The organism is Mycobacterium sp. 20KCMC460 (assembly GCF_022179425.1).
Taxonomy (GTDB): Bacteria; Actinomycetota; Actinomycetes; order Mycobacteriales; family Mycobacteriaceae; genus Mycobacterium; species Mycobacterium kiyosense.
Map to the genome: position 1 here is coordinate 801,764 of NZ_AP025524.1, position 230,686 is coordinate 1,032,449.

Below are 230,686 nucleotides of genomic sequence, written 5' to 3' on the forward strand. Positions count from 1 at the left end.
GTGTTGGCCGCGCTACGCGCCCCACCGGCACCACCCTGGCCGCCGCTCCCGGCGTTCCCGCCGGTCGTACCGCTGTCCCCGGGACTGACCCCGTCGTGACCGGCCGCGCCGTTGGCGCCGTTACCCCCGTTGCCGCCGTTGCCGCCGCTGGCGCCGGCGCCGTTGCTGCCGGCCGCGCCGGCGCCGTTGCCGCTGGTGCTGCCGGCGGCGTTGGCGCCCTTGGTTCCGGCCGATCCAACGGTGCCGGCGTTGCCGCCGGCCCCGCCCTTACCGCCGTTGAGGTAGCTGGCGGTGCCATCAGCGCCGCGCCCCCCGACCCCGCCGGCGCCGGCGTTTCCGCCGTTGCCCGCGGTGCCGCCGGTGCCGTTACCGGCCGAGGTGGTGCCATCACCGTTGAGGCCGCCGGCGCCGGCCTTACCGCCGTTGCCGCCGGTACCGCCGTTACCGCCGTTACCGCCGTTGGAGGCCCCGCCCAGCCCGTTAGCGCCGTTGGTGACCCCGGCGACCCCGTCAGCGCCCCTGGCGCCGTACCCGCCGGCCCCGGCGTTGCCGCCGTTACCGCCGTTAGAACCGATCTGACCGCTGCCGTTGGCTGCTGCCGAGGCGCTGCCGTCACCGTTGAGGCCCTTGGCGCCGCCGGCGCCGCCGGCCGCGCCGTTACCGCCGGCCCGCCGGCCCACCCTTACCGCCATCACCGACACCGGTGCCGTAGTTGACCCCGGTGATGCCGTTGGCCCCGGCCGCCCCGGCGCCACCATTGCCCGCGGTCCCGGCCGCCCCACCGTTGCCGCCGGCCCCGCCGGCACCGGTGGTGCCGGTCGCTCCGCCGGCCGCACCGCCCTGGCCGCCGGCCCCGCCGGCGCCACCAGCCCCGGCGTCACCACCCTTTTGCCCGGCATTACCGACACCGTTGGCGGTGGTGCCCGTGGCGTCAGCGCCCTTGACCCCGGAACCACCGGCCCCGCCGACCCCACCGGCGCCGCCGGCGCCGCCGTTGCCGTCCACGGTGCCCACAGTGTTGGCCGCGCTACGCGCCCCACCGGCACCACCCTGGCCGCCGCTCCCGGCGTTCCCGCCGGTCGTACCGCTGTCCCCGGGACTGACCCCGTCGTGACCGGCCGCGCCATTAGCGCCGTTACCGCCCGCACCACCGTTGCCGCCGCTGGCGCCCAATCCACTGGCCGCCGGACTGGGGCTACCACCCGGTCCGGTCCCCACAGCGCCACCGGCACCGACCGCGCCGGCGTTGCCGCCGGCCCCGCCCTTACCGCCGTTGAGGTAGCTGGCGGTGCCATCAGCACCCCGGCCGCCAGCGGCCCCAGCCCCGGCGTTACCGCCGACACCACCGGCACCGCCGGCGCCCTGGACCGTGCCGTCCGCGCCGCCGCCACCCACGGTGGTGCCTTTCAGACCCGCGGTGCCACCCGTTCCGCCGTTGCCGCCGGTACCGCCGCTGCCGCCGTTGCCGCCGTCCTGACCGCCACCGAGTCCGTTGCCGTACTGGCTGGACCCGGCCACCCCGTCAGCGCCCTTGGCGCCGGCGCCGCCGTAGCCGCCGGCCCCGCCAGCCCCGCCGCTGGAGGCGTTGCCCCCATTACCGTTGGTGCCCACAGAGGCCCCGACCCCGCCGGCGGCGCCGCCGTTACCGCCGTTGCCGCCGTTGGCGCCGGCCCCGCCGTTACCACCGTTCCCGCCGTTTTGGCCGCCGCCGACACCGGTGCCGTAGGCGTTTTGCCCGGCCACCCCGGCCGCGCCGGTGATACCGACTCCGCCCTTGCCGGCAGTGCCCGCGTTACCGCCGCTCCCGGCCGCGCCGCCGTTGCCGGCGCTACCGGCGACCCCGCCGCCGGTCCCGGCGCCACCGGCCGCACCGCCCTGACCGCCGTCACCGCCCCTGCCGCCGGCCCCGGCGCTGCCACCATCCTGGCCGGCTCCGACTCCGTTGCCGTAATTCTGTGCGGACCCGTCATGACCGTCGGCGCCCGAACCGCCCTGACCGCCGGCGCCACCCTTACCGCCGGCACCACCGGTACCACCGTGGGTCTGTGCTCCCGCGGGGGTTTGCGAGCCACTGGCCGTACCACCGGCACCACCCTGACCGCCCCGGCCACCGTCACCGCCGGCGGTTCCGCTGGCGCCAGGCGTAGTACTACTGACACCGCTGGCGCCGTTCGCGCCATTACCGCCGGCACCGCCGTTGCCGCCGTTGGCGCCGAACCCTGGGTTGGCCGTGCCGCCGCCCGCGTTCGCGCCTCCTGCGCCGACCGTGCCGGCATTTCCGCCGGCCCCGCCCTTGCCGCCATCGAGGTAGGAGCTACCGGTGACGCCGTCAGCGCCGCGGCCGCCGTCACCGGCGATCCCGGCGTTGCCGCCCACACCCCCGGACGCGTTGGCGCCGTTGTTGCCGGCCGTGGCGGTGCCGCCGAAGACCTGACCACCGGTGCCGCCGCTACCACCGGCGCCGCCCTGACCGCCGTTGCCCCCGTTGCCGCCGTCCTGACCGCCACCGACACCGTTGCCGTATTGGCTGGACCCGGCCACCCCGTTGGCACCGGTGGCGCCCGCGCCGCCAGCTCCGCCGGCGCCGCCCACACCACCGCCGCTGGCATTGCCGCCGTTCCCGTAGCTGCCGGTGGTACCGCCGGTGCCGCTGCCTGCGGCCCCGCCTTTACCGCCGTTGCCACCGTTGGCGCCTTTACCGCCGTCACCGCCGGTACCGCCACTTTGGCCGCCGCCGACACCGGTGTTGTAAGCGTTCTGGCCAGCGATGCCGTTGGCCCCGGTCGCGCCGGCTCCGCCCTTGCCGGCGGTGCCGGCGTCGCCACCATTGCCGGCGTTGCCGCCGCTACCGGCGTTGCCCGCGACCCCGCCGCCGGTCCCGGCGCCGCCGGCGTCACCGCCGCGGCCGCCATCGCCACCGGCGCCACCGGCGCCTGCGCTGCCGCCGCTTTGTCCGTTGCCGCCCGGCCCGCTCAATGCGTAACCGCTGGCCCCGTCCAGGCCGCTACCGCCCTTGCCGCCGGCACCGCCGTTGCCGCCGGTGCCGCCGGTGCCGCCGTGTGTCTGCACGCCGGCCGCGGTCTGGCTGCCGCTGGCGGTGCCGCCGGCGCCGCCGGCGCCACCCTTGCCGCCGTTGGTTCCGGCGGTGCCGCTGTCGCCGGGGTTGAGGCCGCTGGTGCCGGCGCCACCGTTGGCGCCATTACCGCCGGCGCCGCCGTTGCCGCCGTTGGCACCGAACCCGGCGCTGCCGGCCGCGCCGACCCCGAGGTCAGCGGGATTAGTGCTGCCCGCAGCGTTAGCCCCACCGGCGCCCGCGGTACCCACCGCGCCGGCGTTGCCGCCCTTGCCACCGTTGCCGCCGTCGATGTTGGCGGTGCCGGCCACGCCGTCGGCGCCCTTACCGCCGGTGCCGCCCGCCCCGGCCGCGCCGCCGTTGCCGCCGGTGCCGCCGGTGCCATCGGCGGCGTGAGTGCTACTGCCGCCGTTGAGCCCGCCGGCGCCGGCCTTACCGCCGCCACCGCCGGTGCCGCCGCCGCCGCCGTTACCGGCGTCGGTGCCCGCACCGAGCCCATTGGCCGTGGTGACCCCGGCCTTGCCGTCGACACCATTCGCGCCGGTGCCGCCGGCGCCGGCGTTGCCGCCGTTGCCGCCGTTGGAGCCGGTCGCGCCGTTGCCGTTGGCTGCTGCCGAGGCGCTGCCGTCACCGTTGAGGCCCTTAGCGCCGCCGTTGCCGCCGGCCGCGCCGTTACCGCCGGCCCCACCGTTACCGCCTTTACCGCCGTCACCGACACCGGTGCCGTAGTTGACCCCGGTGATCCCGTTGGCCCCGGCCGCCCCGGCCCCGCCGTTACCCGCGGTCCCGGCCGCCCCACCGTTACCGCCGGCCCCGCCGGCACCGGTCGTGCCGGTCGCTCCACCGGCCGCGCCGCCCTTACCGCCGGCCCCGCCGTTACCACCGGCCCCGGCGCTACCACCGGTCTGCCCGGCGTTACCCACCCCGGCGGCGGTGGTCCCGCTGCCATCAGCACCCTTGACCCCACTACCACCGGCCCCACCGACCCCGCCAGCGCCACCGGCGCCGCCGTTACCGTCCACGGTGCCCGCAGTACCGGCCGCGCTACGCGCCCCACCGGCACCACCATCGCCGCCCTTACCGGCATTCCCGCCGGTCGTACCGCTGTCCCCGGGACTGACCCCGTCGTGACCGGCCGCGCCGTTACCGCCGTTACCGCCCGCACCACCGTTGCCGCCGCTGGCGCCCAATCCACTGGCCGCCGGACTGGGGCTACCACCCGGTCCGGTCCCGACTGCGCCACCGGCTCCGACCGCGCCGGCGTTGCCGCCGGCGCCGCCCTTACCGCCGTCGAGGTAGCTGGTGCTGCCGGCTAGACCATCAGCACCGTGGCCGCCGGCGGCTCCAGCACCGGCGTTACCACCCACACCACCGGCTCCGCCAGCACCCTGGGTGGCGGTGGTGACGCCGTTGCCGTCTTGTCCGGCAGTCCCGCCCGTTCCGCCTTTACCGCCGGTACCGCCGCTACCGCCGTTGCCGCCGTCCTGACCGCCACCGAGCCCGTTGCCGTACTGGCTGGACCCCGCCACCCCGTTGGCGCCGGTGGCACCCGCGCCTCCGGCGCCGCCCGCACCACCTGCGCCACCGCTGCTGGCGTTTCCGCCGTGCCCGTAGTTGCCGGCGCTGCCACCGGCGCCGTTGCCGGCGAGGCCGGCCGCGCCGCCCTTGCCGCCATTGGCGCCGTTACCACCGGCCCCACCGGCCCCGCCGTCCTGACCGCCACCGATACCGGTGCCGTACTCGTTGACACCCGCGACTCCGTTGGAGCCGCTTGCTCCGGCCCCACCCTTACCCGCCGTACCCGCCGAGCCACCGTCGCCGGCGTCACCGCCGCTACCCGCGGTGCCGGCCACTCCGCCACCGGTCCCGGCGCCACCGGCGTCTCCGCCCCTGCCGCCGGCCCCGCCGTCGCCGCCTGCCCCCGCGTTGCCACCGCTCTGTCCGGCGCTGACGCCGTTGCCGTACTGGTTGACCCCGAGCACCCCGTTGTTGCCGTCGAGCCCGCTACCACCGTCACCGCCGGTGCCACCGTCACCGCCGGCGCCGCCGTTACCGCCGTGCGTCTGGACCCCGGCCGAAGTCTGGCTCCCACTGGCAGTACCGCCGCCGCCGCCCGCGCCGCCCTTGCCGCCGATGGTTCCGGCGGTGCCGCTGTCGCCGGGGTTGAGGCCGCTGGTGCCGGCGCCACCGTTGGCGCCATTACCGCCGGCGCCGCCGTTGCCGCCGTTGGCACCGAACCCGGCGCTGCCGGCCGCGCCGACCCCGAGGTCAGCGGGATTAGTGCTGCCCGCAGCGTTAGCCCCACCGGCGCCCGCGGTACCCACCGCGCCGGCGTTGCCGCCCTTGCCACCGTTGCCGCCGTCGATGTTGGCGGTGCCGGCCACGCCGTCGGCGCCCTTACCGCCGGTGCCGCCCGCCCCGGCCGCGCCGCCGTTGCCGCCGGTGCCGCCGGTGCCATCGGCGGCGTGAGTGCTACTGCCGCCGTTGAGCCCGCCGGCGCCGGCCTTACCGCCGCCACCGCCGGTGCCGCCGCCGCCGCCGTTACCGGCGTCGGTGCCCGCACCGAGCCCATTGGCCGTGGTGACCCCGGCCTTGCCGTCGACACCATTCGCGCCGGTGCCGCCGGCGCCGGCGTTGCCGCCGTTGCCGCCGTTGGAGCCGGTCGCGCCGTTGCCGTTGGCTGCTGCCGAGGCGCTGCCGTCACCGTTGAGGCCCTTAGCGCCGCCGTTGCCGCCGGCCGCGCCGTTACCACCGGCCCCACCGGCCCCGCCTTTACCGCCGTCACCGACACCGGTGCCGTAGTTCACCCCGGTGATGCCGTTGGCGCCGTTGGCGCCTGTACCGCCATCACCCGCGGTGCCTGCAGCCCCGCCGTTACCGCCGGCCCCACCGGCCCCGGTGGTGCCAGCACCGCCGCCGTAGGTACCCGCGATGCCGGCCGCGCCGCCTTTACCTCCGCCGCCACCGTTGCCGCCGGCCCCGGCGTTCCCGCCGGTCCCGCCGGAGTTGCCTACCCCTGCTGCGGTCGTGCCGGTCGCATCCGCACCGTCGATGCCGGACCCACCGGCACCACCGACACCACCGCTGCCGCCCGTGCCACCAGTACCGCCGGTGGTGCCGACCCGACCGGCCGCGCCGCCCTTACCGCCGTCGCCGCCCCTGCCGCCGTCAGTTCCACTGGTGCCGCTGGCCCCGGCGCCGACGCCGTCCTTGCCGGCTGTGCCGGCCGCGCCGTCTCCGCCGGCCCCGCCGTTACCGCCGTTGACGCCCGCGCCGTCGTGTCCGCTCGCGCCGTCGGGGCCGATGCCGTTGTGGCCGCCCTGGCCACCCAGTCCGGACAGCCCGGCGTTACCGCCGTCGCCGCCGGTGCTGCCGTCAAGGTGGGCGACGGTGCCGTCGGCGCCGCGACCACCGTCTCCGGCGGCTCCGGCCGCGCCACCGTCGCCACCCGCGCCGTTGGCGCCCGCGGCGGCAGCGTTGCCGATGCCCTTTACCTGACCAGCCGCGCCGCCGGCGCCGCCTTGGCCACCGGTCCCACCGCTACCGCCGTTGCCGCCGGTCTGACCCGCGACACCCGCCGTCGTGCTGTCCTTGCCGTCGACCCCCGCCCCGCCGGCCCCGCCGGTCGCACCGTTGCCGCCGGCCCCGCCCGCCCCGGCGTTACCGCGCACCGAGCCCCCGTTGCCGCCGTAACCACCCGTGCCGCCGTTACCGCCGGCAGTGCCGTCGGTGCCGCTGTCGCCGGGGCTGATACCGGAGGTGCCGGCCTTGCCGACCGCGCCGTTGCCGCCGGCGCCACCCGCCCCGCCGTTGCCGTAATTGCCGCCGTTACCACCGTGGCCGCCGTTGCCGCCACTGGCGCCGGCGACGGTGCCGGTCGATGCGTCATATCCGGCCCCGCCGTTACCGCCGTTGCCACCCGCTCCGGTGACGGTGGTGCCCGCCGCTCCGTGCTGGCCGATGACCGAGCCGTAGCCGCCGGCGCCGCCGCTGGCCGCTCCGGCGCCGTTATTGCCGCCGTTTCCGCCGTTTCCGCCGTTGGGGCTGGCTGCGTTGCCGGCCGCGCCGTTTCCACCGTTACCGCCGAGGCCGCCGGTGCCGCCGGCCCCGCCGTTGCCGCCGCGGCCCATGATTCCGGATTCGCCGAACAGCAGGCCGCCCTTGCCGGCTGCGCCGCCGTTGCCGCCGTTGCCGCCGATGGCCCCGACACCACCGTCGCCGCCGTCTTGGCCGTTACCGCTGGGGAAGGTTCCGTCGGCCCCGTTGGCCCCGGTGGTGCCGATACCACCCTTGCCGCCCATGCCGCCGTTGCCACCGTTGCCGCCGTCGCTGAACAGTAAGCCGCCCCGACCGCCGGCGCCGCCGTTACCACCGTTGCCGCCCGCGATGCCGGTGGTTCCTGCCCCGCCGTTGGCGCCGTTGCCGCCGACGCCGCCGTTGCCGTACAGCCAGCCACCGTTGCCGCCGGCCCCGCCGCCACCGCCGTTGAAGCCGGCGCCGCTGGATCCGCCGCTGCCGCCGACGCCGCCGGTGCCGAGTAGCCAGCCCGCGTTGCCGCCCCGTCCGCCGATGCCGCCGGCGTTGGCGCCGGCCCCGCCGGTTCCACCGGCCCCGCCGGAGCCGTACAGCCCGCCGGTTCCACCGGCGCCGCCGAGGCCGCCGTCGCCGGTGCTGCCGATACCTCCGACGCCGCCGGCGCCGCCCGAACTGCCGGACAGCCAGCCGGCGTCGCCGCCGTCGCCGCCGCTGCCGCCGGTGGAGCCGGTGCCGCCGCCGCCACCGGCGCCACCCGCGCCGGCCAGCAAGCCGCCGTGGCCGCCGTCACCACCGGTACCGGCGTGGCCGCCGACCGAGGGCCCGGCACCGCCGGTGCCGCCGGCCCCACCGTCGCTGATCAGCCAGGCGTCGCCGCCGCGGCCACCGGCCCCGCCGACGCCGGTCGGACTGGTGTTGCCGCCGCCGGCGCCGCCGGTGCCGCCGTCGCCGTATATCCAGCCGCCGCTGCCGCCGGACGCGCCGGCACCACCGCTGGCGCCGGTGCCGCCGGCACCGCCGATACCACCGGTGCCGATCAGCCACGCCCGGCCGCCGGCGCCACCCGCGCCACCGAAGCCGTAGGAATTCAGGTTGGCGCCACCGGCGCCACCGGCGCCACCGGAGCCGTATAGCCATCCACCGTTGCCGCCGGCACCGCCGGCGCCACCGTTGGCGGTGGTCGAGGCACCGCCGGCGCCACCCGCGCCGCCGTTGCCGATCAGGCCGGCATTGCCGCCGGCCCCGCCGGCCTGTCCGGCGGCCCCGCCTGCGCCGGCGCCGCCATTGCCGAATAGCAATCCGCCGGCCTGCCCGGCGCCGCCGGGCGTGGTGGCGTTGGCGCCGTCGCCGATCAGTGGCCGGTTCAGCAGTGTTTCGGTCGGCGCGTTGATGACGTTGAGGACGGCTTGCCCGAGGCCCTGTAAGGGTGCCGCCGCGGCGGCCTCGGCCTGGGCGTAGGAGCCTGCCCCGGCGGACAGGTTCTGCAGGAACTGCGCGTGGAATGCCGCGGCTTGGGCGCTGATCGATTGGTAGGCCGCGCCGTGGCTGCCGAACAGCGCCGCGATGGCGGTCGACACCTCGTCTTGGGCTGCCGCCAGGACGTTGGTCGTGGACGTGACCGCGACGGCGTTGGCCGTCTCCAGCGTCTCGCCGATGGCGGCCAGGTTGGAGGCCGCGGCACTGAGCACGTCGGGGGCTGCGATTAGGTACGACATAGGGAACCGTCCACTACTAGGTCACGACCTCAGAGGTCGTGACGTGTCCCCCGGTCATGCTGATTGGCAGAGCTGATACTTACGATAACTCGACTTGTGTCAAACCAGACTAGCTTTCACTCAAAAAGGGAGAAATTCATCCAAATAGTTTTTACGGACGGGATCTCACCCCAACCGAGATGATCTGCACGGCGGCTTCTGCTATCGGGAGATCGGTTCCGCCGGTTACCCGTGACCACTGGTACCGGATCGCGGGATTAACGGCCTAGTAAGGCCGACATCCACCGGCCAGCCGTGCGCGAACTGGCTGGCACCGTCACCCACTGGCTGCGGAACTTGCCTGGCTGGGTGTCAACCCGCCGGACCGGTTGACCCGTCCTGGCCGAAGAACCCGCCGTGGCCGGCGCCGCCACCGGTTCCGCCGGTTCCGGTGGGCGTCCCCTTGCCACCGGCGCCACCGGCGCCACCGTTACCACCGTTGCCGATGATGGTGGCGCTGCCGCCGTTACCTCCGCCGCCGCCGGGTCCACCGCTCAGGTTGTTCACGTTGTCGCCGCCGGCGCCGCCGGCGCCGCCGCTGCCGCCGCTGCCGAAGATGAATCCGCTGTTGCCGGCCGCACCGCCGTGGCCGCCGGCCGCGCCGACGCCGTTGACGCCACTGCCGGAGCCGCCCGCTCCGCCGCCGCCGCCCGACCCGCCGTCACCGAAGAGGATGAAGTTGCCGGCGCCGTTGCCGCCGGCACCGCCGGCACCGCCAACCGCCGTGGCCGATCCGATCCCACCGGCGCCGCCGTGTCCGCCGAGCGCACCGTTGCCCCAGATGAAGCCGGTGGCGCCGGCGCCGCCGCCCTGGCCACCACTGCCGGCCGCCGAGCCGGTGCCGGCGAGGCCGCCATTGCCGCCGCTGCCGCCTGCGCCGCCGCTGCCGAACAGCCACGCCCGGCCGCCGTTGCCGCCGGCACCGCCGAGGGCTCCGGTGCCCAGCGCGTTGCCGGTTCCACCGGTTCCGCCGCCGCCGCCGTGACCGCCGACGCCCCAGATCCACCCGGCGTCACCGCCGGCACCGCCAGCGCCGCCGGTACCGGAACCGGCGATGGTGACCAGGCCGTTGCCACCGGTGCCACCGGCACCGCCGAAGCCGAACAGAATGCCGGCGGTTCCGCCGTTACCGCCGCTCCAGCCGTTTCCGTCGGCCACCGTGGCCACCCCGTTGCTACCGGTGCCGCCGTGGCCGCCGCTGCCCAGCAGCCACGCTCGGCCGCCGTTACCCCCGTTGCCGGGGACTTCGACGCCGCCGTTGCCGCCGTGTCCGCCGTTGCCGAACAGCAGGCCGCCGTTGGCGCCGGCTCGGCCGGTGCCTCCGTCGCCGCCGTTGCCGATCAGCAGTCCGGCCCGGCCGGCGGTGCCGCCGATGACGCCGTTGCCACCATCACCGCCGCTGCCGAGCAGGTAGGAGTTACCGCCACCGCCGCCGATTCCGTTGCCGATTCCGTTGCCCAGTCCGCTGGAACCGGCGTTACCCCCGTCGCCGCCGCACCCGAGCAGGAATCCGGAGTTGCCGCCGTTGGCGCCGTTGCCGCCGAAGCCGCCGGTGCTGTTGCCGCCGCTGCCGCCGTGGCCGCCGTTGCCGATCAGCCAGGCGTTGCCGGCAGTTCCACCGTTGCCCGCGATCCCGTTGAGGAAGGTGGTCGAGCCGCCGTGGCCGCCGGAGCCGCCGGAGCCGAGCAGGATCCCGGCGTTTGCTCCGGCGCCACCGCCGCCGCCGTCGCCGGACACGCTGTTGCCGCCGCTGCCGCCGTGGCCGCCGCTGCCGAGCAGCCAGGCGTTGCCGCCGGCTCCGCCCGCGCCGCCCGAGCCGCTGCCGCCGAGGTTGGCGCCGCCGTTACCGCCGTGCCCGCCGCCGCCGAGCAGTAGACCGCCGCCGGCTCCTGCCCCGCCGGCCCCGCCGAAGCCGGCCATGCTGTTGCCGCCGGCTCCGCCCCAGCCGCCGAAGCCGAGCAGCCAGGCGGCCCCGCCGGCGCCACCGGCACCGGCATCGGCGCCGACGCTGGATCCGCCGGCTCCGCCCCAGCCGCCGACGCCGACCACAAACGAATTGCCGCCGATGCCGCCCGCGCCACCGGCTCCGGTTCCGCTGGCGTTTCCGCCCGCGCCACCTCCGCCGCCCCAGCCCAGCAGCGCGTTACCACCGTCACCGCCGGCGCCGGCAGCTCCGAGACCTGCGGCGTCGCCACCGTTGCCGCCGTATCCAGCACAGCCGAGCAAGCCGGCGTGGGCGCCGGCCCCGCCGATGCCGCCGGTTCCGGTGAGGCCGGCGTTGCCGCCGCTGCCGCCGGTCCCGCCGCCGCCATAGAGCAGCCCGCCGGCCCCGCCGTTGCCACCGGCGCCGCCATCCGCGCCCACGCTGGATCCACCGGCTCCGCCGGTTCCGCCGTAGCCGAGCAGTCGGGCGGCGCCACCGGCGCCGCCGTGTCCGCCTGCGCCCACACCGCCGGTGCTCGAGCCGCCCAAGCCGCCGGCGCCGCCGTTACCCCACAGCCAGCCGCCGTTGCCACCGGCGCCACCGGACCCTGCTGCCCCGTTCGCCGAGTTGCCGCCGGCGCCGCCGGCACCGCCGTGTCCGATCAGCCCGGCCGATCCGCCGGCGCCACCGTTCTGCCCGGTCCCGCCCGAGCCGCCGCTGCCGCCGTTGCCGTAGATGTAGCCGCCGGGTTGTCCGGCACCGCCCGTTCCGTCGACCCCGTTGGCGCCGTCACCGATCAGGGGGCGACCGAACAGGAAGTTGGTGGGGGCGTTGATCAGGTCGAGCAGCGGCTGCAGGGGGGTTGCGGCCGCGGCTTCTGCGGCCGCGTAGGACTGCGCGCCCGCCGCCATCGCCTGGGTGAACTGCGTGTGGAACGCCGCGGCCTGACCGCTGATGGCCTGGTAAGCCTGCCCGTGGCTGCCGAACAGCGCCGCAATGGCGGTCGACACCTCGTCCTGGGCCGCGGCCAGCAGGCCGGTGGTCGACGCGGCCGCGGCCGCGTTCGCTGTTTCCAGCGACGTGCCGATAACGGCGAGGTTTGACGCCGCGGCGGTCAGCACGTCGGGCGCTGCAATTAAGTACGACATCGGGAACCGTCCACTAACTAGGTCACGACCTCAGAGGTCTTGACATGTCCCCCGGTCATGCTGATTGGCACAAGCCGATACTGACGATAACTCGACTCGGCCCAAAACAGACTAACTTTCACTCAAATAGTGATGAAATCATCCAAACGGTCTCTTGCGGCAGCTCAACCCTGCACCTGATTAGGCCTAGCGCGGGCATCTTCTGCGGCATGGCATCGGTTTCGGTTCTCCCCGAACCGAGTGACGGCGATCGGCCTCCCGGTCACGACAAGCGCCAGGTGAGCACCCTGACGGCGGCCCACCCGCCTGAGTCGTGGCCGATCATGCGCGCAACCATGGAGGAGTGAGTTCGCAGCAGGCCGCCTGGGGCAGTAGTGGGCTGGCCTACCTGACGGGTCGGCCCGACGGCGCCCCCGACTTCTGCCGCGCCGGTGTACTCGAGCGCGCCGCCCGGATTGTCCCCGACGCGGCTGTCCTGCTCGCCGGCCGGGCCGGGTTGCTGGGTCTGACCCGCGGTGGTCGCGTGTCGGCCGGCGGCGCCTCCCGGCTACTGCAGGCCCGTGACGGCTGGTGTGCCATCACGTTGTCCCGCGCCGACGATGTCGCTGTGCTGCCCGCGCTGTTGTGCGAAGACGAGGTGCCCGACGACCCCTGGCCGGTGCTGCAGCGCTGGGTGGCGACGCGGGCGTCGACCGAGATACTCGATCGGGCCGAACTGCTCGACATCCCCGCCGCCGCCCTCGGGGAGGCCGCCGCGGCACCGCCGCGGATTCGCCGGATGGCCCCGCGGGGTCCGGTGCGCAGCACGGCCGGTTTGCTGGTGGCCGATCTGTCCTCGATGTGGGCCGGTCCGCTGTGCGGGTACCTGCTGGCCCGGGCGGGCGCCACCGTCGTGAAGGTGGAAAGCCCTGTCCGGCCCGACGGCACCCGCGCCGGCGACAGCGCCTTCTTCGACTGGATCAACGCGGGCAAGCTGTCCTGCTGCCTGGATTTCGACGGGCACGCCGACGAACTGCGCGCGCTGCTGACGGCCGCCGACGTGGTGATCGAAGCGTCCCGCCCGGACGGGCTGGCGCGCCGCCGGCTCGGCCCCGAGGATCTCGAGCCGCGGCCCGGTCGGGTCTGGCTGCGGATCCGCGGTCACGTTTCACGGCGGCCGGCGTTCGGCGACGACGCCGCCGTGGCCGGCGGTTTGGTCGGCCGCGGTCCGGTGTTCTGCGGCGATGCGATCGCCGACCCGCTGGCCGGGCTGGAAGCATTCGGCGTGGTGTGCGAATCGTTGGAGCGCGGCGGTGGTGAGCTGATCGAGGTGTGCATGGCCGCCGTCGCCGCGACGTACGCCGCGCTGCCCGCCGGCCCGGCGGTCGCGCCGGTCGAGGCGCCCGCGCCGTCTCCACCGCTGGTCGCCGGGAAGGCCGCCGCCTTGGGCGCCGACAACGAGGCGGTGCGCCGCTTGGTCGCGAACCGACGCTGCCCATGTTGATTCAGCGGGCCACGCTGCTGGACGGGTGCGGCGTCGATATCCGGGTCGGCGCGCGGATCGAGGAGGTGGGCCAGCGCTTGGCGCCGCGACGCGGGGAGGGCGTGCTGGACGCCGGCGGCGGCACGGTGCTGCCCGGATTGCACGACCACCACGTGCACCTGCGTTCGGCGGCCTCCGCGCTGGATTCGCTGTCGGTTGGTCCGCCTGCCGTGTTCACCGAAGAGCAACTCCGACAAGCACTTTCGTCTGCGGTGCCCGGGCCGGACGGTTGGATTCGCGCTGTCGGCTATCACGAGTCGGTGGCCGGGGAGCTGAACCGGGCCACCTTGGATGCGGTACTGGCCAACGTTCCGGTGCGCATTCAGCACCGCAGCGGCGCGCTGTGGATGCTCAACTCCGCTGCGCTGGGGCGGGTGGGTCTGGCCGCGCATCCTGACGGGCGGCTGCGCAGCGCGGACCCGTGGTCGGAGGCGCTGCAGCGGCGCGAAACCGATCTCGCCGAACTAAGTCGGCGCATCACCGCGACCGGTGTCACCGGAGTCACCGACGCCACCCCGGATATCGATGCGGCAGAACTGATCTCGCTGATGATGGCGCACCGCAGCGGCGAATTCCGGCCCGGCATCCGGTTGTTGTCGCCGGGCAAGAGGATTCTGCACGACGACGGCCTGGATCTGGATGCGCTGGCTGAGTGGATCGCGCAACGGCACGCGCTGGGGCAGCCGGTCGCCGTGCACTGCGTGACAGCCGCCCAGCTGGTGGTGACGATCGCGGCGTTGCGCGTGGCCGGCAGCCATCCGTTCGATCGGATCGAGCACGCCGCCGTCGTCGCCGACGACAATGTTGCCGACTTGGCCGAGCTGGGTGTCACCGTGGTGACCCAGCCCAACTTCGTCGCCGAGCGGGGGGACCAGTACCTGACCGACGTGCCGGCCCACGAACACGACCAGCTGTGGCGGGTCGCGTCGTTGCTGGATGCTCAGATCCCGGTCGCGTTGTCGACGGACATGCCGTTCGGACACGGCGACCCGTGGGCGGCGATGCGGGCCGCGGTTTCTCGCACCACGCGCAGTGGCGCCGTGTTGAATGCGAGCGAATGTGTCTCGGGGCGAACGGCTTTGACGATGTTTCTGGGCTGGCCGGATCGCCCGGACCGGCCGCGCACGGTGGAGATCGGGGAGCCGGGCGATTTGTGTGTGCTTTCCGAACCGCCCGCGGTGGTGCTGGCAGAACTGGATGCCGGACTGGTGGCGGCCACCGTGATCAGGGGCGAACTCGTCTACTTCGCCATGTGACCGAACAGGGCCGGTCGCAGCGCGTCGCACTGCATCCCGAAAAACTGTTGCGAGACACCGGCTTTGGAGGCCACCAGGTCGAAGCCGTGAAACGCGCCCGGGATCGTCTCGAGTTGGCAGGGCACTCCGGCTTCGGTGAGCCGGCGCGCGTATTCGACGTCTTCGTCGTGAAACAGGTCGTGGGTGCCGACGCCGATCCACGCCGGCGGCAGCCCGCTCAGATCGGTGCGGCGCGCCGGGACTGCGCGAGTGGGGTCGGCGTTGCCCAGATAGGAGGTCCAGCCGAACCGGTTGGCCGCCGGGTCCCACAGCCGGAAGTTCGGGTCGGCCGGCGCCGCGGAGCTGCGGTCGTCGAGCATCGGGTAGACCAGCAGCTGAAAGGCGGGCGTGAGTTCGCCGCGGTCGCGGGCCAGCAGCGCCAGCGCCGCCGCCAGGCCGCCGCCCGCGCTGGCTCCCCCGATGGCGACCCGGTCGCGGTCCACTGCGGGCAACGCGGCCAGCCACTCGAGCACCGCGTAGCAGTCCTCGAGGGGAGCGGGGTAGGGGTGCTCGGGGGCCAGCCGATATTCCACTGACGCCACGGTGATCCCCAGTCTGCTGCTAAAACGCAGGCACAGCTGGTCGTCCTGTTGCGCCGAACCCAGCACGTAGCCGCCGCCGTGGATCCATAGCATCGCCGGGCCCGGCTCGAGCGCCTCGGTGGGCCGGTACAGCCGCGCGCCGGCGCCGGACGGCAGGGTGAGGACCTCGACGTCTTTCGGGGTCCGGCCCAGCCGGGTTTGCAGTCCCATCACGGCACGTATCAGCGGCAACGTGCGGGGGCTGGCCAGCCGCTTCGGGGCAAACCGGGCGATGCGGCGCAGATCGGGGTGGACGTCGGCGTTGGCTGCCATCGGACCAGTATCCAAGTTGCCCGCCGGCGGCTTCTCAAGGGGTGGTCGGCCGCCGTACCTAAGTCCGAATATTGTTCTAAATCAACGTATTTCGATGTGTAAGATGGGTGAAGCCCGCCATGGAAGCTCAAAACTGCTGGGCTGCAACAGGTTTAGATGAAATCACCGGAAGTTTCGGGGTCCGGCCCGCCTGCGCCGAGCCGGAGCGGCTTCAGACCTGGACGGATCCCCACCCGGGATCACCCCAGTAGCAAACACCGAAATGATCCCTGAGCATGCATCGGTCAACCCCCCGGCAAGCCCAGTACAACGAGTTTTCGGACTGGGGGCACGCAACCGCGAGATATTGCTGGGTTATTACCCGTCAGTAGGGGTACGCTCCCCTGCATGACGTCGACTGGACAGTCCAAATCCTGCGTCAAGTGGATGTTGCGGGCTGGTCCCGCGGACTACCTGCTGGCACTGAGTCGCGCGGGGGCAGCGCTGCCGGTCATCGGCAAGCACCTGGAACCGCTGGGCACCGTCACCGCGATGAGCGTGTGGGGGATGCGCTTCGCTCCCGAACTGGTGACCGCCACCGCCAAGGGGCGGTTCGCCCCGGGCAGCGGCGAGGTGCGCCGGCGCGAGCGGGACAGCACCAACGACGTCTCGATCGCGGCGCTGCGCGGAACCGTCTCTCCGGAGGAGCTGGACCTGGAGTGGCCGGCGGCCGACCGCCGGCCACCGTTCTGGGAAGCGCTGCGCCGCAGCAAGTATCTGCACCGCCGCGGCGTGCACTACGGCGACCACCCCGCGCAGACGCTGGATGTGTGGCGGCGTAAGGACCTGCCCGCCGAACCCGCTCCGGTGTTGGTGTTCGTGCCCGGTGGGGCCTGGGTACACGGCAGCACCGTCATGCAGGGCACCGCGCTGATGTCGCGGCTGGCCGAGCAGGGCTGGGTGTGCCTGGCGATCAATTACCGGGTCTCACCGCACAACCGCTGGCCGCGGCACATCACCGACGTCAAGACCGCCATCGCCTGGGCGCGGGCCAATGTCGACAAGTTCGGTGGCGACCGCAGTTTCGTCGCGGTCGCGGGCTGCTCGGCCGGCGGGCACCTGGCCGCGTTGGCCGGCCTCACCGACGACGACCCGGCCCATCAGGCGCGGCTGCCCGAGGGCGCCGACAGCTCGGTCGACGCCGTGGTCGGCATCTACGGCCGGTACTGCTGGGAAGACCGCTCCACGCCCGAGCGGGAACGGTTCGTCCAGTTCCTGGAGCGGGTGGTGGTGCAGCGTTCGATCGACCGCAACCCCGACGTGTTCCGCGACGCCTCTCCGATGGCGCGGGTGCACCGAAATGCGCCGCCGTTCTTGGTGATTCACGGCAGCCGGGACAGTGTGATCCCGGTGGCGCAGGCGCGCAGCTTCGTCGAGCGGCTGCGGTCGGTGTCCGCGTCGCTGGTCAACTATGTGGAGCTGCCCGGCGCCGGTCACGGCTTCGACATGACCGACGGCCCCCGGGCCGGCGCGATGGCCCACGCCACCGCCCTGTTCCTCAACCAGGTGCACCGCACCCGGACACAGTTCGCCAAAGAGGTCATCTGATAACCGGCCGCTTGTAAGGTCGCGCTATGGCTAGGGAACTGCGGTGAAACGGCTCACCGGCTGGGACGCGGTACTGCTGTACAGCGAGACGCCCAATGTGCACATGCACACCGTCAAGGTCGCCGTCATCGAGTTGGACGCGGCCAGGCGGGGATTCACCATCGACGCGTTCCGCGAGGTCATCAAGGGCCGGATGGACAAGCTGGTCCCGCTCGGCTATCAGCTGATCGACGTGCCGTACAAGTTCCACCACCCGATGTGGCGGGAGAACTGCGAGATCGACTTCGAGTATCACGTCCGGCCGTGGCGGGTGCCGGCGCCGGGCGGCCGTCGCGAGCTCGACGGGGCGGTCGGGCAGATCGCCAGCACGCCGCTGGACCGTGCCCGTCCGCTGTGGGAGATGTACTTCGTCGAGGGTCTGGCCAACGACCGGATCGCGGTGGTGCTCAAGATCCATCACGCGCTGGCCGACGGCGTCGCATCGGCGAATCTGATGGCCCACGGCATGGATTTGATGCCGACGCCGCAGTCCGAGTCCTACCAACCCGATCCCGCTCCCACCAAGCGCGAGTTGATGAGCACGGCGTTCGTCGACCACATGCGGCACATCAAGCGGATCCCGGGAACGCTCGCCTACACCGCGCAGGGCATCGGCCGGGTGCGACGCAGTTCGCGCAAGCTGTCACCGGAGCTCACCCGCCCGATCGAGCCACCGCCGTCGTTCATGAACCACATGCTCACCCCGGAACGCAGGTTCGCCACCGCGACGCTGGCGCTGGCCGACGTCAAGGAGACCGGCAAGAAGCTCGGCGCGACGATCAACGACATGGTGCTGGCCATGTCCAGCGGTGCGCTGCGCACCCTGTTGTTGCGCTACGACGGCAAGGCCGAGGCGCTGCTGGCCTCGGTGCCGGTGGCCTACGACTTCTCCCCGGAACGCATCTCCGGCAACCATTTCAGCGGGATGATGGTCACAATTCCGACCGACGTGGACGACCCGCTGAAAAGGGTGCAGGCCGCGCACGACAGTGCGGTCTCGGCCAAGGAGAGCCACCAGTTGCTGGGGCCGGAACTGATCAGCCGGTGGGCCGCGTATTGGCCGCCGCGTGCGACCGAGGCCATGTTCCGGTGGCTGTCCAGCCGCGACGGGCAGAACAAGGTGCTGAACCTGAACATCTCCAACGTCCCGGGTCCCCGCGAGCGCGGCCGGGTGGGCGGCGCGCTGGTCACCGAGATCTATTCGGTGGGCCCGCTGACCGCGGGCAGCGGCTTGAACATCACCGTGTGGAGTTACGTCGACCAGCTCAACATCTCGGTGCTTACCGACGGCGCGACGGTCGATGACCCGCACGAGGTGACCGCGGCGATGATCGCCGACTTCGTCGAAATACGCAGGGCGGCAGGTCTTTCCGAGGAGTTGACGGTGGTCCCGGAGGCGATGGCTCAAGCCTGAGCGGGCTTTACACGCACCGGCCGGTTCGTCACGCGGGGTGGCGGCTAACATCTCCCCTTGTGAGCGACGAAGCTACCGAACCCGAGGTCCTGGTCGAACAGCGTGACCGGATCCTGGTCATCACCATCAACCGTCCCAAGGCCAAGAACGCGGTCAATTCCGCGGTGGCTCATGGGCTCGCCGACGCCATGGACCGACTCGACGGCGACGCCGGCCTGTCGGTGGCCGTCCTGACCGGAGCCGGTGGCTCGTTCTGCGCGGGCATGGACCTCAAGGCCTTCGCCCGCGGCGAGCTGCCCATCGTCGAGGGCCGCGGCATGGGGTTCACCGAGCGTCCGCCGGAGAAGCCACTCATCGCCGCGGTGGAGGGTTACGCGCTGGCCGGTGGCACCGAGCTGGCGCTGGCCACGGATTTGATTGTGGCAGCCAAGGATTCGGCGTTCGGCATCCCGGAGGTCAAGCGCGGCCTGGTGGCCGGCGGCGGGGGACTGCTACGGCTGCCCGAGCGCATCCCGTACGCCATTGCCATGGAGCTGGCGCTGACCGGTGACAACCTGTCCGCCGAACGCGCCCACGAGCTGGGTCTGGTGAACGTGCTCGCCGAACCGGGCGAGGTGCTGGACGCCGCGCTGAAGCTGGCCGAGAAGATCGCCGCCAACGGCCCGCTTGCGGTGGCCGCGAGCAAGAAGATCATCGTGGAGTCCCGCGGTTGGAGCCGCGACACCATGTTCGCCGAGCAGATCAAGATCCTGGGTCCGGTGTTCGCCTCCAACGACGCCAAGGAGGGCGCGATCGCGTTCGCCGAGAAGCGCCCGGCGCGCTGGACCGGCACCTGATCCGACAACACCGGCCGTCGTCGCGCCGTCGGGATTCCTGATCTGCTCACCGCCACACTGGCCGCCGCGCACCGGCTAACGGTGGTTCACTACGACGCCGGCTTGGTCGGGGCCTTCGATCATCGGTGGGTGCTGCCCCGAGGCAGCATCTGAGCATCATCTAGACTAAGTTGCTAGTTACACTATGGCCAGGATTTGTAAAGGGTCGGGGATCCCGGAGGGGATTTGATTTGAGCATTTCGTTGCTGCTCGAGATGGCTGCGTCGAGCAACCCGGACCGCATCGCAGTCGTCACCGACGATCTGCGGCTGACCACCCAGCAGCTCAGTGACCTCGCCGACGGCGGAGCCGGAGTGATCGCCGCCTCGGGCGCCCGGCACGTCGTGTACGTCGGTACCGGCGGCACCATGTTGCCGCTGCTCATTTTCGCCACCGCCCGCGCCGGCCTGGCCTTCACCCCGATCAACTACCGGCTGTCCGGCGAGGGCATCGGGGCCCTGATCGAGCGGCTGCCCGAACCGCTGGTGGTCGTCGACGACCGCTACCGCGACATGGTCGCCGGCTCAGCCAAGCACCTGATGACCTCCGACGAATTCCTGACCGCCGCCAACACCGCCGAGCCGGCCGCGGAATTTCCCGACCCGGACGCGGTGGCCGTCGTGCTGTTCACCTCGGGCACCACGTCGCAGCCCAAGGCCGTCGAGCTCTCGCACAACAATCTGACCAGTTATGTCACCGGCACCGTCGAATTCGATTCGGCCGCACCGCAAGACGCCGCGCTGATCTGTGTACCGCCGTATCACGTAGCCGGAGTCGGCGCGGCACTGTCCAACCTGTACGCCGGGCGCAAGATGGTCTATCTGCCCAATTTCGATGCGCAGGAATGGGTCCGGTTGATCGAGGCCGAGCACGTCACGACGGCGACCGTGGTGCCGACCATGCTGGACCGCATCGTCACGGTGCTCGAGTCGGGCGAGCATCGGCTGCCGTCGCTGCGCAACCTGGCCTACGGCGGCTCGAAAGTGCCGCTGCCGCTGGTCCGCCGGGCTCTCGAGTTGTTGCCGCATGTGGGTTTCGTCAACGCCTACGGGCTGACCGAGACCAGTTCGACGATCGCCGTGCTGACCCCCGACGACCACCGGGCGGCACACACTGCGGCCGACGCCGCCGCCGCCCGGCGACTGGGATCGGTCGGCCAACCGGTGCCCGGCATTGAGCTGCAGGTCCGTGACGAGGACGGCAACGTGCTGGGGCCGGGGGAGACCGGTGAGCTGTTCGTGCGCGGCGAGCAGGTGTCGGGTCGCTACACCGGGATCGGCTCGGTGCTCGACGAGCAGGGCTGGTTTCCCACCCGGGACATCGCCATGCTGGACGAGGACGGCTTCCTGTTCATCGGCGGACGCAGCGACGACACCATCATCCGCGGCGGGGAGAACATCGCACCCGCCGAGCTGGAAGAGGTGCTGATCGAGCACTCCCATGTCCGCGACGTGGCGGTGGTCGGTGTCGACGATCCGCAGTGGGGCCAGGCGATCGTGGCCGTGGTGGTGCCTGCCGTGGGTATCGACCCCGATCCCGAGGAACTGCGCGAACATGTGCGCAAGAGTTTGCGGGGGTCGCGTACCCCCGACCGAGTAGTGTTTCGCGACGAGCTGCCCACCACCCCGACCGGCAAAGTGCTGCGGCGGGAGATCATCGAGGGGCTGAAGGGACTGCACGCATGATCAAGAACGGAACCCGTCTCGCCAGCCAGGTGTGTGACACCCAGATCATCGTTGTCCGCAGCGCGGACAGCCTCGACGACCTGCGCTGCGGCGGTGCGCCGATGGTGGAGATGGGCGCCGAGCGTTCCGGCGAGCTGGACCCCGCTTTCGCCGACGGCAGCGTGATGGGCAAGCGCTACGTCGACGAGTCGGGTGCCGAGGTGCTGGTCACCAAGCCGGGCGCGGGCTCGTTGAGTGTCGGGGACATCAAGCTGACCCTCAAAGAGGTCAAGCCGCTGCCGGCCAGCGACTGAGAATTACAGCGCGGGTCCGCTAGGCCCGTCTTCCCCGGGGAGGCCCAGGAGCAGCCCGCCGTTGCCACCGGCGCCACCTGCCCCCGTTCCGGACGGTGGGAGCCACCGTCCTTCCGCCGCCGGGTGGGCGGTCGGCTGCATCCTCGCCGCAGATTTCGGGCCGGTAAACGAAGGAATAAATCTAATCTGCCTTCGGATCCGGAAGGTTCGTTTTACGCTCAGCTCAGTGGCACTGACTCTGGGTGGCTCGCAATGAAGCGAGGGAGGCGGACATGTCCTACGTTGTCGCGGCAACGGACCTGCTGGAAGCGGCAGCATCGGATCTGGCAGGAATCCATTCCGTGCTGGGCGAAGCGGCGGCCGCAGCGGTAGTCCCGACTACGGGAGTCGTGCCCGCTGCTGCTGACGAGGTTTCGGCCGCCCTGGCCGCGCTGTTCGGCAACTTCGGCCGGCAATTCCAGATGATGAGTGCTCAGGCGCAGAGCTTCCACGCGCAGTTCGTCGCGATGCTGAACTCCGGCGCCGGCGCCTACATCAGCGCCGAGATCGCCAATGCCGAGCAGGCTATCGCCAACGCGGTGATTGCGCCGGTGCAGTCACTGCTCGCGGGCGCCGGCTCGCTGGGTTCGGCGGCATCCAGCGGCAACGGACTGCTGGGCGGGCTCATCGGGGCGACGAGCGGCAGCGGCACGGTGGGCTCGCTACTCGGCGGTGTGACCAGCAGCACCGGCGGTCTGACCGGCGTCAGCACCGGCCTGGGCACCGGCCTCGGCGGAGTGTTGAGCGGCGTCACCGCGAGTACCGGGGGTCTGGGCGGCCTCACCGCGGGTCTCGGCAGCGTGGGCAGCACCATCAGCAGCGCCGTGGGCGGATTGACCGGGGCCAGCACGGGTTTGGGTGGGCTGCTCGGTGGCGCCACCCCCTTGAGTGGGCTGCTGGGCGGCCTGACCGGCGGCACCGGCAACATCGGGTCGCTGCTGGGCAACCTGGGTGGCGGCTTGAACGGGGTCGTCGCCTCGCTGGGCGGCTCGCTGGGTGCGCTCGGGAACATCGGTTCGGTCACCGGTTTCCTGAATTCGGTCCCCGGCCTGCTGGGCACGGTCAACAACCTCGGTGCGCTCGGGGCCAACCTGCAGACGACGTTGGCCAGCCTGCTGCCCGGGCTGCCGACTTCGCTTACCGGCCTTGAGAATTCGTTGTCCGGTCTGGTGAACTCGCTGCTGCCCAACCTGGTCAACGTCAACTTCGGCAATGCCGGTCCGGTGTTCACCGGCTTGTTCGGGCCCTACAACCAGTTGGTCTACAACACGGTGACCAACCTGCAGGCGCTCGGCGCCGACTGGCTGGCCGACCCCTTCCCGTTCCTGCGCCAGTTCCTGGCTAACCAGGCGGGCTACGGCCAAACCATCCTGACCGCGCTGCAGACCGGAAACTTCGCGCCGGTGTCGGCGATCCCCGGCAAGATCGCGACCAACTTCGGCAACGTGGTGCACACGCTCACCGACATGTCCGTCACGCCGACCATCGAGGTGCTCACCAGTGGTGGCGCGCCGCTGGCGGTGAACAACATGATCGGGTTGCCGCTGGTGGCGGGCGCGGCGGTGATCGGTCCACCGACCGCCGCATTCCAGGCGGCCCAGGCGGCCGGCGCCGCGTTCACCAGTGCGGTGCAGGCCGGCAATGGCGCGGCAGCGTTCGCCGCCGCGTTCGGGTTCCCGGCGACGGTTTTGGACGGCTTTCTCAACGGACATGCCGTCTTCCCGTACTCGCTGAACTTGGGGCAAATCGCCATTCCGGCAGTGAACTTGTTTGGGATAAACCTGCCATCGATTGTCAACGCCACCGCGGTGGCGAATCTCCCGCTCGACGGCTTGCTCGTGCAACCCGGCTACTACCCCATATCGGTGACTCTTTCGACGCTCGCGGCTCCGATCGTGCCGATCACCTCCGTCGATATCGGCGCCGGCGGTACACCCTTCAGCGGACTGCTGCAGCTCCTGATCAACTACGCACCGCAGCAATTGGCCGTGGCGATCGGCGCGCCCACGTCGCCGCCGCCGCTCATCTCGATCCCGATCTGAGGCCGACCCCCGGACGGCACGGGCCGCAGAGGCGGCTACCTTCGGGGCCTCTCACGGCCCCTGCCGACCGTCGGTTCCGGGCACTCCGAGTATCAGGCCTCCGGCGCCGCCGGTACCGCCGGCAGTGTTGAAGCCGCTACCGCCGTTGCCGCCGTTGCCGATGAATTGCGCGTCTCCGCCGTTACCGCCCGCCGCTGTCAGCAGCCCGATGCCACCGGCGCCGCCTGCTCCGCCGCTGCCGATGATGGCCCCGTTGCCGCCCCGGCCACCAGCTCCTCCCTTGGCCGCGGCTTGGCCGCCATCGCCGGCGTCGCCGCCGCTGCCGATCAGGCCAATAGCGTTGCCGCCGGCGCCACCGTTGCCGCCGGTGTTGTCGACGCCGGTGGCTGATTGGCCACCCGTGCCGCCATGACCGCCGTCGCCGAACAGGCTGCCCCCAGTGCCGCCGTTGCCGCCGTTGCCGCCGATGACGCCCAAGGTGTTGGCGGTGGCCGCACCCCCGGCACCACCTGCGCCGCCGTTGCCGACCGCGCCCGCCGCTCCGCCGTTGCCGCCGTTTCCGCCACCCGCGCCGGCCCCGCCGTTGCCGCCGTTGCCGCTCAACATTCCGCCGGCCCCGCCGTTGCCACCGTTGCCCTTGTAGTGGCTCAGGCTGTTAAGGGCGCCCGCGCCGCCGTTGCCACCGTTGCCGCCGTTGCCGTTGATCAGTCCGCCGTGCCCACCGTCGCCGCCGCTGCCGCCGTATCCGCGTTCCAGCGCGCTGCCGCCGTCGCCGCCCGCCCCACCGGTGCCGAACAACCCGCCGGCATCTCCGCCGGCGCCGCCCTGTCCAGCGGCGACGTGACCGGTGCTGTTGAGGTTGACGCCGCCGACACCGCCGGCACCACCGTTGCCGAACAGCAGCCCGCCGGCCCCTCCGGCGCCACCAGCGCCGGGGAAGAAGTTGACGTTGGCGGATGTCCCGCCGGCCCCGCCGGCGCCACCGTGGCCGATCAATCCGGCGGCGCCGCCGTTGCCACCATTGCCGGCCGCGGAAGTGGCGGTCGCGGGTGTGCCGGATCCACCGTTGCCGCCGTTGCCCCACAGCAGGCCGCCGGGGCCCCCGTTTTGCCCGGTGCCCGCAACGCCGTTGGTGCCGTTGCCGATCAGGGGGCGGCCCAACAGTGCCTGGGTGGGTGCGTTGATCGCGGCGAGTATCTGCTGCTGCAGCAGCTGCCACGGGTTGGCGGCGGCCGCGGCATTGGCCGCTTCGGCGGCGGCGTAGGCGCCGCCGGCCGCGTTCAGGGCCTGCACGAATTGTTGGTGAAACACTACGGCTTGGGCGCTCAGCGCCTGGTAGGCCGCCGCGTGCTCGCCGAACAGCGCAGAGATGGCCACCGATATCTCGTCGGCGGCGGCGGCCAGGATGCCCGTGGTCGGTGCCGCCGCGGCCGCTCCGGCCTCGGCGACCGCCTCGCGGAGGGTTGCTAAATCCGTTGCAGCCGTGCCGATCACGTCAGGAATCGCGGAGACGAACATGCTTAACCCCCAGCTTTGCGGCCTGAGTGTGGCCCGTGTGGCCGCAGCGCGGGGCGATCATCCAGCGACGTGATCGCCCTCACAGCTTAACCAGATCCGCAAGGCTTCACAGGGTATTCCCAGTTAATTGTGCGTATCGAGCAACAAACGCGTGTTGCCGGCGGAGATCCAGTCCTCAGACCGGGAGCTTACGGCTGATCGATCTTATTGCGAGCAACGAATTCCCTTGCCTTGACCAGGAATTCGAGTTGTTCCCCGACGTCTCGCAACGGTCCCACGCTGCGCGTGGAGCGGCACAACATGATCGCGCCTTCCAAAGCGGCGATCGACGTCACCGCCAGAGATGCCGCGTCGCGCCCGTCGAAGCCGTCGGCGACGAACGCGCGTGTCATGGCCGCACACCAGCGGCCCAGGATGTCGCCGGCCTCGGTCTTGAGTTCGAGTTCTTCGTCGGCCGAGCCGAGTGCGGCCGCCGCGACGGGGCAGCCGGCGGTGAAGTCACCCTCGGTCAGTTGGCGTTCCCAGTGCTCGACGAATTCGCGGATCAGGGCCCGTGCGCCGCGGTCGGCGGCCCGGTCGATGACGGTGGTGATGGTGTCGCCCGAGTAGCGCAGCGCCTCGGCCAGGATCTGGTTGCGTCCGTCGGGGAAGTGGTAATACACCGACCCGCGCGGCGCGCCGCTGCGGGCGAGCACCGAATCGATGGTGACCCCGGCGGCGCCACGCTCCCGCATCACCTGGGCTGCGCTGACCACCATCTTGTCCCTGGTGCCGCCGCGCTTGGTGGAGACGGATGTCATGCCGCGTGCGAGGGCTCGGGAGTGGATCCGGTGAGTGGGAAGTGCTGCTCGCGCGGACGAAGTCGACTTCGACGCGGCTCGGGAATCTCACGCGTGAAACGGAGGCCGGCGATATTGAACTCGATGACCCACATTGGTCTCTCCTGGCGCTTCGCACAGGCCTGGGACGCGCCTGTGAATATGTTAAGAAGCATATTCGACGGATGGTTAGTAAGCAAACGCTCGCTGGGCACTTGTGATCTAGACCACCTAGGTAATTATGCAATATTGCATAATTCATACCTTTGGGGTTCACTCACCCGTATGACCACGGTGACCCTGGAGCGGGACGGCCACGTCCTGCTGATCGGCCTGAACCGGCCGCACAAGCGCAATTCCTTCAACCGCGAGATGCTGGCCGACCTGTCTCGCGCCTACGCGGTACTGGAATCCGACGACGAGTTGCGCGCCGGTGTGCTGTTCGCCCACGGCGACCATTTCACCGCCGGTCTGGACCTGATCGACGTGGCGCCCGGCATAGCCGCGGGGGAATCCGTTCAGCCCGCGGACGGCCGAGACCCCTTCCGGTTGGACGGCCCCTGGCAGACCCCGTTGATCGCCGTCGCGCACGGTTGGTGCATGACGCTGGGCATCGAACTGCTGCTGGCCGCCGACATCCGCATCGCCGCCGCCGGCACCCGGTTCACCCAGCTGGAGGTGCAGCGCGGCATCTATCCGTTCGGCGGCGCCACGATCCGGCTGCCCCGCGAGGCGGGGTGGGGGAACGCCATGCGCTGGCTGCTCACCGGCGACGAGTTCGACGCCGCCGAGGCTTACCGTCTCGGGCTGGTCCAGGAAGTCGCCGACGACGCGGCGACCGCGCAGGCCCGGGCCCGCGAGATCGCCGCCACCATCGCCGAACGCGCCGCCCCGCTGGGGGTGCGGGCCACGCTGGCCTCGGCGCATCTGGCGCGTACTCGGGGTGAGGCCGCGGCGATCGAACGGCTGCGGCCGGCCGCGGCCGAACTGTTCGCCAGCGCCGATGCCGCCGAGGGTGTGCAGTCGTTCGTCGAGCGCCGACAGGCTAGGTTCCAGGGCCGCTAGGCCCGTTCACCCCGCCGCCAGCCCCCGCTCAGCCGGCCTCGAGTCCCGCCGACTGCGAACTAGACGACGCTCAATCGGCGTGTCGCGCAGCACAATTCACACTCGGCGGCCAGAAACCGGCTACGGCAACCAGAAACGAGTTACTCGACCGTGTAACCCATCGGCATCAGCACGCTCTTCTGCTGGGTGAAGTGCTCGACACCCTCGGGTCCGTTCTCCCGGCCGATGCCCGAGTTCTTGTACCCGCCGAACGGGCAGCACGGGTCGAACGCGTACCAGTTGATCGCGTAGGTCCCGGTGCGGATCTGCTCGGAGATCTTGATGCCGCGCGGCACGTCGGTGGTCCACACGCTGCCGGCCAGGCCGTACACCGAGTCATTGGCGATCTTGATCGCGTCCTCTTCGGTGTCATAAGGGATGATGCTCAGCACCGGCCCGAAGATCTCCTCCTGGGCGATCGTCATCTTGTTGTCGACGTCGGCGAAAACCGTTGGCTGCACAAAGAATCCGTTGTCCAGGCCCTCGGGACGGCCGCCGCCGCAGACCAGCCGCGCGCCTTCCTCGATGCCCTTGGCGATGTAACCCTCGACCCGTTCGCGCTGCTTCTCCGAGATCAGCGAGCCGATCTGGGCGGCCGGGTCCGACGGCGGCCCCACCGGCAGTGCCTGCACGAAAGCGCTTACCGCGTCCACGATTTCGTCGTAGCGCGACCGCGGCGCCAGGATGCGGGTCTGGCCCACGCAGGCCTGTCCGGTGTTCATGATCCCGGAGAACACCATCATCGGGACGGCGGCGGCCAGGTCGACGTCCTCGAGCACGATGGCCGCCGACTTCCCGCCCAGCTCCAGGGTGCACGGCTTGAGCATGTCGGCGGCGCGCTTGCCGATCTCCTTGCCGACCGACGAGCTGCCGGTGAAGGTGAACAGGTCGACATCGGGGTTGGAGGTCAGCGCCTGCCCGGTCTCGATGCCGCCGGGCACCACCGACAGCACGCCCTCGGGCAGCCCGGCGTCGGCGAACACTTCAGCCAAAGCGTTTGTGGTCAAAGGGGTTTCGGCGGCCGGCTTGAGCACCACGGTGCAGCCGGCCAGCAGCGCCGGACCCAGCTTGTTGACCGCCAGGAACAGCGGCACGTTCCACGCCACGATCGCGCCCACCACGCCGATCGGTTCGCGGTGCACGATGGTCTGCCCGTAGGAGCCGTTGCGGATCTCGCGCCACTTGACCTGGTCGACGGCGGGGCCGGCGAAGAAGCTCATCGCCCCCATCGAACCCATCCAGTGCATCGTCTCGATGGTCATCGGCGGCTGCCCGGTCTCGTCGGCGAGCAGCTTGGCGAACAGCTCCTTGCGCTCCTCGAGCAGCTGCTGTGCCTTGGCGAGGACGGCAGCACGCTCCTGGGGCGGCATCGTCGGCCAGGGACCGTTGTCGAACGCGGCGCGCGCCGCGGCGACGGCCGCGTCCACGTCGGCCGGCGCGGCCAACGGCACCTTGCCGACGTACTCGCCGGTGGCCGGGCAGTGCACCTCGATGACCTGGTCGGTCGACGGCTCGACCCACTTGCCGCCGATGAAGAGTTTGTCGTACTCCGTCGTGTCGCTCTTGGTCATATTCCGCGGATCCTCCTCATTGCTCCGCCCTGCATCGTCGCCGGCGGACTCATGCGCGCCACCCTACCCAAGCCGCCGCGAAATTAGAACACGTTGCATTATCGCGGTGAGAGGACCAGCACCAGATTGCTCACCAGGAACTCCCGCAGCAGCGGCACCCACGTCAACCCCCACGCCCAGCGCGGGTGGTAGCGAGGGAAAGTCGCGATCAACGCGCCGGTGCTGGCGGCCCACTCCAGGCCGTCGGCGGCCGACACCGCGAACAACGACGACCCGTAGTTGTTTTTGGCCGGGTGGCCGTGTTTGCGGGCATATCGGGCGGCGGCGCGGGCGCCGCCGAGGTAGTGGGTCATACCCATTTCGTGCCCGCCGAACGGGCCCAGCCACACGGTGTAGGAAAGCACCACCAGCCCGCCCGGCCGGGTCACCCGCAGCATCTCGTTGCCGAGTTGCCACGGCCGCGGCACGTGCTCGGCGACGTTGGACGACAGGCAGATGTCCACCGAGTCGTCGGCGAACGGCAGCGCCATGCCCGACGCCCGGACGAACCTGCCGACCCGGGGCGCCAAATTGGGCCCGGCGGCGTGCATTTCGCCGGGATCGGGCTCCACGCCGAGGTAGCGGACCCCGGCGTCGTCGAACGCCGACGCGAAGTAGCCGGGCCCGCCGCCAACGTCGATCAGCGTGGTCCCGGCCAGGTCCCGGCCGCGCAGCGCCAGCCACAGGTCCCCGACCATGGCGACGGTGTCGGCGGCCAGCGCGCCGTAGAACCGCGCCGGGTCGGGCTGCTCGTAGCGGAATTCCGAGAGCAGTCGCACCGACCGGCGCAGCGTCGCGCGCCGCGCGAAGAGGTCGGTGACCGGCATGCGGAAACCCTACGGCCCGCACCTGCCACTACGCTGGTGACCGATGTCTGACCTGCGCTCCGTCCTGCTGCTGTGCTGGCGCGATACCGGCCACCCGCAGGGCGGTGGCAGCGAGACATATCTGCAGCGCATCGGCGCGCAGTTGGCCGCCGAAGGCGTCGCCGTCACGCTGCGCACCGCCCGGTACCCGGGCGCGCCCCGCACCGAGGTGGTCGACGGGGTGCGCATCAGCCGTGCCGGCGGGCGCTACTCGGTCTACATCTGGGCGTTGCTGGCCATGGCGCTCGCCCGGGTCGGGCTGGGTTCGCTGCGGCACGCCCGGCCCGACGTCGTCGTGGACACCCAGAACGGCCTGCCGTTCCTGGCCCGGCTGGTGTATGGACGACGCTCGGTGGTGCTGGTGCATCACTGTCACCGCGAGCAGTGGCCGGTGGCCGGCCCGGTGCTGTCCCGGGTGGGCTGGTTCGTCGAATCGTTGTTGTCGCCGCGGCTGCACCGGCGCAACCAGTACGTGACGGTGTCGCTGCCGTCGGCGCGCGACCTGGTGACGCTCGGGGTGGACAACGAGCGGATAGCGGTGGTGCGCAACGGCCTCGACGAAGCGCCGCCGCAGACGCTGTCGGCGCCGCGGGCGACCGCGCCACGGGTGGTGGTGCTGTCCCGGCTGGTGCCGCACAAGCAGATCGAGGACGCGCTGGAGTCGGTCGCCGAACTGCGCCCGCGGATCCCGGGTCTGCACCTCGACGTGGTCGGCGACGGCTGGTGGCGCCCGCGGCTGGTCGACTACGTGCACAAGCTGGGTATCGGTGACGCCGTCACCTTCCACGGCCATGTCGACGACGTGACCAAACACCATGTGCTGCAGAGCGCTTGGGTGCAGCTGCTGCCGTCCCGCAAGGAAGGCTGGGGTCTGGCGGTGGTCGAGGCCGGCCAGCATAGCGTGCCCACCATTGGATACCGGTCCTCCGGCGGTCTGTCCGACTCGGTCATCGACGCGGTGACCGGCATCCTGGTCGACCACCGCGGTGAGCTGGTGGACCGGCTGGAGGAGTTGTTGGACGACCAAGTGCTGCGCGATCAGCTCGGCGCCAAGGCACAGGCGCGCAGCGGGGAGTTCTCCTGGCGGCAGAGCGCCGCCGCGATGCGTGCGGTGCTGGAGAAGGTGCAGGCGGGCGAGTACCTCAGCGGTCTGGTCTGAGTAGCCCCCGGCTTCGCCCGCTGCGCCCCGTTGCCGCGTCGCCTGACGTGAGATCAGGGCGGTCTCAAGACCGGTTTTCCGCCCTCATTTCACGCGAGACGAGCGCTCCGACCGCCCCGCCGACGAGCATCAGCAGCCACGCCCAGTGGGCGGCCAGCACGGTGCGACGACGCCCGGCCGGCACACCCGGAGCCGCCCCGCCGATCCGGTATAGCGTCAGATCGCCGTCCCGGTAGACCGGCGACAGCCCCGCCGCGGTCCGCGCAAAGGCGCCCATGTCACCGGGCGTGCCCGACTCGACCACCAGCCACCGCACCCCCGCCGAAGCCAATGCTGACGGCTCGGTTCCAGCCAACAGCGCCTGCTGAACCGCGCGGGCGTGCGAGCCCTCGCCGGGCACGGTGACGCCGGAGATCACCAGGTCGCCGGTGCTCAGCACGTCGGCGCGCACCCAGCGGGGCAGCGGCTCGAGCACCGGCGCCGGGCCCGACCAGGCGAAGCGCCGCATGGTGCCGGCCGGCAACACCGCCACCGGTCCGGGATCGCCGTTGATCCGGCTGGCCACCGCCGTCCAGCCCGGCGGATAGCGCACCGGCGTCACCTTGCCCCACACACCGAACGCCAGGTCGGGCAACGCCAGCAGCAGCGCCACGCAGCACACCGTGGCAGCGACCGCCGGCCGCCAGCGGCGGAGCGTCACCACCGCACCCGCGCCGGCCAGCGCGTAGCCAGGCATCGCCAGCGCCACCCACTTCTGCCCGTCGCGCAGCATCCCGAAGGCCGGTGCCTGTTCGACCAGCGCCCGCAACAGATGCAGGCCCGGGCTGGTGGCCAGCAGCGTCGGCGCCAGCACCGACACCCCGGCCAGCGCCAGCAGCGGCAGCGCCGTACCCCGGCGCAGGACCACGGGCAACCCGGCCGCCACCACCGCGAGCAGTACCAGAGCCGACACCACCGCGAACAGCGTTGTGCGTGACGACGGGACGGCCGATCCGTTCCATATCCCGCCCAGGCTGGCCAGGCTGACCAGGGTGCCCAGCCCCGGTTCGGCGCGCGCGGCGAACACGTCGACGCCGACGGCATCGCCGGCGTTCAGCGACGAGCCCAGCACGGACGCCGTCAGCCACGGCAAAGCGCCCACCACCGCGCAGCCCGTGGCTGCCACCGCGCACAGCCACCGCGGCCGGCCCGACCCCGGGGCGGCCACACACACCAGTGCCACCGCCGCCGCCAGCAGCAGACCGGTCGGCGTCAGCCCGGCCAGCCCAATCCAGCACGCCAGCCCCCAAAATCCGCGGCCCCGCGACCGCAACTGCAGACTGGCCGCAGCCACCCACGGCAGGCACCCGTATCCGACCAGCAAACTCCAATGGCCTTGCAGCAGCCGCTCGGCGACGTAGGGATTCCACACCGCCAGCGTCGCGGCGACGAACTCACCGGGCACACCCGCGTCGGGCAGCACCGACCCGGCCAGTCGCGCCGCCCCCCAGCCGGCCAGCCACAGCCCGAGCAGCAGCAGCGCTTTGACCAGTACTCCGCCGTCGACCAACCCCGACGCCAGCGCCAGCGCGAAATCCTGGGGTGTGGCGCGCGGTGCGGCTGTGAGACCCAACGCGGTGTCGGACAGATAGGAGCGCGGCGTGGAGACCGCGTCCCGCAACAGCAGATAGCCGGGACGCAGCAGCGGCGCGCCCACCAGCAGCGCCAGGGTCAAGGAGTACGCCGGCCGGGCCAGCTCGGCCCGCACCGCGGTCAGTCCCGTTCGGGTGGGCCCGTCGGAGGTTCAGCGGGCGGGCCGGTGGGGCCCGGGTCGCCCGACTCGGCCGTCGGTGAATCCGCCGGCGGTGGCTCGTCGGGCGGTTCGGGTCGCTGCGCCGGTATCTTCTCGGTCACGGCTTCGGCGCCGGGCACCGGCGGTTCCAGGCCGGCGCGGCGCAGGAAGTCGGTGTCGTCGCGGTCCAGGCCGGGATCGGTCAGCGCGCTTTCGGTGCGCAGGCTGAACGACGCCAGCACGCCGCCGCCGATCAGCGCGATCAATCCGATCGCGGTGAGCGTGATGGGCAGCACGCGCGACCATAGCGCCATCCGGTCCCGCTCGTCGCGGGCCGCGTTGACCTGCGATTCCACCGTGTCCGGAGTCGAGGTCACCTTGTAGTCGGCCAGCGTCACCTCGGGCTTGAGCGCGTCGCGCGCGTAGTAGTGGTGGGCCTGGTCGGTTTGCTTGACGATGGTCCCGGATACTGGGTCCACCCAGAAGGTCCGCTTAGCCGTGTAGTAGCGGGTCATGGTGATCTGCTCGCCGGGCTCACCGGGCACGCCCCACATCTGGGCGCTGGTGGTGATCTTGCGGTCTTCTTCGCCGGAGTACAGCGACGGGTACGGGATGGGGGCCACCGGGTTGCCTTCGGAGTTGACCCCGACGGTTTGGGTGAACCGGTATGCGGTCAGCCCGTTGACGTCTTCTTCACCCTCGTATTCGGCGTCGAACGTCTTCTGCGCGATCGCGTCGAAGTACGGGTAGGACTTGCGCTCGGTGTGGATCGGGAAGCGGTAGGACAACCCGCGGTGGGTCAGCGGCGTCGACGTCGGCGGGCTTTCGTCGCCGATGCCGCGCGGCTTCTGCACCGACCCGCCCGGGTGCGAGTCGTCGGAAACCGCCATGGCCGTCTTGCGGTTGAGGGTGACGGTGTCGACGATGGCCAGCAGCAAACCGCTGTCCTTCTGTTTGTCGCTGCGCCGCACCGAGGAGCCGACCTGCAGCGTGACTACTTGGGCGTTGGACGGCAGCTCCACACTGACTTGCTGCTGGGATACCAGCGGCACGTTCTGGTTGACCACCACGTGGTCCCCGGACAGCGACGCCGCATCCAGTGCGGTCCCGTTGCCCTCGCTGATCAGCGTGGCGTCGATGTTCAGCGGGATCTTTTCGATTCTGCTGCTGGTGTAGGCCGACAGCAGTAGCGCGGCGGTCAGCAGCGCGGCTCCGAGTCCGATGGCGCCGCATGCGGCGAAGCGCAACATGACTGCTCGGTTCACGTTGCTGTGACCTCCTTCTGGTCCCTGGACACATCGGTGACTCGGCGGCGCCGGCCCGCTCCGACTGATCGAGCAGCGAGGCAAACCCGTTCGACCCTAACAGCAGAAACTAAGGCGACGTTGTGCGAACCGGCCCGCTTGCCGGGTAGTTCCCCTGTACCCGCTCAGCGGGTGGACATGCACAGGCAGACTGGGACCGTGACCGACGGCGCGCAGGTGGGTGGCACCCGTAGCTTCCTGCCCGCCGTCGAGGGGTTGCGCGCCTGCGCGGCCATGGGCGTGGTGGTCACCCACGTGGCTTTTCAGACCGGGCATTCCAGCGGGGTGGACGGCCGGTTGTTCGGTCGCTTCGACCTGGCGGTGGCGGTGTTCTTCGCGTTGTCGGGTTTTCTGTTGTGGCGCGGACATGCGGCGGCCGCCCGCAACCTGAAGCCGCGGCCGCGTACCGGCCACTACCTGCGGTCGCGGGTGGTGCGCATCATGCCGGCGTATCTGGTGGCGGTGGTGGTGATTCTGACGTTGCTGCCGGAGTCCGACCACGCCAGCCTGACCGTGTGGTTGGCGAACCTGACGCTCACCCAGATCTATGTGCCGCTGACCCTGACCGGCGGGTTGACGCAGATGTGGAGCTTGTCGGTGGAGGTCAGCTTCTATTTGGCGCTGCCGATTCTCGCGTTCGGCGCCCGACGGCTGCCGGTGGGCGCGCGGGCGCCGGTGATCGCTGCGTTGGGTGCGCTGAGCTGGGTCTGGGGGTGGTTGCCGCTGGCGGTGCTGGGCGGCGGCCTGGAGGCCAACCCGCTGAACTGGCCGCCCGCCTATTTTTCCTGGTTCGCGGCGGGCATGTTGCTGGCCGAGTTGGTGTACAGCCCGATCGGCTGGGTGCATCGGCTGTCGAGGCGACGGGTGGCGATGGCCGCGATCGCGCTGGCCGCCTATCTGGTGGCGGCCTCCCCGCTGGCCGGTCCGGCTGGCCTGGTGCCCAGTAGCGCCGCGCAGTTTTCGGTGAAGACGGCGATGGGTGCGCTGGTGGCGTTCGCGCTGGTGGCTCCGTTGGTGCTGGACCGCGCGGGCACGCCGCACCGGTTGTTGGGCAGCACGCTGATGGTGACGTTGGGCCGGTGGTCCTACGGGCTGTTCATCTGGCACCTCGCCGCGCTGGAGATGGTGTTCCCGGTGCTGGGCATCTTCGCGTTCAACGGCCATATGCCCGTGGTGCTGGCGTTGACGCTGGTCTTCGGGTTCGCGCTGGCGGCGGTCAGCTACGCCCTGGTCGAGTCGCCGTGCCGGGGAGCGTTGCGGCGCTGGGAGAAACGCGAGCACAAAGCCGAGCCGACGGATCGGGAAGCCGACGCGATCGCGCCCTGAACCGCTCAGGCGGGGACGACGCCGCGCCGGTCGACGTCGCGCCAGATCGCGATTTCACCGACTCGTTCGGGCGGCCGGCCGAACAGGTCGGCGAAGAACGCGAGCATGGCCGGCCACTGCTGCATCGGCCCGACGATCACGTGCCGGACCCCGGCGTCCCGCAGGTCGGCGGCGACTTGGGCGCGGTCGTCGCCGCGTGCCAGCACCGGGGTACCGCCCTGGATGTCCAGCATGATCGCGAACAGCTGCGTGGGCGGCGGTCCGGTCCTGGTGCTGCCGTCGGGTTGCGGCAGGTATGCGTAGGCCTCGGGCATCCGCAGCCCGTAGTCCGTCTCCGCCGCCCACAGCATCGGGTCGGCCCGGCCCTCGTAGTCGATGAAATACGGTGCGACGAGCACGGTTTCGCCGGCGCCGATATGCCGGCCGGCCCAGGTCCGGAAGAAGACGGGGGTGTAGAACGAGGTCCGCTCCAGCGGGGCGGGCAGGATTAGCAGCAGCGTCGCGCCCACGGCGAGCAGCCACCCCAGGGCGGGTCGCCGGGCCAGGCGGGTGGCCCGCGCCACGACCAGCCCCACGATCACGGCGACGGCCAGCCAGGCGAACAGCGTGAAACGGCCCGGCAGCACGTGTTCGAGCAACGGCAGCTTCCCCAATGGCAGCCACGGCAGCGGGACCGGCACAGCGTCCTTGCCCAGGTGCAGCCGCGGTCCGAGGGACAGCACCAGCAGCACCGTGCCGGTCACGCCGGCGACGCGGATCCGGATGTCGTGCCACTGCCGGACCGCCACCACCACGAGCAGCACCAGCAGCGGCAGCGAGAGGTAGCCGGTGGCCTCGTGGTACATCCCGCTGAAGTGCTGGGATACCCGAGTGGCCGCGCGCGGGGCGATCAGCTGGTACGGCGTCGGGATGACCAGGTTCAGCAGGTCGGTGGAGAACGTGGTGGGGTCCTGTACCGGTGCGGTGATCCGCTGCCGCCCGAAGAACTGGGTGGCCAGCGGCCAGGCCGCCAGCAGCATGAACGTCGCGGTGGCGACCGCGAGTGCGGGCGCCAGCCGGCTCAGCGCCCGGCGGCACCGGTCACCGAGGTGCCCGTCGCGGTGCGCCACGGCCATCACGCCGACCAGCACGGCGGCCGCGACAACGCTGGTGGCGAGCATTTCCGCGGCGATCAGTAGCTGCGCGCAGCTCAGCACTCCGAGCGCCAGACCGGATTGCCAGGCCGGGCGGCGGCGGGTGATAAGCAACTCGTCGATGACGATCAGGAACAGTGGCGGCACCCACGCCGTCGCGAGGTTGAGGTGCAGGGCCGCGTGCGAGGCGACGTACGGCGAAAAGGCATACACCGCGCCGCCCACCGAAGGGCCGAGGCCGTCGCCGGTCCAGCGCCGGATCGCCAGCCGTGCGGTGAGTCCGCTCAGGGCGATGCCGAGCACCATCAGCACGTTGAACCCGAAGATCGGGCCGCCGATCCGGGCCGGCAGCCAGCCGAGCAGCCCAAGCAGCGTCATCGGCGTGTTCCACATCAGGTTCACCCCGGCGGGCGCCCCGATCTGGGTGGTGAAGAACGGATTGAGGCCGTGGCCCAGCGCGTGCGGTGCCCAGCCCAGGTACCAGATGGTTTGTTCCTGATCGCAGCAGCCGCCGGCCCAGCCGGACGTCGGGTCGCGCCAGGCGGCGATGGTCAGCACGACGGCGCCGAGTAGGTAGCAGAGGAACGCGGTGAGTCCGCCGCTCCACCGCCGCCGGGGTGCGACGGCGCCCGGGCTACGCCGGGGCGACGTTGATCACCAGCGCCGTGATGTTGTCCGGCCCGCCGCCGTCCCGCGCGGCCGCGATCAGGGCGGCGCAGGCGTAGCCGGGAGCCGGATTCTCTTCGAGGATCTGGGACAGCTCCGGTTCCCGGACCACGCCGTGCAGGCCGTCGCTGCACAGCAGGATCCGGTCCCCGGCGCTCAGTTCCACCGCGCTGGCGTCGGCCCGCGCCGGCGGTTTCATCCCCATGTACTTGGTCACCACGTTGCGGGCCTTGTGCCGCCCGGTGTCGGCGGCATCGACCTGATTGGCGTCGACCAGCGCCTGGACCAGGGTGTGGTCGCGGGTCAGCCGGGTCAGCTGGCCTGCGCGCCGCAGGTAGGCGCGGCTGTCACCGAGGTGGGCGACCAGTGCGCGGCTGCCCGCGATGACCACCGCCACCAGGGTGCTGTTCGCCCCCGCGTAACGGCTGTCGGTTTGCGCGATGCCGTGCAGGTCGTCGGAGAGTTCGGAGACCGCGCGGCCCAGTCGGTCGGCGGCCTCCGGTTCGTTGCGGTGCTCCGGGGGCAGGTGGTGGGCCACGTAGCCGGGTAGCTTGTCGACCATCGTCTGGGCGGCCAGGGCGCCGTCGCGGCTGCCGCCCACGCCGTCGGCCACCATGAACAGGTACTGGTCGGCGTCGGCGCCCCAGCGGTCCTGGTTGTCCGATCGTTCGCAACCGACGTCGCTGAGTGCGGAGTACTCGAGGGCGTACATGGGTCTATGTTCGCAGCCGCGAGAGCACCTCGTCACGCACCAACGTGCGACGCGCCTTGCCCGCGTCGTCGCGCAGCGGCGTGTCGACGAATTCGACGGTGCGTGGAACCTTGTAGGCGGCCAGTCGTGCGGACACGAATTCCCGCACCGCCGCCGCGTCCAGGACCGACCCGGCCGCGGTGTGCACCAGCGCGTACGGCACCTGTCCCAGGTCGCCGTCCGGGACACCAACAACCAAGCAGGACAACACCTCTGGATGTTCGGACAGCGCGTTCTCGATCTCGGCCGGGTACACGTTGCGGCCCCCGACGGTGAACATGTCGACGCGACGGTCGGACAGGTAGAGGAACCCGTCGGCGTCGAAGTAGCCCAGGTCGCCCAGCGAATCCCAGCCGTCGCGGGTTTTCGCCGAGGTGCCGATGTAGCGGTAGGTCGGCGCGCTGCCGGGGCTGGGCCGCAGGTAGATCTCGCCGACCACTCCGGGCGGGCAGACCCGGCCGTCGTCGTCGAGCACCGTCATCTCGCCGCTGACCACCTGGCCGACCGAGCCCGGGTGGGTCAGCCACTGTTCCCCGGAGATGAAGGTCAGCGCCTGCAGTTCGGTGCCGCCGTAGAGTTCCCAGACCTTCTCGGGCCCCAGCAGGTCGATCCAGGCTTGTTTGACCGCGGGCGGGCAGGGCGCGCCGAGGTGCCAGAACCGCCGGATCGACGACAGGTCGTAGGCGTCCGGGTCGGCGCGGTGGACGGGCAGCAGCCGCTGCATGATGGTCGGCACCGTGGTGAGAAAGGTGACCCGGTAATCGGTGATGGCCCTGAGGAATTGGTGCGGGTCGAAGCGCGGCAGCAGCACCAGGTGGTGGCGCATCAGCAACGCGATGGTCGCGGTGGTGAAGCCGGTGTTGTGGCTCAGCGGCACCGGCACCAGTGTGGTGTCGCCTTCCTGGGCACCCAGCGGGTACCCGATGGCCGGCGGCACCCGGCTGTCGCCGCCGGCCTCGATGAGCTTGGGGCGGCCGGTGCTGCCGCCGGAGGCCAGCGACTTCCACACCGGCGACACCGCTTCGGGCAGCGCTGCATCCGAAAGGGCCGGATCGGGTTCGAAACCTGTTGGCACAGCGCGTATTCGGCCGGTGGGGTCGTCGCGGCCGACCAGCAGCGCGCGCGGCTTGAGTTCCAGCAGGGCAGCCAGTTCCGCATCGGGCAGCCGCGGCGACAGGGGTTGCGGCACCGCACCCAGCTTCCAGCATGCCACCGCCGCCTGTACCCATTCGATGGAGTTGGGCAGCAGGATGGTCACGTAGTCGCCCGTGGTGACTCCGAGTTCGGCGTAGGCGCGGGCCAGCCGGTTGGTCGACGCGTCGAGTTCGCCCCGGGTGATGGTCTTTTGATCGCAGCTGACGGCCGGTTCGTCGGGAGCCAGCGCGGCCAGCTGCGAGATCTGGGTTCCGATCGGCGCGGTCACTGATAGGCGCCCTGCCGGTCGAAGATCCGGCGCGGGTTGTCGACCAGCATGGTGTGGATCTGCTCGTCGGTGACGCCCCGCTTTTTCAACGCGGGCAGCACGTCGTTGTGGATGTGCAGGTAGTGCCAGTTGGGTGCCATCTGCGGCACCAGCGCCTCGGGCAGCGCGTCGAAGTAGCAGTTGGCGTCATGGGAGAGCACCATCTTGTCGGCATGGCCGCGTTCGCACATGGTCGCCACGATGTTCACTCGGTCCTCGAACGGGGAGATCGTGTCGATACCGAACCGGTCCATGCCCAGGTAGGAACCGGCGGAGATGAGCTCCTCGAGGTAGCCGACGTCGGTGCTGTCGCCGGAGTGCCCGATGATCACCCGGGTCAGGTCCACGCCTTCCTCTTCGAAGATGCGTTGCTGATCGAGTCCGCGCCGCAGTCCGGCGTGGGTGTGGGTGGAGATCGGGACACCGGTGCGCTTGTGGGCCTGGGCGACGGCGCGCAGCACCCGCTCGACGCCGGGGGTGAGGCCGGGTTCGTCGGTGGCGCACTTGAGGATTCCGGCCTTGATGCCGGTGTCGGCGATGCCTTCTTCGATGTCGCGCACGAACATGTCGGTCATGATCTCCGGGCCGTCCAGCATGCCGCCGGGCCCTTCGTAGTGGAAGCGGAACGGCACGTCGTTGTAGGTGTACAAGCCGGTCGCCACCACGATGTTCAGCTCGGTTTGGGCGGCCACCCGGGCGATGCGGGGGATGTAGCGGCCCAGCCCGATCACGGTCAGGTCGACGATGGTGTCCACGCCGCGCGATTTGAGTTCGTTGAGTCGGGTGACGGCGTCGGCCACCCGCTGCTCCTCGTCGCCCCAGGCTTCGGGGTAGTTCAGTGCGATCTCGGTGGTCATGATGAACACGTGCTCGTGCATGAGCGTCACGCCGATATCAGCGGTATCGATGGGGCCGCGGGCGGTATTGAGTTCTGACACGTCCTCGATGCTAGGCCGTGCACCCCGTCAGCGGAACGTGCTTTGCGGGGTCATCCGGACCTGCTCCGGATCAGATTTCACCGGGGCGGAGCTGGGTCACCGCGGCGGTGTCACCGGTGTGCAACGAGGTCAGCGCCGCCTCCACCACCGCGCTCGTGGCATACCCGTCGTAGCTCGTGGGACCGTCGACCGAGCGGGTGGCCACACCGCGCAGCCAGGCGGCATCCTGGGCCCGGTAGGCGGCGTCGAAGCGTTCCATCCAGGTGTCCGGCAGTCGCTGTGCGGCCATTGCGCCGGCCACCGCCTGGGTGACCAGTGACGGTGAGCCGAGTGTGAGGCTGCCGCGGTCGGCCACCAGCTCGAGGCCGATGTCGTATTGCATGCCGGGGCCACGGCCGAGTTGCAGCACACCGAGAACGCCCGACTGCGATGTCAGCGTGACGACGACGGTGAGTGTCGCTCCGGAGCCGCCCTCCTTGACCAGGCAGTGAACCGACCTGATCTCGTCACCGGTCAGCCAGCGAAACAGGTCGATGTCGTGGGCGGCCGAACTGTTGACGAGTTGGCGCGCGTCAAAGTTGTTGACGGCCGAGGGATTATAGTGACGTTGCGTGATCAGGACGGGTTCACCGACCCGGCCTGACCGGACGGTGTCGTAGAGGTAGCGATAGTTCGCGTCGTAGCGGCGCATGAAGCCGACCTGCACCAGCCGCCGCCCGGCGACCCGCTCGGCCGCCACCAGTTGCAGTGCTTGCCGGGTCGACACCGTCAGCGGCTTCTCGCAGAACACGTCCAAGCCTCTGGCCAGGCACGCGTCGACGATCCCGTAGTGGGTCTCGTCGGCGGACGCGACGACGACAGCGTCGACGTCGGCAGTGCGTACGCACTCGATCGGGTCTTCGAAGACGGCGACATCGGCCATGCCGCCCGCGGCGCGTTCCACGAAGGGCCGGTGGCTGTCGGCCACGGCAGCGATCTCGGCCCACGGGGCCAGGCCGGTGAAAATCTCCAGGTGGCGCATGCCCATGCTGCCGAGCCCGCACACCGCGAGCCGCACGGGTGCGGCGCTCATGGGCGGCAGGGCCGCTCGCCGGCACCGGCGAGTCGGCCGGGGCCGGCCGGTGCGGCCACGTCGACCCAGGAACCGCGCCGCACCGAGGCGGCGACCGCGGCATGAATCGTCGTCGCCCGTAGCCCGTCGCTGAACGACGGCAGTCCGTCCGGCGCGACACCGGTGCGCACGGCTTCGTAGACGTCGGCGACGAAGAGGTCGAAACAGTCCTGGTAGCCCTGCGGATGGCCGCTGGGCAACAGCGAATATCGGGCGTTGCCGGGATCGAGGACGGCCGCATCCCGGGAGAGCACCGTGTTGCCGCGCAGCCCGCCGACCACCAGGTCGTCGGGATGTTCCTGGTCGAACAGCACCGCCACGTCGCGGCCGTCGAACGAGAACGACAGCTGATTCTTGCGGCCCGGCGAGGTCTGGCTGACGACGACGCTGCCGATTCCACCGAGATCGGTCCGAAAGGCCACGACGGCGCCGTCGTCGGGCCGGACCGCGGTCCCCGAAGCCCTGCCTTCCGTCGCAGCGAGAGCCGTAATCCTATGTCCGGTAACGAATTCCATCAGGTCGCACCAGTGCGAGCCGATGTCGGCGAAGGTCATCGACGCCCCGGTCTGCGACGGGTCGGATCGCCAGCCGGTGGGGTCGGCGGTGGCCATGTAGTCCTGCAGGTAGCTGCCGTGGATCAGCCACACGGGCCGGCCGGCCAGCCGGGAGCGGGCCTCGCGCACCATCGGGTAGAAGCGATAGATGAACGGCACGGCCGCCACAGTCGCGGCCTTGGCCGCCGAGATCGCCAGTGCTGCGGCGTCCTGGACGCTGGTGGCCAGGGGCTTTTCGCAGATCACGTGCTTTCCGCTGGCCAGGGCCGCCATCGCCTGGTCGTGATGCAGGTCGTTGGGGGTGCAGATGTGCACCACGTCGATGTCGTCGGCCGCGAAGATCTGCTCCGCCGTCGCGGCCCGCTCGGCGTTGAGCCGCTCCGCGGCGGCCTGGCTGCGCTGCGCGGTACTGGCGCAGACGGCGGCCAGTGTCCCGCCGGCGCGCTGAACGGCGTGGGCGTGCACCGCGCCGACCATTCCGGCGCCGATCAGCGCGCTGCGCGGGTTGTGGGTCGCGGCCACGGTCGATGTCCTTTGCGTGCGGCGGGGTTGGTGAATTGTAGTGCTCACCGGCGGCGGCACCGCGCTCAATGCCGCTCCCGGGCCGGCACGATCACCGACACCGTGGCGTCGTGGTTGGCGGTGTAGAGGATGTGGGTGTCGGGGTCCACGGCCAGCGCGAAGGTGTCCTTGCCGATCCGAATGACCCCGGCCACCGCGAGGTCGCTCGTGTCGATCACCGACACGCTGTCGTTGTGGTTGGCGGTGTAGACGGTGTGGACGGTCGGGTCGACGGTGACGCCGTACGGACTGTTGCCGACGTGGATGGTGCCGGCCACGCTCCGGTTGTCCAGGTTGATCACGGATACGGCACCCTCGGCCTCCTGGGTGACGTAGGCCCGGTGCGCGGCGAGGTCGAGACCCACACCTCGGGGGTCGTTGCCGACGGGGATGGTTGCGGTGACGGTATGGCTGACGGTGTCGATCGCCGACAGCGTGCCGTCGCTGCTGTTGGCCACGTAGGCGGTCGCGGTGCTGGGGTCGATGGCTATGCCGTACGGATTCTTGCCGACGGGGATGGTTGCGACCACCCGGTGCGTGGCCAGATCGATCGCCGACACGCTGTAGTCCCACATATTGGCGACGTAGGCGACATGGGAGGTCGGGTCCACCGCGATCCCCCACGGGTTGGTGCCGACTTTGACGGTGGCGGTGACGGCGCGGCTGCCGGTGTCGATGAGCGATACCGTGTCGTCGCGGTTGTTGGCGGTGCAGGCCAGGTGCGTCCCCGGGTCGACCGCCACCCACACCGGGCCCTTGCCGACCGGGACGGTGGCAGTCAGGGTGTGACTGGCGGCATCGATGATCGACATGGTGCTGTCGCCGTAGTTGGCGGTGTAGACGGTGTGGTTGGCGGGATCGACGGCGACCGCCTCGGGCCGTGCTCCGACTCCGATGGTGGCGGCGATGCGTGCGATCGGGGTGGTGCCCGCATTCGCGGCGGCGGCCTTGGCAGGTGTCGCCGGTCGATGCTGCAGCCGCGGGATGACCGCACCGGCAACCGCCAGGACGAGGGCGAGCGCGCCGACCAGCGCGGCGATCCTGCGTCGGCGGCGCCGCATCGCGTCGACGGGGGGTAACGGGTTGGCCGGCCCGGATGGCGCGGAAACTGTGTCCGGGTGCTCAGCCGCCAGCGCCTGGGCGGCGGCGGCCGCGAGTGCGCCGGCGCTCGCGTAGCGGTCCTCGCGATCCTTGGCCATGCCGCAGGTGACGACCTCGTCGAACTGGTGCGCAATACCCGGCCGCTGCCGGCTGGGACTCGGGATCGGGGCGGTCAGGTGGGCGGCGATGAGCGCGGCCAGGTCAGCATGCGGAAAAGGCGGAGTACCGGTCAGGCACTCGTAGAGCACACAGGTCAGGGCGTAGACGTCGGTGCGAAGGTCGATTTCCTCGTCGGCGAGCCGCTCCGGGGACATATAGGCGAAGGTGCCCACCGTGTTGCCCGCCGTGGTGAGTTTGGCGTCGGTGGCGGCGTTGGCCAGCCCGAAGTCGACCAGGCAGGCGAAATCATGGCCGGTGAGCAGGATGTTCGCGGGCTTGACGTCGCGGTGGATGATCTGCTCGGCGTGCGCAGCGTCGAGCGCCGAGGCGATCTGGTCGACGATCCGCACCGCGCGGGCCGGCTCCATCGGTCCACTCTCGTCGAGCACGCCCCGCAGATCAGAACCCCGGACCAAGCGCATGTCGATGTAGAGCTGACCGTCGATCTCGCCGTAGTCGTGAATGGGAACCACATGCGGCTCGTTCAGCCTGCCCGCGGTGGACGCCTCGCGGAACAGCCTTTTACGGAAGATCGGGTTGCCCGAGTAGGACGGCGGCAACAGTTTCAGCGCGACGGTGCGGCTTTTTCTGGTGTCGAAAGCTTCGTACACCTCGCCGAAACCGCCGCTGCCCAGCAGCCTGATCAAGCGGTAGTGGCCGAACGTGGCCCCTGTGCCCCACTCCGCCGTCGTGCCGTCATCGGACGGCCCCTCTGCCACCAACCACCTCCCGCGGTCGTGCGCCCTCGCGGGGCAAGTCTAGGCAGGTCGAGCGCGTTTGGCAGGCAGTTCGCGGTGTCCGGACCCGGCGACGGCGCTGCGCACCTACACTCAACCACCGACCTGTCTGACCAAGCTTGCTCGAACCCCGCGGGAGTCACGTCATGCTGCTCGACCCCAACAACCTGCAACGCACGTATCCGGATGCGCGGTCGGCGGAGATCATGCAGGCCACGGTCGATTTCTTCGAGAACCGCGGCAAGGCCAAGCTCAAGCACGACGATCACGAGCGCGTCTGGTACTCGGAGTTCCTCGACCACATCGCCGAGAACCGGATCTTCGCCTCGCTCATGACTCCCGCGGCGTACGGGGCCGACGACTGTCGGTGGGACACCTACCGGATCAGCGAGTTCGCCGAGATCGTCGGCTTCTACGGCCTGAGCTACTGGTACCCCTTCCAGGTGACCGCCCTTGGCCTGGGGCCGATCTGGATGAGCGACAACGAGGACGCCAAACGCAAAGCCGCCGCCCAGCTCGAGCAGGGCGAGGTGTTCGCGTTCGGCCTGTCCGAGCAGGCCCACGGCGCCGACGTCTACCAGACCGACATGATCCTGACGCCTTCGAAAGAGGTAGGGCACGGCTGGGTCGCCAACGGGGAGAAGTACTACATCGGCAACGCCAACGTGGCCCGGATGGTCTCGACGTTCGGCCGCATCGACCACGGGTCGAAGGAACCCGAATACGTCTTCTTCGCCGCCGACTCCCAGCACGACCGGTACGAATGCAGGAAGAACGTAGTGAATTCGCAGAACTACGTGGCGAATTACGCGCTGCACCAATACCCGGTCACCGAGGCGGACCTGCTGCACCGCGGCATGGGTGCCTTTCACGCCGCGCTGAACACGGTCAACGTGTGCAAGTACAACCTGGGCTGGGGCGCGGTCGGCATGTGCACGCACGCCTTCTACGAGGCCATCACCCACGCCGCCAACCGGCAGTTGTACGGCAGCGTCGTCACCGACTTCAGCCATGTCCGGCGGCTGCTCACCGACGCCTACGCGCGGCTGGTCGCCATGCGTCTGGTGTGCACCCGGACGTCGGACTACATGCGCAGCGCCTCGGCCGAAGACCGCCGTTACCTGCTGTACAGCCCGCTCACCAAGGCCAAGGTCACCAGCGAGGGCGAGCGGGTGGTCACCGCACTGTGGGATGTCATCGCGGCCAAGGGCGTGGAGAAGGACACCTTCTTCGAGACCGTCGCCCGCGAGATCGGGCTGCTGCCCCGGCTGGAGGGCACCGTGCACATCAACATCGGGCTGCTGGCCAAGTTCATGCCGAACTTCCTGTTCGCCCCGGATGCCGCGCTGCCGCTGATCGGGCGTCGCGACGACGACGCCGACGACACCTTCCTGTTCGATCAGGGGCCGACCGGCGGCCTGGGCAAGGTGCGGTTCCACGACTGGCGCGCGTCCTTCGACGGCTACGCCCACTTGCCGAATGTCGCGCTGCTGCGCCGCCAGGTCGAGGTGCTGGCCGAGATGCTTGCGTCGGCGACACCAGATGCTGTGCAGCAGAAGGACATTGACTTCGCCTTCGGGGTGGGTCAGATTTTTGCCCTGGTGCCCTACGCGCAGCTGATCCTGGAGGAGGCGGGCATCTCGGGTGTGGACGAGGCGCTGCTGGACGAGATCTTCGGCCTGCTGGTGCGCGACTTCAACAGCTACGCAGTCGAACTCAACGACAAGGCCGCCACCACCGACGAGCAGGCGCGCTTTGCGCTGCGGATGATTCGGCGCCCGGCGCACGACCGCGCCCGCTACGACAAGGTGTGGAAGGAACAGGTGCTGCCGCTCAACGGCGCCTACCAGATGCGGCCCTAATGTGCCTTGACCAGCTCTACCGTTGGGCGCCGAGCGCCGAGCGCCGAGCGCCGGGCGCCGGGCGCCGGGTGCCAGTGCCCAGCGGTCCAGCGGCCAGCGCCTACCGCCCAGCGGCCCCATATGTACGGTCAAAGCCCCGTTTCACCGACATTTTGCGGACTCTCATGCCGGTCGACATCGGCGGATGGTGCGATATGCGGCGCGGCCCGCCACAGCCTTGACTGTGAACCACGTCACAGTAGAATGACCACCGGTCATACCAGTCAGGAGGCCGCATGCCGACAGTGACCTGGGCCCGCGTCGACCCGGCCCGGCGGGCTGCCATCATCGAGGCCGCCGAGGCCGAATTCGGCGCCCACGGCTTCTCCAACGGCAGCCTGAACGTCATCGCCCGTCGGGCCGGCGTCGCCAAGGGCAGCCTGTTCCAATACTTCGCGGACAAGCGCGATCTCTACGCCTTCATCGCCGACGTCGCCAGCCAACGGGTGCGCGTCTTCGTGGAGGAGGTCATCCGCGAAATCGAGCCCAGCCGAACGTTTTTCGAATTCCTCACCGAACTGCTCGACGCCTGGGTCACCTACTACGCCGAGCATCCGCGGGAACGCGCGCTGCACGCCGCGGCCACCCTCGAGGTCGACACCGACGCCCGGATCAGCGTGCGCAATGTCATCCACCGGCACTACCTGGAGGTGCTGCGCCCGCTGGTGACCGAGGCGCTCCGCCGCGGCGACCTGCGGCCCGATTCCGACACCGAGGCATTGCTGTCGCTGCTGCTGATGATCTTCCCGCACCTGGCACTGGCCCCGTATATGCGCGGCCTCGATCCCATTCTCGGCCTCGACGAACCCAACCCCGAACAGCCGGCACTGGCCGTGCGCCGTCTGGTCTCGGTACTGGCTGCCGCGTTCTCACCCGTCCCCAGCCCAGCCCCACTAGACACCAGGAGCGTCACATGACCCGCACCCACACCGGCTCGATGGTGGCCGGCGGCCTCAACTGGGAGAGCTTGCCGCTCAAGCTGTTTGCCGGTGGTAACGCCAAATTCTGGAATCCCGCCGATATCGACTTCTCCCGCGATCGGGCCGACTGGGAGAAGCTCTCCGACGACGAGCGCGATTACACCATCCGGCTGTGCGCGCAATTCATCGCCGGTGAGGAGGCGGTGACCGAGGACATCCAGCCGTTCATGGCCGCGATGCGCGCCGAAGGCCGGATCGGCGACGAGATGTACCTGACGCAGTTCGCGTTCGAGGAGGCCAAGCACGTCCAGGTGTTCCGGATGTGGCTGGACGCCGTCGGGGTCACCAACGACCTGCACGGCTACCTCGACCCGCTGCCCACCTACCGGCAGATCTTCTACGACGAGCTGCCGGACTGCCTGAATGCGCTGACCAAAGACGCGTCCCCGGCCGCGCAGGTACGGGCGTCGGTCACCTACAACCACATCGTGGAAGGCATGCTGGCGCTCACCGGCTACTACGCCTGGAACAAGATCTGCGTGGAGCGTGGCATCCTGCCCGGCATGCAGGAGCTGATCCGGCGCATCGGGGACGACGAGCGGCGCCACATGGCGTGGGGCACCTTCACCTGCCGTCGCCACGTCGCCGCCGACGACGCCAACTGGACGGTCTTCGAATCGCGGATGAACGAGCTCATCCCAATGGCTCTGCGGCTCACCGAGGAGGGGTTCGCCCTCTACGGCGAACATCCGCCGTTCGACCTGTCGCAGGACGAGATGCTGCAGTACTCGATGGACAAGGGCATGCGGCGGTTCGGCACCATCAGCAGCGCCCGCGGCCGCCCGGTCGGTGAGATCGACCTGGACTACTCACCGGTGCAGCTCGAGGACGACTTCGCCGACGAGGACGCCCGGGCGCTGGCCGCGGTTTAGCGCGGGCCGTCAGCCCACCCACACCGTCTTGGCGTTGCAGAACGCCTTGATGCCCAAGCCGGCCAGTTCGCGTCCGTAGCCCGATCGCTTGACGCCGCCGAACCCGAGTTCGGGATAGGACACCGTCATGCCGTTGATGAACACCTGACCGGCTTCGATGTCGTCGATGAAGCGCTCCTGCTCGGCTTCGTCCTGCGTCCACGCGTTGGAGCCCAACCCGAAGCTGGTGGCGTTGGCGATCTCGATGGCCTCGTCGATGTCGGAAACCCGGTACATGGAGGCGACTGGCCCGAACACTTCCTCGGTGTACAGCGCCATGTCCTTGGTGATGTCGGTGATGACGGTCGGCGGGTAGAACCAGCCCGGCCGGTCGGGGCGCTCGCCGCCGAGGCGAACCTTCGCACCGGCGGCGACGGCGTCGTCGACCTGCTTGGCGATCTCGTCGCGGCCGGACTCGGTGGCCAGCGGGCCCACGTCGGTGTCCGGGTCGGTCGGATCGCCGACCTTCAATGCCTGCATCTGCTCGACGAACTTGTCCACGAACTCGTCGTAGATGTCGGTGTGCACGATGAATCTCTTTGCCGCGATGCAGGATTGGCCGTTGTTCTGCACGCGGGCCTTGACTGCGGTCTTGACCGCGTCGTCCAGCGGCGCCGACGGCATCACGATGAACGGGTCGCTGCCGCCGAGTTCGAGCACGGTCGGCTTGATCTCGTCACCGCAGATGGCGGCGACGGCTTGCCCGGCCGGCTCGCTGCCGGTCAGGGTGGCCGCCGCGACGCGCGGGTCCCGCAGGATGCGCTCGACGGCGCTCGAGGAGACGAGCAGCGTCTGGAAACACCCGTCCGGGAATCCGCCGCGGGCGATCACGTCGGACAGATACAACGCCGACTGCGGCACGTTGGAGGCGTGCTTGAGGATGCCGACGTTGCCCGCCATCAGGGCCGGCGCGGCGAACCGCACGGCCTGCCACAGCGGAAAGTTCCACGGCATCACGGCCAGCACTACGCCTAGCGGCTGGTAGCGCACGTAGGCCCGCTTCGCGCCGACCTTCGACGCCTCGGCGGGCTCGTCGGCCAGCAGCTTCTCGGCGTTCTCGGCGTAGTAACGAAAACCCTTGGCGCACTTGAGCGCTTCGGCTTTGGCCGACGCCAGCGTCTTACCCATCTCCAGGGTCATCATGGCCGCGACTTCGTCGGCTTCTTTCTCCAGCAGGTCGGCGGTCGCGTTTGCCCATTCGGCGCGCTGGGCATAGGTGGTCGAATGGCGGTAGTCGAGAAAGCGCTCGTGCGCGCGGGCGATGGCGGCGTCCACTTCGTCGTCGGTGGCCGCGGTGAAGGTTTCGACGGTCTCGCCGGTGGCCGGGTTGATGGTGGCGATGGGCACGCGGGCCCTCCTTCGTTCGGTGGGTTCTCGGAACGTCCACCATCTAGCCTGCCACTATTCTCAGCACCGGGAGGTGGCGGATGAGCACAGCGGCCCAACTGATCGTCAAGTGCCTGGAAAACGAGGGCGTGGAGGTCGTCTTCGGGATTCCGGGGGAGGAGAACATCCGCTTCGTCCAAGCGCTGGCGGCCTCCGACATCCGTTACGTACTCACCCGGCACGAGCAGGCCGCGGCGTTCATGGCCGAGATGTACGGCCGGGTCACCGGGCGTGCCGGAGTGGTGTCGGCGACCCTCGGGCCGGGCGCCATCAACATGCAGCTCGGCGTGGCCGACGCCACCACCAACAGCACCCCGGTGGTCGCGATCTCGGCGCAGGTGGGGCAGGACCGCGAGTTCAAGGAATCCCACCAGTACGTCGACCTGGTGTCGATGTTCGCCCCGATCACCCGTTGGTCGGCGCCGATCCCCACTCCGCACGCCATTCCCGAGATGGTCCGCAAGGCGTTCAAGGTCGCCGAGACCGAGCGCCCGGCCGCGGTGTACCTGGCCGTACCGGAACACATCGACGAGGACGACTCCGATTACGAGCTGAAGCCCTTGCCCCGCAACGTCGTTCGCGCCGATGCGCCGGCCGCCAGGCAGGTGGCCCGCGCGGTCGACATCCTGCGCGAGGCGAAGCGCCCGGTGGTGTTGGCCGGCCACGGCGCCGCCCGCAGCGACGCCACCGCGGCGCTGGTCCGGTTCGCCGAGAAGCTCGGCGTCAAGGTGGCCAACAGTTTTCACGGCAAGGGCGTGATGCCCGACGACCACCCCAACAGCATCGGCACCCTGGGCTTCATGCGGCACGACTACGTCAACTTCGGCTTCGACAACGCCGACGTGGTCATCGCGGTCGGCTACGAGTTGCAGGAGTTCGACCCGGTCCGGATCAACCCGCAGGCCGACAAGAAGATCATCCACATCCACCGCTTCCCGGCCGAGGTCGACGCGCACTACTCGGTGGAGGTCGGCATCATCGGCGACATCAGCGACTCACTCGACGCGGTTGCCGACGCTCTCGAGGGCCACAGTTTCGCCGACGCCGACGTCCCGGGGTCAGGCTTGCTGGCCGAGGAATTCGAGCGGGGACAGAAGGATTCGCGTTTCCCGCTGGCGCCGCAGCGGGTGGTCGCCGACACGCGGGCGGCGCTGGGGCGCTCCGATGTGGTGCTGGTCGACACCGGGGCCACCAAGATGTGGATGGCCCGGCTGTACCCGACGTACGAGCGCAATACCTGTCTGATCTCAAATGGTTTGTCCACTATGGGTTTTGCGCTTCCCGGCGCGTTGGGTGTCAAGCTGGCCAGGCCGCAGGCCAAGGTCCTGGCCGTGGTCGGCGACGGCGCTTTCCTGATGAACTCCCAGGAGATCGAGACCGCGGTCCGGGAGAAGATCCCGCTGGTGGTACTGGTCTGGGAGGACGGCGGATACGGGTTGATCGAGTGGAAGATGGACCTCGAACTCGGCGATCACTACTACGTGAAGTTCGGCAACCCGGACATCGTGAGTTACGCGGAAAGCTTCGGCGCCAAGGGATATCGAATCGGCAACGCCGACGAGTTGTTGCCGACGCTGCGGACGGCGCTGGACGACGACGGGGTGTCGCTGATCGCGTGCCCGGTGGACTATTCGGAGAACCTGCGGTTGACCGACCGGCTCGGGGAGCTGGACGAGACGCTGTAGATCTCTGTGCGCAGGACCCCGGCGGCTTTGTGCACAGTTGGGAGTTTGTCCACAGGGTCGCGCTCGGGGGCGGTGTCGTGTCGTACCCCGGCGATATCATTCGAACATGCTTGCGAACACGCGTGCGGAGATCGTCGAGGTTCTCGACGCGTGCGATGCGGCGGTCGAGCGGTTGTGCGAGTTGCGGTTTGAGGTGCTGAGCACCCCGGAGCGGATGGCGATCCTGGAGCGCTTGGAGACGGTGGTGCGGCGGCTGCCGGTGCCGCAGCATCAGTTGTTGAATCAGCTCGCCGCGGTGAGCAAGGAGGAGTTGGGTGACACCCTGCGTAACGCGCTGGCCGATCGGCTGCGGATCACGACTTCGGAGGCTGGCCGGCGGATCGGCGACGCCGCCGATCTCGGTGAACGGCATGGTTTGACGGGGGAGCCGTTGGCGCCGCGGTTGGAGGCCACCGCCGCCGCCCAACGCCAGGGCCGTATCGGTAGCGGCCACGTGAACGAGATCCGCGACTTCGTCAAACACTTACCGACGGAAGTGGATGCCGGTGCCCGCGAGCAGGCCGAAGCCGACCTGGCCGGCCAAGCCGCCGCCATGCGCCCCGACCAACTCAAGGACTACGCCCTCACGCTGCTGGCCTACCTGCACCCCGACGGGGAATTCTCCGACGACGAACGCGCCCGCAAGCGCGGCCTGAGTCTGGGCAAACAAGACCCCGACGGCATGTCCAAACTCACCGGCTGGATCACCCCCGCCCTGCGCGCCGCCCTGGAAGCCGCCTGGGCCAAACTGGCCGCCCCCGGCATCGCCAACCCCGAGGACCACCTGCCCCACATCGACGAGGGCGAGCCGGACCCCGAAGCGGTCCGCCGCGACACCCGCGGTACCGCTCAGCGTCAGCATGATGGGCTGCACGCCGGGCTGATGGCGCTACTGGCCTCCGGGGACCTCGGGCAGCACCACGGGCTGCCCGTCACCATCGTGGTCACCACCACCCTGGCCGAACTGGAAGCCGGCACCGGCACAGCCCGCACCGGCGGCGGCAGTCTAGTGCCGATGTCCGATGTGATCCGCTGGTCGGGCGCCGCGCACCCCTACCTCGCCCTGTTCGACGGCGCCACACCCCTGGCGCTGTATCACACCAAGCGGCTGGCCAACCGCGCCCAACGCCTGATGCTGTATGCGCGGGATCGCGGCTGCACCCGACCCGGCTGCACCGCTGCGGCGTATCACACCGAGGTCCATCACCTCACCGCCTGGCACACCTGCCTGAGCACCCACATCACCAACCTCGCCCTGGCCTGCGGCATCCACAACCGCCTCGCCGAACACGGCTGGACCACCCGCACCAACCACCGCGGCCTCATCGAATGGCTACCCCCGGCACACCACGACCGGGGCCAACCACGCGTCAACACGATCCACCACCCCGAACGACTCTTCGCCCCCGACGAAGACAACGACGATCCCTAGGTAGGCAAGGACTTGGGTGACGCCTCGGAGGCCACGAATCCGAGGGGTGCATTGGCATGCGTCGGGCCTCCGGTGTGAGCAACACCAGATCCGCTGCGCAACGCGACTGGGCCGCGGTACCCTCTCGGCGATCGCCCGCGTCGGCGTCCCACTGTCGGTCATCGAGGAGGCGGCTTTGTCCCAGGTCGTGGCGGTACCGGACCTGGTGGCGACCGCCGCAGCCGAGTTGGCCGCGACCGGATCGGCGATCGATTCCGCCGGCGCGTCCGCCGCCAAAGCCACCACCTCGCTCTTGACCGCGGCCGCCGACGAGGTGTCGACCGGGGTGGCGGCGTTCTTCGACACGTACGGCCAGCAGTACCAGGCCGCCAGCGCGCAGGTGGCGCAGTTCCATCAGCGGTTCGTGCAGAACCTGGCGTCGGCCGCGACCGCCTACCTGAGCACCGAAATCGGCAGCGCGACAAGCATGCTGGGCGGCGACACCATGACCGGCGCGGCGGCAGCGACCAGGATCACCGTCCCCGGCGCCGGCCCGCTCTACATACCGGATGTCCTGCTGCGGCTGCCCTACCTGGGACAGGTGCTCCTTCAGGGCGGCATTCCCGGACCGGCTTCGGTGTCCCTGCTGCAGGGCTACATCCTGCAGAACACAGCCATCGGGCAGAACTGGTTCTCCGACAGCATCGCCCAAGTGGTCAACTATCCGGCGAGTATGGGCCTGTTGAGCGGCAACTTGTGGGCCCCCTCCGTCAACGATGCCGTCGCCGTCGGGCAGCGGCTGCTGAACGACCAGATCGCCACCGCGGTCGCCGCCTCAGGCGGGTCCCCGGTGCAGATCGCGGGGCTGTCCGAGGGAACGCTCGTCGTCAACCGCGAGTTGGCGTACCTGGCGACCTCGCCGACCGCACCGCCGCCGAGCGCCCTGCAGTTCGCGATGTTCTCCAGCCCCGAAGTCGGCGGCCTGGCCAGCACCTACCTCCCGAATGGCATCACCGTGCCGCTGCTCGGTTACACGTCGCAGAGCCTGGCGAACACGCAGTACAACGTCAGCGTGGTCTTCGGCCAGTACGACGGGTGGAGCAACCCGCCCGACCGGCCCTGGAATCTGCCGGCGGTGGTGAATTCGATGTTCGGCATCCTGTATCAGCACAACCCGGCGGCGCTGACCTCGCTGTCGAACGCGGTCACGTTGTCCAGCGTCACCACTGCGGCGGGCGGCACGGTCACCACGTACATGATCCCCGCACCCACCCTGCCGATGTTGTTGCCGCTGGCGCAGATCGGTGTGCCGCAGCCCATCGTCGGAGGTCTCAACTCCTTGCTCAAGCCGATCGTCGACGCCGGCTACTCGTCACTGACGCCCACTGCCGGGCCGTACTTCTCCCACGGATCGTTGATCGGTTTGCCCACCGCCGCGGACGTGCTGGGCGACCTGCTGACGTGACGAGCGTGGTCGAATGAACCATGCTGTTGCGTCAGCTCGAGTATTTCGTCGCGCTCGCCCAGGAGCGGCACTTCGCGCGGGCCGCGGCCGCCTGCTTCGTGTCGCAGCCGGCTTTGTCGGAGTCGATCCGCAAGCTCGAACAGGAGCTGAAGGTTCCGCTGGTGCGCCGCGGGCAGAAGTTCGAAGGTCTCACCCCCGAAGGTGATCGGCTGGTGCCCTGGGCCAGGCGCATCCTGGCCGATCGCGACGCCCTGAAGCAGGAGGTCGCGGCTCTTCAGACCGGTCTGACCGGAGAGCTGCGGATCGGCGTGGTCCCGGCCGCCTCCACCACGGTCGCCCTGCTCACCGATCCGTTCTGCAGCGCACATCCGCTGGTACGCGTGCAGCTCGAGATGAATCTGCGGTCCGCCCAGATCGTCGAACGCATCCGCCGTTTCGAACTCGACGCCGGTGTCCTTTACCCCGATCAGCAGGACACCGCCGACCTGGTGGTCACCCCGCTGTACGAGGAGACGCCGGTGCTGATCGCCAGCGCCGAGCTGCTGCCCGTCAAAGCCGACGTCATCACCTGGTCGGACGCGGCAACCCTGCCGCTATGCCTGCTGACCCGCGGCATGCGCGGCCGCCGGCTCATCGATGACGCGCTGGCCAGTCAAAACCTAGTGGTGACACCGCAATTGGAAACCGACTCGCTGGCGGCGCTGCTCGCGCACGTGGGCACCGGCCGGTGGGCCAGCATCGTCCCGCAGCCCTGGCTGCGCAGCCTGCGTCCGGCCGCCGACATCAGCGTGCTGCGATTGGAGCAGCCGGCCGTCACCGCATCGATCGCACTCGTCACCAGCAAGGCGGAGCCCGGTTCGGTGCTCGCCCGCGCGTTGGTGCAGATCGCGGCCAACGTGCGATAGGCGCTGCCTATCAGCTGTTCGGAACTGTGTCTTGGACATCGGAGCCGGAGCACGGCGAAACTGAAACCGGTTCTGATACAGCAGGTTAGGAGATCTCCGGTGGCCAAGTGTGTGATGGTGCTATATCCCGATCCCGTCGACGGATACCCACCGCGCTATGCCCGCGACGCCATCCCGGCCATTCACAGCTACCCCGGCGGAAGCACCGTGCCGACCCCGTCGCAAATCGAGTTCACCCCTGGTGAACTACTCGGCTGCGTCTCGGGTGGACTGGGGCTGCGCGAGTTCTTTGAAGCCGCCGGTCACGAGCTGGTGGTGACCTCGGACAAGGAAGGTCCCGACTCGGAGTTCGAACGCGAACTGCCGGACGCCGACATCGTTATCTCCCAGCCGTTTTGGCCGGCGTACCTGACGGCTGAGCGAATCGCCAAGGCGCCCAACCTGAAACTGGCGCTCACCGCCGGAATCGGCTCGGATCACGTGGATCTCGACCTGGCCAAGGAGCGCGGGATCACCGTCGCCGAAGTGACCTACAGCAACAGCATCAGCGTCGCCGAGCATACGGTGCTGCAGATCCTGGCGCTGGTGCGCAACTTCGTCCCCTCGCACCGCTTTGCCGTCGACGGCGGCTGGAACATCGCCGACTGCGTACAACGCGCCTACGACCTGGAAGGCATGGACGTCGGAATCATCGCCGCCGGGCGGATCGGCCGTGCCGTCCTGCGCCGGCTCGCCCCGTTCGACGTCAATCTGCACTACACCGACACCCGCCGGCTGCCGCCCGAGGTCGAGACGGAGCTGAACGTCACCTTCCACCCCGACGTGCAGTCCCTGGTCGGGTCGGTCGACGTGGTGTCGGTGCACTCGCCGCTCTACGCGGACACCCGCGCGATGTTCGACGAGAAACTGCTGGCCTCGATGCGCCGTGGCTCCTACCTCGTCAACACGGCGCGTGCCGAAGAGACTGTCCCGGAAGCGATCGCGGCGGCGCTCCGCAGCGGCCGGCTCGCTGGCTACGCGGGCGACGTGTGGTTCCCGCAGCCGCCGCCCGCCGACCACCCGTGGCGGACCATGCCGAACAACGCGATGACGCCGCACGTGTCGGGCACTACGCTGTCGGCTCAGGCGCGCTACGCCGCGGGCACCCGCGAGATCCTGGAGTGCTGGTTCGGCAGCCGGCCCATCCGGCCCGAGTACCTGATCGTGGACGGCGGGAAGCTCGCCGGTACCGGAGCGTTGTCGTACCAGAAGTGAACCCACACCAGCTAGCGAGGCAGCGATCTCGGCGGCGCATAGCTCCCGATCAGCGTGCGATGCCACCACGCCCGGTCGCGCCGCAGCTCGGTCGGCGTGGTGAACCGGTACTGGTACAGTTGGGCCCGCACGAAATGCGGCGGCGTATCCGGGAAAGGATTGTGCCGCAACAGTTTCAGCGTATCGGCGTCGTTGCGCAGCAGCCGGGTCAGCAACGGCGTCAGCCACGCCAGCGCGTAACCCGGCGAGATCGCGGCGAACCACATCAGCCAATCCAGCCGCAGATGGTACGGCGCGAATTGCCGCGGCAGCCGCCGCACCGAGCCGGGTTTGCCCTTGAATTCGTACTCCCGCCATACGGTTTGGTCGCCAACCGAGGTGTCCGCGGTGCCCTCGACGACCACTTCGTACCGGGTACGGCTGATGCTGCCGAAAGCGCCGTAGGTATTGCACAGATGGAACGCATTGAACGACGCGTTCATTCGCTGCCGCGACGACAGCATGTTGCGGGCCGGCCAGTAGCTCAGCACCAGCATCGCTGCAGCGAGAGCGATCACCAGAACCGCGAACCACGGCGGGGTAGCCGGAAACTCCGGCGTATTGGCCGCCAGTCCCAACCTGGCGAACGTCGACTGGTCGATGGCGCTGAACGCCAGCAGGATGGTCAACCAGTTCAGCCAGGCGAAGTTCCCCGACAGCACCAGCCACAACTGGGTGACGACGATGACCGCCGCGGCCATCCCGGCCACCGGCTGCGGGGCGAACAACCCGAACGGCACCACCAGTTGTGCGAAATGGTTGCCTGCCACCTCGATTCGGTGCAGCGGCTTGGGCAGGTGATGGAAGAACCAGCTCAGCGGTCCCGGCATGGGCTGGGTTTCGTGGTGGTAGTACAGGCAGGTCAGGTCGCGCCAGCAGCGGTCTCCGCGCATCTTGATCAACCCGGCGCCGAACTCGACCCGGAACAGCAGCCAGCGCGCCAGCCACAACGTCAGCACCGGCGGCGCCACCCGTCCACCGCCCAGGAAGACCAGCAAAAATCCGGCTTCCAAAAGCAGTGACTCCCAGCCGAACCCGTACCAGGTCTGGCCCACGTTGACGATCGAGAGGTACAGCACCCACAGCGTCAGCCAGACCAGCATCCCGGCCCACACCGGCACTAACCCCGTCGACCCGGCCGCCACCGCCGCCGCCAGGGCCGCGCCGAACCAGCAGACCGATGCGAAAAACCGGTCGGAATACCGGAACTGGAAGATGCTGGGCGCTTGCCAGAACGATCGCCCGGCCAGATATGCCGGTACCGGCAGCAGGCCGCGCGCCCCGAGCAGCGGCCGGAACTGACGCGCTGCCGCCACGAACGCGATCGCGTAGATCACCGCCACACCGCGCTGCAGGACCAGGCTGCCCAGCCAGTAATCGGGCGCCGAGAACCACGTCATGGCACAACTATTCCTCGTCGTGTTCCCCGTTGCATCCACCATCCTGCGCGGAATCTCCGAATACCACCACCGATGCGGCCAGCACCGCCAGCGAAAGCAGCGCCAGCAGTTGGACATTCGCCCAGTGGCCGGCGTACCCGTGCTCGGAGCGCCAGGGGTGGCGCGACAGCAGCGCCCCAGCCGCGATCAGACCGCCCGCACTCAGCGCCACCATCAGACGCCTGGCTGAACCGAAACGGCGCCGTAATCCCAACACCGCCGCGAAGACCACTGCACCGGCAGCGCCGGAGATCAGCGCGCCGGCTCCCAGCAGCGGTACCACCGCCCAGGGGCCCGGCGCCCACGGAGCCGCGGCGGGGCCGTCGTCCGGGACGCCGCGGCGTCGCCAGAACGCCAGCAACGCCAGCAGCGGCAGTAACGCCAGCCCGAACGCCAGCCCGGCCCGGTATACGGCGTTGGCGGCGAAGGTCAGCGTGATGGTGCCCGGATCGCCGGCGGGCACCAACCAGCCCTGCTGCCACCCGTTCACCGCGATCGGCGTCAGCCGGGTCCCGTTGCTGGTCCGGGCCACCCAGCCGGGGTTGATGCTCTCCGGGATCACCAGCACCCGTGCGGCCGCCGACGCCGGGGCCCGCACTTCGCGCCGGGCCGGACCCCAGGACCCGATTACCGCCGATGTCGTTGCAGCACTTGGCAATTCAGTGCCAGCAGACAGCTGTGCGCCGTCCACCACGAACGCCGGCCCCGGGCTGATCAACAACTCCTGCTGCCCGGGCGGCAGTGCGATCGGATCGGCCTGGCACGGCTGGGCGGCCACCGCCGACCCGTCCAGCAGCGCGCCGACCGTGGTCCGGATCGCGGTGTGCACGAATCGGCCCGCCACCGCGATCACCGGGCCGTGTTCGCAGTCGACGACAATCTCGCGGGCACGGTTGCGCGACGCGTCGGCGGGCGCGATCGGGCTGCCGTCGGCGCCCAGCGCGACGACCTCGGCCAGCCCGGGCGCCTTGAGCTGGTCGAAACCCAGCGCGTTGCGGTCGATGACGTCCTCCCAGTCCAGCAGGCTCACCGTCACCGTGTCGGTGACCCGCGGCTGCAGCGAAAGCGTCTGTCCCCCAACGTCAGTCGTCAACGGTCGTACCTGCGGACCGTCACCCAGGTCGACGGCCACCAGTTTCGGGTGAGCCGGCAACGTGGAACGACTGGCCGTCAGCCGCAACCCGGCCACCTCGGTGGCCCGCGGTAGCGTCAGCGTCAGCGTGGGCGGGCTCTTGTGCTGAACCACTCGCTGCGGCGCAGTCCACGACGTGGCCGGGTCGCCGTCGGTGGCCGCGTACGCCGAGCCCTCGACCTCCACCAGGTCGGAATCGCCACGCGCCCGGGCGGTGTCCGGTTCGGCGATCAGGTCGGCCAGCTTCGGTCCCTGGCGTGGCCGCACCCATACGGTCGGCAGCACCGGTAACGGGGCGGGCACCGTCAGGGTGCGGCTCAGGTTCACCGGCTCTTCGGGGGCCAGCGCCATCGACGCCGCGCAGCGCATGTCGTCGGGACCTGGTGCACAGCCCGGCCTGCCCAGCAGCTCGGCGCCCAGATCCCAACCCGCGACCGCTGCTCCCGGCGGTGGGCCGGGCACCAGCACGGTGTGCCGCAACGCAACCGGGTGCGCGAAACCGGAGGCGTCGTACTGCGTGATCGCCAGGTCGGTGATACCGAACTGCACGCCGGGCGAGCCGTCGTCGGTGGCGGCCGCGGTGATGCGTACCCACGGTGTCTCGCCGAACGGCAACGCGGCGCTCAACGGTTTGCCGGCCTCGTCGAACCGCAACGTGGTGCTGCCGTTGGCGGTTTCCACCACGATGCGGCGGACCTGCGCGCCGACGGCCGTCGCGCTGGGTGTCAGGGTGAGGACGGCGTTGGTCACCGGATGGTCGAAATCCACCCGCAGCCATTGCCCGACCGCAGCCTGCAGCGAGTTGGACACCCACGCGGTGGCCGGGTCGCCGTCGATCGCGGCGGCCGGCGAGGTCGCGGGCGCGACGTCGGGCAGCGCGGTGGCATCCGACGACGAACTGGAGGCCGTGACGCGGCCGCCGGTCCAGCCGCCGTAGACCGTCTGGGCCCCGGGGACGGGATAGTCGGGAACCCGGTTGTAGGTGTGCCGGGCGTCGCCGGGCGCCCGGATCGCCGACGAGTGCAGATCGACTCGGCCGTAGTCGGTTTCCCGGGCCAACGGGGTGTCGGTGACCGTGACCAGCGGGGATTGCAGCCCGGCGGCCTGAGCGTCGGCGTTCATCAGCACCGGCCCCAGCGGCGGGCGGCCCAGCAGCCGTCGTCGCTCGTCCAGACGCAACAGCGCTTCGGGGCCGCCGGTCACCCGTGCCATCCGGTCGGTCTCGGCGAAGTAGGGGCCCACCGCCGCGCCGCCGGCGCCGCCAACGGCATTGACCCGGTAGATCTGCACCGCGGGATACCGCGGCCGCAACCCGCTGTCGTTGACGAACCCGGCCAGTGTGCCGGGGCCCACCGGCCGGCCGAACTCGGCTACCTTGTCCAACCCGGGCGATCCCGCGACCGCGCGGTGCACCAGGATGGGCCGCGCCGACCGGGACGACTCCGGATCCAGGTCGTTGCGCACCACCACGTACGAAATGCCTTGCCGGGCAAGGGTATCGGCCAGACCCGCGGACGGGCGGCCGGCGGCGAACAGGCGCTGCACCGAATCCAGCGCCCGAATTGTCTGCGGCGGGTTCAGCGGGATCGAGTCCCGGACCCCCCACGGTGCGGCACCCAGCACCTGCAGCGGCTCGTCGTGGCTGGTGCCCCACACCTGGGTGGCGAACGGTGCACCCGGCGCCACCAGCACCCGGCCGCTCTGGTGCTCGGTGAGCCAGTCGGCTGCCTGCTGCCAGTAGTCGGGTATCGCGGTGAACGTGCCGGGCGGGGTCAGCCGGCCCGACCAGGCCAGTGACGTGCTCACCAGCAGTGCGGTCAGCGCCACCACTCCGACCGCCACCCGCCGGTCGCGCTCGGGGTGCGCGAAGGCGGCCAGCCACACCGGCCGCGGGGCACTGCCGGGCAGGGGAATGCCGCCCAGCAGCTGGGCCAGTCCCAGCGCCAGCGGGATGCGCACCAGCGGATCCAGCTTGTGTACGTTGCGCAGCGGCGTGCCGCCCGCATCCAGGAACGCCTGCACCTGGTGGGCGATCGGCGAGCCCAGGCCGCCGCTGTAGCCGATGGCCAGCAACACCACCCCGGCCAGCAGCATGCTCACCAGCCGGCCCCGGGCCGGCATCGCCGCGCCGGCCAGCCCGGCCAGCCCGGCCGCCGCGACCAGGCAGGTACCCAGGACCGCGACCGAGCCGGTGACCAGCGGCGCCCCCGCCGTCGCGGTCGGGGCCACGAACGGCGTCCAGCTGTGGGTGCCGCGCAGCACTTCCACCAGCGAGGACCACTGGGTGGTCACCCCGGAGGACTCGATGAAGTCCAGGAACGGCGGGCTCACCCCGCGTAGCTGGCTCAGTGCCACCGCCCACCACAGCACCGCCAAGGCGGTGGCCAGCAGCAACCACCCGCTGTACCGCCACCATCGGCGGTTGGGCCGGTGACAGGCCAGCCAGATCAGCGCGGGCAGACACCCGGCGGCCGTCGCGATCGCGTTCACCGCGCCCATCAGCGCCACCGCCAGCCCGGCCTGGCCGGCCAGCACCCGCACCGAACGCGCGGAACCGCCCCGCAGCGCCAGGATCGTCGGCAACAGCACCCACGGCGCCAGCATCATCGGCAGCGTCTCCGACGAGATGGACCCCAGCGTGGTCAGCACCCGCGGCGACAACGCGAACGCGGCCGCACCCAGCACCCGCGACCCCGGGCTGCCGATCCGCAGCGCCTCGGCGACGCGCAACAGCCCCCAGAAACCGGCGGTCAACAGCAGCGCCCACCACAGCCGCTGGGTCATCCACCCGGGCACGCCGAGCAGGTGGCCGACCAGGAAGAAGCTGCCGTGCGGGAACAGGTAGCCGTAGGCCTGGTTCTGCGACTGGCCGAACGGCAGCTCGCTGTTCCATAGGTTGGCCGCACGCGCCAGGAACCGCAGCGGGTTCGCGGTGAGGTCGAGTTTGGTGTCGGGGGAGACCTGTCCGGGAGCCTGGGCGAAGGTCAAGGCCAGTGCGGCCGCCCCGACGAGCATCAGCCAGCGACGTGAAAGAGCCTCGTGAGAAGTGGAGGCGCCGACCGCCGACCGGCTAGCTGCGGTTGCCGTATTCGACCCGGTTGAGCACCGACGACCCCGGATCGCCCCCGGGCAATGGCGGCTTCGTGTCCTGCTGGATCATCAGGGTCACTCCGAAGACCGCGGCCATCCCCAGCAACATACCGACCACCCCGTACGCCCCGACCGGCGCCAGGATCCGCAGGGCCGAAGTGCTGCGTGCCCCGACTATCGTCGCCGCACCCAGCAGCAGACCCACGCAGACCAGGATGATCCAGATGGTCGGGGACATCGACTTGCTCCTTGGGGTCGCAGAGCTACTCGGCACTGATGGGGGATCGAGAGCAACCTAGCCGCAAACCTAGCAGAAGGGCGGCCGGCCGCGATTCGTCCCGCGGGGCCCGCCGCCCCCCGAACCGGGCGGTGCCGCGACCCGTGACAGCATGTCCGGATGGCATTTTCCCGCCCCCTGGCCGTCGGGCTGGCCTTCTTGGTCACCCTATCGATGCTGGTCGCGGCCTGTGGTCACGGCGGCAAGCGACCCGGGTCCTCGTCGAAGACCTCCCCGCCCAGCTCGTCGGCCGCGCCCTCGCCGTCGACGCCGGCCGCCGCGCCCGGCCCACGGGTGTGCGCCGATCCTAAAGACGTGCCCGCCAAGATCCCGAACCTGCGGGACAAGCTGGCCCAGTTGCTGATGGTCGGAGTGCGCGACGCCGCCGACGCCCGGGCCGTGGTCACCGAGTCCCACGTCGGCGGCATCCTGATCGGCAGTGACACCGACCTGTCCATGCTGCCGGACGGGTTGCGCGACATCGCGAACGCGGCGACACCGCTGCCGTTGGCGGTCGGGGTCGACGAGGAGGGCGGCCGGGTGTCGCGGTTGCGCACGCTGCTGGGCGGCCGTGGGCCGACGGCCCGGAAGATGGGCCAGACGATGTCCACGCAGCAGGTGCACGACCTGGCGCTGGACCGCGGCCGCAAGATGAAGGACCTCGGCATCACCGTCGATTTCGCCCCGGTGGTCGACGTCACCGACGCGCCCGACGAAACCGTGATCGGCGACCGCTCGTTCGGTTCGGATCCGGCCGTGGTGGCCGCGTACGCCGGCGCGTACGCCCAGGGCCTGCGCGAGGCCGGGTTGTTGCCGGTGCTCAAGCATTTCCCCGGTCACGGCCACGGCTCGGGCGACTCGCACACCGGTGAGGTCACCACGCCTCCGCTGAGCGAACTGGTCGGCACCGACCTGGTGCCCTACCGGACGTTGCTGAACCAGAGCCCGGTCGCGGTGATGATCGGACATATGGAGGTGCCCGGCCTTACCGCGGGCGCCCCGGCCAGCCTGAGCGCGCCGGCGGTGACCTTGCTGCGCGTCGGCGAGGGGTACGGCGGGCCCGCGTTCGACGGTCCGATCTTCAGCGACGACCTGTCCAGCATGGCCGCCATCTCCGACCGGTTCGGCGTCACCGAGGCGGTGCTGAAGACGCTGCAGGCCGGACTCGACATCGCATTGTGGGTCACCACCAAAGAGGTGCCCGCCGTGCTGGATCGGCTGGAGCAGGCGGTCAACGCCAACGAATTGCCCGCCGCGACGGTCGACGCCGCACTGGTGCGGGTGGCGGCGATGAAGCGCGTCACGCCGACCTGCGGCGGGTGACTGGCCTAAAGTCGGATCGAGCGGTGAGAGAGGCGTAACCAATGGCAGGTGGTACCAAGCGATTACCGCGTGCTGTTCGCGAGCAGCAGATGCTCGACGCCGCCGTGCAGATGTTCTCGCTGAACGGCTACCACGAGACCTCGATGGACGCCATCGCGGCCGAGGCGCAGATCTCCAAGCCGATGCTCTACCTGTATTACGGCTCCAAGGAAGACTTGTTCGGTGCCTGCTTGAACCGGGAGATGGGCCGGTTCATCGATGGGCTGCGCGCCGACATCGATTTCACCCAAAGTCCGAAAGACTTGCTGCGCAACACTATCAGCGCGTTTCTGCGTTACATCGACGAGAACCGGGCGTCTTGGATCGTGATGTACACCCAGGCCACCAGTTCGCAGGCGTTCGCTCACACGGTGCGGGAGGGGCGCGAGCAGATCATCGAGCTGGTGGCGGGGCTGGTGCGGGCGGGGACCCGCAGTCCTCGTTCGGACACCGAAATCGAGATCATGGCAGTGGCTTTGGTGGGTGCCGGTGAGGCGATCGCAAGCCGGCTCAGCACCGGCGACGTCGACGTCGAGGCCGCCGCGCAGATGATGATCGACCTGTTCTGGGCGGGTCTGCGTGGTGCACCGGCAGACCGGGACGCCGGTCCACACACCGCGACGGGCTAGCCCCGTGCCCCGCCGGAACCTCGACTTCTTCTGCGCGGTAATCATTGTCGGCTTGCTTGCCGGGCTTGCCGGGTTGGCGACGACGATCGTGCTGGAGTCGGTGCAACACCTCATGTACCACTACAGTTTCGGCTCGCTGCTGGACGGCATCACCGGCAGCGGTCCGGCGCGTCGTGTCCTGGCCCCGATGTCCGGCGCCGCGCTGGCCGGCTTGGGGTGGTGGCTGCTGCGGCGGCGCACCGAGGTGCCGCCGCTGGCCGGGACCGTCGCCCGGCACGAACGTATTCCGCGGTTGGCGTGGAGCCTCGATGCGCTGCTCCAGGTGGTGCTGGTCGGCTCCGGAGCATCCCTGGGCCGGGAGGGCGCCCCGCGTCAATTCGCTGCTGTACTGGGCGATTTCGGCACCGGATGGCTCAAGAGGCTGACCCCGGACGATCGGGAGATTCTGCTGGCGTGCGCGGCCGGGGCCGGTTTGGGCGCCGTGTACGCGGTCCCGGCGGCCGGCGCGCTGTTTACGCTGCGAATCCTGCTCAACACCTGGCGGCTGCGGGCGGTGGGCGCGGCGCTGCTCACCTCGAGCCTGGCGGTCGCGGTCGGCTCGCTCGTCACGCACAACCGGCCGGAGCTGGACTGGCCGCGGGCCGACTCGGCTTATCTGCTCAGTGCCCATGCCCTGGCGCTGGCGCCGGTGGCTTTCGCGGTGGGGTGGGCCTTCAGCAAGATCATCGCCGCGGCGCAACCGGCCACGCTCATCCGGTCGTGGGTGTTGATCCCGGGGCTCGCGGCGGCCGGACTGCTGACCGGAGTCTGCTCACACTGGTGGCCGCAGCTGCCCGGCAATGGCAAGAGCATCCTGACGATCAGCCTGGCCAGCGGACTGACCTTGACGTCGGCGGCGGTCCTGCTGGTGCTGAAACCGCTTCTGACGGCGCTGTTTCTGCGAGCCGGGGGCGCCGGCGGCCTGCTCACGCCGTCGTTGGCGACCGGTTCGGCGGCGGGCGCCCTGTTGGTGCTGACGCTGAACGCGGTCGCCGGCACGCACTGGTACGGGCCGGTGAATTCGCTGTGTGGGGCCGCCGGGGTGCTCGCGGTCACGCAGGGTTCACCGGTGTGGGCGGCGATCTTCGTGTGGGAGCTGGCGCACCCGCCGATCCGGATGTTGCTGGCCTTCGCGGTCACCGCGCTCGGGGCGCACGCGATCAAGACATTGGTGCTGGGGCGCAAGCCGCCGCATCCCGACCACCGGTCCGGGTGAGTGCTACACGTCCGCAGGCTGCCGGTTACAGCGGTTCGACGCTGCCCGTCAGGTGCGGGTAGCCCTTCGACAGATTGCGCAACGACAACTTCCAGCCGCGCGAGCCGTCGGAGTCGACCTCGTCGATGTACAACCCGGCGGTAGCCGGCAGCAACACCGGCTTCCCGAACCGCACCGAGTACTGCACCGCGTCCGGGAACCGCGCCTCGATGTTCGCCAATACCGCTGCGGCACTGAACATTCCGTGTGCGATCACGGTCGGGAAACCGAACAGCTTGGCTGCCACCGAGTTGACGTGAATCGGGTTGTGGTCACCGCCCACCGCCGCATAGCGGCGGATCTGCGCGGCGGAGATCTTCAGCACGGTCGGCGGCGGCGGCAGCTTGGGCTGTTTCTGCGGCGGCGGCTTGGGCTCGTCGGACAGGCTGGTGCGCTGCTGGTGCAGGAACGTGGTCACCTGGTGCCAGGCCAGTTCGTTGCCGACACTGACGTCGCTCACCAGATCCACCAACAGTCCCTTGCGGTGCTCGCGCAGGTTCTCCGCATGCACCCGCACACCGACGGTGTCGGTCACCGCGATCGGCCGGTACTGAACGATTTTGTTCTCGGTGTGCACCGATCCCATTGCGGAGAAAGGGAAGTCGAATCCGCTCACCAACGCCATCACCGACGGGAAGGTCAGGGTGAACGGGTAGGTCAGCGGCACGTTGTTGCCGTAGCGCAGCCCGGTGACCGCCGCGTACGCGGCGACGTTGGTGTGGTCCACGGCCAGTTCCTCGACCGTCACCGTGCGTTTCGGCAGCTGGTCGGACCGCGGCAGCACGGGCAACGCCCCGGCCACCGCGCGCAGCATGTTGCGCAATCCGCTTGGCTGACTCATCGCAAATCCTCCTTAATTGTCCGGCTTCTCCTCGGGCCGGTGCGGCCCGCATCGTCGCCGGACACTAGGCGCCGATCATGCCCTGGCCGCAGACCCGAACGACGTTGCCGGTCACCGCGTTCGATGCCGGGCTGGCGAAGTAGGCGATGGTCTCGGCGACGTCCACGGGCTGGCCGCCCTGCAGCAACGAATTGAGCCGGCGGCCGACCTCCCGGGTGGCCAGCGGAATCGCGGCCGTCATCTTGGTCTCGATGAATCCCGGTGCCACCGCGTTGATGGTGATGCCCTTCTCGGCCAGGCTCGGCGCCAGCGCCTGGGTGATGCCGATCATGCCGGCCTTGGTGGTGCCGTAGTTGGTCTGCCCGCGGTTACCGGCGATGCCCGCGATGGACGACAACCCGATCACCCGGCCGCCTTCGCCGATGGTGCCGTTACCCACCAGGCCCTCGGTAAGCCGAAGCGGCGCAAGCAGATTCACGGCGATGACGGCATCCCAGCGGGCGTCGTCCATGTTGGCCAGCAGCTTGTCCCGGGTGATGCCGGCGTTGTTGACCAGAATGTCGGCCTTGCCGCCGTGCTGGTCGCGCAAGTGCTCGGTGATCTTTTCCACCGCGTCGTCGGCGGTCACATCCAGCCACAACGGGGTACCGCCGACCCGGCTGGCGGTTTCGGCCAGCGCATCGGCGGCGGACTCCACGTCGATCGCGACCACCCGGGCGCCGTCGCGGGCGAACACCTCGGCGATGGTCGCTCCGATGCCGCGGGCGGCGCCGGTCACCACCGCCACTTTGCCGTCCAGTGGCTTGTCCCAGTCCGCGGGTGGCGTGGAGTCCTCGGACCCGACGTAGAACACCTGGCCGTCCACGTACGCGGATTTGGCCGACAGTACGAACCGCATGGTCGATTCCAGACCCGTGGCGGCGGGTTTGGCGTCGGGCGCCAGGTAGACCAGGTTCACCGTGGCGCCGTGGCGGACTTCTTTGCCCAGCGAACGGGTGAACCCCTCGAGAGCACGTTGGGCGATCCGTTCCTCGACGCTGGCCGCCGCCTCCGGCGTGGTGCCCACCACCGCGATCCGGGCGCAGTGTTTCAGGTTGCGCAGCAGCGGTGTGAAGAACTTGTGCAGACCCTTCAGCGCGATCGGGGTGGTGATGCCCGTCGCATCGAAGACCAGTCCGCCGAACGAGTCGGCCCAGCGTCCGCCCAGGTTGTTGCCCAGCAGGTCGTAGTCACCGTCCAGGGCCGAGCGCAGTGGCTCGACGACGCGGCCCTCCCCGCCGATCAGCAACGGTCCGGGTAGCGGAGCGTCGCCGACGCTGTACCGGCGCAGCGGCTCGGGCTGCGGCACGCCGAGTTGCTTGGCCAGGAACGATCCGGGGCCGGAGTTGACCACCTGCGAGAACAGATCGGAGGAAACCTTGGTTGCCACTGAGCTTTGCCTTCCGTGGATGGGGACGAACTTACTTGAGAGTAAGAACAGTGGGTAGTATTGCCTGCCGAGGCGGGTACCCCAAAATTAACCCCCGACAAGCGCCGACACACGGAGAGAAAATTGAGCCCTGCAAGTTCCGAGCCGAGACGGCGGGTCGCAGTACTCGGCGGCAACCGCATCCCGTTCGCACGTTCCGATGGCGCCTACGCCGAGGCGTCCAACCAGGACATGTTCACCGCGGCACTCGGCGGCCTGGTCGACCGGTTCAACCTGCGCGGTGAACGGCTGGGCATGGTGGTCGGCGGCGCCGTGCTCAAGCACAGCCGTGATTTCAATCTCATGCGCGAATGCGTGCTGGGTTCCGAGCTGTCGCCCGCCACCCCGGCTTTCGACATTCAGCAGGCTTGTGGCACCGGCCTGCAGGCCGCGATCGTGGCGGCCGACGGTATCGCCGCCGGTCGCTACGACGTGGCCGCCGCCGGCGGGGTGGACACCACCTCCGACCCGCCGATCGGCTTCGGCGACGACCTGCGCCGCACCCTGCTGAGGCTGCGCCGGGCCAAGTCCAATGTGCAGCGGCTCAAGCTGGCCGGCACGCTGCCGGCCAACCTGGGGGTGGAGATCCCGTCGAACAGCGAGCCGCGTACCGGCCTGTCGATGGGCGAGCACGCCGCCATCACCGCCAAGCAGCTGGGCATCAAACGCGTCGACCAGGACGAGCTGGCGGCGGCCAGTCACCGCAACATGGCCGCCGCCTACGACCGCGGCTTCTACGACGATCTGGTGTCGCCTTTCTTGGGTTTGTACCGCGACGACAACCTGCGGCCCGACTCCAGCGCCGAGAAACTGGCCAAGCTGCGCCCGGTGTTCGGCGTCAAGGCCGGCGACGCGACGATGACGGCAGGAAACTCCACCCCGCTGACCGACGGTGCCTCCGTCGCGCTGCTGGCCACCGACGAGTGGGCGGCTGAGCATTCGCTGTCTCCGCTGGCCTACCTGGTGGATGCCGAGACCGCCGCGGTCGACTACGTCAACGGGTACGACGGCCTGCTGATGGCGCCCACTTACGCGGTGCCGCGGCTGCTGGCCCGCAACGGGCTGACCCTGCAGGATTTCGACTTCTACGAGGTCCACGAGGCGTTCGCGTCGGTGGTGCTGGCACACCTGCAGGCCTGGGAGTCCGAGGAGTACTGCAAAGAGCGGCTGGGCCTGGATGCGGCGCTGGGTGCCATCGACCGGTCCAAGCTCAACGTCAACGGGTCCTCGCTGGCCGCTGGGCATCCCTTCGCCGCCACCGGCGGGCGGATCCTGGCGCAGACCGCCAAGCAGCTCGCGGAGAAGAAGAAGGAGCAGGGCGGATCGGGCACGGTGCGTGCGCTGATCTCGGTCTGCGCCGCGGGTGGTCAGGGCGTCGCAGCGATATTGGAAGCCTGACCTGGCGCGCACCTGGCCACCGAGAGATCCTCGCGGAGTGTCTTTCCGATGGTTTGGTACGCGGACAGGTGGGTATCCGTTGCCGCGGATAGCCCCGTGTTGTGGTCTGACCCCCCGACCCCGACGGCAACGCGGGGCAATCCCTAGATCGACCGCCGGTCAGCGGAGACGGGCGAACGAGAAGGGCCGCCGCTGGAGTGAGGGGATCCAGCGGCGGTCTTTTTGCCCTGAGTGCGCCACGCCTTCGCGCGACCCGCGCTCTCCCGCCGGAACTAGCCACCGCCGCTCTCGCGTGAACACGGGGCGGTTCTCCGGCCCGGATTCCGCCCACATTTCACACGAGCCGCTGGCTGACAAAGACTGATGCCCCCGCTTCCGAAGAACGGGGGCACCAGGTATTGCTCAGCGGACTAGAAAGCCGCTTCTTCGAGCTCCATGATTTCGTTGTCCAGCGTCTCGATCACCTCGCGGGTGCTGGTCAGCAGCGGCAGGAAGTTCTTCGCGAAGAACGCGGCGACCGCGATCTTGCCCTCGTAGAAGGACCGCTCCGCGCCGGTCGCACCGGCGTCGAGGGCCTCGATGGCCACCGCCGCGTGACGCTGCAGCAACCAGCCGATGATCAGGTCACCGACGCTCATCAGGAAGCGCACCGAACCCAGGCCCACCTTGTAGAGGCTGGTGACGTCCTCCTGCGCGGCCATCAGGTAGCCGGTCAGCGAGGCGGCCATCGCCTGGACGTCGGTCAGCGCCTTGGCCAGCAGCGCCCGCTCGCTCTTCAGCCGTCCGTTGCCGGATTCGCTGTCGACGAACTTCTGGATCTCGCCGGCCACGTACCCCAGCGCCACACCCTTGTCGCGGATGATCTTGCGGAAGAAGAAGTCCTGCGCCTGGATGGCGGTCGTACCTTCGTACAGCGAGTCGATCTTGGCGTCCCTGATGTACTGCTCGATCGGGTAGTCCTGCAGGAAGCCGGAACCGCCGAAGGTCTGCAGGCTCTCGGTGAGCTTGGCGTACGCCTGCTCCGAGCCCACGCCCTTGACCACCGGCAGCAGCAGGTCATTGACCTTCACCGCGAGGTTCGCGTCCACACCGTGCACGGCCTCGGCGACCGCCGCGTCCTGGAACGTCGCGGTGTAGAGGTACAGCGCCCGCAACCCCTCGGCGTAAGCCTTCTGCGTCATCAGCGACCGGCGCACGTCGGGGTGGTGGGTGATGGTGACCCGCGGTGCGGTCTTGTCGGTCATCTGGGTCAGGTCGGCACCCTGCACGCGCGACTTGGCGTATTCCAGAGCGTTCAGGTAGCCGGTGGACAGGGTGGCGATGGCCTTGGTGCCCACCATCATCCGGGCCTGCTCGATGACCTCGAACATCTGCGCGATGCCGTCGTGCACTTCGCCGACCAGCCAGCCCTTGGCGGGCACGCCGTGCTGGCCCAGGGACAGCTCGCAGGTCGCGGAGACCTTCAGGCCCATCTTGTGCTCGACGTTGGTGACGAAGACGCCGTTACGCTCGCCCGGCTCGCCGGTTTCGAAGTCGATCAGGAACTTCGGCACGAAGAACAGCGACAGACCTTTGGTGCCGGGGCCGGCGCCCTCGGGGCGGGCCAGCACCAGGTGGAAGATGTTTTCGAACATGTCGTCGGAGTCGGCCGAGGTGATGAACCGCTTCACGCCGTCGATGTGCCAGGAGCCGTCCTCCTGCTGTACAGCCTTGGTGCGGCCCGCGCCCACGTCGGAGCCGGCGTCCGGCTCGGTGAGCACCATGGTCGAGCCCCAGCCGCGCTCGGCGGCCAGCACCGCCCACTTCTTCTGCTCCTCGGTGCCGAGGTGGTAGAGGATCTGCGCGAACCCGGCGCCGCCGGCGTACATCCAAACCGCCGGGTTGGCTCCGAGAATGTGCTCGTTGAGGGCCCACATCAACGCCTTGGGCATCGGCATGCCGCCGAGTTCCTCGTCGAGGCCGGCCTTGTCCCATCCGGCGTCGATGACGGCTTTGACGGACTTCTTGAACGACTCCGGCAACGAGACGGAGTGGGTCTTCGGGTCGAACACCGGCGGGTTGCGGTCACCTTCGGTGAAGGAGTCGGCCACCGGCCCCTCGGCGAGGCGGGCCATCTCGGCCAGCATCTCGCGGGCGGTGTCACCGTCGAGGTCGCTGTAGTCGCCTTGACCCAACGCTTTGTCGACGCCAAGTACTTCGAACAGGTTGAATTCCTGGTCGCGGACGTTGCTCTTGTAGTGGCTCACTGAAGGTTCCTCCTCGTTGAGAATGCCACTTGTGGTTGGGTACTAGGACTAAGTTACCCACCAGTAACTCCTTAAAAATATACCCGCCGGTAACTTCGTGCAAGTGGATGTGACGCAGATTCCAACCAACCGGTTGGGTTCTCGCTGATCGTGTTCCTGGCACCCGCTGCCACCTGCGACGATGATGGTGCTCATGACGAATGTGGGGAGCGTCACGGCGCTGCCGACGGTGGATCTGCGCGCCCGGCCAAAGGTGCTGCGCGACGGCCTCCGAGCGGCCGCACACAACGTCGGTTTCTTCTACCTGACCGGCCATGGCGTGCCCGAGGCGCTGGTCGCCAAGGTGTTCGACGCCGCATCGCGGCTCTTCGCGCTGCCGCAGGCCGACAAGGACGCGATTGCGATGGTGCGCAGCCCGCACTTCCGCGGTTACACCCGCCTCGGCGGCGAACTGACCCGCGGCGAGGTCGACTGGCGCGAACAGATCGACATCGGCCCCGAACGCCCGCCGATCGGCGGCCCCGGACGGCCCGACTACTTGTGGTTGCAGGGCCCCAACCAGTGGCCGTCCGCGCTGCCGGAGCTGCCGGGGATCGTCGCGGAATGGGACGCCGCCCTGGCGAAGGTGTCCGGCCACCTGTTGCGGCACTGGGCCGCTTCGCTGGGCGCCCCGGCGGAGCTCTTCGATGCGGCCTTCGCCGAGTCACCGGCGACGCTGATCAAGATCATCCGGTACCCGGCCCACGCCGCGTCTTCGCAAGGTGTCGGCCCGCACAAGGACTCCGGCGTGCTCACGCTGCTGCTGGCCGAGCCGGGTAGCCGCGGTCTGCAGGTGCGGCCGCCCGGCTCGCCGGACTGGGTGGACGTGCCCCCGCTGGAGGGGGCGTTCGTCGTCAATATCGGCGAGCTGCTCGAGTTCGCGACCGGCGGCTACCTGCGCGCGACCGAGCATCGGGTGGACCTCGGCGCGGCGACCGCCGAACGCATCTCGGTGGCGTATTTCTTCAACCCGCGGCTGGATGCCCGGATCCCGGTGCTGGCCTCAGGTGCCGAACGGGCCGCCGCCCAATGGGCGCCGCCGGCCGATCCGTCGGATCCGATCTACGCCGAATACGGCCGCAACGCCTGGAAGAGCCGGTTGCGCGCGCACCCGGATGTGGCTGCCGCGCACGGCTACGCGCCGGGGTAGGCTCCAATGCGAGAATCCCGTTCTCGGCTCGAGGAGCGAATGAAGTCCGGTGAACTCGAACAACAATCTGACGCCGACGTCGCTGCGTGAGGCCTTCGGCCACTTCCCATCCGGTGTCATCGCCATTGCCGCCATTGTCGACGGCGTCCGGGAAGGACTCGCAGCCAGCACCTTCGTGCCGGTCTCGCTGGAGCCGCCGCTGGTGTCCTTCTGCGTGCAGAACACGTCCACCACCTGGCCCAAACTCAAGAGGGCGCCGGCGCTGGGTATCAGCGTGCTGGGGGAGTCGCACGACTCCGCAGCCCGCACGCTGGCGGCCAAGACCGGCGACCGCTTCGCCGGGCTGGAGACGCACGCCAGCGACTCCGGCGCCGTCTTCGTCAAGGGCACCTCGCTGTGGCTGGAGAGTGCGATCGAGCAGATGATCCCGGCCGGCGATCACACCATCGTGGTGCTGCGGGTCAGCGAGGTCACCGTGGACGCCGACGTAGCGCCGATCGTCTTCCACCGCAGCATGTTCCGGCGTCTAGGCGTATAGCGCTGCCTGGCGGCTAGGGTCGTTCGCTCAGTTTCGCCCGGTAACCGGCGATCCGTTGCTCGATTTCGGCGGCGTCATCGGGACGCCCCTCCTTGCGGGCCACCTCGGCGCGCACCGAGAGTTCGCGAATTGCGGTGCGAATGTCGTTGATACTGGTGATTTCTGGCATTTGCGACCTGCCTTTCATATCGCTGGCAGACTTCGACCCCTCCAGGTGTACCCGAAGCTACCGGGCAATAACAGGTCAGCGCCGGAACAGCTTGTTGCCCAGCCAGACCACCGGGTCGTACTTGCGGTCGGCGACCCGTTCTTTCATCGGGATCAACGCGTTGTCGGTGATTTTGATGTGTTCCGGGCACACCTCGGTGCAGCACTTGGTGATGTTGCAGTAGCCCAGGCCGAACTCCTCCTGGGCCTGCTTCTGCCGGTCCACGGTATCCAGCGGGTGCATGTCCAGCTCGGCGACCCGCATCAGGAAACGCGGGCCGGAAAATGCCTGCTTGTTCTCGTCGTGGTCACGGATGACGTGGCAGACGTTCTGGCACAGGAAGCACTCGATGCACTTGCGGAACTCCTGCGACCGCTGCACGTCGACCTGGGCCATCCGGTACTCACCCGGCTGCAGATCCTTCGGCGGCGTGAACGACGGGATCTCGCGGGCCTTCTCGTAGTTGAACGACACGTCGGTCACCAGGTCCCGGATCACCGGGAAGGTCCGGATCGGGGTGACGGTGACGACCTCGTTCTCCTCGAACGTCGACATCCGGGTCATGCACATCAGCCGGGGCTTGCCGTTGATCTCCGCCGAACAGGACCCGCACTTGCCGGCCTTGCAGTTCCACCGCACCGCGAGGTCGGGTGTCTGCGTCTGCTGCAGCCGGTGGATGACGTCGAGCACCACCTCGCCTTCGTTGACCTCGACGGTGAAGTCGGCGAGCTCGCCGCCGTCCTCGTCGCCCCGCCACACCCGCATGCTCGCGTTGTAGGCCATTACGCTCTCCGTTCCGGGTGCTCGGCCAGCTCTTCGTCGGTGTAGTACTTCTCCAGTTCAGAGATCTTGAAGAGTTCCAGCAAGTCCTGCCGCATCGGGATCTGCGGCTCGCGGCTCACGGTGATGTGCTCACCGTTGGAGTTGTCTTCGGCCTCTCTGCACACCAGTAACGTCTTGCGCCAGCCTGAATCCATGCCCGGGTGGTCGTCGCGGGTGTGGCCGCCGCGGCTCTCGGTGCGCTCCAGCGCGGCCCGGGCCACGCATTCGCTGACCATCAGCATGTTGCGCAGGTCGATCGCCAGGTTCCAGCCGGGGTTGTACTCCCGGCCCCCTTCGACCTGGACGTTGCGGTAGCGCGCCCAGAGCTCCTTGAGATGCGTCAGCGCCTTGGTGATCTCGTCCTCTTTACGGATGATCCCGACGAGGTCGTTCATCACGTGCTGCAGGTCGCTGTGCAGCGCGTACGGATTCTCCGGTGCCGAACCGTCCGTCGGCCCGGCGAACGGCTTGAGGGCGAACGCGGCGGCGTCTTCGACGGCTTGGTCGGAGACCGCGGGCCGGCTGCTGAGCGCCCGCACATAGTCGGCGGCGCCCAGGCCGGCGCGGCGGCCGAACACCAGCAGGTCGGACAACGAGTTGCCGCCCAGCCGGTTGGATCCGTGCATGCCGCCGGAACACTCGCCGGCGGCGAACAGCCCGGGGACCTTGGCCGCGCCGGTGTCGGCGTCCACCTCCACGCCGCCCATCACGTAGTGACAGGTGGGACCGACTTCCATCGGCTCCTTGGTGATGTCGACCTCGGCCAGCTCCATGAACTGGTGGTACATCGACGGCAGCCGGCGCTTGATCTCGGCCGGGGTCAGCCGGGACGCGATGTCCAGGTAGACACCGCCGTGCGGGGTCCCGCGACCGGCTTTGACCTCAGAGTTGATGGCGCGGGCCACCTCGTCGCGGGGCAGCAGGTCCGGGGTGCGGCGGGCCGAGTCGTTGTCTTTGAGCCACTGGTCGGCTTCTTCTTCGGTTTCGGCGTACTGGCCTTTGAACACCGGCGGGATGTAGCCGAACATGAACCGGGTGCCTTCGGAGTTCTTGAGCACTCCGCCGTCGCCGCGGACACCTTCGGTGACCAGGATGCCCTTGACGCTGAGCGGCCAGACCATGCCCGTCGGGTGGAACTGGACGAACTCCATGTTGATCAGCGTCGCGCCGGCCCGCAGCGCCAGGGCGTGCCCGTCGCCGGTGTACTCCCAGGAGTTCGACGTGACTTTGAACGACTTGCCGATGCCGCCGGTGGCCAGCACCACCGCGGGCGCCTCGAACAGTACGAAGTTGCCGCTCTCGCGCCAGTAACCGAACGCCCCGGCGATCGCGTCACCGTCCTTGAGCAACTCGGTGATGGTGCATTCGGCGAACACCCGGATGCGGGCCTCGTAGTCGCCGAACTCCGCGTAGTCCTCCTGCTGCAGCGACACGATCTTCTGCTGCATGGTGCGGATCAGCTCCAGGCCGGTGCGGTCACCGACGTGTGCCAGCCGCGGGTAGGTGTGACCGCCGAAGTTGCGCTGGCTGATCCGGCCGTCCTTGGTGCGGTCGAACAGCGCGCCGTAGGTCTCCAGTTCCCAGACCCGGTCGGGGGCTTCCTTGGCGTGCAGCTCGGCCATCCGCCAGTTGTTCAGGAACTTCCCGCCGCGCATGGTGTCGCCGAAGTGGGTCTGCCAGTTGTCTTTCGGGTTGGCGTTGCCCATCGAGGCGGCGCAGCCGCCCTCGGCCATGACGGTGTGGGCTTTGCCGAACAACGACTTGGTGACCACCGCGACCTTCAGGCCACGCTCGCGCGCTTCGATGACAGCACGTAAACCCGCGCCGCCGGCACCGATCACGACTACGTCGTAGGCATGCCGTTCGACCTCAACCATGAAACCTCACTCAGCTTTTGGATATTCGTTCTAGATGTGGCCGAAGGGCTGCTCAGCCAACGAATCTGATGTCGTTGATCGTGCCGCTGGCCACCAACATGATGTAGAAGTCGGTCAGCATCAAAGTGCCGAGCGTGATCCACGCATACATCTTGTGCCGCTCGTTGATCTTGCTCACCTGGGTCCAGATCCAGTACCGCACAGGGTGTTTGGAGAAGTGCTTGAGCCGCCCGCCGGTCACGTGCCGGCACGAGTGGCAGGACAGCGTGTAGACCCACAGCATGATCACATTGCCGAGCAGGATCAGATTGCCCAGGCCGAAACCGAATCCGCTCGGGGAGTGGAACGCGACGATCGCGTCGTAGGTGTTGATCACCGAGATGATGCCGGCGATGTAAAAGAAGTACCGGTGGGTGTTCTGGATGATCAGCGGAAGCCGGGTTTCCCCGGTGTAGTGCACGCGCGGCTCGGCGACGGCGCAGGCGGTGGGCGACTGCCACACCGTGCGGTAGTAGGCGCCGCGGTAGTAGTAGCAGGTCAACCGGAACAACAGTAGGAACGGCAGCGTCATCGCCGCGAAGGGCAGCCACCACACATCCGGCAGGATCTGCGGCCAGAACTCGCTGGCTTCTGCCAGGCAGCCCTTGCTCACGCACGGCGAGTAGAACGGCGTGAGGTAGTGGTAGTCCTTGACGAAGTAGTGGTCCTGCTGGAACGCGCGGGCGGTCGCATAGATCACGAACGCGGCGAAGCCCAGGTTGATCCGTAGCGGCTGTAGCCACCATTTGTCGGTGCGGAGCGTCTTCTGCGCGATGCGGGCGCGGGTTGGTGAAAAGACGCCTGAGTCAGAACGGCTCGCCGTTGGTGCGCTCATCTATTTGTGTTCCTCTTCGAACGGGCTGTAGGTCGAAGGGTACACAGATAAGGCGCCCGCTACTCAGTCGGGCTTGCGGGCTGCTAGCTCGGTCAGGACCGGTGGTGACCCCCGACACCCTCGTCGTCGACATCGCGCCAGAATTCGCTGTCGTACTGGGTGTCCGGAATGACGATCTTGTCGCCGGATTGGTGCACGGTGGCACGGGCGAGGTCCAATTCGGCAACGTCGCTGTCGAGTAATTGGATGTCGCTGAGAATGCGGTCGGCGTCGATCACGATGCGACGCGTCGCCGGGTTGTCCCCGTACCGCGCCTTCAAAGAGCTCACGCAACGCCGCAGGCCGCCCATGAGGTCGTGCAGTTCGGTGAGTTCGGTGGTGGCGGACAATCAATGCTCCCGGTGCTGAAGGTGTTACGGATCACAGTACGGTTTCCCGATACTATCCGCAGTCCCGGCCGGGCGCCCGCCGCCGGGGGCCAGCGGGCGGGCGGCGGTCATTGCTTCCCGGGCCGACGCAGAGTGGCCCCGACACTTGGCGGGGCCACTTGCGTCTGGGGTGGACTACTTGGTGATCGCGATGCGCTGCGGCTGCGATCCCGCGTAGGCACCGGCTACCCGGACGGTGAGTACGCCCGCGTCGTACGACGCCGAGACGGCCTCGCTGGTGACGTGTGCCGGCAGCTGGAACGACCGGCGGAACGACCCGTAACGGATCTCGCGCAGGATGCGTCCGTCCTTGTCCTGCGAGTGCTCGTCGCGGTGTTCGCCGTGGATGACCAGACGCCCCTTCTCCAGCTCGACGTTGACGTCCTTCTCGACGTCCACGCCGGGCAGCTCGAGGCGCACCACCGCGTCATCGCCGTCCTTGACGATCTCGGCGGCGGGGTTGAAACCGCTGGTCGCGGAGGCGGATTCGGGGGCTAGCCAGCTCGCGGAGGCCGGGCCGAAAAAGTCCCGCAGCCACCGGTCGGTGTCCCACGCCGGACGTGACCACAAGGCGAGGTTGCTCATGGATGACTCCTTCATCTTCGTTGTGAATCAGCTGTGTCCGACGCTGAGTTGGTCGGCTACCCGGTTAAACATGAGTCCCCTACGCTTAAGTTCCACCTGGGTGTTCGCCCAAAGCGAACGGATTCACACCGGCAGTCCTCGGCGGTGAGGTCACCGTGACGAGGGCGTCACATTCCACGCGGCTTTCCGCAACATCGCCCTCCTACCGTCGTCCGCATGCCCAGCACTGCCCGTCATGCGATCGTGGTCGGCCACGGCATGGTGGGCCATCGATTCGTCGAAGCCCTGCGTGCCCGCGACAGCGCCGGGTCCTGGCGCATCACGGTGCTGGCCGAGGAGTCCGACGCCGCCTACGACCGCGTCGGGCTGACCTCGTACACCGAGAGCTGGGACCGCAGCCTGCTGGCGCTGCCCGGCAACGACTACGCCGGCGACCAACTGGTACAGCTGCAGTTGAACACCAAAGTAGCCGAGATCAACTGTGCCGCAAAGACTGTCGTCACCGCCAAGGGTGACCGGTACGGTTACGACGCGCTGGTGCTGGCCACCGGGTCCTATGCGTTCGTGCCGCCGGTCAAAGGGCACGATCTCCCGTGCTGCCACGTCTACCGCACCCTCGACGACCTGGACGCCATCCGCGCCGCAGCGAGCCGTGCGGCGGATTCCGGTCGCGCCGGCTTGGTGATCGGCGGCGGCCTGCTTGGGCTGGAAGCGGCTAACGCGTTGCGCCAGTTCGGTTTACCTACGCATGTCGTCGAGATGATGCCGCGGCTGATGGCCCAGCAGATCGACGAGGCCGGCGGCGCGCTGCTGGCCAGGATGATCGGCGAACTCGGCATCGAGATCCACGTCGGGATCGGTACCGAATCGATTGAACCCGTTGACGATTCGTTCGCACAGGTGCGCCTGTCCGATGGCCAGGTCGTCGACGCCGGAGTGGTGATCTTCGCCGCCGGCATCCGGCCCCGCGACGAGTTGGCTCGCGCCGCCGGTTTGGTGATGGGGGAGCGCGGCGGTGTGCTCACCGACTCCGCTTGTCGCACCAGCGATCCCGCCGTCTACGCAATCGGCGAGGTGGCCGCGATCGAGGGACGGTGTTATGGGCTGGTCGGTCCCGGCTACACCAGCGCCGAGGTGGTGGCCGACCGGTTGCTGGACGGGGCCGCGGAATTCCCCGCAGCCGACCTGTCCACCAAACTCAAGCTGCTCGGCGTCGACGTCGCCAGCTTCGGCGACGCCATGGGCGTCACGCCGAACTGCCTCGAGGTCGTCATCAACGACGCGGTGAACCGCACCTACGCCAAGCTGGTGCTCTCCGACGACGCCAGGACGCTGCTGGGCGGCGTGCTGGTCGGAGACGCATCGAACTACGGGGTGCTGCGACCGATGGTGGGCAGCGAACTACCCGGGGATCCGTTGGCGCTCATCGCACCCGCGGCGGAGGGGGGCGCCGCGCTGGGTATCGGAGCGCTGCCGGACTCCGCGCAGATCTGCTCCTGCAACAACGTCACCAAGGGCGATTTGAAATGTGCCATCGCCGACGGCTGCGCAGACGTGCCCGCGCTGAAGACGTGCACCGCGGCCGGCACCTCGTGCGGGTCCTGCGTACCGCTGCTCAAGCAACTGCTCGAGGCCGAGGGCGTGGAACAGTCCAAGGCGCTGTGCGAGCACTTCAGTCAGTCCCGCGCCGAGCTGTTCCAGATCATCTCGGCCACCGAGATCCGCACCTTCTCCGGCCTGGTGCAACGCTTCGGCTACGGAAAGGGTTGCGACATCTGCAAACCCGTCGTCGCTTCCATCCTGGCTTCCACCGGATCGGAGCACATCCTGGCCGGCGAGCAGGCCTCGCTGCAGGACTCCAACGACCACTTCCTGGCCAATATCCAGAAGAACGGCAGCTACTCGGTGGTGCCGCGGGTGCCCGGTGGCGACATCAAGCCGGAGCATCTGATCCTGATCGGGCAGATCGCCCAGGATTTCGGCCTGTACACCAAGATCACCGGCGGCCAGCGCATCGACATGTTCGGCGCCCGGGTGGACCAGCTGCCGGCGATCTGGAAACGCCTGGTCGATGCGGGCATGGAATCGGGCCACGCCTACGGCAAGGCGCTGCGGACCGTGAAGAGTTGCGTGGGCAGCGACTGGTGCCGCTACGGACAACAGGATTCGGTGCAGCTGGCGATCGACCTGGAACTGCGCTACCGGGGTCTGCGCGCGCCACACAAGATCAAGCTGGGGGTGTCGGGCTGCGCGCGTGAGTGCGCCGAAGCGCGCAGCAAGGACGTGGGAGTCATCGCCACCGAGAAAGGCTGGAACCTCTATGTCGGCGGCAACGGCGGCATGACGCCCAAACATGCCCAGCTGATGGCCAGCGACCTGGACACCGAAACGCTGGTGCGTTACGTCGACCGGTTCCTCATGTACTACATCCGCACCGCGGACCGGTTACAGCGCACCGCACCGTGGCTGGAATCGCTTGGCCTGGAACATGTTCGCGAAGTGGTCTGCGACGACTCGCTGGGTCTGGCCGAGGAGTTCGAGGCGGCCGTGCGGCGCCACGTCGCCAACTACCGATGCGAATGGAAGGGTGTGCTGGAGGACCCGGATAAGCTGTCGCGGTTCGTCTCCTTCGTCAACGCCCCCGATGCCGTCGACGAGACGGTGCAGTTCACCGAACGCGCCGGGCGCAAAGTCCCTGTGCCCCTTGGCCTACCGCGGATCCGTTGAGCAAGGAGAAAATATGAAGACCGCCAATCAGGTGTGGACGACCGCCTGTGACTACGACCACCTGATCCCGGGCCGCGGTGTGGGTGTGCTGCTCGACGACGGCAGCCAGGCCGCGCTGTTTCGCCTCGACGACGGTTCGCTGCACGCGATCGGCAACATCGACCCGTTCTCCGGTGCGGCCGTGCTGTCCCGCGGCCTCGTCGGCGACCGGGGCGGCCGGACCATGGTGCAATCGCCAATCCTCAAGCAGGCCTTCGCACTCGACGACGGCAGCTGCCTGGACGACCCCAGCGTGTCGGTGCCGGTGTACCCGGTGCGGGTGACCGCCGACCGGCGCATCGAGATCGGCCGCCGCGCCGCGCGGATGGCCGCCTGACCCGGGGCCGGTCAGTCGATCTTGCCGACCAGGTAGCGCTGCATCGTCGGGCCGATGGCGTCGACCAGCTGCTCCACCGTCATCGAGTGCATCGGTTCGGAACGCACCCCGTAGCGCATGATGCCGAGCCCCACCAATTGTGACGCGCACAGCGACGCCCGCACCGCCACCTTGTCCGCCCCCAGCATCTTCAGCAGCGGGTTGAACACCGGCCCGATGAACATGGACTGCACGATCTCGGCGGTCTTGGAGAGTCCGGTCGATGCGATGGCGCTGGCGGCAAAGGGACCGCCGCCGGCGGCGTCCCAGGTGGTGATCAGCATGTACAGCGTCCGGCGGCCTACCTGATTGACCGAACCGGTGACGATCCGGTCGATGAATTCCGGTGTGCCGAATGGTAAACGCAGCATCTTCGCTACGTCGTCGAGGAGCCCACGCGAGGGCTCTTCGTTACGGGCCATGTTGCCAGGATTACCTGGATACCGGCAAAGATCAAGCGTCCATGCGTTGCCGGCGGGGCTCTGTCGGCGCGGCGGCCGCGCGGAAACGGTGCGCGACAAGGCGCGCCAATCCGGCGTGGGTGCCCAGCGGAGGTGTCACCAGATCGGCGCCGCAACTGCGTAGCCGGTGCGCAAACAGGCCGTCGGCCAGCAGGTAGGAGGCGATCACCACACGGGCCGCACCCCGGCGGCGCGCGGCGTCCACAGCGTCGCGGATGTGCGGGGTACCGACGGCGGCGAAACCGATGTCGACCCGCGACCCGGTGAACGCCGAGAGCGCCGCGGCGGCGTTGTGCAGGTCGGAGCGGGCCCGGTGATCCGAGGTGCCGGCCGCACCGAGAATCACCGAATCGCCGGGGCGCCAACCGGATTCCAGCAGAACCTGCCCCAATACGGCGGTGATCCGGCAGCCCGGCCCCAGCGCCGGAGCGACCCTGACGTCCGGGTGTCCACTGGCCGCGACATGGGCGGGCAGGTCGGTGCGGACATGGTAACCGCGAGACAGAAACGCCGGCACCACGATTGCGGGTTGACCGTCGTCGGGCAGCTGCGAAAGAACTTCGCTCGGGGTGGGGCCCAGCACGTCGACGAAGGCCACCTGGACGGTGCGGGGCAGCAGTCGGCTCACCCGTGCCGCGAGATCGCCGACCATGGCCACGCCCGACGGGCGTCGGGTGCCGTGCGCCGTCAAGATCAGGTTCATGCGGCGTCGTGTTCGGTGTCCAGGGCCAGCCGGTATCCGCGCTTGACCACCGTCGCGATGATGTTCTTGTCGCCCAGCGCAGTTCGCAGTCGCAGCACCGCGGTGTCCACCGCGTGGGTGTCCGCGCCGTTGCCGGGCAGGACGCGCAGCAACTCGGAGCGTCCGACGACATCGCCTGGGCGATGGGCCAGCGCGCGCAGTATCGCCATACCCGAGGCCGATATCGTCCGGACCGTGCCGTCGACCAGGACGCACGTTCCCCTGATGTCGACTACGTGTCCGGCGGCCTTCACGCTGCACGACCCCAGCGCCGGAAGTTCTTCGGCGATGTGGCGGGCCAAGGCGCCCAACCGCATTCGCGGCGGCGAGGAGGTCGGCACACCGCGTCTGATCAACGGTCGCGACGTCACCGGGCCGACACACATCGCGTGTACGCCGCCGCGCAGGGCGTCCAGCAACTGATCCTCGACGTCCAGCTCGCGGGAGCGTTCCAGCACCGCCGCGGCCGCCGGCGCCGAGGTGAAGCTGACCGCGTCGAACTGACGCCGCGCGATACCGGTCACCAGGCAATCGAAGTCACCGCCCAAAGGGGTTGGCTTCCAGCGGTATACCCGGATCGGCACCACCTCGGCTCCCGCCGCGCACAGCCCGGCGAGGAATTCCGGGAATGGGTCCCAACCGTCGGCCGCGCCGTGCAGTTGGATGGCGATCCGCTTTCCCGACACGCCGGCGTCGAGCAGGTACTCGAAAACCTCTTGTGAGGACTCTGATTCCGGAGACCATTCCTCGCGCAGACCCGCTGCCCGCAGCGCCCCGGTCGCCTTCGGTCCGCGGGAAATGACCCGGGCCCCGGACAGGGCGCCGACGAGCTCGGTGGCCAGTCCCCATCCTTCGGCCGCGGCCACCCAGCCGCGAAAACCGATGCCGGTGTGGGCGATCAAAATGTCTGGTGGGTCGGCGATCAATGCCTCGGTGTTGCTGTGCAGTTCGTCGTCGTCGGGCAGTGCGATCATGCTGATCGCCGGGGCGGCGAAGATCTCGGCGCCGTGCCGGCGCAGCAGCGCACACAGCTCCTCGGCGCGACGGGCCGATGTGACTGCGATCCGATAGCCGGCGAGTGGCACAGACTTGGGCCGGGCCATCTGACTGTTATATGCCGCAGCGATTTCTGAAACGTTAACCGACAATTGCTGCGACATTGCCCTCGCCTGCGTTCCACGTCACATCTCTGCGGCTCCGGAGCGGCCCTGCAGCGGCTTGGACAACCGGATCGGTCCGGCGAGCGGACACCGCGGCCCTGCGAAACATGGCGTAGCTGACCTCCCAGCAGATGGCAGACTCGCGACTGCCTTAATTTGGTTGCGCCACTGTTGGTTTCGATGCTCACATCGGCGGTGGTAGGCAGTCAAGCCAGCAGCCGCGATATCGGCTGCCAGTTGCGTCCCAGTTCTCTGCAAGGTCACTGACAAAGCGACCTGGATCACACGCGGGCGAGTCGGACCGCTGCGCACTCTCATTGCACCCGCCGAAGCGGCGGCGTCCCAGGGGCACGTGCCATCGGGACCCGGACAGCGCGGCGAAATGGCTGCGCCAAAGCTGGTTTCGATGTTCTCGGCAGGTCGGCCCAGCGCGCCTTCCCGCCAATAGGGGGAGAAAATTTCATCCGCAAAATCCTCCAGGCGCGCTAGGGACGCGCCTCGTGCAGCGGGTCAAGGTGGGATGGCGCCTCGGTAACGTCATCCACCCAGCGAAGGGGATCGGGCACGATGTCGTATTTAACTGTTGCCCCTGAAGCACTTTGGTCGGCAGCGGCCGACGTGTCCGGTATCGGTTCCACCGTTCGTTGGGCAAATGCTGAGGCGGCAGCTCGGACGACGGCGCTGCTGCCCGCCGGCGCCGATGAGGTGTCGCTGGCCGTGGCGGCGCTGTTCTCCGGGCATGCCCAGGCGTATCAGCTTGTGTCGACTCGGCTCTCCGCGTTTCACGACCAGTTCGTCGAGGTCCTCGCTTCGAATGCGACCACCTATGCCACCGCCGAGGCGGCCTTCGCGTCGCCATTGCGCCAGCTCCTCGACGTGGTCAACGCGCCCACCGAAGCACTGGTGGGCCGGCCGCTGATCGGCAACGGCGCGGACGCCGCACCGGGCTCGGGGGCCAACGGCGGTGCAGGCGGAATCCTGCTGGGCAACGGCGGCAACGGCGGGTCGGGTGCGGACGGCCGGGCCGGGGGTGGCGGCGGCGCGGCCGGGCTGATCGGCAACGGCGGCAGAGGCGGCACCGGCGGTGCCGGCGCAAACGGCGGCGCGGGTGGCAGCGGCGGATGGCTCTTCGGCCACGGCGGCCGCGGCGGCGACGGCGGGGCCGCGACGTCGATCGCCATGGCTGGTGGTCACGGCGGGGCGGGCGGCAATGCCGGGCTGTGGGGCGCGGGCGGTCGCGGCGGCCACGGCGGGGCTGGCATGGCCGGCGCGAACGCCCACAACCCGGCATCAACCACCGACCCGAACCTGACCGGCGCTTCCGGCCACGATGGTCTCACCGACAAGGCCGGAAATCTCACCGCCGGCGATGGCGCATCCGGTCAACCAGGTGGCGCTGGCGTCAACGGCGGTAGCGGCGGTAGCGGCGGGAACGCCGACGCGACGCAGGGTAAGGAGTTGCCGGCGGCCAGAGCAGTCTCCGGCCGTGGGGGCGACGGCGGTGTTGGAGGTGCTGGCGGGGCCGACGGCGGTGACGGTGGGCAGGCCGGATACGCCCGCGCCCTCGGCGGCGCCGCGATCGCCGGGTCTGGTGGCAGCGGCGGCGTCGGCGGTGTGGGTTTGACCGGGCAGGGCGGTAGCGCCGGCGGCGCCGGCGGCGACGGGGGCCGCGGCGGGTTGCTGGTAGGCAACGGCGGCGACGGTGGCCACGGAGGTATCGGCGGCTTCGGCGGCAGCGGTTCCGCGGGTGGTGCCGGGGGCGCCGGCGGTGGGCACTCGTCCATCGACTCGGCCTCCACGAACGCCGCGTACAGTTCCGCCGGCAACGCCTACGGCGGCAACGGCGGATCCGGTGGCGACGGCGGCGGGGGCGGGCAAGGCGGCGCGGGAGCCGCCGGCGGAGCGGGCGGAAACGGCGGTGTCGGCGGGTGGTTGGTCGGCAATGGCGGGGCCGGCGGGCACGGGGGTGCCGGTGGCGCCGGCGGCGGCGGCGGGTTCGGCGGCAACGGTGGGGACGGCGCTGCGGGCGGCACTGCCGGTAGTCCCGCCGGCGCTGCGGTCGGCGGCTCCGGCGGCGATGGTGGCGATGCCGGTCGTGGTGGCGACGGCGGCAACGGGGGCGAGGGTGGTCGGGCTGGTGCCGGCGCACGCGGCGGGTTGTTCGGCAGGGACGGTGCGGCGGGCAGCGTTGGGGACGGCGGCGCGGGCGGGACCGGCGGTTCGCGGGGTGGCGCGGGCAGCGGCGGGGCCGCCGGCGTGGGGTTGGGACCCAACCCGCACAACGGTTCCGCGGGATCAGACGGCGCCGCCACACCCGAGTTCGATGGGGCCAACGGCACTGACGGCAACGCCGGGGTCAAGCGCGCGTGAATTACACGTACGCCAAACTAGCGGCGGCGCGTACGGTGAGCGGCCTGCGCACGTAGATCAGCCACGTCAGCACCGAGGCGGCGATGTAGAAACCCACGAACGCCCAGAACGCCGAGGTGGCGGTTCCACTGCTCGAATACGATTGGCGGAGCGCGAGATTGACCCCGACGCCGCCGAGCGCGCCGACGGCACCGGCAAGGCCGATCAGGGCGCCGGACATAGAGCGTGACCACAGCCGACGTTCGTTCTCGCTCAACGGGAGTGAGTGGCTGCGAGCCTCGAAGATCGACGGAATCATCTTGTACACCGAGCCGTTGCCGATTCCGGACAAGATGAACAGGGCCACGAATCCCGCGATGTAGCCGATCATCAGTGCGGCCGGCGCGGGCCCGGCGTGCTGCTCACCGAAAGTGCTTACACCGACCAGGATTCCGGCGGCCAGAATCATTCCGCAGAATGCGCCGAGGGTCACCCGGCCGCCGCCCACGCGATCAGCCAACCGGCCGCCGTACACCCTGGACAGTGAACCCAGCAGCGGTCCCAGAAAAGCGATCTGGGCGGCATGTAGCGATGCCTTGGCGGTGCTCTGCCCGCTGGCGACGAAGTTGATCTGCAGCACCTGCCCGAAGGCGAAGGAGAAGCCGATGAACGAACCGAAGGTGCCGATGTAGAGCAGCGCGATCAGCCAGGTGTGCGGCTCGGCCAGCACCGCGCGCATGGTGGTCATCTCGATGCGGTACTGCTGCAGGTTGTCCATGAACACCGCGGCGCCGATACCGGCGACGGCCAGCAGCACCAGGTACACAGCGCAAACCCAATAGGGTTGGCGGTCACCGGCAGTCGCGATCACCAGCAGGCCGACCAGTTGGATCACCGGGACGCCGAGGTTGCCGCCGCCCGCATTCAGTGCCAGCGCCGCCCCCTTGAGTCGTTGCGGGTAGAAGGCGTTGATGTTGGTCATCGAGGAGGCGAAGTTGCCGCCGCCGAGTCCGGCCAGCGCGGCGCAGGCCAAAAACGGCCACAGCGGCAACCCCGGGTTGGCCAGCAGAAAGATGCTGCCGACGGTGGGAATCAGCAGCACCAGCGCGGAGAAGACCGTCCAGTTGCGGCCCCCGAACTTCGCCGTGGCGAACGTGTAGGGGAAGCGCAGGCAGCCGCCGACCAGCGTCGCGGTCGCCCCCAGCAGGAACTTGTCGCCCGCGGAGAAGCCGTACACCGAAGCCGGCATGAACAGCACCATCACCGACCAGGTGGACCAGATCGAGAAGCCCACGTGCTCGGCGGCCACCGACCAGATCAGATTGCGCCGCGCGACGAACTTGTTACCGCCTTCCCACGCCACCTCGTCCTCGGGATCCCAATCGGAAATGGTGTGCGAACGGCGCGCGAGCATGGCGGACAAGGGAGACTCCTAACGGGCTGCTGAAGACCTTGCCGGTGACGCTAGGAATCCTTTGTTGCCCGGGCGCTTCTGCGGGTGACGCCGACTGTGAACTTTCGCTCACCGCAGTACCGGAGGGCCTGTGAGGCCTACGTACCAGACCCTTTACCAGACGTCGCCGTCACGCCAATCGCACATGAGTCCGGCGGAGGTGTCCAGGCTGACGCTCACCGGGAGCACGAACACCGTCCCGTCGTCGTCGGGGGTACGGGTCGGACCGGTGGGTGCGAGCACGGAGGTGGGGCCGAGCCACGGCAGCCAGCCGCGGGCCGAGTACAGGCCCCGCGCGGCGCGGGTGGAGCTCAGCGCACCGAGTTGGTAGGCGCCTCGCATCACTTGTTCGACGCCGTCCAGCAGCGCGTTCACCAGTCCCTTGCGGCGCCAATCTTCGCGCACCGCAACACCTTCGACGTAGCCGCAGCGCAGCGCGCTGTTCTGGTAGACGAGCCGGCGCTGCACCACCGCGGCGTGCGCGATGATCGCCCCGTGATGCCAGATCAGCGCATGCATGCCGCCGAGCGTATGGTCCCAGTCGCTGTCGGTGAAGTCACCGGCGAACGCCTCGGTCAGCATCCGGTGGGTGCGCTGGCGCGTGTCGTTGTCGAGATCGGCGGTGTGTACCAGGCGTGCGGTGTGCACGGTCCTTGTCTACCACCGCTGCGCGCCGGAGTTTCAGACGGGCGTCACGACCGCGGCCGCGCCCAGTGCATCCGCACGTACTGGCCGGGCCGCACCTGGGCCGCCTTGTCGATGTCCTCGTCGATCACTACCCCGATCACGGGGTAGCCGCCGGTGATCGGGTGATCGGGTCCCAGGATCACCGGTAACCCGCTGTGCGGCACCTGGATTGCGCCCCGGGTGGTGCCCTCGCTGGGCAGTTGCCGGTCCGGCCAGCGGTGCACGATGGGGCGCCCCTCCAGTCGCATGCCCACCCGGTCGCTGCGGTCCGAGGCCATCCAGACGGTGTGCACCAGGGCGTCCGGGTCGACGAACCAGTCGTCGCGGGGTCCGGGGATCACCATCAGCTCGACGATGTGTTTTTCGATCGCGGCCACCGGTGCCTGGTCGAGTTCGGGGTACTCGTTGCTGTGTTCGCCGACCGGCACCACGTCGCCGGCCTGCAGCGGTAGCGGTCCGATGGCCGCCATCACGTCGTAGCTACGCGAACCCAGCACCGGCGTCACGCAGATGCCACCGCGCACCGCCAGGTAGCTGCGCAGCCCGGCCCGCGGCGTGCCCAGCGAGATCACCTCACCGTCGCGTACGTGCTGAATGCTGTTGGTGCCGAACATCTTTCCATTGACGGTCGGCTCGGTGTCGGCCCCGGTCACCGCGATGTCGAGGTCGCCGCCGCGCACCCGCGCCGAGAATCCGCCGAACGTCACTTCGACGGTGGCCCGGTCGTCGGGGTTGGCCACCAACCGGTTCGCCAGGGTGTGGGATCGACGGTCGGCGGCCCCGGAGCGGCCGACGCCGAGGTGGGCCAGACCGGCCCGGCCGAGGTCCTGCACCACCGCCAGCGGTCCGGTGCGCAGGATTTCCAGCGTCGTCATCGCGATCGATCCTCCTACGTCGCCCGGAACCGGACCCAGGTGCCGGGCGTGAGCAGCGCCGGATCGGGTTTGTCGATATCCCACAACACCGCGTCGGTGTGGCCGATCAGCCGCCAACCGCCGGGTGATCGGCGCGGATAGACCGCGCTGAATTCGCCGGCCAGACCCACCGCTCCGGTCGGAACCGAGGTTCGCGGTTCGGCGCGGCGCGGCACCCGGAGTCGCTCGTCGCCGCCGATCAGGTAGGCGAACCCCGGCGAGAACCCGCTGAAGCCCACCCGCCAGCGGCTGCTGGTGTGGGCGTTGATCACCTGGGCGGTGCTCAGGCCGGTGAGTTCGGCGACCTCGGCCAGATCCGGTCCGTCGTAGACGACGTCGATGACGACGTCATCCGCGGGGTCGCCAGCATCGGGTTCGGTGGCGGGCACCACCCGTAATTTGCGCAGCCGCCGCCGGGTGGCAGCCTGAAAACGCGGCGCAGCCAGCTTCACCAGTACGGTCATCGAGGCCGGGACGATGTCGACGACACCGGGTAGCCGCGCTGCGTGCAACGCATCGGTCCAGGCCAGAACGTCGGCGGTGCTGTCGCATTGCAGCAGCAACGCGTGGTCGCCGTAGTCGAGTACGGTGCTGGTCACGACCAGGTCCCCCGGGATGTCGGTGATCTCTGTCACACTCATTACTCGACGGTAACTCCGCGAGCGCAAGCGGGCGAGGAACTTTCGAGCACTGCCAGAGCTGCCTTAACGAACGCTCAAGTCCGGGTCGGTCAGCCCAGGATTTTTGCCAGCTGTGGCGGCAGTTGGTCGGCGACCACCGGGTAGCTCAGTGGCGATGCGAAGGCGATCGCGCCGGCCAGGTCCTTGGAGGTGAAGACATGCCGTTTCTGCGCGGTCGCCTGGGAGGCCGCCACCTCGGGATCGGCCAGCAGCGCCTGCTCGTCGTCGGGGCTCTCCGTCGTCCAGATCACCACGTCGGCGGAATCGAGCACCTCCTTGATGTGGTCGCGGGGGATGGCCGCGCGGTGGTCGGTGGCATAGGCGTTGATGCTGTCGGCAACGACGAGACCCATCTGCTCCAGGAATTCGGTCCGCCAGCCCGCCGTCGTCGCGACCACCGTGCCCTGCCACAGCCGGCCCTGCAGCAACAACGCTTTCTTGCCCTTCCAGGACGGGTTCTTCTGGCCGACGTCCTTGAACTTGCTGTCGACCGCGTCGACCAACGACTTCATCTGCGCGGACTGGAACACCGCCTGGCCGATCGTGGTGGCCTGGTCTTTCCACGGCTCGAAGAAGGCGTCGCCGTCGGACTGGGCGATGGTCGGGGCGATGTTGGACAGTTTCTGGTAGGTGTCGGCATCTAGGCCGGCGTTGGTCGCCACGATCAGGTCGGGCTTGAGACCGGCGATCTGGTCGACCTGGATCCCGTTCTCCAAATTGAGCAGAACCGGTTGTGCCGCAGCGAGTTTCGGCTGCGCCCAGGGCCAGACGCCGAAGGGCTGGTCGCCGAACCAGTTGGTCACCGCGATGGGTACCACACCCACGGCGAGCAGATCGTCCTGCTCGGTGTAACCGGCGCTGACCACCCGCTTGGGCGGTTCCTTGACGACGGTCTGACCGAACAGGTGGGTCACCGTCACCGCTCCACCGCCGGGCGATCCCGGCGCCGGCTTGGAGCCCGAACATCCCGCCGTAACCGCCGCAGCGCTTGCGCCGAGCAGTCCCGCGGCCCCGACGACCTGCAAGAACCCCCGCCGACTCCATGCCTGCTGCACAGCAGGAGAGTATCGCGTGTCTTACCGGGCCGTCAGTTACGTGGCCTTACTACTCGGAGGCACGTTTGGGTGAGTAGCCGTGCCAGGGTGAGTAATCGGCGATCAGTTCCTCCTGGGGCGGACGTAGCTCCGGTGGCACATGCTGCAGGTTGACCCGGATCCGGTACCAGATCGAACTGGGCCCGCGCATCCCGTCGACCAGCACGTCGGCCGGATGCAGCCGCTCGGCCGCCGCGGGGTGGCGGCCGCGCCAGGTATCCAACGCGGCCATCGCCTCGTCCTTGGTCTTGGTTCGGGCGACTTCGATGAGCGGCATCGACGACACCCGCCTGCCGTCGGTGCCCTGCCCAGGCTTCCTCGCGCCCCGTGGCGCCTTCTCCGGCGGGCCAAGTTCCTCGGCCAGCGCCAGCAGCCGGTCCAGGCTGCCGGTGGTCGAGTCCATACCCGTCCACGGGTCACCCAGGTTGGCGAACCGGCTCGGCACGGTGGCCAGGGTGAACCGCTCCGGGCGGCAGCCGGCGACCTCGTCCCAGTGCAGCGGTGTGGACACCCGCGCATCCGGGGTGGCCCGCACCGAGTAGGCCGAGGCAACGGTGCGGTCCTTGGCGTTCTGGTTGAAGTCGACGAACACCCCTTCGCGTTCCTCCTTCCACCAGCGGCTCGTCGCCAGCTCGGGGACCCGGCGCTCAACCTCGCGGGCGACCGTTTGCGCCGCCAGTCGCACCTTGCTGAACGGCCAGCGCGGCGCGATCCGGGTGTAGATATGGAAACCGCGTGACCCCGACGTCTTCGGCCACGCGGTCAGCCCGTGATCCTCGAGAACCTCGCGGGCCACCTGGGCCACGTCGACGATGCCCTGCCAAGAGACCCCGGGCATCGGGTCCAGGTCGACCCGCAGCTCGTCGGGGTGGTCGAGGTCGCCGGCCTGGACCGGGTGCGGATTGAGGTCCACGCAGCCCAGGTTGATCACCCAGGCCAGCCCGGCCGCGTCGTGGATGACGGCCTCGTCGGCGGACGTTCCGGACGCGTAGCGCAGGGTGGCGACGTCCACCCAGTCCGGGCGCTTAGCCGGTGCCCGCTTCTGAAAGACCGCCTCCTCGGAGATGCCCTTGACGAAGCGCTTGAGGATCATCGGACGGCCGGCCACCCCGCGCAGCGCCCCCTCGGCCACCGCCAGGTAGTAGCGGATCAGATCGAGCTTGGTGATGCCCGCGTCGGGAAAGACGATCTTGTCGGGGAGGGTGACGGTGACCTCGCGCCCGTCCACGTCCAGCGACACGGGTTTGGTCATGGAAGTCGATGGTAATTACGTGGAAACCACTGGTCGTTTTGCGACCTCCGTCACATATGGTGAGGAACATGCCTAACCTCAGCGACCTGCCCGGCGTCGGAAAAATCCAGCAATACGTTGAACGCGGTGCCGCCGAACTGCACTACGTACGCAAGATCTTCGAGTCGGGCGCGTTCAAGCTGGAGTCGCCGCTCAAGACCGCCACGATGGCCAGCGGCATCCTCAAATGGGGTGAATTCGGCATGTTGCCGGCGCTCAATGCCGCGCGCACCCCGGACCGGGCGGCATGCATCGACGAAGACGGCGAATTCAGCTACCGGGAGCTCGACGAGGCCGCGCACGCGGTGGCCAACGGGCTGATCGAGATGGGCGTCAAGGCCGGGGACGGTGTTGCGATCCTGGCGCGCAACACGCGCTGGTTCTTGATCGCCAACTACGGCGCCGCCCGCGTGGGCGCCCGCATCATCCTGCTCAACAGCGAATTCTCCGGCCCGCAGGTCAAAGAGGTCTCCGAGCGCGAAGGCGCCAAGGTGATCATCTATGACGACGAGTACACCAAGGTCGTCAGCAAAGCCGAGCCCGAACTCGGCAAGCTGCGGGCGCTGGGCACCAACCCGGACAGCGACGAGGACTCGGGCAGCACGGACGAGACCCTTGCCGAGCTGATCGAGCGCAGCAGCAAGGAGCCGGCGCCCAAGGCCGACAAGCACGCCTCGATCATCATTTTGACCAGCGGAACCACCGGCACCCCGAAGGGCGCCAACCGCAGCACTCCGCCGACGCTGGCGCCGGTCGGCGGCATCCTGTCGCATGTTCCGTTCAAGGCGAACGAGATCACCTCGTTGCCGGCGCCCATGTTCCACGCCCTGGGCTATCTGCACGCCACCATCGCGATGTTCTTGGGGTCCACGCTGATCCTGCGCCGTAAGTTCAAGCCGCCGCTGGTGCTCGAGGACCTGGCGAAGTACCAGGCGACGGCGATGGTCGTGGTGCCGGTGATGCTGTCGCGGCTGCTGGACGCGATCGAGAAGATGGACAAGAAGCCCGACCTGTCCCACTTGAAGATCATCTTCGTGTCCGGATCCCAGCTGGGGGCCGAGCTGGCCACCCGTGCGCTGAAGGACTTCGGCCCCGTCATCTACAACATGTACGGCTCGACCGAGATCGCCTTCGCGACCATCGCCCGTCCCGAGGACTTGGAGAAGAACCCGGCGACGGTGGGACCGGTGGTCAAGGGTGTGAAGGTGAAGATTCTCGACGACAACGGTAAGGAGAAGCCGCAGGGCGAGGTCGGGCGGATCTTCGTCGGCAACGCGTTCCCGTTCGAGGGCTACACCGGCGGCGGGCACAAGCAGATCATCGACGGCCTGATGTCGTCGGGCGACGTCGGCTATTTCGACGAGGACGGACTGCTCTACGTCAGCGGCCGCGACGACGAGATGATCGTCTCGGGCGGTGAGAACGTGTTCCCGGCCGAGGTCGAGGACCTGATCAGCGGGCACGAACACGTGGTGGAGGCCACCGCGATCGGTGTCGAGGACAAGGAGTGGGGTCACCGGCTGCGCGCGTTCGTGGTCAAGAAGGAGGGCGCCGACCTCGACGAGGACGCCGTGAAGCACTACGTGCGGGAAAACCTGGCCCGCTACAAGGTGCCGCGGGAAGTGGTCTTCCTCGACGAGCTGCCCCGCAACCCGACCGGAAAGATCCTCAAGCGCGAACTGCGCGATCTGGACGTCGAGGACAAGGACAAAGCCAAGGACGAGGCCAAGAAACTCCAGGCAGAGGAAAAGGGTTCGGACGAGGGCGGGTCCGATTCCGAGGACGCCAAGTCCGAGGTCGCCGACGGCGAGGACTCAGCCGACTCGGAGTAGCCGGCTGCGCTCGTTGCGCTTCGACTCGGAATTCAGCGGCGGGCCTGGATCGCGCGGGTGATCTGGGCCGAGAGTTTGGGATCGACGAGCAACTGCTCGATGAGCGCGTTGATCACTTCTTGGCCGGTCACCCGCGCCACCCCGAGCCGGTCTGCGGCTTCGCGCTGCCAGATGTCCAGAGCCCGGTGGGTGCCCGGCAGCAGGTCGACGGTGCGGCGGGTCCGCTGGGTCCGTGCGGGTGGTTCGCGGCGCCGATGGTCGACGGTCGGCGACTCGCGCAGTGGGGGGACTTGGGGCCGGCGAAAGTTGGCAAACCGCTCCGTCGGCGCGCCGTCCTCGGCCTGCGACTGGTGGGTTGGGTTGATGCTCATGCGACGACCTTCCTGCCCGGGACGAGTCAGTAAGTCAGTGTAAGGGGCCAACCTTGGCATTGTCTGTGCATCATCAGAATAATTTGCTGCTAATCCGATAAAAACGATCTATTGAGACGATTTGTGGTGATGAGATAATGAGCTCAGTAGTTCAGCGAAATAGTAAATACACGGATCAGTACCCCATAATTGGTGGTTAGCAGGCTGCTGAGATCAGTATTGGTGCAGACGTTCAACAAATTTACAGGTCAGATATTTCTATTTCGTATTGTTTGCCAACAGCATTTACGTATACCGTTTTCTTGGTCAGGTGGAAGATCGTGAAAGGGGTCCCCATGAGGTCATTGCGTTCGGTGCGTACCGCGGCAACCGGGGCCATCGGCGCCGGTGTGCTGGCTACCACTCTGCTGTTCGGTGGTCCGCTGTTCGGCGGCACTGCCGTGGCGCAGGCCGCGCCGCCCGGCCCGGCCGTCGTCGCACCGGCTCTGTCCGGTCCGCATGGCGCCGCGGACCTGCCCGAGCGCCCCGGGCACGGCTGGGGCGGGCACGGCGGGGGAGGTCATGGCTGGGGTGGCCACGGTTGGGGCGGCCCTGGCTGGGGCGGCCACGGCTGGGGTGGCCACGGTTTGGGCTGGCGCCACGGCGGCTGGGGCGGCGGCGGTATGGGCCGCGGCGGCTGGTTCCCGGGCGGCTGGTGGGGTCACCGAAACTTGTGGAACTGGTGGTGGTGAACCCGGCTGGGCGACGTCCCGCGGCCTAAGGGTCGCGGGGCAGGCCGAGCAACCGCTCCGCGATGATGTTGAGCTGCACCTCGGAGGTGCCGCCGTAGATCGTGGTGGCGCGGCTGGACAACAGGTAGTCGTTCCACTTGCCTTGCGGCTGTTCGGGATCCGCGATCACGGCGTCGGTGCCGAAGGACGACACCGCGAATTCGGCGTAGCCCTGACCGGTCCGCATCGACAGCAGCTTGGAGATCGCCGCCGACGGCATCGCATCGCCACCGGCCAGCGTCAGCAGGGTGGAACGCAGGTTGAGCACCTTGGCGGCATGGCCTTCGGCGATCAGCTGGCCCGCGCGGTGCCGGGCGACCTGGTCGAACTGTCCGTCCCGGACGAACTCGACGAACGCGGGCAGGCTGGCCAGGAAGTTCAGGTCGCTGCCACCGATTGAAACCCGTTCGGCGGTGAGGGTATTGCGGCTGACCTCCCAGCCCCGGTTCACCTCGCCCAGCACATACTCGTCGGGCACGAACACGTCGTCGAGGTAGACGGTGTTGAAGAACTCCTGCCCGGTGAGTTCCTTGAGCGGCTTGACCGTCACGCCCTCGCTCTTCATGTCGAGCAGGAAATAGGTGATGCCGTTGTGTTTCGGAGCGTTCGGGTCCGTCCTGGCCAGCAGTGCGCCCCACTGCGAGAACTGCGCCGCGGTGGTCCAGATCTTCTGGCCGGTGATGCGCCAGCCGCCGTCCACCCGGGTGGCCTTCGTCGTCAGCCCGGCCAGGTCGGATCCGGCGCCCGGCTCGGAGAACAGTTGGCACCAGACCATTTCGCCGCGGAAGGTGGGGGGCAGGAAGCGCTGCTGCTGTTCCTCGGTGCCGAACGCGACGATGGACGGGATGATCCACGCCGCGATGCCCACCTGTGGCCGCTTGACCCGGCCGGCGGTGAACTCCTGGGCGATGATGACCTGCTCGACCGGCCCCGACGCCCGCCCCCACGGCTTGGGCAGATACGGCAGCACCCAACCCGCCTCGGCGATCGCGACGGTGCGAGCGTCGCGGTCCATCTCCTTCAAGGCGGCGACCTCGGCCCGGATTTCGTCGCGCAGCTGCTCGGTTTCGGGATCTAAGTCGATGTCCACCGCGCGCATGCCGGTGGTGGTCGCGGTGTCCACCACCCGCTGCGGATACTCCGTGCTGCGGCCGAAGGAGGCGGCCAGCATCAGCGCCCGGCGGTAGTACACGTTGGTGTCGTGCTCCCAGGTGAAGCCGATGCCGCCGTGCACCTGGATGCAGTCCTGCGTGCAGCGCTGCGCCGCCGCCGGCGCCAACGTGGCCGCCACCGCCGCCGCGAACTCGATGTGCTCGCTGTCCTCGTCCAGCGCGCGGGCGGCGTCCCACACCGCGGCGGTGGCCCGCTCGGTGTCGGCGACCATCTCCGCGCACTTGTGCTTGATGGCCTGGAATTGCCCGATCGGCCGGCCGAACTGTTCGCGGATTTTGGCGTAACCCGACGCGGTGTCGGTGGCCCAGCGCGCCACACCCACCGCCTCGGCCGACAGCAGTGTCGTCATCAGCGCGTGCGCGGCCGTCATGCTCAGGTTGTCCAGCACCATGTCGTCGCCGACCTCGACGGCGTTGGCGCGCACGTGCGCCACCGGACGCAGCGGGTCGACACTTTGCACCGGCTCGATCTCGAGTTGGTCGGCGCGCAGCACCACCCACTCCTCGCCACTGTCGATGGCCACCGGCAGCACCAGGATCGACGCCTGTGCCGCGGCGGGCACCGCCCGGACTTCGCCGCGGATCACCAGAACCTGGCTGCCTTCCGGCCCCTGGCGGGTGGCGGTCATGGTCGAATCCAGCGCGTAGGCGCCGATGGCCGCCCCCGAGGCCAGTTCGGCGAGTACCTCGGCCTTGGGGTCGTGTGCGGCGATCAATGCGCTGGCGATCGCCGACGGCACGAACGGCCCGGGCACCGCGCCGTAGCCGAATTCGGCCAGCACGATGGCCAGCTCCAAGATGCCGTAGCCCTGGCCGCCAACCGATTCGGCTAGGTGCACGCCTTGCAGTCCCTGGTCGGCAGCGGCCTGCCAGTACGGCGGCGGGTTCTGCACCGGCGTCTCCATCGCCTCGTGCAGCACCTCCGAGGGCGCCACCCGCGCCACCAGGGACCGCACCGAGTCGGCCAGGGCTTGGTGTTCAGGGTTTATCGCGATCGGCATTGGTCGCCTTCCCGTTGCTCTCGAGGCCGTTGCGGCCGGGCACCCTTTAAGCTAACAACCGGTCGGTTGGGGGCCAACGGTGGCCGACGGAGGCCCAGGCTGTCTCCCGGCTTCGGCGAGGCGGTCAGCCCCACCGCTTGCCGATCCACTCGGCGATGATGTCGGCCTGCTCGTCGCGGGCGCCCGGTGTGGTGAAGTAATGATCGGTGTCGACGGCGGCCTGGGACTTGTCGGCGCCGGCCAGCCCGTCGTAGATGCGCTTGGCGTCCGACGGGAAGACGCCGGTGTCGGCCTCGGCGTTGATCACCAGCGCCGGGCAGGTGATGCGGGCCAGGTGCGGCTCGGCCCGGGTCTGCGCGGTGCGCAGGCTCCACATGCCCAGCCAGTTGCGCAGCGTGGTCGCGGCGGCGATACCGCGGGCCGACCGGTTCGCCTGCACCGGCGTGCCGGCGTAGCACGAATTAGCTTGGCGCTTGGTAGGTTCGAGAGTCGGATCGACCATCCGCGGGTCGGCCCAGGTACGCATCACGGTGAACGGCCGATCGGAGAAACCCGCCGCCTTGACCCGTTCGAGCTCCGATTCGGCCCAGTCGGTGATGGCGTGATTGCGGGCCACCTGCGCCGCTCGGTATCGCTGGACGAACTCCGGTGCGTACGGCGGCCGCTGGAAGAACAGATCCAGCTCCGGATCGGTTGCCACGGGGTCGTTTTCGTCGACGACGGCGCCGTCCATCCAGGCGGTCAGCACGTCGGGCCGTCCCGGGTGCGCGGCCGTGGCGACGTAGCCGTCGGCGGCGAGCAGCTCGGTCAACCCGTCGGCGGGCCGCATGCCCGCCAGCGGTGTCACGTTCGGGTCGACCGCTTGGGACTGGTAGGCCGACATCAACGATCCACCACCCGAATTACCCAGCAGAACAACAGTTTCCACGCCGGCGATCTCGCGCAGCCAGCGCACGCCGACCCCGATGTCGACCAGCGCGTGGTCGAGCAGGAAACTACTCTCGAAGCCCCGGAACCGGGTGTTCCAGCCCAGGAACCCGATCTCGCGGTTGGCCAGGTACTCGGCGATGTAGTGCTCGGAGAAGTCGATCTGGTAATGCGTGGCGATCACCGCCACCTTCGGACGATGCCCCGCGGCATGGTGATAGAGGCCCTGGCAGGGATGCCCGCCGGCACCGGCTCGCCCGGCGGTCGGCGACGGCAGCCCGATGAATTCGCGAACGACGTCGGTCAAGAGCGACCCTCCTCGCTGTAAATGGCCCGGTAGTAGATGTTGGCCAGGGTCTGGATGCACGCTTGGTCGTCGGGCTCCGTGGACCGGGTGAGCTGGAGGTAGCAGAACTGGTTGAACATCGCCACGATCGCCTCGGCCATCAGCTGTGGGTCGTCGTCGGGGCAATAACCCTGCGCCTGAGCACGTCTGACCGATTCGGCGATGAAAGAGACTGGGATCGAGCACATCTGGGCCCAGTGTTCGGCGAAGTCGTCGCTGACCATCGCCAGCTGCGAGATGCTGATCACCTCGGCGAGACGGTGCCGGTAGGTGTGCCAGTGCGCGGCGGCGGCCTGGTGCGCACGGTCGCGCTCCGACAGACCGTGCTGGGTCACCGAGACGGCGCGCTGGCCGGCTTCGTCGCGGAAGCGCAGCGCCCATTGGCGCACCATCGCCTCTTTGGAGTCGTAGTAGTTGTAGAACGACGCCGCCGACCGCCCCGCCTCGGCGGCGATATCGGCAATCGTCGTCGCCAGAATCCCCTTGCGTGCGATCACTTTTCGCGCGGCGGCGTCGATTGCGGCCTGGGTGCGCCGGCCACGGTGGGTGGGAAGCCTGGGCAGAGTTTCGGAGTGGTCGGCCGCGCTCGTCATGTCACGCACCTCCCACAAACCTGAATCTGATGTTAGATTCAGGTTTGGATCTTAGGTAGGGAGGCGGGCGATGATCAAGCCGCACAACACCAACACCGAGTTCGAGCTCGGCGGCATCAACCACGTCGCCCTGGTGTGTTCGGACATGGCGCGCACCGTGGACTTCTACAGCAACATCCTGGGTATGCCGCTGATCAAGTCGCTCGATCTGCCCGGGGGTGCGGGTCAGCACTTCTTCTTCGACGCCGGCAACGGCGACTGCGTCGCATTCTTCTGGTTCACCGAGGCCGCCGACCGGGTGCCCGGGATCAGTTCGCCCGGGGCGCTGCCGGGGCTAGGCGACATCACCAGCGCGGTGAGCACGATGAACCATCTCGCCTTCCACGTGCCGGCGGACAAATTCGACGCGTATCGGCAGCGGCTGAAGGACAAGGGGGTGCGGGTCGGCCCGGTGCTCAATCACGACGAGAGCCCTATGCAGGTGGCGGCGACGGTTCATCCCGGCGTCTACGTGCGGTCTTTCTACTTCCAGGATCCCGACGGCATCATGCTTGAGTTCGCTTGCTGGATAAGGGAATTCAATGAAGCCGACACCCCGGCGGTGCCCAAGACCGCGGCCGACCGGCGGCCGCCGGTGGCCGTCGGCCACTAGCCGTCGAGTGTGACAGTCTTCGGGTGTGACACAGCACATCCTGAGCGAAGAGCAGATTGCGGCGCTGTCCCCGGCGCAGCGCAAGGAGCTGATCTCGCGGCTCGAGCAACCGTTGAGCGAGCTGGTCGAACCCGCCGAGCTGGGTCGGCGGCGGCGGATCAACCTCGGGCTGATCGTCAGCGGTTCGATGGCCCTGGTGCCCTGGATCGGGTACCTGTCGATGACGCTGCCCCCCAACTACGTCGCCCACAACTGGCCGGCCACCTGGGTGGGCTTCGACATCCTGCTGGTCGGGTTCATGCTGGCGACTGCCGTGCTGGGTTTCCTGCGCCGGCAGTTGCTGCTGCTGACCGCATTCACCAGCGGGGTGTTGCTGATCTGCGACGCCTGGTTCGACCTGATGACCGCCGGGCCCGACGACGTGTGGCTGTCGGTGGTCACCGCGTTGCTGATCGAGGTGCCGATGGCAATGTTGCTGATCAGCGGTGCGCAGCGCATCATGCGGATCACCCTGATGCGTCGCTGGCTCCTGGATCCGGGGATGCGCCTGTGGCAACTTCCGCTTTTCCCTTGAGGCCGTACAGGCCCGGGCTGGTCAATTCGCTCACCAGCAACGTCAGCTGATCGACCAGTTCGTCGGGCGCCAGCCTGACGCTGCCGTCCAGCCAGGCGCTGATCGCCTGACCTACGCCACCCACCGCGAAGTGCGCGCCCATGTTGAGCCGCTCGTTTGCTGAGATGTGCAGCGCTCCGGCGGCGTACTGCCCGGACAGCACCGCGAACAACGCGGTGGACTCGGCGCGTTTGCGGATCACCATCGGATCGGAGAGTTGGGTGCTGAACACCAGGCGGCCGACCCGGGGATCGTCGGAGATGGTGTTCACGATGTAGGCCATCCCGGCTCGGGTCTGTTCGGCTACCGGCGCGGCCAGCACCGCGGCCTGGGTCTTGCCGGCCAGATCGGCGATGATCCAGTCGAAAACCGCCCCGATGAACTCGTCTTTCTCGGAGAAGTTCTCGTAGAAGTATCTGGTCGCCACGCCGGCTTCCTGACAGATCGCGCGCACCGTGACCGCGGACAAGTCCTTCTGGACCGCGCCGAGTAGCTCGAGGCCGGCCGCGAGCAGCTTTCCGCGGCGTTCGGCGAGGCGCGCTGCGGCGTCCACTCCGCGGTAAGGTCGCGTGCTCGCAGCTGCGTGATCGGAACCCATGGCCCCCATCTTGACAGCACGGGTGGGCACCGACAAACATCTGGAAACGAATGTTAACAGAATTTGCGGACCCGGCAGGGCGAGAAGGGTCGTTGGATGGCAACTCCTGAGATGAGTCAGGACCTGGTTCGGCACGTCGAACGGGCGGTCGCAGAACCGGCCCGATCCGGGCGAACCCGGCGGCTGTGGGGGCCGAGCGTTGACGACGGGATGATGGGGGTCGCGCTACTGGCGGGGCCCGCCAACGTGATCATGCAGCTCGCGCGGCCCGGCGTGGGGTACGGAGTGATGGAGAGTCGCGTCGAAAGCGGACGTATCGACCTGCATCCGATCAAGCGGGCACGCACCACCTTCACCTACCTGGCTGTGGCCACCGCCGGCACCGACGCGCAGAAGGCGGCCTTTCGCCGCGCCGTGAACCGGGCGCATGCGCAAGTCCGTTCCACGCCCGACAGTCCCGTCCAGTACAACGCCTTCGACCCCGAACTGCAGCTCTGGGTTGCCGCCTGCCTCTACAAAGGGGGGGTCGACGTCTACCGGACTTTCGTCGGGGAGCTCAGTGAAGAAGACGCCGAGCGCCACTACCGCGAGGGGATGGCGCTGGGCACCACCCTGCAGGTGCCGCCGGAGATGTGGCCGGCCGACCGCGCCGCGTTCGACCGTTATTGGCAGGAGTCGCTGGCCAAGGTGCACATCGACGACGCCGTCCGTGAGTACCTCTATCCGATTGCGGTCGCGCGGATTAAGCGGCTGCCCCTGCCCGGTTTGCTGACCGTGGTCCCGGAGAGCCTTGCCCTGCTGATCACCAGCGGCTTTCTGCCGCAACGGTTCCGCGACGAGATGGGTTTTCCCTGGGACGAGCGCCGACAACGCCTGTTCGACCAGCTGATGATGGTGGTGCGGATCAAGAACGGGCTGATGCCGCGGTTCGTCCGCCACTTCCCGTTCAACGTGCTGCTGTGGGACCTCGATCGGCGCATCAAGGCCGGTCGACCGCTCATCTGAGTTTCTCCCGGACCTGACGCCGGCAGTCCGGAGAGGACTTGCGCGGCGACGCACAGTGGTGTCGAATAGCTGATAATGAAAATCATTCTCATCTATTCGCGGGGGTGAGCGATGCTGATGTGGATGGCGTCGCCGCCCGAAGTGCATTCGGCGCTGCTCAGTAGCGGCCCGGGCCCGGGCTCGTTGCTGTCGGCCGCGGCCGCCTGGTCGTGGCTGGGCTCCGAGTACACCGAGGTCGCCGACGAACTCGTCACGGTGCTCGGTGCCGTGCAGGGCGGAGCCTGGCAAGGACCGAGCGCCGAACAGTACCTCGCCGCGCACGTCCCCTACCTGGCCTGGCTGACGCAGGCCGGCGCCAACAGCCTGACCGCGGCCGCCCAGCACGAAACCGCCGCCGCCGCTTACACGACGGCGCTGGCCGCCATGCCCACGCTGGCCGAACTGGCCGCCAACCACGCCATCCACGGGGTGCTGGTGGCCACCAACTTTTTCGGGATCAACACCATCCCGATCGCGCTCAACGAGGCCGACTACGCCCGCATGTGGGTTCAGGCGGCCACCGCGATGGCAACCTACGACACCGTATCCGGTGCCGCGCTGGGGGCCACGCCCCAGAGCAGTGCGGCACCGCAGATCGTGCTCGCCGAAGACGACCATGACCATGACGACCATGACCATGAGGAAGAGCACGAAGGCGAGGACGGTCACGAAGACCACGATCACGGGGACCCCACTGCGCTCGACTACCTCGTCGCGGACCTGCTCCGGCTGGTGACAAACGGGCAGATCGACTGGGATCCCCTGGAAGGCACCCTCAACGGCGTGCACATGCACGACTACGCCGATGCGACGCAACCGCTGTGGTGGGTGGCCCGCTCGCTGGAATTCGGCCAGCAGTTCCAGACGTTCGTGCAGCAGCTGTTCACCAATCCCGCCGCGGCGTTCGAGTACCTGGTGGAGCTCGCCGAGTTCGACTGGCCGACCCACGTCGCGCAGGCGCTGCAAGCCGTCGGCCAATCCCCGCAGTTGCTGGCGGTGGCGATCAGCGGAGCCATCGCCAACCTGGGGTCGCTGTCGGGCCTGTCGGGCCTGGCGGGTCTGGGGGCGATCCAGCCCGCGCTGCCGCCCGCGATCGTGCCGCCGGCGGCCGCGGCGCCGACATTGCCTGCGGTCGCGTCCTCGGCCCCCTCCGTCGTCGCATCGGCCGCGCCCGCAGCGCCGGCCACGACGGCGCCGACCATGACCAGTTCGGTCAGCAGCGCCGCCCCGCCCCCGCCCCCGGCTCCAGCTGCGGCCGGGTTCGGCTTCCCATTTCTGGTGGGTGGCGGTCCCGGCGTCGAATTCGGGTCGGGGATGAGTGCCGCCGCCGGCGCCAAACGCTCGGCGTCGGAGCCCGACTCGGCGGCCGCGGCGGCCGCGGCAGAAGCCCGCGCGGCGGCCCGCCGGCGCCGGCGCGGGCGCACCACGCAGCGCGGCCACGGCAACGAGTTCGTGGACATGAACATCGACGTCGACCCGCAGTGGGACGCCCCGGACGCACCCGAACTCGTCGCGGTGGCCTCCGATCGCGGCGCCGGAAACCTCGGTTTTGCCGGCACGGTTCGCAACGAGCCGGCCGCTGACGCCGTCGGGCTGGCGACGCTTGCGGACGATGAATTCGGCAGTGGCCCAACGGTACCCATGCTGCCCCAGTCCTGGGAGACGGACCACCGCTGACCACCCGGCGGACGCGTAGAGTCGGTCGGGTGCGAAGTGAACGTGACACCTGGGACATCACCACGAGCGTCGGTTCGACGGCGCTGTTCGTCGCGACCGCTCGGGCGCTGGAGGCCCAGAAGCCCGAACCGCTGGTGGTCGACCCGTACGCCGAGATGTTCTGTCGCGCCGTCGGTGGCACCTGGGCCGACGTGCTGGACGGAAACGCGCCCGACCACGAGCTGAAGAGCGACGATTTCGGTCAGCACTTCGTCAACTTCCAGGCCGGCCGCACCAAGTACTTCGACGCATATTTCGAGCGTGCCGCGGCGGCCGGTGCCCGGCAGGTGGTGATCCTGGCCGCCGGCCTGGACTCCCGGGCCTACCGGCTGCCGTGGCCGGACGGGACGACGGTATTCGAGCTGGATCAGCCGCAGGTGCTCGAATTCAAGCGGCAGGTGCTGGCCGAGCACGGCGTGCAACCGCGAGCGCAACGACGCGAAATCGCCGTCGACCTGCGCGACGACTGGTCGCAGGCGTTGCAGGACAACGGCTTCGACTCCACCAAGTCTTCCGCCTGGATCGCCGAGGGACTGTTGATCTACCTCCCGGCCGCCGCGGAGGAGCAGCTGTTCACCGGCATCGACGCGCTGGCCGCCCCGGGCAGCCACGTCGCGGTGGAGGACGGCGCCCCGCTTCCGCCGGATGAGTTCGAGGCCAGGATCGCCGAGGAGCGTGCCAACCCGGACCGCGGCCGGCGCCCGTTCTTCCAACTGGTCTACAACGAGCAGTGCGCGCCGGCCGCCGAATGGTTCGGTCAGCACGGCTGGACGGCGATCGGCACGCCGCTCAACGACTACCTGCGCGAGGTGGGCCGGCCGATCCCGGGGCCGGATTCGCAGGCGGCGGCGATGTTCGCCCGCAACACGCTGGTCAGCGCGACCAAACCGTGATGCCGCCGTCCAGGTAGGAGTTTCCTGTGCGGCTGGCAGGAATTCTCGGTGCTCCGGGAACTACCCCAGTGCGGGCACCGACAACTAATACGTGCCGGTCTGGATGGCGTTCCCACCCGAGACCCACTCGGCCCTGCTGAACACCGGGCCGGGTCCTGCCGGGCTGCTCGCGGCCGCGCAGGCCTGGAACTCGCTGAGTTCGGAGTACACCGCGGTGGCCGACGAACTCGCCGCCGTGCTGGCGGCCGTGCAGTCCGGCGCCTGGGACGGTCCGACCGCCGCCCGGTACGCGGCGGCGCACGGGCCCTACCTGGCGTGGTTGCAGCGCTCCGCTGTCACCAGCGCAGCGGCGGCCGCCCGGCACGAGGCTGCCGCGACGGCGTATGTCGCGGCCCTGGCCGCCATGCCGACCCTGGCGGAGTTGGCCGCCAACCACGCGACGCATGCCGCGCTGCTCGCCACGAACTTCTTCGGGATCAACACGATTCCCCTCGCGGTCAACGAGGCCGACTACGTCCGGATGTGGATTCAGGCGGCCGGCACCATGACCGCGTATCAAGCGGCTACCGATGCCACCGGCGCTACCGCGGCGCCGGCGTCGGCGGCCGATCCGGCTCCGCAGATCGAGGCGGCCGACGACGGTGACACCGACGACGGAGACGACGATGGCGGCATCGTCGACAACGACGGCGGCGACCCGACGCAATTGAGTTGGTGGCTGAATCGCGTCACCGAGATCACCGACACCCTGGCCAGGGACATCGAGGAGTTTCCGGAGAATCCGTCGGCTGCCCTCGCGCAGCTGGACAACGACCTGCCGCTGCTGGTGGCCGACGAGATCGGGCATGCGGGCGAGGCGATCAGCACCTTCCCGCAGCTGCAGCTGCTCGTGCCGCTGGCGCTCGGGCTACCGCCGGCCGGTCTCGGCTTGGCCGGCCTGGCCGGTCTGGGCGGGCTGGCCGGGATCGGTGCCGGCAACCCGCCGGCGGCCGTGCCGGTACCGGTGTCACCGGCGGCCGGTCCGCCCGCGACGGCGGTCTCCCCGCTCGGCACGGGTGCCGCAACCCCCGCGCCGGCGCCGACACCGGCGCCGTCCAGCGCGGCGCCGGCCCGCCAGCACGGCGTCCCCGCCCCGCCGCCCCCGGCGCCGCCGGGTGCGGGGCCGGCCGGTTACCCCTATCTGGTCGGCGGGCCGGGAATGGGCGCCGGCTCGACGGCGAAGTCCAGCGCCGGCCGCAAAGCCGCCGAGCCGGATGCAGCCTCTGCACCGGCGGTCGTTACCGCAGCCGCGAAGGAACAGGCCCGCGGGCGCCGGCGCCGCCGGGCGGCCGTGCAGGATCGCGGCCATCGCTTCGAGTACCTGAGCGCCGATCCTGAGCCGGACGCTGCGCCGGTGGCATCGGAGCGGGGCGCGGGACCGCTGGGATTTTCCGGGACGGTCGGCGCCGGGACGGCTGCAGCTGCCGGGTTGGCCGCACTGCCCGGCGACGAGTTCGGATCGGGACCGGTGGTGCCGATGCTGCCGGAGACCTGGCCGCCACCGACACCCGAGGAGCAGAGATGAGCCCCCAAGTTGTTAATGAAAATCATATTCAGTAAGCTGCTGAACCAGTTCGCCCGCAATCGTGGCGAGCCGGAGAAATGCTGGTCAGCCGTGGTCAGGACGGGAGCAATTGTGGCGTACAGCACCCAATTGACCGCCTCGACAGTTAGCTTAGGGAATGCTAACTTCGTGGGGCTAATGACAGGCAAACTTCGCCAATGGCGATCGTGACATCAGGGGACGGCAGGCGCGTGGAACGCGGTGACATAGGCATGCTGGCGGCTCAACCCCGCGCATCCCGACCGGACGGCAGGGTGGACGAAGACGTGATCAGCAGGTTTGCCACCTGCTGCCGCGCCCTGGGCATCGCGGTATACGAGCGGCAGCGCCCCGCCGACCTGGATGCGGCCCGATCCGGCTTCAGCGCACTGACCCGGGTCGCGCACGAACAGTGCGACGCGTGGACCGGTCTGGCCGCTTCCGGCGACACCTCCAAGCGGGTGCTGGAGCAGGTGTCGCGCACCGCGGCCACGGCGGGTGTGCTGCAGCGCCAGGTGGAGCTCAAGCCCGGCGCGCTCGGGTTCCGCTACGACACCGGACTGTATCTGCAGTTCCGGGCCAGTACGCCGGACGACTTCCACCTCGCCTACGCGGCCGCGCTGGCATCCGAGGGGCACTTCGCCGAAGCCAACGACATCGTCACCCGCATCGCCGAACGCCGGCCGAAGTCGCGCGAAGCCCGCTGGATCTCCGTCGTCATCAACTACCGCGCCGAGCGCTGGTCGGACGTCGTCAAGCTACTGACCCCGATCGTCAACGACCCCGACCTCGACGAGGCCTTCGCGCACGCGGTGAAGATCGCCCTGGGCACCTCACTGGCGCGACTGGGCATGTTCGCTCCGGCGTTGTCCTATTTGGAAGAACCCGAGGGGCCCATCGCCGTGGCCGCCGTCGACGGCGCGCTGGCCAAGGCGCTGGCGCTGCGCGCGCACGTGGACGAAGAAGCGGCCAGCGACGTGCTGCACGAGTTGTATGCCGCGAACCCGGAAAACGAAGAAATCGAGCAGGCGCTGTCCGACCCGACCTTCGGGATGGTCACCACCACCGCGGCGCGCATCGAGGCCCGCACCGACCCGTGGAATCGCGACACCGAACCCAGCGACGCCGACTTCGTGGACCCCGGTGCCCGGGAGCGCAAAGCCGCCCTGCTGGCCGAAGCGGAGGTGGCGCTCAACGAGTTCATCGGCCTGGACGAAGTGAAGAACCAGGTATCGCGACTGAAGAGTTCGGTGGCCATGGCGGTGCTGCGACAGCAACGCGGATTGACCGTCGCCCAGCGCACCCACCACCTGGTGTTCGCCGGCCCGCCCGGAACGGGTAAGACCACCATCGCCCGTGTGGTCGCCAAGATCTATTGCGGCCTAGGCCTTTTGAAGCGGGAGAACATCCGTGAAGTGCATCGCGCCGACCTGATCGGCCAGCACATCGGTGAGACCGAGGCCAAGACGAACGCGATCATCGACAGCGCGCTGGACGGTGTGCTGTTCCTGGACGAGGCGTACGCGCTGGTGGCCACCGGCGCCAAAAACGACTTCGGGCTGGTGGCCATCGACACACTGCTGGCGCGCATGGAGAACGACCGCGACCGGCTGGTGGTCATCATCGCCGGGTATCGCGCCGACCTGGACAAGTTCCTCGACACCAACGAGGGTCTGCGGTCCCGGTTCACCCGCAGCATCGACTTCCCGTCCTACCAGCCTTCGGAGCTGACCGAGATCGCGAATCTCATGGCGCAGCAACGGGATAGCGTGTTCGAGCCGGCCGCGCTCGCCGACATGCAGAAGCTGTTCACCCACCTGGCCGAGACCTCGTCACCCGACAGCAACGGCATCGACCGGCGCAGCCTGGACATCGCCGGCAACGGCCGGTTCGTTCGTAACATCGTCGAGCGCTCGGAGGAAGAGCGCGAATTCCGGCTCGATCATTCCGAGCAAGCCGGCACAGGTGAATTCACCGATGAGGAATTGATGACAATCACCGCACAAGACGTCCGCAACACCGTGGCTCCGCTGCTGCGCGGTCTCGGACTTTCGGTGCCCGCATGAGCAAGAACGAGTCCGAAGGGGAGTGGGCGGACGATCGGCGGTCGTTCGCCTCCCGGACCCCGGTCAACGAGAACCCGGACAAGGTGGAGTACCGGCGTGGTTTCGTCACCCGCCACCAGGTGACCGGCTGGCGGTTCGTGATGCGGCGCATCGCCTCCGGAATTGCGTTGCACGACACCAGAATGCTCGTCGAGCCGTTGCGCAGCCAGTCGCGTGCGGTGTTGATGGGGGTGCTGCTGCTGGTCACCGGTCTGCTTGGGTGCTTTGTGTTTTCGTTGATCCGGCCCAACGGGCAGGTCGGCAACAACGTGGTGCTCGCCGATCGGTCCACCGCCGCGCTGTATGTGCGGGTGGGCGACCAGTTGCACCCGGTGCTCAACCTGACCTCCGCCCGGCTGATCGCCGGTCAGCCCGTCAACCCCACGACGGTCAAAAGTGCTGAGCTGGACAAGTTTCCGCGTGGCAACCTGGTCGGAATCCCGGGTGCTCCGGAGCGCATGGTGCAGAGCACCTCGCGCGACGCGGACTGGACGGTATGTGACGGGGTCACCGGGCAACCCGGGCGGGGCGCGCGCAGCACGGGCGTGACGGTGATCGCGGGCCCGCTGCACAGTGACGGCGCCCGGGCGTCCATGGTCAGTTCGAAGCAGGTGATCCTGGTCGACGCCGCCGCATCGGGCGGCGAGGGCACCTGGTTGCTCTGGGAGGGCAAGCGCAGCCGGATCGACCTGGCCGACCGCGCCGTCACCAACGCGCTGGGCCTGGGCACCGACGTGCCCGCGCCACGGCCCATCGCCTCAGGCCTGTTCAATGCCATTCCGGAATCCCCACCCCTGGCGGCGCCGCCCATCCCCAACGCCGGGAACCCGGCCGGCTTCGCGGTGCCCGCGCCGATCGGAGCGGTGGTGGTGTCCTACGCGGTGGACCGGGCCGGAGCGGACAACTTCTACGCGGTGCTGCCGGACGGCCTGCAGCCGATCTCACCGGTGCTGGCGGCGATCCTGCGCAACACCAACTCCTATGGCCTGCAACAGCCTCCGCGGCTGGCTGCCGACGAGATCGCCAAGCTGCCGGTGTCACGACTGCTGGACACCTCGCGCTACCCCGCGCAGCCGGTGACGCTGGTCGACGCCGCCGGAAATCCGGTCACCTGCGCGTCCTGGAGCAAGCCCAACGGTGCGGCGACGAGTTCGCTGACCCTGCTGTCCGGCTCGGCGCTGCCGGTCGCCGAGGGAGTCCGGCCGGTCGAGTTGGTCGGCGGCGGCGCGAAAGTCGCCCTGACGCCCGGCACCGGCTATTTCACCCAGACCGTCGGCGGGGGAGCGGCCGCACCGGCCACCGGATCGCTGTTCTGGGTGTCGGACACCGGCGTGCGCTACGGCATCGACAACGAGTCGGACCGGTCCAGGGGCCAGTCGGGTTCCAACGGACAGGGCAAAGCCGTTGAGGCGCTTGGCCTTACCTCGCCGCCGCTGGCCATACCGTGGTCGATCCTGTCCTTGTTCGCAGCAGGCCCGACGCTGTCGCGCACCGATGCGCTGCTGGCGCATGACGGTTTGCCGCCGGACAGCCGGCCGGGTCGTCCGGTATCCGCCGAAGGGGAGCCCCGATGAGCAGACTGATATTCGAGGCGCGCCGGCGGCTGGCGCCGCCCAGTGCCCGCAAGGGCACCATCACCATCGAGGCGCCACCGGAGCTGCCGCGGGTGATCCCGCCCTCGCTGTTCCGGCGTGCCATGCCGTATCTGATCGGCATCCTGATCGTGGGCATGATCGTCGCCCTGTTCGCCACCGGCATGCGGGTGATCTCGCCGCAGACGCTGTTCTTTCCGTTCGTGTTGCTGTTGGCGGCCACCGCGCTCTACCGCGGCAACGACAACAAGATGCGCACCGAGGAGGTCGACGCCGAACGGGCCGATTATCTGCGTTACCTCTCGGTGGTCCGGGACAACATCCGCGCCCAGGCGGCCGAGCAGCGCACCGCGGCCGAGTGGTCGCACCCGGAGCCCGAGGCGCTGGCCGCGGTGCCGGGGTCCCGACGGCAGTGGGAGCGGGACCCGCATGACCCCGACTTCCTGGTGCTGCGGGCCGGTCGGCACTCCGCACCGCTGACCACCGCGCTGCGGGTCAACGACACCGCCGACGAAATCGATCTGGAACCGGTGTCGCACAGCGCATTACGCAGCCTGCTCGACACGCAGCGCACCGTGCGCGATGTGCCGACCGGAGTCGACCTGACGAAGCTGTCCCGCATCACGGTCATTCCCGGCGCGGGCGCCGGCCAGGCAGAGGTGCGCGGCGCGGTGCGCGCCTGGATCGCCCAGGCGGTGACCTGGCACGATCCGACGGTGCTCGGGGTGGCGCTGGCCAGCCGGGACCTGGAGGGCCGCGACTGGTCCTGGCTGAAATGGCTACCGCACGTCGACATTCCCGGTCAGGTCGACGGCGTCGGCCCGGCCCGCTACCTCACCACCGACCCGGACGACCTGATCGACCTGCTCGGGCCGGCCATCGAGGACCGCCCGGCCTTCACCGGACGGCCGGTGGATGCCTTGCGGCACTTGCTGATCGTGGTGGACGACCCCGGCTACGACCTGAACCTCTCGACGCTGGCGGCCGGGCGCGCCGGCGTCACGGTGCTGCACATCTCGGCCACCCCGCCGAACCGGGAGCAGTACTCGGACCCGGAGAAGCCGATCCTGCAGGTGGCGGGCGGGGCCATTCAGCGTTGGCAGACCGGGGGCTGGCAGCCGTACATCGACGCCGCCGACCAGTTCGGTGCCGACGAGGCCGCGCACCTGGCGCGGCGGCTGTCCCGCTGGGACTCCAACCCCACCCACACCGGGCTGCGCTCGGCGGCCACCCGGGGCGCCAATTTCACCACCCTGCTGGGCATTTCGGACGCATCCCGGCTCGATGTGCCCGCGCTGTGGGCACCACGCAGCCGGGACGAAGAGCTGCGGGTCCCGATCGGCGTCACCGCGACCGGTGAGCCGCTGATGTTCGACCTCAAGGACGAGGCCGAAGGCGGCATGGGGCCGCACGGGCTGATGATCGGTATGACCGGTTCCGGCAAGTCGCAGACCCTGATGTCGATCCTGCTGGCGTTGCTGACCACGCACTCAGCCGACCGGCTGATCGTCATCTACGCCGACTTCAAGGGTGAGGCGGGCGCCGACAGCTTCCGCAACTTCCCGCAGGTCGTCGCGGTCATCTCGAACATGGCCGAGAAGAAGTCGCTGGCCGACCGGTTCGCCGACACGCTGCGCGGCGAGGTGGCCCGGCGCGAGATGCTGTTGCGTGAGGCCGGTCGCCGCGTGCAGGGCAGTGCGTTCAACTCGGTGACCGAGTACGAGGCGGCGCAGGCGGCGGGCCACGATTTGCCGCCCATTCCAACGCTTTTCGTGGTCGCCGACGAGTTCACCCTGATGCTGGCCGATCACCCGGAGTACGCGGAGTTATTCGACTACGTGGCGCGTAAAGGGCGCTCGTTCCGTATCCACATCCTGTTCGCCTCGCAGACGCTGGACGTGGGCAAGATCAAGGACATCGACAAGAACACCTCCTACCGGATCGGTTTGAAGGTGGCCAGCCCCAGTGTGTCCCGCCAGATCATCGGGGTCGAGGATGCCTATCACATCGAATCCGGCAAGGAGCACAAGGGAATCGGGTTCCTGGTGCCCGCACCGGGTGCCACCCCGATCAAGTTCCGGTCCACCTACGTCGACGGTATCTACGAGCCCCCTCAGACTGCGAAAACACTTGTGGTGCAATCTATTCCGGAGCCAAAGCTGTTCACCGCAGCAGCGGTGGAGCCCGATCCGGGCATGGTGATCGCCGGTGGTGAGGAAGACGAGCCGATCGGCCCGCCGCGCAAGCTGATCGCGACCATCGGCGAGCAACTGGCCGGCTACGGACCGCGAGCGCCGCAACTGTGGCTGCCCCCGCTGGACGAACCGATCCCGCTGACCGCGGTGCTGGCCCGCTCCGGGATACAGCCGCGGCAGTGGCGCTGGCCGCTCGGCGAGGTCGACAAGCCGTTCGAGATGCGCCGCGACCCGCTGGTGTTCGACGCCACCTCGGCGGCCGGCAACATGGTCATCCACGGGGGTCCGAAGTCCGGAAAGTCCACTGCGCTGCAGACCTTCATCATGTCGGCGGCCAGCCTGCACTCCCCGCGCGAGGTCACCTTCTACTGCCTGGACTACGGCGGCGGACAGCTGCGTGCGCTGGAAGATCTGGCCCACGTCGGCACGGTGGCCTCGGCGCTGGAGCCCGAGCGCATCCGCCGTACCTTCGGTGAGCTGGAGCAGCTGCTGCTGTACCGCCAGCACCGCGAGGCGTTCCGCGACCGTCCCGGCAACGGCCAGGGTGTCGCGCCGCAGGACGACGGATTCGGCGAGGTGTTCCTGGTCATCGACAACCTGTACGCCTTCAGCCGCGACAACACCGACCAGTTCAACACTCGAAATCCGTTGCTGGCCAAAGTGACCGAACTGGTCAATGTCGGCCTGGCCTACGGCATCCACGTCGTCGTCACCACGCCGAGCTGGCTGGAGGTGCCGCTGGCCATGCGCGACGGGCTAGGGCTGCGTCTCGAGCTCAGGCTGCACGACGCGCGGGACAGCAACGTGCGGGTGGCCGGTGCGCTGCATCGCCCGGCCGAAGCCGTCCCGCACGATCAGCCGGGCCGCGGCCTGACCATGGCCGCCCAGCACTTCCTGTTCGCCGAGCCGCAACTGGAGCAGATCGCCGAGATCAACGCCCGCTACCCGGGCCAGGTCGCGCCGCCGGTCCGGTTGCTGCCCACCAACCTGACACCGGCCGCGGTCGGCGCGCTGTATCGGGGACCCGAGCAGATCGTGATCGGCCAGCGCGAACAGGACCTCGCGCCGGTGGTGCACGACTTCCGCGAGCACCCGTTGCTGATGGTGTTCGGCGACAGCAAGTCGGGTAAGACCACGCTGCTGCGCCACATCATCCGCACCATCCGCGAGAACTCCACCGCCGACCAGGTCGCCTTCACCGTGCTCGACCGGCGACTGCACCTGGTCGACGAACCCCTGTTCCCGGACAACGAGTACACGGCCAACATCGACCGGATCACCCCGGCGATGATCGGCCTGGCCAACCTGATCGAGTCACGCCGGCCGCCGGCCGGTCTGTCGCCCGCCGAACTGTCGCGGTGGACGTACCAGGGCGGCCCCGACAGCCACACCCACTACCTGATCATCGACGACGTCGACCAGGTCCCGGACTCGGCGGCGACCAGCGGTCCGTACGTCGGCCAGCGTCCCTGGACCCCGCTGATCGGGCTGCTCGGTCAGGCCGCCGAGCTGGGGCTGCGGGTGATCGTCACCGGTCGGGCGTCTGGGTCGGCGCACGCGTTGATGACCAACCCGCTGCTGCGCAGGTTCAACGACCTGCAGGCCACCACGTTGATGTTGGCCGGTAACCCGCAGGACAGCGGGAAGATCCGTGGTCAGCGGTTCAGCCGGCTGCCGGCCGGCCGGGCCGTGCTGCTGTCCGACAGCGACGACCCGACGTACCTGCAGTTGGTCAATCCGCTGGTCGGTGCGGCCTCGATTATTGGTGATACGCAACAGGAGGGAAGTCAGTCATGACGTTGCGAGTGGTTCCTGAAGGATTGGCCGCCGCCAGCGCCGCGGTGGAGGCGCTGACGGCCCGGTTGGCCGCCGCGCATGCCAGCGCGGCGCCGCTGATCACCGCGGTGGTACCGCCGGCGGCGGACCCGGTGTCGCTGCAGACCGCCGCCGGGTTCAGCGCGCAGGGCGAGGAGCACGCTGCGGTGGCGGCCCAGGGCGTCGAGGAACTGGGTCGGGCCGGCGTCGGCGTCGGAACGGCCGGAGCCGGCTACGCGGCCGGTGACGCCGCGGCCGCTGCGACCTACGGGATCGCGGGCGGCTGACATGACCTCCCCACTGGGGCCGATCTGGGTTGCTTCGCCGCCCGAGGTGCATTCGGCGTTGCTGAGCAGCGGGCCGGGTCCGGCGTCGCTCACCGCGGCCGCCGGTGCCTGGAGCGCGCTCAGCGCCGAATATGCTTCGGCTGCAGCAGAACTGGACGGCCTGGTGGGGGCGGTTGGCGCGGGCGCCTGGCAGGGGCCGAGCGCCGAACGGTACGTGGCGGCGCATCAGCCGTACTCGGCGTGGCTGCGACAGTCCAGCGCCGACGCCGCCGGCGTGGCGGCCCAGCACGACGTCGCGGCGACCGCGTACACCGCGGCGCTCGGGGCAATGCCGACGCTGGCGGAGTTGGCCACCAACCACCTGGTGCACGGCATGCTGGTGGCGACGAATTTCTTCGGCATCAACACCATCCCGATCACCCTCAACGAGGCTGACTACCTGCGGATGTGGCTGCAAGCCGCGACCACCATGGCGCTGTACCAGGCGACTGCGGGCGCCGCGCTGGCCTCGGCCCCGCGCAGTACCGCCGCACCGACCGTGCTGAGTCCGGGTGCGCAGGCCACGGATCTGTCGCAGACCGGCGCGGCGGCAGCTGCCGCTGACTCCAACCCGCTGAACAGCATCATCGACGCCATCGTCGCCGCACTCGAGGCATACGTGAAGGCGCTGCCCTACGGCGACGAGCTCTGGTATTTCCTGACGCACCCCGTCGAGCAGATCTCGCAGATGATCGTCGACTTCATCCAGAACCCGTACGCGGCTTTGGTCACCTGGGGCCCGCTGCTTTTCTGGCTCGGGTACCAGGCCTTCTTCCAGCCGGTCGGTTGGGGCACCTGGGGGACCGTGCTCAGCGCGCCGCTGTGGGCGCCACCGCTGTTCGCGGTCGGACTGGCCAGCCTGGCATTTCTCGGACTGATCAACTTCGACACCGTCCCCGATCTGCCCGCGGACGCCGAGGTTTCGGTGCCGCAGCCGCAACCTCGGACCTTCTCGCTCGCCGCACTCGGTGCGCCGGCGCCCGGTCCCGCCGGGGCGCCGGTTTCGGCGACCGGAGCGGGTGCGCCCGCCGGTTCGGCGCCGGCGCCGGCAGTGCCGGCGGCCACCGGGTTGGCCTACGCGGTGGCCGGACCCGACGACTGGGGCCCGGGCCTAGGTCCGACGGTCGGCGGCCGCACCGGCGCCAAGGCGCCCGCCGCGACTGTTCCCGCCTCCGGCGCGGCGGCGGCCAGCAGTGCCGCGGCGCGCGCCAGGCGGCGCCGGCGAGCACCGCTGCACGACCACAGCGACGAATTCGTGAATGCCGACCTGGACGTCGATCCCATCTGGGAGGACGGCGCGCAGGCTTCGGAACGGGGCGCCGGAACGTTCGGGTTCGCCGGCACCATACCCCGAGAGACCCTGTCCCGGGCGGCCGGTCTGACCGCATTGGCCGGCGACGAATTCGGCGGTGGCCCACGGATGCCGATGACGCCGAGCACCTGGGAGCAGGGACGAGAGGAAAGGGGGCCGGAAAGTCAGCGAGACGACTTACCGCGTAACGGTCGGTGATGAAGTTCTGATTCGCAGGAATCGCAAGAAGATTGGAAAGGGAGAATTATGAGTTTGTTGGATGCTCATATTCCGCAGTTGGTGTCGTCGCAGGCGGCGTTCGGCGCCAAGGCGGGGTTGATGCGGCACACGATCGGGCAGGCCGAGCAGGCGGCGATGTCGGCGCAGGCGTTTCACCAGGGTGAGTCCGCGGCGGCGTTTCAGGCGGCGCACGCCCGGTTCGTGGAGGTCGCGGCGCGGGTGAACACGTTGCTGGACATCGCGCAGGCCAACCTCGGTGATGCCGCGGGTACCTATGTGGCTGCCGATGCCGCGGCCGCCTCGACCTACACCGGTTTCTGAGCCGGTCTGTTACCAGGGAGGATCACGCATGTCGCAGATCATGTACAACTACCCGGCGATGCTGGCGCACGCCGGGGACATGGCCGGTTACGCGGGCACGATGACGGGGCTGGGCGCCGACATCTCCGCCGAGCAGGCCGCCTTGCACAGTGCCTGGCAGGGTGACACCGGGTTGACGTATCAGGCCTGGCAGGTGCAGTGGAACCAGGCCATGGAGGATCTGGTGCGGGCGTATCAGTCGATGGCCAGCACCCACGAAGCCAACACGATGGCGATGATGGCCCGCGACCAGGCCGAAGCCGCCAAGTGGGGCGCCTGAGCGCTCAGCCGAGTTGATGGATGTCGATGGACTCCAGGCCCAATGCCGTTGAGCTGACCGTCGATCAGGCGTGGTTCATCGCGGAAACTGTTGGGGCGGGCAGTTTTCCGTGGGTACTCGCGATCACTCCACCGTATCGCGACAGTGCCGAACGAACCGCGTTCTTCGACCGTCAGCGCGACGAGCTGACCCGGATGGGGTTGGTGACGCCGGACGGCGTCATCAACCCGACGGTCGCAGAGTGGATCAAGCTGGTCTGCTTCCCGGACCGCTGGCTCGACCTGCGTTACCTGGGACCCGCCCGTCCCGGCAGCGCGGGCGCCGCGGACATGCTGCGCGGCATCGTCGCGCAACGCGCCGGCGCGGCCGGGCGGGACGCCCGGTCGTTCGCCGGGCCGGCCACCGTGGTCGCGTTGCGCAGCGCGCAGCTGATCACCTTCACCGCGATGGAGATCGACGACCCGCGCGCGCTGGTTCCCGTACTGGGCGTCGGCCTGTCGCAGCGGCCGCCGGCCCGATTCGAGGAATTCAGCATGCCGACCCGGGTCGGCGCACGGGCCGACGAGCGGCTGCGCTCGGGCGCGCCGCTCGCGGAAGTCCTTGACTACCTTGGTATTCCGGCTTCGGCGCGACCGGTGGTGGAGTCGGTGTTCACCGGGCAGCGCAGCTACGTCGAAATCGTCGCGGGTTGCAACTGCGACGGCAGGCACACCACCACCGAGGTGGGCCTGAGTCTGATCGACGCCCCCGCGGGGCGGGTGCTGGTGAGCCCGACCCGCGCGTTCGACGGCGAATGGGTCTCGACGTTCGCCCCCGGCACCCCGTTCGCGACCGCGGTCGCGATCGAACAACTGACCTCCTACCTGCCCGACGGACAGTGGTTCCCCGGCCACCGGTTGTCCCGGGACTTCTCCGCACAGACCACGTAATCCGAACCGACCACATAATCCGAGCCGACCACGTAATCCGAACCGACCACATAAGTAGCCGAATAAGAAAGAGAGCACGATGTTCCAGCAACGGCCCCGACGCCACACCCGGCTTGATTGGGAGGTCCGGTGACGTCCGGGACCGTCATGCCCATTGTCCGCGTCGCCATCCTCGCGGACAGTCGCCTGACGGAGATGGCCCTGCCCGCCGAGTTGCCGCTGCGCGAAATCCTGCCTGCGGTGCAGCGGTTGGTGGTTCCCGCGGCCGGCAACGGTGACGCCGGCGAGACCGGTGCCGCCGCACCACATCTGAGCCTGGCGCCGATCGGGGGTGCGCCGTTCAGCTTGGACGCCAGCCTGGACACCGTCGGCGTGGTCGACGGCGATCTGCTCGCGCTGCAACCGGTGCCCGCGGGCCCGGCCGCGCCGGGCATCGTCGAAGACATCGCAGATGCCGCCATGATCTTCTCCACCTCGCGGCGAAACCCTTGGGGCCCAAGGCATATCCAGCTCGGAGCTCTCGCCGCGGTGATCGGTGTGACGCTGCTGGCCACCGGTCTGGCGGTGGCGCACCGGGTGGCTACCGGCGCCCTGGTCGGCCTGGTCGCGGCCAGTGTTCTAGCCGCGCTGGTCGCGATCATCGGCTTGTTGACCACCGCTCGCTCGCCGCGCACCGGGATCCCCTTGTCCATCACCGCCCTGGCGCCGATCGGGGCCGCCCTGGCCTTGGCGGTGCCCGGCAGGTTCGGCGCCGCACAGGTGCTGCTGGCCGCAGCGGGCGTCGCCGCCTGGTCGCTGGTGGCGCTCATCGTGCCCAGCGCGGAGCGCGAGCGCGCGGCGGCGTTCTTTACCACCTCGGCGGTGGTCGGCGTCGTGATCGCACTGGCTGCCGGTGCCGAATTGCTCTGGCAGCTACCGATTCTCACGCTGGGCTGCGGGCTGATCGTGGCGGCGCTGTTGATCACCATCCAGGCGGCGCAGCTCTCGGCGCTCTGGGCGCGGTTCCCGCTGCCGGTGATCCCGGCGCCGGGTGATCCGACCCCGGCACCGCCGTCGTTGCGGGTGCTCGAAGACCTGCCGCGGCGGGTGCGGATCGGCGACGCGCACCAGAACGGGTTCATCGCCGCCGCCGTGCTGCTCAGCGTGCTGGGTTCGGTGGCCATCGCGTTGCGTCCCGAGACGCTGAGCGTCGCGGGCTGGTATGTGGTCGGCGCCACCTCGCTGGCGGCCACGCTGCGTGCCCGGGTGTGGGATTCGGCCGCCTGCAAGGCGTGGCTGTTGACGCAGCCGTTCCTGGTGGCCGGCGCGTTGCTGGTGTACTACGCCGCGACCGGGCGCTACGTCGGTGCGCTGGTCGCGGTGGCGGTGCTCGCCGTACTGGTGCTGGCGTGGGTGGTGGTGGCACTGAACCCCGGCATCGCGTCGCCGGACAGCTACTCGCTGCCGCTGCGCCGGCTGCTGGGCTTCGTCTCCGCGGGCCTGGACGCATCGCTGATTCCGGTGATGGCGTTTGTGGTCGGATTGTTCACCTGGGTGCTCAATCGATGATGCGTGCCGGATCAGCTTGCCTCGCAGCGGCTTTGGCCTTCTCTCAGGTCGCTCTGCAGGCTGGCGCGGTGGGAACGGCTGCCCGGGCGGCGGCGATCAGTCCGCCGGTGGTGGATGCCGCCGCACCGCCGCCCACCGGCGCTGTCGGACCCGTGGCACCGATGGAACAGCGCGGCCAGTGCAGCGTCTCCGGGGTGATCCCCGGCACCGACGCGGGCGCGCCCACACCCAGCCAGGGCATGCTGAATCTGCCTGCGGCGTGGCAGTTCTCCCGCGGCGAGGGCCAACTGGTGGCCATCATCGACACCGGGATCCGGCCCGGCCCGCGGCTGAACAACGTCGACGCCGGTGGTGACTTCGTGGAGTCCACCGACGGCCTGACCGACTGCGACGGGCACGGCACCCTGGTCGCCGGGATCGTGGCGGGCCAGCCCGCTCCGCCCGGTCAGGAAGACGGGTTCGCCGGCGTCGCGCCGGCCGCGCGGCTGCTGTCCATCCGCGTGACGTCGGCCAAATTCTCACCGCGCACACCCGGCGGTGACCCGGCCACCGCGCGGGCCGCGATCGACATCGAGTCACTGGCCCGGGCCATCGTGCATGCGGCCGACCGCGGTGCCCGGGTGATCAACATCTCCGCCGTCACCTGCCTGCCCGCCGACCGGCCGGTCGACCAGGCCGCACTCGGTGCCGCCATCAAGTACGCCGCGGTGGAAAAGGATGTGGTCATCGTGGCCGCCGCCGGCAACACCGGGCCCACCGGCTCGGTCGCCGGGGGCACCTCCTGTGACTCCAACCCGCTCACCAATCTGAGCCGGCCCGCCGACCCCCGCAACTGGGCGGGTGTCACGTCGGTGTCGGTGCCGTCCTGGTGGCAGCCCTACGTGTTGTCGGTGGCCTCGGTGGGGCCGGACGGCCGACCCTCGAAATTCACCATGGCCGGTCCGTGGGTGGGCATCGCGGCGCCCGGCGAGGGTATCGCCTCGGTGAGCAACGCCGACGGCGGTGGCCTGGCCAACGGGCTACCCGACGACCACCAGCAGCTGATTCCGCTCAGCGGCACCAGCTATGCCGCCGGCTACGTCTCAGGGGTGGCGGCGCTGGTCCGCGCCAAGTACCCGGCGCTACCGGCGACCGAAGTGGTGCGCCGCATCACCGCCACCGCGCAGAACGGCGCACGGGACCCGTCCAACCTGGTCGGCGCCGGAACGGTGGACCCGGTGGCCGCCCTCACCTGGCAATTACCTGCCGCGGCCGGGCCGACGGACAGTCGCGCCACGGTCAAACCCGTCACCGTCCCGCCGCCGCCCGCGGCCAAGGACACCACCCCGCGCAACGTCGCGCTGGCCGGAGCCGGCCTGCTGACCTTGCTCGTCATTCTCACCGCAGCGACGGTGGCGACTGTACGCCGCCGGAAGGAGCCCACCCCGTGAGCCAAACCCTCAGCGGCGTACCGAAACCGGGCGTCGGCCGGATCACCCTGGCCTTGCTGGCCGTGGTGCCCGCGGCAATGGCGTACCCGTGGCAGTCCACCCGGGCATACTGGCTGATCGGCATTGCCGTGGCGGTGCTGATCCTGTTGCTCGGTTGCTGGCGCGGACTGTTCTTCACCACGATCCTGCGCCGTCGGCTGGCCATCGTCGGCCGCGGCGGGCGCCCGGCGCCCGACCCGGATGCCGACACCCGCGGCACGGCCCTGGTGCGGATCGGGGCGGCGCCCTCGGAATCCGACGTGCTGCCCCTGCCGTTGATCGCGGGCTATCTGGACTGCTATGGCATTCGCGCCGACAGTATCCGAATCACCAACCGGGACACCGCATCCGGGCGCCGCGAGACGTGGATCGGCCTGACCGTCTCGGCGGTGGACAACCTGGCCGCGCTGCAGGCACGCTCGTCCCGCATCCCGCTGCACGAGACGGTCGAGGTGGCCGCCCGCCGGTTGGCTGACCACCTGCGCGAGATCGGCTGGGACGCAAGTACCGTCGCGCCCGAGGACGTTCCGGAGCTGCTAACCACCCAGTCCGGCAAGGCGGGCCGCGAGACGTGGCGCGCGGTGCAGCAGGGTTCGTCGGATTATGTTGCGGCATATCGGGTTACCGTGGATTCGGCGCTGGCCGACACGTTGAGCCGGGTACGGTCGCAGCCGGCGCGCGAAATCTGGACGGCACTGGAGATCGCGCCGGGCGATGGCGGCGCGCCCTACACCGTCGCGGCCGCGGCAGCGCTGCGCACCGACGCCGCGCCCGCCGGTTCGGCGCCGACGGCCGGGCTCACCCTGGAACGCGGCAATCAGGGGCCGGCGCTGGCGGCCCTGGACCCGTTGTCCACCCGGCGGCTCGACGGGCACGCCGAGGCGCCCGCGGACCTGCTCGCCAACCTGGACTGGCCCACACCGGCTGCGGGGGCGCACCGCGCGCCCGACAGCGAGGCCGCGACCCAGGTCATCGCGGTGGGGGGAAAGTAGGACCGCAGTCGTACCTGAAACGTCAGTCGTACATGAACTGGTGCAGGAACGGCGTCATCCGGCGCAGGTAATCCAACTGGCTCACATGCAGCACGTGGCTGCCGGGGAACCAGTGCAGCGCGCACCGGTCCCAGTGCTCCCACAACGACACCGCGTGCGACGGCGGCGCCATCCGGTCGCCCAGGCCGGTGATGATCATCCGCCGGTTCTTGGGCAGCAGCGGACGGTAGTTCAGCGGCCCGTGATAGGCCAGCCCGGCCAGCAACTCCTGCCGGCTGATGCCGGTCAAACGCAGTCCCAGGGAGAACAGCGTGCTGGCCGGAAACCACTCTTCGAACAGGTCGCCCGGGGTTACCACCGGACAGTTGGGGATGACCGCCTCGAGGCGATCGTCGACCGATGCCACCAGCGCCGAGGTGTAACCGCCCAGCGACAGACCGGTCAGCGCGATCCGCTCGACACCGGTGCCCTGCAGGTAGTCGATCACCGAACGAAAGTCGTGCACCGCCTGCGCCATCGCCTCGGCGAACACGCTCATGCCCCCGGCGAAATAGCCGTAACCGCTGAAAGGCGAATACCGTTCGGCGCGCTTGCCGTGAAAAGGCAAGGTGTACAACAACACGTCGTAGCCGGAGCGGAAATACCAGGGCAGCGAGAAGAACAGGCCGTTGAACAGATAGGACGAGCCCATGAAACCGTGGATCACGCACAGCGTCGGGCGTGGGCCGTCGTCGTGACGCCAATGCTGTGCGTGCACGATGTTGTTGGCGGACAACGCACTCCACCGCTTACGCAGCGCCGGGTTGACGGCGCGGAAGCTGCTGGGGAACGCGATGTTGTCGATGGCGGCCAACGCGACCCGCTCGATGAGCCGGCTGGGTTGCCGGGTCACGTTCGTGGGCGGCTCCGTGGGCGCCGGGAAGGACTTGCGCGGATCGTGTTCGGCGCCGAGTTCGGCGTAGAACCTGAGGTTGTCGCGCTCGCTGCCGGAGTTGACCCGGCGCACGTTGGCGCTGATCACCGCCGGTGCCACCGTGGTGGCCAGCAGCGAGGACGCCGTGGTACGCAATGCGACGTCGCTGATCGCCGACGCCTCGACAACCAGGCGCTGCCGAATCGACAGCGCCGAGCGCGGTGGCAGACCCTCGGTACCGGCGTCGCCGCCGGGCACGTCGGGAATGGGCAGCGGCGGGGTGATCGGATCGGCCTCGCCGGCCACCTCCGAGGTCTCAGACATCACGCCGATCGTAACTCGCCGCCGACGTCGATCGCAGCAGAAGTGGGTCGGATGCCCGGTATGTCAGCCCCCATTGGTAAGCACCCGGCGGGGTCCGGTAATACGGTTTGTCAAGGTTCGAAAAGGATTCGACAAGGACTTGTCAGGGAAACCGGGTAAGCGCCCGAGGGCCCTGACGACGAGCAGGTGTAGATCAGGAGGATCGAATATGTGGGATCCCGACGTCTACCTGGCCTTTGCCGATCACCGCAGCCGTCCGTTCTACGACCTGATCTCGCGGGTCGGCGCGGACCGGGCGCGCCGCGTGGTCGACCTCGGTTGCGGTCCCGGCCACCTCACCCGGTACCTGTCCAAACGCTGGCCCGGCGCCCGGGTCGAAGCGATCGACAGTTCCCCGGAGATGGTCGCGGCCGCCCATGAGCGGGGTATCGAGGCCACCGTCGGCGACGTGCGCAACTGGAAGCCGCAGCCGGACACCGACGTGGTGGTCAGCAACGCCGCGCTGCACTGGGTGCCCGAGCACTCCGATCTGCTGGTCAAGTGGGTCGAGCAGTTGCCGTCCGGGTCCTGGCTGGCCATCCAGATGCCGGGCAACTTCGAAACGCCGTCGCATGCCGCGGTGCGGGCGCTGGCACGCCGTGAGCCCTACGCAAAGATCATGCGGGACATACCGTTTCGGGTCGGATCGGTGGTCCACCCGCCCAAGCATTACGCCGATCTGCTGATGGACGCCGGCTGCCGGGTGGACGCGTGGGAGACCACCTACCTGCACCAGTTGACCGGCGAGCACCCGGTCCTGGAGTGGATCACCGGTACCGCGCTGGTGCCGGTGCGCGACCGCCTCGACGACGAGAACTGGGAACAGTTCCGCGCCGAACTCATCCCACTGCTGGACGACGCCTACCCGGCCCGGGCGGACGGCACCACCATCTTCCCGTTCCGGCGGGTCTTCATCGTCGCGCAGGTCGGCGGTGGCCGCGGCCCGGACGCTTAGCCGGGGCTGACCTCGTCTTCGATGCCGCGGTCGGTCGCGATGGCCGATCTGCTGGTCGGTGTCGTGTGATGGATCTGTAGATACGTTTCGGTGTAGCGCACCGCGATGCGGGTGCCGGCGAACTCCGACGGGATCACGTCGCCGGTGCGTTGCCGCCAATCATGCAGTCGCACAGCGAGATCGGCGGCAACGGCATCGACTTCCAGGGCGTCCAGGGTGTCCAGCGTGCCGTCGAGCAGGTTGGTGGTCTCGGTCGGGTCGGCACGCAGGTCATACAGTTCGCGCTCGGGCCGCGGCGCCTTGATGAACGGGGCGACGGCCAGCCCGGACGGGCTTTCCTCGATGTCCCACGGCAGGTCCAGCAGTGGCCGCGGCACATAGTTCTCGATGTAGCTGTATTCCTTGGTGCGGATTGCCCGAATCGGGTCGAACGAGTCGTGGTAGGTCTTCGTGGTGTACACGTGGTCGCGAACCGGCTCCGTCGCCTCGGTGGCCAGCAGCGCCTGCGCATGCGAGACGCCGTCGATGTCGTCGGGCACGGCGACGCCGAGCAGGCCCAGCAGTGTCGGCAGCAGGTCGACACCGCTGAACAGCTCGTCGTAGACGCGGGGCGGGCAGGCCAGTTTCGCGGGCGGCCGGATGATCAGCGAGATGCCGGTGCCGGCGTCGTACAGGGTGGATTTCGCGCGGGGGAACGCCGGGCCGTGATCGGTGAAGAACACCACCCAGGTGTTGGCGTCCAGTCCGGTTTCGGCGAGGGTGTCCAGCATGGTGCCGACCGCGGCGTCGGCGGTGGCGATGGATCCGTAGAAGTCGGCGAGGTCGCTGCGCACCTCGGGGGTGTCGGGCAGGTAGTTGGGCAGCTGCACGGCCGAGCTGTCGGCTGGTTCGTACCGGTCGTGCGGGTACGGGCGGTGCGTCTCGAAGAAGCCGGCGGTCAGCAGGAAGGGCTGCCCGGACAGATCGGGTGCGCTGTTGTGCAGCCATTCGCCGACCTTGTCGACCACGTATTCGCAGTACGAGTTCGACACGTCGAATTCGTCGAAGCCCAGACGCTTAGGGTAGGACGTTTCGTGTTGCATCCCGAAAAGTGCTGAATACCAACCTGATTCGTGCAGAATCTGCGGAAGGGTGCGAACGCCGGCGCGGTATTCCCAGCCGTGGTGGGCCAGCCCGATCAGCCCGTTGCCCTGCGGGTAGCGACCGGTGAACAGCGACCCGCGCGACGGCGAGCACAGCGGTGCGGTGGCATGGGCCCGGGTGCACAGGATGCCTTCGGCGGCAAGGCGGTCCAGCCGCGGGCTGGAAACGTCGGGGTGACCGTAGGCGCCCAGGTAGCGCCCCAGGTCGTGCCAGTGCACCAGCAGGATGTTGGTCGGGTCGTCACTCGTTGCCTCAATGCTCACCGTCTGCCACCTCTTTCACCATCCCCCATCGGTTCTCCGATACGAACTCGCTCAGCGGCCGGGCCGCCGCCCAGCCGTCCAATTCCAGCGCGGGCCGGTCCGGGAAGTCGGGCACCGGACCCACGCACAGCACCGCCACCGGCTCGGCACCGACAGGCATTTCCAGCAGGTCGGCCAGCCGCCGCGGATCGAACAGCGACACCCAGCCCATCCCCAAACCCTCCGACCGGGCCGCCAGCCACAGGTTCTGGATCGCGCACGACACCGACGCGAGATCCATCTGCGGCAACGTGCGCCGCCCGAAGACGTGCTGTTCGCGGCCCTCGCACAGCGCCACCACCAGCAGCTCGGCGCACTCCATGATGCCTTCGACCTTCAGCGCCAGGAATTCGTCCCCCCGTGGGCCCAGGGCGGCGGCGGTGAGCTTGCGTTCGGCGTCGACGACGGCGTGAATGCGGCGGCGAAGCTGGTGGTCGGTGATGCGCACGAAGCGCCAGGGCTGCATCAAGCCCACGCTGGGTGCGGCATGGGCCGCTTGCAGTAGACGTGCCAATACCTCCTCGGGGACGTGGCCGTCCGGGCAGAACCGGCGCATGTCCCGTCGTTCGGAGATCACCCGATACACGGCGCGACGTTCCGCTGCGGTGAACGCGTGCTCGGTCACCCGGCCATCGTAGGAACGTGACGGTCAGGGACTGTAGGTGACACCCACCGCCCGGAACACATATTCGGCCGGCACGTCGAAGTGCAGTGATCGCCGCGGCAGCCGAGCCAGCACGTCGGCTCCGATGGTGTCCTTGAAGTGCAGCGAGAGATGGCCGTGGAACCGCTCGTCGACGGCGGCGGTGTCCAGGTCGAGTTGCAGCCCCGTCGCGGAGATCTCGGCGGTGGCGGCTCCGCTGTTCGCCTCGTCCCAGCGCACGTCCACGGCACGCCCGGCGAGCTTGGGCACCACCGAGAGCGTCGCGAGCACCCGCTGCGAGGTGAACGCCAGCGCGCCCACGTAGCTGGCGATGCTGCCCTGGGACCGCAGCCCGGGTATAGCGCCGCTGAACCGCCGGGTGACCGGGATCGATTCGGCGAGATGGATCAACCCCTCTTCCTCGACCTGGCTGCGCAGATCTGCAGGCAATTTGCCGACGCCGAACAACTTCCGAACAATCACCGCCATGACGCCAGTATGGGAGCGTTTCCGCGACGGTGCACCGATTCGGCTCTCGGTGCGCCCATGACCCGCCCTTCGTGGCGGCCGGCCGCCTGGCTGGCCGTCGCCGCGGTCGCGCTGTACGCCGTGTTGTGGGTGGGGCACCGCCAGAACTGGGGCTGGCTGCACGACTTCGACTGGATGCTGTTGACCCCCGCGCATGACATCGGCGTCAAGCACCACGGCTGGGTGCGGTTCTGGTACCTGGTGTCGATCGTGTTGGGGCCCGTCCCGCTGCGGGTGCTCGGGCTGGTGGCGGCCGCGGCCGCGCTGGTGCGGCGACAGCTGCGGCTGGCGCTGCTGGTGCTGCTCGGTGCGGTGCTCAGCGGCCTGGTGACGTGGGTGGCCAAAGGCCTGGCCGGACGGCCGCGGCCGGCGACCGCACTGGTTGCGGCGGCGGAGACGTCGTTCCCGTCCGGGCACGCGCTGGAGGCGACGGCGGGTGTGCTGGCGTTGCTGACCTTTCTGTTGCCGCTGCTGACGGCGCGCTGGCTGCGGACCTCGGCGATGACGGCGGGGGCGCTGAGCGTGTTCACCGTCGGGGTCGCCCGGGTGGCGTTGAATGTGCACCATCCCTCGGACGTGGTCGCCGGTTGGGCGCTGGGCTACGTCTTCTTCATGCTCTGTCTGTGGGTGTTGCACCCCACGCCATCACGGCGGCGTGACGCAATCGGGCCTTAACCTTTACTTGACCCTCAGGTTGGTGCCGCCTGACGATGAAACGATGCGCCGACTGGTAACTCTGTTGTGTGCCTTGGGCAGTGCACTGGTGTGCGCCGTGGGCGCGGCCGCACTCTCGGCGCCGGGGGCCGTAGCCGCCGGCAACCCGTGGTTCGCGAACTCCGTTGGCAATGCGACGCAAGTGGTTTCGGTGGTCTCCACCGGTGGATCGAACGCCAAGATGGACATCTATCAGCGCACCGCGGCCGGCTGGCAGACGCTGAAGACCGGGATTCCCACCCACGTGGGCTCGGCCGGCATGGCGCCGCAGGCCAAGAATGGTTATCCGGCCACCCCGATGGGTGTCTACAGCCTGGACTCCGCATTCGGCACCGCACCCAATCCCGGCGGCGGTCTGCCGTATACCCAAGTCGGACCCAACCATTGGTGGAGCGGCGACGACCACAGTCCCACCTTCAACACCATGCAGGTGTGTCAGAAGTCCCAGTGCCCCTTCAACACCGCGGAAAGCGAGAACCTGCAGATCCCGCAGTACAAGCACGCGGTGGTGATGGGGGTCAACAAGAACAAGGTGCCCGGCGGCGGCGCCGCATTCTTCTTCCACACCACTGACGGCGGCCCCACCGAGGGCTGCGTGGCCATCGACGACGCCACGCTGGTGTCGATCATCAAATGGCTGCGGCCCGGAGCGGTGATCGCGATCGCGAAGTAGGGCTTTCTCAGCCCGTCAGGTCCGCGCGGGCGCGGCCCGGCTTGACGTTGAAATTCAGACCCGCCACCGACATCGTCGCCTCGTAGGTGCGGTCGTAACCGGTTGCGCTGATCCGCCATCCGTCGGAGGTGCGCCGGTACTGGTCCCGGTAGAACGCGGCGCCGATCAGCATGAAGTCGAACTCGGCCACGATGACCCGGTCCTGCAGATACCAGATGCCCGAGGCGGTGTCGCCGCTGACGGTGATCTCCGGGTGCGTCACCCGGTGTTCGGTGACCACGCCGGGGCCCATCGCCGAGCTCAGGTACTCCACCAGGTCCTTGCGGTTGTCGAAGTGCAGTTCCTTGCCCAGCGACGACCCGTAGGCGCCGACGATGTCTTCGGTCATGGTCTCGGCGAAGTCGTCCCAGTGCTTGGTGTCCATCGCGCGCAGGTAGCGGTACTTGACCTGTTTGATCGCTTCGATGTCGGCGATCCGGGCTTGCGCATATTCAAGGCTCACCCAGTCATTGCAGCACACCGAATCGTCGTCGATGCCGCCGGGGAGCAAACTCTGCGCCAACGCCCGACGCGCCCGAAACGTCGCTCGGGGCGGTATGTCAAGAGAGGCGAAGGTACCTTTTTGATGACGACACGGCATCGAGCCGGTACCAATGACATTGGGGCCGAACCGTATTCGGGTGGTCCGCGGCTATGGTTAACGCGCTGGCTACCGACCGCATCGACGAAAGTATTGGCTCTATGTACGACCCGCTGGGGTTGTCGATCGGGACCATGAACTTGGTCGCGGCGGCGAACGGAGGTTCTCCGGTCATCCGTCGTGCCGTGCTCACCCTGTATCCACACTGCGCCCCGAAACTTGTTGCATCCCAGATGACTTCGGATGCAGCCCAGCTCGGTGTTCCGATGACCGGGTTCGTGGAACGGATCGGCGACTCCGTCGCGCTGATCTCACCCGACGGTGCCGCGCACGATCCCGACCTGCTGACGGTCGAGGCGCTGGATGCGATGGTCGTCGCTGCGGGCGCGGACTCCAGTTCCTCGGAGATCGCGATTGCCGTTCCCGCACACTGGAAGCCGGCCACCGTGCAGGCGTTGCGCGATGCGCTTCGAACACACGTCGGCTTCGTCCGCAGCGGGATGCCGCCGCGCCTGGTCACCGACGCGACCGCGGCGTTGACCGCGGTGCGGGCCGAGACCGAGGTCCCGTCCGCAGGGGTGGTGGGCCTGCTGGACTTCGGCGGCTCCGGGACCAGTGTCACGCTGCTGGAGATCAAGGACGTCGACGATGAGGTCGAACCACTCAGCGCCACAATGCGTTACGAGGAATTCTCGGGTAACCAGATCGACCATGAGCTGCTGCTGCACGTGTTCGAAACGGTGGGCCATCAGGACGCCGACCCGACCAGCACCGCCGCGGTCGGTCAACTCAACCGGCTGCGGATCGAGTGCCGCGAGGCCAAGGAGCGGCTGTCCGTGGACGCCGTCACCGAACTGGCGGTTGATCTTTCGGGCACCAGCACCGTCCTGCAGCTCAGCCGGGACAAGCTCGAGGACCTGATCTCCGACCGGCTGACCGGGTTCATCTACGCGTTCGACGACATGCTGGCCCGCAACCACTCCTGCTTCGCCGATCTCGCCGCCCTGGTCACCGTGGGTGGCGGGGCTAGTATTCCGCTTGTGGCCCAGCGTCTTTCGGTGCACACCCGGTTGCCGATCCTGACCGCAACGCAGCCGGTGTGCGCCGCGGCGCAGGGTGCGTTGCTGCTGGCCGCTCGCGGTGAGCTGCTCGACCTGCGGACCCGGGCTTCGATCGGTCTGATGGCCCGCACGGCCGCCGGCATCGACGTGCTGGACCCGCCGGGGGGCGATCTGCTGGTGATCGACCACGATGCGCTCACCGATCGCGAGTTGGCCTGGTCGCAAACCGAATTCCCGGAGATCCCGACACGCTTCGAGGCCGATCCCTACCACGAAGACGGCGCCTGCTTCTCGATGCGGCTAAACCTGATCGACCCGCCCAAGGAGCCGCCGTGGCGACGCTTCCGGGTTTCGCAGGTGCTGATCGGGCTGTGCGCCACGGTGGCCATGACCGCGATCGGAGGCGTGGCGATCACGCTGACCGCCATCGAGCAGCGGCACACCCCCACCAAGGCCCCGACCGCGCCCAGTGTGGCGCCGCCGACGTCGTTGCCCGCCGCCGTGCTGCCCACCGGCGCGCCACCCACCGCCGTGCCCCCCAGCCCGATCGAACCGAGCCCGCTGCCGCCGCCGACCGAGGTGCCCAGTGCTGCGGCGCCGACCAGAGTGGAGACGCCGCAGCCACCCCCGCCGCCACCGCCGCCCCCGACCCAGCAGATGACGACCACGCGACCCGCGCCACCGGTGACCACGACCCGGCCGCCGGTCGCCACGACACCGGTGACCACCCCGCCGCCGGTTGAGTCGCCCACCCCGACGGAGTCGCCGAGCGCTGCGGAGGCGCCGACCACCTCGGAGCCGTCACCGGTGCGGATGACCACCCAGTGGTTGCATGTGCCGTTGATCCCGGTCCCGATCCCGATCCAGGTGCCGGCGAATCAGGCTCCGGCGAATCAGGGCCCGGTCAACCAGTACCCACAGAATCAATACCCGCAGAACCAGTACCCGCAGAATCAGTGGCCCCAGGAGGGTCCGCAGAACCCGTTCGCCGGCGTCGGCAGTCCGTGATCTGCAGTCTGGTCCGCCGGCGGTAGCCGTTCCGTTCGAGCTGCATATGAATCTGCCGTTCCGCCCGTCGTGCGCGAGTAGGGTTTGAGCTGGCAAACTAGATAACGCCAGCTGAACCGTCGACGGTGGACCGCGCGGCACTGGGCATGCCACGACGGACCGCCTAGACCCCGTCAATAGCTCGGACTGGGGTTGGAGGGGTTATGGACATCGTGCTCGGGATATCGATGGAGCCCGCAGCGGTCCGCATGGTGCTGATCGAGGGAGCGAACGCCGACGGCGTGACGGTCGAGGACGACAGCATCGAACTGTCGTCCGGCTCCTCGGGTGCAGGCGGTGCCGTGGCAACGCAGGCGGTCGCCGCGCTGATCGGCACCCAGGAGGGCGCCGCCGAAAGTGGCTACCGGCTCACCTCGACGGGGGTGACCTGGACCGACCCCGGTCAAGTCGGCGCGCTGCGTGCCGAACTGGCGGCCCGCGAGGTCGGCAACGTCATGCTCGTCTCGCCGCTGCTGGCCGCCGCCGCGCTGGCGCAGACCGTCGGATCGGCGCTCCATTACGCGCACCTGGCAATGCTGTTCGTGGAGGCCGAGAGCGCGACGTTGGCGGTGGTCGACGTCGCGGACGGATCCATCGTCGACTTGCATCGGCGGGCGCTGCGTTCGAGCTCGCCGGCTGCGGAGCTGGTGACGATGATCGCCGGGCTCGACGCGCCGGCATCGCGTGCCGACGGCGTGTTTCTGGTGGGATGCGGGGTGGACATCGTCGGCCTCAAGCCGGCCCTCGCGGCCGCGACGTCGTTGGTGGTCAGCGTGGCCGAGGAGCCGGAACTGGCGTTGGCTCGGGGTGCGGCGCTGGCCTCGGCGAATGCGCCCCTGTTCGCGGCGTCGACCGCGGCGCTGGCATATGCCCTGGACCCGGGCACCGGAGAGGTGAACCCGCACGCGCTGACGCCGAGCTACCTGGACGTCTGTGCGGCAGCCGGGGTGGCCGAAAACGCGCTGGCCTACAGCGCCGTGGACGACGACGCGTACACCACAGCCATGACGCCCGGCGCAAGCAGGCGTCGGCCGGTGGTGTTGCTGACCGGCGCCGCGGCCGGGATCGCCGCCGTGGTGGGCGGAATGCTGGTGGTGTCGCTGGCCGGAGATGTCCGACCGACCGCGGCGCAACAGCCGAACCACCCGGAATTCGTTCAGACGCCGGCGGTTCAGGCGCCTGCCACCGAGTTGCCGGCCCAGGTGTTGGGCCCGCCCCCGAATTCGGTGCCGGAAGCCGCGCCGGCGGCCCCGGCGGCCCCGCCGCCGACCCCGATCGCCGCGCCCCCGACCCCGGCCGCCCAGCCGGCCGCGCCGTCCCCGCCGGTGGTAGCGCAGCAACCGCCGCAGACGGTGACCAAACCGGCCCAGGCGCCGGCGAACCTGGCCCCCCGCAGGCAACCCACCCGGCAGGCGCCCGCGCCCGTGCAGACACCCGCGCCGGCGGCCGCGCCGCAGCCGTCGGCACCGCCCGCCGCACCGGCTCCGCCCGCGCCGGCGCCCGCTCCGGCAGCCCCGCCCATGACGATGTACCTGCACTTGCCGTTCGTGTCGATCCCGATTCCGATCAACCCGCCCGCGCCGCCGGCACAGCCCCCACCGCCCGCGCCGGGTCAGTGAGGGCACTTCGTGGCGGATCCACCCGGTCGAGCGCACACTGGCAGTAACGCTTTTTGAGTTGCTAGGAGGTCGCGTGAGCGGCAGTGGATCTTCAGGTGGCGGGTTCGGCTTCGACCCCGACGATTTCGACCGGGTGATCAGGGAAGGCACCGAGGGCCTGCGTGACGCGTTCGAACGGATCGGCCGGTTCGTCGGCGCGCCGGGCGCGCGGCCGGGCTGGTCGGCCATCTTCGAGGACCTCACCCGGCGACCTCGTCCGGAGCCCGAAACCACCGGCGAGGCCGGTGACGGCGTGTGGGCCATCTACACCGTCGACGCCGACGGCGGTGCCCGCGTCGAGCAGGTCTACGCCACCGAACTCGATGCGCTGCGGGCCAACAAGAACAACACCGACCCCAAACGCAAGGTGCGTTTTCTGCCGTACGGGATCGCGGTCAGCGTGCTCGACGACGTGACGGACGATTCAGCCGACACCCCCGAATAGCGTCATTGCGGCCGGCTGCGCGCTTCCGGGTCATCCTGCGGGTTCTACGCAGAGTTGCTCCCACAGACGTCACCCGGGCGAATAGGCTCGCCTGGTGCCCGAACTGCCGAATCGCCAAATCCTGTTGCGCCGCCGCCCTACTGGGCTCGTGCAGCCCGACGACACCGAGTTGGTCACCCGGCCGGCACCGCGGCCCGCGGCCGGGGAAGCGTTGCTGCGCACCACCTACGTGGGTCTGGACGCGGCTGTGCGGACCTGGCTCGATGACCAGCCCAGCTACCTGCCGCCGGTGCAGATAGGTGAGGTGATCCGAGCCGCCGGGATCGGTCAGGTCGTCGAATCCCATTGCGACGCTTACGCTGTCGGGGACATCGTCACCACGCTCACCGGGTTCCAGGAATACGTCATCATCCGGGACGACTTGTTCAGCACACCCATTCCGGGCGAGGACGACCAACTGGCGATCATGTCGGTGTACGGCCCGACGGGTGCCACCGCCTACTTCGGGATGACCGACATCGGCCGGCCGCAGGCCGGGGAGACGGTGGTGGTCTCGGCCGCGGCGGGCGCCACCGGATCGGTGGCCGGGCAGATCGCCAAGATCGCCGGGGCGCGGGTGGTCGGCATCGCCGGTGGGCCGCAGAAGTGCCGGGCTGTGGTGGAGGACTTCGGATTCGACGCGTGCATCGACTACAAGAACGACGACCTGGTGGCCGCGCTCAAGGAACATTGCCCGCGCCGCGTCGACGTCTACTTCGACAACGTGGGCGGACCGATCCTGGACGCGGTGCTCGGCCGGCTGGCCCAGAAGGCCCGGGTGGTGCTGTGCGGCGTGATCTCCAGCTACCTGACCGGCGAGCACCCGGGACCGGCCAACTACGTCAACCTGCTCTCCAAAACCGCACTCATGCAGGGATTCAACGCGCTCGACCAATGGGGCCGTTTCGACGAGGCGTTCGCCAACCTGCGCCAGTGGGAGAGCGAGGGGAGGCTCAAACACCGCCAGACCATCTACGACGGGATCGAGTCGTGCGTCGATGCCCTCAACGGACTGTTCACCGGCGCGAACATCGGCAAGACGCTGGTCAAGCTCAGCGATGCCGGCTGAGGTGCGTTCCGGCACAGGTCAGTAACTACCCGGCTGGCCTGACCTGCTGCTACATCGCGACGCACGGCCTATAGTCCGCGGCGCGCCAATTGGGCTGATATCGTCCCTTGCCATGCCACAGATGGACCGTCGCCAAATGATCATGATGGCGGGTTTCGGCGCACTGGCAGCCGCGATCCCGGCGCCGCTGGCGGGGGCCAGCCCGTCCCGACCGGCCGCGCCTTCCGGCCCAGCCCCAGTGCCGGCCGCCCCGGCCGCGGGCGCCGCGGGGTCGTTCCTATGGCATGACGAGTTCGACGGGCCGGCCGGCTCGGCGCCCGATCCGTCGAAGTGGGCGATCTCCAATTTCCGGACACCGATCCGCAATCCGGTCGACTTCGACCAACCGCAGTTCTGGGGCCAGTACCGGGACAGCCGCCAGAACGTCTTCCTGGACGGCAACTCAAACCTGGTGCTGCGCGCCACCCGGGATCACAGCGGCACCTTCGGCGGTCTGGTACACGGCCTGTGGCGTGGCGGTGTCGGGACCACCTGGGAAGCCCGGATCAAGTTCAACTGCCTCGGCCCCGGCATGTGGCCCGCGTGGTGGCTGTCCAACGACGACCCCGGCCGCAGTGGCGAAATCGACCTCATCGAGTGGTACGGCAACGGCACCTGGCCGTCGGGCACCACGGTGCACGCCAACCCGGACGGCACCGCGTTCGAGACCCACCCGATCGGCGTGGACGGTAACTGGCACAACTGGCGGGTCCGCTGGGACGTCACCGGGATGTACTTCTGGGTCGACTACGCCGACGGCGCAGCCCCGTACTTCTCGGTGCCGGCGACCGGGATCGAGAACCTGGACGAGCCGATCCGGGAGTGGCCGTTCAACGACCCCGACTACACCGTCTTCCCGGTCCTGAACCTGGCGGTCGGCGGGTCCGGCGGCGGTGACCCGGCCGCCGGCAGTTACCCGATGGACATGCTGGTCGACTGGGTGCGCGTCTTCTAGTTCGTCAGGTACGTCTTCTAGTTCGTCAGGTACAGATACCACAGACCGTCGGAACCCTGACGGCAGTCGAAGTGGGTGTAGGCGCCGTCGTTGTGCGTGATCTCGACGTGCGGTCCGTCCACCTGGCAGGCCGCCTGCGTCGCATAACTGCCTTCCACCTGCACTTCGTCGGCGTTGGCCAGGCCGACCGCGGTGGTCATCAACCCGCCGGCTGCCAAGAGTATGCCGGCGGCGACAACGGTTCTCATCGCTGATCTCCCCTCCCTGATCTTGCAGTGCTGAATAGCCCGCGGCGGCCGCGCCGAAACCCTGGGCATCAGTCATGCTCGAACATATGATCGATCAATGGGACGGCTGGCGTCGATCGGTTACAACGGACAACCGCTACGCGGCCCGTTCCGCGTGGTTCGTCCGCCGGTCCCGGTTCTGGTCGACCTGACGGTGCTGTTCCCGCGTGAGCCACACCGCTCGGGCCGCTACCACCCCAACGGACTGCAGCTGCACAAGGTGGTCGAGGGCACACTGAGCTGCTGGGGCATCTGCGAGCAGGGCGACTGGTGGGGGCTGGTGACCTATCCGGTGGAGTTCGGGGCCAGGCGGAAGTCCGTCACCCACTGGGTGCCGGCCTGGACGTTGCGCCGCAAAGCCGATCCGCCGTGAATCGGCATACAGTCGTCTCGTGCCCCACGAGGCCATGACGGAGTTTCTGGTCACGACGACGGTCCACGTGCCCGACGGCACCGCCCCGCAGCAGGTCGCCGAGTTGCGGGCGCGCCAGGCCGCGACCGCACACCGGCTCGCGACGGACGGACATCTGCTGCGGTTGTGGCGCCCACCCGGTCAATGGCGCACGATCGCGTTGTGCTGCGCCGAGGGTGAGGATCAGCTCGAGCGGTTGCTGTCCGCGATGCCGCTGCGGATCTGGGGGACCGACGAGATCACCGCGCTGGGCGTCCAGCCCGACGATCCGGCCGTTACGGGCGTGGTCGGACGGCCGGGCAAGGGCCCGGAATTTCTGGTCACGACGACGGTCACGGTGCCCTCGGACACCCCGGCATCCGCCGTGGAGCACGAGTACGCCCGGGCGCCCGGCCGGGCGCGCGAGCTGGCCGAGCGGGGACATCTGGTGCGGCAGTGGGCCCTTCCCGTGGGGCCGGACGGTCCCCGGACGCTCGGTCTGTGGCGGGCGCGCGACCCCGGCGAGCTGATGGCCATCCTCGAATCGCTACCTCTGTCGGGCTGGATGACGATCGAAACGACGCCGCTGAGCCCCCATCCCGACGACCCGATCCGGCTGCGCTGACCGCCGCGGGCCGCCGGTTAAGGTTGGGCTGATGAACCGGCGGCCCGTGCGACCACTGCGCAGCATCAGACAGATCACCCGCGGGCTGGGTGCCCTCGACCGCGAGTTGTTCGAGGTGGTCGCCGAGTCGCCCACCCCGCTGCTCGACAAGGTGATGCCCCCGTTGACCCGGGCGGCCGACCACTCCAAGCTGTGGTTCGGCATCGCCGCGGTGCTGCTGGCGTCGGGTAAGCACTCCGCGCAGCGGGGCGCCGTCCGCGGTGTGCTGTCGCTCGGCGTCACCAGCTTGTTCGCCAATCAGGTCGCCAAGCGGATCCGCACTCGCCAGCGTCCGCTCTACGACTCGGTGCCGCTGGTCCGGCGGGCCCGCCGCCGGCCCACCTCCAACTCGCTGCCGTCCGGGCACTCGGCCAGCGCCGCCGCGTTCGCGATCGGGGTGGGGCTGGAGAACCCGCCACTGGGGTTCGGGCTGTCGCTGCTGGCCGCTCTGGTCGGGATATCGCGGGTGGCAACCGGTGCGCACTATCCGGGCGACGTGTTGGCCGGGTTCAGCATCGGCGCCGGCATCGCCGTGCTGGGTGGCCGCTTGGTGCCGCCGATCGTGGAGACCTCGCTGCCCAAAACCGAACCGCTTCGGGTGGATACGCCGCAGCGGCCCGACGGTTCGGGTGTGGTCCTGGTGGTGAACCCGGCGTCGGGCAGCGGCACCGGGGCCCGGGTCATCGAGCAGGTGCGGGCCGAGTTGCCGGCGGCCGAGATCGTGGAATTGCAGGCCAGTGACGACGCGACCGAGGTGCTGCGCCGGGCCGCGGAGCGCGCCGAAGTACTCGGGGTCGGCGGCGGCGACGGCACCGTGTCCGCGGCGGCCGCGGTCGCCGTCGAGGCGGGCCTGCCGCTGGCCGTCTTTCCCGCCGGCACGTTCAACCACTTCGCCAAGGACCTCGGTTGCGACACCGTGGCCAAGACGGTGCAGGCGATCCGGCGCGGCAGTGTGGCGTGCGTGGACCTGTTGTGCCTCAACGACAGTCAGATGGTGGTCAACACCGCGAGCATCGGTGCGTACCCGGCGTTCGTGCGGCGCCGGGAGAAGCTGGAGAAGCGCATCGGCAAGCCGCTGGCCGGGTTCTACGCGATGCTGCGCACGCTGCGCAACGAGCGGCCGGTCCGCATCCGCTACGACAACAAGACGCTGCAGACGTCGTTGTTCTTCGTGGGCAATTCCCTTTATCTGCCAACGGGATTCGCGCCGGCTCGGCGCACCCGGATGGACGACGGCCTGATCGACGTGCGGATCCTGGAAACGGGCCGTCGGCTGGCGCGAACCAGGATCATCGCCGCGCTGGCATTCGGGCGGCTGCTGCGCAGCCCGCTCTACCACGAGATGCAGGTGCCGGAGTTCAGCTTCACCGCGGTGGACGGTCCCACCGTCATAGCCCACGACGGGGAGGTGGGCGAGGAGTACACCGAGGCCACCTTTATGTCGAAGTATCGGGTGCTACCGGTGTTTCGGCCGCTGCGTTGAGCGTTGAGCCGCAAGGGAACTCGCTTCCGTGCCGACGGTACGCCGACGGCGGCCGGCCCCAGGCGCCCCGGAAGGCGCGGGTGAACGAGCTGGCGCTGTCGAACCCGACCCGGGTTGCGACCTGCAGCACGCTCAACTCGGGATCGGCGAGCAGCGCGGCGGCTCGCATCAGGCGTGCTTGCCGGGTGTAGTCGCGCCAGGTCATGCCCAGCTCGCGGCTGCACAACCGGCGCAACGAGCGGGGGGACATGCCGGCCTGCCGGGCCGCCTCCTCGATGGTGATGTCGGACAACGCATTACGCGTGTGTCTGAGTGCCGCGCCAAGTTGCGGGTGCGCGGTGGTGGGCAGGCTGAACGGGCTGCGCGTTTCCAGCAGTTCGGTGAGAAGTTCGGCGAAGCAGTGGAAGTATGCATCGGCGAGGGCGTCCGACGACTCGCGGTCGATGGGCCAGCGGCAGGCGTAGAGGATCATCTGCCGGAGCAGCGGCGACACCGCCACGATTCCGGCGGCCGGACGGACGGGGTGCATCAGCGTCGGGTGCAGGAATATCGACACCGAGCGCACCTCGGTGTCGATGGTGCTGACGTGCCCGAGGCCGGCGGGGATCCACGCGGCCTGCCGGTCGGACATGAGGTAGGTGCCTGCGTCGGTCTCGACCTCGAGCATGCCCGCCACGACGTACTCCAACTGGTGCAGGTCGTGGGCGTGCCGTGTGAACGTGATCGGTCGTCCTACGTAGACGAACGCGCCCGCGGCCGGGCGACCACTCGGGCGCATGTCGACGAGCGCCGTGCTGTCCGCTGAGGACAACGATATGGCCATTCGTGCAGAGAAAGTCATGGTGGTGCGATGGTACGACTGGTAGTCATGTCCACACCGTCGTTCACTCCGGCCGCGGGTAATCCGAAGTACACCAAGTACTACGACACGGTCGTCGCACTGCTGACCCGCGAGCAGCGGTGGCGTTCGGCCGCCATCCGGCACCTCGCCCTCAAGCCCGGTCACATCGTCATCGATATCGGTTGTGGCACAGGGTCATTGGCGATCTTGTTGAAGCGGCATCAGCCCGGTGCGCGGGTGATCGGAGTGGACCCCGACCCCGAAGTGCTCGCCATGGCCCGCGAGAAGGTGCGCAAAGCCGGCGTCGAGGTGGAATTCCTGCAGGGCATGGGCGACAAGGCGGCCGAACTCGTCGGCCCCGGCAGCGCCGACAAAGCGGTGTCCAGCCTGGTGTTGCACCAATGCCCGGTGCCCATGAAGGAGGCGATCATCGCCAGCATGTTCGCGGTGTTGCGGCCCGGCGGTGACCTGGTGATCGCCGACTACGGACTGCAGCGCAGCGCCCTGATGCGGTTCGGATTCCGGTTCGTGCAACATGTCGACGGCAAGGCCGACACCCAACCCAACGCCGACGGCATCCTGCCGGAACTGATCGCACAGGCGGGCTTCGTCGACGTCGCCGAACAGGCGGTGATTCCCACGGTGACCGGGTCCTTCTCGATCTACCATGCGCGGCGGCCCGATCAGCCGGCATGATCTAGCCATCCGGTGCCGCCCCGTCGATAATCGGCAAATGTTCTCGATGCCGAGAAGTGGTGTTCGCGGGGTGGGCGCCGCACTGGGGGGAATTGTCGTCGCGGTGTGCCTGGCCGGTCCGGCCGGCGCCGATTATCAGGCGCTCCCGGTGTTCGTGCCGCACCCGTCGGACTGGCAGCCCAACTACACCGTCTTCCCGTACAACCTGTGGCAGAGCCGAGTGACCCCCGAGCAGGTGACCGCCGAGCAGGAGTCCTGCCAGTGGTTCAACGCCCAGTACGGTCAGTTGATGGATCAGGTGGTCGGGTTCCAGCACTTCCTCGGCGACCAGCACGACGTGTGGTCGGCACCCGGCGTGCAGTCCGCCGGTGACGTGGTGATCGCCAACCTCGACCAGTCGGCGGCGTTCCTGGATCCGCGCGCCCACACCCTGTACATCGTCAATTACCCGGACCAGAGCCAGTATTCGCCGCTGTACAACGGCGACTCGTTCTACCACCTCTGGTATCAGCTAACTCAGATCAGCGACAAGATGAAACAGCAGATGGTGTCCGGGGTGATCAACGCCCCCATCGCGCGGGGCAGCGTATACGGCAACACGATTCGGGATTCCGGGGTGTGCGACGGGGCATGAGGTCTGGGAAAGGAGTGCCATGACACGGTGCCGCAAGAAGGTCGCCCTGATGGTTCCGGTGCTGGCGTGGGGTGCGACCCTGGCCGCATCCGCGGCGCACGCCGCGGGGAACTGCACAGTCGCGGGCCCGCAACTGCAAATGCACCAGTCCACCGGCTACGACGTCACAGTCGACGCCAACGGGGCGGCGCTGGGTCCGACGGCGGTGGTGAGCACCGCGGAACAAACCTCGCCGGGCAGTATCACCGGGGGCATCGAGGGCCGCACCGTCGACTTCGTCGTCACCTTTGCCGGCACCAAGGCCTACGTGCACTTCACCGGAACGGTCAGCAACGACGGCACCGCACACGGGACATCGAGTGGCACTGCGGTTCCGCTCAAACTCGATGCCGGCTCCTGGGATTCCACGACTCGGTTCACTTGTTAGCCAGATTGACGATTGCGCTACTCAAACCAGCGAAAATGCGCAAAGATCGTCCTAGCTGAACGCAGTCGGGGTGCGAGTCAAGCTCAGTGGAATGTCTCGTGAAAGGAACCGTCCATGAAATCGCTGCTGCGAATCGCCGCGCCCGGGCTGGCCGCCCTGGCTACCGCCGCCGTCGTGTCGGCCCCGGCCGCTTCGGCGGACCCCAACAGTTTCCTGGACGAGCTGCAGACCAACAACGTGCACCTGCCAGGCAAGACGCCGGCCCAGACGGTCGCCGCGGGCAACCAGGCGTGCAGCGACCTGCGCGGCGGGGCCTCCGTGCTCGACGAGATGAGCAAAGTCGAAAAGCAGTACGGCTTCAACCAGGGCACCCTGTTCGTCAGCGCCGCGACGACCAACCTGTGCCCGGACTTCGCCAACCACTGACCGCCCGGGCTCGGGCCCGCGGTACAGCTCAGCTACGAGTGTGTGCGCAACAGGTGAGCGCCGGCCGTTGCTGCGACGCAACGGCCACGGATCCGCCGGCTACGCGGATTCGGCGACGTGGGCCGGGAAGAACCCGTGCAGCGCGGCGGCCAGCGCAGCGCGTATCGGCGCTCCGGAGACCACCACGTCGACCATCGTCAACGACAGGTGGGTGTGCCCGCGCGCCTGAATCAGCTGTGTGGAAACCCCAGCCGCGGCAAGGGCTTCGGCGTAGGCGATGCCCTCGTCGCGCAGCGGGTCGAATTCTGCGACCACCACGATCGCCGGCGGCAGGCCGGACAGGTCCGCGGCGCGCAGCGGCGCGATCCGCGGGTCGTCCCGGACCTCGGGTTCGGCGTAGTAGTCCAAGAACCACTTCATCAGCCCAGCGGTGAGAACGTATCCCTCACCGTTCTCGATATAGGAGCCGCGGGTCTGGTCGGTGTCGGTGACGGGAGTGAGCAATGCCTGTCCGACGATGCTCGGGCCGCCGGCATCCCGGGCGAGTTGGCAGACCGCGGCCGCGATCCCACCGCCGGCGCTCCATCCGCACACGGCCAGCTGACCCGGGATGCCGCCGAGTTCCGCGGCGTGGTCGGCCACCCACCGCGTCGCCGCCCAGCCGTCCTCGAACGCGGCGGGGAAACGATGCTCCGGGGCGTGCCGGTAGTCGACCGAGACCACCAGCGCGTCGCTGCGCACGCACAGATCCCGGCACAGCGGATCGTCGGAGGTCGCGTCGCCCAGCACCCAACCGCCGCCGTGGAAGTAGACAACGACGGGATGCGGCCCCGGGCTGGCCGGCCGGTACAGGCGGTAAGCCAGGATGCCGCCGGCGCCGGGTAGGGTGCCGTCGACGATCTCACCCACCTGCGGGCCGGGCGGGCGCGCCTGGTTCAACTCGTCCATGACTGCCCGCGTCTGTTCGGCGGGCATCGACTCGAGCGGAGGCATGCCCAGCAGCGCCATCTGGTCGAGCACCATCTGGACATCGGGCTGCAGCCGGCGCACCACGCCGTCGTTGCACTGCGCACCGTCGCGACCGGACAGCCGGAAGCCCAGATAGTCCCGGGCCACCACCTCATCACAGGCCACCCGGTAGAAGTCGACGCCGGCGGCGTAGGCCATGAACGTCCGCGGCTTGCCGGGCACGTTGGCGCCGACGTACCACGAGTTCGCTTGCGGGAAAAGCGTTATCGCTGCGGCGTCGTCAGAATGCTGCATCCAGCCGGCCTCGGCGAGCGGGGTGGGTTCGATCCGGTCGAAGCCATGGTCGCGAAGGTACGTCAGGGCGTCGGCGACGAAGTCGACGTGCTGCTCGATCGAGACCGCCATGTTCGACAGCACCGACGGGCTGTTGGGTCCGGCGATGAGGAACATGTTGGGGAAACCCTCGGTGGTCAGGCCCAGATAGGTGGTGGGGCCCTGTGCCCACTTGTCTTTCAGCGCGATTCCGTCGCGTCCGACGATGTCGATCTTCGCCACGGCGCCGGTGATGGCGTCGAACCCGGTGGCGAACACGATCGCCTCGAAGTCGAAAGACCTCGTAGCCGTGTCGATTCCGGATTCGGTGACGCCCACCAAGGGGTCTTCCCGCAGGTCGACCAGCTGCACGTGCGGCAGATTGAACGTGTCGTAGTAGCCGGTGTCCAGGCACAGCCGCTTGGCGCCGACCGGATAACTGTTGGGGCACAGTGCTTCCGCTGTCTGCGGATCGTGCACGATGCCGCGGATCTTGGCTCGGATGAACTCGGCGAACTCGTTGTTGGCTTCCGGATTGCTCATGCTGTCGCTGTACAGGTTGAGCACCTCCAGCAGTTCGCCGCGCTGCCAGGCGCGTTCGTAGCGCTCTTGGCGCTCCTCGGCGGGCACCGCGATAGACGGCGTGATGGTGCGTTCCAGCGGCACCCCGCCGAAGGAGTATCTGGCCGCCTGCCGGTAGGCGGCCTCGTCGGCCAGCTGGGCGAGCTTTTCGGGGTCGACAGGCCCGTTGTGGGCGGGGATCGAAAAGCAGGGTGTGCGCTGGAAGACGGTCAGCTGGGCGGCCTGCGCGGCGATCAGGGGGATGGACTGGATGCCGGAGGACCCGGTGCCGACCACTCCGACGCGCTTGCCGGTGAAGTCGACGGGCTGGTGCGGCCACCGGCTGGTGAAATACACCTCGCCGGTGAAGTTCTCGACGCCGTCGATGTCGAGTTCCTTGGGCACCGAGAGGCAGCCGGTCGCCACGACGAGGTACCGGCAGCTGATGTCCTCGCCCCGGTCGGTGCGGACGCGGTAGGTGCCGGAGTCGTCGTCCCAGTGCGCCTGCGTAACTCGGGTGTTGAACTGCATGTCGCGGCGAAGGTCGTGCTTGTCGGCGACATGGTTCAGGTACCGCAGGATCTCGGGCTGGGTGGCGTATTTTTCCGACCATTGCCAGTCCCGCGCCCAGTCCGGGTCGAAGCTGAACATGTAGTCGACGCTGGGGATGTCGACGCGGGCGCCCGGATAGCGGTTCCAGTACCACGTGCCGCCGATGTCGTCGCCGGCTTCGAAGATCCGCATCGAATGACCGGCTTGCCGCAGGCGATAGGCGCTGTAGAGGCCCGCGAATCCTGCGCCGACGACCACGACGTCTACATCCACCCCGATGTGGCGTGCATCACTCATGCGCTAATCATTGGCCTTTTGCGACAAATTTGGTAGGGCGATCTGCGCGGCACTTCGCACCGCAGCACGGGTGTGTCGGTGAACGGTCCCGGCCTTGCGTGCCTCGTTTGTGGGTGGTTCTAGGGCATCTTGATCATCGACACGTACATCGCGACCGTGGGGCGATACATGTCGACGTGGTTGAGTTGGCTGCTCATTTCGATGGCGTCGGTGGTCGCGATGAGGATGTGCGCGAATGTCTGCGCAGGGATCAGCAGCGTCCCGCCGAGCCGGTCGATCCCCAGCACGATGAACTTCGCGAGCGACTCGACCACCTGTGCCCGCTTAGCCTCCACCCGAGCCTGCGCGTCGGGATTGCGCAACAGGTAGAGGCTGAATTCCAGACCCAGGGCGGCGTGCTCGGCGCCGCGCTCGCGACTCAGCTGCTGCCAGCGGTCGGCGATCTCGTCGAGTTCCTGCGGGCCGATCTTTTCCGCGGCGGACATCACTTGGGCGAAGTTGTCGAAATAGCGCCGCCAGTATCGGTCGCTGGTCGCCAGAAAAAGGTCTTCCTTGGTCGAGAAGTACTTGTAGACAGCGCCTTTGGAGTAGCCAGCGGCCTTGGCGATGTCGTCGATGGTGGCCGCGATGAAGCCTTTTTCGGCGAAGACCGCCTCGGCGGCATCGAGCAGCAACGAGCGGGTGCGCTCCAGCCGTCGCTCTCGGGTCCAAGCCTCGACCATGCCAGGATCTTGCCACAGTCAGAAAATGACCTATTGGTCAGCTAGTGACTGACTGGTATCTTTTCGGACGGGTGGACACCACAGGGGGTGCCGGCCACGAGTTCGTGAGGGGAGCGGATGGCATGAGCGATCTGTCTCAGAAGAAGAAACTCGCAGTCACCGAGAAACTTGGCAGCGCGGCGGCACTGGCCGTAGGGCCACGGCCGAAAATCCCGCCGGTGCGCATCTGGGCCGCGGTCGGTGGCGCCATCCTGGCCTTTCAGCTGTATGTGTGGATCCGCTGGATCACCGGCCCCAATTTCGAGCGGGTCCCCGCCGGGGCGTCCGAACCGCCCACCTTCATGAAGGTGATCCTGGTGACCTGGACCGGCGTCATCGTCGTCGGCTATCCGCTGGCCATCTACTACTTCATCGTCCGGCCCTGGCGCCGGGAACGCCGAATCACGTTGGACGGCATGCTTTTCGCCTCGTGCGGGCTGTTGTTCTTCCAAGACCCGCTGTTGAACTACTTCAATACCTGGAGCACCTACAACACGTGGATGTGGAACCGCGGATCCTGGGTGCAGGACATCCCGGGCTGGGTGTCGTTCGGGAAACCGGGCGCGATGATGGCCGAACCGTTCCTGATGAACGCGCCGGGATACTCGTTCGTGCTGTTGTGCACGATGCTCGGCTGCTGGATCATGCGCAAAGCCAAACAGCGCTGGCCCAACATCAACACGATCGGCTTGATCGGCGTGGTGATGGTGTGGACGTTCTTCTTCGATCTCGTCATCGAGGGCCTGTTCCTGATGCCGATGGGCCTGTTCACCTATCCCGGTGCCATTCAAGCGCTTTCGATCAACGCAGGCACCTACTACCAGTGGCCGATCTACGAGGGCCTGATGTGGGGTGGCGTGCAGGCCGGGCTGTGCTGCCTGCGCTACTTCACCGACGACCGCGGGCGCACGTTCGTGGAACGGGGACTGGACAACGTCCGCGGCGGCCAGGCGACTCAGCAGTTCACCCGGTTCCTGGCCATCTTCGCCGCCTGTAGCGCGTTCTTCTTCGTGCTCTACAACATTCCCGCGCAATGGTTCGCCATGCACCAAGACCCTTGGCCCCAAGACGTTTTGAAGCGCTCGTACTTCTTGATGGGTATCTGCGGTGCAGACACCGACCGGCCCTGCCCGGATCCCGCCCTGCCGATGCCACTACGAAACTCCGGCTACATCAACAAGGACGGTCAGCTGGTGCTGCCCAACGGTGTTCAGCTCCCGAAATCCATTCCGGTCGAACGGGGTAAGTAGCTTGCCGAACAACCTCTCCGCTGCGGTCCGCTCGCTGTCGGACGCACCGTTCTACCGTGCGGTTGCCGACGAAGTCGAGGTCTTTCAGGCGGCGGCGCGGCGTGGCTTGCCGGTGCTGCTGAAGGGCCCCACCGGATGCGGCAAGACCCGCTTCGTCGAGGCGATGGCCCACCAGCTGGGCCGAGAGCTGATCACGGTCGCCGGCCACGAAGACATGACATCGGCCGACCTGGTGGGCCGATTCCTGCTCAAAGGCGGTGAAACCGTCTGGGTGGACGGCCCTTTGACCCGGGCAGTACGCAGTGGTGCCATCTGCTATCTCGACGAGATCGTGGAAGCCCGCCAGGACACCACGGTGGTAATCCACCCGCTCGCCGACCATCGCCGCGAGTTGCCGGTCGACCGGCTGGGCACGACACTGACCGCCGCGCCGGGGTTCCAGCTGGTCATCTCCTACAATCCGGGCTATCAGAGCGTGTTGAAGAACATCAAAGAATCGACCCGCCAACGATTTATCGCTATCGAGCTGGACTTCCCACCGGCCGAGGTGGAGACCGAAGTGGTGGCCCACGAGGCGGGAATCGAGATGGGCACCGCACGCGCTCTGGTAAGGCTCGGCACCGCCATCCGGGGCCTGGACAACTCGCCGCTACGTGAGGTGTCCTCGACGCGGATGCTCATCCTGGCCGGCGGTCTCGTTGCGGAAGGGCTCAGTCTGCGGAGCGCCGTGCGCTCGGCGGTGGTGCAGGTCCTCACCGACGACCTGGACCTCGGCCGCGCCCTCGACGAACTCGTCGACGCGGTGCTACCGCAGGCGTGAGCGACACCCCGTCGGATGGCGCGGGCCGATTCCGGCTCCTGGCCTCCTACCTTGCGGGCAGATGTATTCAGGTCGCTGAGACAACGGGTCAGCCGGCATATACGGATGGGCACGTCATTTTCGTGTCGGCGGCTGCGTCGCCGTCCGAGCAGCGGCTCGAGGTCCTGGTGCAGGGTGCTCTGCTGGGGGCGGGCAGCCTGGACCCGCAGTGGGTCAAGGGCCTGCGGGCGCGGCCGGGATTGGCGCTGCGCTACCTGGCGCTGGAGGGTCGGCGGGTGCTGGACGAGTTGGCTTGCGCCGTCACGATCGAAGCGGCGCTGGACGTGCCGCCGACCACCTCGACAAGTGCCGAGTCGCTCGAAACAGCCAGGGGTCGCGGCAAAATCCCAGATCCGCCCCGCTGGTTTGGGGTGATCAAGCCGGCCCAACTGATGGGGGCGGCCGTCGGACCCGGCGTGCGGGCGAGTGATCACGAACTGCGATTGGAGTTCGACCTCACCGATGTCCCGGAGGCCCCCGAAGACACCGACGACGCACCGTCGGAACAGAGCAAGATTCTCAAGCTGTTCGACAACCCGCTGTTCAAGTCGCAGGCGCTGTCGGACTATATGCGCAAGCTGCTGGGCAATTCGCGGACACCGGGTAACGACGCACCCGGCGGCGGCCTGCAAGTGCGCGCGACGCGGCGCGCGCGTGCGGTCGGGCCGACGGCGAGGCCCCTGCCGACGCGCATTCGATTCACCGAGGATGAGAAGCCCGGCGCCGCAATCGGAGTCGGTGGGGCGCTGTACCCGGAATGGGACGTCTTCGAGAACAGGTACCGCCCGGACTGGTGTCGTGTCCTGGATTTTCCGCTCACGTTGGCGGCTGACGTGTCCGGTGCGGGCGTCGACCGCGACGACGTGTTACGCCGGCGACTATCCCGAGTCGGGTTGGGCCCCAAAGTCTTGCGTGGCCGCGCCGACGGCGACGATCTCGATATCGAAGCTCTGATCGACCTGTTCGTCGATCTGCGCTCCGGCTACTCACCCCCCGAACACGTCTACCTCGAACGCCGCAAACTCGCCCGCAATCTCGGCGTCCTGATTCTGCTGGACGCCTCCGGTTCGGCCACCGACACCGATCCGGCGGGTCTGGCAGTGCACGAACACCAACGCAAAGCGGCCGCCACCCTGGCCGCCACGTTGGAGGAACTCGGCGACCGGGTCGCCGTGTACGCCTTTCGCTCGCAGGGGCGTCACGCAGTGCAGCTGCCGGTGATCAAGCCGTTCGATCAGCGCTTCGCAGCGATGGGCCGGGCCCGCCTCAACCAGATCGAGCCGTCGGGCTATACCCGGCTGGGTGCGGCCATCCGGGGTGCGGGAGAAATCCTCAAGGCCGAGGCCGGTACGCCGAACCGGCTGTTGCTGGTGCTGTCCGACGGTTATCCCTACGACGACGGGTACGAAGGACGATACGCAGAAGCCGACGCGCACAAGGCACTTGCGGAACTTCGGCTCGACGGTGTTGCCTGCCTGTGCCTTTCGATCGGTGCCGACACCCGCGCCGAGTCGCTGGAGCGGGTCTTCGGATCCGCCAGCCACGCCAGTGCCGCGACCCTGGCGCAACTGAGCCCTCGGATGGACGAACTGTTCCTGTCGTCACTGCGGGAGCTGGCGGCGCCGAAACCCTAGGAGGCCAGGGAATATGAAGGTGTTGGTGACAGGCGCACTGGGCAACGTCGGTTTGTACACGGTGCGTGCGCTGCTGGACGAAGGGCACGACGTCGTCGCATTCGACCTGCCGTCCCGCAGAGCGCGCCGGCTGGCGTCGCGTCTCGCCGACCGGGTGCAGGCGATCTGGGGCGATATCACTGAGCCCGACGAGGTCCGCTCAGCGCTTGGGGGAGTGGACGCGGTAATTCATCTGGCGGCCATCATTCCGCCTGCCTCGGAGCGAATTCCGGACATCGCCCGGCGGGTCAACCTCGACGCGACGTGCCGGTTGATCGAGCTGATGGCGGAGTCGCGCGCCGCCAAACGACTGGTTTTCGCGTCGTCGATCGGAATATTCGGCGACGTCCAGGATCGCGAACCACCCCTTCGCGTCGACACACCGGTACATCCCACCGACGAGTACGGACGCCATAAAGTATTGTGCGAGAAAGCAATTCGGCAGTCCGGATTGCGGTGGAGCATTCTGCGGCTGGCCGCCGTGTCGCCAATTCATCTGCAGGCGCAGGATCCCAGCATCATGTTCGAGTCCAGTCCCAACGCGCGGTTCGAGTTTCTGCACCCCGCCGACGCCGGCACGGCCTTCGCCCGCGCCGTGGCATGCGAAGAAACCGTCGGCAAGACGCTCTACATCGCGGGCGGAACGCAGTGTCGAATGACCTACCACGACTTCATCAATGCCCTGATGACCGCGATCGGGATCGGCCCGCTGCCCGCCGAGGCGTTCGCGCCCGGCGACCCGCCCCGCTTCGCCGGCGACTGGGTGGATACCGAGGAAAGCCAGCGCCTGTTGCGATACCAACAGCGTGGGTTGCGCGAACAACTCGACGACATGAAGAAAGACTTCGGCATCCTGGTGCCGATCATCCGGCTGGTGCGTCCGCTGGCGAATCGCTTTGTTGTCAGCAAATCCGCTTACCTGCAAGAGAATCGGCGCCGGGTCAGGTTATAGCCCGCCAGCCTGCTGGCACTCGCGAAATCTGAAGCCGAGGATTCTTGGGCCTCCGCAACCGTCATCGCAGGTTTCGGCGAACAGATCGGCACGTCTGAGTTTGTGTCCACGGGCGTCGCTCGGTGCTGTGGCTAGGCCACGCACTTCTGGGTGGCGTTGACGTCTCCATAACTCGGACCAACTCTGTCGTTAGTCCGAGTTATATCGATAAGTCGGACTGTCCCTCGGAGCTAATCGGGGTTTCGGGAGCATTGGCGCACCCGCGGTGGACTGCTGCGAAGCCACGTCTGTCGCGGTCGGTGACCTAGCGTCCACGTCGCTGACAGCGCGGTACCCAAACCGGCCGATTCGAACGGACCGAACCGCGCGTTGTCGCTGCTCAGCCGTGGAGCCGATGACGGGAATCGAACCCGCGTATTCAGCTTGGGAAGCCGTTTCTCGGACCGAACGGGTGAGCGATAAACGCTGGTCGGCGGGTTGCAAAGTGTGCGCGAATCCTGCTTCGACCTGCGGTTGCAGTCCGGCTGCGGGCGTTCTCGGTACGGGTCCGTACGACCGCAATACGGGTCCGGTCGGGGGTACAGCCGGGGTACGGGAAGACACGCACGCTGACACGCCGAGTTGTGTCGGTAGCCGCTGGGAGAATGCTGGACGTGAGCGCGTTGTCCGACTTCCTCACCCAGCCCGGCTTCTGGTGGGGTGTGCCGCTGGGGGCGGTCGTCACCGGAGTCATCGCGCCGCTCATCACGGCCCGGTCGGTGCGCGCCAGCGACGCACGCAAGGCGACGCAGGAGCGCGAGATGCTGGCGTTGAAGGCCGAGCAGGATGAGAAGGCTCAGGTGCGCAAGGAGGCGCGGGAAGACCAGGAGTCCAACCGCAAGATCATCCGCGAGACGGCGACGGCCTTCGGCGAGGTGTGCTCAGCGATCCTTGAGAAGGCGATGGACAACAAGAGCATCTTCAACGCCGTAATGGACGCGGCGCTGACGATGGAGGGCATGCCGGACAAGAAGGCTCTCGACAAGATCGAGTATTCGATCGACCTCATGGACGAGACCAAGAAGCTCACTACCGCGTACAACAACCTCCGCGTCGTCGCGCCGGTCTCGCTGCTCAGAAAAGCGACCGCGCTGAACGCGGCCATCATGGCTCTCGTCGGAGCGACGACGATGCCGCTGAAGAAGCCGCCACTAATGAACCAGGCGGGCAAAGCGTTCGATGAGTTCACCAATGCGGTCCGCGCAGAGCTGGGTCTCGACGCCTACACAGCCGAAGATGTTGAGCGGTCGAAAGCTACGTACCTTGACGCGCTGCAAAAGCAGGTGAGCGACTACATCAAGGAGACGCAGGACGAGGCCCGCCGCTTTGGTTTCCTGGAGCCTGGCTCGGTACCAATCACGACGATCCAGGCTGGCGACCTCACAGAGGAGCACGTCGGCAAGTTCGTTGGGTGCCACGATCCCGCCTCGGGGTTCAACTACGGCGCGAAGATTCTGAAGGTCATCCGCGTTGAGGAGGGGAGCCGACCGGGAATGCTCGTCCGCATCCAACACCCGCCGATTCCCGGCGGGAAGCCAGCGCATCAAGAGCGCATGCGGCTCCGGTTTGAACACGAGGTCCAGCTAGTGGACCTGCCGGACCTCAAACGGCCGAACGGGTCTGCCTAAGTTGACCGGTGATAGCGGGTTCGCGCTGCTGGCACCACTACCGCTACCACCGGGGTCATTGGGTAAGGCCTGGGCACAAGGACATCCTTCCAGCTTGCCCACGCTGGGCAAGCCAACTCAGATGACCTGACATACCTTTCGGGTTCCAGATTCGGTGACTAAGTGACGGCCTGTACGAAAGGTTGACTGTCATGCCACGCCCGTATCCGGCCGAGTTCCGTGCCCGCGCGATCGCGCTCGTGCGCGCCGGAAAGCCGCAGAAGCAGACCGCGGACGACCTCGGCATCCATCCCGTGACGTTGTCGAAATGGATCAAACAGGATGACATCGACCGCGGGGTGCGTCCCGGTGTCCCGACGAGCGAATCAACAGAGTTGCGAGCAGCGCGGCGAAGGATCCGCGAGCTGGAAACCGAGTTGGCCATCGTGCGCCAGGCCGCCGCGTTCCTTGGGGAGGACAAGCCCCGCCCAAAAGGATCTATCCGGTGATCGACCGACTGGTCGGCGCCGGGGCGCCTGCGGACCGCTGCTGCGTCATTCTTGGTGTGACACGCCAGAACTACTACAAACACAAGCGAAAACCGACCACAGCCACCCAACTGCGCCGGCAATGGTTGACCGGACTGATCCGCGAGATCCACGTCGCCTCACGGGGCACCTACGGCTATCGCCGCGTCCACGCTGAACTCACCCTCGGTATGGGGATCACGGTCTGCCCCCGCACCGTGTCGGTCCTGATGACCCTCGCCGGCATCTACGGTTTGCCCGGTCCAGTGCGGGTGAAACGGCTGCGCGGGGTGGTCACTGCTGATGATCTGGTCAACCGCAAGTTCCACCGACTCGCACCAAATGAGTTGTGGGTCACCGACATCACGCAACATAGGACCCGGGAAGGATGGCTGTACTGCTGTGCTGTTCTCGACGCGTTCAGCCGCAGGATCGTGGGCTGGTCGATGGATTCGAAGGCTGATGCCACGCTCGTGGTCAACGCATTGGATATGGCCATCCGTAATCGTCGTCCATCTCCCGGTGGAATAGTGCATGCGGATCACGGAACCCAGTTCACCTCTTGGGTTTTCGGCGAGAAGATCCGTTCTGCCGGGCTGGTGCCGTCGTTCGGGACGATCGGTGACGGCCTGGACAACGCGATGATGGAAAGCTTCTGGTCCTCGATGCAGATCGAGCTACTCGACCGCCAGACGTGGAAAACCCGGGTCGAGCTGGCCAACGCGATCTTCGACTACCTGGAGATCTTCCACAACCGTCAACGCCGCCACTCAGCACTCGGCTATCGCACCCCGATCGAGTACGAACTATCCTTCACCAACGACACCCTCACCGCCGTCAGTTAGCCACCGCGACTGGAACCCATTGGGTAGGGCAGGTCAAGATGTCACCTATTCGTGCAGCAGACCCATTCCTATTTCCTGGGGGAGCGTTCAGACCTACTACGTCGGCTACGCGGCGACTCAGCTCTGATCATCGCGGAAGGCCGGGCGAGACCAACGAGCATCCGAGAACACAGGATCAGGTTTGAGACGCTTTGGATTCCGGCCAGGTGCCGTCGCGCCGTTCTCGTTCGCTGCGTGGCCGGGGTCGGCGTCCAATCCCAGTGCGTACGCGAACGGCCCCGACGTCCGATTGACACATCGGTTCATCAATGGAAAGCCTGTGATTCGAACAATTGTGAGGATGTCCCGAGTTCCGTGGAACTTCGGTGGCGGCCCGGTGAACATCAGGCTGCGCTCCCCTGATCATTGTGCTGCACGACGGGTACGACAGTTTTGGCGACCTCGCGCTCGCCCAGGCTGAGCGCCGTGACCTTCGGGACTGAGCGGCTCCACCGGTCGGAGCACCGCAAACCGGAATAGCTCTTCCATTTCCCCAACCTAAATTAGATTAGCTTTGGTTAAATGAACACAATCCTGCCGCGCAGGGTCGTATTGTAGACGAGACGGCTAATCATTCCTAGTCCATCGACGTTGACATATGCGGAGATACTGTCGAATAAATTGCTCACTAGGTTTCCATCACGATCCGGTGCGCTGCTAATACTGCAGCCGTAGATCGTGGTTGGTGTGGTTTGGGCGTGTCTGCGCTGGTCAGGGCGGTGACCGCGGCATTGTTCGGAGTTTGTGAAGACATCTGAATTGGCCGCGGTCGCCGCGGTTCATAGCGTAGACCTGGATCGGTGGTTGTCTGAGTTTTCAGCGGTGATTGATCGGATCGCGCCGCGTTTCGCCCGATATGAGCCGCTGCGTCATGCCGGTGAGCTGATGGCCGGGATGGTCTCTGGGTTGGACAGAAAGAATTGCTGGACCATCGCCGAGCACCGCGGTGCGGCCACCCCCGATGGGCTGCAACACCTGTTGGGACGGGCCAGCTGGGATGCTGATGCCGTGCGCGATGATCTGCGTGATTACGTCATCGACGCCTTCTGTGATCGCGGCGCGATCCTGGTCGTTGACGAGACCGGCGACATCAAGAAAGGCACCCACAGTGTCGGGGTGCAACGCCAATACTCGGGTACGGCTGGGCGTATCGAGAACTCACAAGTCGCGGTGTATCTGACCTACGCCGCCCCGCGTGGACACGCGCTGATCGATCGGGCGCTGTATCTGCCCAAATCGTGGACCCAGGACTCGGATCGCTGCGCTGATGCCGGAATCCCCTCTGATAAGCGGGGTTTCGCTACCAAGCCTGCCCTGGCTATCACGCTGATCGACCGTGCTGTGGCCGCCGAAGTTCCTGCGGCGTGGGTGGCCGGCGACGAAGTTTATGGCGCCGACCCCCAACTGCGGGCGGCCGTTCGCGGCCACCGGCTGGGCTATGTGCTGGGGGTCGCGGCCAACCGACGTGTGCCCACCCACGCCGGTGCGATCCGCGTCGATGCCCTCCCGGCGCTGATACCGGCACACGCCTGGCAGAAACACTCCGCCGGCGATGGAGCCCACGGTCCCCGGCTGTATTCCTGGGCCTGGTTTCGCCTGCTGGCCGAAGACGACACCGATACTGGTGTGCACCATTTGCTGATCCGGCGCAACGACACCACCGGCGAGCACGCCTACCTACGCTGCTACAGCCCCAAACCCGTGCCGCTGCGCGCCCTGGTGCAGGTTGCCGGCCAGCGTTGGCGCATCGAGGAATCCTTCCAAGCAGCCAAAGGCCTGGTTGGAATCGACCAGCACCAGGTCCGGCGCTGGAAATCCTGGCACCGCTGGACCACCCTGGCCATGCTCGCCCACGCCTTCCTGGCCGTGGCCACCGCAATCGAACGCGACACCACACCCACACCCACCGGGCTGATCACGTTGACCGTCAACGAATTCCGCCGACTCTTCGACGCCCTACTACTGACCACAAACCGCACCATCACCAGCCTGCTGGCCTGGTCACGATGGCGACGACAACACCAATACCGAGCCCGCCAATCCCACTACCGACGACGAGAAAACCAATGATCACGATCTACGGCTGCAGTACTAAGGGACGTATCCCAGGCTAATCCTCCGTTGTATGTCCCCGTCGTTTCCATACCGTTGACGACCACGAATGTCGCCGGACCCGAATGAACCTGAAAAAAGGGAAAAGCCACTTCAGGCGGCGGGTACGCTATTCCGTAAAGATCCAAGGCATACGTCAGCGGACTCTGGAGGTCTTGATACCCGACTATCGGATAACTTGACCCAGGACGAGGATGTCCGTCGTTTCCCAGAAGGGTTAATTCATGCACACCCGACAGTGTGAGTATCCACTCCTGATTAGCAATTTGATCCGCAGGTAGTAACGGCGAAGCCGGCACGATGGTCCAGCTTGTCCCGGTCATGGGCACCCCATTCTACTTGAATCGTTACTCGCGCTCGGGTTTCCCAAGGAGTGAAATTTGTCCGACCATGGTGATGCTGTATGCGACTTCAGTAATGATGGACGGCAGTTCCACCGAGATATCTACGTCGATGCCTTGGAAGTTTCGATCTTGATTTGGAAGGAAGGGGGTGAGCCTCCATCCAGTCAGCTTAAAACCATTGTTGGCCTCTACGCCGGTCACAGCTGCGAAAGGTGCCCACATCTTTAGGTTAAGCGCAAGGGTCTGTCCGGCCAAGATCGGACCGCCAAATACGGAGGACAATGGACTATGCAGGTCTGGCACAATTCGCAATGTCTCAGAAATCCACGTCAAGGTCTCGCCATCTCCGCCAAAGCCCACGGAGCATAAGCCGGTAAGAACTACAAGCCATAGCTCGCTCGAATCGCCTGGCCGCTGTCCGCTGTCGGCGGCGGCCGCGGGAACGCCGACCGCAGGAGTAATCAGCCAATTCTGACTAGCAATAGGTACAACAACAGCCATCGCGCCTCCTACCGCCCGAATGCAAAATTTGAACCGCGATTATGCTTGCGCGCGCGGGGTCGACTTTACAGGACAACTATGGAACCCCCCGACGGTGACACGAAACCCAGATGCCTCAAGATGATCAGGACCCTACGGCGACGATGTGTAGCACGGGATCTCACCCCAACAGCGGCGAGATTACATTTCCAGCTGATTCACAGGGCGGAAACTGGTTCGTCGTATGATCGCCCCGGCGTGTTCTCGTTCAAGGTGTAGATGCCGGGACATCGAGATGGGTCGTGTAGTCGGCGAACGGGCGCATCGTGCCGGGGAACGAAATCTTGGGGTGCCGGAAGTACGTGTTGCCGGTGTAGAGCGTGATGCGGCTCCGGGTCGTGTCGAGAGGTTGCCCGTTTGCCGTAATGCGCGCCGGGCCACCTTGATGTCGACCGCGTAAAAGCCACCGGCGAACGCGGGTCCGTTGAGTTCAAGATCGGGATAGCCACGCTCAGTGCCCCGAGTCGCGTTGGCTCCGTCGAGCTTCTCTACTAAGTCAACAAGGGAGCTCACGACCTGAGTTAGGACATTTTGCTTAGTGCCCCGGTTGGGGGATGTTGAGGCTGGCCAGAATTTGTCGCTGGGGCTCGGGGACCTCGGGTGGGAATGTCTCGGTGGTCCCGTTGATGGCGATGGTTGCTGAGCGAAGGGGCCGCAGCTGCTTGATGACGTTGGCGATGGCCAGGCCGGTGCGTTCCTGGATGTTGTGGGCCACGGCCAGGGCGGTGACGACGATCGTGAGGTGGGCTTCGATGGCGTCGCGGGTGCGGTGGAACATCGGTCGGGCGCGAAGGTCGCTCTTGGACATGCGAAATGACCGTTCCACTCGCCACAACTCGTGGTAGTGGGCGATCACTTCTCCCGCGGGCATGACCGTGGTGGGGACGTTGGTGACGTATCCCTTGAGGCCGACCAGCGATTGCGCGCGGGCCAGGGCAGCCTCATCGAGCACGCGGTCTCCGGCAGCGGTCTTAACGAAGCGAGTGGATTTGGCGACACGGTCACCGTTGATCACCGCCCGCGCACGAGATTCTTGGGCGTAGAGGGTCTTCTGGTCGCGGCGTGCCCGTTTGGCCGAGTACGACCAGATCGCCCGCCAGGCGTTGGTGTGTTCGTCGGGATCCCAGACTGGCTCAGCGCGGTGCGTCACATCGTTGACGGTGCTGTTGGCGTGCCGAGGGCTGACAGTGTCGATGATCTGCCCGTCAGTGAAAACGTCGCCATGCCAATGGAAATGCGACTCCAGATCGCCGGGCGCTTTGGTCATCCGCGATCCGACGATGAACCCCAGCCCGGCCTCATCCAACGCGGCCAGGTTCGACGCCGACAGCATGCCGGCATCAGCGGCGATCACCATCGGCGTGTCACCGAGATCATGGCGGGCCGCGAACGCGGTAACGACCGGGATCAGCGTGGTGGTCTCGGCGGTGTTTCCCTCGAAACAGCCGATCTCCAAAGGGAATCCGCTGCGGTCGACCAACAGCCCGACAACGATTTGAGGATCGACACGACGCTCCTTGGAGTTATGCCGAGCTCGGCATAATTCCAATTATCCCGAGGTCGTGATTATGCCGATCCCGGTGCCGGCGTGGCGATTCTCGTGCAGGTCGACGGAGGTTTCGGGGGCGGTTCGCGCGGCATAATCGTGCTCCGTGCTGCTGGTCGTCAGAGGTGTTGGAGGAAGTTGATGAGGTCATCGGCTGGCCGGTAGCGGCCGGGGGTGGTGTTCGGTCCGCTGACGCGGCTCAGGGCGCGTTCTTTGACGGTCATGTCGGCGTGCAGATAGATGTGGGTTGTGACCGGGCTTTGGTGGCCGAGCCAGAGGGCGATGACGGAGGTGTCGATGCCGGCATGCAGCAGCGCCATCGCCGCGGTGTGACGCAGCGTGTGCGGAGTGACGCGCTTGGCGGCGATCGATGGGCATGTATGGGCCGCTGCGGCAGCATGTTTGGTGACGAGCCGTTGAACCGCGTCTGCCGACATCGGTGTCGTGCGTTGGGTCGGAAAGGCTGGACTGCTGGCAGCAGTACCGGCCTCTGGCAGCCAAGCGCGCAGGACGGTCGTGGTGGGTTTGGTCAGCGGTGTGCTGCGTTCTTTTCGGCCTTTTCCGGTGGTGTGCACGGCGGCTCCCGGTGTCGTGGTGATGACATCGCTGATGCTCAGCGTGGTGATCTCTGAGACCCGAAGACCGGTCGTGACGGCGGTGAGCAGCAGCGCGTGGTCGCGTCGGCCGTACCAGGTGGTTCGGTCCGGCGCGGCCAGGAGCGCATCGGTCTCGGTGCTGGTCAGATACGACACGGTCGCTTGGTTATGGCGGCGTTGCGGGATCGCCAAGATCTGACTGGCCGTGTGAGCGCATTCTGGGGTCAGCGGCAGCGCATAGCGGTAGAACGAATGGATCGCGGCCAGTCGTGCATTGCGGGTTGCGGTGCTGTTGTGGCGTTCGGTGTCAAGGTAATTCAGGAAAGCTCCGATCATCGTGGCGTCGAGATCATCGAGTGTCAGCTGCGCCGGAGATCGCTTGGTCTGGCCGGCGGTGAAGGTCAGCAGGAGTTTGAAGGTGTCCCGGTAGGCCGCGATGGTCTGTGGACTGGCCTGCAGGTGGCGCATCAGCCGGTCGATGAAGAACCCTTGCAGCAGCGAACTCAGCGTCGGGGTGGTCATGGCGCCGGCTTTGCGGCAGAGGTTTGGGCGGCGTTGTCGAGGCGGTCGGCGGCAAGGGTGAGCAGTTCGGGCACTGCCTGCAGATACCAGTAGGTCGAGGCGGGATCGACGTGGCCGAGCCAGGTTGACAGCAGTGGCAGTCGCGCTTGAACGTCGTGGCCGTCGCGGTACCAGTGGATCATCGTGGTCACCGCGAAGGTGTGGCGCAGATCGTGCAGGCGGACTGGCCGGTGCCCCGGCGCGGTGGCCAACCCGGCGGCCGCGACGATCTCACGGAAGGTGGCATTGAGCCGGTCCGGAGATATCGGTGCGCGCCGGGTGTTGAGGAAAACCGTTGCGCTGCTGTGTGTGCCGGCCCCGACCCATGCTTGGCGGGCCTGTAGGTAGTCGGCGATCACGGTGGCGGTGCTCGGGTGGATGAACACCAGCCGGGACTTGCCGAACTTCGTCTCCAGCACTTGAATCACTCCGCCGGCCAGGTTGACGTCGCTGACGGCCAGCCGACACGCTTCGCCCGGGCGTAGCCCGGTGGCGGCCAGCAGCCCGATCATTGTTCGCCACGTCAGCGCCTTGAACGCTGGCTCCAGGATGCCTGTCGCGGCCAGCAGCGCGCAGATATCGTTCTGGCTGAGAATATTTGGCGGCTTGGGCCGGTAGCGTCGCGGCCGGTGCTCTTCGGCTGGGATCTGGGTGAGCGGATCCAACGCATGCTGGTATCGGGCGAAGATCCGCACCGCGTCCAGTCGGCGAGCTATCAACGCGTCGCTGACCGGGACCTTGATCGGGGTGGTGGCCCATTGGACTGCGAGGTCGTTGTGGACCCGGGTGGCTCCACGTTGCTCGCAGAACTCGACGAAACTCCACAGCAGCTTGCTCAGGCCTTCGAGTTTGAATCCCAGCGCCCGGCGGGTCGCTAGGTAGTCAGTGACGTTCTCGCGCAATGTCTTCATGACCGTGCCCCCGGCCATGGGCGCGCCATGCCTTGACCGGCATCGGGATCTGTCTTCGCGGTGATCGTCGGCCAGGGCCGGGCCAAGGGCCGCAATGCGACGTCATCGACCTTGGCGTAGATGGCGGTGGAGCGCGCGCTGCGGTGGCGCAGCACCTGACTCACCTCCGGCAGTGAGGCCCCACAGCGCAGCATCTGCGTGGCCAGCGTGTGACGAAAACGGTGCGCGTTGATGCGCTCCAGCCCAGCGTCTCGGCACGCCGCGGCCACCAGGTGAGCGATCACTGCGGTCGATATCGGACGCCCTGCGGGCTTGACGGTAGTGAACACCGATCGCGTCGCGCAGGCCGGCCTGCCGTCGACCAGCCACGCCGCGATCGCCTCACCGGGTTCCGATGGCAGAGGCAAACGCTCCACGTGGTTGCCTTTGCCGACGATGGTCAGTTCTCCTGCCCGCCAATCGATATCGTCGAGACCAAGAGCGGCGATCTCGCCTCTGCGGAGCCCGAGTCGGGCCAACAACAGCAAGATTGCGTAATCGCGCCGATTGGTAGCAGTCCAGCAGTGACGCGACGCGACACCCAGGAGATGCTCAAGATCTGCAGCCGGTACTGCCTTGGGAAGCGACGCCAAATGCCATGCCGCCGACACTGGAACCGCCCCCGACAGATCGGCCGATATGCGGCCGGTCGCGTGGGCGAATCGCAGGAAGGAACGCACCGACCGCGCCATCGACTTCGCCGAATTCGTATTGCGGTCACTGCAGAACTCGACCATGAACTCAGTGACCATGCCGGCATCCAGAAGGCACACCGAGACCTCAGCGGGCTGAGCCAACATCCCGAGGAACTGCGCAACCGCCTTGCTGTAGTTGCTCACCGTCACTGGCGCCAAACCCCGCTGACGGTCCAGCCACTGCTCGTACTCGATGAGCAAGTCATCGATCCACGCCGGGCGATCACCGGCATCGATACTGCGTGTGCGATCCATGGGTTTCTCCTCCTGATAGGCAAATCAATGCACCATCAGGAAGGCACACCATGTCCTCGCGCAGCACGATTATGCCGCGCGAACCGCCCCCGAAACCTCCGTCGACCTGCACGAGAATCGCCACGCCGGCACCGGGATCGGCATAATCACGACCTCGGGATAATTGGAATACCCGACCTTGCGCAGGTCGTCCTCATCTCGGCCTCGAAATACAGGGTGGTGACGTCATAGAGCAGAAGGCTCAGCCCGCCCCGATCCGAGGCGTGGGTGAAGCATTCGGCCGCGATCTGCTCCCGGTAGTTGCCGGTGTTGACCTTGGCGAGATGCCGTTGAACCGTCCTGTAGGACACGGTGTCTGCACCGAGGTCAGCGAGTACTCGGGCAGCGTCGACCTTGCTAGTGGGCTCGACGATCCGGGCGATCACCAAGTCCCGAAACACCGAGTCCTCGACCACATCGAAGCCCAGCCAGTCATAAACCGTGCCGAGCACGTCGTAGAGCAACCGCGAATGTGTGGCCGCGGTACGCCCGGCCGGCACCGGAGCACCCTTGGACACACCTGGCGACAAGGACAAGGTGCCCGAGCGCCAGTCGGCGACGCCATCGATGGACTGGGTCCGAGCGGGCACCTCGATATCGAGAACGCCTTGATCCTCGGCCGCGATACGGCGGGCCTGCTCAAGCAAAATCCCCAGCTGAGCATCGGTGTGCGCCGATCCCACATGCGCCAGGATTGTCCGCTGACCTCGATGTTTCCGCACGACCTGCACCGCCACCGCGCCCGAGGCCGTGCGCACCTTCCGCACGTACGCCACCGCCCGAAACTACCCGCTTAGTGCCCCAAACAGGGCACTAAGCTAACAGAACTCGCAGGTCAGCGAATCGCAGTTTCAAAAGACGGCCGAAGGTGACCTAAGTCAGGCGGGACATCGAGATGGGTCGTGTAGTCGGCGAACGGGCGCATCGTGCCGGGGAACGAAATCTTGGGGTGCCGGAAGTACGTGTTGCCGGTGTAGAGCGTGATGCGGCTCCGGGTCGTGTCGAGAGGTTGCCCGTTTGCCGTAATGCGCGCCGGGCCACCTTGATGTCGACCGCGTAAAAGCCACCGGCGAACGCGGGTCCGTTGAGTTCAAGATCGGGATAGCCACGCTCAGTGCCCCGAGTCGCGTTGGCTCCGTCGAGCTTCTCTACTAAGTCAACAAGGGAGCTCACGATGCCGACCTCCATCACGTTGGCGAGTGCGGCGGGTTCCTTTGGGCAGCGGCAAGATATGGCAGCCGGTCTCCAGCCCCTGCTGGAGGTCCGCTTCGTCCTTCGCGACGAGCGGCCACTTGTACTCGCCTCGGAGGCGGTACACGCCGCCGATACCAAAGTCATATGCGCTGCACCGTGCACGAAGCCAATCCTCGACCGCCACCCGTTTCCCCACGGCTGGCAGCTTGCCGGCTTCGATTCAGCGCTACATAGCGAACCGGCTCACGGGACCGTTACGGGACCGTCCGCTTCAGCGGAGCACCTACTGGGCACGTCGGCCCTGCTAGACGTGGAGCCGATGACGGGAATCGAACCCGCGTATTCAGCTTGGGAAGCTGATGTTCTGCCATTGAACTACATCGGCACAGTGCTCAGAAAGGCTAGCACCGGCCGATCGAAACCGGGGCGGGGGTCGAACAATCCCGGTCGATTCCGGTGACTACCGGGAAGCCCTCCGCGGCCTCCTCGAGAGGGACGACCAGATGCCGATACGGTCCCGTGCGGCCGATCGTGGCCGTCAGCGGACGTGATGCTGGCCACTTGCACAGCACCGTCGGGCAGGCCGGGACCCACCCACCCGGCGGAGGCTCCGGGGCCCTCCGCGAGACCGTCGGCGAGGTCGACGAGCCCCGCTATCGCCGTTGAGATCTGCGGGGCCCACTGGACGCCGCTCAACCGGATCGACGGTGAATCCCCCTGCACTCCTGCAAGGATCCAAACGCGAATCACCTTGCGCTACAACATGTTTGCGCGCTCGCCCGTCGTCGCGCCGGCGCTGCCGGCCTCCGGTTGGTGCTGGCGAGGCTACGCGCGCCAGATGCCCAACGAGCTGTCGGAGCTGCGCGTCGACGTACCCCCGAAGCCGCCCGAATTACAGCGATGTAAGCCGCAACGACGATTCTCATAAATGGTCGAACATGAATGCGTTTACCCTTTCGTTATTATTCGTAACCCTCTATCGTGACCTTTTGTGGGCAGGCACGAGTTAGCCACGAAGAGGCGAAAGGCGCCAGCATGGCTGGCTAAGGCCATCGTCCCGGCGGCTGCGCTCTTCGCGGTGGCCGGCGCGCTCGGCGCCGACGTGAACCCCACCGCCGCCCGCGCAGAGATAAAGCCGGTCGCCACAAACAATTCCCGACCGCCATGCTGCATTCAGATTGCGACAGAAGAAGCGCAGGCGCTCGACACCTCTCGCATGCGGTTCGACATCGAAGAGATGGCCCCGGCGCAGCGCACCCGTGCCGACCGATCGCGTGTCGACCTGGGCAGCCGGGCGCTGCCCGCCGGACGCGCACCGGAGCAAGGCTTGCAGGTCAAGACCATCCTGGTGGAGCGCGCCATCAGTGCGATGTTCCCGGAGATCCACCAGATGGGCGGTGTTCGTCCCGACGCCCTGCGCTGGCATCCCGAGGGCCTGGCAGTAGACGTGATGATCCCCGACCCGAGCTCGGAGGAAGGCATCGAGCTGGGCAACGCGATCGTCACGTTCGTCATGCAGAACGCCGACCGGTTCGGCATCCAGGACGCCATCTGGCGCGGCACCTACTACACGCCCGGCGGCGGCGCACAGTCCGGCGGCTACGGGCACTACGACCACGTGCATGTCACCACCACCGGCGGTGGATACCCCACCGGAGACGAGATCTACGTCCGCTGACCCGGGGCGGCAGATACGCTCGTCGCGTGCTGCTCTCCGATCGTGACCTCAGAGCCGAAATCTCCGCCGGGCGGCTGCAAATCGACCCGTTCGACGACACTTTGGTGCAGCCCTCCAGCATCGACGTCCGTCTCGACTGCCTCTTCCGGGTCTTCAACAACACCCGCTACACCCACATTGACCCGGCCAAGCAGCAGGACGAACTGACCACCCTGGTGCAACCCGACGAGGGCGAGCCATTCGTGCTGCACCCGGGTGAGTTCGTGCTCGGCTCGACGCTGGAAACGGTGACGCTGGCCGACGATCTGGCGGGACGCCTGGAGGGCAAGTCCTCCCTCGGTCGGCTGGGACTGCTGACTCACTCGACCGCCGGCTTCATCGACCCGGGCTTCAGCGGACACATAACCCTCGAGCTGTCCAACGTGGCCAACCTGCCGATCACCCTTTGGCCGGGGATGAAGATCGGCCAGTTGTGCCTGCTGCGGCTCACCAGCCCGTCTGAACGTCCCTACGGCAGCGCTGGCGTGGGGTCCAAATACCAAGGTCAGCGCGGTCCCACGCCGTCACGCTCGTATCAGAACTTCATAAGTTCTACATAGCTCCCGAGGCTGCGCCGACATCGTTAGCAGGGCTACCATTTGAGGTTGAACCTGTCCTCCTCCAATTCGTGACGAGACCTTCGGGAGGGGTTGTGGATGTCGTACTAGGGGTGTCGATGGCCCCCAATGCTGTGCGCATCGCACTGGTCGAAGGCGAAGACGCGGACGGTGTCATCGTCGAGGAGGACAGCTTCCGCCTGGGTGACGATCCGGCCGCGATGCGGTCTTCTGACCAGGTGGTTCAGGCGATCCTCGGCACCCGTGAAGGCGCGGCCGACGCTGGACTGCGCCTAGCCTCTGTCGGCGTCAGCTGGACGGACCAGGAGCAGGCTGCGGCGCTGCGCGACGCGCTGGCGGCCCGCAAGATGGAAAACGTCATGTTGGTCTCGGCGTTTCTGGCCGCGGCCGCGATGGGTCAGGCCGTCGGGGGTTCCATGGGCTACCGCCGCACCGGCGTGCTGTTCATCGAGCCCGACACCGCGACCTTGGCGGTGGTGAACACCGCTGACGGCGCGCTGTGCGACGTGCTTCGCCAGCAGTTGGCCGCCGACGACGACACCGCGATCGCCGAGCTGCAGCAGCTGGTCGCGGGCGCCGAGTCGATGCCGACCCAGCCGGACGGCATCTATGTGATCGGTTCGGGAGTCGACGTCCCGCTGATCAAGCCGGCGCTGGATGCGGCGACGACGCTGGACGTGAGTGTGCCCGAGGAACCAGAGATGGCGCTGGCTCGCGGTGCGGCGCTGGCCTCGGGCAGTTCGCCGTTGTTCGCCGCGAGCACCGCCGCGCTGGCCTATGCGCAGGATGTCGATGCTGCGGACGCGGTCACCGGCCGCGACTTCGCCTACGACCCCTGCGCGACCGACGTCTTCGAGACCGTCGACGACTACGAGGACGACGACACCGCCGACACCGCCCGGCGCAGGCCCGCGCTGCTGGTCGGCAGCGGCCTGGCGGTGGCCGCCACTGCCGCCGTGGTGGCATTCGAGGTGGCCTTGGCGCTCGATATCCGCCCGACGGTCGCGTTGCAGCCGATACCCAGCCAAAACCACCTGGTCATGCCCACCCAGTCAGCGCCGGCACCGCCGGTGGTCGCCGCACCGCAGCAGCCGAAGATCAATCTGCCGAGCGTTCCGCAGGGTGGTACCCCGCAGGTGCCGGTCCGGGCCCCCGCTCCCGCCGCACCCGCTGCTCCCGTCGTGCCGGCTGCCCCCGCCATTCCGGCACCGGCCGCGCCGGCTCCGCGGGTGCCCGACGTGGTCCTGGCCCCGCCGGTAGTGGTGCCGCAGATCCAGGTACCTGGTCCCGCGACGCTGCTGCGGCCACCGGCGATACAGGCGCCCCAGCTGCAGGTGCCGGCCTCTCCGCCGCGCGTGGAGAACCCGGTGCCGCAGGCCCCGATCGTCAAGAGTCCGCCGGCTGAGAGTGTGCCCGGGCGCGGGCCGTCCAACCCTGCTCGGGGTCCGTTCGGTGGCGGCGGTCCCGGTGCGGCGGGTGTCCCCGGCATCCCCGGCGGCATTCCCGGCATGCCGGGCGGCGGTGGTCCTGGGGGTGGGTTCGGTAGCGGTCCCCCTGAGCGGGGTCCGTTCGGTGGTGGGCCCCCTGAGCGGGGTCCGTTCGGCGGGGGGCCGGGTACCCGCGGTCCGTTCGGTGGCGGTGGTTCCGGCGGTGGTCCCGGTGGCCCCGCTGAGCGCGGTCCGTTCGGTGGCGGAGGTCCGGGTGGCGGCTTCGGCGGTGGGCCTGCTGAGCGCGGTCCGTTCGGTGGGGGCGGTCCGGGTGGCGGGTTTGGTGGCGGCCCCGGTGCCCGCGGTCCGTTCGGTGGCGGCGGTGGTCCCGGGGGCGGCTTCGGCGGCGGCGGTCCCGGCGGTGGGTTCGGGGGCGGCGGCCATGGCGGCGGCGGCTTCGGCGGTGGCGGCGGTGGCTTCGGTGGCGGCGGCCACGGGGGCGGCGGCTTTGGTGGCGGTGGAGGCGGCCACCACTAGATAGCCCCAGGCCACAGCCGTGACTTTGCGGACAAAGCGTTCTCAGATGGATAAGCCGGGCCGCCCCTGGGTACCGTGGTGAACGGGTGGGGAAGCTGCGGAGTCGATTGGGGGAATTGTGGACACCGTCCTTGGTGTGTCAATGGCACCCTCGGCAGTCGGGATGGTCCTGGTAGAGGGCGAGAACGGTGACGGCGCCCTCGTCGACCAGGAAGTATTCGACGTCGCCGCCGACCCGGCGGTGGCCAACACCGACGCCGCCGAGCAGGTGATCTCGGCGATTCTGGGGACCCGCGAAGGCGCCGCCGAGGGCGGCTACCAGCTGGCGGCGACCGGTGTCACCTGGCGGGACCAAGAGCAGGCCGAGGCGCTGCGCGACGCGCTGGCCAACCGCAAGATCGAGAACGTCATGCTGGTCTCGGCGTTCCTGGCTGCCGCCGCACTGGCGCATTCGGTCGGCAACGAGACGAACTACGCGCAGACCGCGCTGCTGTTCATCGAGCCCGACACCGCGACTCTTGCCGTCGTGGACAGCGCCGACGGCTCGATCACCGACATCCACCGTCAGCCGCTGCCCGACGACGACGACGCCGCGGTGGCCCAGCTGGCCGAGCTCGCCGCCGGCGCCGAGGCGTTGGAGACGCGCCCCGACGCGCTGTTCGTGGTCGGCTCCGGCGTGGACATCCCGCTGATCAAGCCGACCCTCGAAGCGGCCACCACCTTGCCGGTGACCGCGGCCGAGGAGCCGGAGACGGCACTGGCCCGCGGTGCAGCGCTGGCGTCGGCGAACTTTCCGCTGCTCTCTTCGTCGACGACGGCGCAGGCCTACGCCCAGGCCCCCAGCACCGGCACTCTCGAGGCATACGCGCTGGAGCCCGCCCTGTTCGACGACGTCGACGACGGACTGGCATACAGCGCCTTGGACAGTGAACACGACCTCGGCGAGCAGGAGGACAGCAAGCCGTTCGCGCTGCTCGGCAGCATCCTGGCGTCGATCTTCGTCATCGGCGTCGCGTCCCTGGTGGTTTCACTGGCGGTGAGCATGCGTAGCACCTCCAGCACGCGGCCGGAGCCCGGGCAGGCCATCGTGGCACCCCACTCGCAGGCGCCCGAAGCTCCCGCGCCCCAGGCGCCCGCGCCGCAGGCACCCGCTCCCCAGCAGGTGCCCAGCCCGGCTCCCGAGCAGGCTCCGGCGCCGCAAGTGCCTGAGCAGGCTCCGGCGCCGCAGGCCCCGGTCAACGTCCCGCAGGCGCCGGCGCCGGTGCCCGAGGCGCCGGCCCCCGTCGAAATCCCGGCACCCGCTGCTCCCGCACCCGCGGCGCCCGTGCCGGTGCCGGTTCCGGTGCTGCCGCCGATCTTCACTCCCCAGCTCCCGATCAGTCCGCAGGGGCCCGGCGGTCGCGGTGGCGGGCCGCCCGGTTTCGGCAAGGGGCCAGGCGGCGGAGGCGGCGGCCACGGTGGCGGTCACGGTGGTGGCGGTCGTGGCGGGTTCAACATCCCATTCGTCCCCGGCATCTGATTTCGCCGGATAGCTGTCATCTGCCGTTCAGCGTCGCGATGCGGTCAGCTCATCGCGACGCCCTACACACGGTGGTATGAGGTGCACCGTTTTCGGCACGGGTTATCTGGGTGCCACGCACGCCGTCGGAATGGCGGAGTTGGGGCACGAAGTCGTCGGGGTCGACATCGACCCCGGCAAGGTGGCGAAGCTGGCCGGCGGCGACATCCCCTTCTACGAGCCCGGCTTGCGAAAATTGTTGACTGCCAACCTCGCTGCGGGACGGCTGCATTTCACCACCGACTACGACATGGCGGCGGAATTCGCCGACGTCCACTTCCTGGGCGTCGGAACCCCGCAGAAGAAGGGCGAATACGGCGCCGACCTGAGGCACGTGCATGCCGTCATCGACGCGTTGGTGCCTCGCCTGAGCAGGGCGTCAGTTCTGGTCGGCAAGTCGACGGTGCCGGTCGGCACCGCGGCCGAGCTGGCCCGGCGCGCGGCGGCGCTGGCGCCTGAGGGAGTCGACGTCGAAATCGCTTGGAACCCGGAGTTTCTGCGGGAAGGGTACGCGGTGCACGACACGCTGCACCCGGACCGCATAGTGCTCGGCGTCCAGGATGGCTCGGCACGCGCCGAGGCCGCGGTGCGGGAACTGTACGGGCCCCTGCTGGCGGCCGAGGTGCCGTTTCTGGTAACCGACCTGCAGACCGCCGAACTCGTCAAGGTATCGGCGAATGCCTTTCTGGCAACCAAGATTTCGTTCATCAACGCCATCTCCGAGGTGTGCGAGGCCGCGGGCGCCGACGTCAGCGTGCTGGCCGACGCGCTCGGCTACGACCCCCGCATCGGGCGCCAATGCCTCAACGCCGGTTTGGGTTTCGGCGGCGGCTGCCTACCCAAGGACATCCGCGCGTTCATGGCGCGGGCCGGCGAGCTGGGCGCCGACCAAGCTCTGACCTTCCTGCGCGAAGTGGACAGCATCAACATGCGCCGCCGCACCCGCATGGTCGAACTGGCCACCGCGGCATGCGGCGGCTCGCTGCTGGGCGCCAACATCGCGGTGCTCGGCGCGGCGTTCAAGCCCGAATCCGACGACGTGCGCGACTCACCCGCCCTCAACGTGGCCGGCCAGTTACAGCTCAACGGCGCCGCGGTGAACGTCTACGACCCCAAGGCACTGGACAACGCCAGCCGGCTGTTCCCGACCCTGAACTACGCGGTCTCGGTCGAAGAGGCCTGCGAGCGCGCCGATGCGGTGCTGGTGCTCACCGAATGGCGGGAGTTCGTCGACCTCGATCCCGCCGACCTCGCCGACCGGGTCAGGGCCCGCGTCGTCGTCGACGGCCGCAACTGCCTGGACGTGGCCCGCTGGGAGCGCGCCGGTTGGCAAGTCTTCAGGCTGGGAGCGCGTCGCCCGGCGCGGTGACCGGTTGCGGCACAGTGCGACTGCGCCGGCCGGCGCGCAGGAAGCCGCCGGTGCGCTGGCGCCCGAGGATCTCGGTGGGCCGACCGTCACGGAACACTTCCCGGCCGGAGACGAAGACGGCCTGCACCGTCGCGTCGTTGCGGTTCACCATCCGGGATAGTCCGTCGTAGGCTTCGACACCGGCCTCGTGGTAGGCGTCCAGCGAGTCGTCGAGGCGTTGCGGGTCGAGGACCACCAGGTCGGCCCAGTCGCCCACCCGCAGGTGACCGGCGTCCAGCCCGTACCAGTCGGCCAGTTCCCCGGTGAGCCGGTGTACCGTGCGCTCGGCCGACAGGAACGGCTTGCCCTCGCGCTCGGCGTCGCGCACGTGGCGAAGCAGACGCAGCCCGGAGTTGTAGAACGCCATGTTGCGCAGGTGCGCGCCGGCGTCGGAGAATCCGATCTGCAGGCCGTTCATCCGGGCCAGGCGGCGCAACATTTTGGGCCGGTGGTTGGAAATGGTTGTGCGCCAGCGGATCTTGGTGCCGTGTTCGAGAACCAGATCGAGAAAGGCGTCCACCGGGTGCAGGCCGCCGCGTTCCACGCCGACCTGCCCGAACGACTTGCCCACCACCGATTCGTCGGGGCACGACACGATCTCGGCGTCGAAGAAATCCCGATGCCAGGCGCGCGGCCCGAACTTGGTGTCGTAATCCTTGCGGAACTGCCGCCGGTACTCCTCGTCGCGCAGCAGCTCGTTGCGCTCCAGTTCGTCCTTGAGGTGCAGCGCGGCCGCCCCGGCGCCGAACTCCTCGAACACCACCAGGTCTATCCCGTCGGCGTACACCTCGAAGGGCACCGGCAGGTGCTGGAAGCGGAAGTCGCCGCCGAACCGGTTCACCATGGCCGCAAGGAAACTCGTGAGCCAGACGCTGCCCGGGGCGGACTTCATGTCGGCGGCGGCCAGCAGACTGGTTTTGAGGTGGGGGCGGCGAATACCCAGCGACTGCAGCGCCTGCGAGACGATGTTCTGCGGATGGCTGATGTCGGGCCCGGACTGCAGGGTTCGCCCGGTGCGGCGCAGCAGCGACTTCAGCCGCCGTAGTTCCCGTCCCTTCGCGTAAGTCGACGGCAGCGTCCGCGACCGGCAGGTTTCGCCGTCGATCTTGTCGAAAAGCAGTTGCTGCGAAGACATTCCGATGAAACCGGCGTCGAGTGCCTCGCTCAGCATCTGTTCCATCCGGTCCTGCTCGGCTTTGCTGGGGCGGACGTCGTGGCGGGTGGCCCGGTCCAGTCCCATCACCGCCGTGCGCATGTCCGAGTGGCCGATGAACGCGGTCACGTTGGGGCCCAGCGGCAGCGACTCCAACGCCTCGATGTACTCGCCGGCGTTGTGCCACGTCTTGTGTTCGCCGACGATGCGCACCACGTGCTCGTGCGGGATCGCCTCCACCCGCCCGAACAGGTCGGCGGCCTCGTGAGCGTCGACGTGCACGGTGGACAGCGAGCACGACCCCAACACGATCGTGGTGACGCCGTGGCGCAGCGATTCGGAGAGTTCCGGTGCCGCCAGCACCTCGGCGTCGTAGTGGGTGTGAATGTCGATGATGCCCGGGATAACCCATTTTCCTTGGGCATCAATGACATTCGGGCAACCCTCGGTGTCCAGTCGGGTCGCCGACACGGCTGCCACCCGGCCGTCGCGGATACCGATGTCCCGGATCGCCGACGGTCCGCCGGTGCCGTCGAACCATCGGCCGTTTGCGACCACTGCGTCGTAACTCACTGCCATCACCTCACTCGACTGGACAGCTTACCGAAGGCGTCAATTCGACGCCTGAGGTTCGGCCGCGATGCGGTGGCCGGCGATCTCGGCCGCGAGCACCGGCGCCACCCAGCGGCGCAGGTAGGCGCGCAGCACCGCGCCGGTGCGCGGCGGCCGGCCCGGGTCGATCATGAACGACTGCAGGATCCGCAGCGTGTATTCGGCCAGGTCGTCGAGGTCGGCGTCGTCGAGCCCGAGGCCGGCCCAGTCGACATCCAGGCCGGCCAGCAGGCCGTGGCCGAATCGGATGCCCAAATCCGACGTCACCCCGGTGGAGGCCCGGGTGAAGTCGTGGATCAGCATCAACTGCACGTGCTTGTCGCCGGGCAGCCACTCCAGGGTGAACGCCAGGCTCTCCACCAAGGCGTCGATGGGGTCGGTGATCCCGGCGAGGTGCTCGGCGAGCCGATCGATGAACCGCATCCCGGACCGGGTGGCCGCTGCCTCCAGCAAAGTGTTGGTTCCGGGGAAGTAGTTGTAGACGGTCTGGCGCGAGACCCCCAGCGTTCGGGCTACATCTGCGATGCGGATGGCGCTGCCGCGTTCGTCGATCGCCTGGCTGGCCGCATCCAGGATGCGTTCGATCGCCTCTTCGTCCGACGCGGGCTTGGCGCCGCCCCACCCATGGGTGCGCATGGCTGAGACGTTACGTCCCCGGCCGGCTGGCGGTGCATGCGGGCGGCGCGTGGACGTCCGTGTCGTGGTCAAGCGATGGGGACGGCACGTCCGCGAATATCGCCGCTGTCGAGATCGTCTATGGCACACTGAAAGTCGTTCAGCCGGTATTTCCGGGTGAGCAGATTGACCGCACCGCGCGCGGCGCGCGCCATCAGGTCGCACAGGTCGTTGTACCGGTGGTCTGCGGCGCTGGGTGCTGCACTTTGGCGATACGCTCCCGCATCGGGTCTTAGTGAAGCGTCCACCCGATTTGCCAGTCCGAAAACTGCCCGTCCTGAACAGGGAATTCATTTCCGTCACGACTAATTCCGCTGTACTCGCAGTAATTCGCAGACGAGCCACCGCGTTGCCGCGCACCGGTGCTTTGTGAGACACTATCAGAATCCGTCTCACGACGGTTCGACGATTAGGCTCAACCTGCAACCCAGGAGGGAGTGGCGGTCATGGCCTTCGACACGATCATTCGCCACGGGCGCTGGTTCGACGGCACCGGAGCGCCGTCGGCGGTGCGCAATATCGGCATCAAGAACGGCAGGATCGCCGCGGTCACGCCGGACGAAATCGACGACGCCGGCTGCGCACGCGTCATCGATGCGACCGGGGCGTGGGTGGTGCCCGGCTTCATCGACATTCACACCCACTACGACGTCGAGGTGCTCAAGGGTCCCGGCCTTGCGGAGTCGGTCCGCCATGGCGTGACGACGGTGACGGTGGGGTCGTGCTCGATCTCCACCGTCCACGTCGACCCCGAGGACGCCGGGGACTTGTTCGGCCGAGTCGAGGCGATCCCGCGTGACCACGTCGTCAAGGCACTCGCCGAGCACAAGACGTGGGCCAACTGCGAGCAGTACATCAACGCATTGGAGTCATTTCCGCTGGGGCCCAACGTGTGTTCGTTCATCGGGCACTCCGACATCCGGACCGCGGTGATGGGGCTGGAACGTGCCACCGACCGTCGGGTCAAGCCGACCCGGGACGAACTCGAGCAAATGGAACGCATGCTTGCCGAGGCGCTGGACGCCGGTTTCGTCGGAATGTCGGCGATGAACCTGGAGTTCGACAAGCTCGACGGCGACCGCTGCCGATCCCGCGCGGTGCCCTCGACCTACGCCGGCGGCCGCGAGTTCCGCCGCCTCAAGGCGTTGCTGCGCCGCCGCGGCGCGGTGGTGCAGTCGGCGCCGAACATCCGCAAGCCCACTGACCTGCTGGCGCACGCACTGCACTCGACCGGTCTGTTCCGCAAGCCGCTCAAGACCAGCCTGCTGGCCGCCGCCGACCCAAAATCCAACCGGGGCAGCATCTTTGCGCTCAAGACGGTGTCGTCGCTGGCCAACGGACTCGGCGGGGACTTCCGGTTCCAGCACCTGCCGGTGCCGTTCACCGTCTACGCCGACGGCATCGACTTCGTCATCTTCGAGGAGTTCGGCTCCGGGGAAGAGGCGATGCACCTGGCCGACTGCGTCGAGCGCGACGAGCTGATGGCCGACGAGGCCTACCGTCGCCGGTTCCGCAAGGACTACGACAAGAAATTCGGCATCAAGGTGTGGCACCGTGACTTCTTCGACGCCGAAATCGTCGACTGTCCCGACCGCTCGGTGATCGGAAAGTCGTTTGGTCAAGTCGGATTGGAGCGTGGCGGGCTGCACCCGGTCGACGCATTCCTGGATCTGGTGCTCGAACACGGCAAGGCGGTGCGTTGGTACACCACCATTCAGAATCACCGCCCACACGTGCTCAACCGGTTGTCCAAAGATGCCCACGTGCAGATGGGGTTCTCCGACGCCGGCGCCCACATGCGCAACATGGCGTTCTACAACATGGGGCTGCGTCTGCTCAAACGGGTCCGCGACGCAGAGCGCGCGGGCACGCCGTTCATGACCGTCGAGCGTGCGGTGCACCGGATGAGCGGTGAACTGGCCGAGTGGTACGGCCTGGATGCCGGACACTTGCGTGTCGGTGACCGTGCCGACCTGGCCATCCTCGACCCCGAGCACCTCGACGAGTCCGTCGACGCCTACGCCGAAGCGCCCGCCGAGCAGTACGACGGCATGGTGCGAATGGTCAACCGCAACGACGACGCGGTCAAGGCGGTGCTCATCAGCGGAGCGCCCGTCGTCATCGACGGCAAGCCCACCGAACTGCTCGGCACGGTACGCACCGGAAGTTTCCTTCGCGCCGGGCGGCAATCACCGGCCGTTGTCCCCGACACCGCGCGGGCATGACGTCCGCACCGCAGGCCCTGATGTTCGATCTGCCCCACCTGCGGGTTTCGGCGCTGGCGTGGGGCCCGCCGGATGGTCGGCTGATCCTGTGCCTGCACGGCTATCCGGACACGGCCTGGACGTGGCGGCGACTCGGGCCGCTGCTGGCGGCGCAGGGCTATCGCGTAGTGGCGCCGTTCAGCCGCGGTTACTGCCCGACCGAGATCCCCAGAGACGGCGACTATCACATCGGCGCCCTGATGTTCGATTCGATCGCGCTGCACCGCCATCTGGACAGTCCCGCCGACGCGGTGCTGCTGGGTCACGATTGGGGTGGTTTCACCGCCGTTGCGCTTGCCGCGCATGACGATTCACCGTTCGCAACGGTGATCGCCCTGGCCACCCCGGTGCTCCACGGGTTCCGGCAGGGACTGGGAACCCGGCCGCTGCGGCGCCTGCCCGCGCAGACCCGCAACAGTTGGTACGTTGTCTACCAACAACTTCCGGGATTAACCGAGCGCACCCTGGACCGGGTGATCCCACGGTTGTGGCGGGACTGGTGCCCACCCGGATACGACACCAGCGCGGACCTAGAGTACCTGTGGGCCGCGCTGCCCGATCGCGCGCACCGCAAAGCCGCCGTCTCCTACTACCGTCACCAATTCCAGCCTCGGCGTCAGCATCCGGCCTACCGCCCGCTGCACCGGTCCTGGCGCAAAGCTGCGCTGCGGACCCCGATCCTGCTCGTGCACGGCGAAGTGGACGGGGCATTGGACGTCGAGTTGGCGTCGGCGAGCGCGGCCAGCCTTCCTGCCGGAAGTCAACACGAAATCATCTCGGGTGCTGGTCATTTCGTCCAACTCGACGCACCCGAGCAGTTGAGCAAATTGATCTCTCGTTATGTGGAGCGCTGACCACCACTGCGCGCCCGCAGTTGCCTGCTGAACTCCCGCTGCCCGGCGACGCTCCAGTTGTCGTGGTCCTCACCGAATGCACTGATGCCGTTCCAGTTCCATTCGGTGAGGCAGTTCCAGGTCCACAAATTCGGGTTGACCAGGAAGCCGAGCCGGTTCAGCGGCGTACCGGAGGCGGCCAGGGTGCGTCCGAGTTCGTCGACGGCTTCGACGCTCACCTTGGTCGGCGCCCCGGTCGACGGGTCGCGTTCGTCGACGCTGCGCCGGCCGCCGACCAGATTGGCTTTCTGGCCGCCGCGGATCAAGTACCCATGGATGACGATCGCCGATCCGTCGCCGAAGTCCAGGGTGATCGCCAGGAACGCCTCCTCGGCCGAGGCGGTCGCATAGCTGTAACCACCGGTCTTGCAGTGTGTTTCGTGAATTCCCGGGCCGTACTGAGTCCGTCGGCCCCATGACCGGTCGCGAAAGCCGAAGGAATCGACGGCGATCGACTCGCCACCCAAGACGATCTCGCCGACGCAGCGGCCGGGTTGATCGAGGTGATGCTCACCCAGCAGGTGTGGCGTGCTGAGCGCGGTGAAGGTGAGGTCCACGTGGAGCTCGTCGCCGTCGGGGTCGTCGTAGCCGATCGCGTAGCATACGCCCGGCTGCCGGACCCGATGCCGAATGCCGTTGGCCAGAGTCAGATCCGACAACGATGCATCGGGAAACGGCAGGTGCCAGAAGTTCTTGGCGTACCGGCAATTCCACACTTGATCGCCGGTGTCGTCCCAGACATACGCAGCCGCTGCGACGACTCCGAGCGTAGGTTTGAAGTAGCAGTACTGTTGACCGGACAGCCGGCGCTCGGGCACCGCGAAGGTGAACCAGCAGGTCTCCGCCCACTCGTGATCGTCGTCGTTCACCGGGGGATGGAACTCGTCGCCGGTGTCGGCATAAGGGCCCACTCTCATTGCTGCACCGCCGTCCGCTCGTCGAGAATCGCCGCGACCAGTGCGGTGGCCGGGTTATCGCGCCACAGCGTGTGGTCGTCGGGCAACTTTCCGTCCCGCACCCACCGGTCCATCACCGTCACGACGCTGGTGGCGAACCGGTAGGCCGCGAACAGTTCGTACCAGCCGAGTTCGCCCACCTGGACTCCGGCCGCTCGTTCGTACAGGGCGACTTGTTCGGGCCGGGTGGGTTCGCCGTCCAGACGCTCGGCGCCCGAACCCTCGTGCATCCAGCGGTCGGCCAGCAGCCACCAGCCCAGGTCGAGCTCTCGCTCGCCGACGGCGGCTCCTTCAAAATCGGTCACACACAACGGTTCTCCGGTGCGTGGGTCCCAGATGATGTTGCCCAGGCGGGCGTCGCCCCAGCTGAGCACCACCTCCTCGGCCGGCGGTGCCGATGGCACCGTCGCGTGCAGCGCTTGAGTAGCGCGCTCGAAGATGTCGGCACGGCGACCCCGTAACCCGCTGCGCAGCTTGGCTTCCCACAGCGCAAGCTGCCTGGCGGCGCCGGCGGGACGGGCTTCGTCGTGCAGGAACGACAAGCCGGCCGAGCGCCAGGGGGTGGTGTGTAATCGGGCGAGTGTCTCCAGTCCTGATCTGATCATGGTCGCACGTAGCCTCGGTGGCGCATCGGCGAAGAAGCCCTCGAGAGTGCACGCCGGGTACTCGATGGGCACAACGCCGGCCACGAAATCCATCACCATGAAAGGGACGCCCAGCACTGCCGGGTCCTGCTCGACCTGCACTCCGGTTGCCACCGGCACGATCCCGTCCAGTGCGCGCATCACCGCCGACTGCAGTGACACTCCGGTGCCCAGTCCCGGCGCCTGTTCGGGATACGGCGATTCGCCTTGACTGTCCCGGCGCAGGATGTGCTTGGTGGTGCGGCCGGCAACCGTAGCCGAGAAGACCAGGTTGTCGGCGGAGAAACCGCTGCCGGGTGCCGGGTGCGGTTGCAGTTCAACGGGACCGCCCAGGCGCTGCTGCAGCCAGGACCGCAACCGGTCGAGCAGTTCGGTGTCGTTCACGGTCGGGCGCCGCCGGCGGCTAGATCTTGCCCCGCCGCAGGCTTGCCGCTGTCAATTTCGCGTAGTACCAGGCGGTCTTGGCGACCGTCGGTGCGTCGACGGTGCTGAAGACGGCGTCGGCGACGCCGAAGGCCATCATCGAGGGGATCGGGCCCCGCGCGTATTCCAGCATGTACGCCCCGCCCGGTGCGCAGTATCCCTTGACCCGACCGCGGCCCAGATAGGCGACGTCGCCGGGGTGATGTTCGGCCCGATCGAGTTCGCCCTCTTCGTAGCACCAGACCTGGCCGTCGAACACGAAGTCCCATACCTCGGTCGGGTAGCGCCCGGAGTGGCCTTCGGTGCCGATCGGGGTGCCGAACAGAATGAGGTATTCGGTGAGAGAGGCGTGCAGCAGCTTCATCTGCCCCATGGCGCCACCGGCGTTGTTCAGCAGCCAGGGGATGTCGTCGCGAATGTGGTTGGGGTAACTGCGTTTCAGATCGGCGACGATCTGTTCGCATGCCGCCTTACGGTCGCCGAGTCCGACGGCGGCCTTGGCCACGCTGTGCAGGTCTTCGGGATTGAAGATGGTGGTCATCGGTCTCTCCTTGCGGCGCCGGATGCGCCGATAGTGGTGTCGGCGAACACCGTCGGCGTCCGTCGGTGGGTCGGGTGGCTGAACCGGTAGTCGGACAGGGGAGAGTGGCGGGCGAACCACCGCGAACCGAGGATCGTCTGCGGCCGGTAATAGAGCGTCTCGCCGTGGGAGTTGACGAAGTACGTCCGGAACTTCGGACTGCACTTGGTGACGTAGACGTGATAGGCCTTGGCGCGCCGGTCCATTCGCGCGTTCCACGCATCGAAGGCCTGCTGGGTGACCTCCACCGTGGCGGCGCCGATCCGGCGGGTGTGGTCGATCATCCGGACCGCGTGCAGAGCAGTCGTCTCCACCCAATCCGTCCACGCCAGTCCCACATAGCCGCGCGGTCCGACCAGATCCCAGCGGTTCGGGATGTTCGGATAGCAGCTGCCGGCATAGCTGCGCAGGCCGTGCGCGCGGAAATGCTCGGCCAGGTCGAACCCGTCGCGGCCGACAACCGTTGCGGGCCGGTAGGTCTCAGGGTCGGTGTACAGTTCGTATCCGGTTGCCAGCACCAGCAGATCGGTCGGGTAGTGCCGCGAATCCTCGGTCTTCACCCCGGATTCGGTGACGCGGCAGATCGGGCTGGTGACCAGCCGCACGGAATCGCGGTTCAGCGCCGGCAGGAACGCGCTGGAGATGACGGGCCGCTTGGCGTACATGCCGTAGCGGGGCAGCAGCGCCGCACGATAGGTCGCGTCCTTCACGACGGCGCGTAGCCAGGCGCGATAGAAGGCGCGCCAGCCGATGTCGTAGATCGGCAGGATTTTGGTCAGCCCCCTTTCGGGGAGCCGGGACAGCACGTGGATCAGCGGAGCCACGACGCCGACGTCCATGAGGATGCGGGCCAGCCAATTGAGCACCGCGACCAGTCCCGGGATGCGTTGCAGGCGTTTGAGGGCGGGTGGTACGTCGAAGTCGATCTTGGGCAGGATCCACGCCGGGGTGCGCTGGTAGACGTCCACGCTCGCGGCGACCGGCGCCAGGGCGGCCGCGATCTGGACGCCGCTGGAGCCCGTTCCGACGATGCCGACGCGTCTGCCCCGAACGTCGTAGCCGTCGTCCCACGCGTTGGGCCGCAGCACGGTTCCGGTGAAATCGTCGATCCCCGGGACTACCGTGGTGTGGTCGGCGTTGATGTAGCCGCCGACTGCATTGATCAGGAAGCGCGCCGAAATGGTTGGCCGGTCGGCGATTTCGAGTTCCCAGCGGTCGGTGTCGGCCGCCCAGGTCTGTCGGACGACGTTGCATCCGGGACGAAGGTGCGGGTAGAGGTTCAGCTCGCGCGCCGTCCGGCGCAGATAGGCATGAAGTTCGGGTCCGGTGGGAAACAGTCGCGACCAGTCCGGGTTTCGGGCGAAAGACAGTTGATAGAAGACGCCGGGCAGGTCCACGGCCAATCCGGGGTAGTGGTTGTCGCGCCATGTTCCGCCGAAGTCGTCGGCCCGTTCCAGGATCACGAAATCGGTGATACCGCGTTGCAGCAGCTGGTAAGCGGCGCAGATGCCGCCCGGGCCCGCCCCGATGATGGCGACTTCTACCTCGGTCGTCATCGCACCCCTTCGCTGTGAGACGATCTAGGAAAGAATCTCACGACGGCATCAAGCCGTCAACTGGGGGACCGCGGATCTGTTATCGTGAATCGCTCGCGGCGCAGGTCCGCGCCATAAAAGGGGAGATCGACCGGATGCCTGGCGACCTACGCGGCCGGCTGATCGCGGCCACCGCGGAACTGATCGACCAACGCGGCCCCCTGGGTGTGCGGGTCGACGACATCGCCGAGAAAGCCGGGTGCTCCAGGGCGACGCTGTACCGCCACGCCGCCGACAAGGACGAACTGATCCGCGAAGTCATCATGGCCCGCACCGCAACCATGGCCGGCATCGTCGCCCACCAGATCGAAGGCATCACTGACCCGACCGAACGAATGGCGCAGGGATTATTGCTGTTCAGCGACGCCTTGAGGTCTCAAAGCTGGTACAAGGCCCTGCAAGCGCACAGCCAGGGACCGCACGCTCTCGCCCGCGTGGGTGGCGGGCTGGAAGCGATGACATCGATAGTGTCTCCGCTGGTCGAAGCCCTGCTGCGGGAATACCGGGACGCCGGCCAATTGCGCGACGACGTCGACACTCACGACGCCGTCGAATGGCTCATCGGGATCCAACTCAGCCTGCTCGAGCCGTTCGCCGCTCACCCCCGCGAGCACCGATTGGCGATGCTCAAGCGCTACGCCATCTTTCCCCTGATCAAGCCGCTGTCGGAGTAGTCGGCTGCGCGCTGGGCGTGACTTGTCGCCTTGACAGCCGCCCGCGGCCTCCGCCATGCTGATGTGAGACGAAACAAGAAATCGTCGCATCCGGAGCCGCTGCGCCCATCGGATGTGCACCCGGGAGGCAGCGATGAGCACGTTGAAGATCCGAAAACCGCCGTTCAGCTTCGACGCGCAGTCCGCGCCTTATCTTTGGCAGCCGAACAACCCGGACTTCTCCGAGATGTGCAACGCGATCAGTTTCGCGGCGCCGGCCTTCGAGCGCTACATCGTGCAGGTGGTGCAGCTCGCCGCCCCCCGCCTGGCCGGCACTCCGATGCAGCAGGAGGCCGAAGACTTCCTGCGTCAGGAGGCCCAGCACGCTCGGATGCATCGCAAGCACGCCGCCACTCTGGTTGCGCGGTACCCGAAACTTGCTGAGACACAGAAGAAGATCGATCAGGCTTACACCGAGCTGCTGGAGAACGAGTCGCTGGACTTCAACCTCGCCTATGTCACCGATATCGAGGCGACCTTCACGCCGCTGTTCGGCATGATGCTCAACAACGAGCACACCTTGTTCCGGGGCGGCGCGGATCGGGTCGCGTCGCTATTCCTTTGGCATTTCATGGAAGAGATCGAGCACAGGTCCTCGGCGTTCGGCATCTACGACACCGCGGTGGGGCGGCGCTGGTATCGGGTGCGGGCCCTGCCGAAGGTCATGCGACACGTGACCGCGCTGATGAACACGATCATGGACGACTTCGTCCAGCACGTGCCCGAAGCCGATCGGGGAGCGGTGTCGGGGGCGGCCCTGAGCTTCGGATCGGCCGCCTTCCGCGACATTCCTCGTCGCCAGATGGCCGCCATGCTTTACCGACTTGCGTTGTCCCAAGCGCCCTTCCACCGCCCCGACCGCCAGCCGATTCCCCGCTTCACCGCCCTGTGGTACGACGCGGAGGACCAAGGCCGCGACATCACCCGGTGGTATGCGGCCCCGGCCGCTCCAAATTCCTAGTAAGCCAGGCGTCGATGTGGGCGGCCACCGCCGCCCAGCCAGGTTCCAGCATCATGTCGTGTCCCATAGCGAAGAAGGTGGCAGTGGTTTGGTAGGCGCGAGCGGTCGCGCTGACCTGCCGTAGCGAGAGCATCCCGTCCCACAGCGCACCGAGAACTAGCATCGGCGCGTCGATCAATTCGGTACGCACCATCTCGCCGCGGGTGACATCCACCGACAGTGCGCGATGGCTCTCCTGCTGCAGCCGTTCGCGACACCGACTGACGATCAGCTCGGGCGTGGCCGGGGTGAAGAACGCCTCCCGGGCCAGGCGCGGCGACTCGACCACCGCGAACATGTTGCGGCCCAACGCCGCCCGCAAGGTCTTCACCGGATGCGCGGCCGCGGTCCGCAACGCCGTGGCGTTCAGGCCGCCCGGCGGCGCCGACGCGACCAGGACAGCGGCGGGCGCACGGCGCACCTCGAGATACTTCTGGACGATGAAACCGCCCATCGAATGGCCGATCACGACGGGCGCGCTCGCCAGGGCGTCGGCCACCGAACAGATGTCTTGCACGTAGTCCGCGATCGAGCAGTCGTTGAGCCGCTGCGACAACGGGCTGCCGCCGTGCCCGCGCAGGCTCGGCGCCAGGACCCGGTACCCATGCCGCACGAAGAAATCCAGGAAGTGGTCGTCCCAGCACCAGGCAGCATGGTAGGCACCGTGCACGAAAAGCAAAGTATGCGGCCGTGTTTGGGTTTGCGCGCCCTTGTCCAGAATTTGGATTTCGTGAACCTCTGTCTATTTGCCGGTGAACCGGGGTTCGCGCTTGGCGGCGAAGGCGGCGAGACCTTCTTTGGCGTCGGCGGAGCCCATCACCTCGACGACGAAGCGCCGCTCGATTCTGCGGGCATCCTCCTCGTCGAGCCAACCGCTGCTGATCACCGAGGCCTTGGCGTTGCGGACCGCCAGCGGCCCATTGGCCGCGATGCGTGCGGCGATCTGCCGCGCTTTGTCCAAGGATTGACCGGTCGGCACCACATGGCCCACCAGGCCGAAGTGGTAGGCCTCGGCGGCGGTCAGCGGTTCGCCGGTCAGGATCATCTCCATGGCTTTGGTGTAGGGAATCTGGCGCTTGAGTCGCACCGTGGTGCCCGCGCCCGCGATCAACCCGAACTTGGCCTCGGGCAATCCGAACACCGCGTGTTCCTCGGCGATGCGAATATCGGTCTGCTGCAACATCTCACAGCCGCCGCCCAAACAAGGGCCGTTGACGGCGGCGATCAGCGGCTTGGTCAACGAACGGCTCAGCAACAACCCTTCACTGATGATGGTGCCCGTGGACTTGCCGGTCGGTGGCGCCGACTCGCCGTTGGCTTTGCTGCTGCGCACCATCCATCCGTCGGCAAGGTCGCCGCCGGTGCAGTACGACGATCCGGATCCGGTGAGGATGGCGACGCGGATCCCGTCGTCGGCGTCGATCTCGTCCCAGGCCTGCGCCATCAACGTGATCATGGCCGGGGTGAGGGCGTTCTTGCGCCGTGGGTTGTTCATCGTGAGCACGACGACTTCGCCGTCCCGCTCCACCTTCAAATGTGGTTCACCGGTTGCGGTTTCGTCCGGCATGTCCTTGCTCCGATCCGTCGCGTCCATCGTGTTCTATCATGTCGACGGTACGTCGTTGCGTGCGGTGATGGCCGCCGCCGGCACCAATTTCGCTGCGGTGCACTACAGGCCCGAAGGTTCACCGCATTGCTCGAGTCGCTGCACCCGCGCTGGTCGACGTTGACGGCGACGTTCGGGTTGTCCCAGGCGATGGGTGCCGTTGACCGCCCCGCGGCGGGTAGCGTCAACCGGGTGGACTACACCGCGGACTATCTGCAGGAAACCCGTGCGTTCGGGGAGCTGATCCGCACCGCCGACCCGTCGACCCCCGTGCCGACCTGTCCCGGCTGGACCCTGGACCAGCTGTTCCGGCATGTCGGTCGCGGCGACCGTTGGGCCGCCCAGATTGTGCGCGATCGGATGGACAGCTTCCTGGACTTCCGCAGTGTCGAGGACGGCAAGCCGCCACCCGGCCGCGACGACGCGATCGCGTGGCTGAACGGCGGGGCCCAGCTTCTGGTGGACGCCGTCGAGCAGACCGGCTCCGAAAGTCCGGTGTGGACATTCCTCGGCACCCGCCCCGCGCGATGGTGGATCCGGCGCCGGTTGCACGAGAACCTGGTGCACCGAGCCGATGCCGCGCTGGCGCTGGCTGTCGGCTTCGATGTTGCCCCCGAGCTGGCCGCCGACGGCATCGACGAGTTCCTGGAACGCATCGTGATCCAGGCGGGCCGGGACGGCGCAGCGTTGCCGCTCGAAGGTGCCGATACCCTGCACCTGCATGCCACCGATCCCGGTTTGGGCGAAGCCGGCGAATGGACGATCGCTGTCCAGAACGCCGCAATCACGTGGTCGCACGAGCACGGCAAGGGCACCGCGGCGCTGCGCGGGGGCGCCACCGAGCTGTTGCTGGCCATGACCCGACGAGTCCCGCTCGCCGACACGACGATTGAGCTGTTCGGTGCCGAGCAGGTATGGCAGCGTTGGCTCGATCGCACTCCTCTCTAGACTTCTGGGTCATGACCACATCGGAGATCGCCACCGTGTTGGCGTGGCATGACGCGCTCAACAGCGGCGACATCGACACCCTGGTGGCGTTGTCCAGCGACGACATCGAGATCGGCGACGCGCACGGCGCCGCGCAGGGCCACCAGGCGTTGCGTTCGTGGGCCGAGTCGCTGACCGCCTCCTCCCAGTACAAGGCGGAGCCGGGCCGGATGTTCGTGCACGACGGCGTCGTCGTCGTCGAACAGACGATCCGTGACTCCGGCGGTGCCACCACGGCAGCCTCGGCGTTCCGGGTGGTCCACGACCACGTCACCTCCGTTTATCGGCACGAGAATCTGGCTCTGGCGCTGGCGGCAACCGAACTCACCGAGAACGACCTGGTCGACTGAGGCGGTAGGGAGTCACGCATGCGCGGGATCATCTTGGCCGGTGGATCGGGAACGCGACTGCATCCGATCACAATCGGCATCAGCAAGCAACTGCTGCCGGTATACGACAAGCCGATGGTCTACTACCCGCTGTCCACGCTGATGATGGCCGGTATCCGCGACATCCTGGTGATCACCACCCCGCACGATGCAGCGGGTTTTCGGCGGCTGCTCGGTGACGGTTCGCAATTCGGCATCAACCTGAGCTGGGTTACCCAGGACAGCCCGGACGGCCTGGCGCAGGCATTCGTTCTGGGCGCAGACCACATCGGCAACGAGTCGGTGGCGTTGGTGTTGGGCGACAACATCTTCTACGGCCCGGGCCTGGGCACCCGCCTGAGCCGATTCCAATCCATCAGCGGGGGAGCGGTTTTCGCGTACTGGGTGGCCAACCCGTCGGCCTACGGTGTGGTGGAATTCGACGCCGACGGGATGGCGGTGTCGCTGGAGGAGAAGCCGGAGAAACCGAAGTCCCACTACGCCGTACCCGGCCTGTACTTCTACGACAATGACGTGATCGAGATCGCCAAGGGCCTGAAGAAGTCGGCGCGCGGTGAGTACGAGATCACCGAGGTCAACCAGATCTATCTGGACCAGGGCCGGCTGTCCGTCGAGGTGATGGCCCGCGGCACCGCGTGGCTGGACACCGGAACGTTCGACTCGTTGCTGGATGCGTCGGACTTCGTTCGCACGCTGGAACTACGGCAAGGCTTGAAAGTCAGTGTGCCCGAAGAGGTTGCGTGGCGGCACGGCTGGATCGACGACGAGCAACTCGAGCAACGGGCCCGGACGCTGATCAAGTCGGGTTATGGGACGTACCTACTGGAGTTGTTGCAACGCCACTGAATTCGCCAGGTCTGGCCAGCAGCGCTGCGATACCCGTGGTCAAGGGCACCGAAAGTGCCAGTGCGATACCGCCGATCGCCGAACGAACAATCTCGATGGCCACGCTCTCGCTGGTCAGCACGTCGGCCAGGGAGCGGTTGGCCACGCTGAACAACAGCAGCAGGGGCAGCGAGCTGCCGGCGTAAGCAAGCACCAGCGTATAAACGGTACTGGCGATGTGGTCACGGCCAACCCTGATCGCCCCCAAAAAGATTGCGCGCCGCGACGTGTCGCTGCTGATGGCCGCGAGCTCGAACACAGCCGAGGCCTGGGTCACCGTGACATCGTTGAGCACGCCGAGCGATCCGATGATGAAGCCGGCCAGCAGCAGGCCGGTGATCGACACGTTGGCCAGATACGCGCTGACGTCGGAATTCTGTTCTTCGGCCAGACCGGTCAGGTGCACCATACCTATTGCCGCCCAGGATAATCCGCTAGCCAATAACAGCGCTGCCAAGGTGCCCAGCAGAGCGGCACTGGTACGCAGGTTGACGCCGTGCGCCAGGTACATGACCGCGTACAGGATTGCCGCCGAGGCGACCAACGCCACGGGGACGGCCGGAGCGCCGCTACGAAGCGCCGGCAGCAGGAACAACGCCAGCACCGTGAATGCGACGACGACACCGACCAGTGCCAGCAACCCACGCCAGCGGGCCACGGCGACGATCACGACCGCGAACGCGGCGGCGAGTGCGATCAACGGCCAGCCGCGCTCGAAGTCGTAGAACGCGTAACTGGTGGTGCCCTGCGCGTCCAGTTGCCGGATAACCCGGACCTTGTCACCGGCGGACAGCTTGGGCTGACCCGGCCCGGGGGTGAATTCGATCGCGGTGTTGGCGCCGGCATTCGGGCCGGAATCGATGGCAATCAAGGTGGATACGCAGGTGCCCGAGCCGGGGACGCCGGGCAGCGGCGGGCCGGTGAGCACCTGACCCGCCGACTTGCTGCCGCAGTCGGTGAGGCCACTGGACAGCACGTGCCCGGCCTCGGTGGTCACAGCGCCACCCGAGGCATTCTGGTAGGGCATCGGGATCTCGACGTGCTGCTTGCCCGGCCACAGCAGTACCGCCCCGGCGATCACCGCCACCCCGATCGTGACCAGCAGTCCGACGACGATTCGGGCGGTCAGCGGCGCCAGCGGCGACGGGCCCGCCGGCAAGTGCGAGTGTGCATGGGTCACCCGGTCCAGGTTAGAAGCAGGCGCCCACGCTACTGCCGGTAACTGGCCAGGAAGTTGCCCAGACGCTCGATCGCGGCCGCGAGGTCACGCGCCCACGGCAACGTCACGATGCGCAGGTGATCCGGTGCGGGCCAATTGAATCCAGTGCCCTGGGTGACCAGGATCTTCTCCTGCAGCAGTAGGTCCAGGACGAGTTGCTCGTCGTCTTCGATGTCGTAGACCTCGGGATCCAGCCGCGGGAACGCATACAGGGCGCCCTCCGGTTTGGTGCACGACACCCCGGGGATCTCGTTGAGTTTGCGCCACGCCACGTCGCGTTGCTCGAGCAACCGGCCGCCGGGCAGCACCAGGTCCTCGATGCTCTGATGGCCCCCCAGGGCAACCTGAATTCCGTGCTGCGCGGGGACATTCGGGCACAGCCGCATGTTGGCCAGCAGGCTGATCCCCTCGATGAAGCTGCTGGCGTGGTCCTTGGGGCCGGTGATCGCCAACCAGCCGGCGCGGTAGCCGGCCACCCGGTACGCCTTGGACAGGCCGTTAAAGGTCAGGCACAGCAGGTCGGGTGCCAGCGTTGCGACGTTGATGTGCTGGGCGTCGTCGTAGAGGATCTTGTCGTAGATCTCGTCGGCGAGCAGCAGGAGTTGGTGCTTACGCGCCAAAGCGACCATCTGCGTGAGGATTTCGCGGCTGTACACCGCGCCGGTGGGGTTGTTCGGGTTGATCACCACGAGCGCCTTGGTGCGCTCGGTGATCTTGGATTCGATGTCGGCGATGTCGGGTTGCCAGTCCTGGGTCTCGTCGCACAGATAGTGCACGGGTGTGCCGCCGGCCAACGACGTGGACGCCGTCCACAACGGGTAGTCGGGGGCCGGAATCAGCACCTGGTCGCCGTTGTCCAACAGCGCCTGCAGCGTCATCGTGATCAACTCGGAGACGCCGTTGCCCAGGTACACGTCGTCGACGTCGAACTTGGGAAAGCCGGGTACCAACTCGTAGCGCGTCACCACCGCCCGCCGCGCGGGCAGAATGCCTTTGGAGTCGGAGTAGCCCTGCGCATACGGCAACGCCTGAATCATGTCCCGCATGATCACGTCGGGAGCCTCGAAACCGAACGGCGCCGGGTTGCCGATGTTCAGCTTGAGGATGCGGTGCCCCTCGGCCTCCAGTCGCGCGGCGTGCTGGTGCACCGGTCCGCGGATTTCATACAAGACGTCCTGCAGCTTGGACGACTGCGCGAATGCACGCTGCCGGTGGTGCGCATGCGCGGGAAGCTGGTGAGTTGTCACGTCCACCATGCTCCCATCGCTGTCCACTGATATTTGCTGATCGATGTCGATCTGTGATCAGCGTTTACCCGGCGGACGGGCGCCGGGCGCCAGACCCAGGCCCTTCACCGGGGTCGCCGGCTCGGCGGGCGCGGCGGGCTCGGACTTGGTGGCCGCTTCACCGTTTGCCGGGGTGGACGGCTCCGACTTCGCGGCCGGCTCGGAGTCCTCGGGCTCGGCGTCGGGTTGCGGCGCGGGCTTCGCCTCAGCTTCGGCCGGCTTGGCCGCCGGGGTCTTCTTGGCCCCGGGCCGACGGGCGCCCGCGGCGATACCCAGACCCTTGACCGGCGCTTCCGGCTTGGCGGGCGCCTCGGGCTCGGCCGGCGTTCCGCTGGCCGATTCCTCGGCTTTCGCAGCCGGCTCGCCCGAGGTTTCGGCGGCCGGGGCGGACTCGGCCTTGGGCGCCGCCTTCTTGGCGCCTGGGCGCCGGGCACCGGCCGCTAAGCCCAGGCCCTTGACCGGGGCCTCGGGTTTGGCCGGTTCGGCCGGTGCCGCCTCGGTCTTCTCCTCGGCGGCCGGGGCGGCCTCGGCTTTGGCGGCCGCGGTTTTCTTCGCACCCGGACGCTTGGCGCCGGCCGCCAGGCCCAGGCCCTTGACCGGAGCTTCGGGGGTGGCCGGTTCGGCCGGGGCCGCTTCGGTCTTCTCCTCGGCGGCCGGGGCGGCTTTCTTAGCGCCGGGCTTCTTGGCGCCGGCGGCCATCCCGAGACCCTTTGTGGGCGCCGCAGCTTCCGTCGTCTCGGCAGCCGCGGCAGGCGCCTTCTTGGCGCCGGGCTTCTTGGCTCCACCGGCCACGCCCAGACCCTTGACCGGTGCGGCGGCGGCCGGCTTCTCGGCGGGCTTGGCCGGCGCGGCTTCCGTCTTCTCGGCCTGCGTAGCCTCCTCGGCGGGCGCGGTCGCCGTGGTGGCCTTCGGGGCAACTTTCTCCGCCTTGGCGGCCCGTTCTTCGGCTTCCTTGGCGGCGGTGCCCTTCTCGGGCAGCTTCACGCTGTCGCGGTCCAGCGACGCGAGCAACACCTGCGCCACGTCGAGCACCTCGACGCCTTCGCGGCCCGCTTCCTCCTGGCGGTCGTTGACGCCGTCGGTCACCATCACCCGGCAGAACGGGCACGCTACCGCGACCGTGGCGGCATTGGTGGCCAGCGCCTCGTCGACGCGCTCGTGGTTGATCCGCTTGCCGATGTGCTCTTCCATCCACATGCGCGCACCGCCGGCCCCACAGCAGAAGCTGCGTTCGGCGTGCCGCGGCATCTCGGTGAGGTTGGCTCCGGCCGCCCCGATCAGCTCACGCGGCGCCTCGTACACCTTGTTGTGCCGACCCAGGTAGCACGGGTCGTGATAGGTGATGTCCTGGGACACCGGGTTGACCGGGACCAGCTTGTCGTCGCGCACCAACCGGTTGAGCAGCTGGGTGTGGTGCAGCACCGAGTAGTTGGCGCCGAGCTGCCGGTACTCCCTGCCCAGCGTGTTGAAGCAGTGCGGGCAGGTGACGACGATCTTGCGGTCGACGCTTTCCACGCCCTCGAACACCCCGTCCACCGTTTCGATGGCCTGCTGGGCCAACTGCTGGAACAGGAACTCGTTGCCCGACCGGCGTGCGGAGTCGCCATTGCACGTCTCGCCGGTGCCCAGCACCAGGAATTTGACCCCGGCGATCGACAGCAGTTCCGCGACGGCCTTGGTGGTCTTCTTCGCCTTGTCGTCGTAGGCGCCGGCGCAGCCCACCCAGAACAGGTACTCGTAGCCGTCGAAACTCTCGACGTCCTCGCCGTAGACCGGGACGTCGAAGTCGACCTCGTCGATCCAGTTGGTGCGATCAGAAGCGTTCTGGCCCCACGGGTTGCCCTTGTTCTCCAGGTTCTTGAACAGCACCGACAGCTCTGAGGGGAACTCCGACTCCATCATCACCTGGTAGCGGCGCATGTCCACGATGTGGTCGATGTGTTCGATGTCGACCGGGCACTGCTCGACGCATGCGCCGCAGGTCACGCACGACCACAACACGTCCGGGTCGATGACGCCGCCCTGTTCGGCGGTGCCGACCAGGGGGCGCGCCGCCTGTTCGGGCCCATGCCCGGGGACTCGACCGAAGCCCGATTCCGGAACGTGGTGACCTTCTTCCTTGACGGTTTCGAGGTCCAGGCCCTCGAGTGGCTCGGCCGTCTTTTCCCCCAGCAGGTAAGGCGCCTTGGCCATCCAGTGGTCGCGGAGGTCCATGATGACGAGCTTGGGCGAGAGCGGCTTGGCGGTATTCCAGGCCGGACACTGCGACTGACAGCGCCCGCACTCCGTACAGGTGGCGAAGTCGAGCATCCCTTTCCAGGTGAAGTCCTCGATCTTGCCGCGGCCGAATTCGGCGTCGTCGGGCGGGTTTTCGAAGTCGATCGGCTCAGGCTTGCCGTCGACCACAGCCTCGATCGGCAGCAGCGGACCCAGACCGTCGGGCAGTCTCTTGAACGTGACGTTGATAGGCGCCAGGAAGATGTGCAGGTGCTTGGAATGCAGCACGATCAGCAGGAAGACGAGCGCCACCGCGAGGTGGCAGAGCAACGCGACCGTCTCGATCCATTCGTTGGCGGTGGGGCCCAGCGGATTCATCAACTTGCCCATGCCGTGCGAGAAGAACGCGCCCCAGCCGTAGGGGAAGTTGCCGGTGACCACCGAAGCACCGCGGAAGATCGCGAAGGTGAAGATGACCAGGAAGATCATGAACAGGATCAGCCAGGCGCCTCCGGTGTGCGAGCCGTAGAAGCGGGACTGCCGACCGTATTCCTTTGGCTCGGAACGCAACCGGATGATCGAGAACGTGATGATGCCGGCCAGCACGGCTAGAGCGATGAAGTCCTGCAGGAAGCCCAGGGCATTCCAGCGGCCGACGATCGGAATGTGGAAGTTGGGCTGGAACAGCACCCCGAAGGCCTCGACGTAGACCGTGGCCAGGATGAAGAAGCCCCACATGGTGAAGAAGTGCGCCAGGCCGGGGACCGACCATTTCAGCAGCTTGCGCTGGCCGAACACTTCGGCGATCTGAGTCCAGATCCGGGTACCGATGTCGTCGGTGCGTCCCGAGACCGGTTGGCCGGTCATCACCAGCCGGTACAACCACCAGACGCGCCTGAGCGCCAGCGCGCCCACCACCGCGGTCATGCCGAGGCCCACGATCAGCCGGATGAGGGTCTGAGTGGTCACCGAGGGTCACCCCAATTCGTCGTCAATCGGATACTGGTGCGCTCCCGCTGCGCTTTTGCTGCTTAACCTGCCCATACTGACACCCTTGTGGCATTCGCCGCGAGAAAGGCAAACCTAAGTTTGCGCAGATCACCAGCCCAGCGCAGCTGCGATGTGATCAGGCGTACATCAATTGCAGTTCGAGCCGATCGTCTAGCGCCACGTTGATAAGCGCCCGGCCGCGGGAATCGGCGAGCACGCTGTCGTCGCCCGCTCCGATGAGGCGATAGCTGGCGCCGGGCCGTAGCCGGGTGATCTCCAGGGTGGTCCGCACCGGGCCGGCGCCGGGGCGCAGTACCAGCTCCAGTCCGGTGCCGTCGGTCACGGCCTTGGCGACCAGCACGTCGGGGTAGGCCGCGGCACTCAACTGCGGGCCGGTCCGCCAGGTATGCGGCACCTGACCGGTCGCCAGGGCGCGCAGGCTTCCCTCGGTCACGAACTGCGTCAGGGCGAAGACGCCGTTAACCCACATGGACTGTCCGGCGAGTTTGCGCGCTCCCGAAGCGGAGTGATCCATGCTGAATTGTTCGGCGATGGCGGTCTGTGCAGCCTCGATCGCCTCACCGTCACCCATTTCCTTTGCGGCGCAGGCGATGTTGACCCAGGTCCAGGCGGTGCTCTTGCGGTAGGACCCGACGTCGACGCGGTCGACGGCACGGGTTTTCAGCTGTGCCACTCCGTTGTCAAGGCCTAAGCGGTGCTCACGCAACATCTGCCAGGTCCGTTCGGCCAGGTCGGGCATCACCCCGTCGAGCCAGTAGGCCATCACGGCGTCGTTGGACAGCGTGGGCGGCATTTTGAGTCCGAGCGGACCCAGGCCGAACCGAAAGCGTCCATTGGGCAACAAGTATTGGTGGCGATCGAACGACTCACGGATCTTGTCGGCCAGATCGCCGGTGAGATCGGTGCCGTGGATCCGGTCGTAGCCGCGGAGACCGTTGAGCGCGATGGTGTTGCACATCGGGTAAGTCAGGTGCGGCTCGCAGGGGTACAGCGTGAACGGACTGTTGCGCATGTTGCGCGCGATCGCGTGTGCGATCTTGGTGTACCCGTACTCATACCGACGCCGCTCGCTCCACACCAGCGGCAACGACCCGTCGGCGTCGAATCCGCGGTCGTCGTTGAGGGTCTCGTAGAACGCCAGCATGGCGGCGAAGAAGCCGGTGTACATGATGTTGGCGAACGTCATCGGATCGGGATTCCAGCGCCCGTACCCGAGCAACTGTTCGGATGCCCAGTAGCGCCAGACCCGTTTGTCACACATCTTGCGGATGGTGTTCGCCTGCGCTTCGGCGAGATATCCGGTGAAGGCAGGCGTGCGGGTGAACTGGGCCATCGACAGCGCGTAGCACACATAGTTGAGCTGATAGCGCAGGGCGCCGCCGCCGATCTGCTCGAGGCGGGTGAACCCGTCGAATCTATCCAGCGGTTGCAGTGCCAGATCCAGCAGAAAGCGCTGAGTGGCAAGGTCTTCCGGGCTGGACTCGACGACTTCCATGGTTCAGACCTCCTCCGAACGCTGCTGCGGTGACGGTAGCGCAACAGCTATTCCCGGCAACAGCAACCCGTAGCCGGCCAAGTGAATGGCATTGTGCAGGCTCGAGCTCATCACGTAGTAGGTCGACAGCAGATGCATGTCGAAACTCGTGCCTTCGATCAGCATGAGGCCCAACCCGATAGCCGCGTAGCCGGAGATCTCACGACCTGTCGAACGATCGGCGCCACGTCTGAAGATGTTGGTGGACAATGCCATTGCGATTCCGGCGACGGCGACCATGCCCAGAGTCCTAGCCGCCCAGATCGATACCGATGCGGTGGAGTGTGCCAGGCCAGATCGCAATGCCAGTGCCACGGCGGCAAAATAGACGCCGGCTCCAACCGCGACGAACCTGCAGATCCACGCCGACGCGGCCAGGTGCCGGGTCAGTGCGACCGATGGTTGGTGCTGCGGCATGCCGCACGACACCAGCCCTTCCCCGGGGGCAGGCCTGGTGGCCGGCGGAGCGAACCCCGCGACATCGGGCTTGCGTCGGCGCCACGGCGTCAGGCGATGCGCAATGGCCAACAGCAGTGCGGCGATGACGCAGCATGCCATGGCTTCCCCTCCCCGGTCCTCAGTGCCCGCGCTTGCTACACGCTATCCCTCGGGTGCCAGCATTGTCCGCAGCATCGACAGCATCTCCGAGCGCGAGCCGGCGCCGAGCCGACCGCGGATCCGGGCCACATGATGCTCGACGGTCTTGGCGGAGATGAACAGCCGGTTGCCGATGTCTCGGTAAGGCAGCCCCAGCAGCAACAGTTCAGCGACTTCGCGCTCACGATCGGACAGCCGGGTGCCCGACGTCGGCTGACGAGGCGCTGGCGCACCGGGCTTCGATTCGACGGAGGCCTCGCTTATTGCTGTGGTTTCACCAAAACCTGTGCTCAACTTCAGGTCTCTGGCCAGCTGCAGCATCGCGCCGGACACCCGCGCATCGGGCGTTTGCAGTGCGGCCTGACCCGCCAGTCGGGTGGCGTCCGAAGTCAGGCCTACGTGCGCCAGAGCTCGCGCCGCGGCGGTGACCTCGTCGGCGTCGACCTGATCCGCGAGCACCCGCAGCCAGGTACGGCCCGCACCGGAAAGAGCCTGTGCGAAAGCGCTGTCGGCGGCCGCTGCGCTGAGCGCCTGACCATGTGGCGCAACGGATTCCGGAGAACTGGCCAGGATCCCGGCGTGGACACCGGCCCAATGCAGCGAGTTCGACCACAGCGCAGGATTTCCCAACGAGTCGAGGAGTGCGAACGCCTGTTCAAGCTGGTGTCTCAACTGGCCCACCTGTCGCATTCGCGCGGCCGCGACCCACAACTCACCCAGCGGCAGCAGCGCGAACAGGTCCACAGAATACTCCGCGAGTACCTCCATAGCCGCGTACCAATGCTTTTGGAGCGCACCGGCCTCCCCGCTCCGGCGGGCAATCGCGGTCTGCAGGGCGGCGGCCCACAATGCGTCCCGGCGATGTAGGTCGGTGTCGGCAGTCGCCGCCGCGACGTCCGCCGCCGCAGCAGCCAGTTGGCCGTCCTGCATTTTGATCCACCCGGCCAGCAGGAGGTGCCGACGGTCGAAGAGTGCGTTGCCACCCCCGCGCACCGCCCGTCCGATCACACTGTGGGCGCGTACCGGATCGCCGCCGTGGATGGCGGCCAGGGTGATCAACGCGGTCGGACTGTCCGGGAAGGCCTCACCGATCGCTTGTTCGGCTCCGGCCTGGCTCAGCTTCGCCATTGCGGCGGGATAGGGCTGATCCATGGTCTGTAACAGGCCCTCGGCCAGCCCACGCGAAGCACGTGCGGCCATTGTCGGCGGACCGGAGTCCTTGAGGCGCAACGCAACTCGTGCGGCTGCGACATCACCCGTCGCAGCGATCACAATTGCGGCAGCGGAGCTGATCACGGCGTCCGGATAGGGTCCGAGCCAGGCGAACAACTCGGCCGCCTGGGCGGCGTTGCCGTCGTGCGTGGCGATGCTGGCCGCGATCCGAACCGCCGCGGCCCTTTCGGTGGAGTCGGACGAGCTCAGCAGCTCATCGGCCAACGCGGCGGCAGCTGCACAGTCACCGGAAAGTGCGAGCGCATCGGCCAGTCGCGACGTCAGACCCGCAGCGCCGGCCTGGACGGCCGCCCGGTACAGCCGCACGGCCTGAGCCGGATCGGTGCGGGTCTGGGCGGCGTGGCCGGCCAGGACGCCTGCCAGCCGGTCATCGCGTAACCCGTGTTCGGCCAGTCGTAGCGCGAGATCCGTTGACAACGTGGAGATGTCGAGCTGCGAACGCAGTAGCGAGGTTTCCAGCTCGTGGTGCCGCGCATTGCCCAGCACCTGGGCGACTGCTTCGTGGACGAGCTGCAGAAACGCCCGCGGGTGCGACGGCTCCACCAGCCCGCCCGCGCGTGTCCGGTCCACCAACACTCGCGCCTCGGAAACCGAAATCCCCAGTGCGCCGGCAACATCTGCGCCACCCAACTCGTGGGTCAGCGACATCAGCAGCAGCGTGTCCAAAGTGGGTTCGTCGATTCGGCGAATCCGGTTGCCGAGCGCGAGTCGGGCAGCGTCGACCGGCGGCTGACCCGCTGTGGAGACCGCGTGAACCAAGAACGTTAGGCCGCCGGTGCAATCTCGCAGCCGCTCCTCGACCGGCAGCGGCGATAGTGAGATCCGCGGGCGATGCCGTTCGATCGCCGTCACCAAGGACCGCAACCCCGGTCGCTGCTCATGGACCTCGGCGGCCACCACAACGGTGCCACGTCCGTCGGTGACCCGTTCGGTGAGCCGGGCCAGGTCGGCGTCGGCGAGCAGTTGGGCGTCGTCGACGACGAACGCGTCCTGGGGTGGATCGTCCTCCCGCGGCACGCGGCTGTGCGCGGCGAGCCCGGCGCGGTGCAATGCGTCGCGGACGGCGGCGAGCACGGTGGTCTTACCGGTCCCGATGCCGCCGCCGATCAATGCATGCACCGGCGCCGTCGCTGCGTTCGCGAGATCGTCGATCACAGCGCGCGCGGCTCGGGGAAACGTCGGGATGGACGCGCCCACACCGTCGCTCACCCGTCCGCCCCCCGCGTCGCATTCGCGGTTTCCAGCGGGCTTTCCCCACCACGCGGTCGTTCCATGCACTCCTGCCCGCTGCTCGGCCCCGCAACCCTATATTTCCCCTAACGCCGCACCCCCTAATGATGCCCTGGGGCCGGCGGGTTTCATACCGAACACGGCGGTCGAGTGAACCGATAGCATCTTGCTAGCGCGTGACGAATAGGCTGAAGAGGCAGAGAGGTGCGTGGTGGCAAACTCGTTACTCGACTTCGTCATCGCCCTTGTCCGCGACCCCGACGCCGCTGCCCGCTACGCCGCAAACCCTGCGCAGGCCATCGCCGACGCTCACCTCACGAACGTGACCAGCACGGACGTCAACAACTTGATCCCCGTCGTGTCGGATTCGCTGTCGATGGCCGGGCCGGTCGGTGGCGGTACCGGGGACCACGTCGGTGAGCACGGCAACGTCTGGGCGAGCGGTGCGGCCACCGCTGCGCTCGACGCCTTCACCCCGCACAACCCAGCGGTCGCCGGTTACGAGCATGCTCCGCTCAGTGGTGTCAGCGGCGTGATAAACCATCCCGCCCCCGTCCTTCCCCACGAATCGCCAGTGCACTCGCAGCCGGCGGCGATCGCCCATCACGAGGCATCCTCCCTGATCACAGGCATTGAAGGTGCACAGCCCGGCCTAGATCACGGTGGCTTACCGCTGAGCGATCCCAGCATCTGGGATCACGCGATCATCCATCCGGATGCCCATCAGCACGACCCTCAGCCCGATCACCACGGCTTCGGCATCCACGGCTGAGCTTCGCCGTTATCTATCGGCCCAGTCGTCTCTTGTGGTGGCCCGTGGGGGGCTTGATCTGCAGAAACGCGTCGCTGGGGTCGGTTTTCACGCAGTCTTTGGGGTACCCGAATTTCCCCTAATCCCCTAACGGGGTGGCCCGCACCATCCCGATGGGTACCCCCAAGGCTGGGGGATCTGACCCCGATTTGGGGAAACGGCGAAATCCATACCGTCTATGGCAGAGCGCCGGTCACTTCGGCGGAGAACTTCACAGTTTCGATTGAAGGGATAGAAGAATGACCTCGCTTATCGACTACATCCTGAGCCTTTTCAGCAACGAAGAGGCCGCGCAGTCCTTCGTCGCCGCACCCGGGCAGGCCCTCACCAACGCCGGACTGGTCGACGTCTCCCCCGCGCAGGTCGCCTCGGTGGCCGCCAACGCGGTGCCCGGACTGGCCCTTCCCTCCGACGACCCGATCGCAGGGCTGCAGGAAGCGGTTGCCGCGCAACACGGCTTCGCTCCGGCGTATGACCCGGGCTTCGCTTCCGGGTACGACCCCGGATTTGCGTCTGGGTACGACCCCGGGTTCGCGTCCGGGTATGCCCCGGGTTTCGTTGGACAAGAGGCAGCGCCGGTCCTCGACGAGGCCGGGTACGCGGCGAGCAGTGTGGTCGGAGCGGTGGCGAACGACGCGGCGATGGCAGTCAACGACGTAGGACTGGCCGGCACCGTTGCCAGCGACATCGGGTTCGGATTGGCCAACACGGTCGCCAGCGACGTCGGTTTCGGGTTGGCGAACGGGTTCAACGCCGGTTTCGCCGGACCTGGATTCGTGGGGCCTGGATTCATGGGCCCTGGGTTCGCGGGACCCGGTTTTGCGGGGCCTGGGTTCGGAGGGCCGGGGTTTGCGGGGCCCGGGTTCGGAGGGCTTGGGTTTGCGGGGCCTGGGTTCGGAGGGCTTGGGTTTGCGGGGCCTGGGTTCGGAGGGCTTGGGTTTGCGGGGCCTGGGTTCGGAGGACCCGGTCTGGCCATGCCGTTTACCGGTCCGGGATTTGCTCCGGGCCTGGCCTTTGAGCCCACCGGGGGTTTCGGCACCGGAGTGGGACTGGGCGCACAGGCCGGCCTGGGCTTCGGGTTTGGTGTGCAAGCCGGCTTCGGAATCGGCGCGGGCGTGCAGACGGGACTCGGCGTGCAAACGGGTCTCGGCGCGCAGACGGGTCTCGGCTTCGGGCTCGGCGGTCAGGCCCAGCTCGGCGGCGGTTTCGGTGTCATCGGCGGTGCCGGGCTTGGTGGCGGTGCCGGTCTTGGTCTTGGTGGTAGCGCCGGGCTTGGTGGTGGCGCCGGGTTAGGGCTCGGTGGCGGCTTGACCGGCCAGGCCGGCTTCGGCGTTGGGGGTCAGGCCGGTCTTGGGCTCGGCGGCGGTCTCGGTGGTGGCGCTGGATTGGGTCTTGGTGGTGGTTTTGGTGGCCAGGCCGGTTTGGGTCTGGGTGGCCAAGCGGGACTTGGTCTTGGCGGTGGAATCGGCGGCGAGGCAGGTTTGGGCGGTCACGTCGGCGCGGGGGTAGGCGCCGGTGTCGGTCTCGGCGGTCAGGCAGGGCTTGGTCTCGGCGGTGGAATCGGCGGCGAGGCGGGTCTGGGCGGTCAGGTTGGCGGCGGCTTCGGCGCCGGGGCAGGCGGTGAGTTCGGCGGCGGTCTCGGTGGTGTTGTCGGTGGTGGTGGTCAGGTTGGTGGCGGCGTTGGTGCTGGTCTCGGTGGAGGGCTTGGCGCTGGCGGTCAGGTCGGTGCCGGTGTGGGTGGTGAGTTCGGCGGCGGTCTTGGTGGTGCTGTTGGTGCTGGTGGTCAGGTCGGTGGCGGTCTTGGCGGTGGCCTCGGTGGTGGGCTGGGTGCTGGTGGCCAGGTTGGCGGCGGCTTTGGTGGCGCGGTTGGTGCTGGTGCTCAAGCTGGTGGTGGTGTCGGTGGTGGGCTTAGTGCCGGTGGCCAGGTCGGCGGCGGTGTCGGTGGTGGGCTTGGTGCCGGTGGCCAGGTCGGTGGTGGTCTTGGCGGCGGCTTTGGTGGCGCGGTTGGTGCTGGTGCTCAAGCTGGTGGTGGTGTCGGTGGTGGGTTGGGTGCTGGTGGCCAGGTTGGCGGCGGTGTCGGTGGTGGGCTTGGTGCCGGTGGCCAGGTCGGTGGTGGTCTTGGCGGCGGCTTTGGTGGCGCGGTTGGTGCTGGTGCTCAAGCTGGCGGTGGTGTCGGTGGTGGGCTGGGTGCCGGTGGCCAGGTCGGTGGCGGTCTTGGCGGCGGTGCCCAGGTCGGTGGCCGTCTTGGCGGCGGCCTCGGTGCTGGTGGCCAGGTCGGCGCTGGGGTCCAAGCGGGTGGCGCTATCGGCGGCGCTGCCCAGGCCGGTGGCGGCATCGGGGGCGTTATCGGTGCCGGGGGTCAGGCCGGCGGCGCTATCGGTGCTGGCGCTCAGGCTGGCGGGGCCCTAGGTGGTGGCCTCGGTGCCGGTGGTCAGCTCGGAGGCGGGCTCGGTGCTGGCGGTCAGTTCGGAGGCGGGCTGGGTGCCGGTGCTCAAGCGGGTGGCGCACTCGGTGGCGGATTAGGCGGCCAGGCCGCAGTCGGAGCTGGTGGTCACGCCGCTGTTGCGAGCCAAGCGGGCCTTGCGAGCCAAGCAGGTCTTGCGAGCCAAGCGGGATTTGCGAGCCAGGCCGGTCTTGCGGGCCAAGCGGGTCTTGCGAGCCAAGCAGGTCTCGCCGGCCAGGCGGGACTTGCCAGCCAAGCCGCTCTCGGCGGACAAGCCGCCGCGGGTAGCCAGGCCGGACTGATTGCCAGCGAAGGCGCGGCGCTCAACGGCGCCGGCACTGCTCACGTGGCGGGTCCGCTGGGCGGGGTCGGTGTGGGCGGTCAGGCCGGCGCCGCGGGGGGAGCGGGTCTCGGCATCGGCGGCGGCGGCAACACCCCGTTCGCTGGTCACCCGAGTCCACAACCGGCCACTGTCTCCGGTGCTGCCGGCGCAGGCGCCGGCGCACAGGCCGGACCGGGCGGTGTCGCAGCCGGCGGAGCCGGCGGCGGAACGATCAACGCCGGAACAGGCGGGCCCGGCGGCGTGCCGACGGGTCCGGGCATCCACGCCGGAGCCGGAGCCGGAGCTGGGGCCGGGGGGCACGGCGACATCCTCGGACAGGAGGGCACGGTGCTCGGCGGCGGAGGTGCGGGCGCCGGCGCCGGCGTCGGAACCGGCCCGGGCGGGGTCACACCGGGAAGCCAGGGGCCAACCGTTCCCACCAGCCACGGCCCAGCCGTCCAGACGCCCGGCGGCGGCACCGGTGCCGGGACACCCCCTGTCGGCGGCAGCCACGGCCCGGTCATTCAGTCGCCCGGCGGCACGACGGGCCAGCCGGACGTGAGCCACGGCGGTGGAACTCCACCGGTGATCCACGCGCCGGCGCCGACGCAGCACACACCGGCACCGCACGTGGACACGCCGACACCGAGTCACTCGCCGGCGCCGGTCGAACAGCACGCTCCGGTGTACACGCCGCAGCAGCACGAGCCCGTGCAGCAGCCGACTCACCAAACGCCGCAAAGCCCGTCGGTGTTCGGCCACGAGCCGCCCGCGACGCACGCGCCCGCGCACGTCGACCCGCCGGCTTCCCACGGCCCGGTCCTCGGCCACCACTGACGCTGATCGGCATCCGCGGAGCGACCGACCGGCGGGGACCTTCATGGTCCCCGCCGGTTTGTCCGCATACCGTGATCTCAAAGCACACGATCGAGAGAGGAGGGCATCACCGTGACCCAGGCCGATGACCCGCGCCGGGTCGGTGTGATCGTTGAACTGATCGATCACACGATCGCCCTCGCCGAGCTTCACCAACGCAATGATCTGGTGCAACGGCTGCGGCGTGCCCGCGATCGGATCGCCGATCCGCAAATCCGCGTGGTGATTGCCGGACAGCTCAAGCAAGGCAAGAGCCAATTGCTCAACTCGTTGCTGAACCTGCCGGTGGCGCGGGTCGGCGACGACGAAGCCACCGTGGTGATCACCATCGTCAGCTACAGCGTGCAACCGTGGGCGAGGCTCGTCGTCAAGGCCGGTCCGAACGGTGAAACCGCCACTGTCGACATCCCCGTCGACGACGTCAACTTCGATGTGCGTCGGTCGCCGCAGGCCGCCGGGCGTGAAGTGCTGCGGCTGGAGATCGGTGCGCCCAGCCCGCTGCTTCAGGGCGGTTTGGTCTTCGTCGACAGTCCCGGGGTGGGTGGACACGGCCAGCCTCACCTGTCGGCGACCCTCGGGCTGCTACCCGACGCCGACGCGATGCTGATGGTCAGCGACGCCAGCCAGGAGTTCACCGACCCGGAAATGTGGTTCCTGCGCAAGGCGTACCAGATCTGCCCGGTCGGGGCGGTGGTGGCGACCAAGACCGACCTGTATCCGCACTGGCGAGAGGTCGTCAATGCCAACGCCATCCACCTGCAGCGCGCGGGCGTTCCGCTGCCGATCATTCCGGTCTCCTCGCTGCTGCGCAGCCACGCCGTGAGCCTCAACGACAAAGAGCTCAACGACGAATCCAACTTCCCGGTGATTGTGAAGTTCCTCAGCGAACGGGTGTTGACCCGTGAGAACGACCGGGTGCGTGACGAGGTTCTAGCTGAGATACGTTCGGCGACAGAGCAATTGACGATGGCTATCAGTTCGGAGCTGGCGTCGGTCAACGACCCAGCACTGCGTGAACGTCTCGCCGACGACCTAGCCCGGCGCAAGAAGGAAGCCCAGGACGCAATCGAGCAGACCGCACTGTGGCAACAGGTGCTCAACGACGGATTCACCGACATGAGCAACGACGTCGACCATGACCTGCGGGCCCGGTTCCGTGCCGTCACCGACAACATCGAGCTGCAGATCGACTCCTGCGATCCAACCCTGCACTGGGCCGAAATCGGCCACGAGGCAGAAGATGCGATCGCCACCGCGGTCGGCGACAACTTCGTGTGGGCATACCAGCGCGCTGAAGTGCTGGCCCTCGAAGTCGCGCGCTCCTTCGCGGACGCCGGACTGGATTCGGTGATGTCGCCCGAGCTGACCTCGCGCCTGATGGGCGGTAACTTCGGTGCGCTCAAGGCCCTGGCGGAGCTGGAATCCAAGCCGCAGGGCAAGGGGCAGAAGGCGCTGTCCGGATTGCGCGGCTCCTACGGCGGCGTGGTGATGATCGGCATGTTGTCCTCGGTGGCCGGACTGGGGTTGTTCAACCCGGTCTCGGTGGGGGCCGGGCTGTTGCTGGGCCGGATGGCGTACAAGGAGGAAAAGCACAACCGGCTGTTGCGGGCACGCGCCGAGGCCAAAGCGAACTTGCGCCGCTTCGTCGACGAAGTGTCGTTCGTGGTCGGTAAGGAGTCCCGGGACCGGCTCAAGACCATCCATCGCACACTGCGCGACCACTACCGTGACATTGCCATCGAACTCAGCCGATCGCTCAACGAGTCGCTGCAGGCCATCGTCACCGCCGCACACATGGAAGACGTCGAGCGCGACACCCGGGCACGTGAGCTGGACCGTCAGTTGAACATCCTCAATCAGGTCGCCGACAACCTGGACAAGTTGGGAGCCCCGGAGACGGTGGGACAAGCGTGACCACCAGCGCCCGGGTACGCGCGATTCTGGGCGGAACCATCCAGGCCTATCGGGGCGAGCCGGCATACCGCCAGCGGCCCGACGTCTTCTACGAGCTGGACCGAATCGGCGCAAGGCTGAACGAGCCCATCCGCATCGCCCTCGCCGGCACCCTCAAGGCAGGCAAGTCCACCTTGGTCAACGCCCTGGTCGGCGATGATATCGCGCCGACGGACGCGACCGAGGCCACCAGGATCATCACGTGGTTTCGGCATGGGCCGACTCCGAAGGTCACCGCCATTCACCGTGGCGGACGGCGCAGCAACGTGCCGATCACCCACCGCGACGGGTTGAGCTTCGATCTGCGCAATTGCGATCCCGCCGACGTGATGCACCTGGACGTCGAATGGCCGGCCGAAGAACTGACCCAGGCCACGATCATCGACACTCCCGGTACGTCGTCGCTGACGCGAGAGGCGTCCGAGCGCACCCTGCAGTTGTTGGTTCCGCCCGACGGGGTGCCGAGGGTGGATGCGGTGGTGTTTTTGCTGCGCACCCTCAACGCGGCCGATATCGCGCTGCTCAAGCAAATCGGCGGGCTGGTGGGCGGATCGGCCGGGGCGCTCGGCATTATCGGCGTGGCCTCGCGGGCCGACGAGATCGGCGCCGGCCGCATCGATGCGATGCTGTCGGCCAACGACGTGGCCAAGCGGTTCACCAGCGAACTGACCCAAACCGGCATCTGTCAGGCGGTGGTGCCGGTTTCCGGGTTGCTTGCCATGACCGCGCGCACCTTGCGGCAGGGGGAATTCGTGGCGTTACAGAAGCTGGCCGGATCGGAAGCGACGGAACTCAACAAGGCGCTGTTGAGCGCGGATCGATTCGTGCGGCCGGACAGCCCGTTGCCTATCGACGCGGCCATCCGCGCGCAACTGCTGGAACGATTCGGCATGTTCGGTATCCGGATCTCGATTGCGATGCTGGCCGCGGGAGTGACCACCGCCGCCGGGCTGGCCGCCGAACTGTTGGAACGCAGCGGGTTGGTGGCGCTGCGCAATGTCATCGACCAGCAATTCGCGCAGCGTTCCGACATGCTGAAGGCGCATACCGCACTGGTGTCGTTGCGCAGGTTCGTGGAGGCGCACCCGGTGCTGGCCACTCCGTACGTCATCGCCGACATCGACCCGCTGCTGGCCGACACCCACGCCTTCGAGGAGCTTCGGCTGCTCAGCCTATTGCCAACGCGCACAATGACTTTGAGTGACGAAGACATCGTGGCGCTGCGCCGGATCATCGGCGGCTCGGGCACCGATCCGGCCAGCAGGCTGGGCCTGGACCCCCAGGAGTGCGCGGCCAACCCGCAGGAGGCCCCGCGGGCGGCGTTCGCCGCGGCGCAATACTGGCGCCGGCGCGCCGACCATCCGCTCAACGATCCGTTCACCAGCAGGGCGTGCCGCGCCGCGGTGCGTAGCGCCGAGGCGATGATCGCCGAGTTCTCCGCTCGGCGCTGACGGTCTGGTCGCGGTGCTCAGACCACGCTTGGCTCAGCCCCAGAGGGTTAGCGGCCAGACGATTAGCGGCCCGGCGCGTTCGGATTCACCGGGAAGAGAGGTTGCCGGGTCGGCGGCTGCCTGGTGGGTCCGGGGCGGGTGGTGGTCGGAGCTGTGGTGGTCGGCGGATTGGTAGTGGTCGGCTGGGTGGTCGTCGGTTGAGTGGTCGTCGGCTGAGTTGTCGTTGTGGTGCTCGAACTCGTTGTCTCTGAGGTCGACTGCGTGGTCGAGGTGGTGCTGGGTTCTTCGGTGGTTGTCGGGGTGACGGTTACCTCCGTCGTCACGACGACGGGCGGCGGTGTGATCACCGCCTGCGTGGGACTACCGTCCGGCCCCGTAGTGCTAGTGGTGATGGGCGGCGGCTGCGACGTGGTGACGACCGGCTTGGTATTGGTGCTCTGGCCCATGGTCAACGCCAGCACCACGGCGACCAGGATGGCCGCCGCCGCGCCGGCCAGGCTCAGCAGAATGGCCAGCCGCCGGTACCAAACCGGAACGTCGGTGTCCTCGGGTTCCGACTCTGGCCGGGCAGCCGGCGCATAGTCCGGGGCGGGTGCGGGCTCGTTCGGGCTGGTGTAGTCGGCGGGCCCGGTGTAGGGGACCGGCTCGCCGCCGGTGCCCGAGTCCTCGGACCAGGCCAGCGCGCGGTCGGTGCTTTGTCGGGTCTCGTCGGGGAAGGCTTCGGTAGGCACCGCGCTGGTAGGTTCGCCGGACGGCACCGCGGGCGCCGCCACGGTGGCCGGCGCGACTGCACCCACGACGCTGGTCGGTGCTCCGGCGGCGGGGGCCATGCCGGTGGCTGCTCCCGCCGACGTCTGCTCCTGCCCGAGCGCCGCGGCACCGATCGCCGCGCTGAAAAGCGGCTCCGGGGTAGTGAATACGGGCACCCGCAGACCGTCGGAGAGCCGGGTGGTGATCAGCGGGATGCTGGCGCCTCCACCGACCGCCCCCACGGCTTCGAGGCGGGTAACTCCGTTGCGCTGCAGCACATCTGCGATCGCAGCGACGAAGCGATCCAGCGGCGTGGCGATGAGTTGCTCGAACTCGCTGCGGGTCAGCTGCCGATCGCCGCCGGGGGTTCCGGTCGCGACGCTGGCCACCGTGGTCGCCGAGAGTTGTTCCTTGGCGGCGCGGCAGCCGCCCAGCATGCGCGTCACCGAACCCATCGACGTCGCGGTGTTGGAGACGCTTGAGTCGTCGACGCCAGGGGAGACGGTCAGCAGGTGATTGAGGATGAGTTGGTCGATGTCGTCGCCGGAGAACTCGCTGTAGCGGACCGTGCTGCCGACCTGCCGGAATTCGGGACCCGCGTCGGCCAGGGTGATGCTGGTACCGCCGGCGCCGAAGTCGCACAGCGCGATCACGCCGCTGGTGGGAAAACCGGGCCTGGCCCTCAGCGTGGCCAGGGCGGCGGCGGCGTCGGAGATCAGGGTCGGGGTCCCGCCCTTGACGGCAAGGTCGGGTTGGGCGAACAATTCCTGGCGCAGCGCGGCGACCTGGGTTTCCGACCAGTAGGCGGGGAAGGCGATGGTGAGCGGCGCTCCGTAACCGACGATGCGCGCCATCGCCTCGAGCGCCTCGATGGTCAGCGCCTGGCCCAAATATTTGGTGCCGTCGGCGGCCACCAGCGGTGACGGGTCGCCGACCCGCTCGACAAACCCGCGTAACACCAGCCCGGACTCGTTGAGGTTCGGGTTCTCCGCGGGCAGACCGACCTCCGATGGCCGGTGGTCGAACAGGGTAAGGACCGGTGTGCGGGCCACCGGGACGCTACCGCCGCGGGCCGCGACCAGGTTGGCAACCCCGATCGACAAACCGAGCGACTCGCTCATATCCACACCCCTGTGTCTCTCTTTTTGCTGGCGGTCGGCGGCCGTCCCCCACCATAGCCGCCGCCGATCGGGCGAGGACGGGTCACAGGCCGGGCGGCAAGTTGATGACGGTTGGTATCGACGGCAGCTTGATCTGCGACGGCAGACGGGGGATCAGGCCGGGCGCAGGGGAGTTGGCGGGCGTCGTTGTCTGCGAGCCCGACGTGGTGGTCGGCGACGTCGTCTCGGTGGCGGGCGTCGTCGTGCTGGTCGTCGTCGTCGTGGTCGTGGGCTGAGTCGTGGTGGTGGACGCCGGTGCCGTGGTGGTCGTCGTCGAGGTCACTGACGCCGGACTGGGGCGGCCTCGGGATAACAGCACGATGCCGTAGATGATCAGCCCGATCAGCACCGCGATCAGCACTCCCCACCCCACCAGGGCGAGCGGCTTGCGCCAGCCGGGGGTCGGCTCGGTTGTCGGGTCGTGCCCGTGCCCGCCGCCGTAGCCGTGGTTGCCGTACCCGGCCGGGTCGTGGGGGCCGAGTTGCGGCGGGTCGTACCTTGTCACGGCCGCTGATGCTAGCCGTTACGCGTTACCCCCAGACGCAGCCACGCGGGCCCGTTGCCGATCGGTGACCTGCGTCAGGGCAGGTGCGGCACCGTGATTGTCGGCCCGCCGGGAATGGTGATCGTCGACGGGATGGGGGGTAGATGCGGGGCGCGGTGCGTCGGTTGCTGGGTGGGCTGCGGACCGGGTGGCTGGCTGCGCGGCGGGTTGGCCGGTGGCGGTTCGCTGGCCGAGCTGCTCTCGGTGCTGGGCGACTCGGTGGTGGTCGTGGTCGTGCTGGTGGTTTCCGTGGTGGTCGTGGTGGTGGTCGACGTGGACGTGCTGCTCGGGGCGGGGCTGGTGCCGCCCCCGCTGCCGAACAGTTGCAGCACGCCGTACGCGATCAGTCCCAGCAGGATCAACACCAGTAGCGCCCAGCCGATCAGCGCCGCGGGCTTGCGGTACCACGGTCGCGTGCCGGCGACGGCGTCGGGATCGTCAGGGTCCAACGGGCCGAACTGGTCCGGTGGCGGGCCTTCCACAGTCGGCTGATACATCAGGGACGGATCGTCCTGCGGGTAGGCGCCAGACGGCGGCGGACCCTCCACCGTGGGCTGGTTCATCACCGACGGGCTCGGTGGCTGGTATGGACCGGGCGGCGGTCCCTGCACCGTCGGCTGATGCTGCAGCGGTGTGCCCGGGGGCGGACCGTACGGGGGGCCGCCGGGGGGCGGGCCCTGAGGGGGTGGCCCCTGCGGTGGCGGGCCCTGCTGCGTCGGGCCCTGGGGAGTCGGGCCCGGATAAGGCGGCCCCTGCGGAGGTGGCCCCTGCGGAGGCGGACCTTGCTGAGTCGGGCCCTGGTGAGTCGGGCCCTGGTGAGTCGGGCCCTGGTGGGGCGGACCTTGTGGCGGCTGTGAACCGTAACCGCCGTATTGGGTCGGCTGCTCGTTGAAGTCGTCTGGTGGGCCGTAGCGTGCCACCGTTCGATCGTATAGGTCGCGGGGACCGTCGGCGCAGAACGTGTCGACCTTGGCGATGTGGAAAATAGTGACGTTGGGCAATCCCGTGCGTGTACGGCTGGGGAACGGCGATCCTGTGCATGACTGAAGCAAGCGTCAGCAAGAGGTTGTGGCGCACCTGCGCCGCGGCCGTCGTCGCGCTCTCAGCCACGGGATGCAGCGTCGTGGATTCGTTGACAGGACAAGTGTCGAATCCCCTGACGCCCGCACAGTCCAGAGCTCAGGTGGTGGACGCGGCCCAAGAGATCGTCCATGCGCTGGGTATTCAGGTCGTCAAATCATACTTCTGGCGCGCCTCCTGCAACGATGACGGTGATCCCCCTTTCCGGGGTCGAGCCAACATCACGTATCCGCTCGCGCCGAGTTTCGAGCAGTCCGATGCCGAGGTCGCCCATATGGTCGAACATCTCCAAACCCTTGGCTGGACTGGCGATTCCGGGTTCCACAGTCACTCCCCGGCGGTGAAGAAGGACAACGTGGTCGTTGTGTTCGACGTGCAGGCCGTCAGCGACCGCGTCAGAGGAATCGATCTGTACGGCGAGTGCCGGGACACCACAACGACCAAGGACACCAAAGGTTCGGACGAATTCCTTACCTACAGCTAGGTCCCCTGTTGACCGAGGCCCGAAAGTTTCTTGCGCGCAGCATATTTCGATCTGATCAACCAGTCAGAACGTATCGACCTTTTCGATGCTGACGAACATGCCGTGGTGGGTGTCGTTGTTCTCGAAACGCGTGCCGTCCTTGGTGGCAACGATGGTCCAGCCCTGCGCGTCGTAGGTCTTGTAGTCGATCTGGACGGTCGGAATGGCGCCGAGGTTGCCCAGAATCCACTGCACCTTGCCGGCAGAGGTGATGTGCACGCCGTTGGTGTGCTCGCCGTCCTGCATCGGGGAGTTGGTGAACGGCGCCTCGCAGCCCACGCTGTCCTTATTGATCTGGCAGCGCGTCACACCGGTCTTGGTTTCGATGAAGACGTACCCGTTGTCGTCCGGCTTGAGCGGGATCGCCCCGGGGGCCGGGTTGGGGGTGGGTCCGGGGTTGGTGGGCGGGAGTGCCACAGGTGTCGAGGTTCCCGCCGGCGGCGGGATGATGCTGGGCCGGGGAGTCGGAAACGCGGGTTCGGCGGGTCCGACGGTCCCGTGCCCGCCCGGCGCGGCGATCGGTCTGCCGTCCACGGTGGTACTGCATCCGGCAAGAAGCACCGCGACGGCCAGCAGGCCGACTCGTGCCTTCGGCAACAACCGCACGCGCACTCCCCGGAATCTCAGATATCAGGAAGCCAGCGTAAGCGCGCGGGCATGCAAGTTGGTGCAGTGACGCGCGTTTGGAACGGCGCCGTAGGCAAAGTGTGACCAGTGCCCCGGCTACTCCGGTGGCAGCCCGGCCGCCGCGGCCCGCACCCGGTTGCGCACCAGGAACCAGCCGCCGATCAGCGCCGGGATGCCGACCGCCATCGCGGCCAGCATCCATTTGCCGTAGGTCTGGTCGAACATCATCAGCACCAGCACCGCCGCCAGGAACACCAGGGTGGCCCAACCGGTGTACGGCGACAACGGCATCCGGAAATTGGGGCGTTCCAGTTCACCGGCCTTGGCCAGCTGGTGGAACCGAAGCTGGCAGGCGACGATGGTCGCCCACGCCACGATGACGCCCGTCGCCGCGATGTGCAGCACGATTTCGAAGGCGTGCTTCGGGGTGACGGCGTTGAGCGCGATGCCGAACAGGCCGATCCCCGCGGTCAGCAGGATGCCGCCGAACGGCACCCCGTTCTTGGACATCACGGCGGTGAACTTGGGGCCGCTGCCGTTGATCGCCATCGACCGCAGGATCCGCCCGGTGGAATACAGGCCGGCGTTCAGGCTCGACAACGCGGCGGTGAGCACCACGAGGTTCATAAGGTCGTCGCCCCAGGAAATGCCGAGCTTGTTGAAGAACGTGACGAACGGACTCTCGCCGGACTTGTAGGTGCTGTAGGGCAGCAGCAGCGCCAGCAGGACCGTCGACCCGATGTAGAAGACCGCGATACGGAACACCACCGAGTTGATCGCGCGCGGCATCATCTTCTCCGGATCCTCGGCCTCCCCGGCGGCGATGCCCACCAATTCGACTGCGGCGTAAGCGAATACCACCCCCGCGGTGACTAGGACCAGGGACAGCAGGCCGGTCGGCAGCAGGCCGCCGTGGTTGGTCCACAGCGCCAGCCCGGTGTCGTGCCCGTCGATCTTGAACCGGCCGGCCAGAAACACCGTGCCGACGACCAGGAACGTCACCAGCGCCAGCACCTTGATCAACGCGGCCCAGAACTCGAGCTCGCCGAACAGCTTGACCGAGATCAGATTCATCGAGAGCACCGCGACCAGGGCGATCAAGGCGAGCAGCCATTGGGGGACAACCTGGAACGCATGCCAGTAGCGGCAGTACTGCGCAATCGCGGTGGTATCCACGATTCCGGTCATCGCCCAGTTCAGGAAATACATCCACCCGGCCGCGTAGGCCACTTTCTCACCGAAGAATTCGCGGGCATAGGAGACGAACGACCCCGACGACGGCCGATGCAGCACCAGTTCGCCGAGCGCGCGCAGGATCAGGAAGACGAAGACGCCGCAGATGCCGAACACGATGAACAGGCCTGGCCCGGCCTTTGCGAGCCGTTCGCCGGCGCCCAGGAAAAGGCCCGTGCCGATCGCACCGCCCAGCGCGATCATCTGCAACTGCCGGTTTTTGAGGGCCTTGTGATAACCCTCGTCTTCGCGGCCGAGTGTGCTTTCCGACGGTGTCATCCAGTTCCTTGTCGCCGTAGCTAGCGGGGGACGCCGCGAGACTGGGAGTCAGGCTATCCCACCGCCGCCCTTCGGGCCGCTCACCGGCCGGAATCGGAGCCGATAATGGCTGCGTGGAGCACGGTGTGCGGCCCGGCGAGGTACGCAATCTCGGGCCGGTCGCCGGAACGGGCGCATCGGGTGGAATACCAGGTATCGGTGCTGCGGACCTCGGCGAGGTGGTGCGGCTCCCGAACGGTTCGCAGGTGGCCGTTTTCGGCGATTGCTTCGGCGGCGACCGAGTGGGCGCCGGCCCGCACTACCCGTCGACGGCGGTGCCGGTGACATTCGACGAGGGGGGCCGGCCTGTGTTCGGTGCGCCGCTGACCGGCCCCAGGGGAAGCCGCAATCCGCTGTTCGTGCCCCCGCGCCGGGCGCGGGGGTTCAACACCCTGCCGGCGGGAGCCGTCGACCTCGCCGATCGGACCTACCTGCTGGTGGTCGGCACTCATGCGCTGAGACCAGCTGGTGGTTCCTGGCTGGTGAAGGTCACCGACGATCCCTCCAGCGGCTGGAGACCGGTCCGCGGGTCGTGGCGCCCCGGCGACTACGCCGGCGGCGGACAATCACAGATCAGCGGCTACCGGGCCGAGGACGGCTACGTCTACATCGTCGCCGACTCGTTCGATCGCACCCGGCCGGTCACCCTTTACCGCACCGAACCCGCTCGATTCACCAACCGTTCCGCCTGGCAACCGTATGTCCGGTTCGCGGACGGCGGCCTCGGTTGGGGTACGCCCAGGCAGGCGGCCGTCGGCCTCAGTGCCACCAACTTCGGTGAACTGAGCTTCCGGCAGGTCGACGGCGCCGCGGTGCTGGCCGGGTTCAACGTCCGCAGCGGTCCCGACGGTGCGGTGGAGATCTGGGTGGCCGACCACCCCACCGAGATTTTCCGGCGCGGCCGCAGGACCGTGCTCATGCAGCAGAGCGACCCGCACGGCCCGAACTTCGTGCCGCAGAACTACGGCGGGTACATCCTGCCCGGTTCAAGTCTGGATCGAATGAAAATCTTTGCCAGTCAATGGAATACGCTGACCGACGAACGCGGGGTGCCGCTGGGCGCGCCGTACAACACGCAGCTGGTCGTCGCCAACGTGCGCCGCTTCAGGAGTTCACCGCTGTGAGTGCGCGGGCGGCGGGCCCGAACATGGTGTGCTTGATGGCGCCCAGTGTGCCGCGGTCCTTGTGCCCCAGCGGTCGCAGCAGCTCGGTGGCCGCAGCGGTCACCTCGTCCGCACCGGCGGCGGCGTCCACGATCCCGATTTCTGCGGCGTCGGTACCGCCGAACCGCCGCCCGGTGGTCATCGAGGCGACGGCTGCGCCCGGGGTGAGTTTGGCCTGGATGATCGCGGCCATGCCGGGGGTGAAGGGGATCCTGATGTCGACCTCGGGGAAGCAGAAGTAACCGCGGTCGGCACGCATTACCCGAAAGTCGTGTGCCAGGGCCAACATTGCCCCCGCGCCGAAAGCATGGCCCACGATCGCGGCGCATGTCGGTATCGGCAACGTCAGGATCCGCGCAAGCAGGGTTTGGACCCGGCCGACGTACCACTGGGTCTGCTCACCGTGCGCGCCGAGCCAGTCCAGGTCCAGCCCGTTGGTGTAGAACTTACCGGTCGCCGTGGTGACCAGGCCCTGCGCGTCGCCGGCTTCGATGTCGTCGAGACGGGCGTTGATGTCGTCGAGAAACTCTGGTGAGAAACGGTTTTCGTCGTCACCGAGGTCGAGGACGGCGATCTTCTCGTCGTAGTCGACGGTGATGGTCATGGTTGTCTCCTGTTGCGGGGTGGTGGGCCGACGTCGAGCACGGCGTGCACGGCCGCGCGCAGATGCGCGCGGGCTGTCTTGCTGTTCAACCGATTACGGCTGAGCAGGATCGCGGTGGGAAGGTCGACTATGCATTCGGTGATGGTGTCGACCGCCTCGGCGTCCTTGCGGTCCCATAGCCTGACGGCGAGGCGGATCATCAGGTCAATCAGCTGGCCCTCGAGTTCTTCGATCGCACTGAGGGTTTCACCGGGCAGATCTATGTCCACCAAATCGGCGCGGGGCAGGGTCAACAGAAGACGGCCGGAGTTCGGATGGTGACTGACGAATTCCGCGGGCGCGTCCGCGGCGGCCAGCGCGGCCTTGACGCCGGCGTCTTGGGCGCGCGTCGACAGTGCGTCATCCACCAAGGCGGTTTGTGCGTCCCGGAATCGGCGGGCCGCCCGCAGCCATGCCTGCGCCAGCATCCGGCCCGCGACCCGAAGCTGTGGTACAGCGCGCCGTTGGAGACACCGACCGTCGTGCTGATCGCGCGGATGGTCACCGCTGCTGGGCCGGGGCTGACAGCCAGTGCCGCCACGGCATCGAGAACCCGATCGAGCTCATGGACGCGGGGTTGAGCTGCGCTGCGACGAATCACTGCGCTGGCGACGCTGGCGGGCGAGCGCCAAATTGGCGCTGCCCACCATCAGGCAGATCCCGGCCGGAACGATCAGCGCATACCCGTCGAACTTCGCCCCCGCCACCAAGCCGCCCACCGCACCGGTGATGAACAGCAACAGCGTCGCGGCCAGGACCGCAGCCTTCCACTTGTCGAATCCGTGCTGGCGGCTGCGGCCGAGCATCAACCCCAGGTCGGTGACCGTGCCGGTGAAGTGCGTGGTGCGGACGGCCATCTCGCGGAAGCTCGAGGTCAACCCGTTCTGCATGCCCAGCGCGGCTGCCGCGAAGAGTGCTTGCACCGCGGTTTCCTCGATCCCGAACAGAGCGATCTGGGTCTTGTCCGCGGTCACGCCCGCCGCGGCAGCAAGCAGGAGTACCGCCTCAAGGGTCAGCACCGTGGCGTGGCGAGTTCCCAGTGGCGTTCGGGGGGACACCAGCACGGACCCGGAAATGGCCGCTCCGATGAGGAATCCGAGCAGGATCGCCCCGAGCACATGGCTCTCGTAACGCCACGGATGGGCGGTGTCCATGCCGATCTGGGTTGTGACGCCGGTCAGGTTCCCTACCGGAACCGCCAACGTCAAAATGGCCACCGCATTTACCCAGCCCGCGGTCAGCGCCAGGACGGCGCTGTAGACGAGAATGCGCGCCGGCGCCGACAAGCCACGCATGCCGCGATCCCGCAGCCCCATGCCAACCCCACTCTCGGCGTTCGAGTTCGCCGACCCCGCAGCTATCTAAACAGCAGTCCAGCGGGTAATTCCGTGCTTCTGGTCGTCTTCATAGAGACGCACGAGCAGCTCCGCCGGCATCGGAGTGGCTGCGCACTGCCCGCGCAGGCTCGGCGATCGCCGACGCGGCGGCAGAGTTGGCCGGCGGGTGGCGTTCTTCAGCCGCCGCCAGGATTGTTGAAGAATGACCAAACGCATCCTGCATGTCGTCAGCAATGTCGCCCACTACGCGGATCCCGCCGAGCCGACCGGTCTGTGGCTCTCCGAGTTGACCCACGCCTACCACGTCTTCGCCGACGCAGGCTACGAGCAGAAGATCGCCAGCCCGAAGGGCGGCCGATCACCGCTCGAGCCGCGTTCGCTGAAGTTTCCGTACTACGACAAGACCGCGAAAGCGTGGCGCGCCGACGACGCCAGGATGGAACTGTTGGCCAACACCGCCTCTGCCGAGCAGATCGACTCGTCGGACTTCGATGCGATCTACTTCACCGGCGGCCACGCAGTGATGTTTGACTTCCCCGACAGCGAAGGTCTGCAGCGCATCACCCGGGAGATCTTCGAGCGCGGCGGAGTGGTGTCGTCGGTGTGTCACGGCTACTGCGGCCTGCTCAACACCAAACTGTCGGACGGATCGCTGCTGGTCGCCGGCCGCAAACTGACCGGGTTCGCCTGGGTGGAGGAAATCCTGGCCCGGGTCACCAAGTTGGTGCCCTACAACGCCGAAGAGGAAATGAAGAAGCGCGGCGCGCGGTATGAAAAGGGGCTGGTCCCCTTCCTGTCCCACGTCGTCGTCGACGGAAAACTGGTGACGGGACAAAACCCTCGCTCCGCCAAGGCGACGGCCAAGAAGGTCGTCTCCGTACTGCAGGGCTGAGCTGCAGGTAAGGGATGATGCGTGACCCGGGGAACAAACCCCGCCACGCTGCCGTTAGCATGATCGACAAGTTGAGTGCATCGGACTCAAGTCTCGGTTGACAGCCAAGCGTCGCCGGAGCAGGCTTGAGCGGGGTTCACTCAGCATAGTGCAGTAAACGAAGCTCAAGATATTCAGGAGGAATCACCATGGCTCGTGCGGTCGGCATCGACCTCGGGACCACCAACTCCGTCGTCGCGGTTCTGGAAGGTGGCGAACCAGTAGTCGTCGCCAACTCCGAGGGCTCGCGCACGACGCCATCCGTCGTCGCGTTCGCGCGTAACGGCGAAGTGCTGGTTGGCCAGCCCGCCAAGAACCAGGCGGTCACCAACGTCGACCGCACCATCCGCTCGGTCAAGCGGCACATGGGCACCGACTGGTCGGTGGATATCGACGGAAAGCACTACACCGCGCCCGAGATCAGCGCGCGGGTGCTGCAGAAACTGAAGCGGGACGCCGAGGCGTACCTGGGCGAGGACATCGCCGACGCGGTGATCACCGTTCCCGCCTACTTCAACGACGCCCAGCGTCAGGCCACCAAGGACGCCGGCCAGATCGCCGGCCTCAACGTGCTGCGCATCGTCAACGAACCGACCGCGGCCGCGCTGGCCTACGGCCTGGACAAGGGCGAGAAGGAACAGACCATCCTGGTCTTCGACCTTGGCGGCGGCACCTTCGACGTCTCGTTGCTCGAGATCGGCGAAGGCGTGGTCGAGGTGCGGGCCACCAGCGGTGACAACCACCTCGGTGGCGACGACTGGGACCAGCGCGTCGTGGACTGGCTGGTGGAGAAGTTCAAGGGCACCAGCGGCATCGACCTGACCAAAGACAAGATGGCGATGCAGCGGCTGCGTGAAGCCGCCGAGAAGGCCAAGATCGAACTTTCGAGCTCGCAGAGCACCTCGATCAACCTGCCCTACATCACCGTCGACGCCGACAAGAACCCGCTGTTCCTCGACGAGCAGCTGACCCGCGCGGAGTTCCAGCGCATCACTCAGGACCTGCTGGACCGCACCCGCAAGCCGTTCCAGTCGGTCATCGCCGACGCCGGCATCTCGGTCGGCGACATCGACCACGTGGTGCTGGTCGGCGGCTCGACCCGGATGCCCGCCGTCACCGATCTGGTCAAGGAGATGACCGGCGGCAAGGAGCCCAACAAGGGCGTCAACCCCGACGAGGTTGTCGCGGTGGGTGCCGCGCTGCAGGCCGGTGTGCTCAAGGGCGAGGTGAAAGACGTTCTGCTGCTTGACGTTACCCCGCTGAGCCTGGGTATCGAGACCAAGGGCGGCGTGATGACCAAGCTGATCGAGCGCAACACCACGATCCCGACCAAGCGGTCGGAGACCTTCACCACGGCCGACGACAACCAGCCGTCGGTGCAGATCCAGGTCTATCAGGGTGAGCGCGAGATGGCCTCGGCCAACAAGCTGCTCGGCAGCTTCGAGCTGACCGGAATCGCCCCGGCTCCGCGTGGTGTGCCCCAGATCGAGGTCACCTTCGACATCGACGCCAACGGCATCGTGCACGTCACGGCCAAGGACAAGGGCACCGGCAAGGAGAACACGATCCGCATCCAGGAGGGCTCCGGCATCTCCAAGGAAGAGATCGACCGGATGATCAAGGAAGCCGAAGCGCACGCGGACGAAGACCGCAAGCGTCGCGAGGAAGCCGACGTTCGCAACCAGGCCGAGACGCTGGTCTACCAGACGGAGAAGTTCGTCAAGGAGCAGCGTGAGGCCGAGGGCGGCTCCAAGGTCCCCGAGGAGACCTTGAGCAAGGTGGAATCCGCTGTGGCAGAAGCCAAGACGGCTCTGGGCGGCGACGACATCGGCGCGATCAAATCGGCGATGGAGAAGCTGGGCCAGGAGTCCCAGGCGCTCGGCCAGGCGATCTACGAGGCCGCTCAGGCCGAGGGTGCCGCGGCAGGCGGCGGCCAGCCCGGTGGTGGTTTCGACCAGGCCGGCTCGGCCGACGATGTCGTGGACGCGGAGGTGGTCGACGACGACCGGGAGTCCAAGTGACCGCGCGCCGCGACGATGCAGAGCGAAGCGATGAGGAGGAGCGGCGCCAATGACCGACGGGAATCAGCAACAGGAACCGGTGACGGTCACCGACAAACGGCGGATCGACCCCGAGACTGGTGAAGTGCGGCACGACCTTCCCGGCGCTGGTTCAGCGTCGGGAGGGCCGTTCGCCGGCGAATCGCCGGAAGAGGCCGGCAAGGCCGCCGAACTGCTCGGCGACCTACAGCGGGTGCAAGCCGACTTCGCCAACTATCGCAAGCGGGCGCTGCGCGACCAGCAGGTCGCGGCCGACCGGGCCAAGGCTAACGTGGTCAGCCAATTGCTGGGCGTGCTCGACGATCTCGAGCGGGCACGCAAGCACGGCGACCTGGAGTCGGGGCCGATGAAATCGGTCGCGGACAAGCTGACGAACGTGCTGACCGGGCTCGGGCTGACGGCATTCGGTGTCGAGGGCGAGGATTTCGACCCCGCCCTGCACGAGGCCGTGCAGCACGAAGGCGACGGCGGCCCGGGCTCCAAGCCGGTGATCGGCACCGTCATGCGGCAGGGCTACCAGCTCGGCGAGCAGGTGCTGCGGCACGCGATGGTCGGAGTGGTCGACACGGTCGCCGGCGAGACCGGCGAAACCGGGCCGGGCGACACGAGTGATAACGCCGACGACTCCGGTGACTAGGACACACAATCAACGAGAGAGCTAAGGAGGTGACGCGATATGGCCCAGCGTGAATGGGTCGAGAAGGACTTCTACAAGGAGCTCGGCGTCTCCTCTGATGCCAGCGCCAAAGAGATCAAGACGGCGTACCGCAAGCTGGCTTCCGATCTGCATCCGGATAAGAACCCCGCCGGAGCCGACCGGTTCAAGGCAGTGTCCGAGGCGTACAGCGTCTTGTCTGATGAGGCCAAGCGCAAGGAGTACGACGAGACCCGCCGGCTGTTCGCCGGCGGTGGTTTCGGTGGCGGCCGCCGCTTCGACACGGGCGGCTTCGGCGGTTTCGGCGGTGGCGGCGACGGTGCCGAGTTCAACCTCAACGACTTGTTCGAGGCGGCTGGGCGGTCCGGCGGCGCCAACATCGGCGACCTGTTCGGCGGCTTGTTCGGGCGCGGCGGTAGTCAGCGTCCCAGCCGGCCGCGCCGCGGCAACGACTTGGAGACCGAGACGGAATTGGATTTCGTCGAGGCCGCTAAAGGCGTCGCGATGCCGCTGCGGCTGACCAGCCCGGCTCCGTGCACCAACTGTCACGGCAGCGGCGCACGCCCGGGCACCAGCCCCAAGGTATGCCCCAACTGCAACGGCGCCGGCGTGATCAACCGCAACCAGGGCGCGTTCGGTTTCTCCGAACCCTGCACCGAGTGCCGTGGCAGCGGCTCGATCATCGAGCACCCCTGCGAGGAGTGCAAAGGCACCGGCGTCACCACCCGCACCCGCACCATCAACGTGCGGATCCCGCCGGGGGTGGAGGACGGACAGCGGATCAGGCTGGCCGGCCAGGGCGAGGCCGGGTTGCGGGGGGCCCCGTCGGGAGATCTGTACGTGACCGTGCACGTGCGTCCGGACAAGGTGTTCGGCCGCGACGGCGACGACCTCACCGTGACCGTGCCCGTCAGCTTCACCGAATTGGCTTTGGGCTCAACGCTTTCGGTGCCCACGCTGGACGGCAAGGTCGGAGTCCGGGTGCCCAAAGGCACCGCCGACGGCCGCATCCTGCGGGTGCGCGGACGTGGGGTGCCCAAGCGCAGCGGCGGTGCCGGCGACCTGCTGGTCACCGTCAAGGTGGCGGTGCCCCCGAACGTGGAAGGTGCCGCCCAGGAGGCGCTGGAAGCCTACGCCGAGGCCGAGCGGGCCAGCGGGTTCGACCCGCGGGCAGGTTGGGCGGGTAACCGCTGATGGCTCCGATGTCCAACAACAACGAGGAATCGCGGACGTTCCTGATCTCGGTGGCCGCCGAGCTGGCCGGTATGCATGCGCAGACGCTGCGCACCTACGACCGGCTCGGCCTGGTCCGCCCGCAGCGCACCCCCGGCGGTGGGCGCCGGTATTCCGAGCATGACGTCAACTTGCTGCGTGAGGTGCAGCGACTGTCGCAGGACGAAGGCGTGAACCTGGCCGGCATCAAACGCATCATCGAGCTGACCAATCACGTCGAGGCGCTGCAGTCCCGGCTCAAGGAGATGTCGGAGGAGCTGGCCAGGCTGCGGGCCGGTCAGCGCCGCGAACTTGCGGTGGTGCCGAAGAACACCGCCCTGGTCGTCTGGCAACCGCGCCGATAATCCGGCCGGCGCCATCCGTGTCAGACGCGGATGGAGAAGACCGCTTCGGCCGGCTCGCCCGGACGGGCGCAGCGGTAGCCGGAGCGGCGCAGTGCGTCGGTCGGGGCGGCCATCGGCTCGAAGCACACCACGTCCTCACCCGGCGGCGCGAAGATCTGCGCCGCCGGGTAGCCGCGGTCGAAACACACTTCCAGTCGACGATCCCCGCCGCGCACCGCGAACACCGACCCCTCGGCAACCTGATCGTAGGCGTCGTCGAAACTGTTGTCGCCCAACCGTTCTGAGCGGGCGGTCTGCTCAGTGGTGCGGCCGGTCGGCAGGCCGTGCTGGTCAAGAGACAGGTGCCGCAGCGCCGGTGTCTCGATGACCCAGTCTGCGCGCTCGGTACCCGGCAGCTGAAGGTAGGGGTGATACCCGAAGCACAGCGGCACGGCGCGCTCCGCCGTCGCCGTCACGGTGGTGCACACCGTCAGGGTCCGCTGCGCGAGCCTGACGTTCACGGTCAGCAGGTGCGGGAAGGGAAAGCTGGCCAGCAGCCGCGGATCGGCACCGAAATCCACTTCGGCGGTCAGTTCATTCTCCGATTCGGCTGTCACGCGCCAGCCCGGGTACGCGGCCAGTACGCCGTGAATGGGCAGTCCGGCGGGGTCGGTCCGCACCCCGTTGGCGCCGGGCGTCAGCGTCACCGTCACGTTCTCGGCAGTAAAAGTGTTGCCGCCCAAGCGATTTGCCCACGGATACAGGATGGGGATGCCCATCGTCTTGCCCGCGCTCAGGTAGGCGTCTAGGCCGCGTCGCTGGCCGAGCAGTTCGACCCCGGCATCCTGCAGTGACGTGCCGATCATGCCGGCCTCGGGCACGAACTGCGCCGTGACCGGCGGGTCGCTCACGGTGATGACGCGCACCGGGCCAGCCTAGCCTTCAGCGCGACAACGGATCGTGCTGAATGCGTTCCGGGGGGGCGCCTTTGGCCATCAGGGCGGCCTTGGTCGCCTGCACCATCGCCGGTCCGCCGCAGATCAGGATCTGCCGGTCACCCCAGCTGCCGTACCGGGCGACGACGTCGGGCAGCCGTCCGGTTTGGCGCACGTGCAGTCCGCGGGGCGGGGACACGTCGGGGTAGTCGGCGGCCCAGGACGGGTCGCTGTTGTACTCCGATACCGGCGACACCGACAGCCAGGGGTTGTGTGCCGCGATCTGCCACAGGGTCCGCAGGTCGTAGAGCTCGCACGGGTAACGCGCGCCGAAGAACAGGTGCACCCGCGGATTCTCGGCGAAGCGACTGAGATCCATGATCAGGGCTCGCAGCGGCGCCAGGCCGGTGCTGCCGGCGACCATCAGCACGTCGTCGCCGTCGCGGTCGACGTGGAAGCCGCCGTGTGGACTCGACAACCGCCACCGGTCGCCGGGCCGCGTTTCGGTGACGACGGCGTTGCTGACCAGTCCGCCCGGCACCACCCGCACGTGGAACTCGATGCCGCGCGGGTCGGCGGGGATTGCGGGGGACAGGTAGCGCCAGCGGCGGGGGCACTGCGGGACATGCACGTTGACGTACTGCCCGGGGTGATAGTCCAGGGGGCGGTCCAGGCGCAGCCGGACCACCGCGAGATCGCGCGACACCCGGGTGTGCTCGACGACGGTGCCGTCCCACCAGGCGGGCGAGTCGTCGGAATCCGCCGCCCCGCTCATCACCCCGACGAACAGGTTCAGCGACTGCTCGGCCGCCGCGGCAACGGCATCGGTCCAGGCGCCGGCCAGGTGAGCGCGCAGTGTTGCGTACAGTGCCCGGCGCAGCGTCTGGTAGTGCGCCGGCCGCACCCCGTATTTGCGGTGGTCGCGACCCAGCTGCGCCAGGAAGGCCACCGGCTGCTCGGCGCGCTGATCGACCAGCTCGCCGTAGAGCCAATGCATCGCGTGCGCGAAAGCGGCTCGCTGGCTGTGCATTTCGGGTGGGAACAGGTCGCGCACCGAGGTGTCGATGGCGAACCAGTGGGTGTAGAAGCGGTGCACCAGTTCTTGGTCCTCGGGGCCGAAGGCGTCGCGCAGCACCTGCAACGCATGCCGATCCTCGAGGCTCACGGACGCCGATTCTAGGCCGGGCCGCTGGGCCGCGGGCGCGCGCCGACAGCGGAGAGCCAGGTCGGGGGCAGGCCCCGGCGAACCGGCGGAAGTTGAGCGGAATAGACTCAACCTTGACGCGGTTCTACAACGCGACAAGATTTTATTAGCTACTAGAACGGAGGTGTCGTGGACTCTTTCAACCCGACAACCAAGACCCAGGCGGCTCTGACGTCGGCGCTGCAGGCGGCATCAGCCGCGGGCAACCCCGAGATCCGGCCCGCTCATCTGCTGATGGCGCTGCTGACGCAAAACGACGGCATCGCCGTGCCGCTGCTGGAAGCTGTCGGGGTCGAGCCCGCCACTATCCGCACCGAGAACCAGCGCCTGCTGGAGCGGTTGCCCCAGATCAGCGGCTCCAGCTCGCAGCCTCAGCTGTCCCGGGAGTCGCTGGCGGCGATCACCACCGCACAGCAGCTGGCCACCGAGATGGACGACGAGTTCGTCTCCACCGAGCACCTGATGGTCGGGCTGGCCACCGGTGACTCCGAGGTCGCCAAGCTGCTCACCGGCCACGGCGCCTCCCCGCAGGCGCTGCGGGATGCGTTCGTCAAGGTGCGCGGCAGCGCCCGCGTCACCAGCGCCGACCCCGAGGCCACCTACCAGGCGCTGGAAAAGTACTCCACCGACCTGACGGCCCGCGCCCGGGAGGGCAAGCTCGACCCGGTCATCGGGCGCGACAACGAGATTCGGCGGGTGGTGCAGGTGCTGTCCCGGCGCACCAAGAACAACCCGGTGCTCATCGGCGAACCCGGCGTCGGCAAGACCGCGATCGTGGAAGGCCTGGCCCAGCGGATCGTGGCCGGCGACGTGCCGGACAGCCTGCGCGACAAGACCGTCGTCTCCCTCGACATGGGCTCGATGGTCGCCGGCGCCAAGTACCGCGGTGAGTTCGAGGAACGGCTCAAGGCCGTGCTCGACGACATCAAGAACTCGGCCGGGCAGATCATCACGTTCATCGACGAACTGCACACCATCGTCGGCGCCGGCGCGACCGGCGAGGGCGCGATGGACGCCGGCAACATGATCAAGCCGATGCTGGCCCGCGGCGAACTGCGACTCGTCGGCGCCACCACACTCGACGAGTACCGCAAGTACATCGAGAAGGACGCCGCGCTGGAGCGCCGCTTCCAGCAGGTGTTCGTCGGGGAGCCGTCGGTGGAGGACACCGTCGGCATCCTGCGCGGCCTCAAGGACCGCTACGAGGTGCATCACGGCGTGCGCATCACCGACTCCGCGCTGGTCGCGGCGGCCACCCTGTCCGACCGCTACATCACCGCGCGGTTCCTGCCGGACAAGGCGATCGACCTGGTGGACGAGGCCGCCAGCCGGTTGAAGATGGAGATCGACTCCCGGCCCGTCGAGATCGACGAGGTCGAGCGGTTGGTGCGTCGCCTCGAGATCGAGGAAATGGCGCTGTCCAAGGAAGAGGACGCAGCCTCCAAGGAACGGTTGGAGAAGCTGCGCGCCGAACTGGCCGACCAGAAGGAAAAGCTGGCCGAGCTGACCACCAGGTGGCAGAACGAGAAGCACGCCATCGACGCCGTCCGCGAGCTCAAGGAACAGCTGGAGGAGTTGCGCGGCGAGTCCGAGCGCGCCGAACGTGACGGCGACCTGGCCAAGGCCGCCGAGCTGCGCTATGGCCGTATCCCCGAGGTGGAGAAGAAGCTCGAGGCGGCGGTGCCGCAGGCCGAGGCTCGCGAGAACGTGATGCTCAAGGAAGAGGTCGGTCCCGACGACATTGCCGACGTGGTGTCGGCCTGGACCGGCATCCCGGCCGGCCGGCTGCTGGAGGGTGAGACGGCCAAGCTGCTGCGCATGGAGGACGAGCTGGGCAAGCGCGTCGTCGGGCAGCGCAAGGCCGTGCAAGCGGTGTCCGACGCGGTACGGCGGTCCAGGGCCGGTGTTGCCGACCCGAACCGCCCCACCGGCTCGTTCCTGTTCCTCGGCCCCACCGGTGTCGGCAAGACGGAGCTGGCAAAAGCGTTGGCGGACTTCCTGTTCGACGACGAACGCGCCATGGTCCGCATCGACATGAGCGAATACGGCGAGAAGCACTCGGTGGCCCGGCTGGTCGGGGCGCCGCCCGGTTACATCGGCTACGACCAGGGTGGTCAGCTGACCGAGGCGGTGCGCCGCCGGCCCTACACCGTGGTGCTGTTCGACGAGGTGGAAAAGGCCCACCCGGACGTGTTCGACGTGCTGCTGCAGGTGCTCGACGAGGGCCGGTTGACCGACGGCCAAGGCCGCACGGTCGACTTCCGCAACACCATCCTCATCCTGACCTCGAACCTGGGGTCCGGCGGCACCGAGGAGATGGTGATGGCCGCGGTGCGCTCGGCCTTCAAGCCGGAGTTCATCAACCGCCTCGACGACGTGCTGATCTTCGAGGGACTCAACCCCGAGGAGCTGGTGCAGATCGTCGACATCCAGCTGGCCCAGCTGGCCAAGCGGCTCGCTCAGCGGCGCCTGCAACTCGAGGTGTCGCTGCCCGCCAAGCAGTGGTTGGCCCAGCGCGGCTTCGACCCGGTATACGGGGCCCGTCCGCTGCGGCGGCTGGTCCAGCAGGCGATCGGGGACCAGCTGGCCAAGATGCTGCTGGCCGGCGAGGTGCACGACGGCGACGTGGTGCCCGTCAACGTCAGCGCGGACGGCGACTCGCTGGTCCTGGGCTGACCCGGACGGGCGGATCCGGGCCGGGGCGTGCCCCGGCCCGGATTCTGGCCCGTCGACCGTGAACCCTGCGCGTCCCACCAGCGCGTCGCGTCGTGAATTCCACAAGTCGGCGGGCAACGGCCTGTCGGGAAGGGTTACCGAGGGCCGCCGACCTCGAAGTCCCTGGTCTGAGCACCGGCGTCGATCACGGCCTGCAGCCGTTGCCGGGCAACGGGCTGGGCCAGAGTCTGGCGGAACAGCTGATCTTCGGTGCGCAGTCCGGCGGCGAGATCGGTGGACAGCGCGGCGTCGACCGCGCGTTTGGCCGCCGCGATGGTGCCCACCGGCGCCGCGGCGACGCGGGCGGCGAGCTTGTCCACGAACCGCCGCAACTTCTCCGGTGGCAACGCGCGATTGACATATCCCCAGGCTTCGGCGGTCGCCGCATCGACGTCCCGGCAGCCCAGGATGACCTCCAAAGCACGCCCCCGGCCGACCAGCCGGGGCAATCGCTGGGTGCCACCCCCGCCGGGGATGATCCCCAGCGCGACCTCCGGCTGGCCGAAGACGGCTTGCCCGAGCGCCGCATAGCGCATGTCGAACGCCATCGCCCACTCGCTGCCGCCACCCCGGCAGATGCCTTCTATGACGGCGATGGTGGCCTTCGGCATGGTCCGGAAGTCCTCCATCACGGTATGGAAGAAGCTCAGCTCGTCGTGCAGTCCGGTGTCGTCCGTAGGTAGGTCCAGGATCATGCCGACGTCTGCGTGGGCGACGAAGAAGTCCGGGTCGGCCGAGTCGACCACCAGCACGCGCACGTCGTCGTCGGCCGCCACCTGCTGCGTGAGGCGGACGATCTCCTCAGCCAGCGGCACATCCAGCAAGTTGATCGGCGGATTGTCGATGGTGGCCCGGCAAATCCCGTCGACACTGGAGACGCGCAATAGCCGATAATCGGCGTAACTCATGACCGTCAACACTACGCAGCCGCCCCGCGGGGGTATTCACTCCTGTGATTCGGTTGTGACCTGCTCGGATTCTGTGTTCGGTACTGAGAGCAGATAGGCTGTTCGGGATGGTCCCGCTCTGGTTCACGCTCTCCGCGCTGTGTTTCGTCGGCGCGGCGGTGCTGCTGTACATCGATATCGATCGACGTCGCGGCCGCAGCAGGCGCCGCAAGTCCTGGGCCAGGTCGCACGGCTTCGACTACGAGCGCGAATCCACCGACATCCTGCACCGCTGGAAGCGTGGCGTGATCTCGTCGGTCGGCAACGTTCCGGCCCAAAACGTCGTCCTGGGCCAGATCCGCGGTGAAGCGGTCTACATCTTCGACCTCGAGGAAGTCGCCACCGTCATCGCGCTGCACCGCAAGGTCGGCACCAACGTCGTGGTGGACCTGCGGCTCAAAGGCCTCAAGGAGCCCCGCGAGAGCGACATCTGGCTGCTGGGCGCGATCGGCCCGCGGATGGTGTACTCGACCAACCTCGACGCCGCCCGGCGCGCCTGCGACCGGCGCATGGTCACCTTCGCCCACACCGCGCCCGACTGCGCCGAGATCATGTGGAACGAACAGCACTGGACGCTGGTGGCCATGCCGATCGCCAGTACCCGCGCCCAGTGGGACGAGGGCCTGCGCGCCGTCCGCCAGTTCAACGACCTGCTGCGGGTGCTGCCGCCGCTGCCCGCGGACACTCCCCAAGAGGTCGGCGAATCCGAGGGGCGTCGCGCCCCCGGCCGTCCGTTGGCCCCGGCTGCCCGTGCGGAGTTGCCGGCGCGGCGCACGCAGGCGGACCCGATCGCGGGCGTGCTGCCCGACCCGGCTCGCCGGGTGGCCGAGCCCGTTCGTCGTGAGGAGAGCCGCTCGGAAGGCGTTCGGCGTCCACCGCGGACGGAACGCAACGGCCACCAGGCCAGCAACTACCAGCACTGAGAGCACATGCCCCGTCCTGTTGCGCTGATCACTGGGCCGACGTCGGGCATCGGTGCCGGGTATGCCCGCCGGTACGCCCGCGACGGCTACGACCTGGTTCTGGTCGCTCGCGACGCCGAACGGCTGAAACAGCTGGCGGGCGAGCTGGAGTCGCGGGTGGGCAGCATCGAGATACTGCAGGCCGACCTCGCCTTGGCCGCCGACCGCGCCAAGGTTGCCGAACGGTTGGCCGAAGGCGTGCGGGTGCTGGTGAACAACGCCGGGCTGGGCACGTCCGGTGATTTCTGGACGGCCGATCCCGCATTGCTGCAGCGACAACTCGACGTCAATGTGACCGCGGTGATGCACCTGACCCGCGCCGCACTGCCGGCCATGCTGGCCGCGGGTACGGGCACCGTCGTCAACATCGCCAGCGTCGCCGGCCTGCTGCCGGGCCGCGGATCGACCTATTCGGCGTCCAAGGCTTGGGTGATCTCGTTCACCGAAGGACTCGCCAACGGCTTGCAGGGCACCGGCGTCGGGGTGCACGCCGTGTGCCCGGGCTACGTGCGCACCGAGTTCCACAGCCGGGCCGGGCTCGACATGGCCGGGGTGCCGTCGTTCATGTGGCTCGAGGTCGACGACGTGGTCAACGAGAGCCTCGCCGACGTGGCGCGCGGCAAGGTGATCAGCATCCCGGGCCGCGAGTACAAGTTCCTGGTCGCCACCGGCCGTGCGATGCCGCGGCGGCTGGCGCGTCTGGTCACCAAGCGATTTGGCAGTGGCAGTGGCCGAACCTGACCCGCGGTCCGATGACCGCGCCGAACTGGCCGACCTGGTGCGGCGGCTGTCGGTGATCCACGGCCGCGTCACGCTGTCGTCGGGCAAGGAGGCGGACTACTACGTCGACCTGCGCCGTGCCACTCTCCATCACCGCGCGTCGGCGCTGATCGGCCGGCTGATGCGCGACCTCACCGAGGACTGGGACTACGCGCTCGTCGGCGGCCTGACGCTGGGGGCCGACCCGGTCGCGACTGCGATCATGCACGCTCCGGGCCGTCCGATCGACGCGTTCGTGGTGCGTAAGTCGGCCAAAGCGCATGGCCTGCAACGACTTATCGAGGGATCCGAGGTGGCCGGCCAGCGGGTGCTGGTGGTCGAGGACACCAGCACCACCGGGAATTCGGCGCTGACGGCGGTGCGCGCCGTCCAGGACGCCGGCGGCGAGGTCGTGGGCGTCGCGACCGTGGTCGATCGCGCGACCGGTGCCGCGCAGGCCATCGAAGCCGAGGGGCTGCCCTATCGCAGCGTGCTGGGCCTGGCCGAGCTGGGGCTGGGCTAGGTCGCTGGCGGTGCGCGTTCTCCTGGTGTTGGCTGTGGTCTTGGCCTGCCTGGCCGGATGCTCGAATCCGGGCCGTCGCAACGACATCTACGGAGCGCCTGACGCCCATATCGGCGAATCGCAGGCGGTGCTGGGCTGGAACGTCGCGGTATCGAATCTGCGCTGGTCGGATGACTACGTGCTGGTGGACGTCGACGCCTCGCCCACCGACCTCAAGGCGCCGCACGCCAAGGCCGAGGACATCCGCTTCGGCCTGTACGGCGCCCTGTCGCATCCGATGGAGGCGACCGGGCTGGGCAGCTGTGACGACGCGATGACCAAGGTGCACGACATCGGCTCGCCGCTGAACGCGCCGCCGGACCGGCTGACCGGCACGGTGTGCCTGGGCCCGCTGAAGGATCGCAGTGCGGTGCGCGGGGTGTACGTCTACTCGCCGCATGACCGGATCGCCGGCACCGTTGCCGCCTACCCGGCCGCGTTCCCGGTGGGGCTGCTCCCGACCCCGGAGAGCGACACCGGGCTGGTAGTGCAGAGCACCAGCGTGTCCGCTTGGCGCGCCGACGGCATGCCGGTGACCAAGGCCCAGCTGGGTGACCCGGCAGCGTTCAACGGCAACGGCTACATGCTGCTGGGCCTGCAGGCCGGCGCGGTGGCCGGCCGCTACCGCGACGACTCCGCCAAGCGTGGCGGGCCCATGATGCTGGCCGCCACCCCGACGCTGCCCGGCAAGGGGCTGAGCCCGGCCTGCGCGGCCTACGGCTCCACCGTGCTGGTGCTGCCCGACACGTCGCGCGACGCCGTCCAGGTCACCGCGTCGCTGTGTACGCAGGGCGAGATCAACCAGGCGCTGCTGTTCGCGACGGTGACGGTCGTCGGCACCCACGCCGCGGTGTGGACGTCCAAGTGACCGAGCCGGGGCCTACCGAGTGGGGTGCGCCCGCCACCGGCGTCGGACCCTGGACCGCAGACCTGCCCGACGACCCCCGCTACGACCCAGATCTGTTGCGCGACGGCGATTCTCGCAATGTCGTCGACGCCTACCGGTACTGGACCCGGGAGGCCATCGTCGCCGACATCGACCAGCGCCGGCACCCGCTGCACATCGCGATCGAGAACTTCGGCCATGACGCCAACATCGGCTCGGTGGTGCGCACCGCGAACGCGTTCGCCGTGCACACCGTGCACATCGTGGGCCGGCGCCGGTGGAACCGGCGCGGCGCCATGGTGACCGATCGTTATCAGCGCCTGTGTCACCACGACAGCACCGCCGAACTGATGGACTTCGCTGCCGGCGCGGGCCTGACGGTGGTCGCGGTGGACAACGTGCCCGGCGCGGCGCGCCTGGAAGAGACGGCGCTGCCCCGGGACTGCCTGCTGGTGTTCGGTCAGGAAGGACCCGGCATCACCGACGACACCCGCGGCGGTGCGGCGATCACCGTATCGATCGCCCAGTTCGGCTCGACCCGCAGCATCAACGCCGGGGTGGCCGCGGGGATTGCCATGCACGCCTGGATCCGGCAGCACGGCGACCTGACCCGGGCTTGGTGACGGCCTACCTGGCCCCGAAGCGGTAGGGCAGGATCTCAGGTATGGATCAGCTTTGGGCGAACCGGGCGGCCAGCTCCGAGGCCGCCGTCACGCAGCGCCACCTCCGAAAGCTGTGGGGGCTGCCCGGCACCCAGCTCGGCGTGGTGGCCTGGCCCTCCGAGCGCCGGGACCGGTTGTTCGGCGGCTGGCATTACTGGTGGCAGGCGCATCTGCTGGATTGCCTGATCGACGCGCAGCTGCGCGACCCGCGGTCCGAGCGGCACACTCGGATCAAACGCCAGATCCGCTCGCACCGGTTGCGCAACGTGATGCGCTGGACCAACGCCTATTACGACGACATGGCGTGGCTGGCGCTGGCGCTGGAGCGGGCTGCGATGTACGTGGGCGTCGAGCGCCGCGGGGCGCTGGCCAAGCTCGCCGACGAGTTCGTCGACGGCTGGGCCCCTGACGCCGGCGGCGGCATCCCGTGGCGCAAGCAGGACCAGTTCTTCAACGCCCCTGCCAACGGTCCGGCGGGGATCTTCCTGGCCCGCTACCCGGGCCGGTTGCGGCTGGCCCAACAGATCGCCGACTGGATCGACGAAACCCTGATCGACCCGGACAACCATCTGGTGTTCGACGGCATCCGGGACGGTTCGCTGGTCCGCCCGCAGTACACCTACTGCCAGGGTGTGGTGCTGGGGTTGGAAACCGAGCTGGCCAAGCGCACCCACGACGACCGGCATGCACCCCGGGTGCATCGCCTGGTGGCGGCCGTCGACAAAGAGATGGCTCCCGGCGGCGTACTCAAGAGCGGCGGCGGTGGTGACGGCGGGCTGTTCCCCGGCGTCACGGTGCGGTACCTGGCTCTGGTCGCCACCGATCTGCCGGGTGATTCCGCCGCGGATGTCGCCGCCCGGGAAACCGCCGCCAAGATCGTGTTGACGTCGGCCAAGTCGGCGTGGGACAACCGCCAAACATTGGATGGCCTACCGGTTTTCGGCGCGTTCTGGGATCGCGACGCCGAACTGCCCACCACCGGCGGCCAGCAGGCGCAGTTCGTGGCGGGTGCCGTCAACAGCTCGGAGATTCCCGAGCGTGACCTGTCGGTGCAGTTGTCGGGCTGGATGCTGATGGAGGCGGCGCACAACGTCGCGACGGCGAAATCAGTCGGGCAAGGGTAGCGGGTCGGGCTCGTCTTTGGGGGCCCGCCGGCGGGACCGGTAACCGCGCCAGGCGGCGATGAACGCCGGGATCATCGACACGAACAGGATGCCCAGGATGATCTTTTCCAGGTTCTGGTGCACGAAGGGCACGTTGCCCAGGAAGTATCCGGCGATCGTGACGCCGCCGCCCCACAGCACGCCGCCGACGATGTCGAAAGCCAGATACACCGGATAGCGCATGTAGGACACGCCCGCCACCACCGGGGTGAACGTTCGGACGAACGGCATGAAGCGGGCCAGGATGATCGCCCACGGACCGTACTTTTCAAAGAACGCGTGCGACTCGGTGACGTAGTGCTGCTTGAAGAAGCGCGAATCTTCTCGCTTGAACAGGGCCGGCCCGATGCGCCGGCCGATGAAATACCCGGTCTGATCACCCAGGATGGCCACCAGCGCGACCGACGGCGCCAACACCCAGATGTCGAGGGTGCCCTTGGCCGCGAGCAGCCCGCCGGTGAACAACAACGACTCGCCGGGCAGCAGCGGGAACAGCAGACCGGTCTCGACGAAGACGATGACCAGGATCGTCGGCAGTACCGCGGAGGCGAACAGGCCCTCGGGGCCGATCCAGAACATCGGGTCGAGGATGCTTCCCGACGCCACCAGAGTGGTGCTCATGATGCTTCAACATACCGGCGTTGCAATACTGAGTGGACCAGTCTTCGAGAGGAACCTTCCATGCCCATCGCAACGCCCGAGATTTACGCCGAGATGCTGGGACGGGCCAAGGCGAACGCGTACGCGTTCCCGGCCATCAACTGCACTTCCTCGGAAACCATCAACGCTGCCATCAAGGGCTTCGCCGACGCCGGCAGCGACGGAATCATCCAGTTCTCGACGGGCGGTGCGGAATTCGGCTCCGGGCTGGGCATCAAGGAGATGGTGACCGGCGCGGTCGCACTGGCCGAGTTCGCCCACATCATCGCCGACAAGTACCCGATCAACGTCGCGCTGCACACCGACCACTGTCCGAAGGACAAGCTGGACACCTACGTGCGGCCGCTGCTGGCTATCTCGGCCGAGCGGGTCGGCAAGGGCGAGAACCCGTTGTTCCAGTCGCACATGTGGGACGGCTCGGCGGTGCCGATCGACGAGAACCTGGAGATCGCCCAGGAGCTGCTGAAGCAGGCGGCGGCCGCCAAGATCATCCTGGAGATCGAGATCGGTGTCGTCGGCGGCGAGGAGGACGGCGTCGCCAACGAGATCAACGACAAGCTCTACACCACCCCCGAGGACTTCGAGAAGACCATCGACGCGCTCGGTCACGGGGAGCACGGGCACTACCTGCTGGCCGCCACATTCGGCAACGTGCACGGCGTCTACAAGCCGGGCAACGTCAAGCTGCGCCCCGACATCCTGGCCCAGGGCCAGAAGGTGGCCGCGGCCAAGCTGGGTCTGTCCGACGACGCGCAACCCTTCGACTTCGTCTTCCACGGCGGCTCGGGATCGGAGAAGTCCGAGATCGAGGAGGCGCTGCGGTACGGCGTGGTGAAGATGAACGTCGACACCGACACGCAGTACGCGTTCACCCGCCCGATCGTCGCGCACATGTTCACCAACTACGACGGCGTGCTCAAGGTCGACGGCGACGTGGGCAACAAGAAGGTCTACGACCCGCGCAGCTACCTCAAGAAGGCCGAGGCCGGGATGACCGAGCGGGTTATCGAGGCCTGCAACGACCTGCACTGCGCCGGCAAGTCGCTGGCCGGCTGACGCGCGCGGCGGGGTGCGTTCGACTTCGCCGCGCCTCGCCACTCTGCCTCGCCCTGAAACGACGGCGGAAATCGGCTGCGATTTGCGCCCTGGTTACACGCGAGGCGAGGCGAAACAGGCGCGGAGTCCTCAGTTGGACTGGCAGATCTTCCACTGGTCGTCGCGGAACTGCAGGTCCAGGCTGCGCGTCGAGCGGACCTGCGGGTCGTAGGCCATGAACGTGGTGACGTTGGCCTCGGCGTGCTCGCCGTTGACGACGATCTGATCGATGCTGGCGATCATCGGGTACTGCTTGGCCGCCGAGACCCGCCGGTAGGTTTCGGCCCACGCCTTTTCGTCGTAGTCCACATAGCCGTCGCGAGTGGTGCCGCAGGTGATGCTGCGCAGCGCGGTCAGGTCACCCCGTTGAATCGCGACGTCGAAATTCTGGATGGTCTGCCTGACCTGGTCCTCCTGCGAGGCCTTCTCGTGCTTGCCGCGGGTCAGCAGCACGGTCCCGAAGATCGCGATCGCGGCCAGCGCCAGCACGATGACCACGATGGCCAGCACCCAACCCCAGTTGCGATTCTTGGCCGCCTGGGTCTGGTTTACCCCGCCACGCGCCGGAATCGACTGCGGCACAGCTGTTTTCGGTGGCAATGGCGGCGCCGGCGGGATGGGTGGAGCGGGTGACGCAGCGGTCGGCCCAGCCGCCGGCGCGGGACGCGTCTCGAAAACCTCGGTGGGCGCCTCGGTGGCGGTGGCGAACACCTGTGTCTCTTTTTCGTCGAAACCCGGTGCGGTGAACCGGCGCTCGGGCTGCCCGTCAGGCACCGTCGCCTCGGTGCTCTCCTCCGGTTGCCGCTTGACGATGGCGACGGTCTCGGTTTCGGCGTTGTCAGGGTTGCGCTGCGGGCCCGGTGTGCCGCTGGAACCTGTGCCGCCGCGATCTGGCTCGGGTGCGTTGGGCATGAAAGGAGCTTAGCGACCCAACCCGCGGTTGGCGTGATCCCCGAGGTAGCGGTGTTGGCACAATGTGTCCCATGACTCCGATGGGTGATCTGCTGGGACCTGATCCGATTCTGCTGCCGGGCGACAGTGAGGCTGAAGCGGAGCTACTCGCGAACGAGCGGCCGGGAATCGTGGCGGCGGCGCATCCGTCGGCTTCGGTGGCCTGGGCCGCGCTGGCCGAGGAGGCGCTGGCCGAGGACCGGGCCATCACGGCCTACGCCTATGCCCGTACCGGCTACCACCGGGGCCTGGACCAGCTGCGCCGCAACGGCTGGAAGGGATTCGGCCCGGTGCCGTTCTCGCACGAGCCGAACCGCGGTTTTCTGCGCTGTGTGGCGGCCCTGGCGCGCGCCGCCGACGCGATCGGCGAGACCGACGAGTATCGCCGCTGCGTGGATCTGCTCGACGACTGCGACCCCGCCGCCCGCACTGCGCTGGGCCTTTAGAACGTCTCCTCGCAGTGCCCGTCCGGACAGTCGATCTGGACGGTCGCGTGGTCCAGTCCGCGGGCCGACAGCACCGCGCGCGCGTCACTGAGTACCCGGGCGGATTCGCCGACGCTGGTCAGATGCGCGGTGGCCATGTCTTTGCCGGGCGACAGCGTCCACACGTGCAGGTCGTGCACATCGGTGACGCCGTCGACCGCGCCGAGCGCCGAGCGCAATTCCTCGACGTCGATATGAGCCGGCGACGACTCGGACAAGATGCGTAGCGCAGCGCGGGCCAGGGCGATCGCCCGCGGCAGCACCCACAGTGCAACCAGCACCGCGACCACCACGTCGGCGTACGGCCAGTGCGTGGTGACGGTCACGATGCCGGCGATCAGCACGCCGATGCTGCCGACGGTGTCGGCGACGACTTCCATGTAGGCGCCCTTGACGGCCAGGCTGGCCTCGGAATGCGAGCGCAGCAGCATCGCCACGGCGAAGTTCGCCGCCACCCCGGCCAGTGCGACCACGATCATGGGCACACCGGGTACCGCCGGCGCTTCCCTGAGCCGGTCGATCGCCTCGTAGAGGATGAACATCGCGACGCCGACCAGTAGTACCGCGTTGGCCACCGCGGTGAACACTTCGGCCCGATGCCAGCCGTAGGTGCGACCGGGCGACGAGCTGCCGCGGCGAGCCAGCACCACGGCAGCCAACCCCATGAACACCGCGACCACATCGGTGAGCATGTGTCCGGCGTCGGCCAGCAGCGCGATCGAGTTGATCAACAGCGCGGTGGTCAGCTCGACGACGAAGAACGTCGCCAGGATGGCCGCGGCGCCGACCATGCGGCGGATCATCCGCGACGCGTCCGCCTCGGCGGGGGTGTGGCTGTGTCCGGCGCCCATGCCGCTTAATATATGCGCAATTTCGCATATATCGCAATGGTCAGGCCCAGGCGCTCCAGAAGCGGGTCAATATCCCGCCGGCCTGAGCCAGCCGCGGCGGCACGCCGGAAAGGCCGAAAAGCCAGTACACCGACTCGAAGAACCACTGATTCAACCCCGGCGCCAACAGCACGACCAGCAGGACGAACAGGCCGAACTGCTTGGCCGGCGCCACCGCGCGCTGCGTCTGCGGGCTCAGGTGCGGCTCCA

Annotated in this window: 190 protein-coding genes, 1 tRNA gene and 4 pseudogenes (2 of these 195 cut by a window edge); 102 read left to right on the forward strand and 93 right to left on the reverse strand. The window is 68.3% G+C overall.

The genetic code is table 11. The annotated features are described in order from the left end of the window. From MKCMC460_RS03720 to MKCMC460_RS31515, 3 genes are all read right to left on the reverse strand, one after another. A protein-coding gene (locus MKCMC460_RS03720) for a PE family protein (RefSeq protein WP_238305315.1) crosses the window boundary here: on the reverse strand, positions 1 to 692 show its beginning. Its footprint begins 8,188 nt before the window's first position; the window shows 692 of its 8,880 coding nt (coding positions 1–692); its start codon is at positions 690 to 692; the stop codon falls past the left edge of the window. Beyond that, positions 658 to 8,823 carry a PE family protein gene (locus MKCMC460_RS31510; RefSeq protein WP_305071300.1) on the reverse strand — a complete coding sequence of 2,722 codons (8,166 nt, stop codon included), beginning with the start codon at positions 8,821 to 8,823 and terminating at the stop codon, positions 658 to 660. The genes MKCMC460_RS03720 and MKCMC460_RS31510 overlap by 35 nt, the downstream gene beginning before the upstream one ends. A 351-nt stretch (positions 8,824 to 9,174) precedes the next feature. Then, complete coding sequence (locus MKCMC460_RS31515; RefSeq protein WP_289624954.1) at positions 9,175 to 11,934, reverse strand: PE family protein; 2,760 nt, start codon at positions 11,932 to 11,934, stop codon at positions 9,175 to 9,177. A 343-nt stretch (positions 11,935 to 12,277) separates the two neighbouring features. On the opposite strand from MKCMC460_RS31515, the gene MKCMC460_RS03750 reads away from it, so the two are divergent. Together MKCMC460_RS03750 and MKCMC460_RS03755 are read left to right on the forward strand one after the other, a co-directional pair. Next, positions 12,278 to 13,417: a CoA transferase gene (locus tag MKCMC460_RS03750; protein WP_236980157.1), complete on the forward strand. Its 1,140-nt coding sequence runs from the start codon at positions 12,278 to 12,280 to the stop codon at positions 13,415 to 13,417. After that, entirely contained in the window at positions 13,411 to 14,712 is a 1,302-nt protein-coding gene (locus tag MKCMC460_RS03755) for an amidohydrolase family protein (protein WP_238305316.1), read from the forward strand. The genes MKCMC460_RS03750 and MKCMC460_RS03755 overlap by 7 nt, the downstream gene beginning before the upstream one ends. Here MKCMC460_RS03755 and MKCMC460_RS03760 read toward each other — a convergent pair. After that, entirely contained in the window at positions 14,697 to 15,605 is a 909-nt protein-coding gene (locus MKCMC460_RS03760) for an alpha/beta hydrolase (RefSeq protein ID WP_238305317.1), read from the reverse strand. The genes MKCMC460_RS03755 and MKCMC460_RS03760 overlap by 16 nt on opposite strands. 387 nt (positions 15,606 to 15,992) lie before the next feature. Here MKCMC460_RS03760 and MKCMC460_RS03765 point away from each other — a divergent pair, with 387 nt between their 5' ends. From MKCMC460_RS03765 to MKCMC460_RS03790, 6 genes are all read left to right on the forward strand, one after another. Beyond that, the gene (locus MKCMC460_RS03765) at positions 15,993 to 17,192 is read left to right on the forward strand and encodes an alpha/beta hydrolase (RefSeq protein ID WP_236980161.1); all 1,200 of its coding nucleotides are present in this window, start codon (positions 15,993 to 15,995) and stop codon (positions 17,190 to 17,192) included. Positions 17,193 to 17,235: 43 nt separating this feature from the next. Beyond that, on the forward strand, positions 17,236 to 18,645 hold the full coding sequence (locus MKCMC460_RS03770) for a wax ester/triacylglycerol synthase family O-acyltransferase (protein ID WP_236980163.1): 1,410 nt from the start codon (positions 17,236 to 17,238) through the stop codon (positions 18,643 to 18,645). 59 nt (positions 18,646 to 18,704) lie between these two features. Then, the gene (locus MKCMC460_RS03775) at positions 18,705 to 19,481 is read left to right on the forward strand and encodes a crotonase/enoyl-CoA hydratase family protein (protein ID WP_236980165.1); all 777 of its coding nucleotides are present in this window, start codon (positions 18,705 to 18,707) and stop codon (positions 19,479 to 19,481) included. Between the two features lie 230 nt (positions 19,482 to 19,711). Continuing rightward, positions 19,712 to 21,205 carry a class I adenylate-forming enzyme family protein gene (locus MKCMC460_RS03780; RefSeq protein ID WP_236980167.1) on the forward strand — a complete coding sequence of 498 codons (1,494 nt, stop codon included), beginning with the start codon at positions 19,712 to 19,714 and terminating at the stop codon, positions 21,203 to 21,205. Continuing rightward, positions 21,202 to 21,498, forward strand: coding sequence for a hypothetical protein (locus tag MKCMC460_RS03785; protein ID WP_236980169.1), 297 nt, complete (start codon positions 21,202 to 21,204; stop codon positions 21,496 to 21,498). The genes MKCMC460_RS03780 and MKCMC460_RS03785 overlap by 4 nt, the downstream gene beginning before the upstream one ends. Before the next feature lie 272 nt (positions 21,499 to 21,770). Beyond that, on the forward strand, positions 21,771 to 23,579 hold the full coding sequence (locus MKCMC460_RS03790; protein WP_236980170.1) for a PE family protein: 1,809 nt from the start codon (positions 21,771 to 21,773) through the stop codon (positions 23,577 to 23,579). 51 nt (positions 23,580 to 23,630) lie between these two features. Here the strand turns inward: MKCMC460_RS03790 and MKCMC460_RS03795 are convergent, their stop codons facing one another. Continuing rightward, on the reverse strand, positions 23,631 to 25,097 hold the full coding sequence (locus MKCMC460_RS03795) for a PE family protein (RefSeq protein ID WP_236980172.1): 1,467 nt from the start codon (positions 25,095 to 25,097) through the stop codon (positions 23,631 to 23,633). Between the two features lie 188 nt (positions 25,098 to 25,285). Then, the gene (locus MKCMC460_RS03800; protein WP_236980173.1) at positions 25,286 to 25,897 is read right to left on the reverse strand and encodes a TetR/AcrR family transcriptional regulator; all 612 of its coding nucleotides are present in this window, start codon (positions 25,895 to 25,897) and stop codon (positions 25,286 to 25,288) included. A gap of 303 nt (positions 25,898 to 26,200) precedes the next feature. On the opposite strand from MKCMC460_RS03800, the gene MKCMC460_RS03805 reads away from it, so the two are divergent. Beyond that, positions 26,201 to 26,980, forward strand: a complete 780-nt coding sequence (locus MKCMC460_RS03805; protein WP_236980175.1) for a crotonase/enoyl-CoA hydratase family protein — start codon at positions 26,201 to 26,203, stop codon at positions 26,978 to 26,980. 140 nt (positions 26,981 to 27,120) lie between these two features. On the opposite strand, the gene MKCMC460_RS03810 is transcribed toward MKCMC460_RS03805, so the two are convergent. Beyond that, entirely contained in the window at positions 27,121 to 28,590 is a 1,470-nt protein-coding gene (locus MKCMC460_RS03810; RefSeq protein ID WP_236980177.1) for an aldehyde dehydrogenase, read from the reverse strand. A 98-nt stretch (positions 28,591 to 28,688) separates the two neighbouring features. Then, the gene (locus MKCMC460_RS03815; RefSeq protein WP_236980185.1) at positions 28,689 to 29,456 is read right to left on the reverse strand and encodes a class I SAM-dependent methyltransferase; all 768 of its coding nucleotides are present in this window, start codon (positions 29,454 to 29,456) and stop codon (positions 28,689 to 28,691) included. A gap of 43 nt (positions 29,457 to 29,499) precedes the next feature. Here MKCMC460_RS03815 and MKCMC460_RS03820 point away from each other — a divergent pair, with 43 nt between their 5' ends. Beyond that, positions 29,500 to 30,654: a glycosyltransferase family 4 protein gene (locus tag MKCMC460_RS03820; RefSeq protein WP_236980187.1), complete on the forward strand. Its 1,155-nt coding sequence runs from the start codon at positions 29,500 to 29,502 to the stop codon at positions 30,652 to 30,654. 64 nt (positions 30,655 to 30,718) lie between these two features. Here the strand turns inward: MKCMC460_RS03820 and MKCMC460_RS03825 are convergent, their stop codons facing one another. Then, positions 30,719 to 32,401 carry a hypothetical protein gene (locus MKCMC460_RS03825; RefSeq protein ID WP_236980189.1) on the reverse strand — a complete coding sequence of 561 codons (1,683 nt, stop codon included), beginning with the start codon at positions 32,399 to 32,401 and terminating at the stop codon, positions 30,719 to 30,721. A 5-nt stretch (positions 32,402 to 32,406) separates the two neighbouring features. Next, positions 32,407 to 33,690 carry a DUF3068 domain-containing protein gene (locus MKCMC460_RS03830; RefSeq protein ID WP_236980191.1) on the reverse strand — a complete coding sequence of 428 codons (1,284 nt, stop codon included), beginning with the start codon at positions 33,688 to 33,690 and terminating at the stop codon, positions 32,407 to 32,409. 177 nt (positions 33,691 to 33,867) lie between these two features. On the opposite strand from MKCMC460_RS03830, the gene MKCMC460_RS03835 reads away from it, so the two are divergent. Beyond that, positions 33,868 to 35,055, forward strand: coding sequence for an acyltransferase (locus MKCMC460_RS03835; protein WP_236980193.1), 1,188 nt, complete (start codon positions 33,868 to 33,870; stop codon positions 35,053 to 35,055). A gap of 5 nt (positions 35,056 to 35,060) precedes the next feature. Here MKCMC460_RS03835 and MKCMC460_RS03840 read toward each other — a convergent pair whose 3' ends face one another. From MKCMC460_RS03840 to MKCMC460_RS31520, 7 genes are all read right to left on the reverse strand, one after another. Further along, positions 35,061 to 36,746, reverse strand: coding sequence for a hypothetical protein (locus tag MKCMC460_RS03840; protein ID WP_236980196.1), 1,686 nt, complete (start codon positions 36,744 to 36,746; stop codon positions 35,061 to 35,063). A 76-nt stretch (positions 36,747 to 36,822) separates the two neighbouring features. Continuing rightward, complete coding sequence (locus MKCMC460_RS03845; protein ID WP_236980197.1) at positions 36,823 to 37,566, reverse strand: PP2C family serine/threonine-protein phosphatase; 744 nt, start codon at positions 37,564 to 37,566, stop codon at positions 36,823 to 36,825. A 4-nt stretch (positions 37,567 to 37,570) separates the two neighbouring features. After that, on the reverse strand, positions 37,571 to 39,028 hold the full coding sequence (locus MKCMC460_RS03850) for an AMP-binding protein (protein ID WP_236980199.1): 1,458 nt from the start codon (positions 39,026 to 39,028) through the stop codon (positions 37,571 to 37,573). After that, positions 39,025 to 40,005 carry a phosphotriesterase-related protein gene (locus tag MKCMC460_RS03855; protein WP_236980201.1) on the reverse strand — a complete coding sequence of 327 codons (981 nt, stop codon included), beginning with the start codon at positions 40,003 to 40,005 and terminating at the stop codon, positions 39,025 to 39,027. Before MKCMC460_RS03855 ends, MKCMC460_RS03850 begins: the two co-directional genes overlap by 4 nt. Positions 40,006 to 40,075: 70 nt before the next feature. Further along, complete coding sequence (locus MKCMC460_RS03860) at positions 40,076 to 41,077, reverse strand: Gfo/Idh/MocA family oxidoreductase (RefSeq protein ID WP_236980203.1); 1,002 nt, start codon at positions 41,075 to 41,077, stop codon at positions 40,076 to 40,078. After that, a complete protein-coding gene (locus MKCMC460_RS03865; RefSeq protein ID WP_236980205.1) occupies positions 41,074 to 42,192 on the reverse strand; it encodes a Gfo/Idh/MocA family protein in 1,119 nt (372 codons plus the stop codon). Before MKCMC460_RS03865 ends, MKCMC460_RS03860 begins: the two co-directional genes overlap by 4 nt. A gap of 65 nt (positions 42,193 to 42,257) precedes the next feature. Next, positions 42,258 to 44,210, reverse strand: a complete 1,953-nt coding sequence (locus tag MKCMC460_RS31520) for a serine/threonine-protein kinase (RefSeq protein ID WP_289624955.1) — start codon at positions 44,208 to 44,210, stop codon at positions 42,258 to 42,260. A gap of 164 nt (positions 44,211 to 44,374) precedes the next feature. Between MKCMC460_RS31520 and MKCMC460_RS03880 the strand changes: the two genes are divergently transcribed. From MKCMC460_RS03880 to MKCMC460_RS03890, 3 genes are all read left to right on the forward strand, one after another. Beyond that, positions 44,375 to 46,090: an acyl-CoA dehydrogenase gene (locus MKCMC460_RS03880; RefSeq protein WP_236980207.1), complete on the forward strand. Its 1,716-nt coding sequence runs from the start codon at positions 44,375 to 44,377 to the stop codon at positions 46,088 to 46,090. 275 nt (positions 46,091 to 46,365) lie between these two features. After that, a complete protein-coding gene (locus MKCMC460_RS03885) occupies positions 46,366 to 47,046 on the forward strand; it encodes a TetR/AcrR family transcriptional regulator (protein WP_236980208.1) in 681 nt (226 codons plus the stop codon). Continuing rightward, a complete protein-coding gene (locus tag MKCMC460_RS03890) occupies positions 47,043 to 47,981 on the forward strand; it encodes a R2-like ligand-binding oxidase (RefSeq protein ID WP_236980210.1) in 939 nt (312 codons plus the stop codon). Before MKCMC460_RS03885 ends, MKCMC460_RS03890 begins: the two co-directional genes overlap by 4 nt. Positions 47,982 to 47,990: 9 nt before the next feature. Here MKCMC460_RS03890 and MKCMC460_RS03895 read toward each other — a convergent pair whose 3' ends face one another. Continuing rightward, the gene (locus MKCMC460_RS03895; RefSeq protein ID WP_236980212.1) at positions 47,991 to 49,367 is read right to left on the reverse strand and encodes an NADP-dependent succinic semialdehyde dehydrogenase; all 1,377 of its coding nucleotides are present in this window, start codon (positions 49,365 to 49,367) and stop codon (positions 47,991 to 47,993) included. Positions 49,368 to 49,447: 80 nt separating this feature from the next. Between MKCMC460_RS03895 and MKCMC460_RS03900 the strand changes: the two genes are divergently transcribed. The 5 genes from MKCMC460_RS03900 (at position 49,448) to MKCMC460_RS03920 (ending at position 56,165) form a co-directional block, all read left to right on the forward strand. Beyond that, the gene (locus tag MKCMC460_RS03900; protein WP_236980213.1) at positions 49,448 to 51,091 is read left to right on the forward strand and encodes an acetolactate synthase large subunit; all 1,644 of its coding nucleotides are present in this window, start codon (positions 49,448 to 49,450) and stop codon (positions 51,089 to 51,091) included. 106 nt (positions 51,092 to 51,197) lie between these two features. Then, on the forward strand, positions 51,198 to 52,562 hold the full coding sequence (locus MKCMC460_RS03905) for an HNH endonuclease signature motif containing protein (RefSeq protein WP_238305318.1): 1,365 nt from the start codon (positions 51,198 to 51,200) through the stop codon (positions 52,560 to 52,562). 175 nt (positions 52,563 to 52,737) lie between these two features. After that, a complete protein-coding gene (locus tag MKCMC460_RS03910; protein ID WP_236980215.1) occupies positions 52,738 to 54,006 on the forward strand; it encodes a PE-PPE domain-containing protein in 1,269 nt (422 codons plus the stop codon). A gap of 20 nt (positions 54,007 to 54,026) precedes the next feature. Further along, positions 54,027 to 54,911 (forward strand): LysR family transcriptional regulator, encoded by an 885-nt coding sequence (locus tag MKCMC460_RS03915; protein ID WP_236980217.1) that lies wholly within the window; start codon positions 54,027 to 54,029, stop codon positions 54,909 to 54,911. Between the two features lie 99 nt (positions 54,912 to 55,010). After that, positions 55,011 to 56,165, forward strand: a complete 1,155-nt coding sequence (locus tag MKCMC460_RS03920; RefSeq protein ID WP_236980219.1) for an NAD-dependent formate dehydrogenase — start codon at positions 55,011 to 55,013, stop codon at positions 56,163 to 56,165. Between the two features lie 11 nt (positions 56,166 to 56,176). On the opposite strand, the gene MKCMC460_RS03925 is transcribed toward MKCMC460_RS03920, so the two are convergent. From MKCMC460_RS03925 to MKCMC460_RS03935, 3 genes are read right to left on the reverse strand one after another with little or no spacing between them, the layout of a single operon-like run. Then, on the reverse strand, positions 56,177 to 57,604 hold the full coding sequence (locus MKCMC460_RS03925; RefSeq protein ID WP_236980221.1) for a lipase maturation factor family protein: 1,428 nt from the start codon (positions 57,602 to 57,604) through the stop codon (positions 56,177 to 56,179). Positions 57,605 to 57,611: 7 nt separating this feature from the next. Further along, positions 57,612 to 61,790 carry an alpha-(1->3)-arabinofuranosyltransferase gene (locus MKCMC460_RS03930; RefSeq protein ID WP_236980224.1) on the reverse strand — a complete coding sequence of 1,393 codons (4,179 nt, stop codon included), beginning with the start codon at positions 61,788 to 61,790 and terminating at the stop codon, positions 57,612 to 57,614. A gap of 55 nt (positions 61,791 to 61,845) precedes the next feature. Beyond that, a complete protein-coding gene (locus MKCMC460_RS03935; RefSeq protein WP_236984604.1) occupies positions 61,846 to 62,016 on the reverse strand; it encodes a DUF2613 domain-containing protein in 171 nt (56 codons plus the stop codon). A gap of 246 nt (positions 62,017 to 62,262) precedes the next feature. On the opposite strand from MKCMC460_RS03935, the gene MKCMC460_RS03940 reads away from it, so the two are divergent. The 3 genes from MKCMC460_RS03940 to MKCMC460_RS03950 are packed head-to-tail and all read left to right on the forward strand — an operon-like array spanning position 62,263 to position 65,388. Next, positions 62,263 to 63,465, forward strand: coding sequence for a glycoside hydrolase family 3 N-terminal domain-containing protein (locus MKCMC460_RS03940; RefSeq protein ID WP_236980226.1), 1,203 nt, complete (start codon positions 62,263 to 62,265; stop codon positions 63,463 to 63,465). Between the two features lie 41 nt (positions 63,466 to 63,506). Further along, positions 63,507 to 64,133, forward strand: a complete 627-nt coding sequence (locus MKCMC460_RS03945) for a TetR/AcrR family transcriptional regulator (protein ID WP_236980228.1) — start codon at positions 63,507 to 63,509, stop codon at positions 64,131 to 64,133. Between the two features lie 4 nt (positions 64,134 to 64,137). After that, on the forward strand, positions 64,138 to 65,388 hold the full coding sequence (locus tag MKCMC460_RS03950) for a chloride channel protein (protein WP_236980230.1): 1,251 nt from the start codon (positions 64,138 to 64,140) through the stop codon (positions 65,386 to 65,388). A gap of 25 nt (positions 65,389 to 65,413) precedes the next feature. Here MKCMC460_RS03950 and MKCMC460_RS03955 read toward each other — a convergent pair whose 3' ends face one another. Beyond that, a complete protein-coding gene (locus MKCMC460_RS03955) occupies positions 65,414 to 66,268 on the reverse strand; it encodes a MaoC/PaaZ C-terminal domain-containing protein (RefSeq protein WP_236980232.1) in 855 nt (284 codons plus the stop codon). 64 nt (positions 66,269 to 66,332) lie between these two features. Further along, positions 66,333 to 67,697: a 3-oxoacyl-ACP reductase gene (locus MKCMC460_RS03960; protein ID WP_236980234.1), complete on the reverse strand. Its 1,365-nt coding sequence runs from the start codon at positions 67,695 to 67,697 to the stop codon at positions 66,333 to 66,335. Between the two features lie 123 nt (positions 67,698 to 67,820). On the opposite strand from MKCMC460_RS03960, the gene MKCMC460_RS03965 reads away from it, so the two are divergent. Then, entirely contained in the window at positions 67,821 to 69,134 is a 1,314-nt protein-coding gene (locus tag MKCMC460_RS03965) for an acetyl-CoA C-acetyltransferase (RefSeq protein ID WP_236980236.1), read from the forward strand. Positions 69,135 to 69,544: 410 nt separating this feature from the next. Here MKCMC460_RS03965 and MKCMC460_RS03970 read toward each other — a convergent pair whose 3' ends face one another. Then, the gene (locus tag MKCMC460_RS03970; RefSeq protein WP_236980238.1) at positions 69,545 to 71,380 is read right to left on the reverse strand and encodes an acyl-CoA dehydrogenase; all 1,836 of its coding nucleotides are present in this window, start codon (positions 71,378 to 71,380) and stop codon (positions 69,545 to 69,547) included. 193 nt (positions 71,381 to 71,573) lie between these two features. On the opposite strand from MKCMC460_RS03970, the gene MKCMC460_RS03975 reads away from it, so the two are divergent. Further along, positions 71,574 to 72,569: an isopenicillin N synthase family oxygenase gene (locus tag MKCMC460_RS03975; protein WP_236980240.1), complete on the forward strand. Its 996-nt coding sequence runs from the start codon at positions 71,574 to 71,576 to the stop codon at positions 72,567 to 72,569. A 49-nt stretch (positions 72,570 to 72,618) separates the two neighbouring features. Further along, the gene (locus MKCMC460_RS03980) at positions 72,619 to 73,107 is read left to right on the forward strand and encodes a flavin reductase family protein (protein ID WP_236980242.1); all 489 of its coding nucleotides are present in this window, start codon (positions 72,619 to 72,621) and stop codon (positions 73,105 to 73,107) included. A 13-nt stretch (positions 73,108 to 73,120) separates the two neighbouring features. Here the strand turns inward: MKCMC460_RS03980 and MKCMC460_RS03985 are convergent, their stop codons facing one another. The 6 genes from MKCMC460_RS03985 to MKCMC460_RS04010 all read right to left on the reverse strand — a co-directional run bounded on the left by MKCMC460_RS03985 (position 73,121) and on the right by MKCMC460_RS04010 (position 77,901). After that, positions 73,121 to 73,276 (reverse strand): hypothetical protein, encoded by a 156-nt coding sequence (locus MKCMC460_RS03985; RefSeq protein ID WP_236980244.1) that lies wholly within the window; start codon positions 73,274 to 73,276, stop codon positions 73,121 to 73,123. Between the two features lie 75 nt (positions 73,277 to 73,351). Then, on the reverse strand, positions 73,352 to 74,098 hold the full coding sequence (locus tag MKCMC460_RS03990) for a succinate dehydrogenase/fumarate reductase iron-sulfur subunit (protein WP_236980246.1): 747 nt from the start codon (positions 74,096 to 74,098) through the stop codon (positions 73,352 to 73,354). Continuing rightward, complete coding sequence (locus tag MKCMC460_RS03995) at positions 74,098 to 76,014, reverse strand: fumarate reductase/succinate dehydrogenase flavoprotein subunit (RefSeq protein ID WP_238305319.1); 1,917 nt, start codon at positions 76,012 to 76,014, stop codon at positions 74,098 to 74,100. Before MKCMC460_RS03995 ends, MKCMC460_RS03990 begins: the two co-directional genes overlap by 1 nt. Positions 76,015 to 76,066: 52 nt before the next feature. Beyond that, positions 76,067 to 76,888: a hypothetical protein gene (locus tag MKCMC460_RS04000; protein WP_236980248.1), complete on the reverse strand. Its 822-nt coding sequence runs from the start codon at positions 76,886 to 76,888 to the stop codon at positions 76,067 to 76,069. Positions 76,889 to 76,980: 92 nt separating this feature from the next. Continuing rightward, complete coding sequence (locus MKCMC460_RS04005; RefSeq protein WP_236980250.1) at positions 76,981 to 77,277, reverse strand: hypothetical protein; 297 nt, start codon at positions 77,275 to 77,277, stop codon at positions 76,981 to 76,983. A gap of 174 nt (positions 77,278 to 77,451) precedes the next feature. Further along, entirely contained in the window at positions 77,452 to 77,901 is a 450-nt protein-coding gene (locus tag MKCMC460_RS04010) for an Hsp20/alpha crystallin family protein (protein WP_236980252.1), read from the reverse strand. A 216-nt stretch (positions 77,902 to 78,117) separates the two neighbouring features. On the opposite strand from MKCMC460_RS04010, the gene nirB reads away from it, so the two are divergent. Further along, entirely contained in the window at positions 78,118 to 80,628 is a 2,511-nt protein-coding gene (gene nirB / locus MKCMC460_RS04015) for a nitrite reductase large subunit NirB (protein ID WP_236980254.1), read from the forward strand. 13 nt (positions 80,629 to 80,641) lie between these two features. Next, positions 80,642 to 81,004 (forward strand): nitrite reductase small subunit NirD, encoded by a 363-nt coding sequence (gene nirD / locus MKCMC460_RS04020; RefSeq protein ID WP_236980256.1) that lies wholly within the window; start codon positions 80,642 to 80,644, stop codon positions 81,002 to 81,004. Positions 81,005 to 81,015: 11 nt separating this feature from the next. Here nirD and MKCMC460_RS04025 read toward each other — a convergent pair whose 3' ends face one another. The 3 genes from MKCMC460_RS04025 to MKCMC460_RS04035 are packed head-to-tail and all read right to left on the reverse strand — an operon-like array spanning position 81,016 to position 83,349. Next, positions 81,016 to 81,465, reverse strand: coding sequence for a hypothetical protein (locus MKCMC460_RS04025; protein WP_236980258.1), 450 nt, complete (start codon positions 81,463 to 81,465; stop codon positions 81,016 to 81,018). 31 nt (positions 81,466 to 81,496) lie between these two features. Next, on the reverse strand, positions 81,497 to 82,207 hold the full coding sequence (locus tag MKCMC460_RS04030; RefSeq protein ID WP_236980260.1) for a sirohydrochlorin chelatase: 711 nt from the start codon (positions 82,205 to 82,207) through the stop codon (positions 81,497 to 81,499). Continuing rightward, positions 82,204 to 83,349: a uroporphyrinogen-III synthase gene (locus MKCMC460_RS04035; RefSeq protein WP_236980262.1), complete on the reverse strand. Its 1,146-nt coding sequence runs from the start codon at positions 83,347 to 83,349 to the stop codon at positions 82,204 to 82,206. The genes MKCMC460_RS04030 and MKCMC460_RS04035 overlap by 4 nt, the downstream gene beginning before the upstream one ends. Before the next feature lie 624 nt (positions 83,350 to 83,973). On the opposite strand from MKCMC460_RS04035, the gene MKCMC460_RS04040 reads away from it, so the two are divergent. Continuing rightward, on the forward strand, positions 83,974 to 85,776 hold the full coding sequence (locus tag MKCMC460_RS04040) for a PE family protein (protein ID WP_238305321.1): 1,803 nt from the start codon (positions 83,974 to 83,976) through the stop codon (positions 85,774 to 85,776). 1 nt (position 85,777) lies between these two features. Here MKCMC460_RS04040 and MKCMC460_RS04045 read toward each other — a convergent pair whose 3' ends face one another. From MKCMC460_RS04045 to MKCMC460_RS04070, 6 genes are all read right to left on the reverse strand, one after another. Then, positions 85,778 to 87,169 (reverse strand): NarK/NasA family nitrate transporter, encoded by a 1,392-nt coding sequence (locus MKCMC460_RS04045; RefSeq protein ID WP_236984606.1) that lies wholly within the window; start codon positions 87,167 to 87,169, stop codon positions 85,778 to 85,780. Positions 87,170 to 87,322: 153 nt separating this feature from the next. After that, positions 87,323 to 87,856 (reverse strand): GNAT family N-acetyltransferase, encoded by a 534-nt coding sequence (locus tag MKCMC460_RS04050; protein WP_236980266.1) that lies wholly within the window; start codon positions 87,854 to 87,856, stop codon positions 87,323 to 87,325. 44 nt (positions 87,857 to 87,900) lie between these two features. Then, positions 87,901 to 88,770, reverse strand: coding sequence for a 5-oxoprolinase/urea amidolyase family protein (locus MKCMC460_RS04055; protein WP_236980268.1), 870 nt, complete (start codon positions 88,768 to 88,770; stop codon positions 87,901 to 87,903). 14 nt (positions 88,771 to 88,784) lie between these two features. Continuing rightward, a complete protein-coding gene (locus MKCMC460_RS04060; RefSeq protein WP_236980270.1) occupies positions 88,785 to 89,450 on the reverse strand; it encodes an allophanate hydrolase subunit 1 in 666 nt (221 codons plus the stop codon). An 89-nt stretch (positions 89,451 to 89,539) separates the two neighbouring features. Beyond that, the gene (locus tag MKCMC460_RS04065; RefSeq protein WP_238305322.1) at positions 89,540 to 90,544 is read right to left on the reverse strand and encodes an ABC transporter substrate-binding protein; all 1,005 of its coding nucleotides are present in this window, start codon (positions 90,542 to 90,544) and stop codon (positions 89,540 to 89,542) included. A 49-nt stretch (positions 90,545 to 90,593) separates the two neighbouring features. Then, positions 90,594 to 91,835 carry a DNA polymerase domain-containing protein gene (locus tag MKCMC460_RS04070; protein ID WP_236980272.1) on the reverse strand — a complete coding sequence of 414 codons (1,242 nt, stop codon included), beginning with the start codon at positions 91,833 to 91,835 and terminating at the stop codon, positions 90,594 to 90,596. Between the two features lie 68 nt (positions 91,836 to 91,903). Here MKCMC460_RS04070 and fadD2 point away from each other — a divergent pair, with 68 nt between their 5' ends. Next, on the forward strand, positions 91,904 to 93,706 hold the full coding sequence (gene fadD2 / locus MKCMC460_RS04075; RefSeq protein WP_370653067.1) for a long-chain-fatty-acid--CoA ligase FadD2: 1,803 nt from the start codon (positions 91,904 to 91,906) through the stop codon (positions 93,704 to 93,706). A 32-nt stretch (positions 93,707 to 93,738) separates the two neighbouring features. Here the strand turns inward: fadD2 and MKCMC460_RS04080 are convergent, their stop codons facing one another. Further along, complete coding sequence (locus tag MKCMC460_RS04080) at positions 93,739 to 94,077, reverse strand: ATPase (protein WP_236980275.1); 339 nt, start codon at positions 94,075 to 94,077, stop codon at positions 93,739 to 93,741. 335 nt (positions 94,078 to 94,412) lie between these two features. On the opposite strand from MKCMC460_RS04080, the gene MKCMC460_RS04085 reads away from it, so the two are divergent. Then, positions 94,413 to 94,808, forward strand: a complete 396-nt coding sequence (locus MKCMC460_RS04085; RefSeq protein WP_238305323.1) for a hypothetical protein — start codon at positions 94,413 to 94,415, stop codon at positions 94,806 to 94,808. A gap of 25 nt (positions 94,809 to 94,833) precedes the next feature. Here MKCMC460_RS04085 and MKCMC460_RS04090 read toward each other — a convergent pair whose 3' ends face one another. From MKCMC460_RS04090 to MKCMC460_RS04100, 3 genes are all read right to left on the reverse strand, one after another. Continuing rightward, positions 94,834 to 97,020, reverse strand: coding sequence for an acyl-CoA dehydrogenase (locus MKCMC460_RS04090; protein ID WP_236980278.1), 2,187 nt, complete (start codon positions 97,018 to 97,020; stop codon positions 94,834 to 94,836). Between the two features lie 124 nt (positions 97,021 to 97,144). After that, positions 97,145 to 98,254, reverse strand: coding sequence for a lysophospholipase (locus MKCMC460_RS04095; RefSeq protein ID WP_236980280.1), 1,110 nt, complete (start codon positions 98,252 to 98,254; stop codon positions 97,145 to 97,147). Continuing rightward, complete coding sequence (locus tag MKCMC460_RS04100) at positions 98,251 to 98,856, reverse strand: TetR/AcrR family transcriptional regulator (RefSeq protein WP_236984608.1); 606 nt, start codon at positions 98,854 to 98,856, stop codon at positions 98,251 to 98,253. The genes MKCMC460_RS04095 and MKCMC460_RS04100 overlap by 4 nt, the downstream gene beginning before the upstream one ends. 100 nt (positions 98,857 to 98,956) lie before the next feature. Between MKCMC460_RS04100 and MKCMC460_RS04105 the strand changes: the two genes are divergently transcribed. Together MKCMC460_RS04105 and MKCMC460_RS04110 are read left to right on the forward strand one after the other, a co-directional pair. Beyond that, positions 98,957 to 99,538: a VOC family protein gene (locus tag MKCMC460_RS04105; protein ID WP_238305324.1), complete on the forward strand. Its 582-nt coding sequence runs from the start codon at positions 98,957 to 98,959 to the stop codon at positions 99,536 to 99,538. A 25-nt stretch (positions 99,539 to 99,563) separates the two neighbouring features. Next, positions 99,564 to 100,112, forward strand: coding sequence for a hypothetical protein (locus tag MKCMC460_RS04110; protein ID WP_236980282.1), 549 nt, complete (start codon positions 99,564 to 99,566; stop codon positions 100,110 to 100,112). Here the strand turns inward: MKCMC460_RS04110 and MKCMC460_RS04115 are convergent. Then, positions 100,045 to 100,749: a TetR/AcrR family transcriptional regulator gene (locus tag MKCMC460_RS04115; RefSeq protein ID WP_236980283.1), complete on the reverse strand. Its 705-nt coding sequence runs from the start codon at positions 100,747 to 100,749 to the stop codon at positions 100,045 to 100,047. The genes MKCMC460_RS04110 and MKCMC460_RS04115 overlap by 68 nt on opposite strands. Positions 100,750 to 100,845: 96 nt before the next feature. On the opposite strand from MKCMC460_RS04115, the gene MKCMC460_RS04120 reads away from it, so the two are divergent. The 15 genes from MKCMC460_RS04120 (at position 100,846) to eccE (ending at position 121,126) form a co-directional block, all read left to right on the forward strand. Continuing rightward, positions 100,846 to 101,754 carry an oxygenase MpaB family protein gene (locus tag MKCMC460_RS04120; protein ID WP_236980291.1) on the forward strand — a complete coding sequence of 303 codons (909 nt, stop codon included), beginning with the start codon at positions 100,846 to 100,848 and terminating at the stop codon, positions 101,752 to 101,754. A gap of 111 nt (positions 101,755 to 101,865) precedes the next feature. Next, positions 101,866 to 103,470, forward strand: coding sequence for a PPE family protein (locus MKCMC460_RS04125; RefSeq protein WP_238305325.1), 1,605 nt, complete (start codon positions 101,866 to 101,868; stop codon positions 103,468 to 103,470). Positions 103,471 to 103,499: 29 nt separating this feature from the next. Continuing rightward, positions 103,500 to 104,402 carry a class I SAM-dependent methyltransferase gene (locus tag MKCMC460_RS04130; RefSeq protein ID WP_236980295.1) on the forward strand — a complete coding sequence of 301 codons (903 nt, stop codon included), beginning with the start codon at positions 103,500 to 103,502 and terminating at the stop codon, positions 104,400 to 104,402. A 103-nt stretch (positions 104,403 to 104,505) separates the two neighbouring features. Beyond that, positions 104,506 to 105,966 (forward strand): PPE family protein, encoded by a 1,461-nt coding sequence (locus MKCMC460_RS04135; protein ID WP_238305326.1) that lies wholly within the window; start codon positions 104,506 to 104,508, stop codon positions 105,964 to 105,966. Between the two features lie 230 nt (positions 105,967 to 106,196). Further along, positions 106,197 to 108,050, forward strand: a complete 1,854-nt coding sequence (eccA, locus tag MKCMC460_RS04140; RefSeq protein ID WP_236984610.1) for a type VII secretion AAA-ATPase EccA — start codon at positions 106,197 to 106,199, stop codon at positions 108,048 to 108,050. Beyond that, a complete protein-coding gene (eccB, locus tag MKCMC460_RS04145; protein WP_238305327.1) occupies positions 108,047 to 109,663 on the forward strand; it encodes a type VII secretion protein EccB in 1,617 nt (538 codons plus the stop codon). Before eccA ends, eccB begins: the two co-directional genes overlap by 4 nt. After that, a complete protein-coding gene (eccCa, locus tag MKCMC460_RS04150) occupies positions 109,660 to 113,673 on the forward strand; it encodes a type VII secretion protein EccCa (RefSeq protein ID WP_238305329.1) in 4,014 nt (1,337 codons plus the stop codon). The genes eccB and eccCa overlap by 4 nt, the downstream gene beginning before the upstream one ends. Next, positions 113,670 to 113,978: a PE family protein gene (locus MKCMC460_RS04155; protein WP_236980313.1), complete on the forward strand. Its 309-nt coding sequence runs from the start codon at positions 113,670 to 113,672 to the stop codon at positions 113,976 to 113,978. The genes eccCa and MKCMC460_RS04155 overlap by 4 nt, the downstream gene beginning before the upstream one ends. A 1-nt stretch (position 113,979) precedes the next feature. Next, a complete protein-coding gene (locus MKCMC460_RS04160; protein WP_238305330.1) occupies positions 113,980 to 115,527 on the forward strand; it encodes a PPE family protein in 1,548 nt (515 codons plus the stop codon). 48 nt (positions 115,528 to 115,575) lie between these two features. Beyond that, positions 115,576 to 115,869 (forward strand): type VII secretion system protein EsxG, encoded by a 294-nt coding sequence (gene esxG, locus MKCMC460_RS04165; RefSeq protein ID WP_180914986.1) that lies wholly within the window; start codon positions 115,576 to 115,578, stop codon positions 115,867 to 115,869. A 28-nt stretch (positions 115,870 to 115,897) separates the two neighbouring features. Then, a complete protein-coding gene (locus MKCMC460_RS04170; protein WP_236980317.1) occupies positions 115,898 to 116,188 on the forward strand; it encodes a WXG100 family type VII secretion target in 291 nt (96 codons plus the stop codon). A 26-nt stretch (positions 116,189 to 116,214) separates the two neighbouring features. Further along, the gene (locus MKCMC460_RS04175) at positions 116,215 to 117,117 is read left to right on the forward strand and encodes an ESX secretion-associated protein EspG (RefSeq protein WP_236980319.1); all 903 of its coding nucleotides are present in this window, start codon (positions 116,215 to 116,217) and stop codon (positions 117,115 to 117,117) included. Positions 117,118 to 117,264: 147 nt separating this feature from the next. Continuing rightward, positions 117,265 to 118,665: a type VII secretion integral membrane protein EccD gene (gene eccD / locus MKCMC460_RS04180; RefSeq protein WP_236984612.1), complete on the forward strand. Its 1,401-nt coding sequence runs from the start codon at positions 117,265 to 117,267 to the stop codon at positions 118,663 to 118,665. After that, positions 118,662 to 120,095, forward strand: a complete 1,434-nt coding sequence (gene mycP / locus MKCMC460_RS04185; RefSeq protein ID WP_236980321.1) for a type VII secretion-associated serine protease mycosin — start codon at positions 118,662 to 118,664, stop codon at positions 120,093 to 120,095. The genes eccD and mycP overlap by 4 nt, the downstream gene beginning before the upstream one ends. Beyond that, complete coding sequence (gene eccE / locus MKCMC460_RS04190; RefSeq protein WP_238305331.1) at positions 120,092 to 121,126, forward strand: type VII secretion protein EccE; 1,035 nt, start codon at positions 120,092 to 120,094, stop codon at positions 121,124 to 121,126. Before mycP ends, eccE begins: the two co-directional genes overlap by 4 nt. 22 nt (positions 121,127 to 121,148) lie before the next feature. Here eccE and MKCMC460_RS04195 read toward each other — a convergent pair whose 3' ends face one another. After that, positions 121,149 to 122,363 carry an alpha/beta hydrolase family protein gene (locus MKCMC460_RS04195; protein ID WP_370653068.1) on the reverse strand — a complete coding sequence of 405 codons (1,215 nt, stop codon included), beginning with the start codon at positions 122,361 to 122,363 and terminating at the stop codon, positions 121,149 to 121,151. A gap of 208 nt (positions 122,364 to 122,571) precedes the next feature. Here MKCMC460_RS04195 and MKCMC460_RS04200 point away from each other — a divergent pair, with 208 nt between their 5' ends. Continuing rightward, the gene (locus MKCMC460_RS04200) at positions 122,572 to 123,357 is read left to right on the forward strand and encodes a trans-aconitate 2-methyltransferase (protein ID WP_236984616.1); all 786 of its coding nucleotides are present in this window, start codon (positions 122,572 to 122,574) and stop codon (positions 123,355 to 123,357) included. Here MKCMC460_RS04200 and MKCMC460_RS04205 read toward each other — a convergent pair. Genes MKCMC460_RS04205 through MKCMC460_RS04215 form a run of 3 tightly spaced genes read right to left on the reverse strand, consistent with a single transcriptional unit; the run spans position 123,354 to position 125,934 of the window. Next, a complete protein-coding gene (locus MKCMC460_RS04205) occupies positions 123,354 to 124,763 on the reverse strand; it encodes a sulfatase (protein WP_236980323.1) in 1,410 nt (469 codons plus the stop codon). The two genes, MKCMC460_RS04200 and MKCMC460_RS04205, sit on opposite strands and share 4 nt — an antisense overlap. Then, positions 124,753 to 125,427 (reverse strand): 5,6-dimethylbenzimidazole synthase, encoded by a 675-nt coding sequence (gene bluB, locus MKCMC460_RS04210; protein ID WP_255731136.1) that lies wholly within the window; start codon positions 125,425 to 125,427, stop codon positions 124,753 to 124,755. Before bluB ends, MKCMC460_RS04205 begins: the two co-directional genes overlap by 11 nt. A gap of 24 nt (positions 125,428 to 125,451) precedes the next feature. Next, on the reverse strand, positions 125,452 to 125,934 hold the full coding sequence (locus tag MKCMC460_RS04215; protein ID WP_236980326.1) for a hypothetical protein: 483 nt from the start codon (positions 125,932 to 125,934) through the stop codon (positions 125,452 to 125,454). A 57-nt stretch (positions 125,935 to 125,991) separates the two neighbouring features. Between MKCMC460_RS04215 and MKCMC460_RS04220 the strand changes: the two genes are divergently transcribed. Next, positions 125,992 to 126,648 carry a phosphatase PAP2 family protein gene (locus MKCMC460_RS04220; protein ID WP_238305332.1) on the forward strand — a complete coding sequence of 219 codons (657 nt, stop codon included), beginning with the start codon at positions 125,992 to 125,994 and terminating at the stop codon, positions 126,646 to 126,648. 43 nt (positions 126,649 to 126,691) lie between these two features. Next, positions 126,692 to 127,360, forward strand: a complete 669-nt coding sequence (locus MKCMC460_RS04225; protein WP_236980328.1) for a L,D-transpeptidase — start codon at positions 126,692 to 126,694, stop codon at positions 127,358 to 127,360. Between the two features lie 7 nt (positions 127,361 to 127,367). Here the strand turns inward: MKCMC460_RS04225 and MKCMC460_RS04230 are convergent, their stop codons facing one another. Next, entirely contained in the window at positions 127,368 to 127,880 is a 513-nt protein-coding gene (locus tag MKCMC460_RS04230) for a nuclear transport factor 2 family protein (protein WP_370653139.1), read from the reverse strand. Positions 127,881 to 128,101: 221 nt separating this feature from the next. Here MKCMC460_RS04230 and MKCMC460_RS04235 point away from each other — a divergent pair, with 221 nt between their 5' ends. From MKCMC460_RS04235 to MKCMC460_RS04255, 5 genes are all read left to right on the forward strand, one after another. Continuing rightward, positions 128,102 to 130,069: an Hsp70 family protein gene (locus tag MKCMC460_RS04235; RefSeq protein WP_238305333.1), complete on the forward strand. Its 1,968-nt coding sequence runs from the start codon at positions 128,102 to 128,104 to the stop codon at positions 130,067 to 130,069. 203 nt (positions 130,070 to 130,272) lie between these two features. After that, the gene (locus tag MKCMC460_RS04240; RefSeq protein ID WP_238305334.1) at positions 130,273 to 131,727 is read left to right on the forward strand and encodes a hypothetical protein; all 1,455 of its coding nucleotides are present in this window, start codon (positions 130,273 to 130,275) and stop codon (positions 131,725 to 131,727) included. Positions 131,728 to 131,800: 73 nt separating this feature from the next. Continuing rightward, the gene (locus MKCMC460_RS04245; RefSeq protein WP_238305335.1) at positions 131,801 to 132,211 is read left to right on the forward strand and encodes a hypothetical protein; all 411 of its coding nucleotides are present in this window, start codon (positions 131,801 to 131,803) and stop codon (positions 132,209 to 132,211) included. Between the two features lie 94 nt (positions 132,212 to 132,305). After that, complete coding sequence (locus tag MKCMC460_RS04250) at positions 132,306 to 133,319, forward strand: NADP-dependent oxidoreductase (RefSeq protein WP_236980332.1); 1,014 nt, start codon at positions 132,306 to 132,308, stop codon at positions 133,317 to 133,319. A gap of 112 nt (positions 133,320 to 133,431) precedes the next feature. Continuing rightward, positions 133,432 to 134,313, forward strand: a complete 882-nt coding sequence (locus tag MKCMC460_RS04255) for a family 16 glycosylhydrolase (protein WP_236980334.1) — start codon at positions 133,432 to 133,434, stop codon at positions 134,311 to 134,313. Between the two features lie 17 nt (positions 134,314 to 134,330). Here the strand turns inward: MKCMC460_RS04255 and MKCMC460_RS04260 are convergent, their stop codons facing one another. Further along, positions 134,331 to 134,561: a hypothetical protein gene (locus MKCMC460_RS04260; RefSeq protein ID WP_236980336.1), complete on the reverse strand. Its 231-nt coding sequence runs from the start codon at positions 134,559 to 134,561 to the stop codon at positions 134,331 to 134,333. Positions 134,562 to 134,658: 97 nt separating this feature from the next. On the opposite strand from MKCMC460_RS04260, the gene MKCMC460_RS04265 reads away from it, so the two are divergent. From MKCMC460_RS04265 to MKCMC460_RS04275, 3 genes are read left to right on the forward strand one after another with little or no spacing between them, the layout of a single operon-like run. Continuing rightward, positions 134,659 to 134,973: a hypothetical protein gene (locus tag MKCMC460_RS04265; RefSeq protein WP_236980338.1), complete on the forward strand. Its 315-nt coding sequence runs from the start codon at positions 134,659 to 134,661 to the stop codon at positions 134,971 to 134,973. A gap of 34 nt (positions 134,974 to 135,007) precedes the next feature. Then, complete coding sequence (locus MKCMC460_RS04270) at positions 135,008 to 135,616, forward strand: muconolactone Delta-isomerase family protein (RefSeq protein ID WP_370653140.1); 609 nt, start codon at positions 135,008 to 135,010, stop codon at positions 135,614 to 135,616. A gap of 31 nt (positions 135,617 to 135,647) precedes the next feature. After that, positions 135,648 to 137,138 (forward strand): bifunctional phosphatase PAP2/diacylglycerol kinase family protein, encoded by a 1,491-nt coding sequence (locus MKCMC460_RS04275; RefSeq protein WP_236980348.1) that lies wholly within the window; start codon positions 135,648 to 135,650, stop codon positions 137,136 to 137,138. On the opposite strand, the gene MKCMC460_RS04280 is transcribed toward MKCMC460_RS04275, so the two are convergent. Next, positions 137,092 to 137,979 (reverse strand): AraC family transcriptional regulator, encoded by an 888-nt coding sequence (locus MKCMC460_RS04280; RefSeq protein ID WP_236980350.1) that lies wholly within the window; start codon positions 137,977 to 137,979, stop codon positions 137,092 to 137,094. The two genes, MKCMC460_RS04275 and MKCMC460_RS04280, sit on opposite strands and share 47 nt — an antisense overlap. Before the next feature lie 9 nt (positions 137,980 to 137,988). Between MKCMC460_RS04280 and MKCMC460_RS04285 the strand changes: the two genes are divergently transcribed. From MKCMC460_RS04285 to MKCMC460_RS04300, 4 genes are all read left to right on the forward strand, one after another. Beyond that, positions 137,989 to 138,675, forward strand: coding sequence for a class I SAM-dependent methyltransferase (locus MKCMC460_RS04285; RefSeq protein ID WP_238305336.1), 687 nt, complete (start codon positions 137,989 to 137,991; stop codon positions 138,673 to 138,675). 46 nt (positions 138,676 to 138,721) lie between these two features. Then, positions 138,722 to 139,309, forward strand: a complete 588-nt coding sequence (locus MKCMC460_RS04290; protein ID WP_236984622.1) for a hypothetical protein — start codon at positions 138,722 to 138,724, stop codon at positions 139,307 to 139,309. 19 nt (positions 139,310 to 139,328) lie between these two features. Next, positions 139,329 to 139,736 carry a hypothetical protein gene (locus MKCMC460_RS04295; RefSeq protein ID WP_236980353.1) on the forward strand — a complete coding sequence of 136 codons (408 nt, stop codon included), beginning with the start codon at positions 139,329 to 139,331 and terminating at the stop codon, positions 139,734 to 139,736. A 114-nt stretch (positions 139,737 to 139,850) separates the two neighbouring features. Then, positions 139,851 to 140,162 carry a DUF732 domain-containing protein gene (locus tag MKCMC460_RS04300; protein ID WP_236980355.1) on the forward strand — a complete coding sequence of 104 codons (312 nt, stop codon included), beginning with the start codon at positions 139,851 to 139,853 and terminating at the stop codon, positions 140,160 to 140,162. Positions 140,163 to 140,261: 99 nt separating this feature from the next. Here the strand turns inward: MKCMC460_RS04300 and MKCMC460_RS04305 are convergent, their stop codons facing one another. Together MKCMC460_RS04305 and MKCMC460_RS04310 are read right to left on the reverse strand one after the other, a co-directional pair. Then, complete coding sequence (locus MKCMC460_RS04305; RefSeq protein WP_236980358.1) at positions 140,262 to 142,853, reverse strand: FAD-dependent oxidoreductase; 2,592 nt, start codon at positions 142,851 to 142,853, stop codon at positions 140,262 to 140,264. 119 nt (positions 142,854 to 142,972) lie between these two features. After that, the gene (locus tag MKCMC460_RS04310; RefSeq protein WP_236980360.1) at positions 142,973 to 143,575 is read right to left on the reverse strand and encodes a TetR/AcrR family transcriptional regulator; all 603 of its coding nucleotides are present in this window, start codon (positions 143,573 to 143,575) and stop codon (positions 142,973 to 142,975) included. Positions 143,576 to 143,697: 122 nt separating this feature from the next. On the opposite strand from MKCMC460_RS04310, the gene MKCMC460_RS04315 reads away from it, so the two are divergent. From MKCMC460_RS04315 to MKCMC460_RS04345, 7 genes and pseudogenes are all read left to right on the forward strand, one after another. Then, positions 143,698 to 144,864 carry a spirocyclase AveC family protein gene (locus MKCMC460_RS04315; RefSeq protein ID WP_236980362.1) on the forward strand — a complete coding sequence of 389 codons (1,167 nt, stop codon included), beginning with the start codon at positions 143,698 to 143,700 and terminating at the stop codon, positions 144,862 to 144,864. 1 nt (position 144,865) lies between these two features. Continuing rightward, complete coding sequence (locus tag MKCMC460_RS04320; RefSeq protein ID WP_289624959.1) at positions 144,866 to 145,684, forward strand: AAA family ATPase; 819 nt, start codon at positions 144,866 to 144,868, stop codon at positions 145,682 to 145,684. Next, positions 145,681 to 147,357 carry a nitric oxide reductase activation protein NorD gene (locus MKCMC460_RS04325; RefSeq protein ID WP_238305338.1) on the forward strand — a complete coding sequence of 559 codons (1,677 nt, stop codon included), beginning with the start codon at positions 145,681 to 145,683 and terminating at the stop codon, positions 147,355 to 147,357. The genes MKCMC460_RS04320 and MKCMC460_RS04325 overlap by 4 nt, the downstream gene beginning before the upstream one ends. A 25-nt stretch (positions 147,358 to 147,382) precedes the next feature. Next, on the forward strand, positions 147,383 to 148,348 hold the full coding sequence (locus MKCMC460_RS04330) for an NAD(P)-dependent oxidoreductase (RefSeq protein WP_238305339.1): 966 nt from the start codon (positions 147,383 to 147,385) through the stop codon (positions 148,346 to 148,348). Positions 148,349 to 149,001: 653 nt separating this feature from the next. Next, entirely contained in the window at positions 149,002 to 150,015 is a 1,014-nt protein-coding gene (locus tag MKCMC460_RS04335; RefSeq protein ID WP_236980366.1) for a hypothetical protein, read from the forward strand. 191 nt (positions 150,016 to 150,206) lie between these two features. Further along, a pseudogene (locus MKCMC460_RS04340) lies at positions 150,207 to 151,366 on the forward strand (IS3 family transposase). 864 nt (positions 151,367 to 152,230) lie between these two features. Then, entirely contained in the window at positions 152,231 to 153,475 is a 1,245-nt protein-coding gene (locus MKCMC460_RS04345; protein ID WP_044544439.1) for an IS701 family transposase, read from the forward strand. Positions 153,476 to 153,864: 389 nt separating this feature from the next. Here MKCMC460_RS04345 and MKCMC460_RS04350 read toward each other — a convergent pair whose 3' ends face one another. From MKCMC460_RS04350 to MKCMC460_RS04380, 7 genes and pseudogenes are all read right to left on the reverse strand, one after another. After that, the gene (locus MKCMC460_RS04350) at positions 153,865 to 154,362 is read right to left on the reverse strand and encodes a hypothetical protein (protein ID WP_236980370.1); all 498 of its coding nucleotides are present in this window, start codon (positions 154,360 to 154,362) and stop codon (positions 153,865 to 153,867) included. Between the two features lie 574 nt (positions 154,363 to 154,936). Then, positions 154,937 to 155,923 (reverse strand): annotated as a pseudogene (locus tag MKCMC460_RS04355) (IS1634 family transposase); the annotation flags it as partial. A 143-nt stretch (positions 155,924 to 156,066) separates the two neighbouring features. Beyond that, on the reverse strand, positions 156,067 to 157,065 hold the full coding sequence (locus MKCMC460_RS04360) for a tyrosine-type recombinase/integrase (protein ID WP_236980372.1): 999 nt from the start codon (positions 157,063 to 157,065) through the stop codon (positions 156,067 to 156,069). Continuing rightward, entirely contained in the window at positions 157,062 to 158,015 is a 954-nt protein-coding gene (locus MKCMC460_RS04365; RefSeq protein WP_238305340.1) for a tyrosine-type recombinase/integrase, read from the reverse strand. Before MKCMC460_RS04365 ends, MKCMC460_RS04360 begins: the two co-directional genes overlap by 4 nt. Continuing rightward, entirely contained in the window at positions 158,012 to 159,004 is a 993-nt protein-coding gene (locus MKCMC460_RS04370) for a tyrosine-type recombinase/integrase (protein WP_238304578.1), read from the reverse strand. Before MKCMC460_RS04370 ends, MKCMC460_RS04365 begins: the two co-directional genes overlap by 4 nt. A 144-nt stretch (positions 159,005 to 159,148) precedes the next feature. Next, positions 159,149 to 159,819 (reverse strand): annotated as a pseudogene (locus tag MKCMC460_RS04375) (IS1634 family transposase); the annotation flags it as partial. 729 nt (positions 159,820 to 160,548) lie between these two features. Continuing rightward, a tRNA-Gly gene (locus MKCMC460_RS04380) sits at positions 160,549 to 160,622 on the reverse strand. 606 nt (positions 160,623 to 161,228) lie between these two features. On the opposite strand from MKCMC460_RS04380, the gene MKCMC460_RS04385 reads away from it, so the two are divergent. The 5 genes from MKCMC460_RS04385 to MKCMC460_RS04405 all read left to right on the forward strand — a co-directional run bounded on the left by MKCMC460_RS04385 (position 161,229) and on the right by MKCMC460_RS04405 (position 167,423). Continuing rightward, the gene (locus MKCMC460_RS04385) at positions 161,229 to 161,915 is read left to right on the forward strand and encodes a hypothetical protein (RefSeq protein ID WP_236980379.1); all 687 of its coding nucleotides are present in this window, start codon (positions 161,229 to 161,231) and stop codon (positions 161,913 to 161,915) included. Positions 161,916 to 161,941: 26 nt separating this feature from the next. Then, the gene (dcd, locus tag MKCMC460_RS04390; protein WP_236980381.1) at positions 161,942 to 162,514 is read left to right on the forward strand and encodes a dCTP deaminase; all 573 of its coding nucleotides are present in this window, start codon (positions 161,942 to 161,944) and stop codon (positions 162,512 to 162,514) included. A 116-nt stretch (positions 162,515 to 162,630) separates the two neighbouring features. After that, positions 162,631 to 164,496 (forward strand): hypothetical protein, encoded by a 1,866-nt coding sequence (locus MKCMC460_RS04395; RefSeq protein ID WP_238305341.1) that lies wholly within the window; start codon positions 162,631 to 162,633, stop codon positions 164,494 to 164,496. A gap of 142 nt (positions 164,497 to 164,638) precedes the next feature. After that, complete coding sequence (locus MKCMC460_RS04400; protein WP_236980385.1) at positions 164,639 to 166,015, forward strand: hypothetical protein; 1,377 nt, start codon at positions 164,639 to 164,641, stop codon at positions 166,013 to 166,015. Between the two features lie 76 nt (positions 166,016 to 166,091). Continuing rightward, positions 166,092 to 167,423, forward strand: a complete 1,332-nt coding sequence (locus tag MKCMC460_RS04405; RefSeq protein WP_236980387.1) for a UDP-glucose/GDP-mannose dehydrogenase family protein — start codon at positions 166,092 to 166,094, stop codon at positions 167,421 to 167,423. Here the strand turns inward: MKCMC460_RS04405 and MKCMC460_RS04410 are convergent. The 3 genes from MKCMC460_RS04410 to MKCMC460_RS04420 all read right to left on the reverse strand — a co-directional run bounded on the left by MKCMC460_RS04410 (position 167,392) and on the right by MKCMC460_RS04420 (position 170,150). After that, positions 167,392 to 169,188 (reverse strand): amidohydrolase family protein, encoded by a 1,797-nt coding sequence (locus tag MKCMC460_RS04410; protein ID WP_370653069.1) that lies wholly within the window; start codon positions 169,186 to 169,188, stop codon positions 167,392 to 167,394. The genes MKCMC460_RS04405 and MKCMC460_RS04410 overlap by 32 nt on opposite strands. A gap of 39 nt (positions 169,189 to 169,227) precedes the next feature. Next, complete coding sequence (locus tag MKCMC460_RS04415; RefSeq protein ID WP_238305342.1) at positions 169,228 to 169,863, reverse strand: TetR/AcrR family transcriptional regulator; 636 nt, start codon at positions 169,861 to 169,863, stop codon at positions 169,228 to 169,230. Between the two features lie 68 nt (positions 169,864 to 169,931). Next, entirely contained in the window at positions 169,932 to 170,150 is a 219-nt protein-coding gene (locus MKCMC460_RS04420; protein WP_236980391.1) for a hypothetical protein, read from the reverse strand. A gap of 198 nt (positions 170,151 to 170,348) precedes the next feature. Here MKCMC460_RS04420 and MKCMC460_RS04425 point away from each other — a divergent pair, with 198 nt between their 5' ends. Next, on the forward strand, positions 170,349 to 172,127 hold the full coding sequence (locus tag MKCMC460_RS04425) for an amidohydrolase family protein (RefSeq protein WP_236980393.1): 1,779 nt from the start codon (positions 170,349 to 170,351) through the stop codon (positions 172,125 to 172,127). Then, complete coding sequence (locus tag MKCMC460_RS04430; protein WP_236980395.1) at positions 172,124 to 173,020, forward strand: alpha/beta fold hydrolase; 897 nt, start codon at positions 172,124 to 172,126, stop codon at positions 173,018 to 173,020. Before MKCMC460_RS04425 ends, MKCMC460_RS04430 begins: the two co-directional genes overlap by 4 nt. Here the strand turns inward: MKCMC460_RS04430 and MKCMC460_RS04435 are convergent. Genes MKCMC460_RS04435 through MKCMC460_RS04450 form a run of 4 tightly spaced genes read right to left on the reverse strand, consistent with a single transcriptional unit; the run spans position 173,005 to position 177,218 of the window. Then, entirely contained in the window at positions 173,005 to 173,976 is a 972-nt protein-coding gene (locus MKCMC460_RS04435; RefSeq protein WP_236980397.1) for a hypothetical protein, read from the reverse strand. The two genes, MKCMC460_RS04430 and MKCMC460_RS04435, sit on opposite strands and share 16 nt — an antisense overlap. Further along, entirely contained in the window at positions 173,973 to 175,043 is a 1,071-nt protein-coding gene (locus MKCMC460_RS04440; protein ID WP_236980399.1) for a phosphotransferase family protein, read from the reverse strand. The genes MKCMC460_RS04435 and MKCMC460_RS04440 overlap by 4 nt, the downstream gene beginning before the upstream one ends. A gap of 19 nt (positions 175,044 to 175,062) precedes the next feature. Next, positions 175,063 to 175,623 carry an ERG2 family protein gene (locus tag MKCMC460_RS04445; RefSeq protein ID WP_238305343.1) on the reverse strand — a complete coding sequence of 187 codons (561 nt, stop codon included), beginning with the start codon at positions 175,621 to 175,623 and terminating at the stop codon, positions 175,063 to 175,065. Continuing rightward, entirely contained in the window at positions 175,620 to 177,218 is a 1,599-nt protein-coding gene (locus MKCMC460_RS04450; RefSeq protein ID WP_236980403.1) for an NAD(P)/FAD-dependent oxidoreductase, read from the reverse strand. Before MKCMC460_RS04450 ends, MKCMC460_RS04445 begins: the two co-directional genes overlap by 4 nt. Before the next feature lie 134 nt (positions 177,219 to 177,352). Between MKCMC460_RS04450 and MKCMC460_RS04455 the strand changes: the two genes are divergently transcribed. Together MKCMC460_RS04455 and MKCMC460_RS04460 are read left to right on the forward strand one after the other, a co-directional pair. Further along, a complete protein-coding gene (locus tag MKCMC460_RS04455; protein ID WP_236980405.1) occupies positions 177,353 to 177,931 on the forward strand; it encodes a TetR/AcrR family transcriptional regulator in 579 nt (192 codons plus the stop codon). A gap of 133 nt (positions 177,932 to 178,064) precedes the next feature. Further along, positions 178,065 to 178,931 carry a metal-dependent hydrolase gene (locus MKCMC460_RS04460; protein WP_236980407.1) on the forward strand — a complete coding sequence of 289 codons (867 nt, stop codon included), beginning with the start codon at positions 178,065 to 178,067 and terminating at the stop codon, positions 178,929 to 178,931. On the opposite strand, the gene MKCMC460_RS04465 is transcribed toward MKCMC460_RS04460, so the two are convergent. Both MKCMC460_RS04465 and MKCMC460_RS04470 read right to left on the reverse strand, forming a co-directional pair. Beyond that, positions 178,891 to 179,640: an alpha/beta hydrolase gene (locus tag MKCMC460_RS04465; RefSeq protein WP_236980409.1), complete on the reverse strand. Its 750-nt coding sequence runs from the start codon at positions 179,638 to 179,640 to the stop codon at positions 178,891 to 178,893. The two genes, MKCMC460_RS04460 and MKCMC460_RS04465, sit on opposite strands and share 41 nt — an antisense overlap. Before the next feature lie 72 nt (positions 179,641 to 179,712). Beyond that, positions 179,713 to 180,564, reverse strand: a complete 852-nt coding sequence (locus MKCMC460_RS04470) for an enoyl-CoA hydratase-related protein (protein WP_236980411.1) — start codon at positions 180,562 to 180,564, stop codon at positions 179,713 to 179,715. A 204-nt stretch (positions 180,565 to 180,768) separates the two neighbouring features. On the opposite strand from MKCMC460_RS04470, the gene MKCMC460_RS04475 reads away from it, so the two are divergent. The 3 genes from MKCMC460_RS04475 to rfbA are packed head-to-tail and all read left to right on the forward strand — an operon-like array spanning position 180,769 to position 182,798. Continuing rightward, entirely contained in the window at positions 180,769 to 181,524 is a 756-nt protein-coding gene (locus MKCMC460_RS04475) for a maleylpyruvate isomerase family mycothiol-dependent enzyme (protein WP_238305953.1), read from the forward strand. An 11-nt stretch (positions 181,525 to 181,535) separates the two neighbouring features. Continuing rightward, complete coding sequence (locus MKCMC460_RS04480; RefSeq protein WP_236980414.1) at positions 181,536 to 181,913, forward strand: nuclear transport factor 2 family protein; 378 nt, start codon at positions 181,536 to 181,538, stop codon at positions 181,911 to 181,913. Positions 181,914 to 181,931: 18 nt separating this feature from the next. Further along, positions 181,932 to 182,798 (forward strand): glucose-1-phosphate thymidylyltransferase RfbA, encoded by an 867-nt coding sequence (gene rfbA / locus MKCMC460_RS04485; RefSeq protein ID WP_238305344.1) that lies wholly within the window; start codon positions 181,932 to 181,934, stop codon positions 182,796 to 182,798. Here rfbA and MKCMC460_RS04490 read toward each other — a convergent pair. The 6 genes from MKCMC460_RS04490 to iniR form a co-directional block, all read right to left on the reverse strand. Beyond that, on the reverse strand, positions 182,749 to 184,017 hold the full coding sequence (locus MKCMC460_RS04490) for a YibE/F family protein (RefSeq protein ID WP_236980416.1): 1,269 nt from the start codon (positions 184,015 to 184,017) through the stop codon (positions 182,749 to 182,751). The two genes, rfbA and MKCMC460_RS04490, sit on opposite strands and share 50 nt — an antisense overlap. A 29-nt stretch (positions 184,018 to 184,046) precedes the next feature. Next, positions 184,047 to 185,330 (reverse strand): pyridoxal phosphate-dependent aminotransferase, encoded by a 1,284-nt coding sequence (locus tag MKCMC460_RS04495; RefSeq protein ID WP_236980417.1) that lies wholly within the window; start codon positions 185,328 to 185,330, stop codon positions 184,047 to 184,049. 30 nt (positions 185,331 to 185,360) lie between these two features. Next, positions 185,361 to 188,528: a heterodisulfide reductase-related iron-sulfur binding cluster gene (locus MKCMC460_RS04500; RefSeq protein ID WP_236980419.1), complete on the reverse strand. Its 3,168-nt coding sequence runs from the start codon at positions 188,526 to 188,528 to the stop codon at positions 185,361 to 185,363. 157 nt (positions 188,529 to 188,685) lie between these two features. After that, entirely contained in the window at positions 188,686 to 190,065 is a 1,380-nt protein-coding gene (locus MKCMC460_RS04505; RefSeq protein WP_236980421.1) for a hypothetical protein, read from the reverse strand. A gap of 3 nt (positions 190,066 to 190,068) precedes the next feature. After that, positions 190,069 to 190,662: a hypothetical protein gene (locus MKCMC460_RS04510; protein ID WP_236980423.1), complete on the reverse strand. Its 594-nt coding sequence runs from the start codon at positions 190,660 to 190,662 to the stop codon at positions 190,069 to 190,071. A gap of 42 nt (positions 190,663 to 190,704) precedes the next feature. Beyond that, positions 190,705 to 193,131, reverse strand: coding sequence for an isoniazid response ATPase/transcriptional regulator IniR (gene iniR / locus MKCMC460_RS04515; protein ID WP_264990918.1), 2,427 nt, complete (start codon positions 193,129 to 193,131; stop codon positions 190,705 to 190,707). A gap of 244 nt (positions 193,132 to 193,375) precedes the next feature. Here iniR and MKCMC460_RS04520 point away from each other — a divergent pair, with 244 nt between their 5' ends. Next, a complete protein-coding gene (locus MKCMC460_RS04520) occupies positions 193,376 to 193,936 on the forward strand; it encodes an Rv0340 family IniB-related protein (protein WP_236980440.1) in 561 nt (186 codons plus the stop codon). Between the two features lie 278 nt (positions 193,937 to 194,214). Next, positions 194,215 to 194,355 (forward strand): annotated as a pseudogene (locus MKCMC460_RS04525) (IniB N-terminal domain-containing protein); the annotation flags it as partial. A gap of 909 nt (positions 194,356 to 195,264) precedes the next feature. Here the strand turns inward: MKCMC460_RS04525 and MKCMC460_RS04530 are convergent. Further along, positions 195,265 to 196,266: a hypothetical protein gene (locus MKCMC460_RS04530; RefSeq protein ID WP_236984667.1), complete on the reverse strand. Its 1,002-nt coding sequence runs from the start codon at positions 196,264 to 196,266 to the stop codon at positions 195,265 to 195,267. Between the two features lie 228 nt (positions 196,267 to 196,494). Beyond that, positions 196,495 to 196,692 carry a hypothetical protein gene (locus MKCMC460_RS04540; protein WP_238306060.1) on the reverse strand — a complete coding sequence of 66 codons (198 nt, stop codon included), beginning with the start codon at positions 196,690 to 196,692 and terminating at the stop codon, positions 196,495 to 196,497. A gap of 72 nt (positions 196,693 to 196,764) precedes the next feature. Here MKCMC460_RS04540 and MKCMC460_RS04545 point away from each other — a divergent pair, with 72 nt between their 5' ends. The 3 genes from MKCMC460_RS04545 to iniC all read left to right on the forward strand — a co-directional run bounded on the left by MKCMC460_RS04545 (position 196,765) and on the right by iniC (position 201,020). Beyond that, positions 196,765 to 197,577, forward strand: a complete 813-nt coding sequence (locus MKCMC460_RS04545) for a hypothetical protein (RefSeq protein WP_238306062.1) — start codon at positions 196,765 to 196,767, stop codon at positions 197,575 to 197,577. 111 nt (positions 197,578 to 197,688) lie between these two features. Continuing rightward, on the forward strand, positions 197,689 to 199,530 hold the full coding sequence (locus tag MKCMC460_RS04550; protein WP_236980457.1) for a dynamin family protein: 1,842 nt from the start codon (positions 197,689 to 197,691) through the stop codon (positions 199,528 to 199,530). After that, complete coding sequence (gene iniC, locus MKCMC460_RS04555) at positions 199,527 to 201,020, forward strand: isoniazid-induced dynamin-like GTPase IniC (RefSeq protein WP_238305346.1); 1,494 nt, start codon at positions 199,527 to 199,529, stop codon at positions 201,018 to 201,020. The genes MKCMC460_RS04550 and iniC overlap by 4 nt, the downstream gene beginning before the upstream one ends. A gap of 62 nt (positions 201,021 to 201,082) precedes the next feature. On the opposite strand, the gene MKCMC460_RS04560 is transcribed toward iniC, so the two are convergent. The 3 genes from MKCMC460_RS04560 to MKCMC460_RS04570 form a co-directional block, all read right to left on the reverse strand. Next, on the reverse strand, positions 201,083 to 202,891 hold the full coding sequence (locus tag MKCMC460_RS04560) for an Hsp70 family protein (protein ID WP_238305348.1): 1,809 nt from the start codon (positions 202,889 to 202,891) through the stop codon (positions 201,083 to 201,085). 82 nt (positions 202,892 to 202,973) lie between these two features. Next, a complete protein-coding gene (locus MKCMC460_RS04565; RefSeq protein ID WP_236980469.1) occupies positions 202,974 to 203,435 on the reverse strand; it encodes an oligopeptide transporter substrate-binding protein in 462 nt (153 codons plus the stop codon). A 74-nt stretch (positions 203,436 to 203,509) separates the two neighbouring features. Beyond that, positions 203,510 to 204,037, reverse strand: coding sequence for a hypothetical protein (locus MKCMC460_RS04570; protein WP_236980471.1), 528 nt, complete (start codon positions 204,035 to 204,037; stop codon positions 203,510 to 203,512). A gap of 476 nt (positions 204,038 to 204,513) precedes the next feature. On the opposite strand from MKCMC460_RS04570, the gene MKCMC460_RS04575 reads away from it, so the two are divergent. Continuing rightward, on the forward strand, positions 204,514 to 205,038 hold the full coding sequence (locus MKCMC460_RS04575; RefSeq protein WP_236980474.1) for a hypothetical protein: 525 nt from the start codon (positions 204,514 to 204,516) through the stop codon (positions 205,036 to 205,038). Positions 205,039 to 205,101: 63 nt separating this feature from the next. Here MKCMC460_RS04575 and MKCMC460_RS04580 read toward each other — a convergent pair whose 3' ends face one another. Beyond that, a complete protein-coding gene (locus tag MKCMC460_RS04580; protein WP_370653070.1) occupies positions 205,102 to 205,683 on the reverse strand; it encodes a hypothetical protein in 582 nt (193 codons plus the stop codon). A 117-nt stretch (positions 205,684 to 205,800) separates the two neighbouring features. Beyond that, on the reverse strand, positions 205,801 to 207,216 hold the full coding sequence (locus tag MKCMC460_RS04585; protein WP_236980476.1) for an amino acid permease: 1,416 nt from the start codon (positions 207,214 to 207,216) through the stop codon (positions 205,801 to 205,803). 113 nt (positions 207,217 to 207,329) lie between these two features. Between MKCMC460_RS04585 and MKCMC460_RS04590 the strand changes: the two genes are divergently transcribed. Next, entirely contained in the window at positions 207,330 to 208,379 is a 1,050-nt protein-coding gene (locus MKCMC460_RS04590; protein ID WP_238305352.1) for a DUF4185 domain-containing protein, read from the forward strand. Here MKCMC460_RS04590 and MKCMC460_RS04595 read toward each other — a convergent pair. From MKCMC460_RS04595 to MKCMC460_RS04605, 4 genes are read right to left on the reverse strand one after another with little or no spacing between them, the layout of a single operon-like run. Next, positions 208,360 to 209,022: an enoyl-CoA hydratase-related protein gene (locus MKCMC460_RS04595; protein WP_238305354.1), complete on the reverse strand. Its 663-nt coding sequence runs from the start codon at positions 209,020 to 209,022 to the stop codon at positions 208,360 to 208,362. The two genes, MKCMC460_RS04590 and MKCMC460_RS04595, sit on opposite strands and share 20 nt — an antisense overlap. Then, positions 209,019 to 209,429 carry a TetR/AcrR family transcriptional regulator gene (locus MKCMC460_RS31680; protein ID WP_309297870.1) on the reverse strand — a complete coding sequence of 137 codons (411 nt, stop codon included), beginning with the start codon at positions 209,427 to 209,429 and terminating at the stop codon, positions 209,019 to 209,021. The genes MKCMC460_RS04595 and MKCMC460_RS31680 overlap by 4 nt, the downstream gene beginning before the upstream one ends. Continuing rightward, positions 209,312 to 209,662 (reverse strand): TetR/AcrR family transcriptional regulator, encoded by a 351-nt coding sequence (locus tag MKCMC460_RS31685; RefSeq protein WP_370653071.1) that lies wholly within the window; start codon positions 209,660 to 209,662, stop codon positions 209,312 to 209,314. Before MKCMC460_RS31685 ends, MKCMC460_RS31680 begins: the two co-directional genes overlap by 118 nt. After that, positions 209,625 to 210,377, reverse strand: coding sequence for a YoaK family protein (locus tag MKCMC460_RS04605; protein WP_236980480.1), 753 nt, complete (start codon positions 210,375 to 210,377; stop codon positions 209,625 to 209,627). Before MKCMC460_RS04605 ends, MKCMC460_RS31685 begins: the two co-directional genes overlap by 38 nt. 223 nt (positions 210,378 to 210,600) lie before the next feature. Between MKCMC460_RS04605 and MKCMC460_RS04610 the strand changes: the two genes are divergently transcribed. From MKCMC460_RS04610 to MKCMC460_RS04630, 5 genes are all read left to right on the forward strand, one after another. Then, entirely contained in the window at positions 210,601 to 211,290 is a 690-nt protein-coding gene (locus MKCMC460_RS04610) for a type 1 glutamine amidotransferase domain-containing protein (protein WP_236980488.1), read from the forward strand. 188 nt (positions 211,291 to 211,478) lie between these two features. Continuing rightward, positions 211,479 to 213,350, forward strand: coding sequence for a molecular chaperone DnaK (gene dnaK / locus MKCMC460_RS04615; RefSeq protein ID WP_236980498.1), 1,872 nt, complete (start codon positions 211,479 to 211,481; stop codon positions 213,348 to 213,350). A 49-nt stretch (positions 213,351 to 213,399) separates the two neighbouring features. Further along, complete coding sequence (grpE, locus tag MKCMC460_RS04620) at positions 213,400 to 214,026, forward strand: nucleotide exchange factor GrpE (protein ID WP_236980500.1); 627 nt, start codon at positions 213,400 to 213,402, stop codon at positions 214,024 to 214,026. A 39-nt stretch (positions 214,027 to 214,065) separates the two neighbouring features. Beyond that, a complete protein-coding gene (dnaJ, locus tag MKCMC460_RS04625; protein WP_238305355.1) occupies positions 214,066 to 215,238 on the forward strand; it encodes a molecular chaperone DnaJ in 1,173 nt (390 codons plus the stop codon). A gap of 8 nt (positions 215,239 to 215,246) precedes the next feature. Continuing rightward, on the forward strand, positions 215,247 to 215,621 hold the full coding sequence (locus MKCMC460_RS04630; protein WP_236984626.1) for a heat shock protein transcriptional repressor HspR: 375 nt from the start codon (positions 215,247 to 215,249) through the stop codon (positions 215,619 to 215,621). Between the two features lie 20 nt (positions 215,622 to 215,641). Here the strand turns inward: MKCMC460_RS04630 and MKCMC460_RS04635 are convergent, their stop codons facing one another. Then, the gene (locus tag MKCMC460_RS04635; RefSeq protein WP_370653141.1) at positions 215,642 to 216,466 is read right to left on the reverse strand and encodes an aldose 1-epimerase; all 825 of its coding nucleotides are present in this window, start codon (positions 216,464 to 216,466) and stop codon (positions 215,642 to 215,644) included. Between the two features lie 76 nt (positions 216,467 to 216,542). Continuing rightward, a complete protein-coding gene (locus tag MKCMC460_RS04640) occupies positions 216,543 to 217,700 on the reverse strand; it encodes an FAD-binding oxidoreductase (protein WP_238305356.1) in 1,158 nt (385 codons plus the stop codon). A gap of 168 nt (positions 217,701 to 217,868) precedes the next feature. On the opposite strand from MKCMC460_RS04640, the gene clpB reads away from it, so the two are divergent. After that, complete coding sequence (clpB, locus tag MKCMC460_RS04645) at positions 217,869 to 220,415, forward strand: ATP-dependent chaperone ClpB (RefSeq protein WP_236980506.1); 2,547 nt, start codon at positions 217,869 to 217,871, stop codon at positions 220,413 to 220,415. A 134-nt stretch (positions 220,416 to 220,549) separates the two neighbouring features. Here clpB and MKCMC460_RS04650 read toward each other — a convergent pair whose 3' ends face one another. Next, positions 220,550 to 221,362 carry an enoyl-CoA hydratase/isomerase family protein gene (locus MKCMC460_RS04650; protein ID WP_236980508.1) on the reverse strand — a complete coding sequence of 271 codons (813 nt, stop codon included), beginning with the start codon at positions 221,360 to 221,362 and terminating at the stop codon, positions 220,550 to 220,552. Positions 221,363 to 221,469: 107 nt separating this feature from the next. On the opposite strand from MKCMC460_RS04650, the gene ttfA reads away from it, so the two are divergent. Genes ttfA through MKCMC460_RS04680 form a run of 6 tightly spaced genes read left to right on the forward strand, consistent with a single transcriptional unit; the run spans position 221,470 to position 226,356 of the window. Continuing rightward, complete coding sequence (gene ttfA, locus MKCMC460_RS04655) at positions 221,470 to 222,324, forward strand: trehalose monomycolate transport factor TtfA (protein WP_238305357.1); 855 nt, start codon at positions 221,470 to 221,472, stop codon at positions 222,322 to 222,324. Positions 222,325 to 222,330: 6 nt separating this feature from the next. After that, positions 222,331 to 223,104 carry an SDR family oxidoreductase gene (locus tag MKCMC460_RS04660; RefSeq protein WP_236980510.1) on the forward strand — a complete coding sequence of 258 codons (774 nt, stop codon included), beginning with the start codon at positions 222,331 to 222,333 and terminating at the stop codon, positions 223,102 to 223,104. Beyond that, positions 223,085 to 223,645 (forward strand): orotate phosphoribosyltransferase, encoded by a 561-nt coding sequence (pyrE, locus tag MKCMC460_RS04665; protein WP_236980512.1) that lies wholly within the window; start codon positions 223,085 to 223,087, stop codon positions 223,643 to 223,645. Before MKCMC460_RS04660 ends, pyrE begins: the two co-directional genes overlap by 20 nt. A gap of 10 nt (positions 223,646 to 223,655) precedes the next feature. Next, positions 223,656 to 224,552 (forward strand): hypothetical protein, encoded by an 897-nt coding sequence (locus MKCMC460_RS04670; RefSeq protein WP_370653072.1) that lies wholly within the window; start codon positions 223,656 to 223,658, stop codon positions 224,550 to 224,552. Next, entirely contained in the window at positions 224,549 to 225,193 is a 645-nt protein-coding gene (locus MKCMC460_RS04675) for an RNA methyltransferase (protein ID WP_236980513.1), read from the forward strand. Before MKCMC460_RS04670 ends, MKCMC460_RS04675 begins: the two co-directional genes overlap by 4 nt. 41 nt (positions 225,194 to 225,234) lie before the next feature. Continuing rightward, entirely contained in the window at positions 225,235 to 226,356 is a 1,122-nt protein-coding gene (locus MKCMC460_RS04680) for a glycoside hydrolase family 76 protein (RefSeq protein WP_236980515.1), read from the forward strand. Here MKCMC460_RS04680 and MKCMC460_RS04685 read toward each other — a convergent pair. Continuing rightward, positions 226,339 to 227,016: a DedA family protein gene (locus tag MKCMC460_RS04685; RefSeq protein WP_236980523.1), complete on the reverse strand. Its 678-nt coding sequence runs from the start codon at positions 227,014 to 227,016 to the stop codon at positions 226,339 to 226,341. The genes MKCMC460_RS04680 and MKCMC460_RS04685 overlap by 18 nt on opposite strands. Positions 227,017 to 227,076: 60 nt before the next feature. On the opposite strand from MKCMC460_RS04685, the gene fbaA reads away from it, so the two are divergent. Next, positions 227,077 to 228,111, forward strand: coding sequence for a class II fructose-bisphosphate aldolase (gene fbaA, locus MKCMC460_RS04690; RefSeq protein WP_236980525.1), 1,035 nt, complete (start codon positions 227,077 to 227,079; stop codon positions 228,109 to 228,111). Between the two features lie 129 nt (positions 228,112 to 228,240). On the opposite strand, the gene MKCMC460_RS04695 is transcribed toward fbaA, so the two are convergent. Then, the gene (locus MKCMC460_RS04695) at positions 228,241 to 229,062 is read right to left on the reverse strand and encodes a hypothetical protein (protein ID WP_238305358.1); all 822 of its coding nucleotides are present in this window, start codon (positions 229,060 to 229,062) and stop codon (positions 228,241 to 228,243) included. Between the two features lie 71 nt (positions 229,063 to 229,133). Here MKCMC460_RS04695 and MKCMC460_RS04700 point away from each other — a divergent pair, with 71 nt between their 5' ends. After that, positions 229,134 to 229,547 carry a DUF3151 domain-containing protein gene (locus MKCMC460_RS04700; protein ID WP_238305359.1) on the forward strand — a complete coding sequence of 138 codons (414 nt, stop codon included), beginning with the start codon at positions 229,134 to 229,136 and terminating at the stop codon, positions 229,545 to 229,547. Here the strand turns inward: MKCMC460_RS04700 and MKCMC460_RS04705 are convergent. Beyond that, positions 229,544 to 230,437, reverse strand: coding sequence for a cation diffusion facilitator family transporter (locus tag MKCMC460_RS04705; protein ID WP_238305360.1), 894 nt, complete (start codon positions 230,435 to 230,437; stop codon positions 229,544 to 229,546). The genes MKCMC460_RS04700 and MKCMC460_RS04705 overlap by 4 nt on opposite strands. Positions 230,438 to 230,477: 40 nt before the next feature. Beyond that, positions 230,478 to 230,686: the end of a site-2 protease family protein gene (locus tag MKCMC460_RS04710; RefSeq protein WP_236980531.1), read on the reverse strand. 544 nt of this gene lie beyond the right edge of the window; 209 of the gene's 753 nt are visible here — the last part of the coding sequence; its start codon lies off the right edge, out of view — the gene reads right to left on this strand; it ends in the stop codon at positions 230,478 to 230,480.

What these genes read in the sequence shown, in the direction of transcription:
- MKCMC460_RS31510 (WP_305071300.1), bottom strand. Translation starts at nt 8,823, where the DNA reads ATGTCGTACCTAATCGCAGCCCCCGACGTGCTCAGTGCCGCGGCCTCC.
- MKCMC460_RS31515 (WP_289624954.1), bottom strand. Translation starts at nt 11,934, where the DNA reads ATGTCGTACTTAATTGCAGCGCCCGACGTGCTGACCGCCGCGGCGTCA.
- MKCMC460_RS03755 (WP_238305316.1), top strand. Translation starts at nt 13,411, where the DNA reads ATGTTGATTCAGCGGGCCACGCTGCTGGACGGGTGCGGCGTCGATATC.
- MKCMC460_RS03760 (WP_238305317.1), bottom strand. Translation starts at nt 15,605, where the DNA reads ATGGCAGCCAACGCCGACGTCCACCCCGATCTGCGCCGCATCGCCCGG.
- MKCMC460_RS03765 (WP_236980161.1), top strand. Translation starts at nt 15,993, where the DNA reads ATGACGTCGACTGGACAGTCCAAATCCTGCGTCAAGTGGATGTTGCGG.
- MKCMC460_RS03785 (WP_236980169.1), top strand. Translation starts at nt 21,202, where the DNA reads ATGATCAAGAACGGAACCCGTCTCGCCAGCCAGGTGTGTGACACCCAG.
- MKCMC460_RS03790 (WP_236980170.1), top strand. Translation starts at nt 21,771, where the DNA reads ATGTCCTACGTTGTCGCGGCAACGGACCTGCTGGAAGCGGCAGCATCG.
- MKCMC460_RS03795 (WP_236980172.1), bottom strand. Translation starts at nt 25,097, where the DNA reads ATGTTCGTCTCCGCGATTCCTGACGTGATCGGCACGGCTGCAACGGAT.
- MKCMC460_RS03800 (WP_236980173.1), bottom strand. Translation starts at nt 25,897, where the DNA reads ATGACATCCGTCTCCACCAAGCGCGGCGGCACCAGGGACAAGATGGTG.
- MKCMC460_RS03805 (WP_236980175.1), top strand. Translation starts at nt 26,201, where the DNA reads ATGACCACGGTGACCCTGGAGCGGGACGGCCACGTCCTGCTGATCGGC.
- MKCMC460_RS03810 (WP_236980177.1), bottom strand. Translation starts at nt 28,590, where the DNA reads ATGACCAAGAGCGACACGACGGAGTACGACAAACTCTTCATCGGCGGC.
- MKCMC460_RS03815 (WP_236980185.1), bottom strand. Translation starts at nt 29,456, where the DNA reads ATGCCGGTCACCGACCTCTTCGCGCGGCGCGCGACGCTGCGCCGGTCG.
- MKCMC460_RS03820 (WP_236980187.1), top strand. Translation starts at nt 29,500, where the DNA reads ATGTCTGACCTGCGCTCCGTCCTGCTGCTGTGCTGGCGCGATACCGGC.
- MKCMC460_RS03835 (WP_236980193.1), top strand. Translation starts at nt 33,868, where the DNA reads ATGCACAGGCAGACTGGGACCGTGACCGACGGCGCGCAGGTGGGTGGC.
- MKCMC460_RS03845 (WP_236980197.1), bottom strand. Translation starts at nt 37,566, where the DNA reads ATGTACGCCCTCGAGTACTCCGCACTCAGCGACGTCGGTTGCGAACGA.
- MKCMC460_RS03860 (WP_236980203.1), bottom strand. Translation starts at nt 41,077, where the DNA reads ATGAGCGCCGCACCCGTGCGGCTCGCGGTGTGCGGGCTCGGCAGCATG.
- MKCMC460_RS03880 (WP_236980207.1), top strand. Translation starts at nt 44,375, where the DNA reads ATGCTGCTCGACCCCAACAACCTGCAACGCACGTATCCGGATGCGCGG.
- MKCMC460_RS03885 (WP_236980208.1), top strand. Translation starts at nt 46,366, where the DNA reads ATGCCGACAGTGACCTGGGCCCGCGTCGACCCGGCCCGGCGGGCTGCC.
- MKCMC460_RS03890 (WP_236980210.1), top strand. Translation starts at nt 47,043, where the DNA reads ATGACCCGCACCCACACCGGCTCGATGGTGGCCGGCGGCCTCAACTGG.
- MKCMC460_RS03900 (WP_236980213.1), top strand. Translation starts at nt 49,448, where the DNA reads ATGAGCACAGCGGCCCAACTGATCGTCAAGTGCCTGGAAAACGAGGGC.
- MKCMC460_RS03905 (WP_238305318.1), top strand. Translation starts at nt 51,198, where the DNA reads ATGCTTGCGAACACGCGTGCGGAGATCGTCGAGGTTCTCGACGCGTGC.
- MKCMC460_RS03915 (WP_236980217.1), top strand. Translation starts at nt 54,027, where the DNA reads ATGCTGTTGCGTCAGCTCGAGTATTTCGTCGCGCTCGCCCAGGAGCGG.
- MKCMC460_RS03925 (WP_236980221.1), bottom strand. Translation starts at nt 57,604, where the DNA reads ATGACGTGGTTCTCGGCGCCCGATTACTGGCTGGGCAGCCTGGTCCTG.
- MKCMC460_RS03930 (WP_236980224.1), bottom strand. Translation starts at nt 61,790, where the DNA reads ATGCTCGTCGGGGCGGCCGCACTGGCCTTGACCTTCGCCCAGGCTCCC.
- MKCMC460_RS03940 (WP_236980226.1), top strand. Translation starts at nt 62,263, where the DNA reads ATGGCATTTTCCCGCCCCCTGGCCGTCGGGCTGGCCTTCTTGGTCACC.
- MKCMC460_RS03945 (WP_236980228.1), top strand. Translation starts at nt 63,507, where the DNA reads ATGGCAGGTGGTACCAAGCGATTACCGCGTGCTGTTCGCGAGCAGCAG.
- MKCMC460_RS03955 (WP_236980232.1), bottom strand. Translation starts at nt 66,268, where the DNA reads ATGAGTCAGCCAAGCGGATTGCGCAACATGCTGCGCGCGGTGGCCGGG.
- MKCMC460_RS03975 (WP_236980240.1), top strand. Translation starts at nt 71,574, where the DNA reads ATGACGAATGTGGGGAGCGTCACGGCGCTGCCGACGGTGGATCTGCGC.
- MKCMC460_RS03985 (WP_236980244.1), bottom strand. Translation starts at nt 73,276, where the DNA reads ATGCCAGAAATCACCAGTATCAACGACATTCGCACCGCAATTCGCGAA.
- MKCMC460_RS03990 (WP_236980246.1), bottom strand. Translation starts at nt 74,098, where the DNA reads ATGGCCTACAACGCGAGCATGCGGGTGTGGCGGGGCGACGAGGACGGC.
- MKCMC460_RS03995 (WP_238305319.1), bottom strand. Translation starts at nt 76,014, where the DNA reads ATGGTTGAGGTCGAACGGCATGCCTACGACGTAGTCGTGATCGGTGCC.
- MKCMC460_RS04000 (WP_236980248.1), bottom strand. Translation starts at nt 76,888, where the DNA reads ATGAGCGCACCAACGGCGAGCCGTTCTGACTCAGGCGTCTTTTCACCA.
- MKCMC460_RS04010 (WP_236980252.1), bottom strand. Translation starts at nt 77,901, where the DNA reads ATGAGCAACCTCGCCTTGTGGTCACGTCCGGCGTGGGACACCGACCGG.
- nirB (WP_236980254.1), top strand. Translation starts at nt 78,118, where the DNA reads ATGCCCAGCACTGCCCGTCATGCGATCGTGGTCGGCCACGGCATGGTG.
- nirD (WP_236980256.1), top strand. Translation starts at nt 80,642, where the DNA reads ATGAAGACCGCCAATCAGGTGTGGACGACCGCCTGTGACTACGACCAC.
- MKCMC460_RS04025 (WP_236980258.1), bottom strand. Translation starts at nt 81,465, where the DNA reads ATGGCCCGTAACGAAGAGCCCTCGCGTGGGCTCCTCGACGACGTAGCG.
- MKCMC460_RS04030 (WP_236980260.1), bottom strand. Translation starts at nt 82,207, where the DNA reads ATGAACCTGATCTTGACGGCGCACGGCACCCGACGCCCGTCGGGCGTG.
- MKCMC460_RS04035 (WP_236980262.1), bottom strand. Translation starts at nt 83,349, where the DNA reads ATGGCCCGGCCCAAGTCTGTGCCACTCGCCGGCTATCGGATCGCAGTC.
- MKCMC460_RS04040 (WP_238305321.1), top strand. Translation starts at nt 83,974, where the DNA reads ATGTCGTATTTAACTGTTGCCCCTGAAGCACTTTGGTCGGCAGCGGCC.
- MKCMC460_RS04045 (WP_236984606.1), bottom strand. Translation starts at nt 87,169, where the DNA reads ATGCTCGCGCGCCGTTCGCACACCATTTCCGATTGGGATCCCGAGGAC.
- MKCMC460_RS04055 (WP_236980268.1), bottom strand. Translation starts at nt 88,770, where the DNA reads ATGACGACGCTGGAAATCCTGCGCACCGGACCGCTGGCGGTGGTGCAG.
- MKCMC460_RS04060 (WP_236980270.1), bottom strand. Translation starts at nt 89,450, where the DNA reads ATGAGTGTGACAGAGATCACCGACATCCCGGGGGACCTGGTCGTGACC.
- MKCMC460_RS04070 (WP_236980272.1), bottom strand. Translation starts at nt 91,835, where the DNA reads ATGACCAAACCCGTGTCGCTGGACGTGGACGGGCGCGAGGTCACCGTC.
- fadD2 (WP_370653067.1), top strand. Translation starts at nt 91,904, where the DNA reads ATGCCTAACCTCAGCGACCTGCCCGGCGTCGGAAAAATCCAGCAATAC.
- MKCMC460_RS04080 (WP_236980275.1), bottom strand. Translation starts at nt 94,077, where the DNA reads ATGAGCATCAACCCAACCCACCAGTCGCAGGCCGAGGACGGCGCGCCG.
- MKCMC460_RS04085 (WP_238305323.1), top strand. Translation starts at nt 94,413, where the DNA reads ATGAGGTCATTGCGTTCGGTGCGTACCGCGGCAACCGGGGCCATCGGC.
- MKCMC460_RS04090 (WP_236980278.1), bottom strand. Translation starts at nt 97,020, where the DNA reads ATGCCGATCGCGATAAACCCTGAACACCAAGCCCTGGCCGACTCGGTG.
- MKCMC460_RS04105 (WP_238305324.1), top strand. Translation starts at nt 98,957, where the DNA reads ATGATCAAGCCGCACAACACCAACACCGAGTTCGAGCTCGGCGGCATC.
- MKCMC460_RS04115 (WP_236980283.1), bottom strand. Translation starts at nt 100,749, where the DNA reads ATGGGTTCCGATCACGCAGCTGCGAGCACGCGACCTTACCGCGGAGTG.
- MKCMC460_RS04120 (WP_236980291.1), top strand. Translation starts at nt 100,846, where the DNA reads ATGGCAACTCCTGAGATGAGTCAGGACCTGGTTCGGCACGTCGAACGG.
- MKCMC460_RS04125 (WP_238305325.1), top strand. Translation starts at nt 101,866, where the DNA reads ATGCTGATGTGGATGGCGTCGCCGCCCGAAGTGCATTCGGCGCTGCTC.
- MKCMC460_RS04135 (WP_238305326.1), top strand. Translation starts at nt 104,506, where the DNA reads ATGGCGTTCCCACCCGAGACCCACTCGGCCCTGCTGAACACCGGGCCG.
- eccB (WP_238305327.1), top strand. Translation starts at nt 108,047, where the DNA reads ATGAGCAAGAACGAGTCCGAAGGGGAGTGGGCGGACGATCGGCGGTCG.
- eccCa (WP_238305329.1), top strand. Translation starts at nt 109,660, where the DNA reads ATGAGCAGACTGATATTCGAGGCGCGCCGGCGGCTGGCGCCGCCCAGT.
- MKCMC460_RS04155 (WP_236980313.1), top strand. Translation starts at nt 113,670, where the DNA reads ATGACGTTGCGAGTGGTTCCTGAAGGATTGGCCGCCGCCAGCGCCGCG.
- MKCMC460_RS04160 (WP_238305330.1), top strand. Translation starts at nt 113,980, where the DNA reads ATGACCTCCCCACTGGGGCCGATCTGGGTTGCTTCGCCGCCCGAGGTG.
- esxG (WP_180914986.1), top strand. Translation starts at nt 115,576, where the DNA reads ATGAGTTTGTTGGATGCTCATATTCCGCAGTTGGTGTCGTCGCAGGCG.
- MKCMC460_RS04170 (WP_236980317.1), top strand. Translation starts at nt 115,898, where the DNA reads ATGTCGCAGATCATGTACAACTACCCGGCGATGCTGGCGCACGCCGGG.
- MKCMC460_RS04175 (WP_236980319.1), top strand. Translation starts at nt 116,215, where the DNA reads ATGGACTCCAGGCCCAATGCCGTTGAGCTGACCGTCGATCAGGCGTGG.
- eccD (WP_236984612.1), top strand. Translation starts at nt 117,265, where the DNA reads ATGCCCATTGTCCGCGTCGCCATCCTCGCGGACAGTCGCCTGACGGAG.
- mycP (WP_236980321.1), top strand. Translation starts at nt 118,662, where the DNA reads ATGATGCGTGCCGGATCAGCTTGCCTCGCAGCGGCTTTGGCCTTCTCT.
- MKCMC460_RS04195 (WP_370653068.1), bottom strand. Translation starts at nt 122,363, where the DNA reads ATGTCTGAGACCTCGGAGGTGGCCGGCGAGGCCGATCCGATCACCCCG.
- MKCMC460_RS04200 (WP_236984616.1), top strand. Translation starts at nt 122,572, where the DNA reads ATGTGGGATCCCGACGTCTACCTGGCCTTTGCCGATCACCGCAGCCGT.
- MKCMC460_RS04215 (WP_236980326.1), bottom strand. Translation starts at nt 125,934, where the DNA reads ATGGCGGTGATTGTTCGGAAGTTGTTCGGCGTCGGCAAATTGCCTGCA.
- MKCMC460_RS04220 (WP_238305332.1), top strand. Translation starts at nt 125,992, where the DNA reads ATGACCCGCCCTTCGTGGCGGCCGGCCGCCTGGCTGGCCGTCGCCGCG.
- MKCMC460_RS04225 (WP_236980328.1), top strand. Translation starts at nt 126,692, where the DNA reads ATGCGCCGACTGGTAACTCTGTTGTGTGCCTTGGGCAGTGCACTGGTG.
- MKCMC460_RS04235 (WP_238305333.1), top strand. Translation starts at nt 128,102, where the DNA reads ATGTACGACCCGCTGGGGTTGTCGATCGGGACCATGAACTTGGTCGCG.
- MKCMC460_RS04240 (WP_238305334.1), top strand. Translation starts at nt 130,273, where the DNA reads ATGGACATCGTGCTCGGGATATCGATGGAGCCCGCAGCGGTCCGCATG.
- MKCMC460_RS04255 (WP_236980334.1), top strand. Translation starts at nt 133,432, where the DNA reads ATGCCACAGATGGACCGTCGCCAAATGATCATGATGGCGGGTTTCGGC.
- MKCMC460_RS04260 (WP_236980336.1), bottom strand. Translation starts at nt 134,561, where the DNA reads ATGAGAACCGTTGTCGCCGCCGGCATACTCTTGGCAGCCGGCGGGTTG.
- MKCMC460_RS04265 (WP_236980338.1), top strand. Translation starts at nt 134,659, where the DNA reads ATGGGACGGCTGGCGTCGATCGGTTACAACGGACAACCGCTACGCGGC.
- MKCMC460_RS04270 (WP_370653140.1), top strand. Translation starts at nt 135,008, where the DNA reads ATGACGGAGTTTCTGGTCACGACGACGGTCCACGTGCCCGACGGCACC.
- MKCMC460_RS04275 (WP_236980348.1), top strand. Translation starts at nt 135,648, where the DNA reads ATGAACCGGCGGCCCGTGCGACCACTGCGCAGCATCAGACAGATCACC.
- MKCMC460_RS04280 (WP_236980350.1), bottom strand. Translation starts at nt 137,979, where the DNA reads ATGACTTTCTCTGCACGAATGGCCATATCGTTGTCCTCAGCGGACAGC.
- MKCMC460_RS04285 (WP_238305336.1), top strand. Translation starts at nt 137,989, where the DNA reads ATGGTACGACTGGTAGTCATGTCCACACCGTCGTTCACTCCGGCCGCG.
- MKCMC460_RS04290 (WP_236984622.1), top strand. Translation starts at nt 138,722, where the DNA reads ATGCCGAGAAGTGGTGTTCGCGGGGTGGGCGCCGCACTGGGGGGAATT.
- MKCMC460_RS04295 (WP_236980353.1), top strand. Translation starts at nt 139,329, where the DNA reads ATGACACGGTGCCGCAAGAAGGTCGCCCTGATGGTTCCGGTGCTGGCG.
- MKCMC460_RS04300 (WP_236980355.1), top strand. Translation starts at nt 139,851, where the DNA reads ATGAAATCGCTGCTGCGAATCGCCGCGCCCGGGCTGGCCGCCCTGGCT.
- MKCMC460_RS04305 (WP_236980358.1), bottom strand. Translation starts at nt 142,853, where the DNA reads ATGAGTGATGCACGCCACATCGGGGTGGATGTAGACGTCGTGGTCGTC.
- MKCMC460_RS04310 (WP_236980360.1), bottom strand. Translation starts at nt 143,575, where the DNA reads ATGGTCGAGGCTTGGACCCGAGAGCGACGGCTGGAGCGCACCCGCTCG.
- MKCMC460_RS04315 (WP_236980362.1), top strand. Translation starts at nt 143,698, where the DNA reads ATGAGCGATCTGTCTCAGAAGAAGAAACTCGCAGTCACCGAGAAACTT.
- MKCMC460_RS04350 (WP_236980370.1), bottom strand. Translation starts at nt 154,362, where the DNA reads ATGGCTGTTGTTGTACCTATTGCTAGTCAGAATTGGCTGATTACTCCT.
- MKCMC460_RS04360 (WP_236980372.1), bottom strand. Translation starts at nt 157,065, where the DNA reads ATGACCACCCCGACGCTGAGTTCGCTGCTGCAAGGGTTCTTCATCGAC.
- MKCMC460_RS04365 (WP_238305340.1), bottom strand. Translation starts at nt 158,015, where the DNA reads ATGAAGACATTGCGCGAGAACGTCACTGACTACCTAGCGACCCGCCGG.
- MKCMC460_RS04370 (WP_238304578.1), bottom strand. Translation starts at nt 159,004, where the DNA reads ATGGATCGCACACGCAGTATCGATGCCGGTGATCGCCCGGCGTGGATC.
- MKCMC460_RS04395 (WP_238305341.1), top strand. Translation starts at nt 162,631, where the DNA reads ATGGCCCCCAATGCTGTGCGCATCGCACTGGTCGAAGGCGAAGACGCG.
- MKCMC460_RS04400 (WP_236980385.1), top strand. Translation starts at nt 164,639, where the DNA reads ATGGCACCCTCGGCAGTCGGGATGGTCCTGGTAGAGGGCGAGAACGGT.
- MKCMC460_RS04405 (WP_236980387.1), top strand. Translation starts at nt 166,092, where the DNA reads ATGAGGTGCACCGTTTTCGGCACGGGTTATCTGGGTGCCACGCACGCC.
- MKCMC460_RS04415 (WP_238305342.1), bottom strand. Translation starts at nt 169,863, where the DNA reads ATGCGCACCCATGGGTGGGGCGGCGCCAAGCCCGCGTCGGACGAAGAG.
- MKCMC460_RS04425 (WP_236980393.1), top strand. Translation starts at nt 170,349, where the DNA reads ATGGCCTTCGACACGATCATTCGCCACGGGCGCTGGTTCGACGGCACC.
- MKCMC460_RS04430 (WP_236980395.1), top strand. Translation starts at nt 172,124, where the DNA reads ATGACGTCCGCACCGCAGGCCCTGATGTTCGATCTGCCCCACCTGCGG.
- MKCMC460_RS04435 (WP_236980397.1), bottom strand. Translation starts at nt 173,976, where the DNA reads ATGAGAGTGGGCCCTTATGCCGACACCGGCGACGAGTTCCATCCCCCG.
- MKCMC460_RS04445 (WP_238305343.1), bottom strand. Translation starts at nt 175,623, where the DNA reads ATGACCACCATCTTCAATCCCGAAGACCTGCACAGCGTGGCCAAGGCC.
- MKCMC460_RS04450 (WP_236980403.1), bottom strand. Translation starts at nt 177,218, where the DNA reads ATGACGACCGAGGTAGAAGTCGCCATCATCGGGGCGGGCCCGGGCGGC.
- MKCMC460_RS04455 (WP_236980405.1), top strand. Translation starts at nt 177,353, where the DNA reads ATGCCTGGCGACCTACGCGGCCGGCTGATCGCGGCCACCGCGGAACTG.
- MKCMC460_RS04460 (WP_236980407.1), top strand. Translation starts at nt 178,065, where the DNA reads ATGAGCACGTTGAAGATCCGAAAACCGCCGTTCAGCTTCGACGCGCAG.
- MKCMC460_RS04470 (WP_236980411.1), bottom strand. Translation starts at nt 180,564, where the DNA reads ATGGACGCGACGGATCGGAGCAAGGACATGCCGGACGAAACCGCAACC.
- MKCMC460_RS04480 (WP_236980414.1), top strand. Translation starts at nt 181,536, where the DNA reads ATGACCACATCGGAGATCGCCACCGTGTTGGCGTGGCATGACGCGCTC.
- rfbA (WP_238305344.1), top strand. Translation starts at nt 181,932, where the DNA reads ATGCGCGGGATCATCTTGGCCGGTGGATCGGGAACGCGACTGCATCCG.
- MKCMC460_RS04505 (WP_236980421.1), bottom strand. Translation starts at nt 190,065, where the DNA reads ATGGAAGTCGTCGAGTCCAGCCCGGAAGACCTTGCCACTCAGCGCTTT.
- MKCMC460_RS04510 (WP_236980423.1), bottom strand. Translation starts at nt 190,662, where the DNA reads ATGGCATGCTGCGTCATCGCCGCACTGCTGTTGGCCATTGCGCATCGC.
- MKCMC460_RS04560 (WP_238305348.1), bottom strand. Translation starts at nt 202,891, where the DNA reads ATGAGCGAGTCGCTCGGTTTGTCGATCGGGGTTGCCAACCTGGTCGCG.
- MKCMC460_RS04570 (WP_236980471.1), bottom strand. Translation starts at nt 204,037, where the DNA reads ATGAACCAGCCCACGGTGGAGGGTCCGCCGCCGTCTGGCGCCTACCCG.
- MKCMC460_RS04575 (WP_236980474.1), top strand. Translation starts at nt 204,514, where the DNA reads ATGACTGAAGCAAGCGTCAGCAAGAGGTTGTGGCGCACCTGCGCCGCG.
- MKCMC460_RS04585 (WP_236980476.1), bottom strand. Translation starts at nt 207,216, where the DNA reads ATGACACCGTCGGAAAGCACACTCGGCCGCGAAGACGAGGGTTATCAC.
- MKCMC460_RS04595 (WP_238305354.1), bottom strand. Translation starts at nt 209,022, where the DNA reads ATGACCATCACCGTCGACTACGACGAGAAGATCGCCGTCCTCGACCTC.
- MKCMC460_RS04605 (WP_236980480.1), bottom strand. Translation starts at nt 210,377, where the DNA reads ATGGGGCTGCGGGATCGCGGCATGCGTGGCTTGTCGGCGCCGGCGCGC.
- MKCMC460_RS04610 (WP_236980488.1), top strand. Translation starts at nt 210,601, where the DNA reads ATGACCAAACGCATCCTGCATGTCGTCAGCAATGTCGCCCACTACGCG.
- dnaK (WP_236980498.1), top strand. Translation starts at nt 211,479, where the DNA reads ATGGCTCGTGCGGTCGGCATCGACCTCGGGACCACCAACTCCGTCGTC.
- grpE (WP_236980500.1), top strand. Translation starts at nt 213,400, where the DNA reads ATGACCGACGGGAATCAGCAACAGGAACCGGTGACGGTCACCGACAAA.
- dnaJ (WP_238305355.1), top strand. Translation starts at nt 214,066, where the DNA reads ATGGCCCAGCGTGAATGGGTCGAGAAGGACTTCTACAAGGAGCTCGGC.
- MKCMC460_RS04630 (WP_236984626.1), top strand. Translation starts at nt 215,247, where the DNA reads ATGTCCAACAACAACGAGGAATCGCGGACGTTCCTGATCTCGGTGGCC.
- MKCMC460_RS04635 (WP_370653141.1), bottom strand. Translation starts at nt 216,466, where the DNA reads ATGATCGGCACGTCACTGCAGGATGCCGGGGTCGAACTGCTCGGCCAG.
- MKCMC460_RS04650 (WP_236980508.1), bottom strand. Translation starts at nt 221,362, where the DNA reads ATGAGTTACGCCGATTATCGGCTATTGCGCGTCTCCAGTGTCGACGGG.
- ttfA (WP_238305357.1), top strand. Translation starts at nt 221,470, where the DNA reads ATGGTCCCGCTCTGGTTCACGCTCTCCGCGCTGTGTTTCGTCGGCGCG.
- MKCMC460_RS04660 (WP_236980510.1), top strand. Translation starts at nt 222,331, where the DNA reads ATGCCCCGTCCTGTTGCGCTGATCACTGGGCCGACGTCGGGCATCGGT.
- MKCMC460_RS04680 (WP_236980515.1), top strand. Translation starts at nt 225,235, where the DNA reads ATGGATCAGCTTTGGGCGAACCGGGCGGCCAGCTCCGAGGCCGCCGTC.
- MKCMC460_RS04685 (WP_236980523.1), bottom strand. Translation starts at nt 227,016, where the DNA reads ATGAGCACCACTCTGGTGGCGTCGGGAAGCATCCTCGACCCGATGTTC.
- fbaA (WP_236980525.1), top strand. Translation starts at nt 227,077, where the DNA reads ATGCCCATCGCAACGCCCGAGATTTACGCCGAGATGCTGGGACGGGCC.
- MKCMC460_RS04695 (WP_238305358.1), bottom strand. Translation starts at nt 229,062, where the DNA reads ATGCCCAACGCACCCGAGCCAGATCGCGGCGGCACAGGTTCCAGCGGC.
- MKCMC460_RS04700 (WP_238305359.1), top strand. Translation starts at nt 229,134, where the DNA reads ATGACTCCGATGGGTGATCTGCTGGGACCTGATCCGATTCTGCTGCCG.
- MKCMC460_RS04705 (WP_238305360.1), bottom strand. Translation starts at nt 230,437, where the DNA reads ATGGGCGCCGGACACAGCCACACCCCCGCCGAGGCGGACGCGTCGCGG.